The sequence below is a fragment of the Microbacterium cucumeris genome (genome assembly GCF_058349845.2).
Genome location: NZ_JBYRIZ020000005.1, coordinates 57,672 through 288,357, shown reverse-complemented (window position 1 = coordinate 288,357; position 230,686 = coordinate 57,672). Strand labels below are relative to the sequence as shown.

Sequence of the window (230,686 nt, the reverse complement as noted above, 5' to 3'; positions counted from 1 at the left end):
AGACATTTCAGCGCGGCGGCGTCGTTGGGGAAGTGCCCGCGTGCGCGGACGGCGCGTCGGTATCTCGCATTGAGGGACTCGATCGCGTTCGTCGAGCAGATGATGCGGCGGATCTCGACGTCGTAGTCCAGGAACGGGATGAACTCCGGCCACGCGTTCTCCCACAGTTGCCGGATCGCGGGGTACTTCGTGCACCATTTCTCCGCGAACTCCTCGAACCGTGCCTTCGCCGCCGGCTCGGACGGGGCGGTGTAGACGGGGCGAAGGTCGCGGGCGAGCTCGTCCCAGTGCGCGCGGGACGCCGCGTACTTGAATGTGTTACGGATCAGATGGATGATGCAGGTCTGCACCGTCGCGAGCGGCCACGCGGTGGTGATCGATTCGGGCAGGCCTTTGAGACCGTCGCAGACGACGATGCAGACGTCTTCGACGCCGCGGTTCTTGATCTCGGTGAGCACCCCGAGCCAGAACTTCGCACCCTCGCCGCCGTCACCGGCCCAAATCCCGAGGATGTCGCGTTCCCCGGCCGTGGTGACGCCGACAGCGACGTAGAACGGCTTGTTCCGCACCTGCCCGTCCCGCACCTTCACCACGATCGCGTCGATGAACACCACCGGATACACGCGATCGAGTGGCCGGTTGGACCATTCCGTCATCTCCTCGATCACCTTGTCGGTGATCCGCGAGATCATGTCCTTGCCCACGCTCGCGCCGTAGACGTCGGTGAAGTGCGCCGCGACCTCACCCGTGGTGAGCCCGCGCGCGGTCAGTGACAGCACGATCTCGTCGATCCCGTCCAGCCGGCGCTGCCGCTTGCGGACGATCTTCGGTTCGAATGACCCGTCCCGATCCCGGGGCACGTCGATCTGCACGGCACCGACTTCGGTGAGGACCGTCTTCGAGCGTGTCCCGTTGCGGGCATTCTCCCCGGCGCTGGGCTGGTGCTTGTCGTATCCGAGGTGCTCGGTCATCTCCGCCTCCAGGGCGGTCTCCAGCACCGTCTTCGTCAGATTCCCCAGCAACCCTCCCGGGCCGACCAGGCTGACGCCCTGCTCCTTCGCCTGCGCGAGCAACTGCTCCGCGAGCTGCTGCTGATCGATGATCTCTCCCGTCACAGGATCGATCATCTCGATGACATCGGTCATCGCCCTTCCTTTCGGTCAGGCCAGACCAGATCCACCGTTATTCGGACAGTCCCGTCCGAGCCAAGACGCAGTCCATCGCCGACGCTGTAGAGCGGGTTCAGGGTCCCTAGGATGCTCTCGTGGGACGCGCGAACCGCGTGCATCGACCGTGGAATTTCGACAGGGAGGACCCCCCGTGGTTCGATACACCCGGTGAGTGCGAGCAGCAATGCCTCGTCGCTGACCCCGAAGCTGACGGTGAGTCCGGACACCAACTCCGTCAGCGGTGTAAGGATCGCTGGGCGGTCGAGAGCAACGTCTACGTGAAGGCGGGTGCTGTGTGCGATCTGCTGCAGGCGGTAGATGAGACCGGGAGCGAATTCGAGGTCCCCTTGGTGAAAGTAGTCCTCGAGGAAGAGGTCGTTTCGGGGCTGGAACGGTGCACCGACCCGGACGATGGCAAGGTCTGCTTCAGCCGGATCTGACACTGCGTGGGCACGTCCTTCGAGGACGACCGGATCGACACCCTCGACGTAGATTCGTGGCGTGCCACGGAGCGGAAGGAACTGGTCGCGATTCTCGAGGATGACCAACGAGCGCGCTTGAGCTCGCAGCCCCGCCGCAGCGTTCTCCGCTGAGCCGACAACTTCAACCGCTTGGTCGACGTCCACGTAGGGGTTGTCGAATAGGCCGAGCTGAAACTTCACGAGAAGGAGGCGACGAGCCGACTGGTCGAGTCGTCGTTCGTCGACCAGGCCGATGCGGACAAGGTCGAGGAGGATGTCCGTGCACTCTTCCCCACCGAACTGGTCTGCCCCGGCTTCGAGGATCTTCAGCATACGGCCGCGGGCATCCAGGTGCTCTACGCCCCAAGCCCGGGCAGGAAGCACCTGCTCGCCGACGTAGTTGTCATTCACCAGCTCCCAATCGGTGAGGATGACCCCGTCGAATCCGAGCTTCTCCCGCAGGAGACCGGTGAGGATTTGTCGGTTGTAGCCGAAGCCGACTTCCTCGACCTGTTCGCCGTCAATCGTCAATCCGATGGGCATGCCGTAGTAAGGCATGATGCCTGCCGTGCCGGCCTCGATTGCTGCGACGAACGGCTGAAGATGAGTCTGGAACGCCTCGGCGGTGTAGACCTGCTCACGGCCATAGGGAAAGTGCGCGTCCTCTCCGTCTTTCTGGGGCCCACCCCCAGGGAAATGTTTCGTGACGCATGCCACGCTGCCCGGCCCCAAGACATCACCCTGGAACCCGGACAGGTACGCACGCGTGTATCGCGACACCCGCTCCTCATCCGCTCCGAACGTCTGCAGCTGCCGCGCCCAGCGCGGCTCCGTGGCAAGGTCGATCTGGGGGTGCAGCGCCGCGCGAATCCCGACGGCGCGGTACTCGTTCCCTGCACGTCGAGCAAAATCATGGATCGCATCATCGTCGTCCAGGGCAGCAAGCCCCAGCGCGTCCGGCCATTGCGAGAACGGGCCCGCGGAGAACGCCACACCGCTGTTCTCTGTGAACGAGTGCCGAGGGTCGGTTGAGATCGTCACCGGGATACCATGCGGGTTTTGTTCGGCGAGAGCCTGCAGTGCGTTGTTCCAGGACGCGGCCTCTGCCGCGGACTCGAGCTTGTGCACGTTGAAGTGGTTCATGTGCTTCTGCCGAACCACGGTCGACGTGGGCGACTTGCTGATATGACCTGACGTTTCCAGGAGGGTTCCGCCAGGGCCGACTTCGATGACGGTCTGGAAGAGGAGCCCCACCTTCTCCTCCAGCGAGAGACGGGGCAGCAAGTCCGCAACGCGCTCCTCAGGGGACAACCGAGGATCCTCGTACGGGTCCATCACCCCGTTGCCATTAAGGTCCCGGTATGCCACTCCGTCTTCGGTCACGGCCTGAGTCGGTTTCACTGCGGTTCCCTTATCCCTAGTCAGGCGGCACACCCCGTGGTGCGCCGATGTCACAACTGTTCGTCCCTCAGCGGTCCGCAGACGTTGTTGCCAGCTGAGCGTTGAGCTCCGGGGAGCCGGACGACGACAGCACGGGCACCGTGCGCGTCGAGCAGAGCATGGTGAGCCAATGAGCGCTCAGCTTCGGAGTGCGTTCGAGCGTCTCGTAGTCCACGTGGATGATGCCGAAACGTGGGCCGTATCCGGCCGCCCACTCAAAATTGTCGAGCAGAGACCACACCAAGTAACCCACGACATTCGCGCCTCGCGACAGGGCGCGATGCGTGGCGGCAGCATGGTCGGCGAGGTAGCTGGTGCGGTCCAGGTCGAGGACTGTGCGAGTGCCGTCGACAAGGATCACCTCGTCGGGGAAGGCGGTTCCGTTTTCCATCACCATGATTGGTAGGTCGGGGAACTGCTCGGACAGCGCCACCAGGTGCTCTTCCAGTCCCTGTGGTTCGATACCCCAGTCCATTCCGGTTCGTGCGAGATCGCCTCGGCGTACAAACTCGACCTGCTCCGACCCTGGGAATGCCGTGCCGCCAGCAGTCTCGCTCCCGGGCACGAATCCCGGCGCCTGACGGATATGCATGACTTCGTAGTAGTTCACACCGAGGAGGTCCAGTGGCTGGTGCGCGACCTCGAGATCGCCAGCTTCAACGAACGCCCAGTCCGTGAACATGCGCGTGTCCTCGAGAAGGTCGGCGTCATACTCACCGCGGAGCATCGGTCCGGTGAAGACGCGATTCGCGACCGCGTCGAAACGTCGGGCAGCGTCCTCGTCATCCGGCGACTGAGCCTGGACCCGGAAGATGTTCAGTGCGACGGACACCTGAGCACCCGGACGGGTGATGGTTCGCCGCAGGGCTTGCACCGCCAGACCATGGGAGAGGTTGAGATGATGCGCAGCCTTCAGCGCGTCCTCGTGACTGGTGCCTCCTGGCGCGAATGCGCCACTCCCGTAACCAGAGAAAGAGTTGTTCCACGGCTCATTGTGCGTGCTCCAGATCGCAACCCGATCTCCGAACGCCGCGCCGACCACCTCGGCGTACTTCTCGAACGCGTACGCCGTTTCCCGACCACGCCATCCGCCGTACTTGTCCTCCAGCGCCTGCGGAAGGTCCCAGTGGTTCAGCGTGACCACCGGGTCAATGCCGCGGCTGAGGAGGCCGTCGATAAGGGTGGAGTAGAACTCAATACCTGCCGGATTGACGTCCCCCTCCCCCAGCGGCATGACGCGCGACCAGGAGATGGAGAACCGATACGCGTCGAGGCCGAGGGCTTCCATGAGTCCTAGGTCTTCGGGCACGCGATGATAATGGTCGGCTGCCACGTCACCGGTGGCGCCGCCCGCCGTCTTCCCTGGGGTGTGACTGAATGTGTCCCAGATAGATGCCGCACGACCACCCTCTGTGGCGCCGCCTTCGATCTGGTACGCCGCGGTTGCCGCTCCCAGAGTGAAGGTGGGCGGGAACGTGAGGGTCCCGTTTCGGATCAGGTGGTCATGCATGAAGACAGTTCCTGTCGGTTGTGTGGCGAGTCCGAAGACCCCGCTGGTGACGGGTGCTCGGGAGTGGTGCCCGGCCGGGCCGTCGACGGCCCGTCCGGGAGATGGATCAGCCTTTGATCCCGGAGGAGACGTTCGACTGGACGAAGTACCGCTGGGCGAAGAAGAAGATCAGCAGCACGGGGATGATGTACATCACGGCGGCCGCCGCCTGAATCGTCGGAATCACGTTGCCGTTGGGGTCCTGATACCAGGCCGTGATGGCCACAGCGAGCGTCGTTCGGTCCAAGTCGAGCAACAGAGCCGGGGCGATGTAGTCACCCCAGGTCCACGTGAACGACAGCAGGAACGAGGTGATGAGGATAGGCCGTGACAGCGGAAGGAAGATGGTCGCAAAGATCCGGAACCATCCCGCACCGTCGATGATGGCTGCGTCTTCCAGCTCCTTAGGCAGCGAGGAGAAGAACTGACGGAAGAGGAAAACCATGTACGGCGAGGCAGCCAGACCCCACAGGACCCACGGCCAGTAGGTGTTCAGCAGTCCGATACGCGCGAACATCACGTACGTCGGGAGAAGGGTGAGAATCTGCGGAATCATCATCGTCGCGAGAACGACCAGGAACAAGGCCTTCTTACCGGGAGCGCGGAGACGGGCGAACCCGAACCCGACGGCGGCGCTGGACAGAGTGATGAGGACTGAGTAGGTCGTCGCTACGAAGAGCGAGTTCCCCGCGTATCCGATGAAGTTCATATCGGTAAGCGCGGAGACGAAGTTATTCCACTGCGCCTCCTCAGGAAGGATGGAAATGGGCAGCGAGGCCCACTCGGCAGGCGTCTTCAGCGCGGCAAGGACGAGCCAGATGAACGGGCCGACGAAGAAGGCAGTAAGCGCGAGGATGAGGATGTACGTCCATGCCGTCGGTCGCTTCTTGGCGTTCGTGAGAACGTTGCGCCGACGAGGTGCGCGGCGAGCAGCCGGTGCGACCATCGCTCGCGTGGAGGTGTCTTCCAGGGTCATCGCTTTGCTCCTTCGCTTTCGGCTTCAGTGTCGACTTCGTAATAGACCCAGGACCTGCTGGAGCGCAGCAGGACGAGGGTAAGCCCGAGGATGATGATGAAGAAGATCCAAAGCATCGCCGAGCCGTAACCAAACCGGTTGCTGAGGAAGAACTCTTGATAGACCTGCACCATGTAGAGCTTGGTGCTGTCGGGAACGCCGTTTGCGGCGGAAATCCCGGAGGAGTTCGTCAGCAGCAACGGCTGGACAAACACCTGCAGCGCGGTGATGACACCAGTGACAAGCTGGAAGAACAGGATGGGCGAGATCATCGGGATCGTCACGTGACGAAAGACCGTCCACCGCCCAGCGCCATCGACGATGGCTGCTTCCTCGAGCTCAGCGGGAACACCCTGGAGCGCAGCGAGCATGATGATCATGCCGCCTCCCAATCCCCACAGCATGAGGATGATGAGCGAGCAGAACACCATCGGGTCGATGAGCCACGCGATGCGGTCAATCCCAACCGTCCCGAGGATGGCGTTGAGGATACCGGCGTCCTTATTAAGGACGAGCTTCCACATGATGGCCATAGCCACCACCGGCACAACCGAGGGCAGGAAGAAGACGGTGCGCCACAGACCCACCGCTCTCAGCCGACGGTTGATGAGGACGGCCAGACCCAGGGATCCGCCGACGGTGAGCGGCACAACGAGGGCTGCGAAACCCAGCGTCCTCAGAAGTGCCGCCCACACGTCGCTGTCGGAGAACAGCTCGATGTAGTTCGCGATCCCCACCCACTTGAAACGGGGCGAGCTTCCATCGAAGTTGGTCAGGCTCACAACGAACCCGTACACCATGGGCGCCGCAGTCAGCAGCAGAAAACCAATCGCCCACGGTGCGACGAACGCGTAGAACGTCCGTTTCGGGTACCGGGTCCACTTGCGAGCCATCAAATTACTCCTTGATCTGGTCGATGCCCTTGGCGAGCGCGTCGTTCAACTCATCGGTCAGCTGCGAGCCAGCCTCCTCGACACTGAGATCGCCCTTGATGGCAAGCTGCAGGTACTTGTCGATGGTGTCCTGCAGCAGCCCCGCCGAGATGTAGGGCGAGTCGGGCAGCGGCACGGTGTTGTCGAGCTGCGACTGCACGACCGTGTACGCCTGCTGCTGGAACGGCTGTTCCTGCGGCAGCTTGTCCGACAGGGACTTCAGCGACGGGAGGCCCCATCCGCTGGAGGCACGCGCCTCGGCAGGCTCACCCGCCATGAAGTACTCCATGAACTTCCAGGCGGCGTCCTTGTCCTTCGCCTGCTCGGGAATCCACAGTCCCGCGCCGCCGAAGCTCATCGCTGCGGGGGTGTCACCCATGGTGGGTGCAGGCGCGAAGCGCACCGTCTTCAGTGCGTCGTCGCCGGCGAAGTTGCCTCCGAACCAGTAGCCGTCCTGGCTGATTGCCATGCGCTCGGCGGCGAAGGTCGAGTAGTCCGAACCGTCCGGGAGCGGGTTGAGGGACGTCGGGCCGACGCCGGACTGTCCGTAGTCGACGAACCACTGGAGGGCCTTCTGAGCGGCGTCCGAGGTGAAGTCGATCTCGGACAGGTCGTCGTTGAACAGACTCTCACCCTGCTGTTCGACCATCGCAGCGAGAGGACCGTAGAGGCTCCACTGCCACTCCATGCCCAGGCCGTACACGGTGGTCGTGCCGCCCTCGAACTTCGAGAGCTTCTTCGAGATGTCGAGAAGTTCGTCGTACGTGATCGGTTCCGTGTCGCTGAGGTAAGGGACGCCGGCAGCATCGAACAGCGCCGTGTTGTACCAGAGCGCGTTGTCCTGGCTCCAGTCCTTCACGATGCCGTAGATCGGGCCCTCACCACTCTTGGAGCCATCCCAGCGGAATGCGTCGTTCACCGGCTGGAGGTCATCCTCCTTCAGCACCTCACTCTTTTCGAGGTACGGCGTGAGGTCGGTGGCCAGACCACGGGCGTTGAAGTTCGCGCTACCGACCGCGTTTCCGAACGCAATGTCCGGCGTGTTTCCGGACGTGAGCATCGTGTTCAGGCGCGTGAGGTCGTACAGAACGATCTTGATCTTGATGCCCGGGTTGTCCTTCTCGAACGCTGCGATCTGCTCCTCCGACAGATCCTGCGCTCCGACCATGACGTCGAGTGTGGTGTCTCCGGAACTGCTCCCTCCGGCGCCTCCACCGGTGCACCCGGCGAGCAGAGCCGAAGCGGCTACGAAAGAGCCGAGAACGACGACCCCTCGCCGTACGCGGGACGTGCGTGTAGTCATGTCAACCTCCTTGTGAACATGGCAAGCCCGGACGCGGGCCACCCTTGGTGAAGTCACCATACATCGAATTCGGAACAATTGCTACATTTTCGTTTCGACGCGCGAGCCGGGGCGCGCTGGCGTGACGTGAGTGAAGGAAGTCGGTAGGGTCAGGTTCATGACTGGACCGAAATCCGCTGGCACCCGCGGACCGTACGCCAAGTCCGCTCAGCGCTCCAACGACATCCTGGATGCAGCGACGACGGTGTTCGGCACGCACGGTTACCACGGCGGTTCATTGCGAGACATCGCCCGCCAACTGGATGTAGCCCTGACCAGCGTGGTCCATCACTTCGGCACGAAGTACGAGCTTCTTGAGGCGGTCTTGGAGAGGTCCGACGGGACAACTTCAGGCAACGAGGCCTTCGATTTCAACGCCGCGTGCGTCGAGCGCGGCATCGTTCCTGCAACGCTCGAACGAGTGCGTTCCAGCGTCGAACGACCGGAGCTGCTGAGGTTGTTCGCGATCCTGGCGGCCGAATCGTCAGCGCCAACCCACCCCGCGCACGACTGGTTCGTCAACCGCTATGAACGCAAGTCACAGGAACTTGCGGCCGCTTTCGCATACGACCAGAAGCAGGGACGTATCGCCCCCGAGCGCGACGCGAACTTGCTGGGCCGGCTCCTCATCGCAACATGGGACGGCGTGCAGCTCCAGTGGCTCATCGACCCATCCGCGGACATGAGCGCCGCTATGGTCTTGTTCTTCGAGTCGGTCGTCCCCGAGGCGCTGACGGAGATGGACACTTCAGCCCGTTCATGACGACCTCCTCTCTTCGGGACCCTGCCGTCGATGTGTGACCACTGTTCGGTTTTTGCCGGGGGGGGTGACCGCACACCCATCCACGGAACGAAAGAGTCACCGGTGACCGCCGAAGCCCGTCTGAGGATCCCTTCTTCCCTCACCCTGGGGCTGTCGAATCTCGGGCGAAACACGACCGTAGGCTCCGTCGAGGAACGCGGCGCCATCGACTTCGCAGAGCTCGCGCTCGCCTCCGGCCACGCATACGTAGACACGTCGAACAACTACGCCGGCGGCCGGTCTGAGGCAGTCCTCGGTGCTGCAGCAAATCGACTGGGGCCCACCCGCTCTGCAGACATCATCACTAGGGTCGATGTCGATTCCGTCAGGGCGATTCGACCGGGACAGTGTGATGCGCTCATTCGATGAGAGTCGCGCGCGGCTCGGGATCGAAACGGTCCCCTTCTTAACCTCCATGATCCTGACATGCTCACGATGTCAGATGCCCTGGGGCCCGGAGGGGCCGTCGAAAGTCTTGTTGAACTTCGCGACTCCGGCGCAGTGGGCGCCATCGGTGTCGCCGGCGGTCCTATCCCGATGACGAGCGCTTACGTGTCGAGCGGCGTGTTCGATGCGGTGCTCTGTCACAACCGATTCACCCTCGTTGACCAGAGTGCGACGGCACTGTTCGAGGACGCTCGCCGCCGCGGCATGATTGCCTTCAGCGCCGCACCGTTCGGCGCAGGCCTCCTTGCCGCCGGTCCGCGGCAGGGCGCGAGATACGCATACCCACCTGCCTCCGCCGAGCTCCTGACCTTGCCTCGTGCCGTCGAGTTCTGTGCAAGAAGAAAGGCCGCTCGCTTTCCGCAGTCGCCCTCGCCTTCTCGCTCCAGTCGTGCCTCATCGACTCGACCGCCGTCGGCACCTCCTCGCCTCAGTGCCTGAATGAGCTAGAGGAGCTACAGCGTCATGCGGTTCCGTCGAGGCTGTGGGCGAAGATCGAACAGTTAGGGACGGCACCGACGCTCATCATTAACCCGCCAGCTCGCTGACGCCTTGTAGCCCTGCGCTTCCCGAAAGCGTCATCGGCGCGGGGTGCAAAATTGCACGCACCCATCTCCGCAAGGCACATCCCGCACCATCCGCCTCTCTCCGGCATCTCGCTGAGCAGCCCAACCCTTGCACTACATGTGGGCACCACCGTCGATGCGGATCTCAGTGCCGGTGATGAAGGCACCGTCGTCAGAGATGAGCATCGCGATGACGCCTGCGACGTCCTCCGGAGTTCCCTGGCGCCCGTCATTGAGTTGCGCCTGAAGGTTGCCGAACAGGGTCCAGTCCGTGTCCGCCGGGAGGTTCTGCGCGGTGGTGCTCGTGATGCCGCTCTGGATCCCGCCCGGAACGACGTTGATGGCCCGTAGCCCCTGCTTGGCGTACTCGAGCGCGATGGAGTGCGTGAACGATGCAATCGCGCCCTTGGTCGCAGAGTAGGCAGCCATGTACGGGTGTGCGAAGAACGCCGACGTGGAGGCGAAGTTGATGATGACGCCCGGACGATCCGCAAGCAGATGCGGCAGGCTCTCGCGGACCATGAGGAACGTCCCAGTGAGGTTGACCTGAAGCAGGCGATTCCAGCGGGCCAACGTCACCTCGTGAGTGTGGTCGCCGTAGAGGATCCCCGCGGCGTTGACCAGGCCGTCCAGCCCGCCGAGACGTGCGCTCACATCAGCGACAGCCTCCTTCACGGATTCCTCGTCGGAGATGTCTACCTGGCGCGTGATGAGGCGGTCGCGGCTGTCGGCCGGGACGCTGTCCCGCAGCTACTCGAGGTCTTCGCCCCGGAGGTCGAGCGCGGCGACAGCTGCACCTTCGCTCAGCAGGCGCAGAGCCGTGCCCCTGCCGATACCGGACGCCGCGCCGGTGACGATCATCGACGAACCGGATCATCTCGGTCAGGGCCGGTCGAGCTCCTTCGCGAAAAACACGCTCGCGGCCTTGAGGATCTCGTTCGCTTTCCGCAACTCGGCGTTCTCCTTCTCGAGTTGCTTGATCCGCTGAGCGGCGTCGGTCGTGAGCCCGGGCTTGGTGCCGGCGTCGACCTCGTAGCGGCGCTGCCAGAGACGCAGCGTCTCGGGGCTCATCCCGAGCAGCCCGGCGACATGTCGGACCGCGCTCATCATGTTCGGGTGCTCCGGCCGCGCCTCAGCGAGCATCCGCAACGCACGCTCACGCATCTCCGGTGAGTACTTCCTGTTCATCGTGTTCCATCCTTGCTTGAAGATGTCATCTCGCAGGACATCGGTGACGGTTCTGCATCAGGACATCGGTGACGATTCCGGTGTTGTTCGTGGTGACACTTCAGCCGCTCGTATGTAGGTGTGAGCAGAAATGAACCCGTTGACCCTCGTGTCCGCCTGACGATCTCTCAGTGGCCCGACGACGCGCCGCGTGGAGCGGTGACGACGTTCTGCGCCGAGCATGGCATCTCCCGGAAGACGTTCTACCTGTTGCGTGCGCGAGCAGCCGTCGACGGCCCAGCGGCGGTGCTTGAGCCGAAGTCACGTCGCCCGCGCACCTCGCCGACACGACTGAGCGACACCGTCACGGCTCAGGCGTTGCAGGTGCGGGCGTCGTTGGAGCAGTCAGGATTGGATCACGGGCCGATTAGCGTGCACGCGAAGATGACCGCGATGGGCCTGTCTGCACCATCGACGGCATCGCTCGCGCGCGTGTTCCGGGACGCAGGCGTCGCCCGCGCGGACCCGAAGAAGAGACCGCGGGCGTCATATCGCCGATTCGTATATCCCGCACCGAACGCATGTTGGCAGCTCGACGCAACCGAGTACGTCCTCACCGGGGGTCGCAAGTGCGTGATCTCCCAACTCATCGACGACCATTCCCGCCTCGCGGTCGCGTCCCACGTCTCTGCGGGCGAGACCTCCGACGCTGCCGTTCACGTCGTCGCGAAAGGCATCGCCGCGCACGGCGTCCCGCAACGACTCCTCACGGACAACGGTGTCGCGTTGAACCCATCCCGGCGAGGGATCGTCGGGCAACTCGTCGACTACGTCACCCGCCTCGGAGTAAAGCCGATCACCGGCAAGCCATACAAACCAACCACTCAGGGCAAGAACGAGCGCTTTCACCAGACGCTGTTCCGATACCTCGACAAGCAGCCGATCGCTTCCACACTCACTGAACTCCAGGCGCAGGTTGACGCGTTCGACCGGATCTACAACACCGAACGCCCGCACCAGGGACTGCCCGGGCACCTCACACCTCAGCAGGCCTGGGACGCGACACCGGCGGCTGAACCGCCCCGCCCTCTCACACCGGCAGCCCCGACTTCCTCGCCGGTCGCGGCAGTCGGCGCGTTCCTCCCGGACAACACACGACGAGTAACCGTCAGCGGCGGGATCAAGGTCAAGGGCGTGAAGTTCCAGATCGGCAGCCACCTCGCCGGCACCCTCGTCACCATCGTCCGCGACGAGGCCACCATCGGGTTCTACGACATCAGGACCGGAGAACTCCTGATCGAGCACCCCTGGCCCGCACCCGGCACCCGCTACGTCAGCAACGGCCACCCACGAGGCCCCCGAAAGAGACCATGACCTCGACCGTCACCGAAGTCCTGACACGCCGAGCGTTACCGATGTCCTGATCCACTTCTGTTACCGAAGTCCTGAGACATCACAATCCTTGCTTGAAGAACGGAACGAAAGTCAGGCCAATTCAGTAGCCATGCCGCGACTTCCTGTCGTCGAGCTATCAAAGCCCTCGCTGACGCCCTGTATCCTCCCGGCGGCCCGGTTACCGGGGAAGACGGAGTGGTCCGGTCGATGGATGACGACCACTACCGAAACCGTCTCACGGCCTGGATCCTTGAGCGCAGAGGCCGCTCCACTCACGCAGACCTCTTGGCCTCGAACCTCGTATCGCTGGGCACGCGCCTGAAGTCACTCGACGATCTCGCCAGCAAAGGCGTACATGCCGATCTTTCCCGTGCGGAGGTCGAGTCGTGCGTCTCCTGGGTGTATATGCTGGCCGCCGACCTACTTCGAGTGGACGTGCAAACGTCCTCGTAGCGCGACCGGTGACGGTCGACCCCGGACTTTCGGCTGGCAGCCTTGGCGGGAGTCTGCGAGGGGCGCAGACTCCCGCCAAGACCTAGTCTCCGATGAGGTCGCCTACTGCTGAGCCTGCTCTTCGGTGTCCTGCAGCCAGCGGCGGATCCTCGCGATGCTTCGATCTGCACCGACGTTGTCAGGACCGTTGATGTGGCCGTGGACTGTCCCGCGTTCGTTGACCACCTGGACGTCCACCCCCGCGGCTGCGAGCTCGGAGGCGAATGCTTCACCCGAGGCGCGCAATCCGTCGCTGTCACTGTTGAGGACGAACGTCGAGGGAAGTCCCTCGAGATCGTGGCCGCCAGCGAACGCGTAGGGGTTGCGCAGCGCCTCCGCGTCCCCACCGACATAGTGAATGTTGAGACCCGCAACTTCCAGGGGGCCCGACTGAGATGCTTCGGGCAGCTGGGCGACCTTGGCCGCCAGTTCCGGGCGGAAGGGGGGAAGCTCGGCGTGAAGCAGCGGGTACGCGAGCAGAAGGCCCACCGGGGACGGGCCCTTCTCGTCGCGGAGCCGCATGGCAACGCCTGCCGCCAGATTTCCCCCGGCGCTCGCTCCCCCGACTGCCCATTCGCTGGTTGCGCCGGCCAGATCGGTGGCTACGAGCGCCTGGAAGAGAGCAGTCAACTCCTCCGAAGCGACCGGGAAGTGGTGACCGGGACGAGGCGGAACATGTGCCGCGAGCGCTTCGGGTATCGGCGCAAGACGGTAGTCCGCCGCGACCACGACTCGCTCTCCGTTAGCGAGCTGTTGCGCGACCCAGTGGCTTTCGAGCATGTCCAGGCCGCCGAACATGAAGGCGCCGCCATGCAGCCACAGCAGCCCGGAGCGGGGTTCGGTGCCTGCCACCTTGTAGATGCGGATGGGTACCGGACCGTGGGGGCCGTCGAAGATCGCGTCGACGATCTGCAGATCGGTCGAGGGGGAGGTTGCTGTCGATTCAGTCATGCGGTGAGCTCCTAGTTGGGGTGGTGGTCGATGCGGGGATTGGCTAGCTGATGGGTCAGCCTTTCAGCCCGCCCGCGAAGCCTTGGACGATGTACTTCTGCATGAAGAAGTACGCGATGAGGATGGGAAGCACGCTGATGATGATGCCGGCGAAGATCAGGTTCCACTCTGAGCCGTACTGTCCGACGAAACCGTAGATCGCGACGGTCATCGTCTGCTGATCCGTGCCCGAGAGATAGAGCAGTGGAATCAGGAAGTCGTTCCAGGTGCCGACGGCGGTGAGGATCGCGATGGTGCCGGTGATGGGCCGCACCAGTGGGAACATGACCTGCCAGAACGTCTGGAACGCGTGCGCTCCGTCTATGGCTGCGGCTTCCTCGTACTCTGAGGGAAGAGCTCGCATGAACCCCGCGTAGAGGAAGATCGCGAAAGGCATCCCTCCCCCGACGTACACGATGATGACGCCAGGAAGCGTGCCCAGGAGCCCGATGTCACGGATGCTCTGGTACAGGGGCAACAAGGCGAGCTGCACCGGCAGCAGGAGCCCGGCGAGGAAGCCGACGAATGTCCACCTGGACCATCGAGATCCCAGTCTGGACAGCGGATACGCCGCAGCGGATGCCAGGACGATAGTTAGGACCACGACGCTGACGGTGACGATGACGCTGTTGAGGAGTGCTTCGCCGAACCCGCCCTGCTGCCACGCGGCGGTGAAGTTATCGAAGGTCGGCTGGAGGACGGGAGAGAGTGCTGTGCTCTGGTCTCCAGGGGCTTTGAGCGCGAGGTTGACGAGCATGTAGACGGGGAACAGGAAGATGAGTCCGACGAGGATCATGATGACCTCGAGGATCCCCGTTCGCCAGGTGTACCGGTACATGTCAACGCTCCTGACGGGTGAGCAGGCGGTACTGGATGATCGCGGCGACCGCGACGAAGACGCTGAGGACGAGAGCTAGCGCAGCTCCGTATCCGAACCGTCCGAGGTTGAAGGCGTTGGTGTAGATCAGGGTGGAGATCGTGGCGGTCGCTCCGCCGGGCCCTCCGCCGGTCATGGCCAGCACCTGGTCGAACAGTTTGAGGCCGGAGATGAGCGACAGCATGACGTTGATCGTGATCGCCGGGGTGAGAAGCGGGCGCACCACCGACCAGAATCGTCGGATCGGGCCCGCCCCGTCGATGGCGGCGGCTTCGAGGATCTCCTGTGGGATCCCTTGCAGCCCGGCAAGGAAGATGACCATCGAGTAACCGACGAACTGCCAGAAGACCACCAGGATCACCGACCAGAGGGCCGTGTCCGGGTTGCCGAGCCAGTTCTGCTGCAGAGCGCCGAGCCCGACAGCTTCGAGTGCTTGGTTGAGGGCACCGTTGGGTGCGAGCAGGTTCTTCCAAAGGAAGCCGACCGCGATGGAGGTGATGACGACTGGCGCGAAGATGACCACGCGAAGAATGTTGCGTGACTTGATTCGCGAGTTTAGGCCGAGAGCGATGAGCAGCCCAACGACATTCTGGATCACCGTCACCGCCACCGCGATAATCGCGGTGTTGGCGATGGCTGTCGCTCCCGCGGGATCCGCCCAAATACGGGCAAACTGGTCCATCCCGACCCACTGCGGATTCGGTGTGATGCCGTCCCAGTCGGTGAACGCGTAGAGGCTTCCTCGGACGCTCGGGTAGACGACGACGAACAGGTAGAGCGCCGCGGCGGGCAGAACGAACCACCAGACGCTGTGCGCGAAGCCGCGGTAACGTCGCCGGCGACGTGCGGGGGAGGCTGCGTCCACGCTTGCAGCTGTGGCAATTGCCATAAGATTTCGATTCCTCAACTAAGTAGAAAGAGAGTCACCTCGGGGTGCGACAGATCCGTCGCACCCCGAGAGGACTAGATGGTGCGCGTCAGCCGTTGAATGCGGCGTCCATGCGGGCAAGGGCGTCGTCGGCCGAGAGCTGTCCCGTGAGAAAGCCCTGGACCCCATCGCCGTACGCCTGGCCGACGGCAGCGTTCGGCCACGTCGCGTCGAAGAGCGGTGCCGCGCTGTCGCTGTAGGCGAGGTCGGCGATACCGGTCAGCGCTTCAGGTGCGGTATACCCCTCGACAGGCATGCTCGGGTAGATCGATCCGCTCTCGAGGGCGATGTTCAGACCCGCCTCGGACATGTAGAAGTCGACGAACTTCTTGGCGAGTTCCAGATTCTTCGACTTGGCATTGACCGCGTAACCCGCGCCGAATCCGACGGGCAGCTTCGTGTCCTCGGGGTCGTTCGTGGCAGGAAACGGCGCGGTCTCGAAGGTGGCCCCCTCGGGGGCGAGCGTTGCGATGTTGGCGATAGCCGGCGTGACATCGACGATGCCAATCGCCTCGCCCTTCGCAACCTGCCCCTGAGCGATATCGAGGCTGACGCCGGTCGCGTCAGCGGTAAAGCAGTCCGCGTCCACCATCTCGCCGAGCTTGTCGAAGACGAGCGACCAGTCGCTGTCGCTGAAGGTGGCGTCGCCGTCGATCTGCTGCTCGGTGAAATCGGGGTCCTCTCCGTAGACGAGAGTGGATGCCAGCGCCATCGTCAAGCTCGTGTAGTTGCCACCGGCCAGGGCCGCCAGCGCGTACGCGACCTTGCCCTCCGCCTTCGCAGCGCTGCACAGGTCGAGAACCTCGTCGAAGGTCGTCGGCGCGGCCGCGCCGAGAGCTTCGAGAGCCTGCGAGTTGTAGATGGCAGGCACCATGGTCAGCGCGTTGGAGCCGAAGAGAACCTCGTCGTCGGCCCCCAAGGCTGCCCTGGTCGGACCGGTGAAAGAGTCCGCCCAAGACGAGTCCGAGAAGTCGGCGACGTAGTTTCCCTTCGCCAGCGTTTGAACGCCGAGTGCGTTTCCTCGGCCCGAGAAGGCGACAACGATGTCCGAAGCGGTTCCAGACGACAGCTCGGTGCTGATCTGGGTGAGGATGTTCGGCCAGGGCAGCCCGGTGTACTCGATGGTCACACCCGGATTGTCCTTCTCGAACTGCTCGATGAGGGCCGCGGCCATCGGGTCATCTGCCCACGCTGACATGGTGAGGACAGTCTCGCCACCCGCCGAATCGCTCTGCCCTCCGGCAGAGCATCCAGTCAGCGTCAGCGCAGCGGCCGCCACAAGTGCGAAGGATCGGGTCATTGATTCCTGCATGGAACTCTCCGTTGGGTTCATGGGTATGCGTCGATGGAGCCCCCGGCTCGTCGCACGAGGTTTCACTCGCCAGCGTGAGCCGCTGTAGAGGTCTTGATCGACATGGCGACAGTACATCTAGATTGTCCTCAGGACAATTGTTTTCTGATGAATCGTTACAATTTTTGTTCGCGACGCAGCTCCACCGCCGTCGAGAACAGGCACACGAGCGTGCGGGAGTACCCGTTTGCTGCCCTCCCGCAGAGGAATCTGGCAGACGCCGAGGCGTCACGAAGTCGGCGGTGGGCCGCGACCATCGCGCGCACGCAATGTCACATTCGAGCCCGCAGATCTGAGCGTGATGCGCGGCCCGCACGCCGCACGCTCACGCGCCCCGGGCTATGCGGGAACCGGGGCCTCGTCGTCTGCAGCCGCAGAGCTCCGCTGTTCGCGGAAGGCCCCCGCATCGCCGCTCTCGCGGATCACGACGCCGGCCGAACGCTCAATCACGTGGTCGAGTCGCTCATCGATATTCGAGACGAGGCGGATGACCAGTTTCTCAAGGAGCTCGAACTCTTCTGTCGTCCAGTCACTGAAGATGAGTTCGTAGCCCCCGCTGGACACCCCGACGATTCGTCGGGCGACCGCATGCCCTTCCGCTGTGAGACCAATCACGCTGTGCCGACCGTCCTCAGGGTCCGGCATGCGACCGACCAACCCCGCGTTTTCGAGTCGACGAACGATCTTGCTGATGTTCGACCGCCCGGTACCGATGGCATCGGCGAGGTCAGAAGGCCGCGAAGTCGTCCGGTAGATGAGTTGGTTCAGGATGAGGAATGCGGGCATGTCGCCCGGCAACGGGAACTCGCTCTGAGCCATGATGCTCTCTCTGAGGCCCGTCGAGTTCATGGCCGTGATCAGAGCCTGCAGCGCGAAAGAAAAATCTGCGCCCTGACCGTGCAGCACTGGCCCCGCGGGCCTCTCGACCTCGCGAAGATCGACGCTTGTGCTCGGCTTTCGGGGCATCGCCGCCTCCTCCGTTGGTGTGGTCAGCGTAAGGGCGCTAAAACACAGATTCTAGTTGGGGTCGCCACCACAAGACGACGAGCACGCCACGATGGCGCCCAACACGCGCCTCAAGTCGTCCGTGCAGGACGGAGCATGAAGCCCCGCCCTGCACGGCCCTGTAGAGCTGGTGTACGACTCAGACGGTGAGGGCCTCGCGGTCCGCGCCGGTCAGCGCGCCCTCGAGGTCTCTCGCCAGCTCTGCCGAAACTCCCGGCACGTGCTGCAGAACGCCGTTGAGCGACATCGTCGCACCTGGACCGGACGCGTCGAGGGGCAGTCCCGGGAAGTAACGCTGGAGCACCCCGGCAACGGCGAGCCAGACCTGCTCGTTCTTCGCGATCTCGCGGATCGGCGTGTCCATCGTGAGGGCGTCGGTGCGACCGTATCCGCTCGGGGCGGGATAACGCCACGAGTGATCCCCGGAGCCGACCACGTGGCGTTCGTTGTCCGGGTGCAGCGGAAGCACGACTTCAGCCTCCACACCTTCCGGGATCGAGGCGTCGAGAACGACCTCATCGTCTTCGACACGCCACGCAACCTCGAATCTTCCGCGGACCGTGTCGTGAGCGACCTTCACCGCGGTGAGCGATCCACCAGGCTCGGGGGCGATCCGGACACGCTCGTACCCGGGCGCGAGGCGCTGCAGCCCGCCGACAACCCGGTGCAGCCAGTCTGCGACCGCGCCCAATGCGTAGTGATTGAGCGAGGTCATGCCTGTCGCGTTGACCGTACCGTCAGGCAGCACGGAGTCCCACCGCTCCCAGATGGTTGTGGCATCCATCGTCACGGGGTAGAGGAAGGACGGCGACTCCTCCTCCAGCAGCAGCGCGTAGGCAGCGTCTGTGTGCCCTGTGCTGCTCAAGGCGTCAGTGACGAGAGGGGTTCCGGCGAACCCGGTCGAGATCCGGTAGCCGCGCTCCTTCACGATGGTTGCGAGTCGATCTCCGGCCTTCGCGAGCTGCTGATCGTCCAGCAGACCGAAGGTGATCGCGAGCGCATAGGCGGTGGCTGATTCATTGACGAGTCGACCAGACGCGGTGACGAACTCCTGGCGAAACGCGCTTCTGACTCGGTCCGCAGTTCGTTCGAACTCAGCGGCGTCCTCTTCGTGGCCGAGAAGCTTGGCAGTGTCCGCCATCTCTCGGGTGGTCTTGCACATGAAGGCCGTCGCCACGAGGTGCCGGTCGGTCTTTGCCGCTGCGGGGTTGTTCGCCGGAGCGTCGGGGTCGAGCCAGTCTCCGAACTGGAATCCTTCGCTCCAGAGCCCTGCGTCATCGAGAAGCGCCGTGATCTGGCGTGTCAGCGCGGTCATCGAGGGGTAGCTCTCCCTCAGGATGTCGAGGTCGCCGTACTCCTGGTAGAGAGTCCACGGAAGCCCCACTGCGACGTCACTCCACAGGGCAGTCGGCGTCGACGGCTGCGCCAGCGCATCCGGCACAACCCACGGCACGGAACCGACGTCTGCTTGCTCGGCGGCGAGGTCTCGCAGCCACGAGCGAAGAACGCCGCGCACGTCGTAGAGGTAGGCCGCGGTCGGGCCGAAGGCGTTGATGTCACCGGTCCACCCCAGCCGCTCATCGCGTTGCGGGCAGTCAGTGGGAACGCCGACGAAGTTGTCCCGCATCGACCAGACCACGTTGGAGTGCAACTGGTTGAGCAGCGGGTGCGACGTCTCGAACCACCCGGTTCGCTTCATATCGCTGTGCACGACAACGGCTGTGAGTGCCTTATCGATGTCACCGCCCGTCCAGCCGTCCACCTCCGCGTACCGGAAGCCGTGGAAGGTGAAGCGCGGCTCCCAGGTCTCCGACTCGTCTCCGCGGAGAATGTATCGGTCGGTGGCCTGAGCCGTGCGATTCGTCTCCGTCTCGAGCTCGCCGTCCGGAGTGAGGATCTCTGCGTGACGGATTGTGATCTCCTGGCCACTCTCACCGGCAACGGTCAGTCGGACCCAGCCCGAGAGGTTCTGCCCAAAGTCGATGATGGTCTTGCCTGACGGGCTGGCGAGCACGGCGACGGGGGCGATCTCTTCGATGCGGCGGATGGGCGGGCCTACCGGTGACTGGAGTGTGTCCGGGTTCCAGTCGAAGCGGGACGCTGCCGACCATTCGGAGTCGTCAAAGCCAGGGCTCGCCCAGCCCTGCGGTTCCGCTCGCGCGTCATAAGTCTCGCCGTCGTAGATGCTGTTCGCGACGACTGCGCCACTGTCTACACGGAAGTCCTCGTCACTGACGATGATGTCGCGACGGTCACCGTAATCGAGGATGAGCTCGAGGAACAGAGCGGGGCGCTCCGCGTACATTTTCCGCGCCCCCTCCCAACCAAGCCGCCCAATCGCCCACCCGTCGCCAACAATCGCGCCGACGGTGTTCTGCCCCGGCGTCAGAAGCGCGGTGACGTCGTGCGTGGAGACGATCACTCGATGCCGGTACGAGGTCCAGCCCGGAGCGAGCACCTCGTCGCCGACGCGCTCACCGTTGATGTACGGATCCACGATGCCGAGAGCCGTGATTCGAAGGTGTGCGCCGACCAGGGATTCGCCGACGGTGAAGTCTCGCCTGAAGTATGGCGCGTGGCCATCCTCACCATCGTTGTGCACGATGAATGATGCGGACGGCGCGACGCTTTCGTCCTGAGGCGACTCGTCGCGGCTCGATGGGGCGTGCAGGTTCATAGTGATTCCGATTCTCGTGGCCTGTTATCTGAAGTGTGGGGCGGGGGGGGGTCAGACGGATGCGGGGACCTGTTCGAGCTCCGCTTCGGTGTCAAACTCGCTGTGGCGGTCTCGTGTGCGGAAGACGATCCACGCAATTCCGCAACCCAGGGCCGTTGCGCCCGACAGGAACAGGTACAGGACGGTGGGGCTGTACGCCACGATGAGCGGCGTGAACGTTGCGAGCGCCGCCGCGAAAAAGCGGGCAACGGAGATGATCGCACCCTGGGCCGTCGTGCGCAGCAGAGTCGGGAACTGCTCCTGGGTCCAGATCTTCATAATGCCCTCGAACGCGAACGTCCCACCGACTGCACCGATGACTCCGCCGATCAGAGCCGTCGCGATACTGATCCCGAAGATGGCCGGCACAAGCAGTGCGACGACGCTGAGGATGGCGCCGACCGTGAAGTACGTGAACCGCTTGGGGCTATCAGCGACCTTCATGAACCAGAGCGCACAGATGATTCCGAGTGGCATCAACGGCAGCCCAATGAGCGTGGCTGTCTGCAGCTCCACTCCCCCAACGTTCACGAGGAGATAGCTGCCGAACTGGCCGCTCGTGTTCGCTGCCATGTTCGTCAGGGCGTAGAAAGCGACCAGAGCGAGGAAAGGAGTCCGGTAGGGCTTGCGCAGCAGCACGAACACGGACGAGTTGTCGCCGCGAACGGTGGGAACGCCCGCCTTCTTCTCGTCGCGAGCGGCCTTCCACTGCACCGACTCCGGGATGGTGAGGCGGCCGGCCAGAACGAGAACCGACACAACTGCGATGTGGAGGAAGAGGATCTGTCCGCCGAGCCGGCCCAAGCTCGCCACGGCGGCGGCTAGGAATGCGCAGACGATGATTCCGACGCTCCACAGCAGGTGCGAGAAGCCGATTAGTTTGCCGCGGTTCTCATCGCTCGCTGCCTCGGAGATTGTGGAGAGGGAAACGGGAAGATCGGCACCGGCCGCCAGGCCCAGAACGAGCGCCGCAGCGAGGACATACACGAACGTCTCAGCGAAGGCGAGGGTGGTGGCGGAGGCGATGATCATCAGCATCGTGATTGTGAAGATCGGTCGCCGTCCGAAGCGATCACCGAGTCGCCCTCCGACGATGGCGCCCACTGCGATTCCGAAGGTCAGCGCCCCCGATGCGAGCCCGATCTCTCCGGGTGTGAGTCCGATTGCACTCTGATAGATCACCATCGCCGTACCAAAGCTGACAATCGCCGCAGCGTCGATATACGACGCCATTCCCGACACGATGGCGGTCCACCACGGTGTGGCGGTGCGCGGCGCTGATGTGTGCGACATCACTTCTCCTTCGAAGACTGAATGTGGGGCGGTCGTGGCGCATGATGACCGCACCATCGCCGCTCGACCACCGTACCCGTTAATTGTCCTCAGGACAATCCAGATGTGGGCAAGCACTCGTTTGCGCGCCCGTGAACCACAGGCCGCCCTATGAGTGGCAAGACGCCAAGGGCTCTGCAGCGAACAGCTTGCGCCGCCGCACTTCTGCAGGGCACCTGCGCCTGCATATTCCGCACAGCTCCGCTCCCGGCCCACAACAGACTCAGCGAGTTGCCTGGCCGGGGGCGGAGCGTACAGGGGCCCTTACTGCGTGCCCTCCCCAGCACCAGGGGCTGCCTTCACGGCTGCGAGAAGCTGCGCGACAGCTTCGTCGACGGAGAACGAAGCCCCGGTGCTCTGCTGCGCGAAGCCGAGAATCGTCCGCAGTGGCATTGTTCCGAACAGCGGTAGCGACTCATCATTTGTCAGCGCGTCGGCGGATTGACCCATATTGGTCATCGCGCCTTGAAGGACCACCAAACCAACGGGATGCGCTGCCCACTCCTTCAAGGTCGAAGACTCGTCAAGTACAGCCGCTGGCGCCTCGACATCGAGTGTGATGACCTCGCTCAGCGGAAGGTTCTGAGAGTGAGAGCCGACGTGAATGGTGAAAGCTCCGGGCTCGACCGTCCACCCATCAGCACCCCAGTACGCGAAGGAGCGTTCGTCGAGCTCTACGCTGACGACACGCGCTTCCCCGGGCTCGAGCCGAACCTTCTCGAATCCCTTGAGCTCGCGAACCGGGCGAGCGACGGACGCGGTGTTGTCAGTGACGTAGACCTGAACGACGTCGGAGCCGGCGCGGTCTCCGGTGTTGGTGACGGTCACCTGAACGGTAGCCCGAGCGACGGTGGAGTCGGGAACGGTCACGACGAGATTCTCGTGTGAGAATGATGTGTATCCGAGACCGAAGCCGAAGGGGAAGGCGACGGGGCGGTCCGTGGCGTTATACCAGCGGTACCCGACGTGAAAGCCTTCACCGTAGCGGACGGCACCGTTCTCCCCCGGCCAGTTCACGTGCGCTGGCGTGTGGGCAAGGTCGAACGGAATGGTCTCAGCCAGTCGACCGCCAGGCTCTGAAAATCCGAAGATGATGTCCGCTGCGGCACCGCCTGATGCCTGGCCGGCCAACCACATCTCGAGGATTGCGGGTGCGACTCCGGAGACGCCGTCGAGCGTGACGATGCCACCGTTGCTGAGAACGACGACGACGTTGGCGTTGACGCCTGCGATCTTTGACAGCAGGTCACGCTGGGTGTCGGGGATCAGCAGATGGGTGCGGTCGAAGCCTTCGGACTCATCGCGGTCGGGGAGACCGAGGAAAAGGACCACGACTTCGGAGCGCGATGCGAGGTCAACGGCATCGAGGTGCAGCACATCATCACCCTCGCCGTCGAAACTGAATCCAGGCGCGAACTCCACCGTCCTCGCCGTCAGGCGACTGATCTGAGTGAGAGCGTCATCGAGTCGTGTCGGGTTGACGTGCGAACTTCCCGCGCCCTGATATCGCGGGGTGCGTGCGAACTCGCCGATAACCGCGATCTGCCCGCCATCACTCGGCGATAGCGGAAGGAGATCGCCATCGTTCGCGAGGAGCACGGCCCCGTCCGCGGCGATAGTCCGCGCGAGCGCATGGTGTGCGTCGAAGTCGGCGGTGGCGCCCGATTCTTGTGAGTCACGAATGCGTTCGTGCACGTTGAGGATCCGGGAAACCGCCTTGTCGAGCAGGCCTTCATCCAGTGTTCCGGCACGAACCGCTGCGACGATGGCGGCGGGGCTGCGGTCACCGGTGCTTGGCATCTCTAGGTCGAGGCCCGCAGCCACGGCTGCGACGGGGTCGACGACAGCGCCCCAGTCGGAGACGACGTAGCCGTCGAAGCCCCAGTCACCGCGGAGGACGTCTGTGAGCAGCCACTCGTTCTGCGATGCATACGTGCCGTTGACCTTGTTGTACGCGCACATGACCGTCGCCGGGTTCGCCTCACGGACGATCTGTTCGAACGCGGGGAAGTAGATCTCGCGAAGGCTGCGCTCATCGACCTGTGCGTCGATCCGCATCCGGTCTGTCTCCTGGTTGTTTGCAGCGAAGTGCTTCACCGACGATCCCACGCCGCGAGACTGCACACCCTGCACGAACGCGGAGCCGAGCACGCCCGCGTGGAAAGGATCCTCGCTGAGGTACTCGAAGTTTCGTCCACACAGTGGCGAGCGCTTGATGTTCACTCCGGGGCCGAGAAGGATGTCGACGTCCAGCGCGCGGCTCTCCTCTCCGAGCGCGGCGCCCATCTGATGCAGCAGTGCCGGGTTCCAGGTCGAGCCAGTCGAACTCGCCGTCGGGAAGCATGTTGCAGGTTCGCTGTCGTTGATGCCCAGGTGGTCCTCACCTTGCCTCTGCATCCGCACACCGTGCGGACCATCGGTCATCGTGATGGCGGGAATGTCCGCTCGCTGCACCGAACGCGTCGTCCAGAACGCCGCGCCCGAGACCAGGCCAGCCTTCTCTTCGAGGGTTAGCTCCTCAACCCTTGAGTTCATGGGGTTCTCCTTCTACTTACCTGGGGCCACGACTGCCGACTCGGCATCAGCGACGACGTCCTGCTGGGCCTCGACGTCGAATTCGTCGTGTCGGTCGCGAGTGCGGAAGACCAGCCAACCGATACCGCAACCGATGAACAGCACGATGGCCAGGAACAGGTAGAACATGTTCGGACTCCACGCGACCAGCAGGGGGGTGACGGTCGCGAGAGCAGCAGCGAACAGGCGGGCAACCGAGATGATGGCCCCCTGGGCAGTGGAGCGCAGGAGGGTCGGGAACTGCTCCTGCGTCCAGATCTTCATGATCCCTTCGGACGCGAATGCGGTGCCCATGATCCCGATGAGTCCGGCAATGATTGCGGTGATGACGCTGATACCGAAGAAGACGTACACGAGTTGCGCGGCAACCCAGCAGACGGAGCCCACGATGAAGTAGGTCATGCGCTTCGGAGAGTCCGCGATCTTCATGAACCACAACGCGCCCACGATGCCAAGCGGGATGAGCGGCAAACCGATGAGTGTTGCCGTCTGCAGGTCGACGCCTCCGGCGTTGACAAGAAGGTAGTTTCCGAACTGACCGCCTGTGTTCGCCACCATGTTCGTCAGTGCGTAGAACGCCAGCAGGCCGAGGAACGGGGTCCGGTAGGAACCGCGAAGCAGATCGAGAACGGATGCGCGGTCGGCCCGAACGGTGGCAATACCGCGACGACGCTCGTCGCGAGCGCGCACCCAACTGTCCGACTCGGGAATCGTCAGGCGGCAGATGAGGACGATGAGAGCGACGACAGCGATGTGAAGGAACAGGACCTGCGCACCGAAGCGCCCGAGGCTAGCGACGGCCGCGCCGAGGAAGGAGCTGACAATGATTCCGACAGCCCAGAGCAGCTGGGTGAAACCGATGAGGCGGCCGCGGTTGTGGTCGGCTGCGGCCTCGGCGATGGTCGAGATCGACACCGGCAGATCGGCGCCGGTCGCGAAACCGAGGACAATGGCCGCTGCCATGATCACGGGGAATGAGTCTGCGAAGGCGAGGCTCGCGGCCGAGGCGACGATGAGAATCATCGTAATGGTGAAGATAGGCCGGCGTCCGAATCGGTCGCCCAGCCGCCCGCCGACCACGGCGCCGATGGCGATACCGAAGGTGAGACCTCCGGATGCGAGGCCGATCTCCCCTGGAGTGAGACCGATGGTCGTCTGCAGGAGCACCATCGCGGTTCCGAAGCTGACGATGGCTGCAGCGTCGATGTACGACGCCATGCCGGAAACGACCGCAACCCACCAAGGGCGCGTGGGGCGGGCTGTGCGAACTTCAGACACGGGGGCTTCTCCTTTGAAGTGGTGACGGGTAACCACTATGTGTGCGCGTCAGGCTACGGGGGCCGAGGTACTCACGTCACTGTACCGAATGATTGTCGTCAAGACAATCAGGGGTATTGCCAGCACGGTGCACCGTGCATACTGTTCGTCATGGCAAGGAGGCCAAAGGAGAGCATCGATCTCAGAGAGGTCGATGTGAGCGCGGCGCCACTCTTCCACGGCCGAGGTGCGGACTTCTCAGCTGCGCTCCAAGCGCTTCTGACGTCGATGAACTCCACGGCGGTTCGCGAGTCCATCCGCGCGGCCAGTAAGTTTCCACTTCCCGATGACATGCCGGCCTTCTTGCTGCTGAATCAGCTCATCTACCGGACCACAGCGCACCCGACAGACGTTGCCGATGCCATCGGAACGGGCCGGTCGAACGTGAGCAAAATCGTCCGTAGCCTCGTGGTCGCGGGCCTCGTGGGACGCATGCCCGACCCGCAGAATGGTCGCCAGAGCATCATCGGTCCGACCCCAGCAGGACGCGAGGTCGCAGAGCGGATCGTCGCTGTCTCCAGCGACGCCTACGAGCTGATCTTTGGCGACTGGACCGACGACGAACTCGATCAGCTGGAGAGGCTGGTCGTTCGGATGGTGACCAGCCTCGACGCCTGCCTCGACAATCAGATCGAAAGAACGTCTGGGGTGTCCATGTCGCAGCTCGCCTCCCGCCTGGCCGCTGGCGCCGAGGGCCCGACTCCTGCGAAGACGGCAGACTCCTAGCCTTCTCCATCGGCTGGTGCCGACTCGACGTTCACCAGCAAGGCGCGACTCGATTGTCGTGACGACAATCAAGCGGGTACATTGACAAGACCGCCGATGATTCGTCTCATCGGCCGCTCACCCACTGTTCTCACAGTTCGTGAACACGCCAACCCAATGGAGAGTTACATGCGCAAGCCACACTTCAGATCGTTCGCTCTGGCCTCGGCCCTGATCATCGGCCTCGCGGGGTGCTCCGCCGCAGATTCGACGTCCGGCGAGGATGAAACACCAGAACTGGAGGTCACTGACTCGACTTTCGCCGGCCCGCACGGTGATGTTCCCATCCGGATCTACCACGTGGCGGGCACCGAGCCGAAGAACGGAGTGCTGTGGATGCACGGCGGCGCGTTCATGTTTGGTGACCTAGACATGCCGGAAAGTCATTGGGTGGCTCAGCAACTCGCGTCCGCGGACAGGGTCGTGGTCGCGGCAGATTATCAACTCGCGCCCATCCCCGAAGGGCTGAGTCCCGACGTGCCAGCTAGCGACGGTGAGTTCTTCCCCGTTGCGTCGGAGGAGCTTGCAGCTCTCGCCGAATCGCTCATCACTAACGACGAGATCGCCGATGCTGACAGTTGGGTGATTGGTGGGGCTAGCGCGGGTGGAACCTTGGCCGCGAGCGTTGCGTTGCAACTCCGAGACGGCGGGGGCCCGCAGCCCCAGGGCCTCCTCCTTGCCTATCCGATGACGCATGCTCAGTCACCTGAGTTCCGACCTGAACTGGCCGAGAAGGTCGCGGCTCTTCCGGAAGAAGTACCCAACCCCCGTCAGAGCATCAACGATCTCGCGCTCTACTACGTCGGCGGCGACCCCGCCGCGCTGGCGAACCCTTACGCGTTCCCCGGCGGTCACGACATCGAGGGGCTGCCCGCGACTTTCATCGTCAACAGCGATAATGACAAGCTCCGCGCATCTGGCGAAGCGTTCGGTGGCGAATTGGCGGCAGCTGGCGTCGATGTACAGATCGTGCGGGAGCCTGAGTCTCTGCACGGTCATCTCAACGGCCCCGACAATGTGGGAGCCGAGGAGAGCATCGAACGGATCAAGCGCTGGCTCAATTCTGTTGAGGGCGCCAAGCGCAACTAGAAACACATAAGGAGAGGGAGGGACGTGACGAGCACCCCTCCCTCTCCTTTTGCCATGCGTGTTCCATCTACGAGACTTGCACCTCGACACCTGGGGTGGTGAGCGGCTCGAGCGACGGTCGTGGCGCGCGACCTCACCAATACCCCGCCCGCCCGTCTCACCGCGACTCGGCGACGGCCGGGGGCGAGTGCCCGGCGACGGCGAGCGGGAACACGGCCAACGGAGCGAGTGCTATCAGCGAGATCATCGTGACCGTCGCGAACAACACTGCCACTTGGGGAGGTGGCCGAGAGTCTGGCTGCCGACTACGGATTCGCTGTGGAACTCTTCGACAGCGCGTCGCTCACAGCACTGGACTGCGGTGGGCTGCTCGGTGTGAACCGCGGCTCCGCCGAGGAGCCCCTCATGATCAAGCTCACCTACGAGCCGAAGGAAGAGGCGACGGGTCACCTTGGCTTGGTCGGCAAGGGAATCACCTACGATTCGGGTGGGATCAGCTTGAAGCCGTCGGACCCCATGCACCTTCTCATGAAGATGGATATGGGTGGCGCGGCTGCTGTCCTCGGCGCGTTCTCGGCGCTGCACGAGAGCGGGGTGACAGCACAGGTGACCGGATGGCTCATGTGCACGGACAACATGCCGTCGGGATCGGCCCTGAAGCTCGGAGATGTCCTCGTGGCGCGAGGGGGACGACCGTCGAGGTCACGAACACGGACGCGGAAGGCCGACTGGTCATGATGGACGCCTTGGTGCTCGCCACCGAGGACGACGTCGATGCCATCATCGACATCGCAACCCTCACCGGAAGCGCACTGATGGCTCTCGGACCGGCGATGGCCGCCGTCATCGGAAACGATGACGACCTGATCGCCGAGGTCCAGCAGGCGGGAGGTTGAACCGGCGAACCGTTGTGGCAGCTCCCCCTGGAGCGCAAGTACCGGTCCGCTCTGGATTCCGGCGTCGCCGACATCGCCAACCTCGGCGGGAAGTATGCAGGCGCAGTCACTGCGGCTCTGTTCCTGGAACATTTCGTCGGCTCAACGCCGTGGGCGCATCTGGACATCGCCGGCACCATGCAGACGGAGAAGGACGACTCGTGGAGGTCGGCCGGTGCGACAGGTTTCGGTGCTCGAACCCTCCTGTCCACCGCTGCACTTTTCACCGCCTGAATGAGGAGCCCGAACTAGATCAACACGCGGCTCTCATGAGGAGGCGCACACACGACCGCCAGCAACCTCGTCTCACGAGGGTCGTTGGTTGCTGGCGGTCTCAGATGCGCGGTCGAGGCATTCGCTCGGTGCGCTTCTCAAGCCGACGGGGGTCGGCGTCAGGTCAAGAGCGCAGCAAGGCCCGGCCCGTCAGGCGCCAGGAGCCCCTCCGCCCACAGCACGGAGACCGCAGCGTGACGGTCCTCGGATACACCCCCGTCGACGTCCAACTGAACTCCTGTGATGTACGAGGAATCTTCGGAGAGCAAGAACTCGACAGCGTGAGCTACGTCAACGGCTTCGGTGTGCTTTCCTGCCGGTCGCTCAAGTGGAATCGTCGGTATGGGGCCAAGGCTCGACGCGGCGTGCATGAGTCCTGGCTGGACCAGGTTCACTCGCAGACCCTTATCCCCGAGATCAACGGCAAGCGCGCGGGACAGCCCGACGAGGGCGCCCGCAGCGATGCTGATCGGGGTCGCGCCCGCGCTGAGAGAGTCGCTCAGGGGAGGGAGCACGATCACCAGCGCATTCGACTCCGAGATACCCAAAGCGAGTTTTGTCGCGACAGCGGACGCGGCATCCACCACATGCGCGACGTACGCGCCGATGCTCTCGTCCTCGATCCCGTACTCGCCGGGAGCGCCTGCGACAAACACCGCTCCGTGAAGGTGTCCGGAGCTCGCAGTATCGACCGCGCGGGCAGCGGTGGTTCCGAGCTGATCGAGTACTGCGTCGCCGATGACGGATCCGGTCGGCGAATAGACCGCAACAGTTGCCTGTGTTGCACTAGTCATGCGTGCCCTACGACCTTCTTGTACTTGGCGATTTCCGCGGTGTAATCCTGGAACTTCGTTGGGAAGCGGATCGATTTCCCGCCGTCGATGGTGATCTCGGCGCCGGTGATGTTCGATGCCTTCGGCGACGCGAGGAAGGTCGCGAGTGCCGCGACGTCCTCCGGCCGGCCTGCCCGGTCCTCGGCACCCGGCCGGTGAAGCGGGATCAGCCCCATCAGGTGGTCGGGGAGTCCCTGCGTCATGCTGGTCTTCACCAGGCCAGGGAAGATGGTGTTCGCGCGTATGCCGTACTTGCCGAGCTCGATTGCCGCGGACTTGGTGAGCCCGCGGAGACCGAACTTCGCTGCGACGTATGGTGCGAGTCCTGCATCAGCCTCTCTCCCCTGCAGCGACGAGACGTTGATGATCGAGCCTCGTCCGGCTTCGCGCATCGAGGGGACGACTGCGCGCATTCCGAGGAGCGGGCCTTCGAGCATGATCGAGATGCCGCGATCCCAGTCGGACTGGGCGTACGACTCGATGAACCCGACGGCACCCACACCTGCGTTGTTCATGAGCACTGTTACCGGGCCGAAGAGTGCGGCCGCTCCCGCGACGACCTGTTCCCACTGATCCTTGTCGGCGACGTCCAGCGGCAGAAAGCTCGCATTGTCACCGAGATCGTCGGCTAGAGCCTGACCACCATCGACGTTGACGTCGGTGAGGATGACTTTCGCGCCTTCCTCGATGAACCGTCTCGCCGTGGCAGCGCCCATACCTGACGCCGCTCCCGTCACAATCGCTACTTCGTTCTCGAGTGCTCCAGCTGCATGGCTCATGGCACTTCCTTCCTTATCCGTGAGCATGAACGCGAGGTGCCTGGCTGGCTTCTCTTGCCTCGGAAAGAGCTCCAGCGAACAGGCTATGCAGTGCACCCCGGTCGGCGGTCACCGTCACGACGCGACTTCCGGTCGCAGGATAAGCGCCGAACTCCCAACTCAGGCCTGCGGTGACGTACTCGATCCCGGCTGACCGGCAGGCGTCGACAACCCGGTCGTGCTGGACGCGAACATCAGCGTTGGACACATCACCGTGGACGCCCATGGCCATCGCGAGGTCGAACGGCCCATAGACCAGACCGGACAACCCGGGCACCAGCGCGATCTCCTCGACGTTCTCGACGCCTTCGAGGTCTTCGATGAGACCGAAGATCAGCACGCTGCGATCAGCAGACTGGTAGTCGGCAGGCCAGTCGAGGCTGAGGTGCCCGACGGACCGGATGCTGGGGCAGGCACCGCGGATCCCTTTCGGGCTGTAGGTGCACGCCGCAACGATGGCACGCGCGTCCGCAACTGAGCGCACGTGCGGCACCATGATGCCCGCGGCGCCGAGGTCCAGCACGCGCTGAATGAAGGACGCGTTGTGGTCTGGAACTCGGACGATGCTGTCGATACCGACGGCATCAGCTGCACGGATCATGTGCCGAAGATCTGACAGCGAGAACGAGCCATGTTCGGTATCGATCCATGCGTAGTCGTATCCTGTGGCGCCCGCGATCTCGACCAGGTCGGGGCTCGGGAGTTGGAAAGTGATCCCGAAGGCGGTGTCGCCGGCGCTGAGCTTCTCGCGAATTCGACGGGGGTTCATCATGAGGGGGTCCTTCTTTTCGTTTGCGGTGTCACGACTGCTTCGCGGCCTTTTCCTGCCTGGCTCGTACATATGCCTCGCGTACCCCGGTGATCGGTCCGAAGCTGACGATGAGCGCCATAGCTACAGCGACGAGGGCGAGATAGACGAAGACACCGGACACTCCCGCGATGGCCAGGACCCCGGCGAGGATGATGCCGCTGAAGATACCCGCGACGCGTCCCGTGCCGTTCGCGAAACCTGCGCCAGCACCGCGCACAGGAACGGGGAACATCTCGGGGACATAGGAGTACATCGTGGCGGACACTGTCTGCGAGAGCAGCTGTGCCAGCATCCCGGCCGCGAGCAGGACGGGGACAGAATCGACGAACCCAATCGACACGTAGCACGCGGCCATCACCACAACGGACACGGCGATCACGATCTTGCGTTCGACCTTGTCGACGACAAGCATCGCGAGCAGCGCGCCTGCCATCGCGCCGAAGGAGAGGATCATCGAGAATGTGAGGGCGTCCTCCTGCCCGTAGCCTCGCTCGAGCAGGATGATCGGCAGCCACGAACCGAAGCCGTAGTTCAGAAGGATCAAGGCGCAGAACGCGAGGGTAGCGATGATCGTCCGTCGCAGGAGCGAGCCCTTGAACAGATCGAGCATCTTCGCTGTTGCCGGGGAGACCGCCTGCGGCTTCTCGTCGATCCGCTCGGGCAGCGCGCCGTGGCGCTCCACGTACTGACTCTCGTATTTTCTAAGCTGCGCATCTGCCTCCTCGCCGCTACCCTTGGCTGCCAACCAGCGGGGAGACTCGGGGAGGAACTTGATCGCGAGGGCTGCGGGAATGACCCCCAGAGCGCCGACCATGAAGACGACCGGCCAGAGCCCGATAGGCACGAAGATTCGCGCCACGATGGCGATCAGGGGCGCACCGATGAGACTCAAGCCGAGCACGAGGGCCATCACGCGGCCTCGCACGGCCTTCGGGAACGTCTCGGAGACCATCACGAGGATCGCTCCGGTAGCCATCTGAAGGCCGACTCCGGTCAGGAAGCGGATCGCGCCGAGAATCTCGGGTGTTGGTGCGAACGCGCTCGCGAGGGATGCGAGAGAGAAAAACATCACGCCGATGATGACGAGCGGGCGACGTCCGAAGCGATCCGCGAGACGTCCTCCGACAAGTCCACCTAGAAACATCCCGGCGAACGCGGTTGAGGTGAGGAGGCCCAGCTGCTCGACCGTCACTCCCCATTCGGCGACAAGGCCCGGGGCGACGACACCGAACGAGCTGAGGTCGATGATGTCGAACAGGAACAGCGAGACCAAGAGCACAACCAAGGCTTTGTGTCTGGGCGTGAGGAACGCCATCCGATCCAGCCTGTCGGTGATCGCATCGGGGGTGCTGTTCGCGGCAGTTTGAGCTGCAGATGAAACGGTCATGGTGGAGACATCCTTGTCTTCGGTGGCTGCGGGGACTTGATCCCTCGTTGAGACTATGAGTGAATTTGAACTCGGCGATTCGGGTTTTCAGAACTTAAGTTGCGAAGGAGAGGCAGTGCAGATAGCTCATCTGGAGGTGTTCCTTGCGGTAGTCCGCGAAGGGTCGTTCAATGGGGCCGCGAAGCGTCTGTGGATCGCTCCGTCTCGGGTGACGGAGCGCATTCAGCAACTCGAACGCGAGCTACGCGCTCCCCTGTTTGATCGGTCCGGGAGGCATCTGCAGGCCACGCAAGCCGGGCTCGCCCTCATTCCGCGAGCTCAAGCGGTTGTCCGGGAGATTGAGACGATCAAGACGCTCTTCCCTGACGATGACGTACCAAGGATTCGGATCGGAGTGCGCACGCTGCCGCCTGATATCCGCGACCAGATCCAGTCCAAGCTCAGAACCGCGGCCGGGCATGCCCAAGTCACCTTCCTTCCTCTGGATTCGACCACGCAGGTGGACCTCCTTCTGTCCGGTCGCCTGGACGGAGGCTTCGTCTGGGATGTGCCACCAGCCCCACTCAAATGCACGCCGATCCTCTCGGAGGAGTTTGCCGTCGCGGTGCCGGCGACCGCGCGATACTCCGGAATCGAAGCAATCGGCCCAGAGGACCTTGCCGGGCTGAGGCTCGCCAGCATTCTCGACCCGCTGACTGTTCCCGCCGGACTCACGTTCTTCCTAGAGCAGCTCCCGCTGGTGGACATCGTCAACCCGGCCATTCCTCACGCCACCTATCTCCTCGTGTCGGGCGGGCAGCACTGCGCGTTCGTCTCGCGGGACGCGGATGATCACGATTCGCTTTCCCGAGAGCAACGCAAGAACATCCTGATCAAACCTTTGATCCCGCCAGCGCCCGCGATACAGACGTACTTCGCCTGGCACCCGGACCTAGAGGAGTCTCCGACCTTCGCTCCGGTCCTCGATCAGGTGCGTCGTATGTTCCCTACTCAACAAATGAGGTGACGTTCGGTGAATCAGATCGGTCGTTCGCCGAAACGGAACGGATCACGGATGGGCTGGACCGTACGGTCGAAGAACACATGACGACGTCCCGAACGTCGTCAGGGGCCGAGCTGGTTCCTGTTCCGGCTTTCGAGCGGAGCACTAACCCGGCCGGCCTCACGCTGTCGCCCCGCCGTTCACTCAAGGAGGACCCATGAACGAGAGCAGCACGCTTCTTCCGACGACCGCCATCGAGGAGTATTTCCGGACACTCTCCAATTGGGGACGATGGGGCGACGATGATCGCCGAGGGGCGTTGAACCTGATCACTCCCGACGTTCGCGCTGAAGCCGTGAAGTCCGTCCGTGATGGTGCTGCGGTGTCACTCGCCCGCGACATCGATCCGCTGACCCCGGATCCCCTGCACTCGGGGATGGCCGCGGTTCATCGCACCACTGACGTGCGCGAGGTGGAGAAGGCCCTCGGTCACAAGGCGCGATGGGATGCGTACGCGGACCACATCAACATCGCTCCCCACGGCGGCAATGCCCACCTTGATGGACTCGCTCACTACTCCTGGGATGATAAGTACTACAACGGGTTCGATGTGATGAACACGACCGTTGAGGGCGGTGCTGTCGACCTCGCTGTGCACCACGCATCCGAGGGAATCGTCACGCGAGGCGTCCTCCTCGATATCGCGGCGCTCCATGGCGTTTCGGAGATCGAGCGCGGGTACGCCGTCACGATGGCCGATCTTCTCGCGGCTGAGGAGCGGCAACGAGTACGGGTACGCGCCGGTGACGCGCTGTTGATCCACACAGGCAACGCCGCCGCGATTCTCCGCGACGGGCCGCTGTTCCGTACGGAGGACAAGAGCCCTCTCAACGCGTGCCAGAGCGGTCTCGACGCTCCGACGCTTCCGTTCCTTCGTGAACGCGACGTCGCGGTGATGGGTGCGGACGGAACGCATGATGTCCAGCCACCGCAGTACGACGACATCAATTTCGCTCGTCCCATCCACAGCGTGTGCCTCGTCGCCATCGGCATCTGGCTGATGGACAACCTGGACCTCACCGCCTTGGCCCGCGAATGCGAATCCCGCCAGCAGTGGGACTTCCTGTTCACCGCCAATCCGTGGCGGTTCGTCGGCTCAACTTCCAGCCCGCTCAACCCCGTCGCGATCCTTTAGCGGGTTCGAGTCGTCGGGCTGCGGAGGTCCCGCAGCCCGACCACTCAAAGTGAGCTGAGCGACCTCATTCGCTTCGCACTCTCGAGGCCGCTTCAGCAGGGTTGCGCGCCGTCAGAGCGGCGGGAGGTTGTCCAAGTTGTTCTTTGTGGTTGTGTCCGCCGTCGTCTTCAAGAACTTGCGACCGCTCGATGTCTGAGCGACGTAGACGTCCGCGCGCTGGGGGCAGTTCACGAAGAAGGTGTTGGTGCCCGCTTCGATGGAAGCGACTACCCACGGAACAGTCCTCTCCCACTGGCCTTTCACGCCGACATCGGTGATATCCCCATCGGACTTCTTGCGCACGTTCTTGATAATCGAATCTGTCATGCCCATCCCCTTTGCTTCAGTGATGGATACAGTTCAGCGCATCATCGAAACCGCCGGCCGTGATTCGGCGAGTCTGTCTCTAACTCTGTAGCCCATCAGCCGATCCACGGCGGGACGACGAATACCGTCACGCTCTCATGCCCTCGCAGGACCAGGCCTTCGGCCTCGGAACCGGCCGATGGCCTCCCGAAGGAGGCCATCGGCAATGAGCTTCGGCTGCGACAGCTCACCCGGCGCGGCGAGGATGAGGAGGTCAAGCCCGTGCGCCGCTGCGCGCGCTAGGCGCGCTCACGGGACAACGCGACGAGGCCCTCAAGCTGCTCGTACGTGAAGCTACCCCGGCCATCGCCCGCAGCACGAGAGATAGGGATCGAGCTGAGGACTTTCATGACATGAGGGTGTTGCGCGATCATTTCTGCGACGGCGCCATCTGCCACTTGCTGCATCGCCTCCTGCACAATCGGGCCGGCTACGGGATCCGCGAAGAGGTCAGCGAGCGTCGATTCCATCGTCAGAGGCAAGTCGACAACGTCACCGTCCAGCGCGAGCTCCGCGGAGGACCGAATATCACGGCTCGACGCCGCGACGTCGAACACATACGAGCCAGGCTCGACGATCCAGTCATCGACGCGGATGTCCCAATACGCGAGGTCCCTTCGTCGGATCGACTGATTCGCCCTGAGTTTCGTTCCTATCGGGCGGCTTGGGAGACGGGTGTTCCCAAGGGTGTGTCGAGGCCAGCGTAGTAGTCGGCTTCGACCTCGGCGGGGGTGCGCATGCCGAGTTCTCCGTGGAGGCGCTGGTTGTTCCACCACCACACGTACTCGAGTGTCGCGAGTTCGACCTGCTCGACCGTGCGCCATGGGCCGCGGCGACGGATCAACTCGGTCTTGTAGAGCCCGTTGACGGCCTCAGCCATCGCGTTGTCGAAACTGTCGCCGACGGTTCCTGTCGACGGCGTCGCGCCGAGCTCCTCGATCCGGTCCGTGTAGACCACGGCGAGGTAGTTCGAACCGTGGTCCGCGTGATGCACGAGCCCGTGGAGGTTCCCGTCCGCAGCCCACGCCGCCATGTTCAACGCTTGGAGCGGCAGGATGTCGGCTTTGAGTGTCGCGGCGACGTTCCATCCGACGATGCGGCGGGAGAACACGTCGGTGACGAACGCGACGTAAGCGAGCCCGGACCACGTCGCGACATAGGTCACGTCCGCGACCCAGAGCCTGCGGGGCGCGTCCGCGACGAACCGTCGGTGCACGAGAACCCTCGGCTTCTCGTGCAACGGGTCGGACTTCGTGGTGAAGACCTTCTTCGACCGCTTCACCCCGTGAACGCCCGCGATCCGCATCAGCCGGCCGGTCTGATCCCGACCGATCACCCAGCCCTGCCGCCGCAGCAGCGCATGCATCTTCCGGACCCCGTAGACGCCGTAGTTCTCCGCATGCAGCCGGGTGATCTCCGGGATCAACAGCGCGTCCCGCAGCTGCCGCGCTGACGCGGGACGCGCCTTTGCAGCCCGGTATCCGCGGACGGTGAGGAAGCCCACCTCGGCTTGCCGCATCACACGGCAGACGAGCTCGACCCCGAAACGATCACGCATCTTGTCGACGAACGCGATCATCTCGACGAGGGGCGGCCGAGCTCGGTCGCGAAAAACACGCTCGCCGACCGGAGTATCTCGTTCGCCTTCTCCAACTCGGCGATCTGCTTCTTCAACCGCTTAATCTCCGCCTGCGCCTCGCTCGAGGTCCCCGGCTGGCGGCCCTCGTCAACGTCGACGCGCTTCTTCCACAAACGCAGCGTCTCGGGGTTAACGCCGAGCTTTCCGGCGACGTGCTTGATCGCGGCGTGATCGGTCTTGTGATCGGGGCGAGCCTCGCTCAACATCCGCAACGCGCGCTGACGGAAGTCGTCCGGATACGGTCCTGGCATGAATCCATCCTCCAAAAGAAAAGGACGGAACGAAACTCAGGGCGAATCAAAGCAGGGCTTTCCCTCAAGGCAGCCATCCACGTCCTCAAGGTAGGTACGCTCGATAATTTGCGGCGCCCGCAATCACCTCCACCTCCGGCACAACAGACCCCGTCCCGTTCGGCCAGATTCCGAAGACGCTCAACACGATGCTTCGGCCGTCCCATTGGATGGCAGCGATCAGTTCATTCATCCGAGCCCCCACTGTGAGACTTGATCGGGATCGGGAACGATCGCCGAGAGCACTATACCCAGCCAGGAATGCCCATCCAATCGGAGGAGTCTGATCCAGACCTGACCCCCGCTAACACCAGTGGACGTCATACCCATACAGGCTGATTCATGTGACGTCTGTCCGAGACAACTTATCGATCGATAGAAGCCACGAGGCTCTCACGCAAACTCTGAAGCCGCCTCCTGGCCGCCAGAAATTGTTCCTCGAGGAGAGTTGCGTAGCGGATTTTCTCAAGGTCGGCTTCAGCAAGACGCACTTCCTCAGCCACTCTTGACCCATCATTTTCAAAGAGGGGGATCGAGCTTCCCAAAGCTTCCTGCACAGATGCAAGAGAACGTCTTCCTGCCTCAAACTCCGAAACCGCTACGAGAACCCTCCGGGTGACAGAAATATTATAGTCATTCATAGTCATCGCGTTATCACCGTGATCACAATTTCATCCTCTGTAATGACCTCTACACTTCCGCTGACGAACGACATTCTAGGCTCGCCTCTTGGACCCGTCACTGATGTGCCCCGGACGCTGCTCAGCACATCCTCGACGAAATTGGGTGACACGCTCCTGCCCGGCGAAGCTGCCCCCGCCGGGGAACCAAGCCCGCTCGGCTGCATTCTGTCAACTGCATGGTGGGTGTAGAGCCTGTTGCCGATCTGAGCGTACTGATTAGCCCCCTGCGTCACTTTCGGATAGTTCACCCATGAGGTCCAGGCCAGCTGCTCACCACGATTGCTTGCTGACTGCGTGGGCCTGCTGGCGAGGTGCAGTTTACTCGCGACAGTCGACCGGATGCTCGATACTCCGGACTGGAACTTCGTGGCTACGCTCTGGAAGGCGTTCGCCACCTGTTTGGTCGCAGTTGCGGCGGCCGTTGCGATCTTGTTTGAGGTGTTGGTTAGCGTCGTTGTGAGCCAGCTCGCCGCGATTGGGGCGACCTTCACGACCGCGTTCGCGACGACTCCGCCGACGAGACCGAGTGCGGCCCCGACAAGGGAGTCTCTGGCGAAGCTGGTCATGTCAAAAGGCTTGCCGGACTCGGCCTGCCGGATCAGGTTCGAGACCCCGGACCCGGCCGTGCTGCCCGCAACGATACACAGGAGACTCCCGGTCCCTCCCGTAAAGGCCAGACACCCCGCGGTCGTGGCCACACCGACAGCGATGCCGGCGATGTCGGCCTTGTGTTTGTCGACCCAGCCGGTGACGTTCTTCCAGGCGTCACCGAACCAGTTCCGTCCGGTCGGGTCCGCCCAGGTGAGCGGGTTGTTGCCTGCATACACGTACGCGTTGAACTGTGCCGGGTTCCCCGGGGCAAGCTCCGGGTCCACGCTCAAGAACGTCCCCGTGCTCGGGTCGTAGAACCGGGCACCCAGAAGGCTGAGCCCACCCGCATCGGTCGGGGCGCCGAGGAACCCGCGCCCGGCAACCTCGCCGACTTCCCCCGCCCTGGCCGCACCGAACGGGTCCGTACGGATCCGGGACACCTGTGCCGTCCAGTCCGTGTTCTGCACCGTCGCGACCGGCGTACCGTGCGCGTCCGTAACCACACTGGCCACACCCGCGAACCCGGACCCACCCCGGGTCGCGACCGTGACACCCGCGAACGAGTACCAGCGGGTCGCCGACACCCCCTCCTCCGTGGCCCGCACCTCCTGCCCCGACGGCAAGAACACCGTCGCACCGGTCTCGTCGATGCGCACCAGCCGGTTCCCGGACGCGTCGAACACATTCGAGATGTCCTCCCCACCGCCGGTAACGGAGACAAGCTCCCCCTCCGCATCCCACACCTGAGACTGCACCGTGCCATCCATGGTCCGGGACGTCTGGTTACCGGCCGCGTCCCACGTGAACGACGTCGCCACCGACTCACCCGACACAGTCCGCGTCATCGACGTCAGCTGATGCGGACCCGCCGATCCGGCACCATGCTCATACACCGTCGTCGCCGCATCCCCGGCACGCTCCACCATCCGCGTCCGGTTACCCAACACGTCATACTCATACTCGGTCCAATACGGCGTGACACCGCCGACATCCGCGGCCGACACATCCGCCCGATCACAGTCAGACTGCACGTCGGTCCACGCGACCTGCAGCCGGCGGAGCCCGTCATAGCTGAAGCATTGCGCGTCCAGCAGATCCACGCCGGTCGCGGTTTGACCATTGTCGATGACGCTGGTGACGTTTCCGGCTTGGTCGTACCCGTAGGCGACATTGAGTTCCGCGCCATCCACGCGCTCCCGGTCCAAACGAACACCATTGAGTCGTTGCGTGGCGTCGTCCCAGTCGTACGACACCGCCGCGCCGTACGTGTTCCCGAGATCCTGCACGAGCGGTTTCCCGTCAGCAGTCCATCGGGAGTCCGCTACATATGTGCCCCACCCGAACCCGCCGCTCATCCATGACGGCATCGACGCCGCGTCAAACCGGGTCGTGACCGTTTCTTGCCCGAGGACAAGACCACCATCCCCGTCGACGACTTGCGGGAACGTGATCTCTGCAATCTGCCCGTCAGCCGCATACCCGTACTCGGTCGTGAACGACGCCCCCGACAGGCCCTGCAGATCGGAGTCTGTCCCGAGAGAGGTCTCGACCTGCAGGGGGCGGTACGCCGCATCGTATGCCGGGTAAGACGTCGCGTACTCCTGGCCGTCCACAAAACGCGTCGCGGTGCTGAGCTGCCCAAGCGCGGTCGCCCCGCCAGGAAGATCGGAGGTGTCGTATTGTGTTGCCGTCATGCGCGTCGATGCTTCGATTCGGCGTCAGGCGACCAGTTGGCGACTGATGACGAGCCGCTGGATCTGGTTCGTGCCCTCGAAGATCTGCATGACTTTGGCCTCACGCATGAACCGTTCGACGGGGAAGTCCGTCGTGTATCCGGCACCGCCGAGCACTTGAACGGCATCGGTGGTCACGCGCATCGCCGCGTCTGTCGCGACGAGCTTGGCCACCGACGCCTGTCGCGTGAAGTTGAAGCCTTGGTCCTTCCGCCGTGCCGCGTCGAGGTACATCGCTCTGGCCGTCTCGACGGCTGCGACCATGTCGGCGAGCAGGAATCCCACCCCCTGATGCCGGATGATGGGCGCTCCGAAGGCGCTGCGCTCGTTGGCGTACTGTGCCGCAACATCGAGTGCGGCTTGCGCCAGCCCCGTGGCGACCGCCGCAATGCCCAGGCGCCCTGCATCCAGCGCTCCGAGCGCGATACCGAGCCCTTGCCCCTCCGCGCCGAGCAGGGCGTGCTCGGGAAGGACAGCGCCGTCCCAGAACGCAGACGCGGTCGGTACAGCCGACAAGCCCATCTTCCGAACCGGGTCACTGAACTCGAGACCGGGGGTGTCCCGCGGCGCGATGAATGCACTTACCCCTTTTGCCCCCACCGCGGTGCGCGCAAAGAGCACGTAGACGTCAGCCCGGTCCCCATGCGTGATCCATGACTTCTCACCGTCGACCCGATAGCCTCCGTCCACGCGGTCAGCCCGGCACCGCAGCGCCGAGACATCCGAGCCCGCATCAGGTTCGGAGAGGCTGTAGGCGCCGATCATCCGCCCTTCGAGCATCGGCTGGAGCCACTTCTCGCGCTGCTCGGGGGCAGCGAAGCCGGCGATCGCGGCGGCAGCCATGGTGTGCACACTCATCGCCACGCCTACCGCGGCCCAATGACGGGATACCTCCTCCAAGACCTGGAGGTAGACCTCGTAGGGTTGACCGGACCCGCCGTCCGCCTCATCGAAGGGCAGAGACAGCAGCCCCATCTCGCCCAACGAGGCGAAGAGCCCCTCAGGATAGGTACCCGTGCGCTCCGATTCGGCGACGATCGGGTCCATCTCGCGTTTGGCGAATTGGCGGACGAGGTCGAGCGCTTCAGCTGCTTCAGGACTCGGGAGGATTCTCTCGATGTTCACGTGGTTCCTATCGGTTGTGTTCAGCGCCGCTGAAGCGGCTCAGCGGCCGGCCCATTCCGGAGTGCGCTTCTCAGCGAAGGCCCGCGCCCCTTCAGCAGCGTCGCGGGAATCGAAGACCGGCATGACGGTCTCGTCGTGTGCGTCCCAGATGCGCTGATCCCAGGCGCTCCCGTAACGCTGCTCTTCGTGGACGAATCGCTTGGTGGCCTGCACAGCCAGGGGCGCATTCGCGGCGATCCTCTCCCCGAGCGCGCAGGCGACCTCGAGCAGCGATTCCTGCGGGACGACATCGTTGGCCAGCCCGAGCTCGACTGCCCGATGGGCGCTGATGATCTCTCCTGTCAGGAGCAACTCGAGTGCCACTCGGCGGGGCACCAGCCGAGGAAGCCGGAAGACCCCTCCTGCCGCGGCGACCAGTCCTCGCGTCACCTCGGGGAATCCGAAGCGCGCCTCCTCTGACGCGATGACGAGATCGCATGCGAGCGCGAGTTCCGCTCCCCCTCCGACCGCGATTCCGTTCACTGCTGCGATCACGGGCACGTCGACGGGGTGGCGCGCGAACCCGCCGAAACCCCACTCCGGGTGAAGCGGATGCTCCGCCTTCTCCCCTCTCGCGAAGGCTTTCAGATCCATTCCCGCGCTGAACGCACGGCCCGACCCCGTCACCACGATGGCGCGCACCTGCTCGTTCCGCGCCGCCTCTTCCAGCGCTTCTCCGAGCGCGGTTGCGAGTGCGGCGTTGATGGCGTTCAGAGCCTCAGGACGGTTCAGGGTGACGATCGCGAGATGTCCGCGGAAGGCGGTCGTGACGGGAGCGGCGGTGACGTCAGCGGAATGCGCTGCAGGGAGCATGACGGGTTCCTAGATTCTCTCGATGATGGTGGCGTTGGCGAGCCCGCCGCCTTCGCACATTGTCTGCAGGCCGTAGCGTCCGCCCGTGGCTTCCAAGTGATTCACCAGGGTCGTCATCAGACGAGCCCCTGAGGCCCCGAGCGGGTGACCGAGCGCGATTGCGCCGCCGCGCGGATTCAACCTCTCCTCGTCTGCGCGGAGTTCCCGCGCCCATGCCAGGGGGATCGACGCGAACGCCTCGTTGACCTCGTACGCATCGATATCCTCGATCGTGAGACCGCTTCGCTGGAGCACGCGCTTCGTGGCAGGGATGGGAGCGGTCAGCATCATGACGGGATCGTCGCCCAGGACGGAGAAAGACACGAAGCGCGCGCGCGGTCGCAGTCCGAGCTCGTGGGCGCGCACTTCCGACATGATGAGCACGGCCGAGGCGCCGTCCGTGTAGGGAGAGGAGTTGCCCGCGGTGATGTTCCACTCGAGGTGCCCGAATCGTTCGGACATCGCCTCGGAGTGAAACGCAGACGGCAGTCCGCTCAGCCGCTCGATGGTCGTCTGCGGTCTCACGGTCTCGTCGACCGCATGGTGCCACTCGCCCCGATCATCGGAGAGAGGCACAGGCGCGATCTCGTCGTCGAAAAGGCCGGTGGTCGCGGCGCGCGAGGCTCGGTCGTGTGATCGCGCCGCATACTCGTCCAGTTCACGCCGAGACAGACCCCACTTCGCAGCGATCAGCTCGGCAGCGATGCCCTGGTGGACCAAGCCATGCGGGTAGCGCGAGCGGAGCGCGTCTCCCGATGTGTCGCTCTCCCCTGCCCCTGTTCCCATCGGAACTCGGCTCATGGACTCCACACCGCAGGCGACGACGATGTCCTGCACTCCGGCCATGACAGCCTGCGCCGCGAACGAGATCGCCTGCTGGCTCGATCCGCACTGCCGGTCGATGGTGGTCGCAGGCACGCTGTGCGGCCATCCGGCAGCCAGGACCGCCGACCGCGTCAGATTCGTCGACTGCTCCCCGACCTGCTGAACGCATCCGCCGATGACGTCGTCTATGAGCTCCGGATCCACACCGCTGCGGTCGACCAGCGCCCGGAGCACGTGCGCGAGGAGGTCGATCGAGTGCACGCTGGACAGCGCTCCACCGGGCTTTCCCCTGCCGGACGGGGTGCGAACCGCATCGACGATGACCGCGTGAGTCATGCGACGACTTCTGCCACCGAGCGGTGGTCGTGCAGCAGCGATCGCAGTCGGCCGTCGATCACTTCCTCGGCTTCACGGACGATTCGCGCCACGAGCTCCTCACACGTCGGAATGTCGTGGATGAGCCCCTGCGAGGTTCCGACCGTCCAGATCCCCGCATCGATGTCACCCGTCTCGTACACCGTGCGTCCGCGAGCGCCCGCGACCAGATCACGAACATCGCCGAACTCTCCCCCGCGTCCAAGGATGTCGACGACCTGACGGCTCACGGCGTTTGCCGCGACTCGTGCGGTGTTGCGCAGCGGACGGAAGATCAGCTCGGTATCGAGCTCGCTGGCCTCGACGATGCGCTCCTTGACCGTCTGATGGATGGGCGACTCCACCGTCGACATGAACCGCGTACCCATGTTGATGCCGTCGGCTCCGAGGGCGAGAGCGGCGGCGAGTCCGCGCCCATCGGCGAACCCGCCGGACGCGATCATGGGAATGTGGATGCGCCGCGCCGCAGCCGGGATGAGCACCAGACCGGGGATGTCGTCTTCGCCGGGGTGGCCGGCGCATTCGAACCCGTCGATCGAGATCGCATCCACGCCCAGTCTCTGCGCCGTCAGGGCATGTCGGATGCTCGTGCACTTGTGGATCACCTTGATCCCGTGCTCCTTGAGCACGGGAAGGAACACCTCCGGGCTGGAGCCCGCCGTCTCCACCACCGGAGCGCCGGACTGCACGATCGCCTCGACGTATTCCCGGTACGGCGGCGGATTGATCGACGGAAGAATCGTGAGATTGACACCGAACGGTCGATCCGTCAGCGAACGCGCATGCTCGATCTCCGCGCAAAGAGCCTCGGGAGTCGGCTGCGTCAGAGCCGTGATGATGCCGAGACCTCCGGCATTCGAGACCGCTGCGGCCAGCCCGGCGCGGCCGACCCACATCATGCCTCCCTGGACGATGGGCGCCTCGATACCGAAGGCTTCGGTGAATGGTGTCCTGATCATGGTGAGCCCCTAACGCGCTGCCATTCGGATGGCTCCGTCGAGCCGGATGGTTTCCCCGTTGATCATCGGGTTGGCGATGATGTGCTGCACGAGGGCAGCGAACTCCTCCGGCTTGCCGAAACGACTCGGATGAGGAACCTGGGTTGCGAGCGATGCCTGCGCATCGGCGGGGAGCGCAGCCAGCATGGGCGTCTCGAAGATGCCGGGAGCGATCGCGTTGACCCGGATGAGACTGGCGGCGAACTCCCTCGCGACCGGAAGAGTCATGCCCGCCACTGCGGCTTTCGAGGCGGAGTAGGCCGCCTGGCCGATCTGTCCGTCGAACGCGGCCACCGAAGCGGTGTTCACGATCACGCCGCGCTCCTCGCCTCTGGGCGCCACCTCGAGCATCCGCGCGAGCGAGAGGCGCATGACGTTGAACGTTCCCACCAGGTTCACGTCGATGGTGCGTTGGAAGTCCTCGAGCGGGTGGGGTCCTCGTCTGCCGACCACGCGCGCCGAGGTCGCGAGGCCCGCGCAGTTGACCACGATGCGCAGGTCGCCGAACTCGGACGCCCGATCGACTGCCGCCTGCACATCTGCTTCGCTGCGGACATCACTCGCCGCGAAGATGATCCCTCCCGGATCCTCCTGCGCGAGCGCTTCCCCGGCACCCCCGGGCAGATCGACGACCACGACCACGGCTCCCGACCCGCGCAACGCCCGCGCGGTGGCCAGCCCCAACCCTGAGGCGCCCCCGGTGACGAGGGCGACGGCTCCTGCTGCATCCATGAGAGTCCTTTCTCCCTTGCAGTTCGAGGGCTCATTCCCTCGACCGTCCTCGGAGCATACATGGGTGTATGTTGGACTGCAACGCGGGAGTGATGACGCTCCCCGCAGGAAGGTCTGGCCATGACGAAGCCCGGTAGTCCCGAAGTCACTGTGAGCCATGTCGACCGCGTGACGACGATCACGCTGTCCGCTCCGGAGCGCCTCAACGCGGTGAACACCTCCTTGCTCGAAGCGCTGGCAGATGCCGTGGTGAATGCGCCGAGCGATCGGCGGGTCATCGTGCTGCGCGGAGAGGGTCGCGCTTTCTGCGCAGGGGTCGACCTGAGCACCCAACAGCATCTGTCGGATGAGACAGCCGCGACGGAGGCGATCGATGCGCTGATTCGAGCCGTCATCGCGATCGTGGACTCTCCCACGCCCGTGGTCGCCGTCGTTCAGGGGGCGTGCGCCGGCGCGGGGGTGCCTCTCGCGCTTGCGGCGGACCTCGTTCTGGCCGAAGAGGATGCGTTCTTCCAAGTCGCATTCGCTCGAGTCGGACTCATGCCGGACGGCGGCGCGACGGCTCTCCTGACCGCTTCCCTCGGACGGGCGCGGGCAATGCGACTCGCGCTCACCGGAGAGCGCGTCGGCGCCGCAGAGGCCGTCGAGATCGGACTCATCGCCAAGGCCCTGCCTGCCGAGATCCTGGAGGACGAGGTGGTCGCGACGGTAAGAGCTCTGGCCGAGGGGCCCGCTGTCGCTCTGGCGCACACCAAGCGCGCCGTCAACGGGGCGAGCCTGACATCGCTGACCGCTGCGTTCCTCAGGGAGCGCGAGGGGCAGACAGCTCTGCTCACCGCCGGTGATTTCGCCGAGGGCGCCAGGGCGTTCGCCGAGCGTCGCGCACCGGCCTTCCGGGACCGGGAGGAGCAGCCGGCACCGTCGCGTATGTCAGAATACGACCCGTGGCTTCTCGATCCCCGCTGACCCCGAGCGACTACTACGTCGCCGGTCTCGCACTCCTCGAGGAGATCGGCGGCGCGGGAGTATCCGCTGTCTCGGTGTGCGAGCGGCTGGGAGTCTCGCGCGGGAGCTTCTATCACCACTTCTCCTCCTTCGACGACTTCGTCACCCGACTGCTCGATGAATGGGACCGCTCCGTCAGCGTCCGCATCGAAGACCTGCTCGACCGCACCCCCTCCTTCGCCGAGCGGAGTCAGATCCTCATCGACGCGGCCGTCAACGCGTCCTTCAGCCGGATCGACAACGCCCTCCGCGCCTGGGCGGGAGTGAATGCCCTCGTGAAGCGGCGGCTCGCCGAGATCGACTCTCGTCGCGTGGCGGTGCTCGAGAAGTCGATGACCCTTGCCGGCCTGGAGCCAGGACCCGCGCGCGACTTCGCCCACATCACCCATGCGACGTTCGTGGGGCTCGAGGTCAAGGGCCTGCTCGAGAACACCGACCTCGTCCGGCGACTGTACCGGGAGCTGCAGGTCGCCGCCATGTCGCGCGCGGCGTCACCGTCCGCCGAAGCCTGACGCGCGAAGGGGCCCGGCCGCTGCGACGGCCGGGCCCCTTCCCCGTTCTCAGATCCGCGCGAAGTCCGCCGCGTTGCTCTCGTTGTGCCCCTCGTAGTTGACCGTGATCCCTTGCTTGCGCGCTTCCGCGGCTGCCGCCTTCGCCGCCGCCTCGAGGTGGGGGATTCCGTTCGCTGCACGTGCCCGCCGGCGTTCTTCCCGTCCTCGCCGGTTGTCCGCCAAACGCTGCATGCGCACGAGAAGCGATGCCTGCGCACCGGCCAGACGGGAGAACCGGCTGACCTGCCGGTCCGAGAACCCAAGAGACCCGAGCATCCGATTGGACACGGGCGATCCGCACACGCGATGCACGAACCCCACGGTCAGCGGCAGCACGATGTGCTTCTCTTTCCAGGACGGCACCCCTTCACCTCCCGACGTCGAGGAGGTGAGAGAGCGGCTGAACGTCTCCGACAGCTCAGGAGCCCACTGCGGCACATCGGCGCCGAGCGTGGACAGCACGTAGTCGAACATCTCGACGGATTCCTCGGCCGATCGCGGAATGATGGCTTCGTTGATGCCGAAGAGATACGCGTTGTATGCCCAGTAGGCCGTGGCTGCGTCGAGGTCGGCCTGGGAGTGATTGTGCCCAAGCGCATTGTCGATCAGGAGATTGATCGTGCTGTAGGCGGGCACCCCCAACGCCATATCGGAGTTCGAGATCGGGTTCCCGTGGCGCGCGAACGCCTCGTCCCCCCAGCGTTCGCGAAGACGAGCCCGCACGAGACCGTGCATGTACCGAACCCGAACCGTCGTGGCGAACCCTTCCGAATCACGCTTCCACGCCCCGGGTCGAGACATCACGCGGAAGAACTCGATCGTCTCCACGCTGCGTCGGTAGTAGTCCTTGACGAATCGTCCGGATGCCCCGGTGGCCGAGCCGACTGCGGTCCCCTGCGTCGTCATCACGACATTGACGAGCTGGCCACCCATCGAACCGAAAGAAGTGGCGTTCGCCAGGGCGACCCTGCCCCTCTCCCACTGCTCGGGATCGAACCATTCCGGAAGACGGTCCAACTGTGCGAACAGTTCGACCAGCTCCTCGGGCGCGTCCTCGACCGACTCGATACCGTGGGCGATCGCCTGCTCCAGCATGCCGCGCACCCGCCGCGCCCCCACGGGCTTGGCGAGCGCCACGACCTTGTCGATCGCCTCGTCGCCCTCCCAGAAGTGGTCGTCGATGCGTGCGGTCAGAGCGGTGCGAGTCGGGACGGCCGCGACCGGTCCTCGCGCGGCGAGAACACGTCTGCGCAGGTCGTGCCAGTCGGGGCTGCTCACGATTCGCGGCGGCGCCGGACGCAGCGGCATCCCCTCGCGGTGGTAGTAGTCGAACTCATGGGGAGTCGACGCCTCGGCGGTCGACTCGGCGGTTTCTGTCATCGAGATCTCCTTGTTCGGATCAGCGCTCGAGCTGCGCGGCGCTCACATACACGGATTGGTATTCGAGGAACCCCTGAAGGGCTTCCGGGCCGAACTCGCGCCCGATGCCGCTCTCCTTCATGCCTCCGAAGGGGGCGCCGAGGTCGGCGTCGTAGTAGTTGACACCGATGGTGCCGGTGCGGATGCGCGAAGCGACGGCGATGCCTCGCTCCTCATCTGCCGTGTAGACCGAGCCTGCAAGACCGAAGACGCTGTCGTTGGCCAGGCGGACGGCTTCGTCCTCCGAGTCGAAGGGCGTGACGGCGAGGACGGGGCCGAAGATCTCCTCCGTCGCCAATCGGCTTCGATTGTCGACGTCGGCGAACACCGTCGGCTCGACGAAGAACCCCGACGGATCCGTGTGCTTCGGTCGGGAGCCCCCGGCGACGAGCCTCGCGCCCTCCTGCTGGCCCAGATCGATGTACGACATCACCTTGTCCAAGTGCCGCGCGTTGGCCATCGGCCCGCACTGCACGGACGGGTCCAACGGGTCACCGACGCGGAGCTCACGAGCGTAGTCCGCGAGCGCGTCCACCACCTCGTGATACCGGCTGCTGGCGACGAGGATGCGCGACTGAGTCGTGCATGTCTGGCTGTTGTTCTGGAAGGACGCCGTGTCCAGCGATCCCACGAAGTCCTCGATGCGCCCGTCTTCGAGGAAGACCGATGCCGACTTCCCGCCCAGTTCGAGGGTGACGCGGCGCACGAGCCTGCCGCAGGCCTCGCCGATCTTCTTCCCCGCCTGGGTGGAACCCGTGAACGCCACCTTGTCGACACCCGGGTGTTCGACCAGATGTGCGCCCGCAGCGCGATCGGCCAGAACGATGTTGAGCACGCCGTCGGGCAGGCCGGCCTCGATGGCCGCGTCGGCGAACAGGTAGCTGTCCAGCGCGGTGTCGGGCGACGGCTTCAGGATCACGGTGCAGCCGGCTGCGAGCGCCGGGGCGATCTTCGCCATCGCAAGTGCCAGCGGATAGTTCCACGGTGTGATGGCTGCGACCACGCCCACCGGGACCTGCCGAACGAGCGTCGCGCCACGCGCCGAAGGACGCACGGTCTCGTACGCGTACGTGTCCGCGATGGCGGCGTACATGTCGAGGATGGCTGCGGGCGCAGCACCGTTGTAGCCACGCGAGAGAGTGATCGGCATGCCGTTCTCGCGGGACACCAGTTCGGAAGCCTCGTCCGCTCGGCTCTCCAACGCTCGGGCGAATCGGCGCATGGCGTCTGCGCGCTCCGCGGGGGTGAACTGCCCCCAGGGGCCCGAATCCAGGGCAGAACGCGCCGCAGCGACAGCTGCATCCACGTCGCGCGTGTCGCCGAGCGCGGCGACACCGATGCGCTCACCCGTTGCAGCCTCGAGTTGTTCGTGACGGTCCGTGCCCTGAGGTTCCTGCCATCGTCCACCGATGAAGAAGCGAAGTCGATCCGTCTCATTGCGGGAAGCCGCGAGTCGGGTGTCTGCGGTTGTCATTTTCTCCTCCTTGAGAAGCGCTCTGCACGACGGGTGCACGGGCGACCATGCACCCCTGTGTGTATGATGACCTCACCATACACCGATGTATGTTGGGGTCAAAGGAGAAACGTGAACGAAGCCGATCACACACACCCGCTGGACTGGTTGCGCGCTCAGGTCGAGATCGAGTCGGATGCACCTCTCATCCACTACCTCGACGCCTTTCTCACGCGGCGCGAGGTCCTCGAGCACGGGGAGAGCTTCGGATCCGCGCTGATCGAAGCCGGGCTCCTCCCCGGCGAGCGAGTGGCCCTCTTCTTGCAGAACGTGCCGCAGTACGTGATCGCGCTGCTCGGCGTCTGGCACGCCGGAGGCATCGCCGTCAACGTCAATCCGATGTACAAGGCGAGGGAGCTGCACGAACTGCTCGTCGACAGCGGAGCATCGATGATCGTTCACCTGGAGACGCTGACCTCCGTCTTCGAGGCCGCTCGGTCAGGGACCAGCGTGCGCACCGCCATCTCCACGGGCGCGTACGAGTTCGGAGTCCGCAACGCACCCCTTGCGAGCGCGGGAGACGACGCGGCACGTGACGTCTCCGCACCCACCCTCGACATGACGCGACTGATCGCGTCGACGCCGAGACGCGACGCTGTGACGCCCGTGCCGGGTGAACCAGCCGTGCTGACATACACATCGGGGACGACGGGACCGGCCAAGGGCGCGATGATCTCCTTCGCCAACCTCGACTTCGCCGTGAACGTCCTTCGCGAAGTCACGACTCTGACGCAGGACGACGTCATCGCCGGACTCTCACCGCTGTTCCACGTCACGGGTCTCGTCGGACAGATCGGGCTCTCGCTGTACACCGGGGCGCCACTGGTTCTCGCCTACCGATTCGATGCCGAAGCTGCTGTCGATCTCATCGAACGACATCGAGCCACATTCGCCATCGGCTCCATCACGATCTTCCTCGCACTGTCCTCCGCACCCAACGCCACGCAGAGCCGACTTCGGAGCCTGCGCATCGTCTATTCCGGCGGCGCTCCCGTCGCTCGCGCTGTCGCGGCGGAGTTCGAGCGTCTGACGGGAACGTCGATCCACAACATCTACGGGTTGACGGAGACGACGTCGCCGACCGCCTGCGTCCCGCTGGGGGAACGTGCGCCCGAAGATCGTGCGACCGGACTGGTGTCCGTGGGGCGCCCTGTCCGCCAGACGACCGTGCGCGTGCTGGCCGAGGACGGCACGGAAGCCGCACAGGGCGATCTCGGGGAACTGGTCATCCACGGCCCGCAAGTCGTCGCGGGCTATTGGCGGAACGACGAGGCAACCTCGCACGCGATCGTCGACGGTGAACTCCACACTGGCGATATCGGGTACGTGGACGCCGACGGGTGGGTCTTCGTCGTCGATCGCCTCAAGGATCAGATCAATGCCGGCGGTTTCAAGGTCTGGCCGCGCGAAGTGGAGGACGTGCTCTTCGAGCATCCGGCCATCCAGGACGTTGCGGTCGTCGGCGCTCCCGACCCCTATCGCGGAGAGAGCGTCGTCGCATTCGTCGTTCTCCGCGATTCGTTCGCCGGTGACGAGGACGGAATCATCGAGTTCGCGCGCGAGCGACTCGCGGCCTTCAAGTATCCGAGGCAGGTCCGATTCCTGCCGTCCCTCCCTCGCAATGCGGCAGGAAAGGTGCTGCGGCGAGAACTGAAGACCGTGGCAGCAGCCCACATGGAAGGAACACGATGACACTCAGGACACCGGCTCAGTATCGCGACGGACTCCGCGACGATCGGAACGTGATCTATCGCGGGGAGCGTGTCCCCGATGTGACGGAGTTCTCCGAGTTCGACAGTGCGATCGCGCACTCGTCCTGGGCGTTCTCGATCGCGAGCAGCCATCCGGAACTCGCCGTGGCGCATGATGATTCCGGGAACCCGTACACCGCGTTCTACAAGGTGCCCCGAAGCGCTGAAGACCTGCAGCGTCGCGGCGAGCTGATCGAGCAGCTGAGCCGGCTCGGCGCGGGCACCATCGTCCTGAAGGAAGTCGGCTCTGACGCCCTGTTCGGTCTGCTCCGCGCCACCGAGGGCGTTGAACGCGAGCGAGTGCTCGCCTATCACCAGTACTGCTGTGACAACGACGTCGCGTTGGCGGTCGCGCAGACCGACGTCAAGGGCGATCGATCGAAGCCCCCGCACCGGCAGGCCGACCCGGACCTCTACCTCCGCATCGTCGACGAAGACGACGAGTCGATCACAGTGAGAGGCGCCAAGGTCCACACGTCGTTCTCGGCGAACGCGGACGAACTGATCGTGCTCCCGACTCGGGCGATGGGGCCGGATGACGCCGCCTACGCTGTGTCTTTCGCGATACCCATCGACACCCCTGGCCTGAGTCTCTACGTGTCGCCGTATCTGCACGGCGAACGGAACACCTTCGAACACCCGATCTCGTCTCGACACAAGCTGCTCGAGAGCCTGACGGTGTTCGATGACGTGCGGATTCCGCGCGAGCGGGTGTTCCTCGCGGGCGACCACACCAAGGCGGGTCCGCTCGCCCTGGCGTTCGTCGACTACCACCGGTTCACCGCAATCCACTACAAGCTGCCGATCCTCGACATCATCGTCGGTGCTGCTCAGAAGATCGCGAGGGCGAACGGCATCGAGCGATCGAGTCACGTCGCAGCCAAGATGACCGATCTGATCTGCTACGCCGAGGAAGTGCGTGGCTTCGCCGAGCTCTCGTGGCGGCGCGCTCGGCCCGGCGCACACGGTGTGCTGATGCCGGATGCGCTTGCGGTGAACATGGCGAAGCACAGATTCGCGCACGGATTCCACTCCGCCATCGCCACTCTGGTCGACCTCACCGGTGGATTGATCATCACCGGCCCCGGCGGACAGGACTGGGCAGACCCGTCCACACGTGCCGTGCTCGAGAAGTACTTCGCCGCCGCGATCCCCGCCGAGGATCGCCTGCGCCTGATCCACCTCATCGGAGACGTCTCGGCCGGGCTCTTCGGCGGGTACCAGTCGGTCCTCGCCACCCACGCCGAGGGATCTCTGGAAGCCGAGCGGCTCCAGATCCTGCGCGGGTACGATGCGACGCGCGCCACGTCCTATGTGGACTCTCTCCTCTCGGCGGAGGAGGATTCCTTCGTCAGCACGGGCTGAGCCTAGCGCTCGCGAAGTCGGGCCCCGCGTCGCCCACTGACGGGTGCGCGGGCGCATCGATCATGCGGCACGATCCCTTGTGTTGCCGCTGTGTTACCGCACCACCCTCGCCCAGTCATGACGAAGGCCCCGCGTCCCAGCCGTGTTAGGGGAGGCGGGGCCTTCGTGGTGGCGGTGACGGTGGTGTCTGGTTTCAGGACATCGTGAACGGGTGTCTCAGGACATTGAACCGTCCCAGGTTCTCGGCCGCTCCTATGCGGGGAGCGGCTCTGGTTTGAGGGCCGCGTAGTAGGCTGCCTCGAACTCGTCAGGGCTGACCATTCCGAGGCTACCGTGGAGCCTGCGGTGGTTGTACCAGTCGACCCAGCCGGCGGTCGCGAACTCGACGTCGGCGATGGTCTTGTACGGGCCTTCGTGGAAGATCGTCGTGCGTACGCATTCGGCTTTGTAGATCCCGTTGATCGTCTCCATGAGCGCGTTGTCGTATGCGTCGCCGATGGACCCGATCGAGGGGGCGATGCCGTCGAGGGCGAGCTTCTCGGTCCACACCAACGACGTGTACTGGCTGCCCGCATCCGAGTGCGCCCGGAGCCGGTTCGGCCCGACAGGGTGGCCTTGCCTGTCGCGTTCCCACAGCGCGATGCGCAGCGGGATCATCACCAGGTCGACGTGTTTCGTGGTCTGCGCGTGCCAGGCCACGATGCGCTGTGAGTACACATCGAGGATGAACGCGACATACACCCAGCCCGCCCAAGAACGGACATACGTGAAGTCCATCACCCAGGTGTGATCTGGCCGCGGGGCGGTGAAGTCCCGGTTCAAGAGGTCACCGGCACGGTGACCGTCCTTGCCCGGGATCGTCGTCCTGATGCCCTTCGCGCGCGTGATACCCGACAGCCCGAGCGTCCTCATCGCCCGGTCGACAGCGCCACGCGACGCATCCGCGATACGTGTGCGGCGGATCAGCGCGGTCATCTTCTTCCGCCCATACAGCCCCTCGGGAGTCATTCTCCGACACGTCGTCCCGTCGGCGCGCAGCTCGGTGGTCCACGCCGCCGCGCGAACGGCGTCGACGACCATCGCGTCGGAGATCGTCCGCACCGCGATGCGAGGCCTGCGCCAGACCCGGTAGGTGCGCGCAGCAATCTTCACGCCCTGCTCTCGCAAGACGCGGACGATCGACTCGACTGCATGCCCCTCAGCTCTCATCTGATCGATGAAGCCCATCATCAGCGGTTGCGGGGGTCGAGTTCCCCCGCGAAGAAAGTCGTCGCAGCTTTCAGAATCGCGACATCCTCACGCAGCCGACGGTTCTCTGCCTTGAGGCGCTTGATCTCCGCTGCCTCCTCGCTGGTCTGCCCATCTCGGACACCGGCGTCGATATCGGCTTGCACGACCCATCGTCGGAGCGATTCTGCGCCGACCCCTTCCTGACGGGCGACAGCCGCGATCGCCTTCGCGGTTGAGGGATACTCGGCCCGATGCTCGAGCACGAGCCTGACGGCCCGCTCTCGGAGCGCGGGATCAATCTTCTTCGGCATGACGCCATCCTTTCAACTCAAAAGGAAGCGGCATCAAACCTGGGACGGTTCAAGGCGACCATCGATTTCGCCTATTGGGGGAATGATGTCCGGGCCGAGATGTACGAGGAGGTCATCGAGGAATTCGAGGCGCAGAATCCGAACATCACTGTGCGTTCTTCCTTCATGAGCTTCGCTGAGTACTGGGAGAAGCGACAGACGGAGGCGGCTGGAGGTGGGTTGCCAGACGTCATGCAGTTCAGCGACCGGTACATTCGACAATACGCACAGAACGGCCTGCTGCTCGATCTGAGCCCATATGTTGGCGAGGTGATCAACACCGAACAGCTGCCGGCGACACTCCTCGCTTCTGGCGAGCTGGACGAGCAGATTCTTGGCATCCCCGTGTCCATGAACAGCTGGTCACTGTGGACGAATCCAGAGATCTTGGGCGAGCTCGAGATCGAACCTTTCGAGGACGGAGGATCTTGGGATGAGTACAACGGCTGGCTGTCCGAGATCGCTGACGCGGCTGACCGGCAGGGGCTCGACGTGTGGGGATCCAATGACTACACGGCGTGGATGCAAAACTTTGAGATTCAGCAACGCGCACAGGGCAAAGATCTCTTCGATGAGACAGGTAGTCCGAACTTCACCAGGGAGGACCTCGCAGCCTTCTGGGGCGGCGTGGCGGATTTGAGAGGCGACGTGCTCGTCCCTCAACAACGTCTCGAAGAAGTGCTGCCGAAGGGCGGCTTTGATTCCGCGCTTCAGGCGGCCGAGTTAGCATGGGACAACTTGGGCCCCGGGTACATTGCCAATCTGGGAATCGAAGAGATCCGCATGCAGGCTCCACCGGTGACGGTGGAAGGTGCAAAGGACCTCTACCAGGCTCCCGGCATGCTGCTGTCAGCATCGGCAAGCACGGATGCCCCCGCAGCGTCAGCTGCGCTGATCGAGTTTCTGGTGAACGCCCCGATCACGGGTCAGGTGTTCGGCTTGAATCGCGGAGTTCCTGCCTCTGAGAGCGCACTGGAGGGTGCGGATTTCACTGAGATCGAGCAACAGATTATCGACCATCAGGAATCAGTGGCGGATCGCATCGGCGACGCGCCGCCCATCCCGGTTGTCGGGTACGGATCGCTGTTCGAGAAGTTCCGCGCTCTCGGGCAGGAGCTCAACTTTGGGACCGTTACGGTTGACGAGGCCGTCGAGCAGTTCTTCGCGGAAATGGAAGTCATCCTCGGGTAGCGCCAGAAGTGATTCCCGGAGGGCGGCACGCAGGGTTCGGCGGCCGCCCTCCGCTTGTACTCCAGTGGCGCGAGGCGGCACCGATTCGCGCAGTGCCGCACGCTGAGCACCAATCACCCATCCGGGTCGCCATCGCAAGCCGCGCCGCAACTCGCGGGAGTTTAGATCTCCCCGATCTCCTGCCCCAGACGCAGGTAAAGCTCGGTCACGACCTCGTCGTTGACTCGATACACGACCCACTCCCCCCGCTTGCGCTCTGCCTTCGGCGGCGTGGCGATCAGCAGCCCCGCCGCCTCAAGCTCACCGAGGTACGGCACGATCGTCGTCGGAGCGACTTCCAGGGCGTCGGCGATAGCTTTCCGTCCCACATTCGGGGTGCGTCGCACCTGTCGGATGATGCCAGCCTTCACCATGTTTCCCAAGACAGCAAGCGGCCCCTCGGCTCCTTCGCCATCGACGGGACGCGCGTACTTGGGCATGGATCTATTGTCTCGCCCGCGGCATCCACACACCAGAGCAAACTAAACGAATTACCCGTTTACTTTCGAAGTGAACGGGTGTACCGTTCAGGTCATGATCGCGACAAGGCAGTCAGATCAACCGGCATCCACGGGCCCCATGCTCGCGATGCCCCTAGATTTCTGTGAGCGAACGGGAGTATGGTTCAGTCCGTCACTGCGGCGATCGCCGGTCCAGTGTAGCCAGCGCATCGTCGCCGTCCTGGCACATCAGGGGGGCTGACCATCGTGGCCAGAGAACGGAATCGGCGGCGGAGCTTGCTGTGGGCGCTCCTCGGCGGCGCAATCCTTCTCGCGGGTCTCGTCGCACTGTTCGCGATTCCGTTCATGAACTCGCCGGAACAGACCCCCGCCACGACCGCACCCAGCACAAGCAACGGCACCCATGAGCCGTCACCGACCAACCCCCCGGATACCGAGGACACAGTAGACGAATCCGTCGCCGAAGTCGGCTGGACACCGGAGCCCATCACCATAGAGCCCGAGCTCTACATCCGCCGCGCTCTGGAAGCCGCCTCGACGTTCGACACCCAGCTCAGCACCCGCGAGGACTGGCTCACATTCCTCGACACGTGGTTCACCCCGGACATCCGGTACTCCTCCCCCGCTGAGCAGCAAGATGCCATGGCCGCTGCCCAGCTAGAACTACGCCAGAGCGTCGTCCTTCCCGCATCGGACTGGGATGCCCTCGCTCAAGAGGACGGCCGGGTCTCGGCATCCGCGAACGACGAGATCGACTACGTTGACGTCCCCGAGAACCCCACCGGAACGATGCGGATCGGGACGACGGAAGTGACGCTCACCTTCACCAGCATCGACGGCTCGGGCAACGAGGTCACGTATGACGAGACCGTCCGAGTGAGTGTTCAGGTCTTGTGCGGCGAAGGTTCCGTGCCCACGCCAGACAGCGCTCAGCGGGCAGGCGACTGCAAGATCATCCGCTACTTCTCGGAGCCCATGGAGCCCTGACATGGGTGCGCCGCTGGTCGTCGCTTCGTCTCTCGCCCGTTCGAGAAACGCGCGTCGGATCGTGGTCGCCTTCCTCTCCCTCGGTGCGATGTGCATGCTCATCGCACTTTCGCCGCTGGCCGTCGTCGCCCTCGCGGCCACAGGATCGACACCTCCCGCAGAAACACAGCCGGTGGAACCAGGCGCGCCCGTCGCCAACGGGGATTGGGGATACCCGCTGGCTGGCGACTACTACAAGGGCCGCGGGTTTGGGTACAACCCCGTCAGCGGCTGCGGCTACTGCTCAACGAACCACAAGGGTTACGACATGGCCCAGGCATGCGGCAGCACGATCTATGCGGCCGGTCCCGGAACCGTCATCACGGCTGGGTCTCACTACGGGTGGGGCAATACCGTACGCATCGATCACGGCAGCGGCCTCGTCACGCTCTACGGGCACATGCAATGGAACTCGCTTCGCGTCAGCGTGGGCGACGCCGTTGTGGCCGGCACCCCCCTGGGCGCCGAGGGCAACACCGGCCGCTCACACGGCTGCCACCTTCACTACGAACTCCGTCAGGACGGCCGTGCCGTCGATCCCGAACCGTTCATGAACGGCTTGGGCCTTCCCCTGAAGTAGTCCCCACGAAAGCGAGCGCACCATGACCACACCCAGCGATGTCGAGATCCCCGACATCAATCCGGACTTCTCCGCACCGTTCTTCGACGGGTTGCAGGTCGTCGCCTCGTACGTCCTCGCTGGCGCGATGATCGTCGTGTTCATCATGCTCATCATCGCTGGCGCAGCTTTGGGCTTCAGAGGCCTCGCATCTGATCGCGTGCGCACCTGGGCCGGGGAAAACATCCTCTGGATCTTCATCGCCGCAGCCGTGCTGGGCGCGGCCAGCGGGCTCTTCGCTTGGTTCGTGAACTTCGACTTCGGCTTCTGATGTTCAGCTTCCGCTCAAGCATCGCCGGAGTCCTTCTCGGACTCCTGGCAACGCTGTGTGCGGTCGTTCCCGCGACGGCGGCCTCTGTCCGGGCGCCCTACTCGACCGCCGATCACGCGCCAGCGAAACCACTCATGCCCGTCACGGGACAGTCGTGGTCATCACCCGCGTACCCGGTCATCTGCGTGCACAACTCAGGTCAAGTCAGCTGCACACCCGCCGCAAGCAGTGACGTGCGGGAGCAGCAGTGCTTCATCGGCGTGCTCATGGAAGGCCGTGGACAGACCGTGTGCACAACGTACGAGGGCCACGTCTCCGCGTTGAAAGCCGCCGGTGGCAAGAGCTTGGTTGTGAAGTTCGGCTGCAGCGTCGGTGACCTCGTCTGCGTCACCTTCGAGAACGCGGGCCGAGGTATGGCGATGGCAACGACCGCAGCAGTGCTCCTCGTCGTCTCCAACATCAGCTTCGACACATCCACCGTGCTGTGGACGGCGGCCGTCGACGAATGGTCCTTCTGGCAGTGGGCCGTGCTCGCGGTACTGTTCGGCGCCATGGTGTGGGCCATCGCCGCAGCCGTCGTATCCGGCGATCGAGCGGAACTCGTCGGCGCCATCGTCCGGACCTTCATCGCTGTGCCGGCTGTTCCGATCACACTCTGGGCGATCGGACATCTGCTCAACGCTCTCGACGAGCTCACCTGGTATCTCGTCAGTGGCGACGGGCCGATCGCCCTGTTCCAAAACCTGCAGAAGGTCATGTGGGCGGGCGGCCAGGCGAACTACTTCTTCGGCTTCCTCATCCATGGGCTACTCCTCCTGTCGATGTTGCTCCTCCTCGTCGCGTTCGCGTTCCGAAACATCGCACTGGCAGCCCTGATCACCGTCGGGCCGATCGCGTGGATGCTGTTCCCCGTCCGATCGGTCGGCCCGCAGTGGGTCGTGCGCTACGTGTCCGCCCTTGTCTCGCTCCTCTTGGCCGGTCCCCTCACGATCGCCTTCCTGACGCTCATCATCGATGGCCTCGCAGATGTTGAGACGATCTGGGACCCACAGGCATGGCCGTTGCTCTTCGGCCTCGTTCTTGCTGCGTTCGCCCCGTTCGCCGTTTTCAGCCTGTTCAGCTTCATCGGCGGCGCCGCGGTCGATGCCGTCGGCTCTCGTGTCGGCAGCGGCGCTGCCCGTGGCGTGTCCAACACGGCACGCTCGATATCCAGGATGCCGTCTCGGCTCGGTGCGCATCCGGCCGGCGTCCCGAGCTCGGCTCGCGGCACCCGTGCATCGACGACGGGAACTACGCGCGCCGGCGCAGCCCAGCCTGCGGGTGCCACACGGCCCGCTTCCAGCACGGCAAGTGCGTCAGCATCACCAAAGACTGTTCCCGCGACCACACGCGTCGAGAAGCCCGCAGCGTCTACCCCCACACGTCCTGAAAGGACACCCTCATGACCGCGTCCTCGAGCGAAGAGCGGCCGGTACGTCTCCCCGGCCGATCCCGCCAGGGCATCGTACTCGGCATGGACGGCTGGCAACTGGCCCATGTTGCAGTTGCCGCCGTCATCGTCTTGGTGTTCACCAATCGGTTCGGTCCCGTGGGGCTGCTGTACGGGGCACCTCTGTACCTCCTGCTCGGGATCTCTGCGGTCATCACGGTTCATGGTCTCTCCGCGCCGAAGATGATCGGTCTCTGGCTGTCGAAGCAGGTCCGTCATGCGACGGGCGCAACGACGCAGAAGTTCCGACCGGAGCAGACAACAGTTCTCGGAACGCTTAATCTCCCCGGCATCCGAGCGTCGGTGCAACTGTGGGAGGTCGACCAGATCGCGTGCGTGTACGACCCCCGAGGACGCACGGTCTCCGTAACCGCAGAGCTCGAGGTGCAGGGCTTCTTGATGCAAGACGCTGGTGAGCGCAGCGACCTCGCGCAGCAATGGTCACGCGTGCTCGCATCCTTCACGCAGCGACCGGGCATCAAGCGGGTCACTCTGCAGGAGCGCACCTTGCCGACGACGATCCGCAGCGCTCGTGACCGCTACGAAGCCGTCATTCGGGATCGTGAACTCGATCGCCGCTCGCCCATTGCCGCGAACTACGAGCAGGTGATCGACGACTCGGAGCGCTTCGCCGTTGCGCACCGCAATTACCTGACCTTCACGCTCGACCTGGTCGCCCTCGGACCACAGGTCAAAGCACTCGGGGGAGGCAAGGAAGGCACCCAGGCGCTCGCGCTCATTGAAACCCGCACGTTGGCAGACGCGCTGGCCAACGCCAAGATCGCGGTGCGCCAGTGGCTCACGCCCCGCGATGTCGCCGCGCTCACCAGAGTGACCTTCGACCCGGAGTTCGCGTCCAATGTACAGAACCGCAGCGAGGAGCATGCCGGCGTTGATCCAGTCGCGATCGGGCCGATGTACCTCGAGGAGCCAAAAGGGTCCAACCATCTCGTGCGCACAGACTCCGGTGTGCACACCACGATGTGGATCCACGAATGGCCGCGTGCCGATGCTCCGGTCGGGTTCGTCTCCCCGCTCGTCTTCGCACGGCATCCGCACACCGGAGAAGCGGTGACCCACATCCTTTCCCTGGTCTTGACCCCCGTGCCCTTGAAGCAGGCGTTCAAGCGCGTTCGCGACGAGAAGAAGGTCTGGCGCGGGAACGAGAAGCTGCGGGCGAAGCGCGGCACCGATGGCAGCGCCGCGGACGACGCAGACTGGCTCGCCCTCGAAGAGGAGGAACAGGATCTGGTGGCTGGCCACGGCGAGTTCCGCTACGGCGGATACCTCACGGTTTCGGCCCCGGACGAAGAGCGTCTAGACCAGGCCATCGCCGGTATGCGCAACGCGCTGGCTCAGGCAGAGATGGAAGCGCAGATCCTCTACTGCCAACAGGCCGAGGCCCTCCTCGTGAATGCTCTGCCCATCGGCTTGGGGATGAAGTGATGACCCGACACGGCCTCTCGTTCGAACCCGCGGACCTCAACAGGTCCGGCCGACGCTCTCTGCGCCGCGAGTATGAGCGCGCAACCCGCGAGGATCGAACTGGCGGTACATCCCGGCGGGAGAGAGGCCTGCCGGAGGCCGCGGTTCGGGGACCGTTCGGTCCGGGACTCACCCAGAACGGCTATTGGAATCTCGCCTCCCTGAACGTGCCACCGCATCAGGCGACATCCCAACACCTTGCCGGCATCTACCCCTTCGTCGCCGATGCCGGTCTCGGTCACCGCGGACCGATCATCGGCGTGGATCTGAACGCGGACGCGCTGTGGCATTTCTCCCCCTGGGACACCTACGCGGACGACAGCGCGCGAGGGTCGTTCTCCACCAACGTGCTCGTCCTCGGTGCGTACCGCGCGGGCAAGAGCGCCGTTATCAAAACCCTCGTGACCCGTTCTCTCGCATTCGGGCATCAGGCTGTCGTCCCCTCGGATCCCAAAGGCGAGTGGGTAGCGGTCGCCGAGGCGATCCCCGGTGGTAACGTCATCCATCTGAGCGGCGCCCGGGACACACGATTGAACCCGCTCGACCGCGGCCCACGCCGGACAGGCACCACCGACCAGCAGCACGAGCAGATGGTGAAGCAGCGGCGCATTACTGTTCTGACGTCTCTCGTCGAAGCGGCACTCCCCGGCACCAGACTCACTGCTGTCGAACACGCTGCAATCCTCGAAGCGCTCAATCGGTGTATCGACGTCACTGCGGATAGCCCGACTCTCCGTGGAGTGCACGATCAGCTCACCCGCCTGACTGGGGAGGCGCGCGACCGTCACATCGCAGAGGGCGCCGTGCAGCCAAGCTACGTCCTGCGGCGGTTCGTGTCCGGTGATCTGTCGGGGCTCTTCGAGGACGAATCTACGGTCGGCTTCGACGAGTCCGCCCCGATCGTCGTCGTCGACACGTCCGAGCTGTTCGCACGCGGTGACCTCGTCGCCCAGCTTTCCCAGATATGTACGACCGCGTGGAACCAGGCCGTCATCTCGGACCGCAGTGCGCACCGAACCCGGTACGTGATCCGGGAAGAAGGATGGCGCGATATGACATCGCTCTCGTCCTTGCAGATGTATCAGCAGTGGTTGAAGCTGTCCCGCCACTACGGAATCAGCAACATCGTCATCCTTCACAAGATGGGTGACCTGGACGCCGTCGGCGACGCTGATTCGCGGGAACGCAATCTGGCCTACTCCATTGCCGGCGATATCGAGAACAAGTTCATCTTCCGGATCAACCAGCAGGAAACCTCAAGCATCCGGCAACGCCTCGGCATACCGCCCGCCCATGCCGACATGGCGCGCCGACTTCGCAAGGGCGAATTTCTCGCATACGTCGGGCAGTACTCCTACCTCGTGGACGCGTTCTCGACCTCCACCCAGTGGGAGTACGAACTGTTCAAGACCGACGAGGCGATGGATACTCCCAGCCGCTACGAAGCAGAGATCGACCACCTCGATACCCCGGAGTTCGAAACCTTCTGGCCATCCGACGACACCACCGTCGACGGGTGGCTCAGCGCGGACAAGGAGTGGACATGACCGCCGATGCTCATCCCCGTACATACGCCACCGTGACTGGCCCGCACGCCACCTTCGTCACTCTCGACGGCGCCAGCGAAACGATCTCAACCGGTCCGGATGAGGACATCCGGCACGTGGTGATCAAACGCGCAGCGACCGAGGCCAAGCGCGCCGGCGCACCTCTGGAGCTCGTCACATCCGGAGACCGCGGCAATCATCATCTTCTCGTCGGAGTCGACGGTCAGATATCGGCAGTCGAGGTTGCCAGCGAACCATCGGTATCGCAACCGGACAAAGAGGTGCCGCCGACGCGGCGATCCTTTATCGCCCCTGCGGAGTCAGATGCGCCGACGACTGGGCGCCGGGCGATGTGGTCACTACGTACGTGGATGCACGTACGTGAAAACGCGTACGAGCAGCATCAACGCACCTGCGAATCCCTCGTTTCTCAGCACTGGGCCGGACACCGCAACATCGCCGTAGCGAACGGTAAGGGCGGGGTCGGTAAGACGATGAGTTCGGCGATGCTCGCGGCCGTGTTCGGGCGTTTCGGCGGCGGCAATGTGCTGGCATGGGACAACAACGACACCCGCGGCACGCTTGGATGGCGCACAGAGCAGGGCCTGTACGACACAACGGTCCGCGACCTCCTCCCTGCCTCTGCGGAACTGCTCTCCGTCACCGCCGCGATCTCCGACATCGCACGATTCGTGCATCACCAGTCGGCCGATCACTACGACGTGCTGCGGTCCAATCCAGAGCTGCTGGCGACGGATCAACGGATCACGGCAGACGAGTTCGATCGACTCATGAGGGTCGCGGCGCACTACTACCGCCTGATCGTGTTCGACTCGGGGAACGACGAGTCCGCCGAACGGTGGCTACGGATGATCGATGGGGCGCATCAGCTGGTCGTCCCGACTCTGCCGTCGGCGGAGTCAGCTGAATCGGCTGCGCTGCTGCTCGAGGCACTGCGTGAGAGGGACGACCATTGCGCGTCTCTCGCCGCGAATGCTGTCATTGTCGTGACCCAACCTGAACCCGGTGATCGGGGCGCATCCAGCGAGATCGCCGCGGGGTTCGCGGATCAGGTTCGCGCCGTCGAGACGATCCCTTTCGACCGTGCGTTGAAGAGCGGCGCGCTCCGCTTCGATGCTTTGAATCGGCGGACCCGTGACGCCTGGATTCGCGTTTCCGCCGCTGCCGCGATCGGATTGGAGTGAGGCGGTCATGAACAGCTGGCTGGGTCGGACACTCGCGGTGGCCATCGCTGCTGGTTTCGTGCTGACGCTCGCGTTCTCCTTCATTGCGGATGTCGTGACGAAACTCATCTGCGGCGAGCGCCCCGCGGCAGACAGCATCTTCTCCGGCCTGATGTTCGCCCTGACCGGCGACGCCGGCGCATTCGCGTTGGAGGGCCCCTGCGCGTTCCCTGCTTGGCAGGTTCGACTCGCAGACGTCGTCGTCCTGGGCATGGCTGTCGCGCTCGGAATCCTCGCGGTGCTGCTGTACCGCCGCTACCGTGAGTCGGATCGCGCATTCATCTCTGACCTGCGGTCCAGGGTCGGATTCGCCCCGGCATCTGAGGTTCGTCAGCACCTCTCAGCACGCGCCGTCCTGAAGCGAGCAGGCGTCCTGCGCCCTGACCTGGCCCGTCCGGAGCCGACCGACGTGGGGTGGAGGGTCGGCCGCTCGCATGGTCGCGACGTGTTCGTGTCGATCGAGGACTCTGTGGCGCTCGAAGGCCCGCCGCGTTCGGGCAAGGGTTACCGGGTCCTGATCTCGGCGATCCTGGATTGGTCCGGTCCGCTCATCACGACATCGACGACGAATGACAATCTCACGGCGACGATGCGGCTGCGTCAGGAACGCGGTGACACGCATGTCTTTGATCCGCAGGGCCTGTCCGGAGTGCGTCACCCGTTGCGTGTGAGCCCGCTCGCGGGTTGTACTGATCCGCTCGTGGCGATGCAACGCGGCAACGCCATCATCACGGGCACGGCACTCGGCGCGTCGACGACGAATGGCGAGTGGGCACAAGCGTCCGGTGTGGTCCTGGGCAGGCTCCTCCACGCCGCGGCCGTGGGAGATCGGACGATCGAGGACGTGTATGACTGGGGTTCCAGCCCTGCGCTTGCGCGCACCGCGGTTGATGTCCTCAGGTCCGATGGCGCGCCGGGGTGGGGTGACAATCTCGAGGCGACGATCAGCGGCGATGAAAAGTTGGTCTCGAGCATCTGGTTCGGCGTGCAGGGGGCCGTCGCCCCGCTCGCTGTTCCGCAGATCCGGGAGGCTTTGCTGCCTCGCCTTGGTGACCGCGTCTTTGATCCACACGAGTTTCTGGATGCGGCAAACACTTTGTACCTGATCGGATCGGCCTCGGGCGCCGCCGCGATGGGCGGATTCCTCGGCGCGCTGCTCGACGACGTCGTCGAAGTCGCACGTTCGCGGGCGCTCGCCTCCCCGGGCTCCCGGCTCTCGCATCCGCTCGGATTGATTCTCGACGAGATCGCGAACATGTTCCGCTGGGATGCGCTCCCCCGTGTCATGGCGGACGGCGGTGGACGTGGAATCTGCACGTTCGTCGTCCTCCAAGCTCTGTCGCAAGCAGAGACCGCCTGGTCACGTGCAGAGGCCGACACCATCTGGGCCGCGGCGACCGCGAAGCTGCTGTTGGGCGGAGCTTCTCACGTGTCGCACCTGCGCGATGTGGAGGCCCTGCTGGGATCCAGGGAGGCCCGCCGGACCGAGCACTCGTGGGACACGGAGCGTGTCGGGCGGCATACCAACGAGCGGCGCGAGCGCCTTCCGTTGATGTCGGTGGACGAAATCCGCAGGATGCCGCAGACTCTCGGCTTGTTGGCCTACCGAAACCGTCGCGGCGTCCTCCTGGATCTCGCCGGCTGGGATGAGCGCCGAGATGTCAACGCGATCCGGCAGGCCAAACGCAGCGTTGAGGAGGAGCAGCGGAGCGTGTTCGGCTCCCCTCGTCGGGATGACCTCGAGCCGCCTGCAAGCGAGCCATCGGCAGTAGAGGCGGTGAGCGAGGAATGAGCAATCGCCGACGTTCCGGGATGAAGAACCTGTATCGCCAGGGTTTCCTCTGTTCGCCTGCTTGGTTTGCCCGCCGCGAGCGCTGGTTCGCGGCGCGCACGGTGCAGGGCAAGGTGCAGTGCGCAGCCTGCGGCAGAGAGGGGACGAAGCGAACTCTCGAGCTACATCATCTCGACTATCGCGGTGTGAGCATTGTTCGCGGAGAGTGGCAGGCCTGGGAGGACGACACGGACCTCATCGCGCTGCATCCCTATTGCCACGACCTGCTGCACCGGCTTGTGGATCGTGACATGGTGCTGGCTACCCACCGTACGCGGCGTCAAGCGTCGATGCAGGCGCTCAGCTCACTTCAGGCGAAGATGCGGAACGCGAGGGCGCGATCATGACCGATCACGAGGCTGACGTCGACGCGCTGCTTGCCCAACAGCTGAGCGGCTTCTCGCCCGACGACCGCTTCGGCGCGGCAGGGCCGATCGGTGGATTCGTCACCAACTGGCGCGCACTGTCCGCCGGCGAAGCCGGCGAGCGCTGGACCGAACTCCGCGAATGGGTCGAATGGTTCACCATCCGCTACAACGTCGCGATCAGCGTGGTACCGAACTGTTGGTGGCAACACGGTGCGCTCGTGGAGGAACTGTCAGCCCTACAGACGGCACATCGCGCAGCGTTCGATGGCACGGATGCCGGATTCGGCCCGATCGGATGGCACGAACGCCTCGCCATTGCTCTGCCTCGTCTGTCGCGCGCGTACGGCGGGGGATGCAATAGCGGGCACAAGCCGATCCGTCATCGCACGTGGGAGGGGGTGATGAACGAAAACGAATGGAGTACATGGGTCACCGAGGCCCATGCCGAATGAGGACGCACCGCGTCCGCAACAGAAAGAGAGCAGAATCATGACAACGAAGATCCCGGTCACGCTGGAGGGCAACCTCACGGCCGACCCCGAGCACGGAAGTGGCGAGTCCGGCACGGACTACGCTCGTTTCACGCTGGCCGTGAACGACCGACGACTCAACGAGAACACCGGACGCTGGGAGGACGTCGGCACCGTGTTCCACCGGGTCGTCGTGTTCAACCAGCAGGCCAAGCACGTGACCGATTCGCTCCACAAGGGTGACTCTGCGATCGTCGTCGGCGATCTCCAGTTCGGCACCTACGTCGACAAGGAGACGGGCAAGAACCGCGAAGCCCACGACGTGATCGCCGACACCGTCGGCGCCTCGCTGAAGTTCAGCAATGTCTCGGTGCAGCGCGCCCCAAAAGCTAGCGGCCCCGCAGCAGACGCTTCGGGGCCGGTAGCGGAGCCGGCCTCGTACGCCGGCGCCGAGATGTCCCGCTGATCACCAGAATGAGCGGACGGGAGTCATCGTACTCCCGTCCGCTCCCCTGCAATAGCGCCTCCTCAGCTCACGACCGCATTACGCCATCAGCCCGGCCGGCAGCCATCGCGCCTTGTCGGCGTACCCCATGGGCAAGAGCCGACTTTCACTCTCGACTCCGTTTCTGATCCTCGCCAGAACCGGATGGGCAGGCTTCTCGCGAAGCTGATTCCCTGCTTCATACATGTACCCGTAGCCCGCTTCCCCAACGGCGTTGAACCTCGCGGACATGCGTTCGATCACCGACGCCGCATCGGGGATCGAGAAATCGCCGAAGAAGACGTTGGTACTCCAGACCGCGGCTACGCCAGCAATCGAATCGTCGAAGATCGCACGAACGTTTGCCTCGCAAACATGAATCCAGAACGGCCAGTTGATCACTTCGTGACCTGTGCAGTCTTCTACCTCATGCTTGCGCTTGAATGGGTCGGGCAGGCTTCGCCCCGGACGATACGGCACAAAATGATATGGCCCCTCGAACTCGATGTAGATCGGAGCAGCACCAGGCACCGTCACCTTCAGGTCCATGTGCTTCGGCCGCTTGGTCGGAACGAGCGATTGTGACTCCACGATGGCGGATGGAAAGGCGCGAGTGATCACTTGCGCGAGAATAAGCTCGTTCAGGCTTCGCTTCGGCGTGCCCACTGCAATCGCATTAGGAATCGTTCCCTTATTCCAAGCTCGGTGCAAGAGATTCTCGTCGATCACGCGTTCACCCTCAACGGTGCGGAACTTGAGAGCGTCGAGATCGGCATCGTTGACCTCAAGAAGCTTCTTGACATCTTCATACCTCAAGAACGATCCGACCGCCCGATCACTCGCATCCAGTCTGAAAATACCCAGTGGCTTCCCTAGCGTTCCCATGGCCCCGATCATGCCACTACGCAGGGTCACTGCTCGATTGAGGGGCCCGCGGCTCGGTCGCCGCTGACACGGTGCGGCGCCGCCGGATCGCTCAGGTCCCCGTATTTGTTCATCACCCGTTGAACCCGGGTCAACGTCCGCCGCTTTACCGCTTCCAGTTCAGCCCGCATCTCCGGCTCGATCTCTTCCTTGAGGCGTTCCTCGAGTTCAGCGTCTGCGTCGTACGGCGCGAGGCCTCGGACGACGCGCGCCACCGAGTCCAGCCGGATCTCTTCCCGGAGATCCGCCTCACGCCGTGCCCGATGGTGCTCGTATAGGCGCGGTCGACGAGCTCGCACCTCCGCAAGTTCCTGTTCGTGCCGAATCTTCTCGGCGTCAAGGTCACGCTGACGGAGCTTGCGCAGGCGCACGGCGCGTTCCTCGTGCCGGATCTGTACGGCGCGCTCTCGATACTCGCCCGACTCATCCGCCCGTCGCACGTATTCGGCCGCGGGCAGCTTGCCGTTGATGATTCGTCGACGTAGCGACGCCACACGCGAAGGCAGGTCCAGGGCGAAGCCATCAACCACCTCTGCGGCGATGAACGCGCGCTCTTCGTCGGTTCGAAAGCGAGCGAAGTAGTCGGAAGCGGCTTGCTCGTTGCTGCGCCGCTCCTCGGCGTAGAGCTTGTGCAGTCGGCGTGGCGGCAGCCCCTGGCGCTTCAGCCGTGCCCGATGCCGAGCTGCTTCACGTCCGCGGGCTCGCTGCGCTTCGAGATTCTCTGCGTACCAGCGCTTGTAGGCGTCAGGGTCCTGCTCTCGACGCGTCGCGGCCGCCCGCCTCTGCCGATCGCGTACTTGCTCAGCGTGCGTATCTCGGTAGCGCATCGCGTCCGCGCGCATCCTCTCAGGGTGTCGCTCGCGGTATCGGCGCCGATACTCACGAACCTTGTCTGGATGCGCCGCACGGAACTGCCGGCTCCGTTCGCTCGCTTCGTCAGGATGCAGGATCCGCCACTCTCGCGCGTGCTCCCGGGCCTTCTGCATACGCAACTCACGCCCTCGGCGACGTGCACGCGCAAGTCGGTCTCGTTCTCTCGCGGCGTGGGGATCTGCTTCGCGCTGAGCCTTGCGTCGCGCGGCCAGTGCCTCCTTGTGCTCCTCGCGCCATACCTTTTGCGCGGCGCGAATCTGATCCTTATGTTCCTCTCGATAGGCCTTGCGGTAGGCCCGAGTACGCTCAGGATTCGCGTCCCGCCAAGCCTTGTTGCGCGCGCGCCTCCGCTCCAACGCCTCCGCAGTTTCGGCCGCCATGGCAAATCAACTCGCATCCTCCGAGTCGGGAACCAAGCCGTAAACGTGATCGGTCAAGCTCTCGCGGTGTGCTGTCGGATCGACGACAGTCCGCCCGATCAGTTCTCGTAGCTCGGGTGTAACCTCGTCCTGGGGTGTCTCGACCAGACACCAGTCGATGTCATCGTCAAGTTTGTAGCTCGGCGAATCTGCCGGCAGCCCCGGGTAGTACATGAGAGCGATCGTCGCGACCTTCTGCAGGAGCAGATCGGCATCGTCGAGTTTCATCTGATTCCTCGTTCCGGTGGGTTTGGATCCGCAAGAGCGGACCCGGTTTGCCTCACGGCTGACATCGGCGAAGCCTCGAGGACTGCAAGTTCGCGGCGTTCAGCCTCCACGATGCGCGATTGCAGCGCCGCGTAGGTGACAGTAGGGAGATCCGTCGCGTCAGCCTCCACGATCGAAGCCCGAGCATGTTGCCGCGCTTCTTTCGAGGTACGAGCCGCGTCAGCCGCGAGGAGCAAGCTCCGGGCTGCGAGGAGCCAGCCACCTACACGCGCAAGGTCGGATGCTCGTGGCGGGTCGCCGGGGCCAGTGTCGACCTCTGGGTCGCGAGCGGAATGCGCGAGGTCCTGCTGTGCGGCGTGAACAGCATCCTGCTGGTCTGGCTCAGGCAGGCCGCGAAGCATCGTCTGGGTGAGGACGCGGCGTGCTGCCGTGTCGCTGCTTGCGATGACGATCGCTTGGTTGTGGCGTCGGCCTCGGGTAAGACCGACATAAAAGCCGGCGGCGTCGACGTCGGGGCCGACGAGCGATGTGTCTGTGGTTTCGCCCTGGATGCCGTGCACGGTGGTGGCGTAAGCGAGGTGCAGATAGTCCGCCGCATAGTCGCGGGTGATGGTGCGCCGGTCGGTACTGTCGTCCAGCCGAGCAAGCTCGAGTCCGGCCGCGCCGATACCGGTGACGGTCCAGAGCACGCGGTTCTGTACGCCGGTGGCGGTATCGTTGCGGCGCGTCTGAACGACGTCACCTTCGAGGATGCGTTGCTCCCCCGCGCCGACCGCCATCCGGTCCAGGTGCAGCTCGTATCGGGCGATGCGCTCATCCTGAATGGCTTCGTTGATCTGGTCTGCTTGTTCATTCGCTGCAACCACGACGGCGATGGAGCGCGTCTCACCCCGTTGCTGGAAGTACTCCTGCACGAGCGCGCGGCGTGCAGCATCTGCGTCCTCAACGCATCGAATATGCCCACGGTCTTGCAACACCTTCGCGATACCCGCCGCTTCCTCCTCCGACGCCGGCGCGCGAAGGCGGAGCGTCAGCTCTGCGTACTCGGGGTCATCGAATCGATGGACTTCTGCGAGAACGATGGCTCGACCAGCGCGACGCTCTGCGAGTGCCATCGCTCCAGCATGACCGACTGGGGACGCCTGGAGCGGGTCCCCGATCATCGCCAGCCCGGCTCCGGTCTCGCTGACCAGTCGCGTGAGCGCATCGGCAGCTTCAAGGTCGAGCATGCCCGCTTCGTCGACGACCACCCGGTCGCCGGCCCGGAGCGCATACCGCGATGGACCGGAGTACGTGTGTCCGGTGATCGGGTCACACTGGCCTGTACTCAGGCGCCACCAGGTGACGGCGCCGGCATCGTCGGTGCGCCACCGCCACCCATGATCAGCAAGCAAGGCATGCACGCTTGTCCCCGGAGTGCGAACTTCGCGGCTCGCGACTGCGGCGGCCTTCCGGGTCGGCGCCACGATCACCAGCCTTCGGCGCTGCGTCGCGAGTGCTTCGCGCGCGGCGCGAAGCAGCGTTGTCTTCCCCGCGCCTGCTGGGCCCGTCACCGTGACCAATCGACTACCACTGGCCAGCGCGACCGCCGCATCGATCTGCCCCGCATCCAGGTGACCTCGATCCACGATCCCCTCGACGCGGGGATCGATCGGGGCGTCCGCGGCGTCGCCACAGCTGAGCGCCGTGAGGTCGAGTCCAAGCCGGGACTTCGTCGCAGCAAACGCCTTCGTGACGAACGTCTTGACGTGTTGTGGCTTGTGATGGTCGTCCGGGAGGAGATCACGGACGTGACTTAGTGCACGAGCCACGACGTCGTCGATGAGGTTCTGCAGATTGTTCCGCGCTGCGATCGGACCGTTCGCCGCAACCGCACGAGTCGCTCCGGCCCGCAGATCCAGCATGCTGAATCTGCCGTTGCTCGACTTCGACCGTTCATCCGCGTCTACGACCGCCCGACGCGCCAACAAATCCCGATCGAGGCTCTCCAAGACCTGCGGCTCGACAATGAGCGGAGTACGAGAAGCACTCAGTCCAGGATCAAGAGCGTGGAGCTCGTCCATCACGAGCGCGTTCCACGACGGTTCGTCGAGCACGTCTGGTTTCTGCGGGCGGCTGGTCGCCCACGCGTATCGGTCGATCCGATGCAAGGCAGCCGCGCTCGGCACCTGCCCCGGATGCTCCGCCCTCCACTTTGCGAGGAACACCGCCCGGTTCGCTTCGATCTGGTTCGAGCGGCGAGACATCGGACGCACCACGTGCGCCAGCTCGGCCACCTCCCCGTCCGCGTTCAAGGAGTATCCGTGGTTTGCAAGCGCGGCGATCCATTCCGGATCTGTCCGGCAGGCAAGGTCCCCCTCGGCGTTGACGAGGTTCTGCACTCGCATCGCGACTCGCGAGTCGACATTCGACCACCGGCCATCAAGCCCCTGCACCTTCACCGACAGCCACAAATGCCGGTGGACGTGCGGATCCAGGGCACGGGAACGCCGATGCTTCAACTCGACGACTTCGACTCGCGCCAACCGCTCGCGAAAGCGCCCGCCGGCACCGCGCCGCGCGTTCAACTCCGTCCGCCACAGCGTCAGGATGTGGTCGCGGACACGGTCCTGCAATGCTTCGAATTCGGCTGCCAGTTCCGTGTCCAGCATCGCCGCAATACTGAACGACTTCGGTGCGTTCACTGTGCAGTCAAGAATTAAGTCCGCGCTCGGCGACGAGAGAATCCGCCCGCGACGCTCGGCCGACTCCGGGTCCAGGCCGTCCACCCAGTGCGTCAGTTCGGCGGCGTTGAGTTCATCGTGGACTATCGCGTCTGTCATCACGAATCGGGTGACCGCCGCATTCTGAATCTCGCTGTACGAGGCCAGCGCGGCGGCCCCAGTAGAACGCAGAGGCGAGTCGCACGCTCCCCGCAGCGCGTAGTCCAACGCGAGGCGGACCCCCTGGGAGCCGGCGCCGCGTTTCCAACGCTCCAGACCACCGCGCACGCCCACAGGCTACGCCGAATTTGCCTATGACGCTAGACCATTCACAGAAAGTGCCTGCGTGCATTGCCTTTTTTCTTTTCCCTTCGATTCGCTTGGTCGAGGGCCTCGGGGTGTCCGGGTTTCGGGTGTCGGTGCAGCGTGGCTGTCGGTGGGCGTAGGGCGGGCGTTCATCGGGTGTCGGTGCAGCGTGGCTGTCGGTGGGCGTAGGGCGGGCGTTCATCGGGCGTGGGTGCGGGCGGGGTATTCGGGCAGCGGTGTCGTCGTCGGCGCAGCGGGCGTCCCTAGAGAAACTGAAGCGTGCACTCAGGGACCCGCTTGCGAGCGGCGATCGCATGAGCGGATGCGCGGATCTCCGGGCACGCGGAGGAGTGAAGCTCGGGGGTGCCGTCACTGAAGGTGCGCCACGAGCTGTTGCCCCTTGCCCTTGAACTGCTTTCGACTGACCCGCCTCACCGTGTCGCCAGCGAAGCGCTCAAGCAGCGTGAGGTGGGCATCATCGGCTGGGAACGATGGCCGACCCTTGCCACCTGTCGCCACTCGCTCGTACTTCCCGCCCATGGCACGGAAGACCGCCCTCGTCTGTTCACGAGTTGCCCTGTCTTCCTTGGCGAGCAGTGCCACGACCTGGGTCTGGAATGCGCCCGCGTCGAGCAGGGCTTGGATTCGCTTGGCGTGGATTCTCCACCCCTTCTGGATCAGCGCAGCCGCGATATCGCGGGCTTGTGCCCGGCTAGCTGACGGCAGGTAGCTCTCCAACTTGTCGATTACGGCGAGCCGTTGGTCGTGGGAAACCATCGGGCTCCGAACGAGGTCAGGCACCCAACCGACCGGAACGACGGAGGGCGAAGCGAACGTCTTGAATGCTCTCGACGCCTTGATTGTGCGCTCCAGCGTGGTCCAGTCCAGCATGAGGGCGGATGTGAATGTAGTTTCATCGTCCGGCAGCAGACGAACGGCTATGAGCCGGGCCACGAGGTCGCCCGACTCTGGCGCCACGAGATCGGGGGCCAACGTTCCTGGTGCTAGGCTCGCCGCGGTTTTCGCCCGCGCGAGCGTCGATGGAATGCTGTCGGCCGCACCGAGCAGCGCGTAGGCGAGGTCGCGTCGGGCGGCGAGATCGGAATCCGTTTCCGTCGTGATGTGACGGCCCCTCAAGAGGATGGCCAGCGAGTCGTCCACCCCGTGCTGTTCCACGTAGGCAGCGACATTCGCGAATGTAACGGCCACGTGGCCCGTGCCGACAGCCGTCTGCCAGGTCCGCACGGGTAGGTCCTTGATGTGGGCGACGAGGACATCGCCAGGTGCCGATTCGAACACGTGCCGAAGGGCATCAGCGCCCGAGCCTCCAAGATCCGTCACGAGCCTGGCCAGCTGCTTTCCATCGGTGACAGTTGCGAAGTCGGCGGGGTGCTTGTGAACCAGAGACACGTAAGCGTCAGCGTTGGCCAGGACGTGGTCATAGAGAGCGCGGTTCGTTTGTCGAAGCCTGCCTAGTACGACCTGACCGCGAGGAACGAAGAGGCGTAGGTTTCCGGCAGTGACGCTGAACGCTTGCAGCGCGAGGGCTGCATCACGGGCATCCGCACTAAGCGGGTGGAGGTCGGGAATGACGCCGCCAGCACTGCGGAGGAGACCGAAGACAGCCCGCGCATGGTCTGCATCTGGGGGCGCGACTACCGACTCCATGGTGCTGTAGTTGTCCGCGAGCAACGCGGCGAAGGAGGGATCCACGGTGAAGTTGTGACTCTTTACGGCCAGCAACACGCTGTTGACTATGTCGACGCGGTCAGCGGCAGCTATTGCGCTCGACGTGGTTGCGTAGTGGATCACATCGGACCAATGTGATGTGAGCTGCGCAAGGAGCGCTCCCGGGTGCTCGCCTTGCGACATGTAGACGTCCAGGAATTCCTCTCGTGACGCGTCTTCCTTGGCAAGCTGCCGCGCCACCAAATCCGCGGCCCGCGGCCGCTTCACGAGCAAGTAGTCGACGATGCCGACATTCAAGATGCTCGGGTCGCTGAAGAGGTCCGCGTCGTCCCTCCTTTCCGCATCCTGTTCTCTGAGTATCTGGCGCACCTCGCGCGGTCGGAGCTCGAATGTTGCATCGGGGATGCCCGGTCCGATGAAGCGGTAGATGTACTCACGTGCTTGCTTACTCAAATGCTTGCCGTAATAGTGCGACGTATACAGAGCAAAGTGAGACGTGATATAGCCCTGGCGAACGAGGGCACGGGCGAGCTTGGAAGGCAGGATCGCCTGCGCGACTTCGGCGAACGTCACTTCGTCTTGATCTGTGATGCTGCTGAGACGTGCCCGCTCTTCGGGTTGGAGGTCGAGCAGCGCGGGGTCTACCGAGACGTCTTCCCGCGCATGCAGCTCTGCCCAGGTGTGGTGGCGTAGGAATCTCACCCGTTCCGCCAGTCGTCGTTCTGTTGACTCGGCAATGTCCAGGTCTTCTCGCGCCCAATCGGCAGGATCGACGCTCGAGCCCAGAAGCCTGGTAAGACTTTCCGCTGAGAATGTGAACGAGGTCACCGCTCCGGAGTTGCGGGTGAAGGGCAAAGACAACTCGTCGTTCTCGACAATCTCCGTCCATCCCGTCGCCGAGGCGAGGCGATCCTTCACGTGCGCCGGCAGGTCCACGGCGAAGGGAGACGGAATCGCGGCGTCCAAATCGGCAACCAGGTTCAAGAGACTCTCGCGCAGACGCGCGGCTTGAGCGTCCTCGTCCACTGCGCGCCTGCGCCGATCTCTGTGCGAGGTGAGTTGGCGAACCGATTCCGGCGTGCTCGCCGTCACCATGGACCTCCACGCGCGGTACAAGCGATCCAGTGAGCTTTCCCGGTGTCGGATGTTTTCGTAGTCGGCGAGGTGCGTGTTCTTGAAGAGCACCATGGCGAACACCAGGTCGTCCGTAATGTCGGGCAATGCCGACTCAGAGACCACCAGCTGATTCCGGTAGATCTCGAACTCGTTCCGGATGTTATGAATCATGCGCATGTCGGCGACGTGGCGGGCCGCTAGTCGAATGAGAGCGGGGCTGATCTTGAAGTCCTTGCTCTTCATCGAGGCCGACATCACATCCCGTGCATTGTCAGGGCTGACAAACGGGACGACGGGAATGATCACGTCGAAGAACTTGGTCCGGCTTGCGCGCTTCAGCGCCTCCTTGGCGTGGTCAGGAGTAAGCGCATCCATTTCGTCATCGCCTGGGGTTGCGCCGATCCTCTCGAACACGCTGTCGCGTATGGCATAGACGAAAGTGATTCGGCGCCCGATCTGACGAGACCCATTGAGGAGACCGTTCAGCGCGCGAAGCGTGTCAAAGATCTCCGCATCCTCGAAACGATCTATGTCTTCAATGACGACGACGTTGCACTTCGTCGCTTCGAAGAAATACACGATCTCGTCGAGGTACGCGTCGAAGTACGTGTCCGACTGCTTGGTCAATGTGACGGTGGTGATTGCAGCGTTGACCGATGCGCTCATCACCGGCCGGGCACGCAGGACGACGATGGCCCCCCAAGCGGCGGCCACGAGTAAGAGCGTGACGACCCCGTATGCGAGCCAATGTCGCCAGGTCTCTGAAAACCAGGACGTGATGATGGGATGTAGGGGCCCCAGAGCAAAGAGCACGGCCGCGAGGACGAGTCCGATGATGACCGCGGCTCCAAGCTCGCGTCGGCGGTCCGGGACCGTAGCGCGCCGGAAGCGGGACTGCGGCACCGCTGAGACAGTGGTTCGGTAAAGCAGTTGCTTGACAATCTCCTTCTGAATCTGATTTACCCGCGAAGTGGGAGAGTCGCTGGGGTCGTCCGTGTCGGATGACGAGTGATCGCGTGATGCGATTGTGGACAGCGAAAGCCAGACGATGCTGTCCTTATACCGCGCTTGGTTCCGCAGCGCACTGAGGACGCTGCTCTTTCCGGTTCCGTATGCCCCCGTTACCGCGATGTTGCGCGAATCGTCATGAGCGAGCGCTCGCTCGAGCAAGTCCAGGTAGAGCTGGTGCTGAATCGCATCAAACTTGGGTGCCAGGCTAGCCAGGCGGAGAATGGCGCCTGGTCCAGTTGACTGGTCTTTGTCGAGTCCGGCGGTTGAACTCGGAATGAGATTGTCGCTCATGGCAATATCGTATTCACATGCACGCACATGCCACCCGAAGTGGAGGTTGGCAGGGGGACCGCTGCACGCGTAGGTGTCATCCGATCTGGCGTGTGCGAAACGGTCCGCTCAACGGGCAGTGCCCCTTGACGGATCGTTCGCAGGCTACCTCCGCGGGCGGCCGCCGCTTCGTCGCGCGATCAACACACCGAGCGAGAGCACGCTGGCAAGCACCATCGCCCCCAAAGTCTGTAACCTGCGTCCGCCTGAGGAGCCGTCCTCGCCGCGTGGGGCAGGGAGTCGGTGACGCACGGTGCTGTCGGCACGCAGGATTAGATGTGGCTCATCTGATCCGAGTGGTTCGCCAGCACTGACGCAACGCTCATTTGGAATGTCCAGAACGTTCGAGCGCCCACCCGGGTACACGGCACTGCCATACACGATGCCAGTTATGGGGCGACCGCTCGCCGGCTTCAGGATCCGGAGAAAGAACTCCGTCATGATCTGCGTTGGCACGTAATCAATCGCCTCATCGCCAGCGGTCACCGGAGCGCTCAGTGTGTCTACGAACTCATGGAGGAACGCGATTTCTCGGCGATAGCGCCCGAACTCCGGGTGAAACAGAGACGGCACTGCCGGGAGCCTTGTGAAGTCGACCACGCCTACAGCGGATGAAAGGACGAACTCGCCGAGGGTCACAAATCGGTCGCCCTTGACGTTGTGCCGAGCCACCTCTGCGATCGCCGTTGGCTCGTCCATCGCCCCGTAGAACATCGGGATGCCGGCAGGGCTCATTCGATTCGGCTGTTTCGCGAACTCACGAGGTGCGGTTCCGAGCCTCGCCGCAGATGCCGTTGGCATGAGCCTGCGTGTGTTGTGAGGTTGCGCACGCCATAGGATCGAGCCGGCCCCGATCTCACGGATCAGACCCAACTCGTCAAGCAGGTCCCCGACCTCGTGCAGGATCTTTCCGACTGGCACTTCCCCTGCGAATCGTTCCTGTCGCTCGCTTTCTTCGTCCTCAACGATCCAGATAACGTAACGAGTGCGGTACTTGACAGCATCGCTGAACTCAACCCAGGCGTCCCGGAGGACGGCGTCCCTGCGACGCCACACCCAGTCTCGCTCGACCCAGGTTCGCTCTTGCAGAGAGTCCCTAACCTCCTCCGCTAGCGCGTCAGTGGCGAAGAGGTCCCAGAACTCTCCAACGAGGTCCCAGCTGTCGAAAGTGGATGCCTGGTACCCGCCTTCGCGGCCGTCCCACGGCACACCCTCCGAATCCGCGTCGTTGTACTCAAGCCGCACTCCGTCGACGAACGCACCCAACAGCACATCTAGCGAAGCCGCAGGCGAGCTTCCGCAAAAGTCGCATGACACATCGTCGGCGGACTCGGAACCAATCGCATCCGATAAGTGCTGGTCGTTGACGCACGCGCAGCACACGTGCTTTTCGGAGTAGCTCCAGCCCTGCTCTTCCTGCGCCATCATCATTTCTTTCGCCATCCCCATCTGCCCATCTTGGCCGAGCAGGATGAGCATGCCCAACGACTGATCAACCACGCTGCCCGCTAGTGGGTCCAACCGGCGTATACCTTGCGGGTGGACGGGAAGGGATAGTCTTGGCGCGGGCCATCGCACGCGAACTACTCCTTCGTGAGCTTCGGTCGGCCGTTCACACGGCGCTAAGAATCATCTTCTGGCGGATAAATCGATGTCATACTCCGGCGACGCGTCACGTCTTCCAGCCGATTGGCGTACGGCGTTGGACAACCAGGGGTACGACCCTGCTCGCGCGGATGCACTCGCAAATCGGCTCTGCTCCTTGCCCGGTGTGTCAGTCTGGCCGAAGCCGCAACTCGTGTTCCGCGCGTTTCACGAAACAGCCCTACAGGATGTCCGCGCAGTCATCATCGGCCAGGACCCGTATCCGCAGCACGGTCGCGCCACTGGACTCGCGTTCGAACTCAGCGCGGGACCTACCCCCGGTGACTCGCTCGACCGAATCTTCGAGAATCTCGAAGGCGACAGTGAGATCGCGTTCCGTCGACCCGCCAGCGGCGGCGATCTAGGCGCCTGGGCACAGAAGGGAATACTTCTCTTGAATGCCGCGCTCACCGTGCGTGAGTCGACTCCGAAGTCTCATCGGCCCGACTGGCGCCCCTTCACAGCGAGCGTCTTGAAAGTCATCAACTCCGAATGTCGAGGTCTTCCGGTGCTCCTCCTCGGCACCAGCACATCCGACTGGCTCTCGACGCCTATCGACGAACCGCGCCACCGATCGATCCCGACGACGCACCCGATCGCCTGGCACTCGCAGACAGTCCCGCTGTTCCGCGAATCCACACCGTTCTCTGACGCGAATAGATTCTTGGCAGATGTCGGCGCCAGTGCGATCGACTGGAGTCTGTGAGCCCGCTGAGGCCGATTGACGGGGTAGAGGCGCTGCTTTTCCGGCATGGCGAGTTTCGCGTTCGCGATCGCACGCGACCGTCCCGCCTACGTGCACTGCCCGTTTGAGGATCGGCTCCGCACGCTCCACGCCCGTCAACGCGCTGATCTCCACGATCTTCGCGCAGACCACGACGGAGGCCGTGCTCGCCCAATACCAAGCCGTCACCGACAGCCTCCGCTCCTCGTTTCCCGAGATCGCGGCCATGCTCGAGGCGGCCGAACCCGACCTCACCGCGTTCGCCCCACTACCACGGGAACACTGGCAGAAAGTCTGGTCCAACAACCCCATCGAACGCCTCAACCGCGAGATCAAACGCCGCGCCGACGTCGTCCAAATCTTCCCCGACCGCGACTCCGTCACCCGCCTCATCGGCGCCGTCCTGCAAGAGCAGCACGAGGAATGGTCCTACGGCGAACGCCGCTACTTCTCCGACATCTCCATGCGCAAACTCATCCACACCCTGAACGAACACACCGAACCCATCCGCCCCGAGCTCCACCACACCGCCTGACCCCCAACCCATCAGGAACAATCGGAGTGACACCAGACCACGGGACTTGACCGCCACGACTCTGAATCCGTCACAATCGGAGAACACCTCTCCTCTCCGAAGTGCCTGGCACCACAGGCGAGTGTGAGTAGCGAGCGAATGGCAGTTGTCGCTTATCCGCTCCGCATGCCGCAGTGAGCTCGTCGGCGCCTGCATGCCGTGCGTTGATCCAGCATGCACGCGGGCGGGGTTTCGTGAAGCGATGACGCTGGCTGCCTATTGGTCGATCCGAAGGGACGGGAGCCGCACGGACGGTTGCTAACTGCAATGATACGCTCAATCCCGGTGCGCACTCGCCCGTGTTTGCCTCAGTATCACCTCAACCCCGAGTGCTTCAAGAACGCGCATCACGGTGAGAAACGTCGGGTTTGACGCTTGTCCCGATGGGGCGACTCCTCGCTCTAGACATCCGTAAGCGCCGATCGCAACGTCCGCGCGATGCGCAATCTGTTCTTGGGTGAATCCTCGCCGAATCCTCAAATCCCGAATCGCCCTGCCGAAACTTAAGGCAGAAGCACGGTGACGGTCGCGTTCGTCTTTTCCTATCGCATTCACTCCGTTGGCCCTCCCCCGCGTGCCGGATTATTCCACAACGTCCTCCCGTTGACCAGCTATCCCGATGGATAGCACTCACTCGACCGTGGCAGCAGAGTTGATGACGAAGGCGGTCCCGCCTGGTAGGAGATAGGACTGGAGGTCATCATGACACACAAGAACCGCACGGTGTTGGGGATCGGAGCCGCCGCCGCGGCGCTGTTGGTTCTGTGCGCAACCCCCGCAGGCGCCAGCGCCTCAGCAACCGAGGCCACATCAAGAGCCGTTTCCAACGTCCTACAGGAAAATGCGCAACAGTCCGATGCAGGTATCCTCGCCGTGACGCGCGCAGCTGGCAGTCGCTCATGTCGTTCCGGAGAGCAGGTGTACATCCGCATCACATTGTCCAGCTCCGGGCGGGTGGGCGTTGCGGGCAACTTCCGGGCACAAGCTGCACTCGGCATTGATCACTTCTTCAAGCTCGGAGTGCGAAGCGCGGACTGGGAAGCAGGCGCTACGACCGGCATCCAGACGATAAACGACGGTTGCACGTCGATGTAGCCTGAGGGCGTTGAGCCGCCACGTTGAGTGGCGGCTCAACGCCCTCAGGAGCAGGATTCAGTCTTCGAGATCCCGAATCTGTTCCTCTAACGCCGTCAACTCGACACGCATGTTCGCGACCGAATGAGACGAGAACCTCCTAACCGGCATGTCAAGGACGGCTTCGGCCTGGATCTCGGACAGTCCGCAGAAGCCCGCCAAGTCCTGCGCCGTGATGACCTGGTCCGGTGATGATCGAGCACAGAACTTGAGCACCAAGTCGGAATGATCCGCCACGTAGATCAGTGCCCGAATAATCTCCACTCTGCCCTGAAGGTTCTGAAGTTCGCTCATCGAAGTCACCATAGTCGGTTGACATCCAGCACTGCCGGAGCCCGCGATACCGTCACCCTGTGGGGGTCAGCGGAAAGCATCGCTCCCGCACCTTCGACCATCTGAGGGAGCTTGACCCTCTTCCTTCGACCTCTGGAATGAGGTCATCGCCGGCTCGGAGAGGATTGCGTGAGACGGCCTCTGCTAACTCGCCGGCGTTCCGACGTCGAACACGGAATCTGGTCCCACAAGGAAACCCCATCGCTCAGACAGGCCGTGGCTTACGTCGCCGGCCACTCACACCAATCCCCTCGGAGCGACGATTCGATCGGAGGCAGCTCAACTCCCTCGTCACCGATATCATCGTCACCATGCCGGAGCGGGAATCAGAGATAGCCGACTGGGCACCGCCTCCGATTGATGACTGCGAAGAGGATCGGATGTCCGTCGGTCTCGACGACGTCCACGTCCTGTCCGTCAGACGGGTGCTGTGGAACGGCCAGCTGGTGGCGTACGCGATCGTCTTGTCGCGCAGAATCGGCGACCGGTCGCTCGAACTGGTTTGCGTTGATACGTTGAATCATGGATGTGTTCATCGACATGATGGTGATCACAATGCGCCTCACAAGGAGATCAGGGCGATATCCTCCCAGCAGGACGTGCAAGAATCGTTCAACGACGCGTACGACGAGGTCTACAACGAGTATCTACGAGCCATGGGATTGGACGAGTTGCGATGAATCGCCATGAGGCCACACGTCGGGTAATGAGCAGCATCCTGCGCCCCGACAGCAAGGTCCGACTGCGGTACGCCGCGCCAGATGGATCGCGACCGATCGTGGTGTGCACACCCAACGAGTACTTGAGCGAGGTCGCCAAACGGATTGACGCTGTCGGCGGCTCTGCGAACGTCGTGCTCGCAGAAGTCAAGCGGTTCAAGGTCATGGTGATCGAAGCGGTCCCCGAAGACGTCGAGACAGAGTCTGAGAACGTCAACGCGGAAATATCGATGGGCATGTTCTACATCCGAGCGAGCAGTGGCCGCCGCAACGGAACCTTCCACATCGGTGGCGTGAACGCAGAGTCGACGGCTCAAGCCTTCGACTACGCCTGATCGTCGGGCGCGTCGACGCTCACGGTGTTCCCCGCATCTAGCACGGCACGTCTTCCCGCGTGCGGTGAACTCGATTCAGGCGACGAGCACGCATGTACAGGGTGTGCTGCGGCCCGAACCGCACCCACGCGGTCACCTGCGGTCGGTGACTCTCGGGGCGGATCGCGAGGAGGTGCCGGTCGAGCTCGATCTCTTTCACCGTGAGGGACTGTTACGGCCCCTTCGTGCTGATGAACGATTCGATGGTGCGTTCGTCCATCTGCTGGTCGATGCCGTGCGGGTAAGGGTTGTTCGTCGCGTTGCCCGTCAACATAGATGTATACGAGTTCGGCAAAACCCTGGGCCAACGCCTAAGGCGGCGGTCACGAAAAGGCCCCTGCCCGGGGGACGCCAGCGGGCAGGTTGCAAACCCTTCTTGGTAAACTCGCGGGAAGGAGTCAACATGCCCCAGCGCCTTTCGCCTTGGCGAGTGAACGATGCGGTGCTGTACAACGTGTTACGCGACGACGTCCGCGCAGTCGTGGCAGGATTCCTCTTCTCCGAGCAAGGTGAAGGCGCGCGCGTCGCGAATCTGATCGCGCAGGCTCGTTCAGAGCTTCACGACCTGAACGGGTTCGATCGCGACGAGGTCGTCACGAAACTCACGAGCTTCACGCGGCCAAGCCCTCTCGTGACTGAGCCTCCGGTGGCCTCAACAGACCGCGAGGAGCTCGTCCTGCAGTCAGTGTTCCACGGCGCGCAGCCCGGTCCGCACCCCACGTTGGTCCTGCTTGCCGGAGCCCCCGGAGCGGGAACCGGCCGATCGATCGGGCCCGTCCGGCGAATGCATGGCAACAGTCTTGTCCCGATCGAAGCCGAGGACCTTCAAGCGTTTCATCCGCGCTATCTGGAACCGGCATTCCGCGCCTCGCCTGCCGGCCAGCACGAGCTGTCGCGGTCCGCGGCCTCCTGGTTGCAGGCGGTGGTAACTCATGCGCGTGAGCGTCATTTCTCGTTGCTCCTCGAAGGCGCGTTCGGTTCGCCGAGCACTGCGCTGGCTGTGGCCCGCCGGTTCACGGATGCCGACTTTCAGGTGCACGTTGTCATCGCCGCTACACGCAGCGAGGAGAGCCTGTTGTCGGCGACGTCTCGGGGCCTGCGTCAGATGCAGCAGCGCTTACCGTCGCAGTTCGTCCCGCCTCCGGAGCATGCGCGTAGCCTCGCCGATGTTGATGCGCTCGTCGAGGCTTCCGTGGCTGATTCGACCGTCGGCCGCGTATCGGTGATCGGGAGGCGAGGCCAGGTCGTGCTCGATGCTCACCGTGCCGATCCCGCTGCGATGGCCGACGTGTCCGCGGCTTTTCGCGCATTGTGCACTGAGAGGATGTCCGCGCTCGAGGGAGCGCAGTGGCTGAGCGAGTTGCGCCATATGACGGCGTTCGCGCAATCGTTGCGCTCGATTCCTGGCGCCGCGGTGGAGTCTCTCGTCGCGCTTCATGAGATAGCAATCCAGCGCGTGGTGCCCGAGCTCCCGGTGCCGCCGAACTCGGAGGTCGTGCGGATCCAGCAGGAGAGGCTGACCGCGGACCTGGCGGCGCTCCGGCGCGTACACAAGGTCGCCGAGGTGCCCGATACCGCGGCGCCCATCACCACGCCATCGGCGCCCGGGACGTCGATCTCGCGATGACCTGACCGCACTCCTGCTCCGGCCGGATAGCTGCCGAGCCTCAGTGGGCGGCCCGCTGCGCAGTGCCGCGTCGTGGAATACCGGACCGAGCGGAGCGAGGGAGGATATGCCGCGAAAGCGCGGCACGGAGCAGAGCGCCGCCCACTACCCTCTCGCAGACGGCGGAGCTGCCACCATCAGGCCTTCCCGCTATTCCCCGGTCGATCCGCGGTCGTGGCGAGGCCGTCGATGAGGTCCGGGCGGAACCCCGACCAGCGCGTGACGCCATGGTCGACCTCGATGACCGGCGCCTCCCGGTAGCCGAGCTCCTCAGCGAGGAACGCCCGGACCGTCGCGTTGTGCTCGTGGAGGTCAACGAGGTCGTAGCGGATGCCACGCTCATCAAGCCGTTGGCAGGTCAGTCGACACCGCTGACACGACGGCCCCGCCGAGTACACGATCACGTCCATGAACATCCACCCCTGCTGCGCATCCAAACTGACTATTGACACAAGTAGATGCTTAAGACATACACTTAATCAAGAGGTCCTGCGAATCTCCAGTGCGGTAAGACAAACTGAGGGGGTGAAGGTCGACGTGAAGAATCTCGATGGCACACCGATGACGTGGCGCTCCGCCACGCAGCCAGTCGGGTCCGCACTGCGCATAGCCCCAACGTTCATCGCCTCAACGTGTGACGAGGACACGGGAGTCGAGACCACGATCGAGGCGCATTACAGCCTCGATAAGGGCCGCTACATCATCACTGCGATCACCAACCGGGCGTTTCGGGCCGACTTTGATCAGCATGCACTGCGCCGGACAGGTTCCGTGGCGATCCTGCAGCAGGCCGTCCCGGAGTGCATCACGGTCCGCCTCACCGACGAGGACGAGACAGGTCGGACGACTGTCGCGGACCTCACCTCGAATGCAGGACGGCTCATTCCGCCATGGATGGCAGCCGCCGCCGTCAAGCGAGGCGGCAAGGAAGAGCGCATGGAGGTGATCGAGATCATCTACGGCGCTTCCGCGCTCGCCGGTATCCCGCCCGTGCGGGCCGTGCAACTCGAGCTCGACATCCCCCACCGCACCGCATCCGACTGGATCAAGAAGGCACGCTCCGAGGGACGCTTGGAAGGCATGACGTACAACGTCGGCCGCCAAGCAGATGGTAACTAGACACCTCACTCCCCTCCCCGAGCTTCCACAGGCCAGCGATTCCGCGCGCGCCGAGTCAGCACCTCACACCGATCTGGCGCCGCTCTTCTACTCGGAGGAAGAAGCAGCACACCTCCTCGGCATCCACCGGACCACGCTCCGGACTCTCGCGGTCCACGGATGCTCGCCTGTGCCCCCGATTCAGATCACCGAACACAAGCGCATCTACAGGCGCATCGATGTGGAGCGCCTCGCCGGCGTCGCGCCATGAGCATTCAGGTGCGGAAGACCGCAGACGGACGGACCCGGTACCTCGCCCGCGTCAAGGTCGGCGAAGTGCACGTGGCATCGCGGACATTCGGCCGCAAGAGTGACGCCGAACGATGGGAACGCGAACAACGACACCGCTTCGAGACCGGACGCCCCACTGCCCCCAAGCCGAGCTTCACGCTAGCCCAGCTCGTCGAAGCGTTCCAGGAATCACGCAGACACGGCAACCCCAAGACGATCGACACCGACAACAACAACCTCGCAGCACTCCCGCCGTCGCTCCTTCGACGCCCGCTGACCTCCATCCATGCTGAGGACATTCAAGGACATCTCCTTGGTGAGCTACGCAGCGGCAAAGCACCGTCGACCGTCGCACGCGCGCGCACGACACTGAGCGCTCTGTTCACGTACGCCGAAGAGCGCGGAATGCTCGAGCATCCCCACCCCGTGCGCAGCATGAAGAAGCTGCCGCAGCTCTCGAGCGTCGCACTACGTTCGCTGAGCCTGAACGAGATTCCCACAGGGGAACAGATCGATTCCGTACTCAGCGAACTCCGCGAGCGCCGGGCTGACATCGCCGACGTTTTCGAGTTCATGTCCCTCACGGGCATCCGCTGGGGCGAAGTGCGCGCACTCCGCGTGCGCAATCTCAGCGAGCACGGCCTCCCACAGTTGAACGTCGAGCGCTCCCACTCCGATCGCTACGACGAGAAGGTCCCGAAGTCGTGGCGCGGTCTGCGTTCGATTCCGCTCTCACCCCGCGGACTGGAGATCTTCCGCGCCCACGCTGCCGGAAAGCGGCCGGGCGACTACACATTCACGAACACACAGGGCGGTCAACTGACGTCGCTGCTTGTGCGCAAGTTCCCGCTCGGCTTCCGGCGACACGCGCTGCGGCACTACGCCGCCTCGACATGGCTGCGCCTGGGCACGCCTGTTCACGAAGTAGCCGAGTACCTCGGCGATGACCCCCGTACTGTCCTGGCAATCTACGCCCACGTCCTCGGCGAGGGACAACGACGCGATTTCGCACAGCGCCTCGCACAAGCCGAACACAGAGCCCAGGCTCGCAACGCCGCCCCGTCGACGAACGTCACTTGGCTCACCAGCCCTTCGGCCAGCCCGCACGGACACGACGGCGTCAGCCTCTGACGATTCACCGCAACCGAGACCGAGACCGAGACCGAGAGCGGCGCGCGGCAGCATCTCGCCAGACTCGCGCACCCCAAAATCGACACTCGCACAGAGGGTCGACAAGCCCACTTTTCGCGCTCGTCGGAGGATCGTTTTTCAGAATCCCGGCAACACCACGGCAACTTGGGGCCAAAATCGGGCAAAAAAGTGAGATCGTATACGAAACGTTTCGATTAGGAAATGGCTCACGACCAGGGTTTTTGTGGCGGAGACGGAGGGATTTGAACCCTCGGTCCCCGTGAGGGGACTCCACCTTAGCAGGGTGGTGCACTAGGCCTGACTATGCGACGTCTCCAAGCATCCGGCCGAGGCGCGGACGCGTCATGCCATCATAACCGCTCCGGCCAGCCACCACGAACCACCCGGCGACCGTGACTTGGTAAGCGCTTTCCGATATGCTGGCACGGATCGCATCGAAGCATCCCGCACCGCGAAGGAATCCGCATGACCACCGTCCTCCTCGTCGGCGCCCACGGCTACGGCCACGTCCACCTGCGCAACCTCGAGCGCCTCGGCGACCGCGTCGAGTTGATCGGTCTCGTCGACCCCAAGGGCGGACCGGCCGAGGGCTTCGGATCGGATGCCGCGAGCTGGCCGGACCTGGACGCCGCTCTCGCCACCGGCATCCGGCCTGACATCGTCATCGTGGCCACCCCGACCAACACGCACTTCGGCCTCGCGGCGCGCGCGCTCGAGCACGGCAGCGACGTCTACCTCGAGAAGCCACCGGTCGCCACGATGGACCAGTTCGAGGAGTTGCTCGCCCTGCAGAAGCGGACCGGCCGCACGGTGCAGGTCGGGTTCCAGAGCTTCGGCTCGCACGCGCTCGCCGAGATCGCCGAGCTCGGCGGCGCCACATCGGTGGCGACCTGGGCGAACTGGAGCCGCGAGTTCGCCTACTGGACACGCTCGGCCTGGGCGGGCAGGCGCACCCTGAACGGACAGCCCGTCGTGGACGGCGTCCTCACCAACGCCCTCTCGCACGCCGTCGCCACCGCCCTGCACATCGCCGGTGCACGCCGCCGCGAGGACATCGGGCGCGTCGAGCTCGAGCTGTACCGCGCCAACGACATCGAAGCCGACGACACCTCCAGCGTCCGGATCACGCTCTCCGACGGCCGGGTCGTCTCGGCGGCCCTGACCCTGGCAGGGCCGGCCCAGCACCAGCCGCTGATCGAGGTGCGCACGGCGTCCGCGGACGTCCTGTTCTCCTACACCGACGACGTCCTCACCTATCCCGACGGGCGGGTCTCCCGGCCGGGACGCGTCGAGCTGTTCGAGCAGTTCCTCGACCATCTCGATCATGGCGTCCCGCAGCTGTCCGCTCTCGTCGACACGGGCGCCTACATGGAGGTCCTCGAGGCCGTCCGCACCGCCGAGGATCCCGTCCGGATCCCGGATGCCGCCTTCACCGTCCTCTCCGACCGGATCGCCGTCGACGACATCGGGGAATGGGTCGAGCGCACCGCCCGCGCCGGCGCCCTCTTCCGCGAGGTCCGTGCGCCGTTCGCGCCTGAGACGGCCGACGGGGCCACCGAGGACCTCCTGCTCGGCGACCACGTGATCGCGGTGCGAGACGACGGATCGGCCGTGACCCCGACCTCCGGCCCCCGGCCGTTCCTGCACCCTGTCCGCACCCCGGCGGGTGTCGTCGTCACCGATGCGCATCCGGCCGACCACGACTGGCACCTGGGCGTCTCGGTCGCGATCCAGCACGCCGGCGGCGTGAACCTCTGGGGCGGTCCGACCTACACCGCGGACGCCGGATACCGCTGGCTCGACGATCACGGCCGCATCGCGACGACCTCGTTCGAGCGCACGGCCGACGGATTCGCGGCGACCGCGGACTGGCTCGCCCCCGACGGCGCCGTGCTGCTGCAGGAGCGAACGACCTGGCGGTTCGCCGAAGCATCCGATCCGCGGGCGTGGACGTTTCGGACCGAGACGACGCTGCGGGCCATCTCGGACATCGAGCTGGGCAGTCCCGGGTCGCACGGCCGCGCGGGTGGCGGCTACGGCGGCTTCTCGTGGCGGTTCCCCCCGGCATCCGACGTCGACGTGCGCACCGCGGATGCGGCCGGCGAGGACGCCGTGCACGGGACCGAGTCGGACTGGATCGCCTTCAGCGCGCGCTTCCCGGACGGCGAGGCGACTGTCGCGCTGGCCTCCGAGGAGCGCCGGCCGTGGTTCGTGCGCGTGACGGACTACCCCGGGATCGGTTCGGCTCTGGCCTGGGACCGGCCGGTGATCCTGGATGCCGGAGAAGCCGTCACCCTGTCCTTCCGCGGCGTCGTCGCCGACGGCCGGCTGACGGATGCCGAGGTCGCAGCGCTTCTCGATTGAGCTGTCGGCGAGGGAGCGAGGCAGAACACGGGGAGCGTTGTTCCGTCGTCGGCCCGTTTCGACTCGGCCGGCTGCGCCGTCCTCGCTCAACGAGCGGAAGGGGACACGAGGGCTGCGCCGGCCTCGCTCAACGAGCGGAAGGCGGGGGCGGGAGCGGAAGAAAACGGGAAGCGGCGAGCGTTGCTCAGACGTCGGCCCGTTTCGACTCGGGCGGCTGCGCCGTCCTCGCTCAACGAGCGGAAAGGGACACGCGGGCTGCGCCGTCCTCGCTCAACGAGCGGAAAGGGACACGCGGGCTGCGCCGTCCTCGCTCAACGAGCGGAGGGGGGCGGGAGCGGAAGGGGCAGGGACGCGTGCGCCGGCCTCGCTCGAGGAGCGAGGTGAGGAGACTAGACCGCGCCGTACGGGAGCGCTACGGGCCGCTCCAGGCCGTCGTGCGTGATCGTCGGCCAGCGCTCGTCGAGCGTCAGCGCCTCCCAGCCGTCCGGAGTGCGCAGCAGCGTGTCCTCGACCTTCACTCCGGGCGCCGTCGGGTTCCACGCGAACGCCTGCCATTCGGCGAGCGCATCCGTCGTCGCCCTTGTCGCCCGCGGGTCTCGGCCCGCGTAACCCGTCGGACCGCCCTGGTGATGCCGCCGCCATTCCTCCGCGTCGAACCCGTGCGCGCCGTAGGCGGCGATCCCCTCGCCGAACGCCTCGTCAAGGGGACGCCCGGGGACGGACGCATCGAGGAAGGCGCGCTCGACCGCGAGGATGCGCTCGTCCGCGGCATCCGCACCGACCCAGCGGGTGATGTTCGCGATCAGACCATGGCGCCGTCCGCACACGACCACCATGGCGCGCTCGCCCAGCGCCGCCGTCGTCGGGAGCGGATGCCGGAACGGAAGGCGCTCGCGCCCGGCGACGAGGATCACCAGCGGATCGATGCCGCGCGCGACGAGCCCGGCCGCCACCGACGCCGCCACCGCCTGCTCGACGTCCTCGGGATTCACCCGCGAGAGCACCTCCGTCAGCACCTCGGCGGCATCCCGTCCGAGCGCGCGGTAGCGGTCGCGCTCCCCCGGCAGCAGCGATGCACGAGCCGCGCGCAGCTCCGCGGCGACGGAGGCCTCCGGCACCGCGGCACCGGCTGCGAGCGCCGCCTCGGCCGGAGACGTCTGCCACGGCACGCGCACGATCCGCTCCGCGTCAGCGGGCAGGAGTTCCTCGGCGACCAGCCGGTCGGCCTCGTTCTCGGCGATGAACAGCGCGTCCCCGGCATCCTCGACCCGGACGGCGAGCACCGGCGGACCGGCGAGCGAGACATGCGTGCGCACGCCGTCGAGATACCAGGACACCGCCTCGTGGGAAGCGAGCACGAGCGGGGCGCCCGCCGTCACGCGCACCCGCGCCAATCGCTCCTGCTTGACCCTGCGGTCGTGGTCCGATCCCGCCATCGCGATCTCCTGCCGTCGTTCCGGAAACGTTTTCTCACACGATAGTCGCTACGATGGCGTGGGTCGCGCCACGCGCGAGAACGGAGGGTGAGCGATGGTCCGCTCGACACGGACGCGGATCACCGACGTCGCGAAGCTCGCCGGCGTCTCGCTGTCGACGGTGTCCCGCGCCATGAACGACAACCCCACCGTCGATCCGGCGCTCGTCGAGCGCGTGAAGGCCGCGGCCGCCGAGCTCGGCTACACCGCCAACCCGCTCGCGCGCAGTCTCGTCCTCGGCCGCACGCAGACGGTCGCCGTCGTGATCCCCGACCTCGAGAACCCCACCTACCAGGCCATCCTCCGCGGCCTCAGCCGCGCGGCCTCGACCGACGGGTACCACGTTCTCATCGCCGACTCGGTGGAAGACCTCGACAACGAGCGCGCACTCGTCCGCACCACCCGTCTGCGCACGGACGGCATCGTCCTGTGCGCGCCACGCATGCCCGAGGACGAGCTGCAGGAACTGCTGCCCGACCTCTCCCCCGCCGTCGTGATCAACCGCTCACCCCAGCCCGACACCCCGGTCGTCGCGGCCGACTACGGCGCCGGGCTGCGCGAGATCATCGAGCACCTGACCGGGCTCGGTCATCGCCACCTCGCCTATCTCGCCGGCTCCGAGCGCAGCGCCTCCCATCGCGCCCGCCAGGACGCGATCGCACGGGCCGTCGCCGAGATCGCAGATCTGCGCATCGACGAGATCCCGACCGGCGTCGACTTCGACAGCGGCGCCGCAGCCGCCGATCCCGTCCTCGCATCGGGTGCGACGGGCGTCCTCGCCTTCAACGACCTCGTCGCGCTCGGCCTGCTGTCGGCGCTCCGCTCCCGCGGCATCGACGTGCCCGAGCGCCTCTCGATCGCCGGCTTCGACAACATCCCCTTCGCCGCCAACGCGACGCCTCCCCTGACGACGGCAGCCGTTCCGGCATCCGACCTGGGCGCGCAGGCATGGCAGGCGATGCACGCTCTTCTCGAGGGCGGCACACCGATCGCGGCATCCACCGTCGTTCCGGCGCTGGTCGTCCGGGAGACCACCGCCCCTCCCCTCGCCCAGCCGTGAGACTTGGTTTGCAGCGCGAGGCTTGGCTCAGCTGACCAAGCGTCGCTCCGCAAACCAAGTCTCGCGGGCGAGGGCGAGGGCGAGGCGAGGGGCACGGGCGAGGACGAGAGTGCTGTGCTACGGTTGAGAAAACGTTTCCTGACGGGAGAGCGGAACCTCAATGACGCGCTACGCCATCGCCGGTGCCGGCCACCGCGCCCAGATGTACGTCGATGCGATCCTCGGCGAGCACCGCGATCGCGCCGACCTCGTGGCGATCGTCGAGCCGAACCCCGCACGCGCGCAGTACTACCTCGACCGCATCGCCGCCGCGGGCGCCGCGGCCCCGCGGGTGTCCGGCCCCGACGGTCTCGAGGAGGTCATCCGCGAGGAGCGCGTGGAGCGGGTCATCATCTGCGCCCGCGACGACCTGCACGCCGAGCTCATCGTCCGCTCCCTCGAGGCCGGCGCTGACGTCGTCGTCGAGAAGCCGCTGACCGTCGACGCCCCGAGCGCCGCGCGCATCGAGGAGGCCGTCGAACGCACCGGGCGCCAGGTGGTGCTGACCTTCAACTACCGCTACTCCCCGCGCAACAGCGCGTTGCGACAGCTGCTGCAGGACGGCGAGATCGGAGAGATCACGTCGATCGACTTCTCGTGGATGCTGGACACCAAGCACGGCGCGGACTACTTCCGTCGCTGGCACCGCCAGAAGGCGAACTCGGGCGGGCTGCTGGTGCACAAGTCCAGTCACCACTTCGATCTCGTCAACTGGTGGCTGCGCTCCGAGCCGCGGCGCGTGTACGCCTCCGGCGGACTGCGCTTCTACGGCGCCGAGAACGCGGCCTCCCGCGGGCTCACCGACCGCCCCGAGCGCGGCACCCACGACGGCGGCGACCTGTTCGAGCTCGACCTGCGCGACGATCCGCGGCTGAAGGCCCTGTATCTGGATGCCGAGAAGCACGACGGCTACATCCGCGACCGCGACGTGTTCGCGGGCGGCATCACGATCGAGGACAACCTCGCCCTCATCGTCGACTACGCCTCCGGCGCGACGCTGTCCTACTCGCTCAACGCCCATGCACCGTGGGAGGGCTACCGCGTCGCCGTCAACGGCACGCACGGCCGCGCCGAGCTCGAGGTCGTCGAGCGGGGTGCCGTGCTGGCCGGCGAGGGCCTGCATCCGAGCCTCGACCCGAGCCTGTCCGGCTCCGACGCCGCGACCGCCCTGCGTCCCGAGGGCGAGCGCCTGATCGTGCAGAAGCACTGGGAGGCCGCTCGCGAGGTGCCGATCATCCGCGGCGAGGGCGGACACGGCGGCGGCGACGCGCTTCTGCTCTCCGACGTTTTCGAGGGCCCGGGCGACGATCCTCTCGCGCGGCCCGCGGACTGGGGCGACGGGGTCCGTTCGATCGCCGTCGGCATCGCCGGCAACCAGTCGCTCACGACGGGGATGCCCGTCCAGGTCGCGGACCTCGGCATCCGCCTGCTCGAAGGGACGGCACGGGTATGAGCCGCATCGTGATCACCGGCGGCGCGGGACGGCTCGGCCGCAGCCTCGTCACCGGCCTCGCCGGTTTCGGCCACGAGATCCTCTCCCTGGACCGCGCGAACGCCCCCGAGCTCGATCAGGACGGCATCACGCAGATCGCGCTGGACCTGTCCGACGCGGATGCCGCGGCATCCGTCCTCGCGGACGCGCACGCCGACGCCCTCATCCACCTCGCCGCGATCGCCGTGCCGTTCAGCGCCCCCGAGGACGTCATCATGCGCACCAACGCGGGCCTCGCCGTCTCGGTGCTGCAGGGAGCCGTGCAGGCCGGCATCCCGAAGATCGTCGCGGCGTCGAGTCCGACCGTGCTCGGCTACGGCTGCCCCACCGGCTGGAGCGTCGACCGGCTGCCGCTGGACGAGCAGACGCCGACCCGGCCGTGGAACGCCTACGCGCTGTCGAAGCTCCTCATCGAGGACACGCTCGGCATGCTGCGTCGCCAGACCGGCGACACCACCCGGTTCGCAGCCTTCCGCCCGTGCTACGTCATCGCCCCCGAGGAATGGGCGGGCGCACCGACGCAGCAGGGTCACACCGTCCGCGAGCGCCTCGACGACCCGGCGCTGTCCGCGCCGGCACTGTTCAACTACGTCGACGCACGCGATGTCGCGGGTTTCGCCCACACACTGCTGGACGGCCTCGACGACATCCCCAACGGCGAGGTCTTCTTCGTCGGCGCCGCCGACGCGCTCGCCCGCGAACCGCTGGCGGACCTCCTGCCCCGCTTCCATCCCGGCACCGCTCCGGCCGCCGCCGAGCTGACCGGCACGCGCCCGGCGTTCTCGAGCGCGAAGGCCGAGCGCCTGCTCGGCTGGCGTCCGCAGCACGACTGGCGCACCGAGCTCGCGAGTGCGGACGCCCTCCTGACGAAAGGCCTCTCATGAACTTCGACGGCATCCTGTTCTTCCCCGTCACGCCCTTCACCGCGACGGGCACGATCGAGCACGGCCTGCTCGCCGAGCACGTCGCCCGCGGTGTGGACGCCGGGGCGGGGGGCGTCTTCCCGGCATGCGGGACCGGCGAGTTCCATGCGCTCTCGGCGGCCGAGGCCGCCGCGGTCACCCGCACCGCCGTGTCGGCCGTCGCGGGTCGCGTGCCGGTGATCGCGGGCGCCGGCGGGCAGCTCGGCCACGCCGTCGAGGTCGCGAAGGCAGCGGCGGATGCCGGCGCGGACGGTCTGCTCGTGCTGCCGCCGTACCTCGTGGGCGGGACGCAGGCGGGGCTCATCGCCTACGTCCAGGCGATCGCCGCAGCATCCGATCTCCCGGTCATCGTCTATCACCGAGGGGCGGCACAGTACTCGGTCGACACCATGCGCACCCTGGCCGCCAACCCGAAGGTCGTCGGCTTCAAGGACGGCACGGGCGACATCGGCACCACCCAGCTCATCGTCCGTGCCGTGGCCGAGTCCGGGCGCGCGGACTTCGCGTTCTTCAACGGTCTTCTCACGGCCGAGCTGACCCAGGGCGCCTATCGCGGGATCGGCGTTCCGCTGTACTCGTCGGCGGCGTTCGCCATGATCCCCGAGGTGGCGAACGCGTTCTACCGGGCGTACGTCGACGGCGACGAGGCGCGGCGCCTCGAGATACTCGACGGCTTCTACCGTCCGCTGGTCAGCCTGCGCGACGAGACCCCCGGGTTCGGTGTCTCGCTCATCAAGACCGGCCTGCGCCTGGCCGGACTGCCCGTCGGCTCGGTCCGCGCGCCGCTGGTGGATCCGTCGCCGGCGCAGGAGCAGCGCCTGGCCGAGATCCTCGACGCCGGACGCGCCCTGCTGTGACCACGATCGCCCGCTTCTCCACCCGTCCGCAGCGGGTCGCGCTGACGCGCCCCTGGGCGGCCGACGTGACGTCGGTGGGGGTCGTCGCGACGCACGTCGTGCGCTCGGACGGCGTCGAGGGCTGGGGCTTCTCGTGGACGCCGCAGATCGGCGCCTCGGCCGTGCACGCCCTGCTGTCGGACGACATCGCGACAGCAGCGATCGACCGCTCCGCCGAGCCGGGCGAGGCCTGGCAGGGTCTGTGGGAGCATCTGCACGAGGCGGGCGGTGGCGGCCTCACGACGATCGCGCTCGCAGGGCTCGACCTGGCGCTCTGGGATGCCGCGGCGCGTGCGCGCGATCTGCCGGTGTCCGCGCTGATCGGCCGGAAACGGAATCGGGTGCGCGCCTACGGCTCCGGCGTCAACCTGCACTACACGCAGGACGAGTTGCTGGCCCAGGTGCAGCGCTGGATCGACTCCGGCTTCGAGGCCGTCAAGATCAAGGTCGGCAAGCCCGACATCGCCGAGGACGTCGATCGCGTCGAGGCGGTGCGCGAGCTTCTCGGTCCCGACCGGGCCCTGATGATCGATGCGAACCAGCGGTGGGATCTCGCCCGCGCCACGAGCTCGGTCGAGGCCCTCTCGCGGTTCGATCCGGCCTGGATCGAGGAGCCGCTTCGTGCCGACGACCTCGCGGGTCACGCCGAGCTCGCCCGCCGCATCGACGTCCCGATCGCCGTCGGCGAGAACCTGCACACGGCGCACCGGTTCGCCGACTTCCTGCGCGCGGGGGCCGCCCAGATCGTCCAGCCGAACATCGTCCGCGTCGGCGGCATCACGCCGTTCCTGCGCATCGCCGCCCTGGCATCCGAGCACGGTGCGGCGCTGCACCCGCATCTGCTCCCCGAGCTGAGCGGGCAGCTCGGGCTCACGCTCCCCGGGAACGTCGCAGAGCCCTGGGCCGAGGACGTCGAGGATGCCGGCTTCGGTGCCCTCGGCGCGCTGGAAGACCCCTCTCCCGTCGCGATCTCCGACGGGCACCTCACCGAGACCGCCCACATCGGTCTCGGCATCCGCTTCTCCCCCGTCCTCACCGGAAAGGCCTGACATGACCACGACGACCGAACAGCTCGAACAGGTCGCCCCGCTCGCGGCCGAGGCGGCGCCCGTGTGGCGCACGTCCTCCGCGGGCGAGCGGGCCGGATGGCTGCGGGCGATCGCCGATGCCCTCGATGCGAACGTCACCGAACTGGTCGAGATCGCCGACCGCGAGACCCGCCTGGGTTCCGCACGCCTCACCGGAGAGGTGGCTCGCACGACCGGTCAGCTGCGGCTGTTCGCCTCGGTCGTCGAGGAGGGCTCGTTCCGCGAGATCGTCGTCGACGATGCGGATGCCGGGGCCACGCCGCCGCGCCCGGAGCTGCGCCGATGGCTGGTGGGGCTGGGTCCTGTGGCGGTGTTCTCGGCCTCGAACTTCCCGTTCGCGTTCTCGGTCGCCGGCGGGGACACCGCCTCGGCACTGGCCGCGGGGAACCCGGTGATCGTCAAGGCGCACTCGGGGCATCCGGAGCTGTCGCGGCGCACCGCCCAGATCGTGGCCGAGGCGCTGCGCGCGGCCGGCGCTCCGGAGGGCTCGTTCGCCCTCGTCGAGGGCCGCGAGGCGGGGAACGCCCTGGTGCGGCATCCCGTCGTGCAGGCCGCCGGCTTCACCGGCTCGGTGTCTGGTGGGCGCGCGCTGTTCGATCTCGCCACCGGCCGCCCGGACCCCATCCCGTTCTACGGCGAACTGGGCAGCATCAACCCGGTCGTCCTCACGCCCGCCGCGGTCACGGCGCGGGCGCGGGATCTCGCCGCCGGCCTCGTCGGATCGTTCACGCTCGGCGCGGGACAGTTCTGCACGAAGCCGGGCGTCGTCTTCATCCCGTCCGACGCCGGGTTCGAGGATGCCGTGGCGACCGCGGTCGGATCCGTCGCCGGCGGTCCGCTGCTGACGGACCGCATCACGGCGGCCTTCCCCGACGGCATCCGGACCCTGCTGGACGACGCGTCGACGTCGATCATCGCGCACGGAGCCGAGACCCCGGACGGGGCGCGTCCGGTCGTCGTGACGACAGATGCCGCGGCCGTCTCCGCGCGCCCCGAGACGCTGCTGGAAGAGGTGTTCGGGCCGCTGACGCTGCTGGTGCGCTATCGCGACGAGGCCGACCTGCACGCGGCGCTGCGCGTCGTGCCCGGCAGCCTCACCGCGACGCTGCACGCCGAGGACGGAGACGACGTCTCCGAGACGCTGGAGCTGCTGCAGCTGCGAGCCGGGCGCGTGCTGTTCGCCGGATGGCCGACCGGCGTCGCCGTGACGTGGTCGCAGCATCATGGCGGACCGTGGCCGGCGACGACCTCGCTGCACACCTCGGTCGGCGCGACAGCGATCCGCCGCTTCCTGCGTCCGGTCGTCTTCCAGGACGCGCCCGAGCGACTGCTGCCGCCCGAGCTGCGCGACGCCGCGCTGGCGTCCGTGCCGCACCGCCGCAACGGCGCGCTGGTCATCCCGGCCTGACGCTCCCCCGTCCCGCCCAGCTTCTCTCGCTCGTTGAGCGACGAGCGCAGCGAGGAGTCGAAACGCGGCACCCGCCATGCGCCTTCAACCCCGTTTCGACTCGCGGAGACCTGCACTGAGCGAGCGAAGCGAGTCGAAGTGTCGCTCAACGAACGGAGGGAGCTACGGCAGCGCGCGCAGCGCCGCGACCGAGGCCGTGATCTCGGTCTCGAGGTCGTCGCCCCAGTTGCACTCCAGCGAGACAGGACCGTCGAAGCCGGCATCCCTCAGCGTCGCCACGAACTCGCGCCACTGACCGTCACCCGAGCCCAGCCAGAGCCGGCCGGCGTCGGCGATGTGCGCGTGGCCGATCCGGTCGATGTGGGCCGTGACCGTGTCCAGCGGCTCGCCCTCCTGCTCGATGTGGAACAGGTCGGCCACCACCGGGACGCCGTCGATGCCGTGCGCGTCCAGGAAGGCCACGGCCTCGCCGATCGTGTGGATCAGGTTCGTCTCGCCCTGGTGCAGCGGCTCGAGCATGACCCGCAGATCGTGCTGCGCGGCGGCATCCCGGGCGATCACGAGCGATTCGGCGAAGCGCGCCTCGGCGGCGGCGCGGTCGGCACCCTCCGGGATGCGCCGCGCGGCACCCGATCCGAACACGATCTTCGCTCCCGGCTCGGCGACCTGCGCGAGCACGGGGAACACCCCGGCGAAGTACGACCGCACCCGGTCGAGATCGAACTCCGGGTCGGCGACCCGCACGTCCCCCGGAAGCAGGATCGCGAAGGACGGATACCGCTCGCCCGCGAACTCCGGGTTGAGGCTCGGCGTTCCGTCCTCGTCGAAGAGGATGACGTTGCCGACGATGGTCGGTTCGACGTAGTCCGCTCCGGCGCGCTGTGCGACGAGGCCGTTGGCCCGCGGGCCGATCAGTCCGACAGTGGTCACTTGAGACTCCCTGAGACGAGGTCGAGGCGCCAGTAGCGCTGGAGCACCAGCACGAACGCGATGACCGGGATGATGGCGACCGCCGCACCGGCGATCGCGAGGGTGTAGAGGATGGGCTCGCTGCCGCCGCGGTTCAGCATCATGTACATCGACACCGTGATCGGGAACAGATCCGAATCCGTGAGCATGATGTACGGCAGCAGGAAGTTGTTCCACGCGCCGATGAACTGCAGTAGGAAGATGGTCACGAGTCCCGGCAGCAGCATCGGCAGCCCGATCGAGCGGAACGTCCGCCACTCGCTGGATCCGTCGACGCGGGCGGCCTCGAGCAGCTCGACCGGCACCGAGGCGCGGGCGAACACGTACGCCAGGTAGATGCCGAACGGCGTGATCATCGTGGGGATCAGCACCGACCAGTAGGTGTTGGCGAGCCCGATCTGCGCGAACAGCAGATACTGCGGGATCGCGAGCGTGATGGTCGGCAGCAGGACGCCGCCGAGCAGCCCGATCATGATGGCGTGCTTGCCGCGGAACTCGTACATCGCCAGCGCGTAGCCCGCTCCAGCCGAGAACAGGGTCGAGGCCAGCGCGCCGACGATGCTGTAGAAGAAGCTGTTGCCGAGCCACTTCGCGAACCCGCCGTTCTCGTACGTGAACAGCGCCACGATGTTGTCCCACAGCGCCGTGCCGAAGCTGAACGCCGGGGTCGTGAACAGCTCCGCCGACGACTTCGTGGCGGAGAACAGCACCCACACCACGGGGAGCAGGAAGTACACCGCCGACAGCAGCAGCACGGTCGTCGGCAGGATCGCCGCGATCGGCACGCCCCGTCGTCGGGTGCCGGCCGGCCGGTCGTACGCGGGTGGACGGGAGTCGGAGGATGCGGCGCGCTTCTCGCGCGCGGACAGCAGGGTCATCGGTCGCCCTTCCGTGTGGCCAGGCGCCGTCCCGCCAGAACGAGCAGGGACAGCAGGACCGTCCCGAGCGCCAGGAGGATGGATGCCGCGGCGGCGGAGTTGAGATCGTCGTGCGCGAACGCGTCGCGGTACACGCGCATGAGCGGGAAGAACGTCGAGTCGATCGCGTTCGTGAGCGTCGAGAGCATCGCGGGCTCGCTGTAGATCTGCAGCGCGCCGATCACGGAGAAGAGGCCCGTGACGACCGTGGCCGGCACGACGTGGGGCAGCTTGATGTACCAGGCGATGCGCCCCTCGCCGCAGCCGTCGATGCGCGCGGCGTCGATCTGCGAGCGATCGAGCGACTGCAGTGCGGTGTAGATGATCACCGTGTTGAACCCGATGCCGCCCCACAGGACGACGTTGACGATGCCGACGTAGATCCAGTCTCCGCTGAGCAGGTTCGGCAGCTGCACGCCGAACGTGCTCGCCAGCTGGTAGACCGGGCTGATGTCGGGGACGTACAGGAACCCCCACATCAATGCCGCGATCACGCTCGGCACGCCGTACGGCAGGAAGATCGACGTCCGGCTGAACGCCTTGGCCTTGGCGCGCGGCAGGTCCAGCAGCAGCGCCAGCAGGATCGAGGTGCCCATGAGCAGCGGCACCATGATCACGGCGTAGATGCCCAGATGTCCGAGGCTCGTCCAGAACGTCGGGTCCTCGAGCACCGTCGCGTAGTTCGACAGCCCGACGAACGTCTCCTCACGCGGGCCGAAGGCACCGCTCGAGGACGCTCCGCGTCCGCGGACGCTCAGCCAGCCCGAGTAGAAGATCGGGATCACGAACACGACGGCGAACATGATCAGCGCCGGCGCCATGAGGGCGTAGGCGAAGCCGGTGTGCCGGTGAAGATGCGGTCGGCGCGCCTTGCGGGACGGGAGGACGACGGCGCGCGTCGCCTCCCCGCCCGCAGGCTTGCCCTCCTGGAGGAGTGCGGTCATGACGTCAGTCCAGATCGCCCTCGACGGTGGTCTGCACCGTGGGGAGGACATCGGCCCAGGCGCCCGACTCGATCGCGGCACCCAGGGCGTCGTTCAGCGCCGTGAACGCGACCTGCGTGTTGGGTCCCCACTGCACGGACAGCAGGCCCGATGCGGACTCGGCGGCGGTCGGCCAGTACGTGTCGTCCTCGGGGATCAGCTCCGGCGCGGGCCGGTCGATCTCCTGACCGTGCAGGGCGGCGGTGAATTTGTTGATCCCGACGAGCCCCTCAGCGCCCTCGTCCGAGGCGTTCAGCCAGGTGAGGAACTCGACCGACTCCTCGTAGTGCTCGCTGTCCGCGAGGACGATGTTCGCGGATCCGCCCCGGGCGAAGGTCTTCAATTCCCCGGCATCCCACTGCGGGATCTGGGCGGCGGCCCAGAGTCCCACCGTGTCCGGATACTGGTTCAGCAGCGGACCGGGCGCCCAGGCGCCGGCGATCTGCCCGAGGATCTTCCCCGACGCCGTCGCCTCGTTGAACTCCGGGCTGCCGGTCGGGTAGGTGCTGACGAGGTCGTCCTCGACGAGCCCCTGCCAGTACTCCAGCACCTCGGCGCTGGCCTCGTCGTCGATGTCGACCTTCCACTCGCCGTCGGCGAAGTCCCACCACTGCGCGCCGTTCTGCAGGGAGAGCCCCATGAAGAGGTCGGCGTCGAGAGAGCTGAAGTTGGCGAGGTAGTGGTCGCCTGGGAGGGAGCGCACCTGCTCGGCGAGCGCGCGGAAGTCGTCCCAGGTCTGGGCCGGCTCGATGCCGAGCTGGCCGAAGAGGTCGGTGCGGTACATGAACAGGGCGGGCCCGAGGTCCTGCGGGATGCCGAAGATCGTGTCGTCGAACGTGACGGTGTCCAGCGTGGTCTCGGAGTACGCCTCCTCGAGATCACCGCGCACCGACTCGACGTCGGCCACGACGCCCGCCGAGACGTACGTCGGCATCTGGGTGTACTCGGCCTGCGCCATGTCGGGCCCTTCGCCCGCGCGGACAGCGGAGAGCACCTTGACGGGGAAGTCGGCTCCGCCGGCGGGGGCGGAGATCTTCACCTGGATGTCCGGGTTCTGCTCGTTCCATTCCGCAACGCGCTTGTCGACGTTCGAGCCCCAGGCCCAGAACTCGAGCGTGACGGGTCCGCCGTCCCCGCTCGATCCCGAGTCCCCCGAGTCTCCGGATGCGCAGCCCGCGAGCGCGAGTCCTGCGACGGCGATGCCCGCGAGTGCGGTGAGAGTCCTGCGATGTGCCATGTGATCCTCCTTGATACGTGGTGATGCGGGTGTTTCAGAAGAGCTCGGCGAAGCCGAGCCGGGTGAGATTGCGGTGCGAGATCTCGAGCGCCTCCCATACCGTGCGCCCGTAGAGCTCGTCCTGCTCGACGAGCAGGTATTCGGCTCCGGATCGGATGCCGGCGTCGATGATCCCGGGCCAGTCGAGGTTGCCTTCGCCCACTTCGGCGAACTGGACGAGGCCGTTCCACGCCGCGCCCCAGGCCGCGTGATCGCCGCTCTCGAATGCGTCGATCGCCGCGGCGTCCGGCAGCGCGATGCGGTAGTCCTTCAGATGCACCATGCGGACCCGGCCCGCGTACTGCTCGATGACCCTGGCGGGGTCCAGTCCGCCGCGGGCGATCCAGTGCGCGTCGAGCTCGATGCCGACGTGCGGCGAGTTCTCGGCGATGATCTCCAGCAGGTAGCGCCCGTCGACCTTCGCGAACTCGACATGGTGGTTGTGGTAGTACAGCGCGATGCCCTCGTCGCTCAGACGTTCGGCTGCGGCATCCGCCCGCCGGCAGAAGTCGAGCACGGCCTCGGTCGAGCGCAGCGCCGGGATCGGCAGCATCCCGATCCGGACGAGGTCCGCTCCGAGCGCCCGGCAGTCCGCCACGATCTTGTCGAAGTCGTCCTCCAGCGAGTCGTTGATGCCGCCCGCCGTGAGCGCGGCCGACAGGGCGCAGTACTCGACGCCCCGTTCCTCCCGGGCGCGACGCAGCTCTGCGACCGTCTCACCCGTCAGCGGGATCTGCGACAGCTCCGCGACGCGATACCCGATGTCCGTCGCCCGTCGGAACGTCTCGAACGCCCCGAGTTCTGCGACGGCGTTCTTCAGCATCATCGCCTGGATGCCGATCCGTGCCATGCTCGTGTCTTCCTCTCGTCGTGCGGTGCTCACCAGTCGTGGACGGTGCCGTCCGCCAACCGGTTGTACGGCAGGTAGGCCTGCTCGTAGGGGTACTTGCCCGCCTCGTCGACGTCGAGCTCGACGCCGAGGCCGGGGGCGTCGCCGGGGTGCAGCATCCCGTCCTGCCAGGTGAAGGACTGCCGGAACACGGCATCCGTCTTCGCGCCGTGGCGCATGTACTCCTGGATGCCGAAGTTGTGGATGCTCAGTCCGAGGTGCATCGCCGCGGCCATGCCCACCGGCGAGATGTCGGTCGGGCCGTGCATCCCGGATCGGATCTGGTACTGCGCGGCGTACTCGAGCGTCTTGCGCAGCGCGCTGATCCCGCCCATGTGCGTGACCGCGCCGCGCACGTAGTCGATGAGCTGCTCGCGGATGAGGTCCTTGAAGTCCCACACGGTGTTGAAGATCTCGCCGATCGCGAGCGGCGTGGTGGTGTGCTGGCGCACCAGGCGCAGCGCCTCCTGGTTCTCGGCCGGTGTGCAGTCCTCGAGCCAGAACAGGTCGTGCGGCTCGAGGTCCTTGCCGAGTCTCGCGGCCTGGATCGGCGTCATCCGGTGATGCCCGTCGTGCAGGAGCGGGATCTCGGGCCCGAACTCGTTCCGGACCGCCTCGAACACCCCGGGAAGGTGACGCAGGTACGCCCGGGTGTCCCAGTCCTCCTCGACCGGTCGCGCGCCGCGGCGGGCCGGCTCGTGGTCGTAGCGCGCCTCACCGCCGAACGTGTCGGCCGACTGCGACGCGATGCCGTAGATAGCCTTGAGGCCTGGTACGCCGGTCTGGATGCGGATGGCCTTGTACCCCTGCTCCAGATGGGAGCGCACGGAGTCGAACAGCTCGGGGAGCTCCTTGCCGGAGGCGTGCCCGTAGGCGAGCAGGCCGGTACGAGAGGCGCCGCCGAGCAGCTGGTACACGGGCATGCCCGCGGCCTTGCCCTTGATGTCCCAGAGGGCCATGTCGACGGCCGCGATCGCCGCCATCGTCACGGGGCCGCGGCGCCAGTACGCCGAGCGGTACAGGAACTGCCAGGTGTCCTCGATGCGGTGCGCGTCGCGGCCGATCAGAAGAGGGACCACGTGCTCGGTGAGGTACGCGACGACCGCGAGCTCGCGCCCGTTGAGCGTGGCATCCCCGAGACCGGTCAGGCCGTCGTCCGTCGTGAGCTTCAACGTCACGAAGTTCCGGTCGGGGCTCGTGACGATCACCTCGGCCCTGTCGATGATCATGCGTGCACTCCCTTCAGTTCTGCGGTCGCGCCGATCAGCTCGGCGCGCACGACCTCGTCCAGCTCGAAACGGCGCATGACGGCGTCCGTGTCGAGACCCTCCAGTGCCGCCCAGGCGGCGAGCGCGCGGATCTCGCCGCGCCCCGCGTCCAGATGCCGCGCGAGGCGGGCGCGGATGACCGGGATCACGCGCAGGCGCAGCTTGAGCTCGGCATCCGTCGCGATCTGTCGCAGGGCGTGACGGATGCGCGCGTTCTCGAACCTCGCGACGATGGCGGCGCGGTGCTGGGTGAGCGAGGTCTCGTCGAACGGCAGCACCGCCCCGGCGTCCTCCCACAGTTCGTCCACGGCCTCGCGGCAGACCACGTCCGTCATCGCCTCGGCGACCGTGGTGTGGCCGCGCAGCTGCCCGAGCCCGGCCAACAGGGTGTGGCCCGCGTTCAGCAGCCAGAGCTTGCGGCGCTCGTAGGGCGCGATGTCGTCGACGAACTCCGCGCCGGCCAGCTCCCATGCCGGCCTTCCGGCCGGGAAATCGCCGGACAGGACCCAGGACGCCTCGGGTTCGGTGACGATCGCGCAGGGATCGTCACTCACCGTGATCGGCAGCGCATCGGCCACGGCCGGAGTGATCCGGTCGACCACCGAGGACACGAAAGAGACCTCGGCGTCGATCCACGGCACGAGCCCGGCGTCCGCCGCCCCGCGTACGAGCTCGCCGAGCAGGATGCCGTTGCGGTCGATGTTGTCGCAGGCGACGATCGCGATGGGGCCGGCGCCCGCGTCTCGACGCGCGCGCAGACCGTCGACGATCCGGGCGATCGCCGCGCCGTCGGCTCGATAGCCCGCCTCGGTGATCGTGACGGTGAGCACGGCGACCGTCGTCATCGCGGCGCGCCAGGCCTCGGCGTCCGCACCGTCGTGGGCGGCCACGATCGAGGAGATGCGCTCGACCGCGTCCGCCTGCGGGCCTCGCACCACGAGGTCGTACCGGCAGTCCTGAGCGGACAGCGCGAGCGCGGCATCCGGCCGTCGTCCGGTGAAGGCTGCGATCCCCCACTGCTCGCCGCCTGCACGGTTCACGATCTCCGTGTACCAGGCCTGGTGCGCACGATGGAACGCCCCGAGGCCCAGGTGGGCGATCCGGACGGGCGCGCGGTCGGGGACGGTCATACCGCGGGGACCTCGATGCTCGGCACTTCCAGGACGAGGTCGTCGTACTCGCCGGCGATCACGTCATCGATCAGGACCTTCCGGCCGAGGACCGCCGAGACGTACACCGCGCGGACCGCGGCGAGCGCCAGCAGTGCGGCGTCCACCGTCAGCAGCGGCTCGCGGTGCTCGTCGATCGCAGCGAGCAGGTCGTCGTATTGACGGATGTGGCCGTCGACGAACTGGGTGGCGTCGACCTCCGAGGCAGAACCGGCCGCATAGCGATCGGCCTGGTTGCCCGATCCCTGCAGCCCCATGTCGGCGCCGTCGCCCTCCTTGATGTGGATGTACTCCAGGGCGTCGCGGGAGATGACCGCCGAGCCCTCGGACCCCATCACCTGGAGCCGGACTCCGAGTCCGGGATAGGCAGCGGTGGTGGCGTGGAGCACGGCGAGCGCCCCGCTGTCGAAGGTCACGGTCGCGACGGCGGTGTCCTCGACCTCGACGCCCTCGTGGGCGAGCAGCGCGATCTCGGCCGAGACCGAGACGGGGCGCCCGAGGAACCACAGCAGCAGATCCACGGTGTGGACGCCCTGGTTCATGAGCGCGCCTCCGCCGTCCAGCGCCCACGTGCCGCGCCAGTCGCCCGAGTCGTAGTAGGCCTGCGAGCGCCACCACGGCACGGTCGCCACACCCGAGGTGACTCGGCCGAAGCTCCCCGCGGCGATCGCCTCGTGCACGATGCGGCTCGACGGGTCGAAGCGGTGCTGGCTGATGACACTGCATACCTGGCCGCGGGCGGCCGCCGCGTCCGCCGCCGCGGCCAGCCGGCGTGCACGGACGAGGTCGACGTCGAGCGGCTTCTCGATGAGGACGTGCGCCCCGGCCTCGAGCGCGGCGACGGCCTGCTCGACGTGCAGCCCGGAGGGGGTCGCGACGACGACGAGCTGCGGCGCTCCGGCGGCGACGAGGTCCTGGACGGTGGAGAAGACCGCAGGACGGGAGCCGGTGCGCTCCTCGACGACGGCGACGAGGGCGTCGGCGCGATCACGGCTGACGTCGACGAGCGCCGTCAGCGTGAGACGATCGGCGAGCTGCAGGACGGCGTCGACATGCGTGCGTCCGATGACGCCGCAGCCGATGATGGCGGTGGACAGGGTACTCATGCGAGGGTCACTCCAGCGTTGTCGGTGAGGGTGCGGAAGGCCCGGGCCGCGCGGCCGTAGCCGTGCGGACCCGTGAAGCCGCCCAGGGAGGTCTGATCGGTGAGGTGGGGTTCGAGGGAGGCGAAACCCGTGAAGCCGCGATCGCGCAAGCCGGCGACCGTCTCGGCGAGCTCGCCGTCGCCGTCGCCGGCGGGGACCACGTCGCCGGTGTCGAACCGGGCGTCCTTGACCTGCAGGTACTCGACGTAGGGAGCGAGGAGCGCGAAGGCCTCGGTGAACGGCCGCACTCCCACCTGCACGAAGTTCGCGTTGTCCCACGCCAGGCGCAGCGCGGGCGAGTCGACCGTCCGGACGATGTCGAGCACGCGCTCGGGGGTGTCGCCGTAGATGTGCTTCTCGTTCTCGTGCAGCAGAGTCACACCGGCGGCCTGCGCGCGCTGAGCGAACAGGGCGAGGCGTCTCATGACCTCCTCGCGCATCTGCTCGACCGGTTCGCCCTCGGGCTGCCAGAAGGAGAAGATCCGGATGTAGCGAGAGCCGAGCACGTCGGCGGCGCGCAGCGCCCGGTCCAGGCGCGCGAGCTCCTCCTCCACGGGAGCAGTGAGGTCGCTCTTGCCGATCGGCGAAGCGATCGCCGAGACGCCGAGACCGTTCTCCCGGATGATGCCGGCCAGCTCGGCGAGACGCTCGTCGTCGAGATCGACGATGTTGATCCCCCACGCCGAGCGCACCTCGATGTGCTGCGCTCCGAGCGCCAGCAGCACCGCGCACTGGATGCGCGGATCGGGGTCGACTTCGTCTCCGAAGCCTGAGAGATCCCAGGCGGGAGAAGGGGCGTGGGCAGGCGACATCGCATTCCTTTGCTGGCTCGGCTCGTTCCGATGCTGACCACCGTAGCCATACGGCAACTGTTTGACAAGCGTTTGCCACAAGGTTGCCATTCCGTGATGCGAATAGATATGCTCGCCGCATGACCGACACCGACGCAGCTGCCGGACCGGCCGGCACGACCGGCCGCGCCGCCACGATCACGGACGTCGCGCGTCTCGCCGGCGTCGCGGCCTCCACGGTGTCCCGCGCGCTGAGCAACCCCGCCCGCGTGAATGCGGTCACCAGGCAGCGCATCGAGGAGGCGGCCGCTGAGCTCGCCTACGTTCCGAGCTCGCAGGCGCGCTCGCTGGCATCCGGCCGGACCGGCACGGTCGCCCTGCTCGTCCCCGACATCGCGAACCCGTTCTACTTCGACCTGATCCGCGGAGCCCAGCGCCAGTTGCGCGCCGCGGGTTACACGCAGCTGCTCGTCGACACCGAGGAGTCCCGTGAGATCGAGGCCGACACGCTGGAGGTCATGCGCAAGTCCGCCGACGGTGTGATCCTGGCCGCCTCGCGTCTCGACGAGGACCAGCTCGTCGCCGCGGCGGCCCGGCAGCCGCTCGTCACCGTCAACCGCGACCTGCCCGACGTGCCGAGCGTGCTCATCGACACACCCACCGGCGTCCGCCTGGCACTCACGCACCTGCATTCGCTCGGCCACCGGCGGATCGCCTACGTGGCGGGACCGGCGGGCTCGTGGTCGAGCGCACGCCGCTGGGAGGCGCTGCAGGAAGCCGCGGCCGATCTCGACGTCGAGCTCACCTTCCTCGGGCCGTGGGCCCCGAACGCCGCGGCCGGGTCCACGGCGGCGGACAGCGTCGCGTCGCGCGACGTCACGGCCTGCATCGTGTTCAACGACCTGCTGGCGATCGGCATGCTGAAGAGGCTGTCCCAGCGCGGCATCCGCGTCCCCGAGGACCTGTCGATCGTCGGCACCGACGACATCTTCGGGTCGGACTTCTGCCATCCGCCGCTCACGACGGTCTCGGCCCCGATCGAGGAGGCCGGCCGCGTCGCCGTCACCATGCTGCTGAGCCGTCTGTCGCAGAGCGGCACCCCGCGACTGCGCACCCTCCTGCCCACCTACCTGCGCACCCGCGAGAGCAGCGGCCCCGCGCCCGCGACCGAGAAGGACACCCCGTGAGACTCGCCCCCTCCCCCGATCGTCTGCTTCCCGCGGATCCCGCGACGCGAGCCCTCGCCCGCACCCTGTACGAGAGCGTGCGCGAGGCGCCGATCCTGTCGCCGCACGGTCACGTCGAGGCCGCGCTCCTGCGCGACGACCAGGCGTTCACGGACCCGGCCGATCTGCTCATCGTCCCCGATCACTACGTGCTGCGTCTGCTGCACGCCCACGGGCTCGACCTCGACGAACTGGGCCGCGGATCGTCACAGATCGAACCGCGTGAGATCTGGCGCCGTTTCGCGACGCACTGGCACGTGTTCGCCGGAACGCCCGTCCGTGCCTGGTTCGAGGACACCCTGCATTCCGTGATCGGACTCGACGAGCATCCGTCCGCGGCGAACGCCGACGCCCAGTTCGATGCGATCGCCGCCTGGATCGCGGAGGACGGGTCCCGCCCCCGCGCCCTGTTCGACCGATTCGACATCGAAGTGCTGGCCACGACCGACGACCCCGCCGCCCCGCTCGACGCGCACGCGGCGCTGCGGGAGGACACGTCCTTCACCGGGCGCGTCGTGCCGACGTTCCGACCCGACCGCTTCTTCGACCCGTCCGCGGCCGGCTGGCGCGGCGCCCTCGACGAGCTTCATGCCGTCAGCGGCATCGACACCGGGACGGCCGCCGGCCTCATCCGGGCTCTGGAGGATCGGCGGGCGCACTTCCGATCCCTAGGAGCGACGGCGACGGACTCGGGCGTCGTGGATGCCTGGGCCACACGGCTGTCCGCCGGTGAGCTGGAACGCATCCACCGCGCGGGCCTGACCGGCGAGGCGACGGACGCGGACGCAGCCGCCTATCGCCGCCACATGCTCTGGGAGATGGCGCGCATGTCCAGCGAGGACGGCCTGGTGATGCAGCTGCATCCCGGCGTGCTGCGCGGCCACCACCGCCCCACCACCGAGCGCTTCGGTCCGGACACGGGCCACGACCTGCCGCTGTTCTCCCGGTACACCGAGCCGCTGCGCGAGCTGCTCGGGGACTTCGGCACGAACGAGACGTTCCGGCTCGTGCTGTTCACCGTGGACGAGACCTCGTTCACGCGGGAGATCGCGCCGCTCGCCGGCTTCTACCCCTCGGTCTTCGCCGGGGCGCCGTGGTGGTTCCTCGACAGCCCCGACGGCATCCGGCGCTTCCGGGAAGGCGTCACCGACTCCGCAGGGTTCTACAAGACGAGCGGCTTCATCGACGACACCCGTGCCTACCTGTCGATCCCCGCTCGGCACGACGTCTCGCGGCGCGTGGATGCCGGGTGGCTGGCGACTCTCGTCGTCACCGGGCGCCTGGGCGAGGAGGAGGCGCACACGATCGCTCACGACCTCGTCGACACGATTCCGCGGAGCGTGTTCCGCCTCTAGCCTTCCCCGCCCCTTTCCCGGCTCGTTGAGCGAGGACGGCGAAGCCGACCGAGTCGAAACGCAGCAACCGTCGCAGGGCATCAACCCCGTTCGACTCGCGGAGACCTGCACTGAGCGAGCGAAGCGAGTCGAAGTGTCGCTCAACGAACGAGGAGGGCGAAACGCGGATCCGCCTTCCCGCTCGTTGAGCGAGGACGGCGAAGCCGACCGAGTCGAAACGCAGCAACCGTCGCACGGCATCAACCCGTTTCGACTCGCTCCGCTCGCTCAACGAACGAAGGGTGCGACGAGCGAGGACGGCGAAGCCGACCGAGTCGAAACGCGTGCACGATGTGTCTCAGCACAGCGGGCGTGACGGGCGATCTTGTGGAACATGTCCTCCATGAGGAACCGCACGTCGATGCTCTCCACCACCAGGAGCTCGCCGTCCGAGCGACCCTGTTCGTAGTGCCCGTCGGCGGAGAAGCGCACGCGCGGCTGCCGGCGCAGTGCCGCGCACGACGGCTCCAGCATGAGCGCGATCGCCGGAGAGTCCCCGAGCGAGCGCGACTCGATCGCGCGCCGATGGTGCGCGGAGTTGAAGTCGACGACCTGCTGAGCGAGGTAGCGTCCGAGCTCGCCGTGCGGCTCGACCCGTGCCTCGAGTTCGGCGTATCCGACGTTGACCTGCTTGTAGATGTTCGACGGCACCTGCCAGATGCGGATGCCGGAGTCGAGCACGACGTTCGCCGAGGGGATGTCGTTCTTGAGGTTGAACTCCGGCCAGGACCCGTCCGACACGATGTCGCCGTACGGCGGGCCGCCGATCCAGATCACGGTCGTGTCGGTGTCGGCGATGTCGGGCGCGAGCAGCAGAGCGGAAGCCATGTCGGTCAGGGGCCCGAGGAACGCGATGTGCAGCGGCCCGGCGTCGGCCCGCCGTGCCTCCTCGATGATGAGTCGCGCCCCGGGGCTGTCGACGGGCGTGCGCTCATCGGGCAGCGCGTGCGGTGCCCCGTCGGCGGTCGGCACCGCGTGATCGAGGGACAGCAGGCGGAGCAGCAGCTCGAGCTCGTCGCGGGACTCGGCGAGGGACGACGTCGTGCGATGCGTGCCGAAATGCGCCGGGACGATGCCGCGGATGTCGAGTGTGGGAGACAGCAGCGCGTGCACGAGCGCGAACTGGTCGTCCGCCTCGTTCTTCACATCCGAATCGATGATGACGCGGCGCGTCCGGTGATCGTCGTTGATCATCACTCTTCCTCGTCAGCTGGTGGGTTCGGCGAGCAGGCGGCTGGTCGCCGTGGCCATGTGGACGGCCATGGCGGATGCCGCGGCATCCCCGTCGCCGGCCTTCACTCCGGCGAGCACGGCCTCGTGCTCGGCGGTCGCCCGCTCGGCGTGCGTGCGATCGTGCACGGCGCGGTCGGCGTACACCTGCAGGAGCGAGCGGATCACGTGCAGGTGGTCGGTGAGCGTCGCGTTGCCCGCGGCCTCGGCGAGCGCGTGGTGGAAGTCGAGGTCGGCCTTCGCGAACGCCCCGAGATCGTCGATCGTCTCGCGCATGCGGGCGACGTCCTTCTCGAGTCGCTTCAGGATCGCCGCATCCGCGCGCGCGGCCGCGAGCCGGGCGACGAAGATCTCCAGGCCCTCGCGCAGTTCGAGCAGCTGGGCGGTGTTGCGCTCTCCGATCAGCAGCCCCCATCGCAGGGTCTGCGGCAGCAGCTCGCTGGCCGCCCCGCGCAGGTAGGTGCCGGATCCCGGGCGCACGTCGACGATGCCGAGGATCTCGAGCGCGGCCAGCGCCTCGCGAACGGCGGACCGGCCGACGCCGAGGGCCGTGGCGAGCTGGCGCTCCGGCGGAAGCCGCGTGCCCGGTGCGATCGACCCGCCGGTGAACAGATCGAGCAGCCGCCGCGCGACCTCCGACACCGGGGTGCCGGACGGGAGCGCCCCGAGCGCGGCGGCGATGTCGTCGACGGGGTCTCCGGGAAAGGCGGGCATGGCAGTAACCTACCGGGCAGGCGCGCGACTCGGCATCATTTTGGTCAACCGGTTAGCGCGACGAAGGAAGGATCTCCATGACCACCGCGCTCATCCGTGCGGGCATCCTGCCGCCCGATGCGACGCTCGAACGGCTGCACACCGGTTCGATCTGGGCCGAGGGTCCGCTGTGGATCCCCGACCGCGGACGCCTGCGGTTCAGCGACATCCCGAACGACTGCATCCGCGAGTACGACCCCATGAGCGGCGAGACCTCCGTGTATGCACAGGGCGTCGAGTTCACGAACGGGCGCACGCGGGACCGGGACGGCAGCGTGCTGCAGTGCTCGCACGGACGACGCCGCGTCGAGCGCGATCGGGACGGCATCGTCGAGAACGTCGTCGACTCCTACGCAGGTGTCCGACTGAACTCGCCGAACGACATCGTCGTCGCCGGCGACGGGTCGATCTGGTTCACGGATCCGGCGTACGGCATCACGCAGCCCCGCGAAGGGCACCCGGGCGAGAGGGAGTACGGCGACCACTTCGTCTTCCGCCACGACCCCGCGACGGGACGCACGTCGCCCGTCATCACCGACATCGAGCAGCCGAACGGACTCGCCTTCTCCCGCGACGGCTCCTTGCTGTACGTGGCGGACTCGTCGGAGCGGCGGGACATCCGGGTCTACGACGTGCAGGAGGGCGCGCGCTGCAAGAACGGGCGACTGTTCGCCGTCCTGGACGCCGCGGACGGCATCCCCGACGGCATCCGGGTCGACGAGGAGGACCGGATCTGGTCCTCGAGCGGCACGGGTGTGATCGTGTTCGCGCCCGACGGCACGGAGATCGGGAGGATCCCGGTGCCCGAGATCACGGCCAACCTGTGCTTCGGGGGCCCGGACGGCCGCGACCTCTACATCACGGCGACGACGAGCCTGTACCGGATCCGGACGCGCACGCACGGCTGACGCCCGGGCAGCCCTCGGCGACGTGGGCTTGCAATTGGTCAACCGGTTTGCCAAAATGACTCGAGCATCACAGCGCATCACCGTCGATCCCAGGAGTCATCGTGGACAGCACCCAGACCGAGAACCCGGTCGCGAAATCCGCCATCCGAAAAGTGGCCGTACGCCTCGTGCCCTTCGTGGCGTTGATGTTCTTCATCAACTACCTCGATCGCACGGCCATCGGCTTCGCCGCCCCGAACGGCATGAACGAGGATCTGGCGCTGAGCGCCGCTCAGTTCGGCTTCGCGTCTGGCGTGTTCTTCATCGGCTACATCATCCTCGAGGTGCCCTCGAACATCGCCCTGCACAAGTTCGGCGCACGGCGCTGGCTCGCCCGCATCATGGTGAGCTGGGGCATCGTCGCACTCCTGTTCACCTGGGTGCAGAACTTCGAGCAGCTCGTCGTGCTGCGCTTCCTCCTCGGCGTCGCCGAGGCCGGCTTCTTCCCCGGGGCGATCCTCTTCCTCAGCCTCTGGGTGCCCGCGCAGTACCGCGGCCGCATCCTCATGCTCTTCTACCTGGCCCAGCCGCTGACCACCGTCATCGGCGCTCCCCTGGCCGGCGCCCTCATCCAGCAGCACGGCGTCTTCTTCGGCCTCGAGGGATGGCGCTTCATGTTCATGGGCGTCGCGATCCCGGCCATCGTGGTCGGCGTCATCGCGTGGTTCTACCTCAAGGACAAGCCCGCCGACGCGAAGTGGCTCACCACCGAGGAGCAGGTCTGGCTGACCGACGCGCTCGAGTCCGAGCGCAAGACGACCGAGGCGAAGGAGAAGCACGTCTCCGTGCGGTTCGCCTTCGGCAGCGGCCGCGTCTGGATGCTGTCCTTCATCTACTTCGGCTTCATCTACGGCCTGTACGCGCTGGCGTTCTTCCTGCCGACCATCATCGAGGGCTTCCAGGCGCAGTCCGGCGTCACCTACGACGTGTTCCAGAAGGGCCTGATCACCGCGATCCCGTACCTGCCGGCCGCCATCGTCATGTACTTCTGGTCGCGGGATGCCGGAAAGCGCGGACTGAAGACCTGGCACATCGCGGCACCCGCGATCGCCGGCGCGATCTCGATCCCCGTGGCGCTGTTCGCCGGATCCCCGGCCGCCACGATGGCCGTCATCACCGTCACAGCCTGCGCGATCTTCGCCGCGCTGCCGAACTTCTGGACGCTGCCCACCCAGTTCCTGACCGGCGTGGCCGCGGCCGCGGGCGTCGCGCTCATCAACACGATCGGAAACCTCGCCGGCTTCAGCGCGCCCTACATCACCGGCGCCGTGCACGACTGGACCGGCGGCTACGAGGTCCCGATGTTCATCGTCGGCGGCTTCATGCTCATCTCGGCCGTCCTGATGATCGTGCTCGCCCGCCGGGGACGCGATCGCGCGGCATCCGACACGTCCGGCAGCACGGATGCCGAGGCCACGGCTTCGGAGACTCCTCGATGACGCGTCTGTGGAACGACCCGGCGGACTTCGCCGACGAGATGATCGACGGCTTCGTCGCCGCGAACGCCCGCTCCGTGCGGCGCGTTCCCGGCGGCGTGGTCCGCTCGACCGTCGCGCCCGAGGGACAGGTCGCGGTGGTCATCGGCGGCGGTTCCGGCCACTACCCCGCGTTCGGCGGGATGGTCGGGCAGGGACTGGCGCACGGCGCGGCGATGGGGAACCTGTTCGCCTCGCCGTCCACCCAGCAGATCCACGCGGTCGCGAAGGCCGCGGACCGCGGAGCCGGGGTGTTCTTCTCATACGGCAACTACGCCGGAGACGTGCTGAACTTCGACGCCGCGCAGGAGCGTCTGCACGCCGAGGGCATCGAGGCCGCCACGGTCACGGTCACGGATGACATCTCCAGCGCGGCTCCTGCCGAGAAGCACAAGCGCCGCGGCATCGCCGGCGACCTCACGGTCTTCCGCTCGGCCGCCGCGGCCGCGGAGCGCGGCGACGACCTGGCGGGCGTCACGGCGGTCGCGGTCAAGGCCAACGAGCGCACCCGCTCCTTCGGCGTCGCGTTCACGGGATGCACACTCCCCGGCGCCCCCGAGCCGCTGTTCACGGTGCCGGCCGGCCGGATGGCGGTCGGACTCGGCATCCACGGCGAACCCGGCATCGACGAGACCGGCATCCCGACGGCGGACGAGCTCGCCGCCCTGCTGGTCGGCAGGCTCCTGGCCGAGGTGCCGGATGGCGTCGATGTCGCCGGCGCCCGCGTCATCCCGATCCTCAACGGGCTCGGCTCGCTCAAGTACGAGGAGATGTTCGTCGTCTACCGGCGCATCGCCCAGCTGCTCGAAGAGGCCGGCGTCGAGATCGTCGACCCGCACGTCGGCGAGTACTGCACCTCGTTCGACATGGCCGGCACCTCCCTCACGCTGTTCTGGCTGGACGACGAGCTCGCCGAGCTGTGGGAGACACCGGTGGACGCCCCCGCCTACCGGCGCGGGTCCGTCGCGGTGGCCGCTCAGGCGGAGGCCGCCGACATCGACACGACCGAAGACGACCCCATCGTTCCGGGCGACGCCGACTCCCAGGCCGTCGCACAGACCGTCCGCGCGGCGCTTCAGACGATCGCGGACACGGTCGACGCCAACGTCGAGGAGCTCGGCCGCATCGACGCCATCGCCGGCGACGGCGATCACGGCATCGGCATGCAGCGCGGTTCGCACGCTGCTCTGGCGGCCGGCATCCGCGCCGCCGACGCCGGGGCCGGCGCCCGCACGACGCTCGCCCGCGCGGCCGATGCCTGGGCCGACAAGGCCGGCGGGACGTCCGGAGCGCTGTGGGGCGTCATCCTGAACGCGGTCGCTCTCCGCCTCGGCGACGAGGGCCGCCCGGACGCGCAAGCCGTGGCGTCGGGCATCGCGGACGGCGCCCGAGGCGTGCAGGCGTATGGCAAGGCCGAGGTCGGCGACAAGACGCTCGTCGACGCGCTCGTGCCGTTCTCGAGCGAGCTGACCACGGCCGCCGACGGCGGAGCGGGGCTGCCCGACGCGTGGACCGCTGCCGCGGCGGCTGCGACCCGGGCCGCCGACGCGACCGCCGACCTGCTCCCTCGCATGGGCCGCGCCCGGACGCACGGAGAGCACGCGATCGGCACCCCCGACCCGGGCGCGATCTCCCTCGCGCTCATCGCCACCCGCATCGGCGAGCTGCTCGCCTCCGGAAAGGACACCGCATCATGACCGAACCCCTCCGTCTCGTCATCGGCTGCGACGACGCCGGCTTCGACTACAAGGAGATCCTCAAGAAGGACCTCGAGGAGAACCCGGGCGTCGCGTCCGTCGTCGACGTGGGCGTGGACGCCGACGGCCACACCGCCTACCCGCGCATCGCGATCGAGGCCGCCGAGCGCGTCGCCCGCGGAGAGGCCGACCGCGCGCTGCTGATCTGCGGGACCGGTCTCGGTGTCGCGATCGCCGCGAACAAGGTCGCCGGCATCCGCGCCGTCACCGCTCACGACTCGTTCTCCGTCGAGCGCGCCGTGCTGTCCAACAACGCGCAGATCCTGTGCATGGGCCAGCGCGTCGTCGGCATCGAGCTCGCGCGCCGCAACGTCCGGGAGTGGCTGACCTACCGGTTCGACGCGACCAGCGCGTCCGCCGAGAAGGTCGCGGTCATCGACGAGTACGAGACCACCGGAAGCTGCTGATGCCGAAGAGCGTCGTCGGAGTGAGCCTGAAGATGTACTTCGGGCACGAGCGCGCGCGCGACTGGTTCGCCCGGGTCGCCGAACGCGTCCGCACGCACGAGGGCGTCGCCTCCGGTGACGTCGAGTTCTTCGTCACCCCGACCTTCCTGCAGATCGCTCCGGCCGTGGCGGCGTTCGCCGGCACTCCGGTGCGGATCGGCGGTCAGGACGTGGCCGCCGAGGCCTCCGGCGCGTTCACGGGGGAGGTCTCGGCGTCCGAGCTGGCCGAGGTGGGCGCCTCGATCGCCGAGATCGGTCACGCCGAGCGCCGCCGCCTGTACGGCGAGACGGACGAGATCGTCGCCGCCAAGACGCGGCGGGCTCTCGAGGCCGGCCTCACTCCCCTGCTCTGCATCGGCGAGGCCGAGCAGCAGGACCCTCGGGATGCCGCAGCCGTCGCGGTCGAGCAGTTGCGCGCCTCACTCGAGAGCGCACCCGAGGGGCGGGTCATCGTCGCCTACGAACCCGTGTGGGCGATCGGGGCGCCGGAGCCCGCCGGTGAGGCCCACGTCCGCGTCGTCGCGTCCGCGCTGCGCGCGGCCCTGGAGGCGGATGCCGCGCGCAGCGGTTCCTCCGTCATCTACGGTGGTGCGGCGGGCCCGGGTGTCCTGACCGCTCTCGGCGATGCCGTCGACGGTGTGTTCCTCGGGCGCTTCGCGCACGACCCCGAAGCCCTGGTCGCCGTACTGGACGAGGCCGCGCGCCGACAGGAGGCCGTCCGATGATCGGCCTGGGCACCTACGCCTACTTCTGGCAGCACTCCGACCGCGTCGAGGAGCCGCTGAGCCTCGTCGGCGCCCTGGAGGACACCCGCGCCCAGGACGTCAGTCTGTTCCAGATCTGCGACTACGCACCGCTGGACGCCATGACGGACGCCGAGCTGAGCGACGCCGCGCGCGCCGCGCGCGAGCTCGGTATCACGATCGAGCTGGGCACCAAGGGCATCGTCCCCGAGCACCTCTCGCGCTACCTCCGCATGGCGGAGATCTTCGAGGCGCGCCTCATCCGCAGCATGCTCTACGGCCCCGACTCGCGTCCGAGTCTCGCCGAAGCGCAGGTGTGGCTGCGCAGCACCATCCGGGACTTCGAGTCCGCCGGAGTGACCCTCGCGCTGGAGACGTACGAGCAGGTGCCCACCGCGGACCTCCTCGGCGTGATCGACCGCGTCGGCAGCGCGCAGCTGGGGATCTGTCTGGATCCCGCCAACGTCGTCGCCCAGCTGGAGAACCCGAAGGCGTGCGTCGAGCAGACCGCCGCGCTCACGAAGAACGTTCATGTCAAGGACTTCGCCTTCGCACGCCAGCCGGGCTGGGTGGGGTTCACCTACTCCGGCGCGGCGATGGGATCCGGGCTGCACGACTACGCGCATCTGCTCGCGACGGTGCGCCCGCGCGAGCGCGGAATCAACGAGATCGTCGAGCACTGGCTGCCGTGGCAGGACGACGCACAGACCACCATCCGAACCGAGCGGGAATGGACCCGCCTCACCCTGGAACACCTGAGGAGCACATCATGAGCCACAAGATCGCCGTCATCGGAGCGGGCGGGAAGATGGGCATGCGCGTGTCCAACAACCTCGTGAAGACCGACCACACCGTCTGGTACGTGGAGAACTCGCCGGCCGGGCAGCAGCGCACGATCGACGCCGGCCGCGAGCTGACCGAGGCATCCGTCGCGGTCGCCGACGCCGACATCGTCGTGCTCGCGGTTCCCGACCTCGCCCTCGGCCCCGTGACCGCCGACCTGGTGCCGCAGCTCAAGGCGGGCGCCATCGTGCTGACCCTCGACCCCGCAGCGGCCTATGCGGGCCTGCTGACCACGCGCGAGGACGTCATCCAGGCCGTCGCGCACCCGTGCCACCCGTCGATCTTCCTGCAGCGCGAGACGCCCGAGCAGTGGGCGGACACGTTCGGCGGCATCGCCGCTCCGCAGGACGCCATCGCCGCGGTCGAGAGCGATGACCCGCAGAAGAAGGCCATCGTCGAGGAGACCGTCCGTGCCATCTACGCCCCCGTCATCGACGTGCACTGGGTGACGATCAAGCAGCTCGCGCAGCTCGAGCCGACGCTCGTCGAGACCGTCGCGTGCATGATCGGCGACCTTCTCAACGAGGCCCTCCAGGAGACCGTCAACACGATGGGCGTGCCTGAGGCGGCGGCCCGAAGCATCCTGTACGGCCACACGCAGGTGGCGCTCGCCAACGGCCTGCGCGGTGACAACCCGTTCTCCGACGCGTGCCTGATCGCAATGGACTACGGCCGCGAGAGCATCATCAAGGAGGACTGGAAGAAGATCTTCCGCGATGACGAGCTCGACAAGAACCTCGCCCGCATGCTCCACCTCGACCACATCGAGCGCTGACATGGGTCAGCTCGAGGGCAAGACCGCACTCGTCACCGGCGCGGCGCTGGGGATCGGCCTCGCCGTCGCCACGCGCTTCGTCCGTGAGGGCGCGCGCGTGATCCTCGCGGACCGCAACGGCGACGGCGCGGCCGACGCCGCGGCCGCCCTGGGCGCGAATGCGCGCGCCGTGACGATGGACATCTCGGATGAGGATGCCGTCGCCGCCGGGTTCGCCGCGGTGGAGGCCGACGGCTGGGCTCCGGACGTCGTGGTCGCGAACGCGGGCGTGCAGCTGTTCGGGCAGGATGCTCAGGCGGCCGACCTCGACCTCGACGTGTGGCGCAGGACGGTCGACATCAACCTGACCGGCACGTTCCTCACGGTCAAGCACGCCGTGCGCTCGATGCTGCCGCGCGGCGGCGGATCGATCATCCTGACCGGGAGCCCCACGGGCGTGAACGGCGAGGGCAAGGACTTCACGGCCTACAGCACGACAAAGGCGGGCATCCACGGCCTCGGCCGCACGGTGGCCGCCGCCTACGCCGATCGCGGCATCCGGGTGAACACGGTCCAGCCGGCCTACACCGAGACGCCGCTGGTCGCCGCGATCAGCGAGGACCCCGAGTCGCGGGCGGCGATCATCAGCCGCATCCCGATCGGCCGCGCGGGAACGCCGGACGACGTCGCCGGAATCATGGTGTACCTCGCCAGCGACGACGGCGCGTTCGCCACGGGCGCGGTCTTCCAGGTCGACGGGGGCATGACCTCCCTCTGACCGCCGTCCAACCGGTGATCCGCGGCACCTGCACTCCCGTACCATGGCGTGAAAACGCATACCGTGGGAGTGCAGGTGCTGGATCCGAAGGCGACGAAGCGGGCGAATCCGAACATCAACGCGGTCGCCCGCGAGGCGGGGGTCTCGGTCGGAACCGTCTCGAACGCGCTGAACAACCCGGAGCGACTCGCCGCCGACACACTGCAGCGCGTGCAGGACGCCATCGAGCGCCTCGGCTACATCCGCAGTTCGGCGGGGCGCACGCTGATCCGCAACAGCTCCGAGGGACTGGGGCTCATCGCGCCGGACCTCGTGAACATCCTCTTCGTCGAGATCGCGCGCGGCGCCCAGCTCACGGCGTCGGCGCGGGGGCAGTACCTGATGATGGCGAACAGCCTCTTCAACGCGCACGAGCTGGCGGCGGGGACGGCGCAGCACGACCTGCAGGACGAGTTCCTCGAGCACTTCGCCGAGGCGCGCACCGGCGGGGTGCTGGTCGCCTCCATGCGCGACCCGAGTGCCGGGATCGCCCGCATCCGCAACCACGTGCGACCGATCGTCGTGATCAACTACGACGTCCCGGATGCCGACTGGTGCACCGTCCTCATGGACAACGAGCAGGTCGGCACCGCCGCGATCGAGCACATCGCGTCCCTCGGCATCCGGCGGGCGTACTTCCTGTCGATCCCCGACATCGTCCAGCCCGTCGTCGAGCGCCGTCGGGGGCTGCGCGCCGCGGCGGCCGCCCTCAGCGTCTCCGTGACCGAGATCGAGGTGTCCGGGCTGATGGCGTCGGACGGCGCGGCGGCCCTGTCGGCGCTGCTTCCGGAGCTGGGCGGCGAGCGGGTCGCGATCCTGTGCGTGAACGACAAGACCGCCATCGGCGCGCTCCAGGTGCTGCGCGAACACCCGCGGCTCCGGATTCCCGAGGATGTCGCCGTCGTCGGCATGGACGGCGACCACCGCAACGACGGCAACGATTGGATGTCGCTGACCTCGATCGTGCTGCCGGGGTATCAGATGGGGGCCGAAGGCGTCCGTCTGCTCGACGCCGAGGCCCAGCCCGGGCACGCGCACGAACGCGTCGTGCTCCCGATCAGCATTCGCGTCGGAGCCAGCACGGTCCGCCCGTCGTGAACGGACCCGGCGCTTCGAACTCCGGCAGCTCGGATGCCGCGACCTGAACGCGCCGCGTGGTCACGCGGATACCGTCGGGTCGGGCGCCGGACGTGCAGGAGTTCGGAACGCTCCGGCTCAGCGCGCTTCGCGCAGCCCCACGCGCACGAGGTGCTCGTTCACGAAACGGCCGTCGGGGTCGAGGCGCTCGAAGACCGCCCTGGCGTCGGCGAGGCGCGGGACGACCCGCTCGATCTGCGCCCGCTCGAGCAGATGGCGCTTGCCCCAGTGCGGCCGGGCGCCGAACGGCGCGAGCGCCGGCTCGATGACCCGCAGCGCCTCGGTCACCTCATCCGGATGGTTCTCCCACGTGAAGTGGATGATGAACGCGTCGCGCTCGTAGGCGCCGCTGAGCCAGAGGTCGTCCCGCGCCGCGGTGCGAAGCTCGGTCCAGATGAGGTGCTCGGCGAATGGCGCGATGACGTCGCGGACAGCGCGCAGCGCCGCGACCGCGTCGGAGCGGTCGATGAAGTACTCGGACTGGATCTCGTCGCCGCGCGACGGCTCGGCGTCGGCGCGGAAGTGCGGCAGCCGCTCGTACCAGGGACCGGCTTGGCCGATGAGCGTGACATTGTCGCCCAGGCCCAGCGGCTCGAGCGTCGTGGAGAGCCGGCCGCCGAGAAGTTCCGCGGGGACGGATGCCGCGGCATCCGTCGCGCGTCGCTTGACCCAGACCCAGCCGAGGTCCTCGCCCCAGCGGGTGAAGACCGACACGCTGTCGCCGGCGGACGTGACGGCGTCGATGTCGCCGAGGAGCGTGTCCCAGCTGACTCCGGCGTACAGATCCTGGCGGACGAGATAGGTGGGTTGGATGTCGAGGGTGAGCTCGGTCAGGATGCCGAAGGCACCGACGCCGACGGCGACGGCTGCGAAGTCGGGGTCGCCGCGCCGGATCTCGTGGACGTCGCCCGCCGCATCCAGGAAGCGCACGCCCGCGATCGCGCTCGAGAGCACGCCGTTGCCGTCGCCGGAGCCGTGGGTTCCGGTCGAGGTGGCACCGCCCACGCTGATGTGGGGCAGCGAGCCGGTGTTGTGCAGCGCCCAGCCGGCTTCGTGCAGTTGGCGGGCGAGCACTCCGTACCGGGTTCCGGCGGTGATGCGGACGGTGCGGCTCTCGGCGTCGATGACCGCCGGCGCGTCGAAGCCGGACATCTCGATGAGAGTGCCGGAGGTGTCGGGGAGGTCCGTGAACGAGTGGCGAGTGCCGAGGGCGTGGACCGGGCCGGATCCGGCGAGGGCGGCGCGCAGCTCCTCCTCGGTGGAGACGGCGATGCGCCGCGGCGCCCGGTACTCGTACGTGCCTGCCCAGTTGCCCGCCATCACGGTCCTTCCCGATGAATTCGTCCTCGTCGAGACTATCGGCGAATTGGTCAACCGGTTACAGTCGGAGAGTGGTGTCGACGACGAACTCGTGGTGGCGGACGGATGCGATGGTGTGGGGCGCTCACGGCTGGAGCATCGAACTGCGCGGCGACGAGCTCGCCGAGATCCGGTACGACGGCCGGATGCTCCTGCGGGCGGTGCGCGCGGCCGTGCGCGACCGCGGTTGGCTGACCGTGCCCGTACGGGTGCTCTCGACCGACGCGGAGTCGGAGGCGCTGACGCTGCAGCTGCGACATGAGGGGCTCGGCGCACGGATCGACTCGACTCTTCGGGTGCACGCGCTGGCCGGCGAGCTCACGATCTCGTGGGAGGCGCTGAACGCCGAGGTCTTCCACACCTGCCGGACCGGGCTCGTGGTGCTGCACCCCGCGTCGGATGCGGGCAGGCCGGTGGATGTCGGGCATGCGGACGGGTCGGTGGAGCGCTCGGCGTTTCCCCGGAGCATCCGACCGCACCAGCCGATCATGGACATCCGCGCGCTGCGCGTGGACGATCTCTTCGAGGTGGAGTTCGCGGGCGACGTGTTCGAGATGGAGGATCAGCGCAACTGGACGGATGCCTCCTTCAAGACGTACAGCCGGCCGCTGGGCCTGCCCTACCCGTACCTTCTGGATGCCGGCGAGCGCGTCGAGCAGTCCCTCACGCTCCGCCTCCTCGGCTCTGCCGCGGAGGCGGCGGAATCCGACAGTGCCCTTCCCGAGGTGGTCACGCTGTCGGAGGGCGGCGTGTTCCCCGAGGTCGGGGTCGAGGCGTCGACCTCCCCGGACCCCGTGCCGCCCTCCGACGCCGGTGCCTTCCGGGTCGTCGAGCTGAACCTGACCACGCCGAACTGGTCAGCGGCCCTCGATCGCGCGGCCGCCGACCGCGTCCCCCTCGACGTGCGGCTGGTGACGGACGGCGAGGAGCGCACGCTCCTCGATGCGGTGCGCGCTCTCGCAGATGTCGCAGAGCATCCCGGGGTCGCGCGCCTCACGGCCTTCGACGCGGCCGAGCACGTGAGCGACGCGGGGACCGTCGCGGCTCTGCGCGCGGCACTGTCGGCCGCGGGGCTCTCCGTGCCGGTGCTGGCGGGGGCCCGTTCGCACTTCACCGAGCTCAATCGCGAGCAGGCGCGCATCGCGCGGGACGTGGACGGCGTCGTCGTGAACACGACACCGCTGTTCCACACGCTCGACACCGAGCAGCTGATCGAGGCCGTGGCGATGCAGCGGCTGGTCGCGGAGCAGTCGGTCGCGATCGCAGACGGGCTGCCGGTTCACATCGGCCCCGTGTCGTTGCGTCCGCGGTTCAACAACGTGGCGACGACGCCCGAGCCTGCGCCGACGCGGGCGGATCTGTCCGAGGGATACGGGGCCGAGCTCACCGGCGCTTCGGATGCTCGGCAGACCGCCCCCGAGCTCGGTGCGTGGGTGATCGCCAGTGCGGCGGCCCTCGCTGTGCCGGGGGTCGCGTCCGTGTCGTGGTTCGAGACCTGGGGTCTGCGAGGGCTGGAGTCGGCCGCCGGTCGGACGGCCGCAGCGGACGCCGTCGACGCCCTGATCGCCCTGCGTGGCGGGCAACTGCTCTCCGGCGCGAGTCCGGACGGTCTGATCTGGGCGATCGGGTCACGGACGGATACCGGAGACGCGGTTCTGGTCGCCAACCTGGACCGCCGAGACCGACGCATCACGCTCGAGGCGATCGGTGCCGTGCTCGTGAATGCCGGGGAATGGGTGCGCGTCTCGACCGGCGATCGCTCGGCCGCGCACTGACCCACCCTCTGCTCGTTGAGCGAGCGCAGTGATTCGAAACGCGGTCCGCGAGAAGACGCGTTTCGACTCGGTCGGCTGACGCCGGCCTCGCTCAACGAACGGGGAAGGGAAGCCCCGCGGCGCGCGCGCCCCTCCACGCCTTCCGCTCGTTGAGCGAGCGCAGCGAGTCGAAACGAAGCCCGCGACAAGACGCGTTTCGACTCGGTCGGCTGACGCCGGCCTCGCTCAACGAACGGAGAAGGGAAACCCCGCGGCACGCACGCCCCTCCCCCTCCGCTCGTTGAGCGAGCGCAGCGAGTCGAAACGAAGCCCGCGGCAAAACGCGTTTCGACTCGGTCGACTGACGCCGGCCTCGCTCAACGAACGAGAGCGAGAAGCCGCGCGACACCCGCACCCCATCGCTCGTTGAGCGAGCGGAGCGAGTCGAAACGAAGCCCGCAACAAGAGGCGTTTCGACTCGGTCGGCTGACGCCGGCCTCGCTCAACGAACGGGGAAGGGAAGCCCCCGGCGCGCACGCCCCTCCCCCCTCCGTTCGTTGAGCGAGCGCAGCGAGTCGAAACGCCGGCCTCGCTCAACGAACGGGCAACATGAGCGAGCCCCGAGTCGAACGAGAGAGAGCAGGTCAGAACGGCGGCGGAGCCTCGGTGGTGAAACCGGTGGGAGTGGAGACCTGGACAGAACCGTCGGGGCGGGATCGATACCGGAAGCGCGTGCGATGCCGGTGCCTGTGGTCGCGCGGGCACAGGGGCGCGAGGTTCGAGACATCGGTCGCACCACCGGCGGCCCAGGGACGGCGATGATCGATGTCCGCGTCGACGGCGAGGCGCTCGCAGCCGTCCCGGGCGCAGGTGCCGTGCCTCAGGATGAGCCAGTCGCGCTGCGCTCTGGTCGGACGGTAGGTGCGACGGTCCATGTCTAGGACGACACCGGCCACAGGGTCGGTGATGACCCGGCGGAACGCCGGAGCATCGACGAACATCTGCGCGGCGGTGACCGCATCGATCGCGTCGCCGCCGAGCACTCGGGCCTGCTCGGCGGCGAGCGCTTGCACGACGGACGGTTCAAGCGGGAGGCCGGTGCGAACCGCGTCGAGCAGCTGCACGGGAACCGTGACGAACACCTTGGTCTTCACCGCGGTGGCGGTGCCGACCCCACGCAGCCATGCGCTGGACAGGTCCGCTCGGATCTGGTCGCGGGTGCGCCCCTCACGCCGATCCTTGGACAGGTGCTTCGCCGTGCTGGTCGCTCGCCGGAGCGCGGCATGCGCCTCGTGCGTGGGCATGAGGGCGTGATACCAGGACATGCCGTCCTCGACGTCTTCCACGTACGCGCGGCGATCGCGCATCGCCCTGGCGTGCGCGACCGTCGCATCGACCGGGCAGAGCCGGTCGGCGAGCGCCTTCAACCGGCGGTTGAACGCAGCGGGAGAGCACGATTCCGACCACGTCGACGTGGCATCGTCGATCCGCTCGAAGGCATCCCGCTCGGCCTCGCGCTCCGCATCAGTGGCATCGGCGCGCGCCGACACGCGGACGAGCGCGTGGACGGCGCGTCCGACGAGATACAGCGACGCGAATCCGGTCCGCGCCCGGCCCCAAAGCCCCGGAAGGTGCTCCAGCGCCTGCTCGACCACGAACACCTGGCCGCGCACATGATCCTCCGTGCCGTTCATCCGCAGCGCGAGGTCCAGGATCGCGGCCCGTTCCGCCTCATCGATCGCCTCGGACCCCTCCAGCCCCGGCACGTACAGCTCCGGATGCCGACGCGCGCACTGCACGACCCGCAGCATGCGCTCGGCCCGCAATGCGGCCTGACGGTTCGCGTCGACCTGCGAACATTCCGCATCGGCGAGAAGCAGACCGATCTCCTCGTCCGGGCTCAGCGCCGGGACGGGTGCGGGAGCGGTCGGCGTCGACATGCCTCCATTTTAGAACATAACTACGACACGGGCAATACTGATTCTCGGGAACATTCGGACGTAGACCGACCCAATCGGCCCGCTCAGACCTCCGCCCAGACCGCGACGCCGCGCGCCGGGACCTCCGTCGACGCGACCGCCCGGGACGCGTTCAGCACATCCACGACCGTGCGATCCGGCGTGACCTCGACCGCGTCCCCCGACCAGTTGTGCAGCACCCACACGCGACCCCGCGGCCCGTTCAGCGAATGCGCCGTGACACTGCGCGGGCGCGCGATCACAGGAGCACCGGGCACCGCGGCATCCGCCGCAGCATCCGCGACCAGCTCGCGCAGCGTGACCCGGTCGAGGAGCGTCCCGACGACCGTGACCACGCCCTCCCCCACGTCCCGCCGCACCGCGGCCGCCCACCGACCGAAATGCGGGTGGCGGAACCGCAGCAGCACCTCGGCATCCGGATCCGTCGGCTCGAGAGCATCCATCCAGCCTCGCACCTGCCCCGCGATCGCGCCGAGCCGCGAGCCGGACGCCTCGACTTCGACCGGCGCGGTCAGCGCCGCGACCTCCTGGTATCGCACGCCTGCCGCCTCCCCGATGACCGCAGGAGCGGCCCCGGCCCGCATCCGGCCCTGATCGTCGGCGTAGCCGGTGCGCGGACCGACGATGAGCCGCCCTCCCAGCCGGGCGTACTCGACGAGCACCTCCAGAGTCCGATCGGACGCCGCGATCAGGCCCGCGGCGATCAGCACGGGAAAGCGGGACCGCAGCTCAACCGCCGAGGGCAGCTGCCGCTCGTTGACGTACCCCGCCTGCAGTCCCGCATCCACCGCCGCCCGCCCGAAGTCCCCGACGATCCGCGCGTACGCCTTGCGGTCCGGCGCCTCGGTGCCCGGCACAGCGAGCGGCGGCTCGAAGGCCATCATCCACTCGCTGTCGTGCGCGTACACGATCCCGACATCCGCATCGGGCTCGGCATCCGCCAGCCAGTCCGCCGCCGCCTCGAACTGCCGCCCGATGCCCGCGATCTCGGCGTGGATCCGCCCCGGCTCGAGGTCGTGGCCGAGGATGCCTCCCCAGTGCACCTCGTGACCGGAGTGCAGCGTGTGCCAGTGCCAGTACGAGACCAGCCGGGCCCCGCGCGCGACCAGCAGCCAGGCCGCCTGGGCGATCTGCCCGTCGTACGGCGGTCGGGTGAGCCAGGCGTTTCCGATCGACGCCGCGCCGGTCTCGGTGACGAGGAAGCCGCCCTGCGCATCGGGGCGGTCGAACCCGGTCGCCCGCATCCGATCAGCCATGAGGACGAGCTGCGGCACGTCGTCCGCGTACCACTGGCCCCCGCCGCCCTCGACGGAGAGGTCCAGCGCATCCTGCGCGAGGTAGTAGGCATTGCCACTGGCGATGTCCAGGCGCGCGCCGACCGCGACGTCATCCATGGCGGGGCGCTGGTAGGCGATGCAGGTCGTCAGGAACACGTCCTCGTCGACGAGCTCGCGGGCGATTCCCGCCTGCCAGCCGAGGAAGTCCGCCGTGAGCTCGGCCTGGAAGCGGCGCCAGGCCAGGTCATAGGCCGGTGTGGTGTTGCCGCCGGGCGCCCACAGCTCGTCCCAGTCCGCGATGCGATGCGACCAGTACGCGAGTCCCCAGGCGCGGTTCAGCGTCTCGACGTCGCCGTACCGCTCCGCGACCCATTCCCGGAACCGCGCCACGACGTGCTCGTTGTGGATGAGATGGAGACCCGCCTCGTTGTCCAGCTGCACGCCGATCACCGCCGGGTGCCGGCCGTGGCGTCCGAGAACGGCACGGATCACGCGCTCGGCATACCCGCGGAACAGCTCGGAGGTGTAGTCGACCTCCTGCCGGCCGCCCCACGGCACCCGCTCGCCGTCCTTGCGCACGACGGCGAGCTCGGGATGCTTGCGCGCCAGCCACGGCGGCACGGCGTAGGTAGGCGTCCCGAGGATCACATCGATGCCGTGCGCGGCCGCGCCATCGAGGACGGGCGTCATCCACTCCAGGTCGAACTCTCCGTCCCTCGGCTCCCACGTGGACCACACGGATTCCCCGACGCGGATGCAGGTGATCCCGGCATCCGTCATCAGGCGGAGGTCGGTCTCGAGGCGGGACGGGTCAGGCAGGTACTCGTTGTAGTACGCGGTGCCGAGCCGGGGTCCGCGCCGCCAGGCGCTCAGACGATCGACGGTCATGTCAGTCCTCGACCCGTCGGATGCGCAGCGCGATCGCCTCACCCGCCGGGAGCGCGACCGGCGCGGACGCCGCCGCGAAGGCCTCGTTGCGGTGGACCTCGTCCAGCGTGAAGCGCCGGTCGATCGTGGTGATCGTCCGGTTCCAGGTGTCGATCACATCGACCTCGAACACGTCTCCCGCCTCCGGCCGCTCCCCCGGGAAGCCGATCGGGATGCGGAACGTCCAGGTCGCCGGCGCCGAGCGTCCGAGGTACTGCAGGTAGATCCGCCGCGGGATGCCGGCCACGTGATCCGGATCGTCCCACTTGTCGATCGGATCGAGGCCTGCACCGTCGATCTCCTCGAGGATGCGACGCAGGAACGCCAGGCGCGACGGGGACTCCCCGCGCAACGGTCCGCCCTCGACCATGTGCAGACTCCCGGAGACCGTGACGAAGCTCTCGCCGTGGGAGGCGTAGCAGCCGGACACCGTCGTGATCCAGAACTGGTCGACGAGCTCCCGCCCGTCCAGGTGCCCCCAGCGCTCGGGGATGTCGCCTTCGTACTTGATCTCATCGAGCACGACCGGCTTGCCCCACACGTCCCGGTACAGGGTGGCACGCCCGAAGTCCGTCGTGGCCGAGCCGTTCTGGAGCGACGCATGCGTGACCCAGGGCTGATTGTTGTCGTAGAGCTCGATCCAGTTGTGGATCGAGCGCAGGTGGTCGTACGGGTCGATCTCGGCGAGCAGGGCTCCCGTGCGGTCCCACCGCTCCGCGGGGCGCTCGAGCTGGTCGAACTCGTTGCACAGCGACCACCACACGTGCGGCTGCGCCGCCAGGCGTGCGACGAGGTAGCGCAGGTAGACCGCGTCCTCCTGCTCGGTGAACTCGTTCAGGCCGAAATGCCCGCGGTCGTAGGCGTTGTAGATGAGCACGTCGGCCTGGATGCCGCGTTCGCCCAGGACCTCGACAGCCCGGTCGAGATGCTGGAAGAACTCCGGAACAGGACGCGTGACGTCGTAGCGCCCGTCGGTCTTCTCGAACGGCATGAGCGCCGGCTCATGGGAGACGTAGCCGCCTCCCTGCGGGAAGACCATGAAGCGGAACTTGTTGAACCCGGCCTCGGCGATCGCGTCGACCGTCTCGGAGAACAGCGGCTCGTCCTGGTGCAGCCAGTTGTAGGCGGTCGCGCCGACCGGGCGGAACGGCGTGCCGTCCGCATGCGCGAAGTGGAAGCGGTGCGCGACGCGAACCGGTCCTCGTGAGGCTCCCTCGACGACCGTGATCGTCCCCGAATCCGCATCGACCGCCGTCTGCGCATCGACGACTTCCCAACTCCAGCCGCCCACTTCCGGCGGCGCGAACCGTGCCCGGTAGGTCGTGCCCCCGTCCCAGAACGCGGGCACGGTCACCTCCCCGGAGCTGGCGTGCCGGAAGCGGACGCTCAGTGGCGGTCGCTCCGCGAGCGGCAGCGCCTCTCGCCCCTGGAAGACCAGTTCGACGGGCAGGTACAGCTCATGGGACATCGTCGTCATCCTTCGACTCTAGGAGAAATCACGCAACCGGTTGAAACGTTATCAAAGTCGTGCATAATCTTGTCCTATCGCATACATATGCAAAACCCGCGAACCGCGGACCACATCCAGCCCGCTCGAACCGATCAGGTGCTGAGGAACCCCTGGGTGCTCCGGCGGGGCATCAGCCGCGGCTTCAGCACGCGGTGCAGGCGATCCGGTGAACGCCCTCGGATGGTCGCGAACAGCGCATCCACCACGAGCTCGCCCACGTCCCGATGCCGGCGGCTGACGCTGGACAGCGGGATGAGCGAGGCCTCGGCGAACTCGGTGTCGTCGTAGCCGATCAGAGCGAGCTCCTCCGGAACGCGGACGCCGCGCCCCACGAGCTCCTGAAGGATGCCCAGGGCGAGCAGGTCGTTGACGGCGAACACTCCGTCCGGGCGCGACTCCCGGGGCAGTGCGGCGATCAGCGCCCCCACCTCGCGACCGGCGGCGACCGAGCGCTCGGCCACCGGGATCTCGCGGAGCCGGAGACCGCGCTCCCCCGCCGCGCGTTCGGCGCCGGCGAGCCGCGCCGACACCTGGACGATCTCGGACGGCCCGCCGACGAACGCGACGGTGCGGCAGCCGACGTCGGCCAGATGAGCGACGGCCTGCCGACCGCCGTCGACCTCATCCACCGACACCGACGGCTGCTCCTCCGAGACCGCTCGTTGCCCCACGAGCACAGACGGAGTGCCGCGGCGGCGCAGCAGAGCGAGCCGTTCCTCGACCGGATGATGCGATGCGACGAGCAGGCCGCGTACGTGATGCTGCGCGAAGGCGTCGAGATGGGCGTCCTCGGTCCCCTGATCCTCCTGCGCGTCCGCGATGAACACGGACAGACCGAGCTCGGAGGCCCTGGACTGGACGCTCGCCGCGATCTCGCCGAAATGGGGATTGCCGATGTCGGACGCGAGGTAGCCGATGACCGAGCTCACGCCCATCCGCAGCTGGCGCGCGGCATTGCTCGGCACGAAGCCGACCGCTTCGATCGCGTCCGTGACTCGCCGGACCATCGCCGCCGACAGGCGATCAGGATGGTTGAGGAAGTTCGAGACCGTCCCGATGGAGACGCCCGCGTGCGCCGCGACCTCTCTGATCCCCGCCGGTGCCATCAGCGCCAATCATAGGCGGCACGGAATCCGAGCCGATCACGGATGCGGCGCGTGGACATCAGCGATTCGAACTCGCCGAGGTCTTCTGCGACAGGAGTGCCCGGGAACCAGCGCGCCGCGAGTTCGCGCGACGGTGCCGTGCACCCCGATTCGGGAGCGGCGACGTTGTACACCTCGAACCCGGGTCGTGCCGCCGCGAGAGCGAGGGCGATGGCCTGCGCCCCGTCGCGGGCGTCGACCCAGGAGCCGAGGAGATCGCGGCGGTAGCCGGGCTCGCCGGCGCGATCGAACGTCGCGTACTCGTCCTCGGCGACGACGTTCGTGAAGCGCAGGGCGGTGATCGAGGCATCCGGGCACCAGCGGACCAGTTGGGCCGCTATCGCCTCTTCGGCGACCTTGCCGAGCCCATAGGTGTTGTTCGCGCTCGTGTACGTCTCGTCCACGGGCAGCGCGGGCGGAGCCTCGTCGAACGGGAATCCCATGGCCGTGATGCTCGAGGCCAGCACGATCGTGCGGATGCCGGTGCGGTGCGCCGCGTAGAGGGCGTTGAAGGACACCGTCATGTTGTTCTGGAACGTCGCGGCGTCCGGGACCAGACCGTTCACCGGGATCGCCGCCAGGTGCACCAGCGCGTCCAGCCCGTCGTGCCGGGCCGTGACCGATCCGAACGCGTCGAGGGTCTGACCGAAGTCGGTCAGGTCGACGCGCGTGAACCCTGTCCCGGCGGGGCCGGCGAGGTCGAACCCGATCACGTCGTGCCCGTCCGCGCGCAGCCGTTCGACAGCAGCTCGACCGAGCTTGCCGCCGCTGCCCGTGACGCCGATCCTCATGTCGTACCTCCCTGTGCGGCATCCCGCGGAGAACGGAACTTGAAACGTTTCGAAACGAGTGCCACACTCACTGTACACGCCCCCGAAACCGGAAGGACCCGGATGTCCGTCATCGTCGACGCACCCCGTATCGAACACCACCGCGACCCGCTCGGCATCGGTGAGAGCATGCCGCGACTGTCGTGGCGCATCGCCGAGGCGCCCGCCGGCTGGACGCAGAGCGCCTACCGCATCGACGTCAATCGCCATGGCATCCGGACTTCTCACGAAGTGGAGAGCGCCGAGCAGGTGCTCGTGGACTGGCCGGCGGCCCCGCTGGACTCCCGCGACATCGCGACGGTCAGGGTCGCGGTGCGGGGCGCGGACGGCACGTGGTCCGAGGCATCCGCCCCCACGACCCTGGAGACCGGCCTTCTGCACCCCTCGGACTGGACGGCGCGGCCGATCGGTGCGACCCGCAACGAGAACCCGCATTCGGACGAACGACGGCCCTCGCTGGTGCGCACCGGGTTTGTCGTGCGGGACGACCTGATCAGGGCGCGCCTGTACGCGACAGCGCACGGAGTGTACGAAGCGGAGATCAACGGCGTCCGCGTCGGCGACGACGTCCTCTCCCCGGGCTGGACGGTCTACGGCGCGCGCCTGAGGTACTACACGTACGACGTGACCGAGATGCTGGCACCGGGCGAGAACGCGATCGGGGCGTGGCTGGGCGACGGCTGGTATCGCGGACGCTTGGGCTGGCGAGGCGGATTCCGGAACGTGTACGGCACGGACCAGTCGTTCCTCGGACAGCTCGAACTCACCTACGCGGACGGCACGCGCGAGATCGTCGCCACCGACGGCACGTGGCGGTCGGCCGCGAGTCCGATCCTCGCCAGCGGCCTCTACGACGGCGAGGACTACGACGCCCGTGAGGAGCAGGCGGGCTGGTCGTCGCCCGGATTCGACGACTCCGCCTGGGACGGCGTCCAGGAGCGGCACCGCGACCCCGCGACGCTGGTCGCGCCCACCGCACCGCCCGTCCGGGCGACCGAGGAGCTGCGACCGATCGCGGTTATGACCGGGCCCAGCGGCTCGCGCATCCTCGACTTCGGGCAGAATCTCGTGGGGCGCGTGCGCATCCGGGTCTCCGGACCCGCCGGCGCGGCCGTCACCCTGCGCACCGCCGAGGTGATGCAGGACGGCGAGATCTACACCCGGCCGCTGCGCGCGGCGCGCTCGACCGACACCTACATCCTCGCGGGACGCGACGTCGAGGAGTGGGAGCCCCGGTTCACGTTCCACGGGTTCCGCTACGTCGAGGTCTCCGGCTGGCCGGGCGACCTCGATGCGGATGCCGCCGACGGTGCCCTCGTGGCGCGGGTCCACCACACCGACCTCGAGCGCACCGGATGGTTCGAGTCCTCCGACCCCGCGCTGAACCGACTGCACGAGAACGTCGTGTGGGGCATGCGCGGCAACTTCGTCGACATCCCCACCGACTGCCCGCAGCGCGACGAGCGGATCGGCTGGACCGGCGACATCCAGGTTTTCGGACCGACCGCCGCCACCCTCTTCGACGTCTCGGGCATGCTCTCCGGCTGGCTGCGGGACGTCGCGATCGAGCAGCTGCCCGATGGCACAGTGCCCTGGTACGTGCCGGTGATCCCCGCCGTCGACAAGTGGACGCCCATTCGCCCAGGGGCCGCATGGGGCGACGTCGCGACACTGCTGCCGTGGACGCTCTACGAGCGCTTCGGCGACACCGGCGTCCTGCGCGCGCAGTTCGACAGCGCGCGCCGGTGGGTGGATCTGATCGAAAGGCTGGCCGGCCCGTCTCGGCTCTGGGATTCCGGTTTCCAGCTGGGCGACTGGCTCGACCCGGCGGCTCCGCCGGAGGACCCCGCGGATGCCCTCACCGACCGGTATCTGGTGGCCACCGCGTATTTCGCGAAGTCGGCCCGTACGGTGGCGCGCATCGCCGAGGCGCTCGAGCTCGACGCCGAGCGCATGCACTACGACGCGCTCGCCGACGAGGTGGTCACGGCGTTCGCCGCCGCGTACGTCCGCCCCGACGGCACCATGACGAGCGACGCGCAGACGGCGTACGCGCTGGCCCTGCGGTTCGATCTCATCACCGATCCGGCGCTGCGGGATGCCGCGGCGTCTCGCCTCGCCGCCCTCGTGCGCGAGGCGGGCAACCGCATCGCGACGGGATTCGTCGGCACCCCGCTCGTCTCGGACGCCCTGAGCGCCGGAGGACAGCTGGATGCCGCGTACGATCTGCTGCTCGAACGGGAGTGCCCGTCCTGGCTGTACCAGGTCGAGCAGGGCGCGACGACCGTGTGGGAGCGGTGGGACTCGCTGCTCCCCGACGGCACCGTCAATCCCGGGCAGATGACGTCCTTCAACCACTACGCGCTGGGGGCCGTCGCGGACTGGATGCACCGGGTCATCGCCGGCCTCGCCCCAGAGGAGCCCGGCTACCGCCGCATCCGCTTCGCTCCGCGCCCAGGCGGCGGACTCACCTCGGCATCCGCGCGTCAGCTCACCGCTTACGGCGAGGCCGCCATCTCCTGGCGGATCGAGGAGGGCCGGATGCACGTCGAGGTGGACGTGCCGATCGGCTCGGACGCGATCCTGGACCTGCCGGGAGCGACCGAGGAGATGGTCGGAGCCGGTACGCATCGTCGGACGGTCGTCGCGCACTGAGCGAGCGCTGGTGGCGGCGCAAACGCGTCGCCACTGGCGCCGCGCCGTCGGACTGAATATCCTTTCGTTAGCGAATCCTCAATCGAGTCGCTGTGATCGGAGTCCTCGTGTCCCTGCCCCGCTACACCCGCCCCGCCGACGGGCAGGTGCGTCTGCTCACGAAGGTCGCGCGCATGTACCACGAGCGCGGCATCCGGCAGGCCGACATCGCCTCGGCCCTCAATATCTCACAGGCGAAGGTGTCGAGGCTGCTGAAACGGGCCGAATCCGTCGGGATCGTCCGCACGATCGTCACGGTGGCGCCCGGCGTGCATGCCGAGCTGGAGGAGCGCCTGGAGGAGCGCTACGGCCTCTCGGAGGCCGTCGTCGTGGACGTCGCGCCCGACGCCGACGAGCGCGAGCTGCTCGCGGCACTCGGGGCCGGCGCCGCGGCGTACCTCGAGGCGACCCTCGCCGGCACCGACCGCATCGGGGTGTCGTCCTGGAGCCAGACGATCCTCGCGATGGTCGATCGCATGCGCCCCTTCACGGTCCGCGGGGCCACCGAGGTGGTGCAGCTGCTGGGCGGGGTCGGGGCGCCCGAGGCGCAGAGCCACTCGAACCGCATCCTCGGCGAGCTCGCCCGCACGCTCGGCGCGGAGCCGGTGTACGTGCAGGCCCCGGGCGTCGTGGCCAATGCGGAGGTGCGCGACAGCCTGCTTTCCGACCCGTCGATGCAGGAGGTGACGCGGCACTGGAACGAGCTCACGATGGCGATCATGGGCATCGGCAGCATCGAGCCCTCCGACGTGCTGGCCACCAGCGGCAACGCGTTCGCCGCCGAGGAGCGCAAGGGGCTGCTCGAGGAAGGGGCGGTGGGCGACATCTGCCACCGGATCTTCCGCGCCGACGGATCCCGCGTCCTGGGCGCGCTCGACGACCGCATCATCGCGATCACCGTGGACGACCTGCGCCGCATCCCCCGCCGGGTCGGGATCGCGGGCGGCGATCACAAGCTCGAGGCGATCCACGGGGCGCTGGCGGGCGAATGGGTGACGACGCTCGTGACCGACCTGCGCACGGCCGAAGCTCTCGCGGAGCGCTGAGGACCCGCCCGCTATCCCCGCTCGTCGAGCGCCCCCTACCCGCTCATTGAGCGAGCCCCACCCCGCTCATTGAGCGAGCCCTACCCGCTCGTTGTGCGAGTCCTACCCGCTCGTTGTGCGAGTCCTCACCCCGCTCGTTGAGCGAGCCCTCACCCGCTCGTTGAGCGAGCGAAGCGAGTCGAAACGCGCTCACCACCGAAGCACGGTTGCGCACCCGTTTCGACTCGGGCGGCTTCGCCGTCCTCGCTCAACGAGCGAGAAGACGATCGCTGTCGTGTTCAGCGAGCGAGACGACCGCGCAGCACGGGCGACGCGGCGAGGCGTTCGACTCCGAGACGCGGGCTGGTGAGCACGGGAACGCCGACCGTCACGGCCTCCGCCGCCGTCGCCATCGAGGCCTGCGCGAGCACGATCACGTCCGCCTCCGCGGCACCGCGCTCGATGGCCGCCCCCACCAGGCGGTCGTGCGTCTCGCGATCGCCCGAGACGATGGCCTCGAACGCGCCCTCGATCACCTCGCTGGACAGCTCGGGCGAGGAGCCCGCGAGCGCCGCGCGCTCCTCGAGCAGACCCAGAGTCGGACGGCACGTCGTCGGCAGCGTGGCGAGCACCCGGATGCGGGCGCCCTCGGCCACAGCCGCGTCCGCCATCGCCTCGTCGACCCGCAGCACGGGAACTCCGGCCGCGGCAGCCGCGGGGGCGGCGAGCTCGGAGATCGAGGAGCACGTGAACATCACGGCATCCGCCCCTCCTGCCGCCGCCGCACGCACGAGGTCCTCGATGCGATCCGGCACCGAAGCGGCGCGCGACTCATCGCCGAGATCGGCCACGATGCGGTCGTCGAGGTAGTTGACCACCGTCGCACCGGGCAGGAACTCGGCTGCCAGTGCGCCGAACGGGGCGATGTTCACGGCTCCGGTGTGCAGGAATGCGATGCGGGGTGCGGTCATGTCTTCAGTCTCCCAGCCGTCAGCCCTTCAGGGCTCCGCCGGCCATGCCGGCCATGATCTTCTTGTTGAGCGTCAGGAACACGATCAGCAGCACGACGATGTTGATGCTCACCGCCGCGAACAGCGGCCCGTACTGCGTCGAGCCGTACTCGTCGCTGAGACTCAGCAGCCCCACCTGGATCGTGGCGAGTTCGGGGCGGGTGGTGAACGTCAGCGCGATGAGCAGGTCGTTCCAGACGCTGAAGAACTGCACGAGCCCCACGGTGAGGATCGCGTTCTTCATCATCGGGATGCCGATCACGAAGAACGACCGCAGCGGGCCGGAGCCGTCCACGGTGGCCGCCTCGAAGATCTCGCGCGGCACGGAGCGGAAGTACGTGGCCATGAGGAACGTCGTCAGCGGCAGACCCATCACGGTGTAGGTGATGATGAGCGGCAGCAGCGAGTCGGTGATCCCCATCCGGAAGTACACGATGAACAGCGGCACGAGGATCATCTGCCCGGGGACCATGATGCCGGCGAGCACGTAGAGCAGGACCCCGTGACGGCCCTTCCAGATCATCACCTCGAGCGCATAGCCCGCTGCGACGCCGATGAACACGATGAGCAGCACGGACGGGATCGTCACGATGATGCTGTTGAGATAGTTCTGAGCGACGTTGCCGTTCGTGAGCGCCTGGACGTAATTGTCGAACTGCCACGTCTCGGGGAGCGACAGCGCGGGGTTCGAGAGGAATTCCGACTGCGTCTTGAACGACCCGAGGATCATCCACAGCTGCGGGTAGAGCACCACAACCATGAGCAGCGCGACGATGAGCCACACCGGCACCCGCTTGAGCAGGCGAGCCGCGGTACGACGGGTCTGGCTGGGGCGCCTCCGCGTCGGGACGGCGACGGTGGTCACGGGATCCGAATGCGTGATCGTCATGTCAGGCCTCCGCCTTGCGTCGAGAGGATCGGAAGATCGCCAGGGTGAACACCAGGCAGAGGATGGTCAGCACCATCGCGATCGTGGAGCCGTAGCCGTACTCGGCGTACTCGAACGCGGTGCGGTACATGTACAGCGTCAGCGGTGCGGTCGAGGTTCCCGGCCCGCCATTGTTCAGGGCGAGCAGGCTGTCGAACACCTTGAGCGTCGCGTTCAGGCTGAAGATGATCGACGACATCAGGATCGGCAGGGACAGCGGCACGATGATGTGACGCACGAGCTTGAGTCCGTTGGCGCCGTCCAGACGGGCCGATTCGATGACCTCCTCGGGGATGTCGAGAAGTCCGGCGTACAGCAGCACCGCGTAGAAGCCCATCGAGGTCCACAGCGTCATGAGGATCGCGGTGGTCATGGTGCCCGCGGTCGAGGCCAGCACCTCGACGCTCTCGCCGCCGAAGAAGTTGATGATGTCGTTGATGGGCCCCTGGTTCTCGCCCACGGCGACGAAGCTCTTGACGAGCAGGGCGACCGCGACGGTCGGCAGGACGGTCGGGAAGAAGACGATCGTCCGGACGAACGACGATCCCTTGCGCAGCACGAAGACATAGAGCAGGGCGAGGCCGTAGCCCAGCGCCACCTGGCCGACGGTCGCGACGATCGCGAAGAACACGCTCACCCACAGCGACTGCAGAGCGGCGCCGTCGGTGAAGAAGGTCGCGAAGTTCGCCAGTCCCACCCATTCGAAGCCGCGCAGCGTGTTGCCCTCGAAGAAGGACAGGCCGAACGACCACAGCACGGGCACGATCTTGAGCAGGGTGTACAGCAGGAGTGCCGGTGCGAGCAGGATGAAGATCGTCTTGCGATCTCCGAAGATCGAGTTCATCTTCGATGCTGCTTTCTCTGAGGAATGCACCGGCCTCCCGGAGGCGAGAGTTCTCCGGGAGGCCGGTGAGCGGGTCAGCTGTTGGCGTCGAGGCTCGCCTGGAGCTCGGTCATGTAGTCCTCCGCGGTCATCTGACCGGTGGTCAGCAGGGTCGCGTTGGTCGAGGCCAGCGAGTTGCTCTTCGGGTCGAACAGCGCCTCGAACCACAGCACCGTCTCGTCGATGCCGGCGATGCGCTCCTGGATGTCCGCCGTGTTCGGCGAGAGGTCGGTGACCTCGCCGTTGACGGCGAATCCGGAGATGACACCGGCATCCTGCAGCGCCTGCTGGCCGTAGTTCTCGGAGATGCAGCTGATCCAATCCTGGACCTTCGGGCCGAACTGCTTGGCGTTGACGATCATGGGCGCGCCGGCGTTGGCCGGGTACTGCTCGATCGATCCCTCACCGCCCTCGACGGCCGGGAAGGGCATGAAGCCGACGTTCTCCTGGCCGATCTGGTTGCGCTCCGGGTCGTTGATCGCGCTGAGCAGCCACGTGCCGTCGTAGGTCATGGCGGCCTTGCCGGTGAGGAACATGTTCGACGAGGTGTCGCCGTCCCGCGTCGTGAAGCCCTCGCCGAAGTAGCCGGCGTCCGCGTAGTCGGCGAGCGCCTGCGCGCCCGCGACGTACTCGGGGTCGGTCAGCTTGGCGGAGCCGTCCTGGATGGCGGTCATCGCCTCCGGTCCCACGTTGCGGTAGATGTACAGACCCATGATGCGCGTGAGCGGCCAGCCGTTCGCGCCGGCCTCGGTCATCGGCACGACTCCGGCATCCTGCAGGGCCGCCGAGGCGGTGAGCAGGTCGTCCCACGTCTGCGGTTCCTCGATGCCGTTGTCGGCGAAGATCTGCTTGTTGTAGAAGATGCCCTCGATGTTGTACTGGTAGGGCATCGAGACGAAGCCGCCGTAGACCTGCTCGACGGTGGACTCCGCGGCCGGGAGGACGTTGTCCCAGGCTCCGGCGTCTTCGAGCGCAGCCTTGAGGTCGCCGACCAGGCCGGCCTTGCCGAGGTCGCCGTCGGGGCGGATCAGGGCGGTGCCGGCGATCGTGTGGGTCGGCAGGGCGTCCTGACTCGCGAGCAGCGTGATCTTCTGCACGGTGTCGGCCTGCGCGACCTTCTGGTGCTCGAGCGGCAGCGCCTCGTTCTCGGCCGTGCACGCCCCCTCGGCGAGCGCGGTGAGCTGCTCCTCGAGCACGGGGTTCTCGTTCGCCGTCATGACGGTGAACGTCTCGGGGTCCGTGCCGGTTCCCCCCTCGGATCCGGTGCCCCCGGATCCACCCGCGCACGCCGCGAGCGGAACCACCGCTGCGAGTGCGAGACCGAGCGTCGCGATCCGGCGACGGTTGCTGCGTGAGTCCATGAGGCGTCCTCCTTGACGGGCGTGAAAGGTACAACGACGACAGTAGGAAAGAATCCGAAGTGTGTCAACACTCAGGGTTGAAATTCTATTCACTTCGTGATCGAATCGTGTCTACAGTGACGTGAACGCCACCTGGAAAGGGGACCCCATGACCGCGACGACATCGGCGCGACCACACGCCCGCCTGCAGCCGCTGGATGCCGCCGGCGCCCGATGGACGAGCGGTTTCTGGGGAGATGTCCACGACCGGACGCGCGACGTCACCATCCCCCAGATCTGGTCTTCCCTGAGCGATGAGGCGATCAGCCCCGGGCTGGCGAACTTCCGCGTCGCGGCGGGGCTGCAGCCCGGAGAGCATGCCGGCCCGCCCTTCATGGACGGCGACTTCTACAAATGGCTCGAGGCCGCGATCGCGCGCCTGGAGACCGACCCGGATGACGAGCTCGCGGCCCGCATCGAGGAGATCGCGTCGCTGATCGCGTCGGTGCAGCGCGAGGACGGATATCTGCACACGCCCACGATCATCTCGACCCGCAACCACGAGGATGCCATCGCCCTCGCGGACCGGTTCAACTTCGAGACGTACAACCTCGGCCATCTCATCACCGCCGGCGTCCGCCACTACGAGGTGACCGGGTCCACGACGCTGCTGGACGCCGCGCGCAGGGCCGCGTCCTTCCTGGAGGACCTCGCGACGAACAAGCCGCTCGAACTCGCCCGCAGCGCGATCTGCCCGTCTCACTACATGGCCGTCATCGACCTGTACCGCGTCACGGGCGACGCGCGCTATCTGCGGCTGTCCGAGGCGTTCCTCCGGGTGCGCGACGACTTCGAAGGCGGGGACGACAATCAGGACCGCCTGCCCGTGCGCGAGCAGACGGTCGTCGCGGGCCACGCCGTGCGCGCCAACTACCTCTACGCCGGCATCGCGGACCTCGTCGCCGAGACCGGGGATGCCGACCTTCAGGCGGTCCTCGAGCGGCTGTGGCGCGATGTCGTCGACACCAAGCTCTACATCACCGGAGGCGCCGGTGCCCTGTACGACGGCGCGTCCCCGGACGGCTCGCCGTGGCAGAACCAGATCAGCCGCGTGCACCAGGCCTATGGCCGCGCCTACCAGCTGCCGCACACGACGGCCCACAACGAGTCATGCGCCAACATCGGCCTGATCTTCTGGGGCGAGCGGATGCTGTCACTCACGGGCGACGCCCGGTATGCGGACGTCATCGAGCAGGTCGCGTTCAACAGCCTGCTCTCCAGCATCAGCCTCGCAGGGTCCGAGTACTTCTACACCAACCCGCTGCGTCAGGTGCGGGACCTGCCCTTCCCGCTCCGCCGCCCCGGGGACACCGCGCTGCACCCGACGCCCGCGCCGCCCGCGTCCGACGCGCGTCTGCGCGAGTCGTACCTCAGCTGCTTCTGCTGCCCGCCGAACATCGCCCGCACCCTGGCCCGCTTCCATGAGCGCGTGGCGTCGGTCGGCGAGGACGGCGTCCACGTCCACCTGTACGGCGGGAGCACGATCGACGTCGCCACCGCCGAGGGCCGGCTGGCCCTCCGCGAGGACGGGGCGTATCCCTGGGGCGAGACCGTGCGATTCACCGTCACCGGCGCCGAAGGACGCGTTCCGCTTCATCTGCGCATCCCCGGCTGGTCCTCGGATGCCGCAGCGACCGTGAACGGTGAGAGCGTCGCCGTGTCGGAACCGGGCACGTACACGCGGATCGATCGGGCGTGGACCGCAGGGGACGTGGTCGAGCTCACTCTTCCGATGCCCGTCCGCGTGCTGCGCGGGCACCGCCTCGCGGAGGAGACGACGAACCAGGTCGCGGTGCGCCGCGGGCCCGTCGTGTACTGCGTCGAGAGCGCCGACCTCCCGGAGGGCGTCGCTCTCGAGCAGGTCGCGCTGCGCCGTGGGGCGGAGTTCATCCCCGTGGAAGCCGAGATCGCCGGGCATCCCGTCGTCGCCCTCGAGACGGAGATCGCCGTCCTCCCGCCGACGGACGAGAAGGTGCTCTACGACGACCTCGCCGACGTCGAGCCGGCGTCGGCCACCGTGCGGCTCGTGCCGTACTACGCGTGGGGCAACCGCGGCGCCGGTGAGATGTCCGTCTGGCTCCCGCTGGTCTGGTGACGCACATGGAATCACAGCACGTCATCGCGACCTACGTCATCGAGACCTCCCTGCCGCTGCAGCACGCCGCCGAGGTGCTCGCCGGCGAGCAGTCCACCGGAACGTTCGTGCGGGTCGAGCGCGAGTCGGACGATCTGCGCGCGCGGTTCGCCGCCCAGGTCGAGTCGATCCAGGAGGTCCCGCTCACCGGATCATCGCCCCTGCCGGGCTCCGTCGGGGATCCGGCGCTGCGCCGCCGAGCCCTGCTGCGCCTGCGCTTCCCGCTCGACAACTTCGGCCCGTCGCTGCCGAACCTGCTCGCGGCGGTCGCCGGGAACCTCTTCGAGATCAAGGAGCTCGCGGCGATCCGGCTCGTCGACCTGGACCTGCCTCCGGCGTTCGCGCAGCGCTATGCCGGTCCCGGCTTCGGCGTGGAGGGCACGCGGCGGTTGATGGGCCGCGCATCCGGTGCCATGATCGGGACGATCATCAAGCCCAGCATCGGGCTCTCCCCCGACGATCTCGCCGAGGTCGTCGGGCAGCTGGCCGAGGCCGGCATCGACTTCATCAAGGACGACGAGCTGCAGGGCAACGGCCCGTCCGCCCCTCTCGCAGAGCGCGTGCGCGCGGTGATGCCCGTCCTCGAGCGCCACGCCGACCGCACGGGGCGCAAGCCGATGTACGCGTTCAACATCACCGACGACATCGGGCGGCTGGAAGCCAACCACGACCTCGTCGTCGCGGCCGGCGGCACGTGCGTCATGGCGTGCATCAACCTCGTCGGGATCCCCGGGCTCGAGTTCCTGCGACGGCACAGCGAGGTCCCCATCCACGGGCATCGCGCGATGTTCGGCTCGTTCGGCCGCTCGGATCAGGTGGGGATAGGATTCCGGGCGTGGCAGAAGCTGGCCCGCCTCGCCGGGGCCGACCACCTGCACACGAACGGCATCAGCAACAAGTTCTACGAGACGGACGACCAGGTGCTCGACTCCATCGCCGCCGTGCGCGAGCCGCTTCTCGGGCTCACACCCACGGTGCCGGTGCTCTCCTCCGGGCAGTGGGCGGGACTCGCCCACGCCACGTACGACGCGGTCGGGACGACCGATCTGCTGGTGCTCGCGGGAGGCGGCATCCACGGGCATCCGGACGGTGCGGCGGCCGGCGTCGCCAGCATGCGCGAGGCCTGGGCGTCCGCGGCGCGGGGGGAGAGCGCGGACGCAGCGTACGCGGCGTCGGATCCGATCCGCCGCGCGGCCGAGCGTTTCGGGCCCGTCCGTGTCTGACGAGCAGCGCGGGGTCGTCGCGTTCTACGGCGACGACTTCACGGGGAGCGTCGATGCGCTTCTGCAGTTCGCGCGTCGCGGCTGGAGTGGACGGCTGTTCACGACCCTCCCGGATGCCGAGGCGCTTCGCCGTGCGGCCTCCGAGGTCGACGTGGTCGGCGTGGCCGGGATCTCCCGGTCCCTGGATCCCGCCGCGATGGATGCCGAGCTGAGGCCGGTGCTGGAGGCGTTCGCCGACCTGGGCCCGCGCCTGGTGCAGTACAAGGCCTGTTCGACGGCGGACTCCTCCCCGTCGGTGGGAAGTCTGGGGCGCGTGATCGAGATCGGTCGCGAGGTCTTCGGCGATCGGGTCGTGCCGATGCTGTTCGCCCAGCCGGACTTCGGGCGCTATACCCTGTTCGGGCAGCATTTCGCCGCGGAGCGGGGCACCGTGTACCGGCTGGACCGGCAGCCGACCATGTCGCAGCACCCGTCGACGCCCATGACAGAGGCCGAGCTCGCCGTGCACATCGGACGGCAGACGGACGCCCCGATCGGCGCGGTCTCGATGCTCGCGTACGACGACCTGGCGGGACGCCTGCACGAGGCGACGTCGGCCGGCATTGTGCTCGACGCCCTGACCGACGAGCATCTCGAGGCGGTCGGACGGGCGCTGGGTGAACTGCCCTCTCCCGTGTTCGCGATCGGCTCCGGCGGGTTGTCGCACGGCATCGCCGCGGCCACGCCGGGCAGCGCCCCGACGATTCCGGAAGCGACCGCCACGAGGGGTCCGGTTCTCGTCGTGTCCGGCAGCCGTTCGGCCCAGACCCGTCGCCAGGCGGACGCCGCAGCCGCCGCCGGATGGCTGGTCCGCCCCTGGGCGCTCGACGGGTCCTCCTCACCCGATGTGCTCGAGGCACTGCGCGCGGGCCGTGGGGTGGTGCTGACCTCGGACGACGCGGATGCCCCGGGCGACCGTCCGATCCTGGAGGCCATCGCGGACGCCGCGGCATCCCTCGTGCGCGAGGCCGTCGCGGCCGGAGCCACGCGGCGCGTCATCGTGTGCGGCGGCGACACGTCGAGCCGCGTCACGCGTCTGCTCGGCGTCGACGCGCTCTCGATCGCGGCGAACCCGTGGGGCAACGTCGTGATCCTGCGCGCGCACAGCGGCGGCTCCCGGATCGACGGCCTCGAGCTGCTCCTCAAGGGCGGCCAGGTCGGTGCCGACAGTCTCTTCGTCGACGTCGCTGCGCTCGCACCCTGACCCCCATTCGCTCGCTGAGCGAGTTCTCTCCTCCGTTCGTTGAGCGAGCCCTTCCCCGTTCGTTGAGCGAGCGAAGCGAGTCGAAACGCACTCACCACCCACGTACCTCGCCCCGCACCGCGTTTCGACTCGGTCGCCTGCGGCGTCCTCGCTCAACGAACGAGGGGGGACCGCCCCCCTTCCCCTCCCCCGTTCGTTGAGTGACCTCTTCCCCGCTCGTTGAGCGAGCGAAGCGAGTCGAAACGCACCCACCACCCGCGCACCTCCCACCGCACCGCGTTTCGACTCGGTCGCCTGCGGCGTCCTCGCTCAACGAACGACGGGGCGATCGTCCCCCTCCCCGCTCGTTGAGCGAGCGAAGCGAGTCGAAACCGCGCGCCGCTCAGCGGACGGAGAGTCGCACGCTCCACGCGGTCCGCTCGCGCGGGATCCGGTAGCGCTCGGGGAGAGCGGGCCCGACCGAGGCCGATCCGATCCCGTGCTGGGCGTGGTCGATGTTCAACCACACGCGCCCCGAGTCGACGAGCTGGTGCGGCTTGTCCGCCCGCTCCAGCTCGTGCGAGGTCCACCGCCGTGCCGTGAAGTCGAACTCCGGCACGCCGTCGACGCGCAGCGTCTGCGCTCCGTCGACGCCGACCTCGAGCCAGCGCGTCTGCACGTGGTTGCCGTTCTCCTGAGGCACCGGGTACGGCGTCTGCAGGTCGTCGATGGACGCCGTGAAGCGGCCGATGCGGGAACCCTCGAACGAGTCGACGTACGTCTCCCCCGGCCCGCGTCCGAACCACGTCACGTGCCGGGCCTCCCCCGGGAGCCCGAACAGCAGTCCCAGCCGCGGCACCGGGATGTCCCGGTTCATGTACGGCGTGTCGGTCCACGGGCCGACGAAGTCCGCCACGACGTCCAGGCGCACGCCGTCGCCGTCCACCGTCCACGTCATCTCCCACGCCACGCCGTGCGGATGCGTTCGGGGCGCCGTGCGCCCGCGCACCTGCAGCCGACCGTCGCCGGGGGAGACGTCGTCGACGCGATGCAGCAGGCGGTCGATCATCGTCTTGCGCCACACGGCGGCGAGGTTGTTCGTGTCGCCCTGACCGCGATCGTTCTCGGTCGGCGCCCGATGCAGGTCGAGCACGGGGCCGTCGATCTCGAGGTCGCCGAGGCGCAGCATCCGCCCGGTCGTCGTGTCGAAGACAGCCGACCCGACCGCGTGCTCGCCCGACGACGCCGCGGCAGGGTGTCCCGCCGGTCGGCGGACGGCATCCGGACGACGGACCACGCGCTGACCCCACGACACCACGTGCCCGGCCGGTGCCCAGGACGCCTCCTCGGCGAGCGCGGCCTCGACCGTCAGCACGGCATCCCCCGCCGCCGTCGAGCCGAGCGCGGCGGCCGCGGCATCCGGGATCGCCACCCGGACCCGCTCGCCGGGAGTCAGCACAGGCACGTCGAGGACGCCGTCGGCCGTCGTCTCGCCGTCGACCGCGACCGACCACCGGAACGCGAGATCCGCCGTCGAGGTGCTGTGCCGGTCGTTCGCGACCGTAAGGGCCTGCTCGCCGACCCCGATCGGCACCGTCTCGTGCGCCTTCGCCAGTTCGATCAGCCCCGGAGTGGGGGTCCGGTCGCTGAACACGAGTCCGTGCAGGCCGAAACGTCCGCCGCGGGGCTCGTAGTCGATGTCATCGCCGTGCAGGACGTACGGGACGCCCTCCTCGGTCTCCGCCGTGAAACCGTGGTCGATCCATTCCCAGACGAACGCGCCGCACAGCCGGTCGTAGGAGCGGATGATGCGCCAGTAGTCCTGCAGCCCTCCGGGGCCGTTGCCCATGGCGTGCGCGTATTCGACCAGCAGGAACGGCAGTCCGCGGCGGCGCTCGTCGTCCGCATCCGTGATGCCGTCCGGGGCGTCGTCGTCGGCGTCGAACACCATGCCGTGCATGCTGAGGCGCCCGCCGCGCGGCTCCTCTCGCCGCCCGATCTGCTCGAGCAGCTGCAGGGACGGATACATGAGCGAGTAGAAGTCGGAGTCGCGATACCGCGGGTCGCGCTCGTAGAGAACGGGTCGTGACGGATCGCGCCCGTCGAGCCATCGGCGCATCTCGGCGAACCCGTCACCGGTCATGCTCTCGTTCGCGAGGGACCAGACGACCACGCTGGGACGGTTCTTGTCGCGCTCGACTGTGCGCACGAGTCGATCCATGATCGCGTCACGCCATTCCGGAAGCGCGGGCGGATTGTGCTCCCAGCCCTCGTAGATGAACCCATGGGTCTCGAGGTCCACTTCGACCACGACCCACAGCCCGTACTCGTCGCAGAGCCGGATGAACTCCGGATGCGGCGGGTAATGGCTGGTGCGGACGGCGTCGACGTTGGCCCGTTTCATCAACACGATGTCCTGGATCATCGTCTCGCGATCCAAGGTGCGCCCGGCCTCGGGATGATGCTCGTGCCGGTTCACGCCCCGGAAGGTCACGGCCCGCCCGTTCACGGTGAAGACGCCGTCCACGATCTCGACGCGGCGGAAGCCGACGGCCAGGTCGACGGTCTCACCCGCCGAGCGCAGGGTGCCACGGTACAGGCGTGGGCTCTCGGCGCTCCAGGGCTCCACCGCGACGCGGGCCGTGTCCCCCGCCGGCATCCGGATGCCGAGTTCGGGGATCTCCACGATGGCCTCGCTCGAGGCATCCACTCGGAGGATGCCGAGACCCGTGACGTGGTCGTAGTCGGCGTGCACGAAATGGTCGTCGATGGCGTTCTGCGGGCGGGCGATGAGCTCGACATCGCGGAAGATGCCGGGCAGCCACCACATGTCCTGATCCTCGAGATATGTCCCGGCCGACCAGCGGTGCACCCGCACCGCGAGCACGTTGCGGCCCGGCCGGACCGGCGCGTCGAACTCGAACGGCAGTCGGGACCCCGTGGACCAGCCGAGCTCCTCGCCGTTCAGCCAGACCTTCGCGCACGAGTCGACGCCCTGGAAGCGCAGGACGGCTCGACCGAAGTCCGCGGGCACGTCGAAGACGAGCCGGTGATCGCCGGTCGGGTTCTCCGTCGAGACGTGCGGAGGATCGAGCGGGATCGGGTACGCCGTGTTCGTGTAGAGCGGCCCCTCCTCGGTCCCGAGCATCCGCCGCGCGGGTCCACCGGCGAGCGGCGTGAATTCCTCGAGCACCCAGTGCGAAGGGATGCGCAGCTCATCCCACCCCGAATCGTCGAAGTCCTCCCGCATGAAGTCCGCCCCGGTGCCTTCCGCGGTCGGAGCGAGCCGGAACCGCCAGGTGCCGTTCAGGCTCAGGACAGCCGCATCCGTCACGGCATCCGCGCGCGGCGCACGTCGTCCCTCGCCGGGCAGCGTGCTCTCCCAGTAGCGGCCGGTCATGCGCTGGCGCCGTATCGCGAGTCGTCGACCGGGGACGGTGCCGGGCCCAGCGCTGCGAGATCCGCCCACACTCCCTCCGGGATGGCTGCGGCGTCCAGCGCGCGCAGCTGCTCGATCCGTGCGGGCGAAGAGACGCCGACGACCGTGTGATCCACCAGCGGCGAGCGCGTCGAGAACCGCAGTGCGACGGCCGCGGGCGGCACACCGTGGTCCGCGCAGACGCGGAACAGCTCGGCCGTCCACGCCGCCAGGTCGTCGCCGATCGGCCGGTACTCGTATCGCGCGTCCGCACGCGCCCCCTTGACGAGCAGGTCGCCGCCGAACGGGGCCGCGTTGAACACCGTCATTCCGCGATCGTGCGCCGCTTCGTACAGCGAGCGCGCGCTGTCGTCGACCAGCGTGAACCGGTTGTGGCAGAGCACCGCGTCGAACAGGCCGCTGTCCACGTACCGCTGAAGGAGCGGCACGGGGCCTGCGGCGATGCCGATCGCATCGACGAGGCCGTCCTGCTTCAGTTCGACGAGGGCCTCGACCGCGCCACCGGGAGCGAGTGCTTCCTCGACGGTGATGGTGTACGGGTCGTGCAGGTGCAGCAGCGGCAGCCGGTCGACGCCGAGCCGTTCGAGGCTCTCCTCGAACGAACGACGCACCCTGTCGCCGTCGAACACGCCCGTCTCGGGATCGCGGTCGACTTTGGTGAGGATGCGGGATGCCGCGGCATCCCTCTCAGCGGCCTCCATCGTCGCGAGGGCCGTTCCGAGTGCCCGCTCGGAACGCCCGCCGGCGTATCCGTTCGAGGTGTCCACGAGCAGGCCGCTGCGGAGCATGGCGAGCGCGGCAGCCTCGGCGGTATCGGGATCCGCGCCCAGCGACGAGGCGCCGAGGATCAGAGCAGGGCGGTCAACGGCGATCTCAGTCATCGATGCATACCTATTCATATTTGAATGCATCTCCAGCCTACGCGAACGCGCCGTCGATCGGAAGACCGGCACGGCGCTCGGGTAGCCTCGGGACTGTCGCACTCCCGCTGTCACGGATTCGAACCCGAAAGCACCCGATGCCGCACACCGCTGTTCGTCCTCGCCGGCTCCTCGCCGCCGTCACCGCCGGTGCCCTCGCCATCGCCGGGGCCGTCGTCGCCCCGCTCACCGCGCCGGGTCCTGCACAGGCGGCGTACCCCGACTCGTTCAATCCGCTCGCGATGAACGGCGGGTTCACCGTGTACGCCCGCGAGGACATCACACTCGGCAACCAGGAGACCGAGGGCAGCATCGCCGCCGGCGGCACGGCCACCAAGCCCGGCGACGGGCAGTACACGATCATCCACGTGGCCGCGGGGACCGGGGACTACACCCTCCCCTCCGTCGACGGCGACCCGACGCGGCTCCTGGTGGACGCGTTCTCCCCGGCCAGCGGCGGCATCACCGCGATCACCAATGCCGGGACGTCCGATGCGGCCCTGCAGGGCGACCTGAAGATGGTCGAGCGCGACGGCCCGTGGAGAGCATCGGCCCGCGGCGACTGGCTGCGACTCAACCTCGATCCCGGATCCCCCGACCAGACCCCGATCATCGACGCCACCGCGCAGTCCTACCCGGAAGACGCGGACCCGCCGGCATCCGCCAGCGGCGACGGGAGCATCTACACGGCCGACACCTCGGAGACCGCGGTCGCCGACTACGTCGAGGCGAACGCGGAGGCGGGCTACGACGACGCCGCCGCGTGCCTGGCAGGACTGCCCGATTCCGCGCACCCGGTCGCGGTCGCGGAGGACGACGGAGACCGGGTGGTCCTCGCTCCGCTCAGCCCCGACCAGGTGAATGTCGTCGACTACGCCGACATCGCCGGGGCCCGTCTCATCCAGTTCTCGCCGGGGCCGACACCGGGCGCGCAGAACCCGCTCGTCATCCAGGTGCCCGCCGGGACGACCGACGTCGCCGGGGCGCGCATCGACCCGCAGGGCGCGTACTCGCCGTACACGCTGTGGGATCTGTCGCAGGTCACCGGCACCGTCACCGTCGAAGCGGCCGGCGGACGGATCGACGGATCGATCTACGCTCCGAACGCCACTGTCACCGTCGATGCCTCCCCGCTGGACGGCCAGGTCCTGGGCGAGAACGTCATCCTCGCCGGCGGCGAGGTGCACTCGTTCCTCTTCGCCGGGCAGATCGCGTGCAACGCCGAGAACGGCACGTTCCGCATCCGCAAGGATCTGGCGGGCATCGACGCCGACGGCCTGCCGGCGGACACGACCTTCACCGTCAACTTCACCGCCACCGAGCCAGACGGCACGGTCACGACCGGGTCGCTCGAGGTCCCGGCCGACGGCGCCTGGGTCGACGCCGGCGAGTCGTTCCCGGCAGGCACCGTGATCTCCTTCGACGAGATCGATCCCGCGTCCGTGCCCGGCTACGAGTGGGCGGACCCGGTGATCTCCCCCGGTGAGATCACCGTCGGCACCGGGACGGCGGACGTCGTCGTCACGAACACCGCCGCCGCACAGACCGGCACCTTCCGCGTCCACAAGGAGGTCGAGGTCCTCGACCCGGACGGCGGCGCCGTCACCCTGACCGGAACCGTGCCGGTGCGCTGGACCGCATTGTCCGGCGGCGAGCAGATCGGTTCGGGGACGCTCGACGTCCCCCTCGACGGGACACCCGTCGACGTCGGGCAGGACTTCCCGACCGGGACGCGCATCGTGCTCGTCGAGGACCGCCAGGCAGTCCCCGCCCCCGACGGCTATCACTGGGTGAGCGCGTCCTGGGACCCGGGCCGGACGTTCGTGATCGGCGACGACACGTCGGTCGACGTCACCGTCACGAACTCGCTCGCCCCGGACGACGCGGGTCGCACCGTCTCCATCGTCAAGTCCGAGATCGACGCGGACGCCGACTACGAATACACCGTCAGTTACAACACCGACCCCGCCCCCGCGCGCACCGACCGGGTGCTGCCGCTGGGGGACCCGGAGCTGCTCGACGACATCGAGACGGATGCCGAGACGCTGGAGCTCGCCGAGGCGGTGCCGACCCTGGACGGCGCACCGACCGACGCGGCCGACTGGGAGCTGCCGGTCTTCCTCGTGACGATCGACGGGACGACGACCGAGTACCGACCGGCGAACTTCGAGGGCGCCGGCCCGCTGGAGTCGGCGATCGTCTCGATCCCGCTGCCCGACACCGGTGACGTCGTGATCGAGGTCGCCAACGAGCGCAAGGCCGGCACGTTCGAACTGAGCAAGGCCTTCGCCTCCGGCATCCACCTTCCGTCGGGACTCCAGTTCAGCGTGTCCTGGACGGCGACCACGCCCGGCGGCGAAGTCAGCTCCGGTGTCATCCGGCTTCCGGGAGACGGAACACCGGTCGGACCGGTGGATGCCGCGGGGAACCCGGTCGTCTTCCCCTATGGCACGGTCGTCGTCTACGGCGAGCTCAGTGCCCCGCACGTCCCATGGATCGTCTGGGAGGCGCCGATCGGAGCATCCGGCGAACTCGTGATCGGCGAGGACGACGAGGAGACCGTGACCGCGACGATCACGAACGTCCATTCCGTGCGTTCCGGGACGTTCCTCGTGACCAAGGACGTCGTGGGGATCGATCCCGATCAGCTGCTCGTCGATGCGTTCACCGTCGAGTACGAGGCGCGCCTGCCGCTCGGCGACACCATGACCGGGACGTTCGAGCTCCCGGCCGACGGGACGCCCGCGGGCCCCGTGGATGCCGAAGGCGATCCCGTGCTGTTCCCCGTCGGCACGGTCGTGAGGCTGGCCGAAGCCGAGCCCGCCACCTCGGCGCTGCCCGCCGACTACGTCTGGGGGGAGACGACCTGGAGTCCCTCGGACTCGTTCGTCGTACGGGCGGGCACGGCCGAGCTGGAGGTCACGAACACCGCCGTCGAGATGACCCGCTTCTCGGTCGAGAAGCAGGTTGACGGGGATGCCGCGGGCCTCGTCCCCGCCGATCCCGTGTTCCCGGTGCAGTGGGCTGTGGGCCTGGATCCGCAGGATCCGCTGGCCGCCGGCATCGGTGCGCCGGCGATGTCGCCGTACCTCCCGGTGGGCAGCATCGTCGAACTGCGGGAGGGACCGTTGCCGGCGATCGACGGCGTCAACTGGGGTCCGGCGACCTGGAGCGCCGGCGGTGAGCAGCTCGCGACGGGACCGGGCGGCGTGATCGCCCTGCAGCTCGACGGCGGGGACGTCCCGGACCCGATCGCGCTCGTCCTGACCAACATCGCGAACGCCTCGCCGACGGCGGCGTTCACGGTCGCGAAGTCGGTCACCGGTGACGGTTCGGGGGATGTGCCGGACCGCACCGTGTACACGCTGGAGTACTCGGTGGATGCCGGGGAGGTGCAGACGATCTCGCTGCGCGCCGGGGAGACCGTGTCGGTCACGGCTCTGCCGGCCGGTACGATGCTGCGGATCCGCGAGGTCGCACCGCCGTCCGTGGACGGCGTGACCTGGGAGGACGCGACCTGGACCGTCGACGGCGAGCCGCTCGAGACCGATGCCGAGGGCTGGGTGAGCCTCGAGCTGTCGGATGGCGCCGCCGTCGCGTTCGGGCTCGTCAACGAAGCGGATGCCGGGGCGCTCCCGACGACCGGCGGAGAAGGCGTGCCGCCGGTGGTCATGCTGGCCGCGCTCGTGCTCGTCACGGTCGGCATCGTGCTCGCCGCGACCCGCCGCCGAGCGCACTGACCCCTGCCCGCTCCCTTCGTCGCTCGTTGAGCGAGCCGAAGGCGAGTCGAAACGCACCCCACCAGAAACCCCGTTTCGACTCCGGCGGCTGCGCCGCCTCCGCTCAACGAACGAATGAGGATGGTCCCGCCCCCGCTCGTTGAGCGACCCTGCCTTTTTTCGCTCGTTGAGCGAGCCGGCCCCTCCCCCGCTCGTTGAGCGAGCGAAGCGAGTCGAAACGCACCCGGACGGAAACCCCGTTTCGACTCCGGCGGCTGCGCCGCCTCTGCTCAACGAACGGGTGGGTGGTGTCGGCGGCTGGATCTAGCCTCCCGACATGCCGCACACGTACATCCTTCGATGCGCCGACGACACACTGTACGTCGGCAGCACCTGGAATCTCGACCAGCGACTGTGGGAGCACGAGACCGGCCGAGGCAGCTCGTACACGCGTCGTCGTCTTCCGGTGACGCTGATCTGGAGCGCCGACTACGAGCGGATCGCCGATGCCTACGATCTGGAGAAGCGGATCCAGGGATGGAGCCACGCCAAGCGCCTCGCCTTCATCGAAGGCGGGTTCGACGCGATCGCCGGCTGGAGTTCACGAAAGCGCCGAGAGGGACGATCCGTCCCCGCGACCTGAGCGAGCGGGCCCCTCCCCCGCTCGTTGAGCGAGCGAAGCGAGTCGAAACGCACCCCGACGGAAACCCCGTTTCGACACCGGCGGCTGCGCCGCCTCCGCTCAACGAACGAATGGGGATGGTCCCGTTCCCCCGCTCGTTGAGCGAGCGAAGCGAGTCGAAAATGCGGCTGCGCCGCCTCCGCTCAACGAACGGAAAGAGTCAGGGGGAGGTGGAGGCGCGGACGACGAGCTCGGGGCGGAAGCGGACGTTGCGGTCGTAGTCGCCGTCCGGGTCGTCGATCGAGCGCAGCAGCAGGTCCACTGCGGTGTGCCCGATCAACTGGGCGGGCTGGCGGATCGAGGTGAGCGGAACGACCGTCGCCGCCGCGAAGTCGATGTCGTCGTAGCCGATCAGCGCGATGTCCTCCGGCACGCGCATGTCGCTGAACATCGTGAGGGCCTGCAGGATGCCGACGGCCAGCAGATCGTTCGCCGCGAAGATCGCGTCTGGACGATCGGCGGCGCTGCGACGGACGAGGTCCTCCCCCGCGTCCCGTCCGTGCAGCACCGTCAGCGCCGGCATCTCGATCACCTCGAGCTGGGCATCCGGAACCTCCGCGACCGCGCGGCGGGCCCCGGAGAGGCGATGCGCCACCTGGGCGATCGCCGTGGGCCCACCAACGAAGACCAGCCGCCGGCGTCCCGCCTCCAGCAGGTGCCTGGCCGCCAGATAACCTCCCTCGACGTCATCGACCGACACCGAGCTGAACCCGCTCCCCGGGATCTCATGGTCGACGAGAACGACCGGCGTCCCGGCATCCTGCAGACGATGCAGCTTGGCGGCGTCATCGGATGCCGGAGTGATCAGCACCCCGTTGACGCGCTGTTCCCGGAACAGGTCGAGGTAGCCGTCCTCGCGCGACGCGTCCTCGTCGCTGTTGCCGAGGAGGACCGACAGCCGGTCCTCCTCGGCGCGGGCCTCGGCACCGCGCGCCACGTCAGCGAAGAACGGGTTGCCGGCGTCGAGAACGATCAGCCCGATGCTGCGGCTGCGGCCGGCGCGCAGCTGCCGGGCCGCGTCGTTGCGGACGAAGCCCAGCTCCTCGATCGCGGCCTGCACCCGCTCGACCGTCGCCGCGGCGACCTTGTCTGGGCGGTTCAGCACGTTCGACACCGTGCCGACCGACACTCCCGCCGTCGCCGCCACGTCGCGTACGCTCACTGCCACTGTTCGCCTCTTCCTGTCCCGCGCTGTCCGCGAGTGTACGGCATGGCGCCGTCCGGCTAGGCGGCACCCGATCGACGTGCGCTGAGCGCCGCCAGCCGCTCCTCGATCCGGTCGCGCACGTCGGGCCCCGCGAGGTGCACCAGACGCTCACCCAGCAGCAGCCGATCACCCCACTGTGTGGCGTCGCGGAAATCGTCGGCCGCGGACGGCCGCCACGCGTGCAGGACCTCGACGATCGCGTCGTAGGCCTCGCGGTCGTCGATGATCGCCGCCAGGCTCGAGCCGAAGTCCACCCGGGCCGGCGTGCTCGGCGACGCGGGCGCCGCACAGGACCACCGATGCGTCCCGGACCCGACGGTGAGGCGCCGCCCGTCCGGCAGGATCACCTCGGCGTCGGTGTTCGCCGGAACGGTCGCCTGGATGACGACCTCGTCGCCCGCGCGGTCCCACCGCACGCGGGCGCGGCCGTACGGGGTGAGGTGCGCGGCCTCGGCGAAATCGAACCCGTCGAGCGGATGCGGTTCGATCCGCAGCCGGGCGTACCCCGGCTGTGCAGGCGCCAGGCCCGCGAGCGATCGATGCAGCCAGTCGGCGATCGCTCCGAGCGCGTAGTGGTTGAAGGACGTCATCTCTCCCGGGTTGATCGTGCCGTCCGGGAGCATGGAGTCCCAGCGCTCCCAGATCGTCGTCGCACCCATCGTGACCGGATACAGCCACGACGGGTTCTCGGTGGCCGTGAGCAGCCGCGTCGCGACGTCGAGGTGCCCGGTGCGCGTCAGCGCGTCCTGGATGATCGGCGTCCCGACGAAGCCGGTGCCGATGCGGTATCCGCCCAGGCGGGTGAGCTCGGCCAGGCGGTCGCCGAGCGCCTGGCGTCGTTCCGGATCCACGATGTCGAAGACGATCGCGAGCGCGTACGCCGTCTGCGCGTCGGACATCAGGCGACCGGCCGGAGTGACGTATTCGGCGAGGAACGCCTGCCGCACCTCCTCGGCGATGCCCGCGTACGCCGCGGCATCCTCGTCGCGCCCGAGCAGTCCGGCGGCGCGCGCCGTCAGATCCGCCGAACGGAAGACGTAGGCCGTCGCCACGATGTCGGCCGACGTCTTCGCCTCGGCCGGACGCTCCGGTGGAGCATCCGGGTCGAGCCAGTCGCCGAACTGGAACATGCCCTCCCACAGCCGCCGCTCGCCGGCGAGCGCGACGACGGCGTCGGTCCAGCCCGTCATGCTCTCGTACTGGCGCTCGAGCGTGTCGAGATCCGCGAACCGTTCGTGCAGCACCCAGGGGACGACGGTGGCGGCGTCACCCCAGGCGGCGGCCGGCCGCGCCGGGCCGAGGACGTTCGGGACGACGAACGGCACGATCCCGTCCACCTGGTCGATCGCGAGGTCGCGCAGCCAGGAGTCCAGGAAGCCGCGGACGTCGTACAGGAAGCCGGCGGTCGGCGCGAACACCTGGATGTCGCCGGTCCAGCCGAGGCGCTCGTCGCGCTGCGGGCAGTCGGTGGGCACGGAGAGGAAGTTGCCGCGCAGTCCCCACACGACGTTCTCGTGAAGCCGGCGCACCAGTGGGTGGGACGTGTCGAACCATCCCGTGCGCTCCATGTCGCTATGGATCACGACGGCCGTGACGTCCGCCGGATCGAACGTCCCCGGCCAGCCCTCGATCTCGGCGTAGCGGAAGCCGTGGAACGTAAACTCGGGCTCCCAGACCTCCACCCCGTCGCCGGACAGCGTGTAGCGGTCGGTCGCCGCGGCCGCGCGCAGCGGTCTCGTCCCGAGTTCGCCGTGCTCGAGGACCTCGGCGTGACGGAGCGTCACGACGGCGCCCGCGGGACCGGAGACCCGGATGCGCAGCCGTCCCACGAGGTTCTGCCCGAAATCGAGCACCGTCTTCCCGCTCGGCGTGGTGACGACCTCGCTCACCGCCCGCTCCTCGATGCGCCGCACGAACGGCGACACTCGTGCGCCGGGGACGGGGAGATCCTCCACGACGGCGACCGGCGCCCATGCCACCGCATCCCGGCGGGCGTCGTGCTCCTCACCGGCGTACAGCCCGCTCGCGGTGATCGGGCCCGGAGCGCTCTCCCACTCTCCGTCGGTGACGACGGTCTCCGAGCGCCCGTCGGCGTACTCGATCCGCAGCTGCGCGGCGAAACGCGGCTGCTCGGCGTACACCGCCTGCGCGTTGTCGCGGAACCCGTAGCGCTCGGTCGCCCAGGCGCCGGCGATCCGCACACGGAGCTCGTTGGCTCCCGAGCGGACCAGAGCGGTCACATCGGTCGTCTCATGAACGGTGCGCTCCTGATACGGGGTCCACCCGGGCTTGAGCACCTGGTCGTCGACATCCGAACCGTTCACCGCGACCTGGTAGACCCCGACCGCCGTCGCGTAGAGCGTCGCCCTGCGCAGTTCGCCGTCGATCGTGAAGCCGCGGCGCAGCACGGCGGGCTCGGCCGGTCCTTCGGGGGCGGCGACCGCGATGGTGCGCGCGCTCCACTCCCCGTCCGCGAGGAATCCGGCCACGATCCGACGCGGGGCGCTCCACTCGGAGGCCTCGCCGTCGGCGCCCGTCACGCGCACCCGCAGCGAGACCTCCTCCCGCGGCGCGAGTGGACCGAACGGCCAGGGGACGCGGACGGATCCGCGCCCGTCGATCCTGCGGCTCTCGGTGCCGCCCTCGCGGACCAGCTCGACCTCGGCCGCAGCCTGGGTCCAGTCCGGTGTCTGCGATTCGGTGACCCACCCGATCCGGGGGCTCGCGTCGGGGACGACATCGCTGCCGTGCGGCGCGTCGACGGTGACGCGCACGACCGTTGTGCTCATGCTCTTCGCTCTCTCCTCGTCATCGACGGGCGACGGCCGGTGCCGTCACCGTGATCTCGTGTGTTCCGCTGGTCAGGGTTCCGGATGCCGGAGCGCCGTCGACCGTGACGACGGACTCGGACGCGACCGGCAGGTCGAGCTCGGCCGTGACGCCGAAGGGGATCTCGACCGTGGCCCGCAGCTCCTCGCCGTCGAGTCGCCAGTCGATGGCCAGTCGACCGTACGGGGTGTCGACGGATGCCGCGGCGTGATCGAGCTCGGCCGCGGGACGCGGCGCGATGCGTGCGCGACGGTGGCCGGGTTCGATGGGGGCGATCCCCGCCACCGTCCGATAGACCCAGTCGATCATCGCGCCGTACGCGTAGTGATTGAAGGAGAGCATGCTCCCTCCGGAATCACCGGATCCGGCATCCATGTCCCCCGAGTGGATCCGCCCGTCCGGCAGGATCGCATCCCACCGCTCCCACACCGTGGTCGCCCCGCGGTCGACCTGGTAGAGCCAGCTCGGCGCTTCGCGCCGCAGCAGCATGAGGTAGGCCTCATCGAGATGCCCGCTGTTCGACAGCGCGAACAGGACGAGCGGCGTGCCGAGGAACCCGGTCGAGATGCGTCCGTTCTCGGCGCGGACGTTCGCGGCGAGGCCGTCCGCGATCGCGGAGCGCTCCGTCTCGGGGGCGATCGCGAACTCCAGAGCCAAAGCCGCGCCGGTCTGCGTCGTCACGGCGTCGGCACCCCAGCGCTGCCAGGTGAGCTCGGCGACGCGGTCGGCGAGCTCCGCGTATTCATCGGCGCGGGCCGCGTCTCCGACGAGCCGCTCCGCGCGGGCCAGCAGGCGGGCCGAGTGCACGTAGAAAGCGTTCGCGACATAGTCGCTCGAGACCTTCGCCTCCCACGGCCGATCACCGGGCGCATCGGGGTCGAGCCAGTCGCCGTACTGGAACGGCTCCGTCGGCAGCACGACGTCGTCGCCGGCACGCCGGCGCAGGTGCTCGACCCATCGCCGCATGCTTCTCAGCTGCACGCGCAGCACCTCGTCGCTGCCGGATGCCTCGTACACCGCCCAGGGGACGATCGTGGCGGCGTCCGCCCAGCCGGCGCGACCCATGTTGTCCACGGGGCCTTCGCCCATGCGCATGTCCTCGAAGCGGATGATGTCCGGCACCACGGAGGCGACGCCGCCCTCATCGGTCTGGTCGGCCTCGAGGTCGCGCAGCCAGTTGCGCCAGAAGGCCTCGGCGTCCATGAGCGTCGAGGCCGTCGCGGCGAACGCCTGGGCATCGCCGGTCCACCCCAGCCGCTCGTCGCGCTGCGGGCAGTCGGTCGGAACCGAGACGAAGTTGTCGCGCTGCGACCAGAACACGTTGGAGTGGAACCGGTCCAGCGCCGGGGAGGCCGAGTGGAAGCTCGAGCGCGCCTCGAGGTCGCTCGAGATCGCGATCGCCGTGGCCGAGACGACCTCGACCGGGCCGGTGACCTCGGCGTGCTGGAACCCGTGGAACGTGAACTGCGGCTCCAGCACGTGCTCCCCGTCACGGTCCAGCGTGTACACGTCGGTCGCCTTGGCGCTGCGCAGCGCCGCGGTGTGCAGGTCACCGGACGGCTCGAGGATCTCGGCGTGCCGGACGGTCACGACATCTCCGGCGCGCCCGCGCACGACCAGGCGCACCCAGCCGGAGACGTTCTGCCCGCCGTCGAACTGCACGGCCCCGTCCCGATCCGTCCGGGTCATCTCGCGCTCGGCGACGACCCGGACGGGAGGTGCCGAGCGCGGCTCGAACCGCGCTGCAGCCTGCTCGATGACGGATGCCGGAGTCCATGCGGAGTCGTCGAAGGATGCGTCGTGGATGCCGGGGACCGCGAGGCGCAGGTCGGTGACCGTGCCGTCGTAGATGCTCGCCGAGCGCACGGCGCCGAATCCTCCGCGCCAGGTCTCGTCGGTCGCGACCAGCACGCCGTCCTCGGCGTCGATCTGGGCGAGGGCTCCGGATCGCTCGCCGTAGATGGCAGTGCGTTCTGCGAAGCCCATCCGTCCCCGGTACCAGCCGTCGCCGACCGCGAGCACGATCACGTTCTCGCCGGCGCGCAGCAGGCCGGTCACGTCGAGCGTGTCCACGAGCACCCGGGTGCCGTAGGACGTCCAGCCCGGCGTCAGCAGCGCGTCGGTGGCGCGCTCACCGTTGATCCAGGCGTCGACGAGGCCGAGGGCGCTCAGACGCAGTCGAGCGCGTTCGGGGACCGCCGTGACCGTGAAGGTGCGCCGCAGCAGCGCGACCGGACCCTCGATCTCGCTCGGAATGCCGATGACCGCCGCGTCGAGATCGGCGCCGTCCAGCCCCGCCTCGACGACGAGTTGCTCGCTCCACGGTGTCCATCCCGCCTCCGTCGCGACGCGCACGGCGAAGCCGCGCCGCTCACCTGCCTGCAGATCGCCGACGGCGACCGCCACCGAATCCCCGGATTCGACCACGTCGCCGGGGACCGGCTCCGCGTCCGCCGGTCCGGTCGCGAGCTGGTAGGCGATCTGGCGTGCCCCCGCCGTCGTGCTCTCCGATCGCCAACTCAGACGCAGTCCTCGGCCCGGGACGCCGAGGAGCCCCGACCCGTGCTGTGAGCGCACCGACACGACGCGGGTCGTGGCATCCGACCGGGTGAGAGAGGGGATGACCGCCATGGCGCTTGTTCCTTCCGATGCGCGTCCTCGCGCACGTCTCATTTCAGAATCGACCGTTGACTCTCGCCTCGGATCGTCGTACCTTACGGAGAGTTGAATGGTTTCAACTCCATTCGACCATCATGACGGTCCCGACGTCGAGACCGCAACCGAGAGTCAGCTTTTACATGGAGGTAAAGGATGGACAGCACCCGTACCCGAAGGGTTCTCCTCGCCGCAGCCGGCGTCGCCGCCCTCGCGCTCCCGCTCGCCGCCTGCAGCACCGGCGACGGCGGCGGAAGTGGCGACGGCAAGGTCGAGATCTCGTTCCTCACCGGGAACACCGGCACGAACGTCGAGGTCGCCGAAGCGCTCATCGAGGCGTTCGAGGATGAGAACCCGGACATCACCGTCAAGCTCGAGTCCCAGCCGGCCGGCACCGAGGGCGACAACCTGATGAAGACCAAACTGGCGACCGGTGAGATGTCGGACGTCTTCTACTACAACTCGGGCTCTCTGTTCCAGGCGCTCAACCCGGACCAGAACCTCGTGGCTCTGGACGACCAGCCCTGGGTCGACGGACTGATCGACACGATGAAGGACGTCGTGTCCACCGAGAACGGCATCTATGGCGCGCCGTTCGGCGCCACCCAGGCCGGCGCGGTCGTCTACAACAAGAAGGTCTATGCGGATCTCGGCCTGGAGGTCCCGACGAGTTGGGACGAGTTCGCCGCGAACAACGAGGCGATCAAGGCCGCCGGCATCACGCCGGTCATCCAGACCTACGGCGACACCTGGACCAGTCAGCTCTTCATCCTCGGCGACTTCGGCAACGTCCTCGCCCAGGATCCCGACTGGGCCGAGGAGTACACGGCCGGCAGCCGGAAGTACGCCGAGGAGCCCGCGCTGCAGGGCTTCGCGAACCAGCAGGAGGGCTTCGAGGCCGGCTGGTGGAACGACGACTACGCCTCGGCGCTCTACGACGACGGCGCCCGCATGGTCGCCACCGGCGAGGGGGCGCATTACCCGATCCTCACCGGCATCGTCTCGACGTTCCAGCAGAACTTCCCCGAGGAGCTCGACAACATCGGGGTCTTCCCGCTGCCGGCGCAGAACGCGGAGGACACCAAGCTGACCGTCTGGCTGCCGAACGCGGTCTACATCCCGAAGACCACCGAGGGCGCGGAACTGGAGGCCGCGAAGAAGCTCGTCGCGTTCATCAACTCCCCGGGCGGTTGCGAGATCCAGACCACGGTGATGGTGCCCAGCGGCCCGTTCGCGACCAGCGCGTGCGAGCTCCCCGACGACGTGCCCGGTCTCCTGACGGACATGCAGCCGTACTTCGACGAGGGCAACACCAACCCGGCGCTCGAGTTCCTCTCCCCCATCAAGGGCCCGAACCTCGAGAACATCACGGTCGAGGTCGGCAGCGGCATCCGCTCCGCCGAGGACGGTGCGGCCCTCTACGACGAGGACGTGAAGAAGCAGGCCCAGCAGCTCGGCCTCGACGGCTGGTGATCCGCGCCTGACACGATGCGGGCCCGCCGCCGGCGGGCCCGCATCCCCATCGACTCGACGGAGAGAAAATGACCGCACCCGCAGCCACGGCAACCGCTGCCGTCTCGGCGCCCCCCGGCAAGCGCAAGGGCATCAAGAGCTCCTACCCGACGTGGTTCTACATCCCGTCGGCGGTGCTCTACATCGTCCTGTTCGCCGTGCCCACGTTCGCCTCGTTCTACTTCAGCCTCACCCGGTGGTCGCTGTTCGACATCGAGTTCATCGGCTTCGAGAACTACGTCCAGTTCTTCACGGAGCCCATGCTCGTGCAGGGCTTCGTCAACACGTTCATCTACGGCTTCGTGACGAGCGCCCTGAAGGTCGTCTTCGGCCTCGCGCTCGCGCTCCTGCTGACCGGATCCATCCTCGGCCGCGGCTACCTGCGGTCGACGATCTTCTTCCCGGTGCTCGTCTCCACCGTCGGCATCGGAATCACCTTCAAGGTGCTCATGGACCCGTTCGACGGGCTCATCAACCAGACCCTCGCACTCGTCGGCATCCAGGGGCCGGGGTGGCTCACCGACCCGGCATGGGCGCTGATGTCCGTCGCCTTCGTGGATGTCTGGAAGGGCGTCGGCATCGCGACGCTGATCTTCATCGCCGGTCTGGTCGCCATCCCGCAGGAGTACTTCGAGGCCGCCAAGGTGGACGGCGCGAGCGCGTGGCAGCGGTTCAAGAACATCACGCTGCCTCTCGTGCAGCCGGCCACCGCGACCGTGGTCCTGCTGTCGCTCATCGGCGGCCTGCGGTCGTTCGAGCTCATCTGGGCGATGACCAAGGGCGGCCCCGGCTTCACCAGCGACGTGATCGCATCGGTCATCTACAAGCAGTACCAGGCCGGGTTCTACGGCCTGTCGACGGCAGGCAACGTCGTCCTCTTCCTCGTCGTGACGGCGATCATCGTCCCGATCCAGTACATCCTGAACAAGAGGCAGGTGGAGTCATGACCCTCACCCGCACGATCACGACCTCCGGCTCCTCGAAGGCGCGGATCGCCAGGGAGGACCGCCGTCGCATGACGCCGCGCCTGTTCTTCACCCGGTACATCGTCGGGATCATCGCGATCCTCGCCTCGATCGTCGTGTTCATCGTCCCGTTCGCGTTCATCTTCCTCACGGCCGTGAAGAACCCGCAGGAGGCCTCCCTGTTCGAGTTCTCGCTGCCGGCGCAGGGCTGGTACCTGTGGGAGAACATCGTGACGGTCCTCGAGACGCGCGACTGGATGCTGGTGCGCGCGTTCATCAACTCGACGATCCTGACCGTCGCGAGCGTCGCGATCATGGTGGTGTTCGCAGCGATGGTCGGCTACATCCTGCAGCGGCGCAAGTCGAAGTGGAACCACGTCATCAACATCTTCGTGCTGGCGGGGCTCATCGTCCCACCCGCCGTGGTCCCGACGATCTGGGTGCTGCAGGGCATCGGGCTGTTCAAGACCATGCCCGGCATGATCCTGATCGAGGCGACCTTCGGCCTGAGCTTCTGCATCCTGCTCTTCCGCGCATTCGTCGCCACGATCCCGCGCGAGCTGGACGAGGCGGCCGTGATCGACGGTGCGGGACCGCTCCGGCTGTTCTTCCAGGTCGTGATGCCGCTGCTCAAGCCGGTCGCCGTCACGGTGATCGTCGTGCAGTCCGTCGCGGTGTTCAACGACTTCACCGGCCCGCTGTACTTCCTGCCCGGCGATGACAACGCCACCGTGCAGCTGACGCTCTACAACTTCCAGAGCCAGAGCCTCAGCCAGTGGAACCTGCTGTTCATGAACATCCTGCTGATCACGGTTCCGCCGCTGATCATGTACATCTTCTTCAACCGCCAGATCGTCGCCGGCATGACTAGCGGAGCGGTCAAGGGCTAGGAGACGGACGTCAGAAGTACTCGGCCGGGACCGTGCCCCGCAGCCACGCGAGCTCGTTGTCGCGGATGAACACCGACAGCGACTCGTCGCGGGTCTGGTCCCGGCCGAGCCACTCGTCCAGGATCGCGATCAGCGCGTTCGCCGTCCCGGTGCCCGGGTCCGCCACGACGGCGTCCCACGCCGCGACGAACCCGGCAGGACTCGGGACCTCCCGGACGAGGCGGTGGATGTACTTGGGACCGGGCATGAGCCGGTGATCCGCGGCGAGCGCCGCCCGCGCCGCGGCGAGCGTCAGATGGACCGCGGCGTGCTGAAGCAGGAACGGGTCGCCGTGCTCCTCGGCCTGGCGCAGGAAGTACCCGCCGTGCAGATGCGCCTGCGCGACGTGGGAGCGGATCCGTTCCGCCCAGACGTCCTCGCCGAGTCGGCTGATCCGGGACACCAGGGATTCCAGCTCCTCCGCCCGGCTGAACACGACGCGCGCGCCGGCGAACGAGGCCCTGGTCGGATCGTCCGCCCGCTCGACCGCTCGACGCAGGTAGTCGAGGTCCGCGAGCTTCACGTCGATGTACGACCCCGGGTAGTCCCGCCCGCGGCGATCGACCCAGGCCCAGCGATCCTCGGCCGCGGAGCGCGCGAACGCGTCCGCGGTGACCACGAGGTACACGTCGACATCCGAGTCCTCGCGCTCGGTGCCGCGCGCCACCGAGCCGATGACGACGACGCCGACGGTGTCCGGATCGGCGGCGACCTGATCGACGTAGGCGGCGAGCGCCCGTTCCTGATGCTCCATGACGCCGACGGTATCGCCTCGGCGCGCGCCGGCGCATCATCCCGGCGCGCGCCGGAGCATCAGGTCGTACGGCGGCGGCGGATGCCGAGGGCCAGCGCTCCTCCGAGAAGCAGCAGCGCAGCCCCGGCGACGATCCCGACGGTCGGGTCGCTTCCGGTCATCGGCAGGGAGCCGCCGGCTGAAGCCTCGGAGATCCGGAACGACTCGGAGAGCACCGACAGGCCGGAGGCGCCGATCGCCTCGAGCTCGTGGGTTCCCGCCTCCACGTCCTCGGGAATGTCGAGGACGCCGGTCAGCGTTCCGTCGGCCGCCACGGTGAGCACGCCGTCCAGCTCCGTCGGGGTGGAGTGCAGCACGAAGCGCACCTCCTCTCCGGGCTGGAAGCCGGTGAACTCCACCTGCATGCGCCCGCCGGGGACCAGCGCGGATCCCGGTGCCGCCGTGACCGTGCCGTGCGGCTCGATTCCGGATTCGCCGCCGGATCCGCCGTCGCCATCGCCCGGCTCGCCGCCGCCGTCGCCCGGTTCGCCGCCGCCTTCCCCGTCGCCGGGGCCGCCCGGCTCCTCGCTGTCGGCGGGAACCGTGCGGAACGAACGCACCTCGGAGTACTCTGTTCCGCCGTGCGGGCCGGTGGCGACCACGTACCAACCGTGCTCTCCTTCGGCCAGGTCCGACCAGGTCGCCGTCGCCTGGGCACCCGAGGCGACCCCGGCCTGCGCGCCGATCTCGTTCGCCGTCAGGATCTCGGCGCGGAACGAGTCCGCCGCGAGCGTCTTCGACGCCGGCACGATGCCCACGGCCTCGTAGGGGATCTCGAACTCCTGCATGCCCGCGGGATCGTTCAGCGACGGCTCGTCGGAGTCGAAGTCGTCCAGCGACGGCGAATACGTGCGCACGAGGATCCGCCCGCCCTCGTTGTCGAAGTGCGCGAGACGCAGGTAGCCCTGTCCGCCTTCCGGCAGGCCCTGGTAGTCGAACAGCATCGAGTACACCGTGCGGTCCGCGACGCCGTCGCCGTCGTCGTCGATCTCATCCGTCCGCGTGTAGGCGTCGTGGTAGTGGCCGGAGCTCACCGCGAACACATTGGCGTTCGGCGTCACCACCTCGTCGAAGACACGCTGCGGGAACGGGCCGAGACCTCCGGTGGTGAGCATGTACTCGTGCAGGTTGATCCACACCTTGCGCTCCGGGTAGCGCTGGATCACCCCGTTCAGCCAGGCGATGTCCTCGCTGTTGTCGGCCTCGTCGTTCGGCGTGGGCCATCCCATGTAGACCATCAGGAAGTCGATCCCGCCGGCGGACACGAGGTCGTAGTGGCCGCGGTTGTCCTTGTACGACCCGCCGTACCAGGGGTTGGCGGCGTAGCGGGCCTCGCCGAAGTGGCGCGAGTACTCGGTGTAGTCGGCGGCGTGGCCGCCCACGTCGTGGTTGCCCGCCAGAACGCCGTACGGGAGCTGCGCCTCATCGAGCATCGTGTAGGCGGCGTTCGCGTTGTCCCACTGATGCGGGTCGGTGTGGACGTTGACGATGTCGCCGTTGTGGATCATGTACTGCAGGTTGAGATTCTCGCGCTGGTCCAGCAGGAACTCGTGGATCGCGAGCTGATGCGGGTAGTAGTCGTCGGTCTCGTTGTAGTACTGGGTGTCGCTCTCGATCGCGATCGTGAAGTCGTACTCGCCGCGCGGCGTGGCGTCGGGGTGGTACGGCTCGACCGCGCTCGTGCGGGTCGACAGATCGTCGGCCGAGAAGCCGTCGGAATGCTGGACGAGCAGGGTCAGCTGTCCGTCCACGACGTGACCGTCGACGGGCACGAGCGCCCCGAGGGTGAAGTCGGTCTCGGCCTCCCCCGTCGTCAGATGCTCGGCGACCTGCTCCCATGCACCGTCGACCGTGCGCACGTACAGGATCACCTTCGCGCCGGCGTTGGCGCTGCCGCGCCAGTCGACCCGCGCGAGCGCTCCGGTGCCGACGTCCTGCGCCACGGCGATCGTGTACAGCTGATACGGCAGGCCGGTGGTGCTCGTCGTCTCGACGTCCACCCCGTCGGTGCCCAGCAGAGCCGCGAGGTCGTCGGCGCCCAGCACGTCGCCGCCGCTGCGGTCCGCCGTCTGCGAGTCCGAGACCGTTCCCGTGCTCACCGTGAGCTCCTCGTCGCCGGGCGCGTAGCCGTGGCCGGCCCGGAAGCTCACGTCGAGCGCGTCCTCCTCGGCCGAGGTCGGGGTGGCGGTCAGTTGCGCGACGTCGCCCTCGATGATCTCGCCGTCGGTCGGTCCGTCGAGCCGGATCGCCGGGCGTTCGTCGGCGGTCTCGAACGACACCGAGGTCGTGGCGGCGTTGCCCACGGCATCCGTGGCGGTGAACTCCGCGACGTGCGCGCCGGGGGCGAGCGCCAGGGAGGAGGTCTCCAGCGGCACGGCGATCGGGACGCCGTCCAGCGTCGCCGTGATCTCGGCGACGCCTGCTCCGTCGTCGGTCGCGGCGGCATCCACGACCAGGTGACCGCGGTACCTCTCGCCCTCGTTCACGGTGGGCGCGATGGCCGGGGCCGTGTTGTCGACGGCCACCGTCGTGGTGACCTCGTCCGCGCCGGCCCGTGCCGTGATCGCGTGGTCCCCGTCCGCGACGACCGTCGTGTCCCACTGGGTCGCCACCGAGGTGAACGCGTCCTCCGGGATCGTGAACGTCGCCAGGAACGACACCAGCGCCGCGTCGCTGAACGCGATCCGCTCGGACGGATCGGGGCACTCGACGAACGCGGGGGCGGTGACCTGTCCGTCCTGCTCCTTCGTCGTGGCGCAGTGCTCGGGCAGCAGGACGCGCCCGTCCGGCAGAGCGAGGCGCAGGTTCTGCGCCGCGAAGTCGTCGTTGTTCTCGTTGACGTCGGCGTTCGGCCAGGCCTTGGTGCCGGCCGTCACCGACAGGGTCACCTGCTCCCCGGGGGCGACGCGCTCGACCGGGACCGTCGCGTCGACCGTGACGATGCGCTCGTAGAAGCCCTCGTCGAAGATGCGCAGCACCTCGTCGCCGAGCTTGACGCCGTTGCGGAAGAAGGCGTCGGTGTTGGTCGCCTCGAACGCGAACACCGGTCCGGTCTCCAGGGACGGCGTGGCGCCCTCGACCTCGGTGCCGTCGATCTCGAGGCGGACACCGTCTCCGGTGGCCGCGACCCGCACCGACCCGGCGACGAACTGACCCTCCGTGAGGTTGAGCCGCACCGGCGCCGGCTCGCCGTCGACGAGAGCGACGTGCACGGGCCCCAGGCTTGAGCGCTGCATCCCATCGCTCGCGGTGACCGTGTACTCGATCCAGCGCTTGCCGAACAGGTCCGCGGCGGGGACCGAGTAGTCGTACCGGTCGGCGGCTGCGACCGTGAGGTTCCTGGTCTGGACCGCACCGAGGTTGTCGGTGAGCTCGAGGGTGACCGAGCGCACCAGGACGTCGTCCGTGATCGTGAAGCCGAGGTCGAGATCGGCCGTCTCGGGGACGTCCGTGCCGCCCGTCAGGTCGGCGATGATCGGAGCTTCTCCTGCAGCCGGAGCGGCGACGAAGGCGGCCGGCACCTGCCCGGCGCTGACGGATCCCGGAGTCGGGGCGGCGAGCGCGAGCATCGTCTGCGTCGTGCCGTCGGGCGCCTCCGGCGCCCACAGGTGCTCACCGGCCCCGGGGTTCCAGCCGTACTGGATCGCGGTGCTCGCGGTGGTCTGGTCGTCGGCGAAGTAATAGGCCCGGCTGACGTCGTGTCCGGTCGCGGTGGCGATCTGGATGCCGCGCGAGCCGCCGTTCGCCATCCCTCCCGTGAAGAGCTGGACGATGTCCTCGCCGAGCGCGAGGTCGGTGCCGAAGGCCGCGTTGAAATCGTCGACCGTGAGTCCGGCCGCGACGCCGGCCGGGTTCACGATCCACGCCACGAGCGTCCCGCCCGCGGGGATCACGACGTCGGCGGGGCTCGCCGGCCACAGCGTCGCGTTCAGCGTCACGGGGGCGCTCAGCGCGTTGTCGGTGTAGAGGTAGCTGAGCGCGTAGTCGCGGAAGTCGATCGGCGCATCCGAGGCGTTGAAGATCTCGACGAACTCGTAACCGTCGGCGCCGTCGACGTTGGCGGTGTCCGGTGCGAGCTCCGTGATCTGCAGGAGCGGCGCTCTCAGCTCCGGATCGGTCGGACGGTCCGGGTCGGGGCCGGTCGGGTCGGTGGGCGTCTCGCCGCCTTCGGGACGGACCAGCTGGGCGGGATCGACGGTGCCGGGCGTCGGAGCGCCCGTGACCGCGTCCGCGAGCACCGCGCCCGAGGCCGGGACCGTGTACTGCTCGGACAGGCCCTTGTTGCTCGTCCGGTCGAAGTCGACGCCCGAGACGAGGGTGGTGCGGTCCGGTGCGAACAGGCGGAACTCGCGCGCACCGCTGTTGGCGAAGCCGCCCTGCCCCACCGCGTGGAACAGCGGATAGGTCGACGACTCGTCGCCGTAGTGCGCGCGGAAGTCCGCCTCGTCGAGCTGCCACTGCTCGACCGCGGCCTCACCCGACCCCACGGCGTACCGCAGCCAGAGCACGGCCGACCCATGCGCGGGGATCACGGCCTCGCCCGCATCGCCCCCGCCCGGCGCGACGAGCTCGATCCACGACGCCCCGTTGTACTGCAGCGCGTGGTCGGCGACGTCGATCGGGGCGTCGGTGGTGTTCGCGATCTCGAGGAACTCGAAGTAGTCCTGGTCGGAGGGCGTGCCCGCATTGTCGGGCATGATCTCCGTGATCACCAGCTCCGGCAGCTCCTCCGCGGCGAAGGCGGGAGCGGCGACGCCGACACCGGTCGCCCCGACGGCGACGGCGGCGATTCCCGCGAGAAGGGCACGGACACGAGGAAGCGAGCGGAAGGTCACGGGACATCAGAGAATCGCTCTCGGCTGAACCGGACGACGCCGGACGGAGAACGGAGGGTGAATCGCCGGTGTCGCACGGATGACGGCCGCAGGTGTTGCATCGACCGCGCCCGCAATCTATTCTTGAAACGATTCACAACAACCCGAGGAGCCCGTCGACGATGACCGCACCCACTCGCGTGTGCTTCCAGCTCCAGGTGCGCCCCGACCTGCTGGACGAGTACCTGGCGCGCCATTCTCCGGTCTGGCCCGAGATGCTCGCGGAGATCGCCGCCGCCGGCCGGCGCAACTACTCGCTGTACCTCGGCGAGGGCGGCCGGCTCATCGGCTATTACGAGACGGACGACGACGCGGCCGCGCAGGCCTATCTCGCGGCCTCCGAGGTCGCCGGCCGCTGGGAGGCGGAGATGGCCCGATTCTTCGTGGGTCTCGACGGCCGGCCGGATCAGGCGGCGACCCCGCTCACCGAAGTCTTCAACCTGGCGGAGCAGCTCTCCGCCGCAGCATCCGAAACCGCAGAAAGCGAGTGAACATGTCCGTCCTCTCCCCCTCGAACCTCGCCGCACTGGAGCAGCAGGGCATCGAGCTGCCCAGCTGGGCCTTCGGCAACTCCGGCACCCGGTTCAAGGTGTTCGGCACGCCCGGCACGCCGCGCGATCCGTACGAGAAGATCGCGGATGCAGCGCAGGTGAACGCGTACACCGCGCTCGCCCCCTCCGTCGCGCTGCACATCCCGTGGGACCTCGTCGACTCCTTCGACGATCTGCGCAAGCACGCCGAGGATCTCGGGGTCTCGCTCGGCACGATCAACTCGAACACCTTCCAGGACGACGACTACAAGTTCGGCGCCCTCACGCACGAGGACGCCGCGGTCCGCCAGAAGGCGATCGACCACCACTTCGCGTGCATCGACGTCATGAACGCCACCGGATCCCGCGATCTGAAGATCTGGCTCGCCGAGGGCTCGAACTACCCCGGCCAGGCCGACCTGCGCGGGCGCCAGGACCGCCTGCACGACTCCCTCGAGAAGATCTACGCCCGCCTCGGCGACGACCAGCGCCTCGTGCTGGAGTACAAGTTCTTCGAGCCCGCGTTCTACCACACCGACGTTCCGGACTGGGGCACGTCCTACGCGCAGGTCGCGGCTCTCGGCGACAAGGCGATGGTATGTCTGGACACCGGTCACCACGCCCCCGGCACGAACATCGAGTTCATCGTCATGCAGCTCCTGCGCCTGGGCAAGCTCGGCTCGTTCGACTTCAACTCGCGCTTCTACGCGGACGACGACCTGATCGTCGGTGCCGCCGACCCGTTCCAGCTGTTCCGGATCCTCTTCGAGGTGATCCGCGGCGGCGGCCTGAACAACCCCGACGTGGCCTTCATGCTCGACCAGTGCCACAACGTCGAGGACAAGATCCCCGGCCAGATCCGCTCGGTGCTGAACGTCCAGGAGATGACGGCGCGCGCCCTGCTCGTCGACCGCGACGCCCTCACCGCCGCCCAGCGCTCCGGCGACGTGCTGGCCGCGAACGCGATCTTCATGGATGCCTTCTACACCGACGTCCGCCCGGCACTGGCCGAGTGGCGCGAGAGCCGGGGCCTCGCCGCCGACCCCATGGCGGCGTACGCGGCCTCCGGTTACCAGAAGAAGATCGCCGACGAGCGCGTCGGCGGCGTCCAGGCCGGCTGGGGCGCCTGAATCACCAGACCCGTCGGGGGCGCGGGAAGCCGATCCCCGCGCCCCCGGCGCACCACCTCACGAGAGCAGAGACCCGATGACCACGCCCTTTCCCGCCGCGGACGGACTCGTCCGCGTGTATCCGGCGGATGCCCCCGACGGCACCGGCCTCGTGTGGGCGCACGGCGGCGCGTTCGCCTTCGGCGACCTCGACATGCCGGAATCCGACTGGGTCTCCCGGCGGCTCGCCGCCCGCGGCACTACCGTCGTTTCCGTCGACTATCGGCTCGCCCCTGTTCCGGAGGGCTTCCGCGAGGACATGGCCGCCCGGCCCGGCCAGCACTATCCTGCGGGCTCCGACGACATGATCACGGCGTGGCGATGGACGCGCGACCACGCGCAGGAGTTCGGCATCGTGCCGGAGGCCCTCGCCATCGGCGGCACCAGCGCCGGAGGCAACCTCGCGGCCGGAGCCGCCCTGCGCCTCGCAGGTTCCGGCGAGTCCCCGGCGCTCGTCGTCCTCGCCTACCCGACCCTGCTCGCCGTGCAGCCCGCCCCGGATGCCGCGCTGCGCGCCGCGCTCGACGCGAATCCGGACGCCGACCGGTTCGGTCCGGCATCCGTGCTGTCCATGTACGAGAACTACCTCGGCGGACCGGTCGACGGGGCGCCGCTGGCGGCCGTGCCGGGACTGGCCGAAGCCGCCGATCTCACCGATTTCCCTCCCACGCTCATGATCAACGGCGACATCGACGAGCTGCGCGTCTCCGGCGAGCTCTTCGCCCGCACGCTCGCGGCGGCCGGGCGCGACGTCGACGTTGTCACCGAACCCGGCACACAGCACGGGCACCTGAACCGTCCCGACGAGCCCGCCGCCACCCGTTCCCTCGAGCGGATCGCCGCCCGTCTCGCCCAGCTCTCACCCACCCTCTCCGAAGGAATCTCCTGATGACGAACCCCACTGCCGCTGCGCTCATCGAGCGATCGAACCGTCTGGGCGCCGATCCGAAGAACACGAACTACGCCGGCGGCAACACGTCGGCGAAGGGCACCGAGACCGATCCGGTGACCGGGCAGCCGGTCGAGCTGCTGTGGGTCAAGGGCTCGGGCGGTGACCTGGGCACTCTGAAGGAGTCGGGTCTCGCGGTGCTGCGTCTGGACCGCATGCGCGCGCTCGTGGACGTCTACCCCGGCATCGAACGCGAGGACGAGATGGTCGCCGCGTTCGACTACTGTCTGCACGGCAAGGGCGGTGCTGCGCCCTCGATCGACACGGCCATGCACGGTCTCGTGGATGCCGCGCACGTCGACCATCTGCACCCCGACTCGGGAATCGCGATCGCGACCGCCGCGGACGGCGAGCAGCTCACCGCGACCATCTTCGGCGACAAGGTCGTGTGGGTGCCGTGGCGCCGTCCCGGTTTCCAGCTCGGACTCGACATCGCCGAGATCAAGAAGGCCAATCCGCAGGCGATCGGCACGATCCTCGGCGGCCACGGCATCACGGCCTGGGGCGACACTTCGGAGGAGGCCGAGGCCAACTCGCTGTGGATCATCGACACGGCGGCGGCCTACATCGCCGAGCACGGCAAGGCCGAGCCGTTCGGCCCGGTGCGCTCCGGTTTCGAAGCCCTGCCCGCTGGCGAGCGGCGGGAGCGGGCAGCATCCCTTGCCGCCACGATCCGCGGCATCGCCTCGCACGACAAGCCCATGGTCGGCCACTTCACGGATGCCGAGGTCGTGCTCGACTTCCTCGCCTCGTCCGAGGCTCCACGACTCGCAGCGCTCGGCACCAGCTGTCCCGATCACTTCCTGCGCACCAAGGTCAAGCCGTTGATCCTCGACCTTCCCGCCACGGCATCCCTCGAGGAGCAGATCGCCCGGCTGCACGAGCTGCACGAGGAGTACCGCGCGGACTACCAGGCGTACTACGACGCCCACGCGGACGCGGACAGCCCGGCCATCCGCGGCGCCGACCCGCTCATCGTGCTCGTCCCCGGCGTGGGCATGTTCTCCTACGGCGCGAACAAGCAGACCGCTCGGGTCGCCGGCGAGTTCTACGTCAACGCGATCAACGTCATGCGCGGCGCCGAGGCGCTGTCGACCTACTCCCCCATCTCGGACGCCGAGAAGTTCCGGATCGAGTACTGGGCGCTCGAGGAGGCCAAGCTGCAGCGGATGCCGAAGCCGAAGACGCACCAGGGCCGCATCGCGTTCGTGACCGGTGCCGCCAGCGGCATCGGCAAGGCCATCGCCACGCGTCTGGCGGCGGAGGGCGCGTGCGTCGTCGTGGCGGACCTCGATCTCGACAAGGCCCGGGCCTCCGCGGCCGAGCTCGGGAACACGGACGTCGCGATCGGCGTCGCCGCGAACGTGGCCGACGCGGACGCCGTGCAGGCGGCACTGAACGAGGCGGTGCTCGCGTTCGGCGGCGTGGACCTCGTGGTCAACAACGCCGGACTCTCGCTGTCGAAGCCTCTGCTGGAGACCACCGAGAAGGACTGGGACCTGCAGCACGACGTCATGGCCAAGGGCTCGTTCCTCGTCTCGAAGGCCGCAGCGCGGATCCTCATCGAGCAGAAGCTCGGCGGCGACATCATCTACATCTCGTCGAAGAACTCCGTCTTCGCCGGCCCGAACAACATCGCCTACTCGGCGACGAAGGCCGATCAGGCGCACCAGGTGCGGCTGCTGGCCGTCGAGCTCGGCGAGCACGGCATCCGGGTCAACGGCATCAACCCGGACGGCGTGGTGCGCGGTTCCGGCATCTTCGCCTCGGGCTGGGGCGCGAACCGCGCCGCCACCTACGGCGTCGCGGAAGAGGACCTCGGCCAGTTCTACGCGAACCGCACGATCCTCAAGCGCGAGGTCGTCCCCGAGAACGTCGCCGACGCCGTGTTCGTGCTCACCGGCCCCGAACTCAGCCGCACCACCGGCCTGCACATCCCCGTCGACTCCGGCGTCGCCGCCGCATTCCTGCGATGAGCGCGCCCATCTCCCGAGCCCTCTCGTTCGCCGAGCGACGAGCGCAGCTCCCCCTCCCCTCGATCGTTGAGGGACGAGCACAGCTCCCCCTCCCCTCGATCGTCGAGCGACGAGCGCACCCCCTTCCCTCGTTCGTTGAGCGACGAGCGCACCCCCTTCCCTCGTTCGTTGAGCGACGAGCGCAGCGAGGAGTCGAAACGCGGTCTTCGCTGATCAGCAGTCGCCGCGTCCCGCTTCGCTCCGTCAACTCGACGAGCGAGGCCGAAGAGCGGAGAGCAGCGTGACCCGCGCGGTCGCCGCGGTCGACCTCGGCGCCACCTCTGGTCGCGTCGTGATCGGGCGCATCGACGAGGACACCCTCGACCTCGAACTCGTGACGCGTTTCCCGAACGGCCCGATCGAGCGCGAGGACGGCCTGCACTGGGACTTCGACGCCCTCTACACGCACATTCTCGACGGTCTCGCCGAAGCCGTACGTCGCGAGCCGTCGATCGAGAGCATCGGCATCGATTCGTGGGCTGTCGACTACGGCCTGCTGCGCGAGGGAGAGCTGCTCGCCGAGCCGTTCCACTACCGGGATGAGCGCAGCGAGCGCGGCGTCGCCGAGGTCCATGCCATCGCCCCGTTCCCCGAGCTGTACCGCCGCAACGGCCTGCAGTTCCTGCCGTTCAACACGCTCTACCAGTACCAGGTGGACCCGGCGCTCGCGAACGCCGAGTCAGCGCTCCTGGTCCCCGACCTCGTCGCGTACCTGCTCACCGGCGCGCGCGTGGCCGAGCGCACGAACGCCTCGACGACCGGGCTGCTGAGCGTCGAGTCGTCGGAGTGGGACCGGGAACTCGTCGAGCGGCTCGGCATCCCGTCCGGCATCCTGCCTTCGCTCGTCGACCCCGGCACCGTGATCGGCAGGCTACGTCCGGAGATCGTGGAGCGCATCGGCCGGGACCTTCCGGTCATCGCGGTGGGCTCGCACGACACGGCCTCCGCGGTCGTGGCCGTTCCCCTGTCGACACCGGATTCGGCGTACATCTCGTGCGGCACCTGGGGTCTGGTCGGCGTCGAGCTGACCGAGCCGGTGCTGACGGATGCCGCGCGCGAGGCGAACTTCACGCACGAACTGGGCGTGGACGGCCGCTTCCGCTTCTTGCACAACGTGACCGGCCTCTGGCTGCTCAGCGAGACCGTGCGCGCCTGGGAGGCCGAGGACGGCGCGCCCATCGACCTGCCCGAACTGCTGGATGCCGCAGCCGCCGTGACCGGCGACGTCCCGCTGTTCGACGCGAACGACTCCTCGCTGAGCGCCCCCGGTGACATGCCAGCGCGCATCGCCGGCGTGCTGGCCGCGGCGGGATCGCCGGTTCCGGACGGCCGTGCCGCGTTCGCGCGCACGATCGTCGAGTCCATCGCTCAGGCGTTCGCGGATGCCGTGCGCACGGCGGGAGACCTCTCCGGTCGAGCGATCGACGCCATCCATCTCGTCGGCGGCGGATCCCTCAACCGGCTGCTGTGCCAGGCGACCGCCGACCGTTCGGGCATCCCCGTGCTCGCCGGTCCCGTCGAGGCGACGGCGCTCGGCAACGTCCTCGTGCAGGCCCGCGCTCTGGGCGCCGCTCCCGCGACGCTCGAAGAGCTGCGGGCTCTCGTCGCGCGCACGCACTCCCCCGTCCGCTACGACCCCGTGGGCACGGTGTTCCCCGCTCGGTGAACACCCCCTTCCGCTCGTTGAGCAGGTCCCCTCGTTCGTTCGTTGAGCGAGCCCCCTCCTCCGCTCGTTGAGCGAGCGAAGCGAGTCGAAACGCAGCCCACGCCCAGCAGCACCCACCCCGTTTCGACTCGGCCGGCTCCGCCGTCCTCGCTCAACGAACGAGAGAGCGTCGCCGGCCCGATCCGCCCGTTGAGCGAGCCCCCTCCTCCGCTCGTTGAGCGAGCGAAGCGAGTCGAAACGCGGCCCACGCCCAGCAACACCCACCGCGTCTCGACTCGGTCGGCTCCGCCGTCCTCGCTCAACGAACGAGAAGGGTGAGCGAGCGAAGCGAGTCGAGACCGTCACCGCGTCTCGCCGTGGACGGCGCGGCGCCCGGACACTGAGAAGGGTCCGGGCGCCGCGTGTTCGCACAACGGATCAGAAGTCGAAGTCGCCGATGTTGTCCGCGTCGAACACGAACGGGTCACCCAGCAGCACGACGCCGTCCGCGCCGACCTCGTACTCGCCGAGCTCACCCGCCTCGAAGGTGTCACCCTCTTCGCCGGTGATGTCGCCCTGGATGAGCGCGGCGGCCGCGTAGGCGGACAGGTAGCCGAGGTCCTCCGGGTTCCACAGCGCGAACGCGGTGACCGTGCCGTCCTCGACGTACTCGCGCATCTGGTTCGGCGTGCCGAGACCCGTCAGCGCGACCGTTCCCTTGTAGTCCGAGGTCGACAGATAGCGCGCCGCCGCGGCGATGCCGACGGTCGTCGGAGAGATGATGCCCTTCAGGTCCGGGTGCGTCTGCAGCAGCGCCGCGGTCTTGTCGAAGGATGTCTGATCGTCGTCGTCGCCGTACACGGTCTCGACAAGGGTGATGTCGGGGTAATCGCTGGCGAGGTACTCCTCCATCAGCTCGATCCAGGCGTTCTGGTTGGTCGCGTTGGCGGATGCCGACAGGATCGCGATCTCGCCCGCACCGCCGATCTGCTCCGCGATGAGGTCGACCTGGACCTTGGCGATGCCCTCGGCGTCGGCCTGATTGATGAACAGGTCACGGCAGTCCGGATTCGTGTCGGAGTCGAAGGTCACGACCTTCACCCGGGCATCGCGCGCCTCGTTCAGCGCGTCGCAGATCGCCTGCGGGTCGTTCGCCGAGACGACGAGCGCTCCGACGCCCTGCTGCGTGGCCGTGTTGATGTAGCTGACCTGGGCATCGGGGGTCGCCTCGGCGGGTCCGACCTCGGCGAACGTGCCGCCGATCTCGTCGACGGCCGCCTTGCCGCCCGTGCTGGAGGTGTCGAAATACGGGTTGCCGAGGTTCTTGGGCAGGAACGTGATGGTCAGGTTGTCGGATCCGCCGCCGGTTCCGCCGCCCTCGCCGTCCGTTCCGCCCCCGGTGTCGGCGCAGCCGGTCAGCACGAGGGCTGCGGCGACGGCGACGGCCGCGAGGGCCGTGACGCGCTTGCGTGCAAACTTCATTGTTCTTCCTTTCGTGATGTCACCGCTGACGGATGCCGGCGGCGAGAGGCCGCCTCATGGTGCGGGAGAGGCTGCGACGCGGGATGGCCCGACCCTCGCGCGCATGCGCTCGGCCCAGGACAGGATGCTGGCGCCGACGACCGAGAGGATCAGCAGGCCGCCGGTGATGATGTTGATGACGTCGCTCGTGACGCCGGCCAGGCGCAGAGCGCTGGAGAGCACCCCGATCAGCAGCACGGCCGCGACGACGCCGTGCAGGTGCCCGCGCCCTCCGAAGACGGAGACCCCGCCGAGCACGACCGCGGCGATCACCTGCAGCTCGAGACCGGTCGCGTTGTCCCCGCGCGCGCTGCCGAAGCGCAGCGTGTAGAAGATGCCCGCGAACGCGGCGACGAGACCGGCCAGCACGAAGAGGATGAACTTGGTGCGCTCGACGTGGACTCCGGAGAAGCGCGCCGCGTCCTTCGAGAGACCGATCGCGTAGATGCCGCGCCCGAAGGGCGTGAAGTGCAGCAGGACGGCGAAGACCACCACCAGGATCAGGAACGGCACCACGATGTACGGAATGGTGGTGCCGGCGATCTTCGCCTTGGCGAGATCCGTCCACAGCTCCGGGAAGTCGGTCACCGCCGTGGTCCCGAGAAGGCCCACCGCGAGCCCGCGGAACAGCGCCAGGGTGCCGATCGTCACGGCCAGCGACGGCAGCCCGACGACTGTGACGAGGAAGCCGTTGAACGCTCCCCCGATTCCCCCGACCAGCAGAGCGGCGAGCGCCGCGACTTCGAAGGGGGCGCCCGCCTGGGTGAGCACGCCGGTGACGACGCTGGCGAGACCGACCATGGAGCCGACCGACAGGTCGATCTCCCCGGTGACCATCACGAGCGTCATCGGCAGCGCGATGAGCAGGATCGGGGCGACATCCAGCAGCAGGTAGTTGTAGGTGATGGGCTGACCGAAGCCGCGCACGGTGGCCGACGCGACGACGATCACGAGGGCGAGCAGCCCGATGATGGCGAACTCTCTCGAGATGAGGACCCGTCGCCAGAGCGGCCGGTCGAAGTCGCGGATCACGCGGGTCGTCGTGGTGGTGGTCGCGGTCATGATTCGTCCCTCGCCTCGATGAGCCGACGTCTCTGCCTCACGGCGAGAACGCGATCCAGCACGATCGCTCCGATGATGAGCACGCCGACGACAGCGCGCTGCCAGAAGTCCGGGATGCCGAGGATGGGCAGAGCACGGTTGATGGTCATCAGAAGCATCGCGCCGATGGCGGCGCCCCAGACGGACCCGACACCGCCGGTGATGGCGATGCCGCCGATCACGGCGGCCCCGACGGCATCCAGTTCCCACCCGGAACCCGCCTGCGAACTGATCGAACCGTAGCGCGCCGCATAGAACACACCGGCGAGGCCGGCGAGCGCACCGGACAGGATGAACGCGCTGAGCACGCGGCGCGTGACCTTGAGCCCGTAAAGCTCGGCCGCCGCAGGATCGGATCCGATCGCGTAGTACTCGCGTCCTCCGCGGGTGTTGCGCATGTACCAGGCGGCCGCCGCGAGCACGAGGACGGCGACGATCGACAGCACCGGGATGAAGAGGATCTGCTGTGTGCCGAGCGCCAGGAAGTCCTTCGGCATGTCGGACGGGTTCACGCGATCGCTCCCGGTCCACAGGACGTTGATCCCGCGATAGGCGTAGAGCGTTCCGAGGGTGATCACCATCGCCGGCACGCGGGCGAAGGCGACAAGCGCGCCGTTGATCAGGCCGAGCACCGCCCCGAACAGCACGGCGGCGAGCACCACGACCACGATCGGGATGCCGGGGATGTCGATGAAGAGACGGCCGGTGAGGTAGGCGGTCAGTCCCATCACGGAGCCGACCGACAGGTCGACGTTGCGTGTGATGATCACGATCGCCTGGCCCACGGCGACCAGGACGAGGATGGACGGGGTCAGCAGCAGGTCCCGCCACCCGTCGGCGGAGAACAGGAAGTTCGGGTTCTTCACCGTGGCGGCGAGCACGACCAGGACGAGCGCGGCCAGGATGCCGAGCTCGCGAGCGCGTCCGACGCCGCCGAAGCTCTTCCGCACGGCGAACGCGGGGGCAGGGGCTGTGGTGGTCATGAGTGCAGCTCCGATGCGTGGGTCGCGGCGAACATGACGTTCTCGCTGGTGGCGTCCGCCCGGTCGATCTCCGCGGTGATGCGCCCCTCGCGCATGACGAGGACGCGATCGGCCATGCCGAGCACTTCTGGAAGCTCGGAGGAGATCATGAGGATGCCCATGCCCTGCCCTGCCAACTGCGAGAGAAGCCGGTGCACCTCCGACTTCGTCCCGACGTCGATGCCGCGGGTGGGCTCGTCGATGATGAGCACCCTCGGGTCCGTCGCGAGCCACTTGGCGAGGACGACCTTCTGCTGGTTGCCACCGGACAGCGTCGAGGCGACGGTGTCCAGAGCGTGCGTCTTGACCTCGAGGCGCGAGGCCCATTCCAGGGCGGCACGGTTCTCCATGCCGCTGGTGAGCAGGCCCCACCGGGCGATGCGGCGCCGGATGGCGAGGGTGATGTTGCCGCCGACGCCCGACTCGATCACGAGACCCTGCTTGCGCCGGTCCTCGGGGACGAGGGCGAGCCCCGCCCGCATGGCCTCGGTCGGATTCCGACGGGCTACCGGCGCCCCCAGCATCCGGACCGAGCCCTCCCGGTAGGCGTCCACCCCGAAGACGGCTCTGGCGACCTCGCTGCGACCCGCCCCCACAAGCCCGGCGAGCGCGACGATCTCGCCCGAGCGCACGGTGAGAGAGATGTCGTGGAACACGCCGGGACTGGTCAGCCCGGTCACCTCGAGCAGGGGATCGCCGATCGCGGCATCCTGCTTCGGGAACAGCTCGGTGATGTCGCGGCCGACCATCTGGCGCACGAGCTCGTCGACCGTGGTATCCGCGATCGGCGTGGTGGCGATGTAGGCGCCGTCGCGCATGACGGTGACCGTGTCGCACAGGGCGAAGACCTCGTCGAAGCGGTGCGAGATGAACAGGACCGCCCTGCCCTCGTCCCGCAGACTTCGCGCGACGGCGAACAGTCGATCGACCTCCACGCCGCTCAACGCCGCCGTCGGCTCGTCCATCACGAGCACACTGGCGTCGAGCGAGATCGCCTTGGCGATCTCGATGAGCTGCTGGTCGGCGATCGACAGGCCCTCGGTGATGCGATCGGGGTCGATCGCCACACCGAGACGCCGGAAGATCTGCTCGACCTCGGTGCGCATCGCCCTGCGATCGATGCGACCGTACCGGTTCACCGGCTGACGTCCCATGAAGATGTTCTCGGTCACCGACAGGTCGGGGAAGAGCGTCGGCTCCTGGTAGATCACAGCGATTCCGGCGGCCTTCGACTGCGCCGTGCTGGTGAAGTCGACGTCCTCGCCGTGCAGGCGGAAGTCACCGGAATCTCGGCGGTAGAGTCCCGCCATGATCTTGACGAGCGTGGATTTGCCGGCGCCGTTTTCGCCGATGAGCGCGTGGATCGAGTGCGGGCGCAGGATCAGGCTGCCGGAGCGCAGCGCGATCACGGGACCGAACGACTTCACGACGCGATGCAGCTCGAGCGCGGGATCGGATGCGCGCGGCATCGTGCCGGAGGGCGGGACTTCTGCGGCCACTGAGGTGTCCTCTCCTTCGAGGCCGAACGGGTTCGTACCGAATGAACCTTACATGAATCGATTCAGGCAGGTTTCAGGCTAGTGTATGGGAGACCGGTCGCCGATCAACACCCCCTGCGACCGAACTGTGACCCGACCGATGACGAGAGGATCTCCGGTGCCTGTCAGCATCCGCGACGTCGCGCAGCGCGCCGGCGTCTCCGTGGGCACCGTGTCGAACGTGCTGAACCGACCGGACGAGGTCTCGGCGGACTCGGTCGAGCGCGTGAGCCGGGCGATCGAGGAACTCGGGTACGTGCGCAATGACGCGGCGCGCAAGCTGCGCGCCGGCGTCAGCACCACGGTCGGGTTCGTGGTGCTGGACGGGCAGAACCCGTTCTACAGCGATGTGGTCCGCGGAGCCGAGGACGAGGCGTCCAGCCACGGGATCGCGATCCTGTACGGCAACACGGATGAGGATCCGTCCCGCGAGAAGGTCTACCTCGACCTGTTCCGGGAGCAGCAGGTCCGCGGTCTTCTCATCGCACCGTACGGCGATGTCATGACGCAGCTGCGCCGGTTCCGGTCGAGCGGCATCGCGACGGTGCTCGTGGACCGGTTCAGCGCCGACAGCGGCTTCTCCTCGGTCTCGGTCGACAGCGTGGCCGGGGGCCGGCTCGCTGTGGATCATCTCATCGAGTCCGGCCGGCGACGGATCGCGTTCGTCGGCGGCCCGTTCGACATGCGTCAGGTCACCGATCGCCTCGCCGGGGCACGCGCCGCGGCCGAGAACGCCCCCGTCCGCGTCGAGCTCGAAGTCATCGCCACGACGGCGATGACCGTGGCCGAGGGCGCCGCAGCGGGTGCGCGACTGCTCACGAGACCGCGTCGGGACTGGCCCGACGCGCTGTTCGCCGCGAACGACCTCGTCGCTCTCGGCCTGCTTCAGTCCCTCGTCGCCGGAGGCCGGATGCTGGTGCCCGAGGAGATCGCGCTCATCGGCTTCGACGACATCCCCTTCGCGGCCGCGGCCGCCGTTCCGCTGTCCTCCATCCGGCAGCCGAGTCGCATGATCGGCCGTACCGCGTTGCGGATCGTCCTCGAAGAGGCGGCGGATCCGGCCAGCATCCCGCGTCAGACCGTGTTCCCCCCTGAACTCATGGTGCGCCGTTCGACGACCGGGTGAAGCCCGCGGGCCCGGCCGTGACGCGAGCCCGCGCCCGCTCGTTGAGCGCGCCCCTCTCTTCGCTCGTTGAGCGAACCCCTCTTTCGCTCGTTGAGCGAGGAAAGCGAGTCGAAACGCAGCCGACGCCGAGCAGCACCCACCGCGTTTCGACTCGGTCGGCTCCGCCGGCCTCGCTCAACGAACGAGAAGAAGGCGAACGAGAGGAAGGCGAGCGGAGACGAACCGGGCGGGCTCAGCGGCCGTTGCCGTTCGAGCAGGTCTTCTGCTCGACCGTGGTGCCCTTGACCGACTCCGGCAGCGCGACAGCGGACTGGCTCGGAGCCGGCGCGGTCGTCTCGGACCCGGCGGAGGACGCGGGCTCGGGCGCGGTGGTCTCGGGCGCCTCGCCCTCCTCGATGACGACGCCGTCGTAACGGGAGGCCTCGTGCGTGATCTGGAGAGGCTGATTCGCCGCGATGGCGTCGAACAGGGCGGTCGCCGCCGAACGGATCGGAACGACGCGGTCCGCGTCGTTCGGGTCCGTGCTGACCGGGTACTGCAGGAACGCGATGTCCTCGAAGGGCACGTCCTTCACGGCGAGGGCGATCTGAGCGATGAGCATCGGGTTCGTCAGCGACGTGCTGGCCTCGATATTGCTCAGCCCGGTGTTCGCCAGGCGCAGCACCGTGGGGACGTCCCCGAGGGTCTCCTCCGCCCGCAGCTTCCGCACGAGCGCGTTGAGGTACACCTGCTGATTGCCGATGCGGGCGAGGTCGCTCTCGCCGACGAGGCCATGCCGCGTGCGCAGGAACGCCAGCGCCCGCTCCCCGGAGATCGTGTGCGTCCCGGCATCCAGGTCGAGTCCGGTATGCCGGTCGCGGATGCTGCTCGCCAGGCACACCTCGACCCCGCCGATCGCATCCGTGATCTCGATCACGCCGCCGAAGGTGACCGCCGCGGCGAACTGGATGTCCTGGCCGGTGAGCTCCGAGATCGTCTTGGCGACGCAGTTCAGTCCCCCGGCGGAATACGCCGTGTTCAGCTGCCCCTTGTCGGTCCCGTAGTACTCCGTGCCGTCCGGTGCCGTGCACGACGGGATGGGGACCATGAGGTCACGGGGGAAGCTGACGGCCGTGATCCGGCGCGGCTCGTCCGAGACGTGCACGAGCATGTTGACGTCGTTGAGCGTGCCCTCGGAGTCGGCACCCGTGCACCGTTCCCGGAAGAGGTGAGCGTACTCCGGCTCGCACGTGTCGACGCCGGTGAGCAGCAGGTTGAAGCCGCCCTCGAACGCACCGATGTCGGGCGGGACGGACTCGTGGCCCTCCAGCTCGACGGCATCGGCGGTCACGTCACCGATCAGCGTGCTGCCGACGAACGCGACCACCCCGACGCCGCTGACGAGGACGACCGCGAGCACGACCCCGACGATCTTCAGCAGCTGGGAGAGCGCGCCGGGGCTGCGCAGCTGTCCGTGCCGCGCCACGGTGCGCCGCCGGCGGGTCTTCTCACTCACACGGTGTCCTTCGGATCGGGCGGGGAGGATCCCCCGCTCAATCCTTGACGTTACCGTTGGAGCAGGTCTGCTGCGCCGCGGAGTTTCCCTTGATCGAGTCGGGAAGAGCCACGGCCGTCTCGGACGCGTCCGGGGCCGGCGTCGCCGTCTCCGTCGGCTCGACGGGCTCGACCGGCTCCTCGGTCGTGGGCGCCTCCTCGACGACGACCCCCTCGTTCTCGTTGTTCTCGTGCGTGATCTCGAGCGGCTGGTTGGCCTCGATCGCCGCGAAGAGCTCCCCGGCGGCTTCCCAGCTCGGGACGACCTTGTTCGCATCGTCCGGATCGGTGGCGGTCGGGTACTGCACGAAGACGATGTCCGAGGTCGGGACGTCCTTGAGGGCGAGTGCGATCTGGGCGATCGTCATGGGGGTCAGCGTCGAACTCGTCGTGAGGTTGTTCACGGCGGTGTCGGCGAGCTTCAGCATGGTCCCCACGTCGCCGAGCACCTCGGAGCTGAGCATCTTGCGCGCCAGCGACGACATGTACTGCTGCTGGTTGCCGATGCGCCCCAGGTCGCTGCCGTCTCCGACGCCCTTGCGGGTGCGCAGGAACTGCAGCGCCTCGTAGCCCTGGATCGTGTGGTTGCCGGCTTCCATGTCCAGGCCGGTGGCCTTGTCCTTGATGCCGCTCGCGAGGCACACCTCGACCCCGCCGATGGCGTTCGTGATCTCGATCACGCCGCCCCACGTGACGGATGCGGCGTACTGGATGTCCTGACCGGTGAGCTCCGTGACCGTCTGCGCGACGCAGTTGAGCCCGCCGTACTCCCAGGCGCTGTTGAGCGGCTGCTTGCTCATGGCGGAGTGCGTGTTGCCCTCCTCGTCGGTGCAGGAGGGGATCGCGAGCATCGTGTCGCGGGGGATGCTGACGACCGTCACACGGCGCGGCGCATCCGAGACGTGCACCAGAAGGTTCGTGTCGTTGAGCGTGGCGTCGCCGTCGCGATCCTCGCAGCGCTTGCCGAACATGTCGGCGTACTCCGGCTCGCAGGCGTCCACACCGACGAGGAGCATGTTGAATCCGCCCTTGTAGGCACCGATGTCCGGCGGGACGGACTCCTGCCCCTCGAGATCGACCGAGTTCTCCGCCACCGTGTTCAGCAGGGTCGTTCCCACATAGGCGGCGACGCCCACACCGCTGACGAGCACCACCGCGAGGGCGATGCCGATGATCTTCAGCAACTGCGAGACCGGACCCGGCGTGCGCAGCTGACCGTGTCGCGCGACGGTACGACGGAGTGGGGTCTTATCGCTCACTCGGTGCCTTTCGCTCTGCGGAGGGTGTGGGATTCGAACCCACGAGACATCTCTGCCCACTGGTTTTCAAGACCAGCTCCATCGGCCGCTCGGACAACCCTCCTCGCGCAGGAATGCACCTGCCCGATCAGGGGTCGAGTCTAGCCGAGTTCGCGGGAATCCCCGGCCACGCCGACTCTCATTCTCGCGTCATGACCTGGGGAGCTTCTGTGAGCAGAGTGTCCAGCGCGAGGGCGAGACCACCGTCGATGACGTCCTCGGTCACCTCGCCGGCAGCATCCTTCACCTCCGCCGGCGCCTGCCCCATCGCCACGGCCCGTCCGCCGACGCGAAGCGCCCAGCCGAACATGCCGATGTCGTTGCGCCCGTCTCCGGCGACGAGCACCTTGCCGGGCTCCATGCCGAGTTCGGCATGGACGCGCGCGAGCGCGGTGCCCTTGTCGACGCCCTGCGGTGCGATGTCCAGCCAGGCCGTCCACCCGATCGCGTAGGAGACCTCGTTGAGCCCGGCATCCGCGACGAGTCGGTGGAAGTCCTCCTCGTCGTGACCGGGCGCGACGACGACGACGCGCGACACCGGCTGCTCGCCGAGTTCGTCGAACGTCACCTGGCGGCCCCCGTCGAGCGTCCAGTCGTCGAGCTGCGCTGTGTACAGGCGCTGCCCTGAGGCGAGCTCGACCATGTAGCGCGCCTCCGGCAGCCGGTCGCCGAGCAGGCCGAGCACGGTGTGCGGGTCGAAGGTCTCCACATGCCAGCGCATCCAGTCGCCGTCCACGCGCCGCATCGTGACCGCGCCGTTCGAGCAGACCACGAACTCCGGGCTGATCCCGAGCGCATCGAGGTAGCGGTGCGTCGCCATCCAGCTCCGGCCCGTCGCGATCGTCACCATGTGCCCGGCGTCGCGCAGGCGACCGACCGCCTCGGGAACGCCGGGACTCATGGTCTCGTCCTGCAGCAGGATCGTGCCGTCGACGTCGAGGCCGACCAGCCAGGGCGCGTCGGTCGCCGCGGCCGTCACGCCTCCGGCTCCAGCACGGCGAGCCCGCCGAGGTAGGGTCGCAGCACCTCCGGGACGACCACCGAGCCGTCGGCCTGCTGGTGCGTCTCCAGGATCGCGACGATCCAGCGGGTGGTGGCGAGCGTGCCGTTCAGGGTCGCGACGTGCTGCGTCCTGGTCTGGCCGTCCTCGGATTCCGGGCGGAAACGCACGTCGAGGCGGCGCGCCTGGAAGCTCGTGCAGTTCGAGGTCGACGTGAGCTCCCGGAAGGCCCCCTGCGTCGGCACCCATGCCTCGATGTCGTATTTGCGCGCGGCGCTGGAGCCGAGGTCGCCGGCGGCGACGTCGATCACGCGGTACGCGAGTCCCAGCGCGGTGAGCATCTCCTCCTGGAGCGCGACGAGGCGCAGGTGCTCGGCCTCGGCATCCTCCGGCGTCGTGTAGACGAACATCTCGAGCTTGTTGAACTGGTGGACGCGGATGATCCCGCGGGTGTCCTTGCCGTACGAGCCGGCCTCGCGCCGATAGCAGGTCGACCAGCCGGCATAGCGCAGCGCGCCCTTCGACAGGTCGACGATCTCGTCCTTGTGGTAGCCCGCCAGGGCGACCTCGCTGGTTCCGACCAGGTAGAGGTCGTCGTCCTTGTCGAGGTGGTAGACCTCGTCGGCGTGCTCGCCGAGGAACCCGGTGCCCTGCATGATCTCCGGGCGCACGAGCGTGGGGGTGATGAGCGGCACGAAGCCGTTCTGCAGCGCCTTGTCGAGCGCCATGTTCATGAGCGCGATCTCGAGCCGTGCGCCCACGCCGCGCAGGAAGTAGAAGCGCGAGCCGGAGACCTTGACGCCGCGCTCCATGTCGATCGCGCCGAGGATCTCGCCGATCTCGAGGTGATCGCGCGGCTCGAAGTCGAAGGAGGGGGCCTCGCCGACGCGGCGCAGCTCGACGAAGTCCGCCTCGCCGCCCGCGGGAACGCCGTCGATCACGACGTTCTCGATCAGGGCCAGAGCGGATGCCGCGGCATCCGCGGCCTCGGTCGACGCGTGCTGGGCCTGCTTGACCCGCTCGGCGAGTTCCTTGGCCTGCGCGACGAGCGCCGCTTTCTCCTCCTTGGGCGCCTTCGCGACCTGCTTGCCGAACGCGTTCTGCTCGGCGCGCAGCTCCTCGAACGCGGTCAGCGCGGCGCGGCGCGATCGGTCGGCCTCGATCGCCGCATCGACGGTGGACGCGTCGTGCCCGCGCGCGATCTGCGAGCGGCGGACGACGTCGGGATTGTCGCGGAGAAGAGCGAGGTCGATCATCCGTCAAGTCTATGGCGTGCGGCTGGGGCGGCCGCGAGCCGCCGCGTTCGCGGAGAGGCCCTAGAGTAGCGCCATGACGACGCCTCCGCCCGCTCCGCGCCGCGCCGCCCTCGTCTACAACCCGGTGAAGGTCGACGAGCAGCGCCTGACCGCGCTCGTGGCGACGATCTCGGAGGAGGCGGGCTGGGACGCTCCGCTGCTGCTTCCGACCACGATCGAGGATGCCGGGCAGGGCGTGACCCGTCAGGCGCTCGAGGCGGGGGCCGCCGCGGTGCTCGTGGCCGGCGGGGACGGCACGGTGCGCGCCGTGGCCGAAGCGATCGCGAACTCCTCGGTCCCGCTGGCCATCGTCCCCAGCGGCACCGGCAACCTCTTCGCTCGCAACCTCGGACTCCCGCTCACGGACGCCCACGCGATGATCCGCGCGGCGCTCAGCGACCGGACGGTTCCCGTGGACATCGGCTGGGCGACGCTCACGCGTGAGGACGGCACGTCGGAGGAGCACGGCTTCGTCGTGCTCGCCGGCATGGGACTGGATGCCGACATGATCGCCAACACCCGCCCTGACCTGAAGAAGTCGGTCGGCTGGGTCGCGTACGTGGACGGCGCGGCACGGTCGCTGGCATCCGCGAAGCAGTTCCGGATCGTCTACCAGATCGACGACGAGCGGTTGCACTCGCGCAAGGTCTACAGCGCTCTGTTCGCGAACTGCGGCACCCTGCCGGCCGGCATCGCGCTGATTCCCACTGCCTCGGTCGCCGACGGCGAGCTCGACGTCGCGATCATCCAGCCGTCCGGGCCATTCGGATGGCTGGCCGTTTGGCGGCGGATCTGGTGGGACAACTCCGTGCTGCGCCGCTTCCGCGCGGGCCGTCTCGTGCTGCAGATGCGCGGTCAGGACGCCTCGGTGCGGTACCTGCGCGGCATCACGGCCGAGGCCGCCGCGACCGAGCCCACCCCGATCGAACTGGACGGCGACGAGTTCGGCCTCGCGGTGCGGATCCGCTGCCGCGCCGAGCAGGGCGCGCTTCTGCTGGCGATCCCGCCGGGGATCGCGGTGGACGCGCTCTGACGCCCTGTCAGCCCCGGACCGCGACGGTCGCGTCGAGGTTCCCGCCGACGAGCGTCAGCTGGAAGCCGTCGTCCTCGACCTGATCGTCGCCGAACGCGATGATCGTGGCTCGGGGTGCCATGTCCATCGTGCACACCTGGTCCTCGTCCGTCGCGAAGGTGACCGTGCCCGTGACCCCGCTGCCTTCGACGGACTCCACGACCGGCGGGCACGAGGAGGAGCCCCAGGTCAGCAGGACGAGAATCTCATCGTCGAACCAGCCGGCGCTGGGGGCGTACTCGGTCTGCGACCCCGGTACGCCGGTGAGCTCCGCGTCGCCGTCCAGGTCGACGTCGTCGGTGACGTCCCCGTAGGTCACGACCAGCTCGACGTCCTGGGTCGGATCCACCCCATCGGGGAGCGCGCCGACGCTCGCACGCGGCGCGTAGTCCGCCGTGCACGCGGCATCCGGATCCGGGTCGGTCACCGTCACCCGCACGTTCTGTCCCTCGGCGGTGACGTCCTCGACGACCGGGACGCAGGTCGACGATCCCCACGTGACGACCGCGAACATGCGGCCCTCGTCGAGCCAGGCGGCCTCGAAGCCGTCCTCGCCTCCCGGTGCCGGCTCGTTCGTCGTCTGCGGGGCGCTCGTGCTCGTGGGGCCCGTCGATCCGGGACCCGACGCGCACCCGGCGACGACGACGGCGGTGGCGAGCAGGGCTGCGGCGGAGGCGACGGAGCGCAGGATCGAGGTCATGACCTCAGGGTAGCCGCCCTCACTGCAGCGCGGAGGTGAGCCTCGCGAGATTGTCGAGCACGGTGGAGCGCAGCGGCTGCTGCATCCACTCGTCCAGCGTGAGCTCGCGGCTGAGGGAGCGATAGACGTCCTCGACGACGCGCATCTCCTCGACGAACTCCTCTCCGCGCACGAGCAGCGAGATCTCGAGGTTCAGGCCGAAGGAGCGCATGTCCATGTTGCTGGAGCCGATGACGGCGACCTCGTCGTCGATCGTGAGGCTCTTGGTGTGCAGGATGTACGGCTTCCGGTACATCCAGATCCGGACGCCGCCGCGCAGCAGCGCCTCGTAGTAGCTGCGCTGAGCGTGGTAGACCATGGCCTGATCGCCCTCTTCGGACACGAACAGCTCGACCTCGACCCCGCGATCGGATGCCGCCGTGACGGCGAGCAGCAGCGCCTCGTCCGGTACGAAGTACGGGCTCACGATCATGATCTTGCGCTTCGCCGAGTAGAGCAGCCCGAGGAACAGGCGCAGGTTGTTCTCGACCTCGAATCCAGGTCCCGAGGGCACGACCTGGCAGTCCAGGTCCCCCGTGCCCTCGACCGCGTGCGCGATGTCGATGTCCGAGAGCACCTGATCGGTCTCGCTGTACCAGTCGCTGAGGAAGATCGCGTTGACGCTCGCCACGATCGGACCGTCCAGGCGCACCATGAGATCGACCCAGTGCAGGCCCCGCTTGATGTTCTTGGGCAGGTTGTAGGTCGAATCCGTGATGTTCTGCGAGCCCAGGAACGCCACGCGCCCGTCGATGACGAGGAGCTTGCGGTGGTTGCGCAGGTCCGGGCGCTGCATGCGTCCCTTCAACGGCTGCACCGGGAGCATGACGTGCCAGTCGGAGCCCATCCGCTTCAGGCGTTGGACGGTGTGCCGGTAGCGGGGCTTCCAGCGGTTCGCCCAGTGATCGAGCAGCACGCGGACCGAGACGCCGCGCGCCGCCACCTCTTCCAGCGCGCGGAAGAAGTTGTCGGTGGACGCGTCCGACTGGAGGATGTAGAACTCCACGTGCACGTAGGACGTCGCGGTGCGCACGGCATCCGCCATCGCGTCGAGCGATTCCTGGTAGTCCGAGATGAGGTGCGCACCGTTGTCTCCGGACAGCGGCATCGCTCCCAGTCGCTGATTCATGCGCACCAGCGGTCCGAACCAGTCCGGCGCATCCGGTCGGAGCGTGCCGAAGTGCAGGTGGTCACTCGTCTCGGCGATGTAGTCGTTGATCTGCTGCTGCTTGCGGCGCCGGGCGCGCGGCAGCCGCGGGTTGCCGATCAGCAGGAACAGGAACACCCCGAAGAAGGGGATGAAGAAGATGGCCAGCAACCAGGCCATCGCCGCGGTCGGACGGCGATTGCGCGGGACGACGATGATGGCCGTGATGCGGATCGCGATGTCGATGACGGTGAGACCGGCGAGCACCCACCAGGGCCAAGCGATCATGCGTCACCCCCGGTGCTCCCTGGCCGCACGCCTGACGCCGACCATGCTCTCAGCGTAGTGGGTGGGTGGGACGCCGCCGCGTCACTGCTTCGGCGGGAGGCCCCGCGCCGCGCGCTCCTCGGCCTCGATCTGCGCGTGCACCTTGCGCTCGGTGCGGTCGAAGCGCAGGATGCCGCGGAGCACGAAGAAGAACACCACGCAGACGGCGAGCGTCGGCAGGATCGACCAGGATGCCGCGGCCCAGAAGTTCTCCATGAGTCCATCGTACGCCGCGCGCCTGTGGGCTCGCCCGTCGACTCCTCACCCGTTCCCGCACCACTCGCCCTGCACAATCGGAGATCTCGCGGAATCCGTCCACAATCGCCGTCCCGGCGCTCCCGCGGAGGATCCACAGCGGCACACTCGCGGCATGACAACCGTGATGAAAGCCTCCGGCTCCGCCGAGTTCCTCGGCCTCGTCCCCGCCCTCGCCGGCTTCACGCCGAGGCGGAGCATCGTGCTGGTCCCCTTCGAGGGCAAGCGCGCCTATGGCGCACTGCGCATGGACCTCCCCGACGATCCCGTCGAGTTCGCCGAGCCCGCCGTGGCCCTGACCCGCCGGGTCCCGGGAACCGAGGCCGTCGCGATCGTCGTGTACTGCGAAGAGACGGCCCTGGCGACGCGCGACGGCCTCGTGCTTCCGCACGCCGTGCTCGTCGACGAGGTGCTCGCATCCGCCGAGGAGGCGCGTCTCGGGATCGTCGACGCGCTCTGCGTCACACCGGAAGGATGGTCCAGCTATCTGGACGACGATCCGGCGCTCAACCCGCTGGACGCGATCGCGACCAGGCCACTGCCACCGGGGATCGCCCTCGAGGCCGACCAGTCCGCGGGAGCCGACCTCCCGGTCGTCAGCCTGCTCGCCTCCGAACGCGTCGGGCGGGCTCTCATCGATCTGGATCAGGTGCTGTGCCGCATACGCCTCGACCGCCCCGTGCCCGCGGGGCGCGAGAACCCGCAGGCACTCGCGGCGGCCGCTCTGCTTGACGATGTCACCGGGATGTTCGAGGAGGCCCTGGACCTGCCGGAGGACGCGCCGCCGTTCCTGGTCGCCGCACTCCTGTGGCTGCTCGACCAGCCCGTGTACCGGGACGTGGCGCTCGTGCAGTGGGCGACGGACCAGGACGGCGGCGAGCGCGCGCTGGACGCGCAGCTCGAGTACCGCTCGTCGAGGGTGATGCCCGACGGCTCCGCCAGGATGCTCGTCGGCGAGGGTCCGCGGCCCGACGCGGCACGACTGCACGCCGCGCTGCGCGCCGTGCGGAGGCTCGCCGCCCTCGCACCGCGGGCGAAGCGCGTCGGCCCGCTGGCGGTCGCGGCCTGGTTGTCCTGGGCGCTCGGACGCACCTCGCACGCGGAGAAGCACCTCGAGCAGGTGCGCGGGATCGCGCCGGACTACAGCTTCGGACGCCTGCTGGGCGAGCTGCTGCTCGCGCGACCCCTGCCCGAATGGGCGTTCCACCGCCGCGCGGCGGACGCGGCCTGACGCCTCACTTCACCAGCGGGAAGAGGATGGTCTCGCGGATGCCGAGCCCCGTGATCGCCATGAGCAGCCGGTCGATGCCCATGCCCATGCCGCCGGACGGCGGCATGCCGTGCTCGAGCGCGCGCAGGAACTCCTCGTCGACGCGCATGGCCTCGACGTCGCCGCGCGCCGCCAGCTTCGCCTGTTCGACGAAGCGCTCGCGCTGGATGACCGGGTCGACGAGCTCGGAGTACCCCGTGGCGAGCTCGAAGCCCCGGATGTACAGGTCCCACTTCTCCACGACGCCGGCGATCGAGCGGTGCTCGCGCACCAGCGGCGAGGTGTCGAGGGGGAAGTCCATGACGAACGTCGGGCGCACGAGATCGCCCTTCACGAAGTGCTCCCACAGCTCCTCGACGAGCTTGCCGTGCGTCGCCTGCGGCGGCACGTCCACGCCGCTGCGCTCGGCGAAGGCGATGAGGTCCTCGACCGCGTCCTCGGGGGTCACAGTGCGACCGGACGCCGCGGACAGCGACTCGTACATCGAGATGCGGTCCCACTCGCCGCCCAGGTCGTACTCGGTTCCGTCGGCCCACGTGACCGTGGTCGAACCGCTCACCGCGATCGCCGCCTGCTGCACGAGCTCCTGCGTGAGCTCGGCCATCTGGTTGTAGTCTCCGTAGGCCTGGTACGCCTCGAGCATCGCGAACTCGGGGCTGTGCGTCGAGTCGGCGCCCTCGTTGCGGAAGTTGCGGTTGATCTCGAAGACCCGCTCGATGCCGCCGACCACCGCGCGCTTGAGGTACAGCTCCGGGGCGATGCGCAGATACAGGTCGGTGTCGAACGCGTTCGAGTGGGTGATGAAGGGACGGGCCGATGCGCCGCCGTGCTGCACCTGCAGCATGGGCGTCTCGACCTCGAGGTAGTCGTGGCTCGCGAACGTCGCACGCAGGCTGGCGTTCACGGCCGCGCGGGCGCGCACCGTCGTGCGGGCCTGCTCGCGGACGATGAGGTCGAGGAAGCGGCTGCGCACACGACCCTCCTCGCTGAGCTCGGAGTACGCGTTGGGCAGCGGAAGGATCGCCTTGGACGCGATCGCCCACTCATCAGCCATGATCGACAGCTCGCCGCGGCGGCTGGAGATGACCTCGCCGTGGACGAACACGTGGTCCCCCAGGTCCACGTACTCCTTCCAGTCCGCCAGCGACTCCTCGCCGACGTTCGCCAGGGAGATCATGGCCTGGATGCGCGACCCGTCCCCGGCCTGCAGGGTGGCGAAGCAGAGCTTGCCCGTGTTGCGGCTGAACACCACGCGGCCGGCGACGCCCACCTGGACGCCCGTCTCGGCTCCGGCTTCGAGCTCGCCGTACTCGGCACGGAGCGCCGGGATGGAGTGCGTCACCGGAACTCCGACCGGGAACGCGCCGCCTCCGGCATCCGCACGCCGGGCGATCAGCCGCTCGCGCTTGGCGAGTCGGACCGCCTTCTGCTCATGGATGTCCTCGTCGTCGGCGGGGACGGGGGCGGGCGCGTCGGACGCGTTCGTCATGCGGGGCTCCTTGGAAGTCAGCGGCCAGTTTATCGCGGGTGCGCCGGGACTCCGCCGGGCGTCCGTCCGGTCGGACGCGGCCGCGGCGGCATCGGAGCGGGCGGGTAGCGTGGAGATCATGAGCGCACGCCGAGGTCTCCGACTGCTCACCGCCCTCGCCCTCGCAGCCGGCGCCGCGATCCTCCCCGCCACGACGGCCACGGCATCCGCGGTGTCCGCCTCCGGCGACGTCGACGACTTCTCCTACTCGTCCTGGGACTCCGTGCTCGAGGTGGGCAGGGACGACGACGGCCACGCCACCCTGCGCACCACCGAGACGGTGACCGCGGAGTTCCCCGACACCGACCAGAACCGCGGCATCGTCCGCGGGATCGTCCTGGGCTACGAGGGAGCCTCCACGCACACCGAGATCGTGTCGGTGACGGACGGGCAGGGCGCCCCGGTTCCCTACGAGACGGAGGAGGACGACGGCGTCGTCTACATCCTCACCGGCACCGACGCGTTCGTGCACGGGCCGACCACGTACGTCATCACCTACGAGATGCGCGACGTGATCCTCGCCGCGCGCAACGGGTCCGACGAGTTCTACTGGGACCTGCTGCCCCTGGACAGCGCGCAGCCGATCGACGACTTCTCGGCGCGCATCACGTTCGATCCCGAGCTGGGCGACCGGCTGACCGGCTCCTCCGCCTGCTACATCGGACCGCAGGGATCACGCGACACCTGCGAGCTCACGCACGAGGGCGACACGTTCACGGTCGCCGAATCGGATCTCGCCGCGGGCGACGGGGTGACCGTCGCGATCGGGCTGGAACCCGGCACCGTCATCCAGCCCGATCAGCGCCTTCCCGACCCCCTCACGGACGTCGCGCCGATCGTACTGGGCGGCGGGGCGCTGCTGCTCACGGCCGGCGGGTGGGCGGCGACCGCAGCCATGGTGCGCTCGAGGCGGCGCGCAACGGGCATCGTCGTGGCGCAGTACGAGGTGCCGAGCTCGATGCCTCCGCTCCTCGCGAACGCGATCGTGCCGAAGGCCCGCGACGCCATCGCCGCCCAGATCACCCACCTCGCGGTGCGCGGGATGCTCCGTCTCGAGGAGCTGCCCGACCGGGACGACGACGAGCGGCGTCCGCGTCTGCGCCGGCTCGACGCGCCGATCCCGGATCCGCTAGACCACCGCGCTCTGAAAGCGGTGTTCAACAACGACGAGCCGGACATCGTCATGACGCTCCCGAAGGACAGCTCCTCGTTCGGTGAGCGCATGCAGGGCCTCCTCCGGGCCGGCACGAAGGCCGCCGCGAAGCGCGGGCTCGTCACGAAGGAGCGCAGCCGGGCGGCCGTCGCGCTGACCTGGGGCGCCCTCGGCCTGCTCGCCGTGGGCCTGGGACTCGGCATCTGGGGTGTCGTGCAGGCGCGCGAGACCGCCATCCCCGGCATCCTGATCGCGGCTCTTGCGGGCGTCGTCGCGATCATCTCCCTGCTCGTGGGACTCTCCGGACGCACCGTGCTCACGCCGGAGGGTGCCCGGCAACTCGAGCACCTCGAGGGCGTGCGCGAGTTCATCCGCGTCGCCGAGGCCGACCGGCTGCGGATGCTGCAGAGCTACACCGGCGCCGAGCGCCGCCCCGACGGAGCGATCGACGTGATCCATCTGTACGAGCTGCTGCTGCCGTACGCGATCCTGTTCGGGCAGGAGCGGGAATGGGGCGAGGTCCTCGAGACCGCGTACGCCCAGCAGCAGGTCTCGCCGGTCTGGGTGAACGGCGCTGCGGTCGGGCTCGCCGCCCGGATGTCCTCCTTCTCCCAGACGACCTCGAGCGCATCGAGCTACTCGTCTCCGAGCAGCAGCACCTCGTCCGGATTCGGCGGATCGACGGGCGGCGGGTTCTCGGGCGGAGGCGGAGGCGGCGGGTTCTCGGGAGGCCGATGAGCCCGGCGGGACGTCAGGGGGCGAGCGGGTCGGATGCCTCGCGCAGCGCCCGCTCGACGGTGGACTGCACCAGGGCCGACAGGTACCCGCCCGGGTTCTCCACGCCGATCCCGCGCAGCAGCCCGGTGGCCTGGGAGATGATCGACCGGGAGAACTCGGATGCCGTGGCGATCGCCTCGGCGTAGGCCGCTCGATCCTCCTCGGCGACCACGACCGGTTCGCAGCCGAGCTCGACGGCGAGCGCCTGCGCGATCGGCAGCACCGGGGCGGGGGCCGTCACGGCGGCGAACGCGGCCTGGAGCTGGCGCAGGTCGATCGACGTGCCGGTGAACGTGATCGCCGGGTGCACCGCGAGAGGGATCGCCCCGGAGCGCTGCGCCGGCTCCAGCACGCCGATTCCGTAGGACGGATCCGTGTGCAGGACGAGCTGTCCGGGCTGCCAGGCGCCGACACGGGCGAGCCCGTCGACGAGGCCGGCCAGTTCGTCGTGCGGCACCGCGAGGACGACGAGCTCGCTGCGACGCAGCACCTCGGGCGCGTCCAGCACCGGCACGTCGGGCAGCACGGCCGAGGCGCGCTCCGGGTCCGAGGACGCCGTGATGCCGACCAGGGCGTGACCGGCGCCGGCGAGCGCCGCTCCGATCACCGGCCCGACGCGGCCCGCTCCGACGATGCCGACACCGAGACGGCCCTCACGACTCACGCGGTGGCTCCGTCGGCGGTGCCGGCGGCACGGCCGGGGGAACCGGCGGCGCGGCGGGCGGTGCCGAAGGCGGCGCGGCGGGCGGTGCCGAACGCGGCGCCGGTGGCGCTGCCGGAACCGTGGGCGCCGAGGGAGCCGAGACCGGCGGGGCGGGCGGCGGGGGCGGCGCGGCCGGAGGAGCAGCGGGCGGAGCCGCAAGAGTCTGCACGGCGGGGAAGCCGGGTGCGGCCGACGGCGGCGCCGGCATGGCGGGGCCAGCCCAGGGTTCTGCCGAGGCATCCGACTGTTCGGCCCAGCGATGCCCGCGGTCCCGGCCGACGGAGTCCGAGGCGCGCCGGGCCGCATCGTCGAACGCGGCCATGAGCTGCGCGCTGTCGATGCCGACGACCTCGCCGAGCACGGGGCCGGTGACGCTGTGCGCCTTCATCCAGGCCACGCGCTGGAGGCGATCGATAGGCCCCTGAGACACCGACAGGCCCTGCAGGCGCGCCAGCGGGAACACCGCGAGCTTGCGCCACAGCACCCCGCGGCGCAGGATCAGGCCGAAGTCCGTGAGAGCGAATCCGTGCCGCTTCCACGACACCGGTCGTCGCCACCAGGCCCGGGGCTGCATGCGCACGAACGGGTCGTCGGCGGCTTGCGGACCGAGGATGCCGTGCTGCCAGACCAGCGGAGCATCGGCGGCAGGGAGGTCCGGGAGGATCAGGCCGAGCACGCGCTCGACATCCGCGCGCTTTCCGACCGGCAGGACGATGTTGAACTGCTGCGCGCTGCCGGACTGCTGCTGCGACGCGCTCTTGCCGCTCATGCGGTTGATCTTGATGGTCCACCAGCCGAACGGGCGCCACAGCAGCGACTGGGAGACCTCCACGGAGAAGATGCGCCCCGGAGGGATCGTCTCGGTGACGGTCGTGAACAGGCCGAAGGTGATGCGCACTCCGTCCGGGGTCGGCGCGATCGAGTACCGCAGCGACTTGGAGATCTGCGCCCACGTCACCGCCACGGTCGCGATCACGAGCGGGATGCCGATGCCGAGGCTGATCCCGAGGATCGCGAAACCGGCCTCCGGCCCCTCGTCGGCCAGGAGGGCCGGGATCGTGAACGCCATCACGATGAGGAAGATCACGGCGAAGAAGAAGAACCACAGAACGCCGCTGAGCAGTTGAGAACCGACCAGGCGCCCGGTCGGGATCTTCACGACGCTCTCGGGGGCGACATCGGCGAGGTCCACGCCCGTGATCATGCCGTTGATGCCATGGTTGACGGCGCCCGTGACCTGCTGGCGCACGCTCCCCGCGGGCTGCTGCTGTCCGCTGCGTGCGGCCTCGCGCGCAGCACGCGCTCCCGACGCGAGACGCAGGATGTCGGCGCGCACGGCCTCGGCCTTGGGCGTGGAGAGGTACTCCAGCGGGACGTTGGCATCCGTGCCGGCGCCGACGACCTCGAGCTTGGCCATGCCGATGAGGCGGGCCGGGAAGGGACGCGTCAGGTTCACGCCCTGCACGCGGTCAAGCGGAGCCCGGCGGTGCGAGCGGAAGATGATCCCCTTGCGCACCTCGACGTGGTCGTCGGTGATGCGGAACTCCTGGAATCGCCACACGACCCAGAAGGCGGCGCACAGCACGAGGACGATCCCGAGCGCCACGAGCATCGCGACGAGCAGCAGGTTGTTCGCGAGCACCCAATCGACCGGATCGCCGCCGGTGTACTCGTCGACATGGACCTCGTCGGGGGTGAAGAGATTGACGAACCAGTAGATGAAGCGGTCGCGGAAGTTGCTGACGATGATTCCCGCGATCACGATCAGCACGAGGCCGCCCTTGAACAGCGGCGTCAGCGGGTGCAGCCGGTGCCACTCCCCGTCGGCGAGCGAATCGTCGCCGACGGGGGCGGAGGCCGGCAGCGGTTCGGGCAGACCGGACGGACCGGGGAACGGAGCGCTCACAGTCCCGTCCGGCGGGTCTCGGCGACCTCGATCAGCGTGTCGCGCAGCGCCTCGGAGGCAGCCTGCGTGAGACCGGGGATCTGCACGCCCGTGGTGGCGGCGGCGGTGACCATCTTCAGCTGCGAGACGCCGAAGGCGCGATCGAGCGGGCCGTGCGTGATGTCGACGAGCTGCATGCGGCCGTAGGGGACGGCGATCATGCGCTGCCACAGGATGCCCTTGCGGAACACGATGTCGTCGGTGCGCAGCATGTAGCCGATCGCCTTCGCCTGCCGGGGCAGGATGACGAGCGTGATGAGCGTGATGAGGATCACGGCTCCGGCCGGGATCCACACCCACGGCTCTCCGATGATCGCGCTGAGGACGCCGGCGGCGATCGCGATGATCGCGATGAAGATGAGGTTCTGCACCAGCTGCGACACCACGTAGCGGGGCGAGATCTGGTGCCACTGGCCGTCCAGCGCGAGCCGGCCGGCTCCGCGCGGTTCGCGGATGGCGGTGTAGGTTCCGGCGTCGAGAGCGGGGTTCTGCACGGGCCCGGGGGCGGCGGGCGGCGGCGTCTGGACTGCGCCGGCCGCAGACACGGGACCGGCGGCCGCGGGCTCAGCGCCCGGCGTCGGCTCCTGTGGAGGGTTCATCTGGCTGTCGGTCATCAGGATCCTTCGGCAGTGTGCAGAACTGTTCGGCGACGAGCGCGGCCGCCACGAGGAGGACGGCGCTTCCCACGAGGGCGGCCATCGCCACCATCGACCCTACCTGGGGCCCGACCGGACGCGACAGCAGGAAGACCAGGATGCCGGTCCCGAAGCCCGCCAGGAGCGCACCGAGCAGGCTCGAGGCACGCGCGAGAGTCGCCGCGCGCAGGGCGCGGAACGGATCGATCCTCTTCGGCGAGGCCCCTCGTACACTGCGCCGCACCGGCCACGCCAGGCCCAGGCAGGCGGCGGCGAGCAGGAGCAGCAGCACCGGCAGCCACGCGGAAGGCGCGAAAGTGGCACGGCCCGTGACGGTCAGCAGGTGGTCCAGTCCGTATCCGGCCGCCGCGCCGACCAGCGCGAGGACGACGAGGACGAGGGCGGAGGTGCGCTTCATCGGCCGTGCTCGCCGGAACCGTCCGCGTCGCGCCCGCCCGCGGCATCCGACCGCAGCCGGGCGACGAGATCCGCGACCCGCCCTCGGCCGGGCAGCTCGGCATCCGGATCGATCTCCAGCCACGGTTCGAGCACGAACAGGCGCTCGGCCGCCCGGGGATGCGGCAGCAGCAGATGGGCCGCGTCCGACTCGAGGTCGCCGTAGGCGATGAGGTCGAGGTCGAGCGTGCGGTCGCCCCAGCGCTCGCGGCGTTCGCGGCCGTGCTCCTCCTCGATCGCGTGCAGCATGCCCAGCAGCACCTGCGGGGCCAACCGCGTCCGCACGAGCGCGACTGCGTTGACGTACCCGGGCGCGTCAGGATCCGGGCCATCCGGGTGCACGGCGACCGTCTCGTGCAGCGGCGACAGCGCGACCTCGTCCACGAGCGGCAGGCGGGCGATGCGGTCGACAGCGCTCTCCACGGTCGCGCGGCGGTCGCCGAGGTTCGCTCCGAGGGCGACGACGGCGACCGACGCCTCCCGGCCGGGGCGCGGATCGATCGGCGGCAGCGGGGGCATCCGCACCATCAGCCGACCTCCCCTCGGCTGCGATGCAGGGTGACCGACACGTCCGAGAACGTGTGCGGGATCGGAGCGCTCGGCTTGTGCACGGTGACCGAGACGGCGTCCACACGATCGTCGGAGAGGGCGACGACGGCGATGCGGTCGGCGAGCGTCTCGATGAGGTTCACCGGCTCTCCGGTGATCACCGCGACGACCCGGTCGGCCAGTTCCCCGTAGTGCACGGTGTCCGCCACGTCGTCGGAGGCCGCGGCATCCGCGAGGCTCAGCCGCAGGCGCAGGTCGACGGTGAACTCCTGCCCGTCCTCGCGCTCATGGTCGTAGACGCCGTGCCGTCCGAACGCGGTCAGGCCGCTCAGCAGGATCTCGTCGTCGGGGTGCGTCATCGGCCCTCCCAGGCCCGGGCGACGGCGAGCGCGTCGCGAGTGGCGGCGACATCGTGGACGCGGACGGCCCAGGCCCCCGCGCGGGCGGCGAGCGCGCTGGTCACGGCCGTCGCGAGGTCGCGGCGCTCGATCGAGATCTCCTCCTGCGCGTCCGCGGTCGTGCGCAGAGTGTCGGCGAGGAACCGCTTGCGCGAGGTGCCGACGAGCACCCGGTGACCGAGGGCGGTGATCTCGTCGAGGCCGCGCAGGACGTCCCAGTTCGTGTCCCCCGCCTTGGCGAACCCGATGCCGGGATCGAGGATGATGCGCGAGGGGGCGATGCCCGCGGCCGCGGCCCGGCCGACCCCTTCGCGCAGCTCGCCGGCGACCTCGCGCGCCGCGCGGCGGTAGGAGGCGTTCGCGTACATGTCGGCGGACGGTCCGCGCCAGTGACCGAGCGCGTAATCGGCGTCGGTGTCCGCCACGGCCGGGAGCATCTGCTCGTCGGCGAGCCCGCCGGACACGTCGTTGACGATGCGGGCGCCGGCCGTGACGGCCGCAACGGCCGTGGAGGCGTTCAGGGTGTCGACGCTGATGGTCGCGCCCTCGGCCGCGAGGGCCGAGATCACGGGGAGCACACGTTCCTGCTCGACGGCGGGATCGACCCGGTCCGCACCGGGGCGGGTGGATTCGCCGCCCACGTCGAGGATCCCGGCGCCGGCGCGCCACAGGCCGAGCCCGTGCTCGATGGCCTGCGCGGCGTCCAGGAAGCGCCCGCCGTCGCTGAACGAGTCGGGGGTGACATTGACGATGCCCCAGATGACGGTCACGGCTGCTCCGCTCCCCCACCGGTGGGCGAAGCGCCGATGAGCGCGATTATCTCGGCCCGCGCCGCAGGCTCGGCGTAGTCGCCGCGCGCCGCGACGGTCAGCGTCGACGCCTCGGGCTGGCGTCCGCCGCGCATCGTGACGCAGCCGTGCACGGCATCCAGCACGACGAGAACCCCCCGGGTGTCCAGGTGCGCGTCGATCGTGTCGGCGATCTGCTCCCCCAGGCGCTCCTGCACCTGCGGACGGGCGGCGAGGATCTCCACGACCTTGACGAGCGCGCCGAGACCCACGACCTGCTCGCCCGGAAGGTAGGCGAGATGGGCACGCCCGGCGAAGGGAAGCAGATGGTGCTCGCACACCGAGCGGAAGCGGATGTCGCGCAGCACCACCGCACCGCTGGGCAGCGTCTCGGGCGCCGGCCCTCGCGACACGCTGATGGTGTGCGCGAGGGGAGCTGCGGCATCCTCCCCCACGCCCGAGAAGAACTCGCCGTAGAGGTCGGCGACGCGCTGCGGCGTCTGCTTGAGACCCGGGCGTTCCGGGTCTTCACCGATCGCGATCAGCAGCTCCCGGGTGAGAGCGGCGACGCGCTGGATGTCGACGGTCACGATCAGGCGGTGGCGGGACGCGCGTGTCCGGAGGACGGGGCGGAACCGGCCGCGCCCCGGGATGCCGCGGCATCCGCCGGTGCCGCCTCGGAGGCCGCGGCATCCGCGGGCACGACCCGCTTGGGCACGTCGATCGGAGGCCGGTCGGACACCGGGCGGTCCTCGCTGGACAGCCACAGCGGGCGCTCGGGGAGCTTGCGGACGTCCTGGAAGATCTCGGCGATCTGGTTGTGGTCGAGGGTCTCCTCCTCGAGCAGCGCCAGCGCGAGCCGGTCGAGCACGTCGCGGTTGTCGCTGATGACCTGGTAGGCCTCGTTGTGCGCCTGCTCGATCAGCGCGCGCACCTCGACGTCGACCCGTTCCGCGACGGTCTCGGAGTAGTCGCGCCCGCGGCCCATGTCTCGGCCGGCGAACGGCTCCCCGCCTTCGGAGCCGAGCTTGACCGGGCCGAGCTCGGTGGTCATGCCGTACTCGATGACCATCTTGCGGGCGATGCTGGTGGCCTTCTCGATGTCGTTGGAGGCCCCGGTCGTGGGGTCGTGGAACACGATCTCCTCGGCCACGCGGCCGCCCATCGCGTAGGTGAGCTGGTCCTGCAGCTCGTTGCGGGTGACGGAGTACTTGTCGTCCAGGGGGAGCACCATCGTGTAGCCCAGCGCCTTGCCGCGCGGCAGGATCGTGATCTTCGTGACCGGGTCGGTGTAGTTCATGGCGGCGGCCGCCAGCGCGTGCCCGCCCTCGTGGTAGGCGGTGATCAGACGCTCGCGGTCCTTCATGACACGCGTGCGGCGCTGCGGGCCGGCGATGACGCGGTCGATCGCCTCGTCCAGTGCGCGGTTGTCGATGAGCTGCGCGTTGGATCGCGCCGTCAGCAGGGCCGCCTCGTTGAGGACGTTCGCGAGGTCCGCTCCGGTGAAGCCCGGCGTCTTGCGGGCGACGACCTCGAGGTCGACGGACTTCGAGAGCGGCTTGCCCTTGGCGTGCACGTCGAGGATTTGCTGACGTCCCTTGAGGTCTGGCGCGTCCACGCCGATCTGCCGGTCGAACCGGCCGGGGCGCAGCAGAGCGGGGTCGAGGATGTCGGGGCGGTTCGTCGCCGCGATCACGATGACGTTCGCGTTCGGGTCGAAGCCGTCCATCTCGACGAGCATCTGGTTGAGCGTCTGCTCGCGCTCGTCGTTGCCGCCGCCCATGCCGGCGCCGCGGTGACGGCCGACGGCGTCGATCTCGTCGATGAAGATGATCGCGGGCGCGTTCTCCTTGGCCTGCGTGAACAGGTCGCGCACGCGCGACGCTCCCACACCGACGAACATCTCGACGAAGTCGGAGCCCGAGATCGAGTAGAACGGGGCGCCCGCCTCGCCGGCGACGGCGCGGGCGAGCAGGGTCTTCCCGGTTCCGGGAGGGCCGTACAGCAGCACGCCCTTCGGGATGCGGGCGCCGATGGCCTGGAACTTGGCGGGGTCCTGCAGGAACTCCTTGATCTCCTGCAGCTCCTCGATGGCCTCGTCAGCGCCCGCCACATCGGCGAAGGTGACCGTGGGGGTCTCCTTGTTGACCAGCTTGGCCTTGGACTTGCCGAACTGCATGACCTTGCCGCCGCCGCCCTGCATGGACGACAGCAGCCACCAGAACAGCAGACCCAGCAGCACCAGCGGGATGAGAAGCGACAGGAAGCTGTCGAACCAGGTCGCGCGCGGGACGACGTCGGTGAAGCCGTCCTTCGGATCGGCGGCGTCGATCGCCTCCACGATCTGATCGGCGCGGGCGTCGACGTAGTAGAACTGCACCTGCTCGGCACCCTCGAAGGGCTTGGAGAGGGTCATGTCGACGCGCTGGTCGCCGTCCGTGTTGGTCACCTCTGTGACCGTGTCCCCCGCGAGGAGCTCGAGCCCCTGCTGCACGGTGATCTGCTTCGGCGCGCCGAGGTTCGAGATCAGCAGGAATCCGCCGAACAGGAGCACGCCGATCAGCGCCACGTAGATCAGGGGATTCCGGGTGATCTTCTTCACATCCATGATTCGATCAGCGTACCGCCCGCCCGCTTGGCGCCTGCTGTGATTCGCCCACGGCGGAAAGGCATCCCGTGAGCGTCACAGCACGTGCTGGAGCTTGTCGGGATTGGACACCTGACGGATGCCCACGATGCGCCGGTCCGCACCGAACTCGAGGACCACGACGTCCGTCCGTCCGGAATGCGTGAGGGCGAAGGCGGGGTCGCCGTTCGCGTCGAGGGGCGCGACCGAGAACGGGTGCGCGGGGTCGGCCGCCACCGCCTTCTCGAGGACCCCGAGGAAGAACCGTCGCACCTTGGCGGAGCCGAAGATCGGATTCAGCGCCGCGCGTACTCGGCCGCCGCCGTCGCTCCACAGGATGGCGTCGTCCGCGAGCATGTCGAGCAGCACGTCGATCTCACCGTCCTCGAGCGCCGCGATCAGCACGCTGACGGCCGCCGGATCGGCAGTCGACGGCGGCCGATCCCCCGGCGGGGCGAGGCGCAGCCGTCGTTCCGCCCGCGAGATGAGCTGCCGCACCGCGGCGGGCGACTTCTCCAGGATGCCCCCGATCTCCACCGCCGACATCCCGTAGGCGCGATGCAGCACGACCGCCGCTCTCGCGTCCGGAGCCAGCTGCTCGGCCAGATGCAGCAGCCCCAGCGAGAGCATCTCGCGGTCGGCCACGGCATCCTCGGGGAGCCGGGAGAGCGCGACCGGCTCCGGCAGCCAGTGTCCGACATACTCCTCGCGTACGGCGGCGACCGCGCGAACCCGGTCGATCGCGCGGCGGACGCACACGGTCGTCAGCCACGCCGGCCAGGAACGCACCCGGCCGTCGCCGGCGCGCTCCTCGCGCAGCGCCTCGATCGCCACCTCGGAGACGACGTCCTCGGCGTGACCGAGGTCTCCCAGCATCCGGTACGCGATGCCGACCAGCCGCCCGCGTTCGGTCGACCACGCTCGGGCCGCGGGCGTGGAGGGCGTCATGCCCCCACGCTAGCGGCGGGTGCGTTCGAGCTCACGCAATCGGATGCCGGTCGTCGATCGGAGGCTCCATCCCGGTCGCGATCGCGATGCGGTTCCACACGTTGATCGTGCTGATGGCGAGCACGATCGCTCCGAGCTCCCCCTCGTCGAAGTGGGCCGCCGCGGCGTCCCAGATCTCGTCCGTGACGGTGTCCGGCCCGAGCTTGGTGACCGCGTCGGTCAGGGCGAGAGCCGCGAGCTCGCGTTCCTCGAAGAATCCCTTCGCGTGCTGCCAGGCGCCGACCGCATGCAGGGTCCGCTGCGGGATGCCGCGCTTCGCGCCCTCCGTCGCGTGCATGTCGACGCAGAAGCCGCATCCGTTCAGGAGCGAGGCGCGGAGTTTGATCAGCTCGTACAGACGTGTGTCGACGTTCTTGCGTGCATAGGCCTCGAGGCCGATCACGGCCGCGTATCCGAGCTTGTTGGTCCGGCCCATGTCGATCCTGGTCATCGTCGTTCCCTCCGGGGCCGCGTCGACGCGACGGATCTCGTCGCGTCCTGTCAGCCCTCTGAAGGGGTGTCGAATGCCGAGGCCGAAGTGTGACAGGCGTCAGGAGTAGACGTGCGGAGCGAGCACCGCCACGTCCCGGAGGTTGCGGTAGCGCTCGTCGAAGTCGAGCCCGTAGCCGACGACGAAGTCGGTGGGGATGTCGAACCCGACGTACTTGCAGTCGATCTCGACCTTCGCGGCATCCGGCTTGCGCAGCAGAGCCAGCACCTCGACCGACTCGGGGCCGCGCGAGGCGAAGTTCTCCAGCAGCCAGCTGAGGGTCAGACCGGAATCGATGATGTCCTCGACGATGAGCACGTGCTTGCCGTTCAGGTCGGTGTCGAGGTCCTTGCGGATCTGGACGACACCGCTGGACTTCGTGCTCGATCCGTAGCTGGACACGGCCATCCAGTCCATCGGCGCGTGGAACGGCAGGGCTCGGGCGAAGTCGGCCATGACCATGACGGCGCCCTTGAGCACGCCCACCAGCAGCAGGTCCTTGCCCGCGTAGTCCGCCGCGACCCGCTCGGCCAGCTCCGCCAGCTTGGCCTGGATCTCCTCCTCGGTGACGAGGATCTGTGCAAGGTCGTCCTGGATCTCAGCGGCGCGCATGCATCGATTTTAGGTGACGGATGCCGCGGCATCCGCACTATTGTGAGCCGTGACCAGGGCGAACGCCCCGAACCGGAAGGACTGACATGGCTCTCGACGACATCCTCCAGCAGGTCCCGATCGACGACATCGCCGCCAAACTCGGGGTCTCGCCCGACGTCGCGAAGCAGGCGGTGGAGCAGGGCGGTGCGGTGCTGCTCGGCGGTCTCGCGAAGAACGCGCAGAGCGAGGAGGGCTCGGCGGCGATCCAGAAGGCGCTGCAGAAGCACGAGGGCGCAGTCCCCACGAAGGTGGACGACATCGATCAGGCCGACGGCGGCAAGATCGTCAAGCACGTGCTCGGCGACAGCGAGCAGGAGGTCACGGCCAAGCTCACCGAGTCGAAGCAGACGGCGGGGATCGACTTCGGCAAGCTCCTGCCGATCCTCGCCCCGATCGTGATGAACCTCATCGCGAACGCCAACAAGGGCAAGTCCGAGAAGTCCGCCACGACGGGCGAGGAGTCCGGTGGCGGCATCGGCGACCTCATCGGCGGTCTCGTCGGCGGAGGGTCGTCCTCCGGTGGAGGCGGCGGACTCGGCGACCTGCTGGGCGGTGTCCTCGGCGGCGGCTCGCAGGCCGGCTCCGGCGGCGGCCTCGACCTCGGCGGTCTGATCGGCGGACTCTTCGGCGGCAAGAAGTAGCGGGAGCTCAGCGAGCTTCCCTCCCCCGCTCGTTGAGCGAGCTTCCCTCCCGCGCTCGTTGAGCGAGCGAAGCGAGTCGAAACGGACCAGCCCCGGGTCTCGACTCAGCGAGCGACGAACTCGATGCGACCTCCCCGGCGCGCTGCGGTGCAGCCGGGGAGGTCGATCGGTCCCTGTCCTGTCCAGTCCGTCACGAGCCGCGCCACTTCGACAGTCTGCGTGCGGGTGAGGCCGACCCCGAACTCGCTGTCGACGACGAGGCGGATGATGCGGTTGCGCAGCGCCGCGGGGTTCGCCGCGAGGGCCGCCGCGCTGACGGAGATGCCGGCCTCGGCGTGCTCGACGATGTCCTCGATCGTCTCGTGGATCATCTCGTCGAAGGCCTCGGCGTCCTCGCGCAGCTGCTCGGCCGTGCGCGCCAGGGCCTGCGCGATGCCGGGCCCGAGCTCGGCTTCGAGCACCGGAAGCACGCGTTCCCGCACCCGCACCCGTGCGAACCGGTCATCGGTGTTGTGCGGGTCGTCCCAGACCTCGAGATCGGATGCCGCGCAGAACGCCCTGGTGGTCTCGCGCCGCACGCCCAGCAGGGGACGCATCCAGCGCAGGCCGTCCTCGTCCTCGCGCACGGGGGCCATGCCCTGCAGGCTCGTCGCTCCGGATCCGCGGGCAAGCCCGAGCAGTACGGTCTCGGCCTGATCGTCGAGCGTGTGTCCGAGGAGCACCGCGTCCGCCTTCTCCGCACGGGCGATGCCGCGCAGCGCCGCGTACCGGGCATCCCGTGCGGCCGCCTCGAGTCCGTCACCACGGTCGCGCACGTCGACCTTCGTCTGCAGCGCATCATGCACGCGGATGCCTTCCGCCGCGACCGCGGCCGTGGCGGCGATCATGTCGGAGCCGTCCTGCAACTGGTGGTCGACCGTCAGGCTGAGCACCCTCATGTCGCGCGAACGCGCCTCGAACACGGTCGCCGCGGTGAGCGCGAGCGAGTCGGCCCCTCCGGAGAGTGCCACCATCACGGTCGCGCCGTCGGGCAGGTCGGCGAGGGCGGTTCGGACGGCGAGACGGATCTCGGCGATGGCAGGGTTCAGGGAGGGCACGTCACCACGGTACGGCAGGCGGCCCGGGTAGGCTTGTCCCGGCATCCAACCGTCTTTTCCAAGGAGCACACGCATGGGCGCACACGACGCCGTCATCGAGATCCCGCGCGGCAGCCGCGTGAAGTACGAGGTCGACCACGAGACCGGACGAGTGCACCTCGACCGTGTGCTCTACACGACGTTCGGCTACCCCGCCGACTACGGGTACTTCGACAACACGCTCGGCGAGGACGGCGACCCGCTGGACGTCCTGGTCCTGCTGGATCACCCCATCTACCCGGGCGTCGTGGTGAACGTCCGTCCCGTCGCCGTGCTGAAGATGAGCGACGAGGCCGGAGGCGACGACAAGCTCGTCGCCGTGCTGTCGAAGGATCCGCGCTGGGCGCACATCCAGGACATCGGCGACCTGGCCGAGTACACGAAGAAGGAGATCGAGCACTTCTTCGAGCACTACAAGGACCTCGAGCCGAACAAGTGGGTCAAGGTCGACGCCTGGGGGGATGCCGCGGAGGCGCAGCGCATCCTCGACGAGGCGATCGTCCGCTTCGGCGAGCAGGGTCACTGACCCGGTTTCGCCCCGGACGTACGACGCCCCCGGTTCCGCGCTGCGGCCGGGGGCGTCGTACGTGTGACGGGATGCTCAGACGCTGACGCCCTTGCTCGCCATGAAGTTGATCGGGTTGATCGTGCCTCCGCGGTACACCTCGAAATGAAGGTGGCAGCCGAGGGAGTTGCCGGTGTTGCCCGCGTACGCGATGACCTGGCCGGCGGAGACGCGCTGTCCGGATCGCACCGCGAAGCCGCCCGAGCGGATGTGCGCGTAGCCGGTGGCGATACCCCCGGAGTGCTGGATGCGGATGTAGTTCCCGTAGCCGCCGTTCGGGCCGGCGTAGTCGACGACGCCGCTGCTCGCCGCGTAGATCGGCGCGCCGCAGCCGTTGGCCAGGTCGACGCCGCGGTGGAAGCTCGACGAGCAGTTGCCGTAGTTGTCGCACTTCGAGGGACGCCGTCCGTATCCGGACGAGCGGTACCCGCCGTGCGGCCGCACCCAGCCGCTGGAACTCGGTTGGCCGCCGCCACCGCCGCCTCCGCCCCCACCGCCACCGGCGGCGGCCTTCGCGGCCTCTTCGGCTTCGCGCTTCCGGCGCGCCTCTTCAGCCTTGCGACGCTCCTCCACGCCCTTCTGGTACGCGGCGACCGTCGTGGCGGTCGTGTCCTTGAGGGCGGCGAGCTGCGCTTCGAGGGTGTCGAGATTCGCGGTCTGCTCGTCGAGGGCGGCCTGTGCGGCATCCGCGGCGGCCTGCGCCTCGATCATCTTCTCCTCGGCGATCTTCTGCAGGCGGTCGCGCTCTTCGCGGGCGACGACGGCCTGATCGCTGAGCTGCTGGGCGGCGTTGCGCGCCGCGACCGCGTCGTCGTACACCGTCTGGTTGTACTCGAGCAGCTTGTCCATCGTGCCGAGCTTGGCGAGAAGCTGGTCGGCGTCGGCGGCGGAGCCGGAGAAGAAGAGCTGGAGGGCGGTGTCGTCACCGCCGTTGCGGTAGAGCTGCGCGGCCACCTGACCGGCCTTGGTGGCGGCTTCGTCGGCCGCCGCGGCCTGCTCGTCAGCCTGCGCCTGGAGCTCGTCAGCCTCGGTGGCGGCGTCGAAGAACGCCTGCTGCGCCTCGTAGAACTCGTTGGAGGCGAGTTCGGCGGCGGCCTTGGTGTCGGCGACCTTCTGCGTCAGGGAGGCGATGAGCCCCTCGATGCGCTTGACCTCGGCGGCCTTGGCCGCCTCGTTCTTCTTGGCCTTCTGCACGTCGTCCCAGCTGGGGTACGTGGCGGCGTAGGCGCTGGTCACGCCGTTGGTGATGCCGAAGGCGCTGAGCGCGACGACGCTGAGCGCGCCGATGCCGATCGCGCTGCGGCGGGTCACCGAGCCGCGATTCCAGAGGGAACGCCTCTCGGCCGGGCTGGGCGCGCAGCCGCATTCCTCGGATGCTGCGAGGGCAGCGTCCTCCGTGAGCTTCTCGTTCACACGGCCCCTTCCGCCGGTTTCACAGATGCCACACTAACAACAAGATTCACATCTGCAACAGTGCTCGCACCGCTTCGATCGCCTCACGGGTGCGCGTCGAACAGCACGACCCACGGCATCCATCGTCCTCCCGACACGCCCGATCGGAAAGAGGACGCGCCCTCGATTCGCGTTTTCGTCAGAGCATCCTTTATGCTTGAGCGTCGGCAAGGAAGTCCCCCGGGACAGACTTCGGCCCCATCGTTTAGCGGCCTAGGACGCCGCCCTTTCACGGCGGTAGCACGGGTTCGAATCCCGTTGGGGTCACTCCAACCGATACAATTGAAAAGTTCTGGCCCTGTAGCGCAGTTGGTTAGCGTGCCGCCCTGTCACGGCGGAGGTCGCGGGTTCAAGTCCCGTCAGGGTCGCTCTGAGCGACAGGCCCTTTTCTCGAAGAGGGCCTGTCGTCTAAGACGCGGCAGATGTGCCGTGAGGCTCTGTAGCTCAGTTGGTAGAGCGCACGACTGAAAATCGTGAGGTCACGGGATCGACGCCCGTCGGAGCCACTGGGACCCTCGTGCGGCTTCTACGCACGGGGGTTTCTTCGTTTCTGCGCGCCGGCGCCGGTCTCGCGGCGCCAGCGCGAGCTTCCGGTCGCAGTTTCTGTCGTCATCAGGTTGTGAGCCCTCTTCCGGTCGCGATCGATGCCGGTTCAGCGCGCCGAGAACGGCATGAATTGCGATGGGAACGCTGGCGGCAGGCCCAGAACAGCATGAACTGCGACCCGAATGAGGCCAGCCGCGAGCCATCCCGGGTGCTGCGGACCCTACCGCTGTGGCGGCAGGTGCATGTTCGGGGTGTTGCTATACACCTGCCCGCGCTCATCGCCGACCGTCGTGATCGTAGCCGGGTCGAGGTTGATCGTGTCCCCGACGTAGAGGGTGATCCACGACGCCGGTGGCGGATCGGGGTCGTTGTAAAACGTGCTGTAGAACGTGTTCCGTCGCACCGCGTTGAGTAGAGCGATTTCGTCTTGGCCTGAGCAGAACCGCTCAGCGACCGAGAAGGGAGTGTCGCCGCTGGCAACGATGTACGCGACAACAGTCCCTTCGTCGTTGAGGATCGCCTCTCCCTGCGCGAATTCGCGCGGACCACCGTCGGTGAGTTCCGGCACGATGAATTCGCTGACCCGTCGCGGACTGTCTCCGAGTTCGTCAGCGTCCGTGACCCCAGCGAAACGAAACACCGTGCACGTACCGTCGTCGGCCCTCGACTCGAAGTACCAGTCGTCGTCCTGCGCTGTCGCGGAGCCTGCCGTCGCGCCATCCCACGGCGTCGCCGTCGCCCGCGGCTTCGGCGTCGCACCGGAGCCCTCAGGCACCGCAGCCCAGGTGCACCCAGCGAGCCCGAGCATCGCGATCGCAATGCCCGTGGCCGCGGTGAGGACGATACGAGGACGACCGGACATGACGCGATGTTAGCGGACTGCGCCCGCTGCGGCCGTGGCCTCGTCGCGCGCGCAAGATCTACGCCGAACCGCCCGAGGGCATAAAGATCATGACCCGGCGACCGTCACATGGAGCTGCACCTCCGCACGTCCTGGTTCGCGGTCCACGACAGAATCAGCACCGTGACGTTGCCCCGCGCCAGATTTCGCCGGTGCAGCACGATCGCTCCCCTGAGGTGATCGCTCTGGTGGCCTCGCCTCGCGACGAGGCCACCACAGAGTCAGGCAGACAGTGTCTCTGCGACCCGTGCGGAACGCGCGGTGCGGAACAGCACGGACACGAGCAACGCACCGAGGAGCGCGATCGCGCCGGCTGCGACGAATGCTGCCGAGTATCCGTCCGTGAGCGCCTGCGGGTCGCCGACCTGACTCGCCCCGAAACCCGCGGCGATGGCCGAGACCACCGCGAGACCGATGGCCGAGCCCACCTGATAGCTCGTGTTGACGATGCCCGATGCCAGGCCGCCGTCCTCTGGCGGTGCCGCCGAGATCGCCACCTGCAGCGACGGGATGAACGCCAGCGCTTGACCGAACGCGACCACGAGGGAAGGCCCGAATGCGTCGACCCAGTAGTTGCCGTCCGGACGGATGAACGCCATCCATGTGAGACCACCTGCGAGGATGAGCAACCCGAGAACGATGGGCACCTTCGGACCGAACGCAGCGATCACACGCGGAGCCAGGACGATCATCCCGATCATGATGAGCGCGGTCATGGGCAGAAGTGCCGCCCCCGCGGGGAAGGCGCTGAAGCCCAGGACCTGCTGCAGGTAGAGGTTGAGGAAGAACCACATCGGGATCCAGGCGGCACCCAGCAGCACCTGCGCCAGGTTGGCTGCCCCGAGGTTGGGCGAGCGGAAGAGCGAGAGCCGGACGAGCGGCTCCCGCTTCACGCGCTGGATCAGGAGGAAGACGATCAGCAGCGCGATACCCGCACCGATCGCGATCCACGTCTCTGCGGACGCCCATCCCACGACCTCGGCCCGCACGATGCCGTAGACCAGCACGGCGAGTCCGAGGGTGACGATGGCCGCGCCGAGTACGTCGACGGATCCACGAGCTCCGAGCCGTCCGCCGGGGAGGGCCGACCACATGACCACCAGGACGAGGATCGCGATCGGCACGTTGATGAAGAACACCCACGGCCAGGACGCGAACTCGGTGATGACGCCACCAAGGAAGACGCCGGCGGTGCCACCGGCAGGAGCTGCTGCACCGTAGAAGGCCATCGCCTTCGTGAGCTCTCGCGGGTTCCGGCCGAACAGCATCATCAGCAGCGACAAGGCGGCCGGAGCGATGAGCGCGGAGCCCGCACCCTGCAGAACGCGCCCGGTGAGTTCGGTCGCGACGTCACCGGCGAGCCCGGCGACGAGAGAACCGCCGGCGAGGACGACCCAGCCGGTGGCGAACATCCGTCGGGGGCCGAACAGGTCGGCGAGGCGTCCGCCCAGCAACAGCAAGCCGCCCAGAGCGATGACGTAGGCGTTGAAGACCCAGGAGAGGGTGCTCGGGGTGAATCCGAGGTCCTCCTGCATCTTCGGCAGCGCTACTCCGATGATCGAGGCGTCCATGATGACCATGAACTGCGCCAAGGCGATGAGGGTGAGTCCCCACCATCGTGCAGGGCTTTTCGTTGGCGATGACACGTCGTGCTCCGTTCAGCTCGAGGAAGGATCGGTCCAGTCGGACCTCACTACGTTAATACCCTAGGGGGGTATAGTATTCCCGTGCAAGGACTGCTGTCGCGAACGGCGCTCCCGGTAGCGTGAGGAGCATGACCTCAGCGACCCGTCGCATCGAGCTGCGCCTGCGCAAGCCCTGGCTCGCGCTCTACGCCGGCATCCGCCCGACGCTCGTGATCGAGGGCCGAGGTCAGCCGACCCAGTGGGGACTCGGGACGTGGCAGGTGTCGTCAGAGCATCCGGTGGTCCTGGGCGTCTTCCTGTTCAACCGGATGTGGCGCTTCGGCCAGGCCGAGATCACACTCCAGCCCGGCGACGAGGGGATGCTCGACTACCGCGCGCCGGCCCTGCCGCTCCTCCCCGGGCGGCTTCGCCTTGAGAGGACGACACGGGGCTGAACCCGGCGGGCGCCGCCGAAGCCGTCAAGCGCCGGCCACCGCACCCGCCCGAGCGGCTGACTCGTCGAGGTCCCTCAGCCTCGACTCGGCCCCGTCGAGCGCTCGTGCAGCGTTCGACGGCCGGAGCAGCTGCAAGGGCGAGTGATAGACGCTCTGCGCGACAGCCGCGTCGACTTCCAATACGGTGCTGATGCCCGTGATGGCCGCCTCGTCCGAGTCCGCGACCCGGACGGCGTCGACCACGCGATCCAAAGAGGCTCCGGCGGCCACTCTCGCTTCGGCATTGCGGATCTCGTCAAGGACCATGCGCCGATGATCTTCAGGTCTCTGCCTCGACCTGTGGTGCCGTCGGCGGTGAGAGTCGATCACGTCCGCGGACAGATCGACCAGGAGGGGCTCTGTGCCGCGCAGGTTCAGGCTGACCAGCACGGCGTGCAGATCGTAGCGTCCAGGCTCGAGCTGATCCCAGATGCCGGGATTGATCTCGACATTCACGCGAGCGTATTCCCCGGGCTCGAGAGGCACGGCCCGCTCCCTATGCATGCTCATCCAGCCGAACGAGAAGTCCGTTCGCCCCACTTCGGTGAGCACGCCGACGACATGGAAGGTGTCTCCATGGGAGGACCAGCGGTCATCACCCCGGTTCACGACGTCGATCACGAAGCCGTCTTCGCCAGACTCGTCGCGCATGAACGCCGGCCAGCGCAGCTCCAGACCGCGGCGGCGCACCGCCTTGCTGGGGCGGAGGGCCATCACCTCCGGATGCACCCGCACCACGGCATTCCGATCAGACATCGGGACCCAGGAAACGCGCCAGGACGTTCGTTCGACGTCGACTGGTGCGCCGATGACGAGTTGACCGCCCGCGTGACGCCTGAGGATCCGCCAGCCGTCGATCGGGCCATCCTGCACGGACGCCCAGTCGACGTCGAATCCTGCGTTCGCGGCGAGCTCGGCGATCGGCACGCCGGTCTCGGCGAGCGCCGCGCGATCCACGGACGCGCCGCTCAGCTCCGGGTCGCCATCCGAATTCGTCATGACTCGATGCTCACACGGCACCGCCGCTTGTGCCAGGCATGGCGCGTGTGGTCCGCTGTCGGCATGAACTTCTTCCCTCCGGACCCCGAGATGCCTGAGCCCGACGACGAGGGGGAAACCAACATGCCGCGCTGGTGGGGCGCTCCCGAGGACGAGCTTCCCGCCCTGGCGCCGATCTCGGAGCTGCTGGCCTCCACGGAGCACGTGGCGATCGCCCTGATCGGCGTCGCGGTGTATCGCGAGGGCGTCGAGTTCCGGCTGGAGCGGCGGCTACGTCGACGCGGTCTCTCCAGCCGTGAATGGCAGGAGCTCTGCGGGACCTTCATGGAGCATCACCCCTGGGGCGGACCGACCGACACCGACAGCCGACTGAAGGTCGGACTGGTGCTCGGGGACGGCGAGAAGGTGCTCGAGAACCTCCCGCACTTCGGCGGCGACGACCCGACCGCCGAGCCGCAGGGCCATGTGCTGACCCGGCGCGGCGGTGGCGGGGGCGGGGGCTCCGGGTTCTATGCGGGCAGCGACAGCCTGTGGCTCTGGCCGTCACCGCCTGCGGGCCCCATCGAGTTCGTCCTGCAGTGGACGGCGCTCGGAATCCCCGAGCAGCGCACCATCCTCGACGGCGCCGAGCTGGCCTCGGCCGCAGAGCGGTCGCAGCCCTTCTGGCCGTAAGTCACCGCACGACGACCTGACGCCGGTGGAGCGAAAGGTCACCACAGGACATCGAGGGATCAGGTCCTGGGAGATCCGCGCGCTCGCACGTAACGGTGTGAAACGTTTTTATCACGGTGGCCGTTTCGGCTTGACGTGCGCCGTGCGCCGGCGTTAGCGTTCACGGAGCCGCTTTCGGAAAACGCATTCCGAAGCAGTCACCCCTGCCCTGCAACGTTGGAGAGCACATGTCGACGAACGCCGCCTCACCGGGCTGGGCGCTGCGCGCACACGCCGCCTTCGAATGGCTGTGGTGGATCGCGACGATCAACCTGCTCTGGCTCACCTTCACGCTGGCGGGGGGCATCGTTCTCGGAGTCTCCCCCGCCTCCACCGCCGCCGCCGAGCTGACCCGCCGCCGCCTGCGCGGCGACGGGTTCCCGACGCTGCGCACCTACGCCGATGCGTGGCGCCGCGAATTCTGGCGCGCCAACGGCGCCCTGGGCATCGGGTTCCTCACCACCGTCCTGCTCGCCGTGAGTGTCACCGGACAACTGTCGGCCGACGCCCTGGGCACCCCGCTCGGCATCGCCAGCAGCGTCGCCCTGGTGCTGTCCTTCGCCGTGACCGCCGTGGCCGTGCCGCTGTTCGCGCATTACGACCTGCCGTGGCGCGCCTACCTCCCGACCGCCGCCCGCTGGGCCATGCGGAGCCTTCCCCACATCCTCCTGCTGCTGCTCGCCGCCGTCGTCGTCGTGACGGCGTGCCTCATCCTCCCCGGCGTCATCCCGTTCCTCCCGGTCGGTGCCTGGCTCACGCTCAGCACCGCGCTGTGCATCGGCTTCTTCACCGCCAACGACCGGCGCCTCGCCGAACGGCAGTCCGCCACCGCTTTCTGATCCCACCCCACAGAACGAAGGAGTTCCTCATGAAGAACCGCACTCTCGCGTCCGGCATCGGCGTGGCCGCCGTCGCCGCGCTCGCCCTGTCCGGATGCTCGGCCGATTCCGGCGGCGGCGAGGCCGCGGAACTGGACAGCCTGACCATCATGGCGCCGTATCTCTCCACCAACGCGCCTGAGGACGGCAATCAGTTCGAGACCGCCATCGAGGACGAGATCGGCATCGACCTCGACATCACCTGGGTGCCGAACTCGTCCTACGGCGACAAGGTCAACATCACCCTCGCCGGCGACGACCTGCCGCAGGTCATGGTCATCCAGGGCAAGGACCCCGGGTTCGTCCGCAACGCCGAGGCCGGGGCGTTCTGGGATCTCACCGACTACCTCGACGACTACGAGAACCTGAAGACCACATTCCCGCAGGTGCAGCACTCCTCCAGCATCAACGGAAAGGTCTACGGCGTCTTCCGCTCGCGCGACGTGATGCGCGAGGCCGTCATCATCCGCAAGGACTGGCTGGCGAACCTCGGCCTCGAGATGCCCACGAGCACCGATGAGCTGTACGAGGTCGCGAAGGCCTTCACCGAGAACGACCCCGACGGCAACGGCGCAGACGACACTTACGGCCTCATCATCCCGAAGTGGCCGGGCACGATCGGCACGAACAGCCCGTGGGACGCCATCGAGACCTGGTACGGCGCGGGCAACCGTTGGACCGAGCGCGACGGAGAGCTGGTCCCGAACTTCACCACCGACGAATGGCTCGAGGCCGTCCAGTTCGAGCGCACCCTCGTCGAAGAGGGCGTCGTCAACGCCGACTACGCGACCTTCGACTCCGCCAAGTGGAACGAGCCGTTCCTCACCGGCAAGGGCGGCATCATCATCGACGTGCACTCCCGCGCCGGCCAGCTCATGAGCCTGCTCAAGGAGCAGGACCCCGACGGGTTCCAGAACTACGTCGACGTCACCGGCAACCTCACCGGCCCCGACGGCGAACTGCACGCCCTCCCGACCGCGGGATACAGCGGCTTCCTCGCCATCCCGAAGGCCCAGGTGCGGACAGAGGAGCAGCTGCGCGGCGTGCTCGAGGTTCTGAACGACCTGAACTCGGAGGAGGTCGGCCCGCTGCTGAACAACGGCATCGAGGGCGTCACCTACGAGCTCGACGGCGACCTGGCGGTCGGCATCGACAGCGCCTCCCAGGTCGACAAGGACACCTCCGCCGCCTACGCCCAGCTCGGCACGAACGTGACCGGATTCCAGGGCTACCTGCCCAAGCAAGCGTCCGAGTACGAGCAGCAGATGTACGACAAGCGCAAGGAGATCGAGGCATCCGACCTCGAGTCCGCCGTCTACGACCCCTCGGCCGCCTACGTCTCGAAGACCTACGTGTCCAAGGGCGCCCAGCTCGACACGATCGTCGCGGATGCGCGCATCCAGTACATCGCCGGGCAGATCGACCTCGACGGGCTGCAGGACGCCATCGACCTGTGGCGCTCGAGCGGCGGCGACGACGTGATCGCCGAGATCAACGAACTGGCCGACGCCGACTCCTGATCCGGACCGCCGGGGCGGCACCGCGCCGCCCCGGCCTCCCGAGAGGCCTCCCCATGACCATGCTCGACAACGCCGTGACGGCGACCGAGACGCTGACCGTCGAGAAGCCGTCCAGGCGACGCCGCGGCGTCCGCGTGCACTTCACGCAGTTCAAGTGGCTCTACCTGCTGCTCGTCCCCGGCATCCTCTACTTCGTCCTGTTCCGCTACTGGCCGATGTACGGCGCGATCATCGCCTTCAAGGACTACGTGCCCTTCCTCGGCATCACCGACAGCCCCTGGGTGGGCTTCGCGCACTTCGAGGACTTCTTCTCCAGTCCCGACTTCCCCCGGCTGCTCGCCAACACGCTGATCCTGGCCCTGTTGAGCCTCGTGATCGCCTTCCCGCTGACGATCATCGTGGCGCTGCTGCTCAACGAGATGCGCCTGATGATCCTCAAGCGCACCGTGCAGACGCTCATCTACATCCCGCATTTCCTGTCCTGGACGGTCGTCGCCTCGCTGACCTACCTGCTGTTCGCGCTCGACGTCGGCCCGCTGTTCCAGCTCATCAACGGCCTGCTCGGCACGGACGTCAACTTCCTCGCCGACCCGGCCTGGTTCCGGCCGATCATCGTCCTGCAGGACATCTGGAAGAACACCGGCTGGGGGACCATCATCTTCCTCGCCGCTCTCGCCGGCGTCGACCAGGCACAGTACGAGGCCGCCATCATCGACGGGGCGGGTCGCTTCCAGCGCGTCTGGCACATCACGCTGCCGTCGATCATGCCGACCGTCGTCGTCATGCTCGTGCTGCAGATGGGCCAGGTGCTCAACACCGGCTTCGAGCAGATCTACCTCATGACCAACTCGCTCAACCGCTCGGTCGCCGACGTCTTCGACACCTACGTGTACTTCATGGGCATCACGCAGGGCTCCTACAGCTACAGCACCGCGGTCGGACTGTTCAAGGCGGTCGTGGGCGTCATCCTCATCTTCGGCGCCAACTGGATCGCCAAGCGCTTCAACCAGGCAGGGATCTTCTGATGGCTCGCGAGAAGTACCGGTTCAACACCCCCACGGGGCGCGTGTTCGACGTGTTCAACGTCGCACTCATGGTCGCGGTCGCGGTCATCGCCCTCGTCCCGTTCGTCTTCGTGCTCGCCGGGTCGTTCGCGACCGAGGCCGAACTCGCGACGCGCTCGTTCTTCCTCTGGCCGGAGACGTTCTCGCTCGAGGCGTACGAGGCGATCTTCACCAGTCCTGCCTTCGTCCGCGCGTTGCTGACGACGATCGCGGTGACCGCGGTCGGCACAGTCGTGCAGCTCGCCCTGACTGCATCCATGGCCTACCCGCTCAGCAAGGCGAACCTGCCCGGCGGCCGGATCATCCTGTCTCTGATCGTCTTCACGATGGTCTTCGGCGGCGGCATGATCCCCACGTTCCTCGTGGTCAAGGACCTCGGCCTGCTGAACAACTACTGGGCCCTGATCCTGCCCATGGCGATCAACCCGTTCAGCCTCATCATCATCAAGAACTTCTTCCAGCAGCTGCCCGCAGAGCTCGAGGAGTCCGCGAAGATCGACGGCGCGAACGAGATGCAGACGCTGTGGAGCATCATCCTGCCGCTGTCCAAGCCCGTCCTGGCGACGTTCGCGCTGTTCTACGCGGTCGGGATCTGGAACGACTTCATGTCGCCGTTGCTGTACCTCAACGACAACTCGATGTGGACGCTGCAGATGTTCCTGCGCCAGGTGACGGTGGCGACCGACCTGTCCGTGGTCGAGCAGGACCCGACCCAGTTGCCTCCGGCGCAGGGCATCAAGTTCGCGGTCATCATCGTCGCGACGCTGCCGATCATCCTCTTCTATCCGTTCCTGCAGAAGCACTTCGCCAAGGGCATGCTGATCGGCTCGGTGAAGGGGTGAGCCTGCTGTACCGCAATCCGCTGACCTCGGCATCCGATCTGGACGGCTGGGTCGCCGAAGGACCTGTCTCCGCCCAGGCAACGGGCGACGGCCTGCAGTTGAGCAGCTCCGGCGGCTTCGACGACCACTGGACGCTATGGTGTGCCGAAGTGTTCGGCGACCGCATCCGGATCGCCTGGGAGTTCTCGCCGCGCCGGGAGCCGGGACTGGCGATGCTGTTCTTCGGCGCCGCCGCGGACGCCGAGCAGAACCCGGATGCCGACGGCATCCTCGACGAACGGCTGGCGCCGCGCACCGGGGCGTACCCGCAGTACCACTCCGGGGACATCCGCACCCTGCACGTGTCGTACTTCCGCCGACGATGGGAGGACGAGCGCGCGTTCCACACCTGCAACCTGCGCAAATCTCCCGGCTTTCATCTCGTCGCGCAAGGCGCCGACCCGCTCCCGCCCGTCGTGGACGCCCGCGACGCGTTCTACCGCATCGAGGTCGTCAAGGACGGGCCGCACGTCGCGTTCTCGATCGACGGCCTGGCGCTGTTCGCCTGGACGGACGACGAGTCCACCGGGCCGCGCATCCGCTCCGGGCGCATCGGCTTCCGCCAGATGTCCCCGCTCGTCGCCCGCTACCGCAACCTGGAGGTTCACTCGCTGTGACCGGATCGACCGTGACCGTCCCGCTCCGTTGGCTCGACGACGCCCCGCCCGCCCGGCTCCGATCCGGAGCCACGTGGGGAGTCCCGCTGCCACGCGGAACCGTCGACGACCCCGCCCGCCTGCGGTTGCGCGAGGTCGATGCGGGCGTCGTCCCCGCCCAGTTCTGGCCGCTCGCCACCTGGCCGGACGGGTCCGTGAAGTGGGCGGGATGCGCCGTCGGCGCTCTCGAACGACCCGGCGCCTTCGAGGTCGTCACGGCCGAGGACGCCGGGCCCGCCGTCGACGCAGCCGTGCGCGTGCGGCGCGAGGATGACGAGTTCGTCGTCTCCGGTGACCTGATCGAGATCGCGTTCCCGGCATCGCCGGCGGACGTGCTCGCGCGGCGGATCTCGCGCGGCGGACAGCCCGTCGCGGAGGACCTGCGGCTGGTGAGCTTGCTGCAGGACGAGGTCCCCGAGGATGGCGGCGGCGCCCCGCGCCGCCGCCGTTTCCGCTCGCGAGTGCAGACGGTCGATGTCGAGCAAGACGGTCCGATCCGCGCCGTCGTTCGCGTGCAGGGCGTGCACCGCGATGAGAACGGCGACCGCGAGTGGCTGCCGTTCACGGTGCGATTCGTGATCGTCGCGGGCTCGGCCGAGGTTCGCCTGGTGCACACGGTCATCTGGGACGGCGACGCCCAGCACGACTTCCTCGCCGGTCTCGGCATCCGTGCGGATGTCCCGCTGCGGGCAGCGCCGCACGACCGCCACATCCGCTTCGCCGGCGCAGACGGCGGCTTCTTCACCGAGGCGGTGCGGGGCCTCACGGGCCTGCGCCGCGATCCGGGCGCGGAGGTCCGCGCGGCGCAGATCCGCGGAGCGCGGACGCCCGATCCTGCGACCTGGAACCCTCAGGTCTCCGAGCGCCTGTCGCTCATCCCCGCGTGGAACGACGTCACGCTCACGCAGCTGAGCGCCGACGGTTTCAGCATCCGCAAGCGCACGGCGGCCGGACACGCCTGGATCGACGCCGGAGCGGGAACGCGCGCGGAGGGCTACGCCGCGATCAGCGATCCGGACGGGGGCCTCGGCATCGGCATCCGCTCGTTCTGGCAGTCCCACCCTGGCCAGCTCGACCTGCGCGGCGCGGCGGGCGACCGCGCCGAACTGACAGCCTGGCTGTACGCCCCCCAAGCGCAGCCCATGGACGTGCGGTTCTATCACGACGGCCTCGGGCAGAACGACTTCACCAGTCAGCTGGAAGGCCTCGAGATCACCTACGAGGACTACGAACCCGGGTTCGGCGATGCGCACGGCGTGGCCCGGACCCACGAGCTGACGCTGTTCGCCTACGACGCGACGCCGCCCGTCGACGAGGTCGCCGCGTCCGTCGAGGCGATGCAGCGCCCGGCGCTGCTGCAGCCGACGCCCGAGCACCTGCACGCCGTTGGAGTCTTCGGCGACTGGGCTCCGGTCGACCGCTCGACGCCGGTGCGCGCCGAGATCGAGGACAGCATCGACTTCCTGCTGGACTATTACCTCGGTCAGATCGATCAGCGCCGCTGGTACGGATTCTGGAACTACGGCGACGTCATGCACGCCTACGACCTCGACCGGCACGTATGGCGCTACGACGTCGGCGGCTACGCGTGGGACAACAGCGAGCTGTCCCCCGACCTCTGGCTCTGGTACTCCTACCTGCGCACGGGACGCGCTGACGTGTTCCGCCTGGCCGAGGCGATGACGCGCCACACCGGCGAGGTCGACGTCTATCACCTGGGCCGCTGGCAGGGGCTCGGGTCGCGCCACAACGTCCAGCACTGGGGCTGCAGCGCGAAGCAGCTGCGCATCTCGAGCCCGATCTACCGACGGATCTTCCACTACCTCACCGCCGATGAACGGGTGGGAGATCTGCTCACCGAGCTGCGCGACAGCGACGAGCGGTTCGTGGACACCGACCCGACGCGCAAGGTTCGTCCGGATGCTGCGACCTACCGGCCCGACCGGGCCGCGCTGGCCGTCGGACTCGGCACCGACTGGGGCGCCCTCGCGGCGACCTGGCTCGCCGACTGGGAGCGCACCGGCAACGAGCGCTCCCGCGATCGACTGCTCGGGACGATGGCGGACATCGGCGCTCTCCCCCGGGGATTCCTGACCGGTGAGGCGCTGTACGACATCGAGGCCGGCCGGTTCGACACCACTCGCGACCGGATCTCCGTATCGCACCTGAGTGCGGTGTTCGGGCTCGTCGAGGTGGCGAGCGAGCTCATCGACCTCGTCGACGTCTCCGGATTCCGGGATGCCTGGCTGCAGTACTGCCGCCTCTATCTGGCTTCACCGGCGGAGCAGGAGGCCGCGGTCGGACAGCGTCTCGGCGGCATCCACCTCGAGCAGGCGCACAGCAGGCTGACCGCCTATGCGGCGGCGCAGACCGGCGACGCCGCGCTGGCGGATGCCGCATGGGCGGCGTTCGAGGGCATCGGCGAATGGCTCGTGCACCGGCGCGACTTCGTCCTGCGCCGCGTGGAAGGGCCCGCCGTGCTCAATCCGGTGGACGAGGCACCGAGCGTCGGCACGAACGACGTCGCGCAGTACGGGCTGGCCGCGATCCAGAATCTCGCCCTGATCGGGGATCGACTGCCCGAGACGTTCACGGATCCCCGCTGAGCCGACGCTCCGTTCAGCGCGACCAGATCGGCGGCTTCGGCATCCGCCCTGCCCGGCGCTCCAGCTCCGCGGCGAGCGCGATGACGGTCCACTCGCCGCCGGGCCGGCCGATCAGCTGGACGCACACGGGGTGACCGGAGGCGTCGGTCGTCACCGGAACGACGACGGCGGGGAGTCCTGCGACGTTGACGAAGCTCGAGTACGGGGCGTAGCGCACCTGCTGCGCGAAGTTCTCCTGCGCGTCCTCGGCGTCGAACCAGCCCACCGGACGCGCGGGCAGTGCGAGCGCGGGAGTGAGCACGGCGTCGAACGGCGCGAAGGCGGTGATCGTCTCTCGCTCGAACACCGTCGCGGCGGCGAGCGCGTCGAGCACTTCCTGCCCGGACAGCCGGCGCCCCTCGCGCGCCAGCCACGCCGTGATCGGCTCCACGCGTTCGAGATCGGCATCCGTCAACACCATGCGGGCGGCGCTTGTGCGCCACAGCGTCGTGAACATCGACGCGTACCCCTGCGGCCGCCACGCGAACGCATCCACGTCGTGGCCCTCCGCGAACAGGCCGGTGGCCACCTCGACCGCGCGCGCGGCTTCGGCATCCAGGCGGATGTCCTCGTCCTCGTCCCACGGCGACACCGTCGTGACGCCGATCCGTGTGCGCTGGGCCAGATGCTCCGTGGCATCCCGGAACGGTCCGGTGCCCGGCGCCGCCGTGGCGTACGCGTAGGGACGGCCGGCCACCTGCACGTCCAGCAGCAGCGCGGCGTCGGCCACCGAGCGGGCGATCGGACCCGCCACCGCCAGACCGCCGGGGACGTCGAGCCCTGATGCGAACGGCACGCGTCCACGGGACGGCTTGATCCCGACCACGCCGACCGTCGCGGCCGGGATCCGGATCGACCCGCCGGCGTCCGACCCGGGAGCCAGCGGCAGAAGCCCGGCGGCGACCGCGGCCGCCGCTCCCCCGCTCGATCCCCCGGCGCCGTTGTCCGGGCTCCACGGATCGCGGGTCGGCGGCCCGATCCGGGTCTCGGTGTACCCCGTCATCCCGAACTCCGGAGTGCTCGTCTTGCCGAGGCTGATGCCGCCCGCCTCGTCGAGCACGGCGGCCTGATCGGCGGTCTCCTCCGCGACGAAGTCCGCATGCAGCCGTGAGCCGAACCGCGTCGCGACACCGGCGCGAGCGACCAGGTCCTTGTCGGCAAACGGCAGCCCCCACAGCGCGCCGTCCGGCTCCTGGTCCGTCATCGACCGGGCACGGGCGAGCGCGGCATCCGCAGTGACCTCCATGAAGGCGCCCACGTCGCCGTCCAGCCGCGCGATGCGATCGAGGTAGTGCGCGGAGAGCTCGGCCGGGGAGACCTCCCGCGCCCGCAGCGCCGCCAGCTGTTCGATCGCGGTGAGATCATGCAGTTCGGGCATGGGACGAGCCTACGTAACCGGTCGGGCGTCCCGGGCATCCCCCGATCGGTGGACCCCGAAATCCGCCGCTCCACGGCTTCCGCGGCCTCCGCTCTGCGGTCACGCTGGAACCATGAACGACACTGTGATCCAGGTGCGCGAACTGCGCAAGAGCTACGGCACGATGACCGCCGTCGACGGCATCTCGTTCGACATCCGGCGCGGCGAGACCTTCGCCCTTCTCGGCCCGAACGGCGCCGGAAAGTCCACGACCATCGAGATCCTCGAGGGCTACCGGAACCGGACCTCGGGGGACGTGCGGGTGCTCGGCGTGGATCCGCAGCGCGCCGGGCTGGACTGGAAGGCGCGCCTGGGCATCGTGCTGCAGACGAGCGGGGAAGCCGGGACCGTCACAGTGAGCGAGCTGCTCACCGAGTTCGCCGGCTACTACCCGCATCCTCGCCCGGTCGACGAGGTCATCGCCGCTGTCGGCCTCGAGGCGAAGCAGAAGGTGCGCGTCAGCAGACTGTCGGGCGGCCAGAAGCGCCGTCTCGACGTGGCACTCGGCATCGTCGGCCGACCGGAGCTGCTCTTCCTCGACGAGCCGACCACGGGCTTCGACCCCGAGGCGCGGCGGCAGTTCTGGGAGCTCATCCGCTCGCTCAAGGCGGAGGGCACGAGCATCCTGCTCACCACCCACTACCTCGACGAGGCGGCGCAGCTCGGCGACCGCGCGGCCGTCATCACGGGCGGCCGCATCGCCGCACTGGGCGCCATCGACGAGATCGGCGGTTCCGAAGCGCGGATCCCGGTCGTGCGCTGGACCGACACCACCGGCCTCGCACACGCGCGGCGCACCTCCGAGCCCGGCGCGCTGGTCGCCGCGCTGTTCCGCGACGGGGGCGAACCCTCCGGACTGGAGGTCGTCCGCCCCACGCTCGAGGACATCTACCTCGGCCTGATCCGTGACACCGAGGAACACGACTCCTCAGAAGAGGCGTCCGCCGCCGGCTCTTCCCCCGCGGATCCGCACGTGCACCCGTCGCTCACCGCCGTCTCTGAGGAGGTCTGAACATGACCGCCATCGCCCCCGCGCCGACCGCGTTCGGCCCGACCCGCACCGTCCGGCTGGGACTGCGCCGCATCGGCTTCGAGCTGCGGCAGTACTTCCGGGCGGGTGACCAGGTGTTCTTCACCTTCCTGTTCCCGTCCCTGATGTACGTCGTCTTCGCCACGATCTTCACCGGCGACGTCGGTCAGGGTCCGGATGCCGTGAGCATGGCGACCTATTACCTGCCCGGGCTCATCGCCGGCGGCATCCTCCTCTCCGGCGTCCAGGGCCCCGCGCTGGAGATCGCGACCGAGAAGACCGACGGGACCCTCAAGCGCCTGGGCGGCACGCCGATCTCTCCCGTGACCTACTTCATCGGCAAGGCCGGCGAGGTGTTCGTCACGTGCGTCCTGCAGACCGCTCTGCTGATCGCGGTCGCATCGCTCGTGTACGGCGCACAGCTCCCCACGGATGCCGAGGCCTGGCTCCGCTTCGCCTGGATCTACGTGCTGGGCCTGATCACCTGCACCCTGCTCGGCATCGCGTTGTCCTCCGTGCCGCGATCCGGCAAGACCGCCGGCGCGGTGGTCATCCCTGTCGTGCTGCTGGTCCAGTTCATCTCCGGTGTCTACATCGCCTTCTCGATGCTGCCGGAGTGGCTGCAGAACGCCGCCGGCGTCCTGCCGGTGAAGTGGATCGCACAGGGCATGCGCTCGGTGTTCCTCCCCGACTCGTTCCAGGCCGCCGAGGTGAACGGATCGTGGGAGCTCGGTCTGATCGCCCTCATGCTCGCCGTGTGGCTGGTCGCGGGGTTCGTGCTCAGCCGGATCACGTTCCGCTGGATCCGGCGTGACGGGTGACCCGCGCACGCACCCCGGCGCCGAAGGTGCCAGAGTGGTTCCGATGGATCGGATGCGCAGGGAGCAGCTGGGCTGGGACATCGCCGCCGTCGTGCTGCTGGTGGTGATGGCGGGCATCGCGCTCACGCAGGAGCAGCGGGTCCCCGGCGTGCAGTGGGCGGTGTTCGCGATCGCCGTCGCGATCTTCCTCGTGTACCTGTTCGGTGCGCGGCGCTTCGTGAGCGTCCACGACAGCCCGGAGCCCTCGATCGCGGCGTCGGCCGTCATCCAGTGCGCTCTGATCGGGCTGCTCGCGATCGGCGTGATGCTGCAGCCCAACGTGCTGGTGCTGCAGACCATCGTGCTCCCGCTGATCTGGATGACCTCGCGTTCCCCGCGGCAGGCCGTGGCGGTCACGCTCGTCAACGCCGTCGTCCTCACACTCGCGTACTGGGTGTGGGGCGGCTTCGCACCGGAGGGGCTGCTCGCCGGTGCGCTCACGAGCGGCCTCTCGGCCGCCTTCGCCATCGCGCTCGGACTGTGGATCACCCGGATCGCCGAGTGGGGCGCGGAGCGCCAGCGGCTGCTGGCGGAGCTCACGGCGGCACAGGCCAGCCTCGAGGCCGCCAGCCGCGAAGCCGGAGCGACGGCCGAGCGCGCCCGCCTCGCCCGCGACGTGCACGACACGATCGCGCAGAGTCTCACGAGCATCGTCATGCTCGCCGAGCGCGCGCGCCGCGACGCCTCCCCCGACACCATCGCGCTGATCGAGGATGCCGCGCGCGACGCCCTGCGCGAGGCCCGCGCCCTCGTCGTCGTCGCCTCGTCGGCCACCGACCCGTCGGGCTCGCTGGCCCAGGCGCTGCACCGGCTCGGCGAGCGCTTCGAGCGCGAGACGGGAACCGTCGTCCGCGTGGATGCGTCGGAGTGCACGGTGCCCCGCGACATCCAGGTCGTGCTGCTGCGCTGCGCTCAGGAGGGCCTGGCGAACGTCCGCAAGCACGCCGCGGCGGCCTCGGCATCCCTCGTCCTCGAGATCGGAGCCGATGCCGTGCTCACCGTCCGCGACGACGGACGCGGTCTCGGCGAGGTCCGCATCGAGGACGGCCGCGGCTTCGGGCTGGTGGGCATGCGCGAGCGCGTCGCGCTGGTGGGCGGTGTCCTGGACGTGTCGGATGCCGAGCCGTCCGGCGCCGTCCTCACCGTCCACATCCCGCTCGACTCCTCCTCCGCCGCCGAGGAGGGCGCCGCATGATCCGCGTCCTCGTCGCCGACGACCACCCGATCGTCCGCTCCGGCATCGTGGGGCTGCTCGCCCTGGATGACGGGCTCGACGTGGTGGGGCAGGCGTCCGACGGCGCCGAAGCGGTCGAGCTCGCCACGACCCTGCGCCCGGATGTCGTGCTCATGGACTTGCGGATGCCGGGACTCACGGGCGCCGAGGCCACCGCGCGGATCGCGGAGGCCGCTCCCGAGGTGCGCGTGCTGGTGCTGACCACCTACGAGTCGGACGACGACATCCTCGGGGCCATCGAGGCGGGAGCGAGCGGCTACCTGCTCAAGGCCGCCCCTCAGGAGGAGATCGTCGCCGGCATCCGCGCGGTCGCCGAGGGGCACACGGTCCTCGCGCCGTCGATCGCGGCGACGCTCGTCTCACGCATGCGCCAGGATGCTGCGGTGAAGCCTCAGCTCAGCCCTCGCGAGATACAGGTGCTGCGGCTCGTGGCCGCCGGCCGCAGCAACCCGGAGATCGCGCGCGAGCTGTTCATCGGAGAGGCGACCGTGAAGACGCACCTGCTGCACGTGTTCGAGAAGCTCGGGGTCTCGGACCGCACGCGGGCCGTGACGCTCGCGCTGGAGCTCGGGATCCTGTAGGCGGTCGGTGCGGCGTCTACGCGCGGCGCAGCTGCGCGGCCGCCGGGCAGTCGAAGGGATCGCGCGCCGCCAGGCCCACGCGGTTGAGGTACTCGATGACGATCGCGTAGGACCGGCCGATGCTCGTCTCCGTGTACGGCACGCCGTTCGCCGCACAGTAGTCCCGCACGATGCCGCGTGCCTTCGACAGGTGCAGCCGGGACATGTTCGGGAACAGGTGGTGCTCGACCTGGTGGTTCAGACCGCCCATGAGCCACGTCGCCCACCAGCCGCCGGTGATGTTGCGCGAGGTGCGGACCTGCTTGGAGAAGAAGTCCAGCCGCGCATCCGGCGCGATGATGGGCATGCCCTTGTGGTTCGGCGCGAACGACGCCCCCATGTACACGCCGAAGACAGCGAGCTGGACCCCGAGGAACGCGAAGGCCATGCCCAGCGGCAGCATCAGGAACACCGGCACGATCACCAGCGCCAGCCGCGCGGTGATGATCGACAGCTCGGTCCAGCGCCCCTTGACCGGCTTCCGCGAGAGCAGGTGCCGGTAGCCGAGGTAGTGCAGGTTGATGCCTTCGAGCGTCAGCAGCGGGAAGAACAGCCAGCCCTGCTTGCGCGTGATGAGCCGGACGAGACCCCGGGATGCCGCGGCGTCCGTCTCGAGGAACGAGATCGTGTCGACGTCGATGTCGGGGTCCTTGCCGACCTGGTTGGGGTTGCCGTGGTGGCGGGTGTGCTTGGAATCCCACCACGAGTAGCTCATCCCGACGATGCCGCCCAGCACGCGCGCGAGCCGGAAGTTCGCGGGGCCTGAACTGAGGATCTGCCGGTGGGCGGCCTCGTGCGCGAGGAAGGCAACCTGCGTGAACAGGATGCCGAGAGCCGCCGCGATGAGCAGCTGGAACCAGCTGTCTCCGAGCAGGAGGAAGCCCGCGACGCAGCCGGCGAACGCCAGCAGTAGCGTGGCGCCGACCAGCGAGTAGAAGATCGGTGTGCGCTGGAGCAGCCCCGTCTCGCGTACGACCTGCTGCACGTCGCGATAGGCGCGCGCCATGGGCGGGAACTCCGCAGTGCCGGAATAGGTCTGCCGCACGGGGCCGAGTGTGGAGACGGAGGTGGTCGAGTCGACCTGAGGGAGGGAGATGGTGCTCTCCTGCCGATCGGGAGCCCTTGAGCTGCGGAAGCCAAGGGCGGATGCCGATCGCTTCCCCCAGGCTAACCCGGGCGGTATACGGCGGCAGGCATACGTCCGGTCAGGCGCGGGCGCGACGGAGCCGGCGACGCAGGGTCAGCCGGAGGGGATGCTTCGTGGAACGACCGGCGCCCTCGAGGGCGCGACGCGCGTCGGCAAGGGTCGGGAAGGACCCGACCTCGGTGCCGTGGTTGTCGCGCACCAGGTGGGCGCGGCCGTCGAACTCGACGAAGCCGGCGAACTCGCCGCCGCGCGTCGCGACGTGCACGTCGTCGTCGGCCTGCTTCCAGTTCAGGGGCTCGTGGATGATGCTCATGTGTTACTGCTCTTGCTCTGTGGCGGGCGCGCGCGTGCGCACCTCGCATTTCGGTGCGATCGGAGCGGATGCCGCGCGCGTCGGTGTGCGCGGTCCTTGACGGCCCTGATCGGTGGCGACGTGACGGCCGGTCTGCGGCGGAATCACTCACGTTGCGACTTCAGTCTACCAGGTGGCCGCGGACACGGTCCGGTTCAGTTCGCCGGCGGCTCGCCCGGGCCGCCTTCGCCGCCTCCGGGAGCGCCTCCGCCAGGGCCGCCCTCGCCACCGCCGCCCGCGGAGGGTGCAGCACCGGCAGACGGGGCCGTCGCGGTGTCCACGCGCACTCGGAGCGTCGCGGTGTACCCGCTGGACGCGTCACCCGTGACGGTGGCCAGCTGCAGCGCGGCCGAGTCGTCGCCGAACACGTTGTCACTCGCGAGGGTGACGTCCGCGAGGTTGCCGGACGAGCCGTCGTAGCGGGAGTCCGCGTAGACCGCCGTGCAGGCGTCCTCGGGCAGGGCGATCTGGGAGGTCGCGATCGCGTTGGCCGAGTCGGTGATGGAATCCGCGTCGGGATAGACCTCGAAGTGGATGTGCGGCCAACGGCCCGAGTAGCAGCCGGGGAAGATCGAGGTGAAAGACACCTTCCCGTCAGCATCCGCGACCTGGACGCCACGCAGGTAGGTCACGTCCTCGAGCCCCTCGGAGTACATCGAGTACTCCCCCTGCGCCGTGCAGTGCCACGCGTACACCGCCACGCCGGCGAAGGGCGCGTCGTCGTTCTGCATGTCGAGCACCTCGAGCTCGAAGGTCAGCGGGACGCCGTCGGCGGTGGCCGAGCCGTCGATCGAGGAGCGGATGTCCTGCCGGATGATGCCGGACTCCTCGAGCACGTCGGGGCCGTTGGACCCGTCGCCGGGGTACGGACCCGCCGTCTCGTCCGGGATCTCTCCGTCGGAGGTGGTCGTCTCGTCGACTCCTCCGGAGCCGCCCGTGCTGGACGAACCGTCCGAGGTGCCGCTCGTCGCCGGGGCGCACGCCGCCAGGACGACCGCCCCGACACCGAGACCGGCCAGGCCGAGGACACTGCGCCGGCTGATCAGGGTGCGGATGTCGAACGGGGCTCCCTGATCTACGATCTCCTCATCAGGGTGGTCGAGGAGGCGGCCCTGGTACGTCGGGCCGTCCGGGGTGTCGACGGGTTCGGGGATGCGGCTCATGAACTGCTCCTTTCGCTGAACCGTTGTGGGAACAGGTTCGCGAAGGAGTCGATCAGGAGCCTTTGGTCGGCCTATGCGCCGGTTATGTGTCCGTGTCCGTGTCCGTGACCGGCGGGCGGATCACCAGGACGGCGACGATCACGGCGAGGATCACGGCGGTCAGGGTGACGGGGATCGGCAGCACCGGATCCAGCAGCACGAGCGCCGCACCGACCGGCACGACGGTGTTGACGACCCGGTCCGCGTTCTCGCGGATCGCGATCCACCAGACTCCGAGCAGGAACACCGCGATCGGCACCGTGACGGTGAACGAGGCGGCGATGCCGGGCAGTTCGCTGTGATGGGTCAGCACGTCGATCTCGACTTCGATCCCGGCCGAGAACGCCGCGGCGGCCGCGAACACGAAGTAGTGCGTGTAGCCGTAGCGCAGAGACCGACCGAGCGACGTGATGGCCCGGTGGTGCGGCGGCCAGAAGTAGATCCACCACAGCGCGGCCGTGGCGATGAGCGTGAGCGCCGCGATCGCGATGAGCGGGCCGAGAGACTCGACCTCCTGCAGCGCCTCCACGATCGCGTTGGCGGAGGCGAGCAGGCTCTCGCCCAGCACGATCAGCGTGAACAGGCCGTAGCGCTCGGTGATGTGATGCGGGTGCCACGGCGTCTGGACGCGGTGCTCGGCGAACACCGGGACCATCACCTCGACGAGCGCGAACAGAACGAAGGCGGGGATCTGGAACGACGCGGGGATGAAGAGGAGCGCCACCCACAGCAGCTGCACGACCCCGATTCCGAGGGCGTATCGCCGGGTCGCGCGCTGCAGCGGTCCGGTGGATGCGCGCAGCCACTGCGCGATCATCGCCACCCGCATCACGATGTATCCGAGGACGGGGAACGTGAAGTCGCCGTGCTCGAAGGCCGCGGGAATCCCGGCGGCGAGGATCAACACACCGCCCATCTGCACGAACGTCAGGACGCGGTACAGCCAGTCGTCGGTGTCGAACGACGTCGCGAACCAGGTGAAGTTCATCCACGCCCACCAGATCGCGAAGAAGATCATGGCGTACGAGACGAGCCCGTGGACGAACTCGCCGGCGCTGAGCGCGTGATGCAGTTGCGCCGACGCGATGCTGACGGCGACCACGAAGACGAGGTCGAAGAAGAGCTCGAGCGTGCTCGCCGTGCGATGCGGCTGGTGCGGATCCCGGGGCAGCATGCGCGTGAGCCGGAGTCGGGATGCGGGGTTCGGAGCGGACACGGGATCAGCGTAGGACACGCTCGCTCGCCCGTCGCGGAACCCGTTTCGTCCATTCGGATGAAATATCTTCCGCTGACGGCGACCATCCGCTAGAGTGAGCGCAGTTCGCAGTGCCTGCTGCGTATGGATGCCGCCTGGGAACGGCATCCGGAACTTCGAGACGTGGGGTCTCGGAGTGCAGCAGGATCCCGAGGGGTCGGGAAGCGGACGAACCCGCGAGCACACGCTGGCGGACTGGGGAAACACTGGGGAAATCATGGCGCACTGGGGAATTCTGCGTTCATTCCGTGCTCGGGGAGTCCGGGCATGACGTCCGTCGAGGACGCGGTCGGGCTCACGCGCACGACGCAGGCCTTCGTGCCCGTCGCCGCGCCGCGTGCCGTCAAGACCGCATCGCACACGGTCGTCACGCCGCGGGTGTCGCCGACGCTCGAACGCCGCCAGCTGTGGGAGCGGCGGTATCGAATGCGGCTGCGCCTGACGGATGCCGCGGTCATCGTCACCGCGACATCGCTGACCGCCGCTGAGCAGCTGCTGGTGCTCGGTCTCCCGGTCGACGTCGTCGCCCGCGACGGCGTGCTGCTGATCGCCGTGTGGTTCCTGATGCTGAGCGCGCTGAGCACGCGCGCCGCGGGTGTGTTCGGCTCCGGGGCAGCCGAGTACCGTCGCGTCGCGCATGCCAGCGGGCTGGCGTTCGGGCTGCTCGCGATCATCGGCGTGCTGCTGGAGTGGGCGGGCCTGCGTCCGCTCCTGCTCATCGCGCTGCCGCTGGGGATGCTGGGGCTCATCCTCGCGCGGTGGTTCTGGCGCAAGTGGCTGCTGCGCCGCAGGCACGACGGGCAGTACGCGTCTCGCACGCTCGTGGCGGGCGACGCCGATGACGTCGAGTACGTCATCGAC

General features: G+C 67.8%; 189 protein-coding genes, 5 tRNA genes and 4 pseudogenes (2 of these 198 only partly in view). 89 read left to right on the top strand and 109 right to left on the bottom strand.

Annotation, left to right across the window (positions count from 1 at the left end):
- From AC3RXZ_RS14925 to AC3RXZ_RS14900, 6 genes are all read right to left on the bottom strand, one after another.
- Positions 1-1,127, bottom strand: the 5' portion of a protein-coding gene (locus AC3RXZ_RS14925; RefSeq protein WP_491494576.1) for an IS256 family transposase. It extends 115 nt beyond the left edge of the window; the window shows 1,127 of its 1,242 coding nt (coding positions 1-1,127); its start codon is at positions 1,125-1,127; its stop codon lies off the left edge, out of view.
- A gap of 14 nt (positions 1,128-1,141) precedes the next feature.
- Complete coding sequence (locus AC3RXZ_RS14920) at positions 1,142-3,031, bottom strand: glycoside hydrolase family 3 protein (protein WP_491494543.1); 1,890 nt, start codon at positions 3,029-3,031, stop codon at positions 1,142-1,144.
- Positions 3,032-3,098: 67 nt separating this feature from the next.
- Positions 3,099-4,580, bottom strand: coding sequence for a GH1 family beta-glucosidase (locus tag AC3RXZ_RS14915; RefSeq protein WP_491494542.1), 1,482 nt, complete (start codon positions 4,578-4,580; stop codon positions 3,099-3,101).
- A 106-nt stretch (positions 4,581-4,686) separates the two neighbouring features.
- Positions 4,687-5,595 (bottom strand): carbohydrate ABC transporter permease, encoded by a 909-nt coding sequence (locus tag AC3RXZ_RS14910; protein WP_491494541.1) that lies wholly within the window; start codon positions 5,593-5,595, stop codon positions 4,687-4,689.
- Positions 5,592-6,527, bottom strand: a complete 936-nt coding sequence (locus AC3RXZ_RS14905; RefSeq protein ID WP_491494540.1) for a carbohydrate ABC transporter permease — start codon at positions 6,525-6,527, stop codon at positions 5,592-5,594. The genes AC3RXZ_RS14910 and AC3RXZ_RS14905 overlap by 4 nt, the downstream gene beginning before the upstream one ends.
- A 4-nt stretch (positions 6,528-6,531) precedes the next feature.
- Positions 6,532-7,869, bottom strand: coding sequence for an ABC transporter substrate-binding protein (locus AC3RXZ_RS14900; protein WP_491494539.1), 1,338 nt, complete (start codon positions 7,867-7,869; stop codon positions 6,532-6,534).
- Between the two features lie 157 nt (positions 7,870-8,026).
- Here AC3RXZ_RS14900 and AC3RXZ_RS14895 point away from each other — a divergent pair, with 157 nt between their 5' ends.
- The 3 genes from AC3RXZ_RS14895 (at position 8,027) to AC3RXZ_RS14885 (ending at position 9,595) form a co-directional block, all read left to right on the top strand.
- A complete protein-coding gene (locus AC3RXZ_RS14895; RefSeq protein ID WP_491494538.1) occupies positions 8,027-8,671 on the top strand; it encodes a TetR/AcrR family transcriptional regulator in 645 nt (214 codons plus the stop codon).
- Between the two features lie 102 nt (positions 8,672-8,773).
- A complete protein-coding gene (locus AC3RXZ_RS14890) occupies positions 8,774-9,079 on the top strand; it encodes an aldo/keto reductase (protein WP_491494537.1) in 306 nt (101 codons plus the stop codon).
- Between the two features lie 57 nt (positions 9,080-9,136).
- On the top strand, positions 9,137-9,595 hold the full coding sequence (locus AC3RXZ_RS14885) for an aldo-keto reductase family protein (protein ID WP_491494536.1): 459 nt from the start codon (positions 9,137-9,139) through the stop codon (positions 9,593-9,595).
- 239 nt (positions 9,596-9,834) lie between these two features.
- Here AC3RXZ_RS14885 and AC3RXZ_RS14880 read toward each other — a convergent pair.
- Positions 9,835-10,581: pseudogene (locus AC3RXZ_RS14880) on the bottom strand (SDR family NAD(P)-dependent oxidoreductase).
- Positions 10,582-10,605: 24 nt separating this feature from the next.
- A pseudogene (locus tag AC3RXZ_RS14875) lies at positions 10,606-10,908 on the bottom strand (transposase); the annotation flags it as partial.
- 120 nt (positions 10,909-11,028) lie between these two features.
- On the opposite strand from AC3RXZ_RS14875, the gene AC3RXZ_RS14870 reads away from it, so the two are divergent.
- Positions 11,029-12,261 (top strand): integrase core domain-containing protein, encoded by a 1,233-nt coding sequence (locus tag AC3RXZ_RS14870; RefSeq protein WP_491494535.1) that lies wholly within the window; start codon positions 11,029-11,031, stop codon positions 12,259-12,261.
- A 576-nt stretch (positions 12,262-12,837) separates the two neighbouring features.
- Here the strand turns inward: AC3RXZ_RS14870 and AC3RXZ_RS14865 are convergent.
- From AC3RXZ_RS14865 to AC3RXZ_RS14825, 9 genes are all read right to left on the bottom strand, one after another.
- Positions 12,838-13,725: an alpha/beta hydrolase gene (locus AC3RXZ_RS14865; protein ID WP_491494534.1), complete on the bottom strand. Its 888-nt coding sequence runs from the start codon at positions 13,723-13,725 to the stop codon at positions 12,838-12,840.
- Positions 13,726-13,780: 55 nt separating this feature from the next.
- Positions 13,781-14,602: a carbohydrate ABC transporter permease gene (locus tag AC3RXZ_RS14860; RefSeq protein ID WP_491494533.1), complete on the bottom strand. Its 822-nt coding sequence runs from the start codon at positions 14,600-14,602 to the stop codon at positions 13,781-13,783.
- Between the two features lies 1 nt (position 14,603).
- Positions 14,604-15,530 carry a carbohydrate ABC transporter permease gene (locus AC3RXZ_RS14855; RefSeq protein ID WP_498265595.1) on the bottom strand — a complete coding sequence of 309 codons (927 nt, stop codon included), beginning with the start codon at positions 15,528-15,530 and terminating at the stop codon, positions 14,604-14,606.
- A gap of 88 nt (positions 15,531-15,618) precedes the next feature.
- Positions 15,619-16,743 carry an ABC transporter substrate-binding protein gene (locus AC3RXZ_RS14850; RefSeq protein WP_498265594.1) on the bottom strand — a complete coding sequence of 375 codons (1,125 nt, stop codon included), beginning with the start codon at positions 16,741-16,743 and terminating at the stop codon, positions 15,619-15,621.
- A 516-nt stretch (positions 16,744-17,259) separates the two neighbouring features.
- A complete protein-coding gene (locus tag AC3RXZ_RS14845) occupies positions 17,260-17,886 on the bottom strand; it encodes a MarR family winged helix-turn-helix transcriptional regulator (RefSeq protein WP_491494530.1) in 627 nt (208 codons plus the stop codon).
- 178 nt (positions 17,887-18,064) lie between these two features.
- Positions 18,065-20,602 carry an alpha-L-rhamnosidase gene (locus tag AC3RXZ_RS14840; protein ID WP_491494529.1) on the bottom strand — a complete coding sequence of 846 codons (2,538 nt, stop codon included), beginning with the start codon at positions 20,600-20,602 and terminating at the stop codon, positions 18,065-18,067.
- A gap of 51 nt (positions 20,603-20,653) precedes the next feature.
- Positions 20,654-21,934, bottom strand: a complete 1,281-nt coding sequence (locus tag AC3RXZ_RS14835) for an MFS transporter (RefSeq protein WP_491494528.1) — start codon at positions 21,932-21,934, stop codon at positions 20,654-20,656.
- A gap of 303 nt (positions 21,935-22,237) precedes the next feature.
- Positions 22,238-24,508, bottom strand: coding sequence for a glycoside hydrolase family 3 C-terminal domain-containing protein (locus AC3RXZ_RS14830; RefSeq protein WP_491494527.1), 2,271 nt, complete (start codon positions 24,506-24,508; stop codon positions 22,238-22,240).
- A 12-nt stretch (positions 24,509-24,520) separates the two neighbouring features.
- Positions 24,521-25,861 carry an MFS transporter gene (locus AC3RXZ_RS14825; protein ID WP_498265593.1) on the bottom strand — a complete coding sequence of 447 codons (1,341 nt, stop codon included), beginning with the start codon at positions 25,859-25,861 and terminating at the stop codon, positions 24,521-24,523.
- Between the two features lie 114 nt (positions 25,862-25,975).
- Between AC3RXZ_RS14825 and AC3RXZ_RS14820 the strand changes: the two genes are divergently transcribed.
- From AC3RXZ_RS14820 to AC3RXZ_RS14810, 3 genes and pseudogenes are all read left to right on the top strand, one after another.
- The gene (locus tag AC3RXZ_RS14820; protein WP_491494525.1) at positions 25,976-26,590 is read left to right on the top strand and encodes a MarR family winged helix-turn-helix transcriptional regulator; all 615 of its coding nucleotides are present in this window, start codon (positions 25,976-25,978) and stop codon (positions 26,588-26,590) included.
- Positions 26,591-26,686: 96 nt separating this feature from the next.
- Positions 26,687-27,718, top strand: a complete 1,032-nt coding sequence (locus AC3RXZ_RS14815; RefSeq protein WP_491494524.1) for an alpha/beta hydrolase — start codon at positions 26,687-26,689, stop codon at positions 27,716-27,718.
- A 282-nt stretch (positions 27,719-28,000) separates the two neighbouring features.
- Positions 28,001-28,887, top strand: a pseudogene (locus tag AC3RXZ_RS14810) (leucyl aminopeptidase family protein).
- Positions 28,888-29,045: 158 nt separating this feature from the next.
- Here AC3RXZ_RS14810 and AC3RXZ_RS14805 read toward each other — a convergent pair.
- From AC3RXZ_RS14805 to AC3RXZ_RS14790, 4 genes are read right to left on the bottom strand one after another with little or no spacing between them, the layout of a single operon-like run.
- Positions 29,046-29,720, bottom strand: coding sequence for an SDR family oxidoreductase (locus AC3RXZ_RS14805; protein WP_491494523.1), 675 nt, complete (start codon positions 29,718-29,720; stop codon positions 29,046-29,048).
- Positions 29,717-30,538, bottom strand: coding sequence for an SDR family NAD(P)-dependent oxidoreductase (locus AC3RXZ_RS14800; protein WP_491494522.1), 822 nt, complete (start codon positions 30,536-30,538; stop codon positions 29,717-29,719). Before AC3RXZ_RS14800 ends, AC3RXZ_RS14805 begins: the two co-directional genes overlap by 4 nt.
- Positions 30,539-30,551: 13 nt before the next feature.
- Positions 30,552-31,349 carry an HpcH/HpaI aldolase family protein gene (locus tag AC3RXZ_RS14795; RefSeq protein WP_491494521.1) on the bottom strand — a complete coding sequence of 266 codons (798 nt, stop codon included), beginning with the start codon at positions 31,347-31,349 and terminating at the stop codon, positions 30,552-30,554.
- A gap of 28 nt (positions 31,350-31,377) precedes the next feature.
- Positions 31,378-32,775, bottom strand: coding sequence for an MFS transporter (locus AC3RXZ_RS14790; protein ID WP_491494520.1), 1,398 nt, complete (start codon positions 32,773-32,775; stop codon positions 31,378-31,380).
- A gap of 115 nt (positions 32,776-32,890) precedes the next feature.
- Between AC3RXZ_RS14790 and AC3RXZ_RS14785 the strand changes: the two genes are divergently transcribed.
- Positions 32,891-33,781 (top strand): LysR family transcriptional regulator, encoded by an 891-nt coding sequence (locus AC3RXZ_RS14785; RefSeq protein ID WP_491494519.1) that lies wholly within the window; start codon positions 32,891-32,893, stop codon positions 33,779-33,781.
- Between the two features lie 193 nt (positions 33,782-33,974).
- Positions 33,975-34,952: a cyclase family protein gene (locus AC3RXZ_RS14780; RefSeq protein ID WP_491494518.1), complete on the top strand. Its 978-nt coding sequence runs from the start codon at positions 33,975-33,977 to the stop codon at positions 34,950-34,952.
- Between the two features lie 111 nt (positions 34,953-35,063).
- Here the strand turns inward: AC3RXZ_RS14780 and AC3RXZ_RS14775 are convergent, their stop codons facing one another.
- From AC3RXZ_RS14775 to AC3RXZ_RS14730, 10 genes are all read right to left on the bottom strand, one after another.
- Positions 35,064-35,318 carry a DUF3892 domain-containing protein gene (locus tag AC3RXZ_RS14775; RefSeq protein WP_491494517.1) on the bottom strand — a complete coding sequence of 85 codons (255 nt, stop codon included), beginning with the start codon at positions 35,316-35,318 and terminating at the stop codon, positions 35,064-35,066.
- Positions 35,319-35,596: 278 nt separating this feature from the next.
- Positions 35,597-35,983 (bottom strand): fibronectin type III-like domain-contianing protein, encoded by a 387-nt coding sequence (locus AC3RXZ_RS14770; protein WP_491494575.1) that lies wholly within the window; start codon positions 35,981-35,983, stop codon positions 35,597-35,599.
- A 26-nt stretch (positions 35,984-36,009) separates the two neighbouring features.
- Entirely contained in the window at positions 36,010-36,936 is a 927-nt protein-coding gene (locus AC3RXZ_RS14765) for an IS3 family transposase (protein ID WP_491494516.1), read from the bottom strand.
- Entirely contained in the window at positions 36,933-37,247 is a 315-nt protein-coding gene (locus tag AC3RXZ_RS14760; protein ID WP_491494515.1) for a transposase, read from the bottom strand. The genes AC3RXZ_RS14765 and AC3RXZ_RS14760 overlap by 4 nt, the downstream gene beginning before the upstream one ends.
- Positions 37,248-37,929: 682 nt before the next feature.
- Positions 37,930-40,254 (bottom strand): RHS repeat-associated core domain-containing protein, encoded by a 2,325-nt coding sequence (locus AC3RXZ_RS14755; protein ID WP_491494514.1) that lies wholly within the window; start codon positions 40,252-40,254, stop codon positions 37,930-37,932.
- Between the two features lie 24 nt (positions 40,255-40,278).
- Positions 40,279-41,418, bottom strand: a complete 1,140-nt coding sequence (locus tag AC3RXZ_RS14750) for an acyl-CoA dehydrogenase family protein (RefSeq protein ID WP_491494513.1) — start codon at positions 41,416-41,418, stop codon at positions 40,279-40,281.
- Positions 41,419-41,457: 39 nt separating this feature from the next.
- Positions 41,458-42,270 (bottom strand): crotonase/enoyl-CoA hydratase family protein, encoded by an 813-nt coding sequence (locus tag AC3RXZ_RS14745; protein WP_491494512.1) that lies wholly within the window; start codon positions 42,268-42,270, stop codon positions 41,458-41,460.
- 9 nt (positions 42,271-42,279) lie between these two features.
- Positions 42,280-43,470, bottom strand: coding sequence for a thiolase family protein (locus tag AC3RXZ_RS14740; RefSeq protein ID WP_491494511.1), 1,191 nt, complete (start codon positions 43,468-43,470; stop codon positions 42,280-42,282).
- The gene (locus tag AC3RXZ_RS14735; protein WP_491494510.1) at positions 43,467-44,468 is read right to left on the bottom strand and encodes an NAD(P)H-dependent flavin oxidoreductase; all 1,002 of its coding nucleotides are present in this window, start codon (positions 44,466-44,468) and stop codon (positions 43,467-43,469) included. Before AC3RXZ_RS14735 ends, AC3RXZ_RS14740 begins: the two co-directional genes overlap by 4 nt.
- Before the next feature lie 9 nt (positions 44,469-44,477).
- Positions 44,478-45,239 carry an SDR family NAD(P)-dependent oxidoreductase gene (locus AC3RXZ_RS14730; RefSeq protein WP_491494509.1) on the bottom strand — a complete coding sequence of 254 codons (762 nt, stop codon included), beginning with the start codon at positions 45,237-45,239 and terminating at the stop codon, positions 44,478-44,480.
- A gap of 120 nt (positions 45,240-45,359) precedes the next feature.
- Here AC3RXZ_RS14730 and AC3RXZ_RS14725 point away from each other — a divergent pair, with 120 nt between their 5' ends.
- Both AC3RXZ_RS14725 and AC3RXZ_RS14720 read left to right on the top strand, forming a co-directional pair.
- Positions 45,360-46,205, top strand: a complete 846-nt coding sequence (locus AC3RXZ_RS14725) for an enoyl-CoA hydratase-related protein (RefSeq protein WP_491494508.1) — start codon at positions 45,360-45,362, stop codon at positions 46,203-46,205.
- Positions 46,184-46,756 (top strand): TetR/AcrR family transcriptional regulator, encoded by a 573-nt coding sequence (locus AC3RXZ_RS14720; RefSeq protein WP_491494507.1) that lies wholly within the window; start codon positions 46,184-46,186, stop codon positions 46,754-46,756. Before AC3RXZ_RS14725 ends, AC3RXZ_RS14720 begins: the two co-directional genes overlap by 22 nt.
- A gap of 48 nt (positions 46,757-46,804) precedes the next feature.
- Here AC3RXZ_RS14720 and AC3RXZ_RS14715 read toward each other — a convergent pair whose 3' ends face one another.
- Both AC3RXZ_RS14715 and AC3RXZ_RS14710 read right to left on the bottom strand, forming a co-directional pair.
- Positions 46,805-48,175, bottom strand: a complete 1,371-nt coding sequence (locus AC3RXZ_RS14715) for an oxygenase MpaB family protein (RefSeq protein WP_491494506.1) — start codon at positions 48,173-48,175, stop codon at positions 46,805-46,807.
- 19 nt (positions 48,176-48,194) lie between these two features.
- A complete protein-coding gene (locus AC3RXZ_RS14710) occupies positions 48,195-49,688 on the bottom strand; it encodes an aldehyde dehydrogenase (RefSeq protein ID WP_491494505.1) in 1,494 nt (497 codons plus the stop codon).
- Between the two features lie 111 nt (positions 49,689-49,799).
- Here AC3RXZ_RS14710 and AC3RXZ_RS14705 point away from each other — a divergent pair, with 111 nt between their 5' ends.
- Positions 49,800-51,419: an AMP-binding protein gene (locus tag AC3RXZ_RS14705; RefSeq protein ID WP_491494504.1), complete on the top strand. Its 1,620-nt coding sequence runs from the start codon at positions 49,800-49,802 to the stop codon at positions 51,417-51,419.
- On the top strand, positions 51,416-52,843 hold the full coding sequence (locus AC3RXZ_RS14700; RefSeq protein ID WP_491494503.1) for a 4-hydroxyphenylacetate 3-hydroxylase N-terminal domain-containing protein: 1,428 nt from the start codon (positions 51,416-51,418) through the stop codon (positions 52,841-52,843). The genes AC3RXZ_RS14705 and AC3RXZ_RS14700 overlap by 4 nt, the downstream gene beginning before the upstream one ends.
- Before the next feature lie 252 nt (positions 52,844-53,095).
- Here the strand turns inward: AC3RXZ_RS14700 and AC3RXZ_RS14695 are convergent.
- Positions 53,096-54,384 (bottom strand): IS3 family transposase gene (locus AC3RXZ_RS14695; RefSeq protein WP_491494502.1). Its coding sequence is split into 2 segments (ribosomal slippage): positions 53,096-54,111 and positions 54,111-54,384, totalling 1,290 coding nucleotides; the frame shifts between segments, so codons are not numbered across the junction.
- Here AC3RXZ_RS14695 and AC3RXZ_RS14690 point away from each other — a divergent pair.
- A complete protein-coding gene (locus AC3RXZ_RS14690) occupies positions 54,325-55,614 on the top strand; it encodes an ABC transporter substrate-binding protein (RefSeq protein WP_491494501.1) in 1,290 nt (429 codons plus the stop codon). The genes AC3RXZ_RS14695 and AC3RXZ_RS14690 overlap by 60 nt on opposite strands.
- Positions 55,615-55,775: 161 nt before the next feature.
- Here the strand turns inward: AC3RXZ_RS14690 and AC3RXZ_RS14685 are convergent, their stop codons facing one another.
- On the bottom strand, positions 55,776-56,093 hold the full coding sequence (locus AC3RXZ_RS14685; protein ID WP_491494500.1) for an ArsR/SmtB family transcription factor: 318 nt from the start codon (positions 56,091-56,093) through the stop codon (positions 55,776-55,778).
- Positions 56,094-56,459: 366 nt separating this feature from the next.
- On the opposite strand from AC3RXZ_RS14685, the gene AC3RXZ_RS14680 reads away from it, so the two are divergent.
- The 11 genes from AC3RXZ_RS14680 to AC3RXZ_RS14630 all read left to right on the top strand — a co-directional run bounded on the left by AC3RXZ_RS14680 (position 56,460) and on the right by AC3RXZ_RS14630 (position 66,930).
- Positions 56,460-57,101, top strand: coding sequence for a hypothetical protein (locus AC3RXZ_RS14680; protein ID WP_491494499.1), 642 nt, complete (start codon positions 56,460-56,462; stop codon positions 57,099-57,101).
- 1 nt (position 57,102) lies between these two features.
- Positions 57,103-57,720, top strand: a complete 618-nt coding sequence (locus tag AC3RXZ_RS14675) for a M23 family metallopeptidase (RefSeq protein ID WP_491494498.1) — start codon at positions 57,103-57,105, stop codon at positions 57,718-57,720.
- A 22-nt stretch (positions 57,721-57,742) separates the two neighbouring features.
- Positions 57,743-58,030, top strand: a complete 288-nt coding sequence (locus AC3RXZ_RS14670; protein ID WP_491494497.1) for a hypothetical protein — start codon at positions 57,743-57,745, stop codon at positions 58,028-58,030.
- 233 nt (positions 58,031-58,263) lie between these two features.
- Positions 58,264-59,475 (top strand): LTA synthase family protein, encoded by a 1,212-nt coding sequence (locus AC3RXZ_RS14665; RefSeq protein WP_491494496.1) that lies wholly within the window; start codon positions 58,264-58,266, stop codon positions 59,473-59,475.
- The gene (locus AC3RXZ_RS14660) at positions 59,472-60,965 is read left to right on the top strand and encodes an SCO6880 family protein (RefSeq protein WP_491494495.1); all 1,494 of its coding nucleotides are present in this window, start codon (positions 59,472-59,474) and stop codon (positions 60,963-60,965) included. The genes AC3RXZ_RS14665 and AC3RXZ_RS14660 overlap by 4 nt, the downstream gene beginning before the upstream one ends.
- The gene (locus tag AC3RXZ_RS14655) at positions 60,965-62,551 is read left to right on the top strand and encodes a putative type IV secretion/conjugal transfer ATPase (protein ID WP_491494494.1); all 1,587 of its coding nucleotides are present in this window, start codon (positions 60,965-60,967) and stop codon (positions 62,549-62,551) included. Before AC3RXZ_RS14660 ends, AC3RXZ_RS14655 begins: the two co-directional genes overlap by 1 nt.
- Positions 62,548-63,756: a MinD/ParA family ATP-binding protein gene (locus AC3RXZ_RS14650; protein WP_491494493.1), complete on the top strand. Its 1,209-nt coding sequence runs from the start codon at positions 62,548-62,550 to the stop codon at positions 63,754-63,756. Before AC3RXZ_RS14655 ends, AC3RXZ_RS14650 begins: the two co-directional genes overlap by 4 nt.
- Before the next feature lie 7 nt (positions 63,757-63,763).
- Positions 63,764-65,587, top strand: a complete 1,824-nt coding sequence (locus AC3RXZ_RS14645) for a type IV secretory system conjugative DNA transfer family protein (protein WP_491494492.1) — start codon at positions 63,764-63,766, stop codon at positions 65,585-65,587.
- Between the two features lie 20 nt (positions 65,588-65,607).
- Positions 65,608-65,973, top strand: coding sequence for a hypothetical protein (locus tag AC3RXZ_RS14640; RefSeq protein WP_491494491.1), 366 nt, complete (start codon positions 65,608-65,610; stop codon positions 65,971-65,973).
- The gene (locus tag AC3RXZ_RS14635) at positions 65,970-66,446 is read left to right on the top strand and encodes a hypothetical protein (protein WP_491494490.1); all 477 of its coding nucleotides are present in this window, start codon (positions 65,970-65,972) and stop codon (positions 66,444-66,446) included. Before AC3RXZ_RS14640 ends, AC3RXZ_RS14635 begins: the two co-directional genes overlap by 4 nt.
- A gap of 37 nt (positions 66,447-66,483) precedes the next feature.
- The gene (locus AC3RXZ_RS14630) at positions 66,484-66,930 is read left to right on the top strand and encodes a single-stranded DNA-binding protein (protein WP_491494489.1); all 447 of its coding nucleotides are present in this window, start codon (positions 66,484-66,486) and stop codon (positions 66,928-66,930) included.
- Between the two features lie 78 nt (positions 66,931-67,008).
- Here AC3RXZ_RS14630 and AC3RXZ_RS14625 read toward each other — a convergent pair whose 3' ends face one another.
- From AC3RXZ_RS14625 to AC3RXZ_RS14600, 6 genes are all read right to left on the bottom strand, one after another.
- Positions 67,009-67,845, bottom strand: a complete 837-nt coding sequence (locus AC3RXZ_RS14625; RefSeq protein WP_491494488.1) for a hypothetical protein — start codon at positions 67,843-67,845, stop codon at positions 67,009-67,011.
- A gap of 14 nt (positions 67,846-67,859) precedes the next feature.
- On the bottom strand, positions 67,860-69,125 hold the full coding sequence (locus AC3RXZ_RS14620; RefSeq protein WP_491494487.1) for a coiled-coil domain-containing protein: 1,266 nt from the start codon (positions 69,123-69,125) through the stop codon (positions 67,860-67,862).
- Between the two features lie 6 nt (positions 69,126-69,131).
- Positions 69,132-69,392: a hypothetical protein gene (locus tag AC3RXZ_RS14615; RefSeq protein WP_491494486.1), complete on the bottom strand. Its 261-nt coding sequence runs from the start codon at positions 69,390-69,392 to the stop codon at positions 69,132-69,134.
- On the bottom strand, positions 69,389-72,382 hold the full coding sequence (locus AC3RXZ_RS14610; protein ID WP_491494485.1) for an AAA family ATPase: 2,994 nt from the start codon (positions 72,380-72,382) through the stop codon (positions 69,389-69,391). The genes AC3RXZ_RS14615 and AC3RXZ_RS14610 overlap by 4 nt, the downstream gene beginning before the upstream one ends.
- Before the next feature lie 387 nt (positions 72,383-72,769).
- Complete coding sequence (locus tag AC3RXZ_RS14605; protein WP_491494484.1) at positions 72,770-76,507, bottom strand: YobI family P-loop NTPase; 3,738 nt, start codon at positions 76,505-76,507, stop codon at positions 72,770-72,772.
- A gap of 144 nt (positions 76,508-76,651) precedes the next feature.
- Positions 76,652-78,025: a HEPN-associated N-terminal domain-containing protein gene (locus tag AC3RXZ_RS14600; protein WP_491494483.1), complete on the bottom strand. Its 1,374-nt coding sequence runs from the start codon at positions 78,023-78,025 to the stop codon at positions 76,652-76,654.
- A gap of 319 nt (positions 78,026-78,344) precedes the next feature.
- On the opposite strand from AC3RXZ_RS14600, the gene AC3RXZ_RS14595 reads away from it, so the two are divergent.
- Together AC3RXZ_RS14595 and AC3RXZ_RS14590 are read left to right on the top strand one after the other, a co-directional pair.
- On the top strand, positions 78,345-78,896 hold the full coding sequence (locus tag AC3RXZ_RS14595; protein WP_491494482.1) for a uracil-DNA glycosylase: 552 nt from the start codon (positions 78,345-78,347) through the stop codon (positions 78,894-78,896).
- Between the two features lie 106 nt (positions 78,897-79,002).
- Positions 79,003-79,449 (top strand): annotated as a pseudogene (locus AC3RXZ_RS14590) (transposase); the annotation flags it as partial.
- A 315-nt stretch (positions 79,450-79,764) separates the two neighbouring features.
- Here AC3RXZ_RS14590 and AC3RXZ_RS14585 read toward each other — a convergent pair.
- A complete protein-coding gene (locus AC3RXZ_RS14585; RefSeq protein WP_491494481.1) occupies positions 79,765-80,043 on the bottom strand; it encodes a helix-turn-helix domain-containing protein in 279 nt (92 codons plus the stop codon).
- Positions 80,044-80,190: 147 nt separating this feature from the next.
- Here AC3RXZ_RS14585 and AC3RXZ_RS14580 point away from each other — a divergent pair, with 147 nt between their 5' ends.
- Complete coding sequence (locus tag AC3RXZ_RS14580; protein WP_491494480.1) at positions 80,191-80,583, top strand: hypothetical protein; 393 nt, start codon at positions 80,191-80,193, stop codon at positions 80,581-80,583.
- A 57-nt stretch (positions 80,584-80,640) separates the two neighbouring features.
- Here the strand turns inward: AC3RXZ_RS14580 and AC3RXZ_RS14575 are convergent, their stop codons facing one another.
- Positions 80,641-80,916: a hypothetical protein gene (locus tag AC3RXZ_RS14575; protein ID WP_491494479.1), complete on the bottom strand. Its 276-nt coding sequence runs from the start codon at positions 80,914-80,916 to the stop codon at positions 80,641-80,643.
- A 350-nt stretch (positions 80,917-81,266) separates the two neighbouring features.
- Here AC3RXZ_RS14575 and AC3RXZ_RS14570 point away from each other — a divergent pair, with 350 nt between their 5' ends.
- The 3 genes from AC3RXZ_RS14570 (at position 81,267) to AC3RXZ_RS14560 (ending at position 83,675) form a co-directional block, all read left to right on the top strand.
- Positions 81,267-81,635: a hypothetical protein gene (locus AC3RXZ_RS14570; RefSeq protein WP_491494478.1), complete on the top strand. Its 369-nt coding sequence runs from the start codon at positions 81,267-81,269 to the stop codon at positions 81,633-81,635.
- A gap of 26 nt (positions 81,636-81,661) precedes the next feature.
- Entirely contained in the window at positions 81,662-82,009 is a 348-nt protein-coding gene (locus AC3RXZ_RS14565; RefSeq protein ID WP_491494477.1) for a hypothetical protein, read from the top strand.
- 442 nt (positions 82,010-82,451) lie between these two features.
- Positions 82,452-83,675 (top strand): zeta toxin family protein, encoded by a 1,224-nt coding sequence (locus tag AC3RXZ_RS14560; protein WP_491494476.1) that lies wholly within the window; start codon positions 82,452-82,454, stop codon positions 83,673-83,675.
- Between the two features lie 176 nt (positions 83,676-83,851).
- Here the strand turns inward: AC3RXZ_RS14560 and AC3RXZ_RS14555 are convergent, their stop codons facing one another.
- Positions 83,852-84,130, bottom strand: coding sequence for a glutaredoxin family protein (locus AC3RXZ_RS14555; protein WP_491494475.1), 279 nt, complete (start codon positions 84,128-84,130; stop codon positions 83,852-83,854).
- Between the two features lie 109 nt (positions 84,131-84,239).
- Between AC3RXZ_RS14555 and AC3RXZ_RS14550 the strand changes: the two genes are divergently transcribed.
- Positions 84,240-84,833, top strand: coding sequence for a hypothetical protein (locus AC3RXZ_RS14550; RefSeq protein WP_491494474.1), 594 nt, complete (start codon positions 84,240-84,242; stop codon positions 84,831-84,833).
- A 246-nt stretch (positions 84,834-85,079) separates the two neighbouring features.
- Positions 85,080-86,234: a tyrosine-type recombinase/integrase gene (locus AC3RXZ_RS14545; protein ID WP_491494473.1), complete on the top strand. Its 1,155-nt coding sequence runs from the start codon at positions 85,080-85,082 to the stop codon at positions 86,232-86,234.
- 245 nt (positions 86,235-86,479) lie between these two features.
- Here the strand turns inward: AC3RXZ_RS14545 and AC3RXZ_RS14540 are convergent.
- Positions 86,480-86,571, bottom strand: a tRNA-Ser gene (locus tag AC3RXZ_RS14540).
- A gap of 149 nt (positions 86,572-86,720) precedes the next feature.
- Between AC3RXZ_RS14540 and AC3RXZ_RS14535 the strand changes: the two genes are divergently transcribed.
- Positions 86,721-88,619, top strand: coding sequence for a DUF6807 family protein (locus tag AC3RXZ_RS14535; RefSeq protein ID WP_491494472.1), 1,899 nt, complete (start codon positions 86,721-86,723; stop codon positions 88,617-88,619).
- A gap of 389 nt (positions 88,620-89,008) precedes the next feature.
- Here AC3RXZ_RS14535 and AC3RXZ_RS14530 read toward each other — a convergent pair whose 3' ends face one another.
- Complete coding sequence (locus tag AC3RXZ_RS14530) at positions 89,009-90,055, bottom strand: M24 family metallopeptidase (protein ID WP_491494471.1); 1,047 nt, start codon at positions 90,053-90,055, stop codon at positions 89,009-89,011.
- A 94-nt stretch (positions 90,056-90,149) separates the two neighbouring features.
- Between AC3RXZ_RS14530 and AC3RXZ_RS14525 the strand changes: the two genes are divergently transcribed.
- From AC3RXZ_RS14525 to AC3RXZ_RS14500, 6 genes are all read left to right on the top strand, one after another.
- Complete coding sequence (locus AC3RXZ_RS14525) at positions 90,150-91,154, top strand: LacI family DNA-binding transcriptional regulator (protein WP_491494470.1); 1,005 nt, start codon at positions 90,150-90,152, stop codon at positions 91,152-91,154.
- Positions 91,155-91,314: 160 nt separating this feature from the next.
- Positions 91,315-92,646, top strand: a complete 1,332-nt coding sequence (locus AC3RXZ_RS14520; RefSeq protein ID WP_491494469.1) for a Gfo/Idh/MocA family protein — start codon at positions 91,315-91,317, stop codon at positions 92,644-92,646.
- The gene (locus AC3RXZ_RS14515) at positions 92,643-93,569 is read left to right on the top strand and encodes an NAD-dependent epimerase/dehydratase family protein (protein ID WP_491494468.1); all 927 of its coding nucleotides are present in this window, start codon (positions 92,643-92,645) and stop codon (positions 93,567-93,569) included. Before AC3RXZ_RS14520 ends, AC3RXZ_RS14515 begins: the two co-directional genes overlap by 4 nt.
- A complete protein-coding gene (locus tag AC3RXZ_RS14510) occupies positions 93,566-94,465 on the top strand; it encodes a 5-dehydro-4-deoxyglucarate dehydratase (RefSeq protein ID WP_491494467.1) in 900 nt (299 codons plus the stop codon). Before AC3RXZ_RS14515 ends, AC3RXZ_RS14510 begins: the two co-directional genes overlap by 4 nt.
- Positions 94,462-95,553: a mandelate racemase/muconate lactonizing enzyme family protein gene (locus tag AC3RXZ_RS14505; RefSeq protein ID WP_491494466.1), complete on the top strand. Its 1,092-nt coding sequence runs from the start codon at positions 94,462-94,464 to the stop codon at positions 95,551-95,553. Before AC3RXZ_RS14510 ends, AC3RXZ_RS14505 begins: the two co-directional genes overlap by 4 nt.
- A 1-nt stretch (position 95,554) precedes the next feature.
- Positions 95,555-97,000 carry an aldehyde dehydrogenase (NADP(+)) gene (locus AC3RXZ_RS14500; protein WP_491494465.1) on the top strand — a complete coding sequence of 482 codons (1,446 nt, stop codon included), beginning with the start codon at positions 95,555-95,557 and terminating at the stop codon, positions 96,998-97,000.
- Positions 97,001-97,162: 162 nt separating this feature from the next.
- On the opposite strand, the gene AC3RXZ_RS14495 is transcribed toward AC3RXZ_RS14500, so the two are convergent.
- Genes AC3RXZ_RS14495 through AC3RXZ_RS14455 form a run of 9 tightly spaced genes read right to left on the bottom strand, consistent with a single transcriptional unit; the run spans position 97,163 to position 106,428 of the window.
- Positions 97,163-97,930 carry a sugar phosphate isomerase/epimerase family protein gene (locus tag AC3RXZ_RS14495; protein WP_243232856.1) on the bottom strand — a complete coding sequence of 256 codons (768 nt, stop codon included), beginning with the start codon at positions 97,928-97,930 and terminating at the stop codon, positions 97,163-97,165.
- Positions 97,927-98,847 (bottom strand): carbohydrate ABC transporter permease, encoded by a 921-nt coding sequence (locus tag AC3RXZ_RS14490; RefSeq protein ID WP_243232857.1) that lies wholly within the window; start codon positions 98,845-98,847, stop codon positions 97,927-97,929. The genes AC3RXZ_RS14495 and AC3RXZ_RS14490 overlap by 4 nt, the downstream gene beginning before the upstream one ends.
- On the bottom strand, positions 98,844-99,830 hold the full coding sequence (locus tag AC3RXZ_RS14485; protein ID WP_491494464.1) for a carbohydrate ABC transporter permease: 987 nt from the start codon (positions 99,828-99,830) through the stop codon (positions 98,844-98,846). The genes AC3RXZ_RS14490 and AC3RXZ_RS14485 overlap by 4 nt, the downstream gene beginning before the upstream one ends.
- Before the next feature lie 4 nt (positions 99,831-99,834).
- Positions 99,835-101,106: an ABC transporter substrate-binding protein gene (locus tag AC3RXZ_RS14480; protein ID WP_243232862.1), complete on the bottom strand. Its 1,272-nt coding sequence runs from the start codon at positions 101,104-101,106 to the stop codon at positions 99,835-99,837.
- 34 nt (positions 101,107-101,140) lie between these two features.
- Positions 101,141-101,995 (bottom strand): sugar phosphate isomerase/epimerase family protein, encoded by an 855-nt coding sequence (locus AC3RXZ_RS14475; RefSeq protein ID WP_243232870.1) that lies wholly within the window; start codon positions 101,993-101,995, stop codon positions 101,141-101,143.
- Between the two features lie 29 nt (positions 101,996-102,024).
- On the bottom strand, positions 102,025-103,263 hold the full coding sequence (manD, locus tag AC3RXZ_RS14470; RefSeq protein ID WP_491494463.1) for a D-mannonate dehydratase ManD: 1,239 nt from the start codon (positions 103,261-103,263) through the stop codon (positions 102,025-102,027).
- Positions 103,260-104,432 (bottom strand): mannitol dehydrogenase family protein, encoded by a 1,173-nt coding sequence (locus AC3RXZ_RS14465; RefSeq protein ID WP_243232872.1) that lies wholly within the window; start codon positions 104,430-104,432, stop codon positions 103,260-103,262. The genes manD and AC3RXZ_RS14465 overlap by 4 nt, the downstream gene beginning before the upstream one ends.
- Positions 104,429-105,577, bottom strand: a complete 1,149-nt coding sequence (locus AC3RXZ_RS14460) for a Gfo/Idh/MocA family protein (RefSeq protein WP_491494462.1) — start codon at positions 105,575-105,577, stop codon at positions 104,429-104,431. Before AC3RXZ_RS14460 ends, AC3RXZ_RS14465 begins: the two co-directional genes overlap by 4 nt.
- Complete coding sequence (locus AC3RXZ_RS14455) at positions 105,574-106,428, bottom strand: sugar phosphate isomerase/epimerase family protein (RefSeq protein ID WP_491494461.1); 855 nt, start codon at positions 106,426-106,428, stop codon at positions 105,574-105,576. Before AC3RXZ_RS14455 ends, AC3RXZ_RS14460 begins: the two co-directional genes overlap by 4 nt.
- Before the next feature lie 119 nt (positions 106,429-106,547).
- Between AC3RXZ_RS14455 and AC3RXZ_RS14450 the strand changes: the two genes are divergently transcribed.
- Together AC3RXZ_RS14450 and uxaC are read left to right on the top strand one after the other, a co-directional pair.
- A complete protein-coding gene (locus AC3RXZ_RS14450; protein ID WP_243232875.1) occupies positions 106,548-107,594 on the top strand; it encodes a LacI family DNA-binding transcriptional regulator in 1,047 nt (348 codons plus the stop codon).
- Positions 107,591-108,988, top strand: a complete 1,398-nt coding sequence (gene uxaC / locus AC3RXZ_RS14445; protein WP_243232883.1) for a glucuronate isomerase — start codon at positions 107,591-107,593, stop codon at positions 108,986-108,988. Before AC3RXZ_RS14450 ends, uxaC begins: the two co-directional genes overlap by 4 nt.
- 267 nt (positions 108,989-109,255) lie before the next feature.
- Here the strand turns inward: uxaC and AC3RXZ_RS14440 are convergent, their stop codons facing one another.
- Positions 109,256-110,221 (bottom strand): nucleoside hydrolase, encoded by a 966-nt coding sequence (locus AC3RXZ_RS14440; protein WP_491494460.1) that lies wholly within the window; start codon positions 110,219-110,221, stop codon positions 109,256-109,258.
- A 12-nt stretch (positions 110,222-110,233) separates the two neighbouring features.
- Positions 110,234-110,971: a FadR/GntR family transcriptional regulator gene (locus tag AC3RXZ_RS14435; RefSeq protein ID WP_491494459.1), complete on the bottom strand. Its 738-nt coding sequence runs from the start codon at positions 110,969-110,971 to the stop codon at positions 110,234-110,236.
- 77 nt (positions 110,972-111,048) lie between these two features.
- Between AC3RXZ_RS14435 and AC3RXZ_RS14430 the strand changes: the two genes are divergently transcribed.
- From AC3RXZ_RS14430 to AC3RXZ_RS14390, 9 genes are all read left to right on the top strand, one after another.
- Entirely contained in the window at positions 111,049-111,918 is an 870-nt protein-coding gene (locus AC3RXZ_RS14430) for an SMP-30/gluconolactonase/LRE family protein (protein WP_491494458.1), read from the top strand.
- 185 nt (positions 111,919-112,103) lie between these two features.
- Entirely contained in the window at positions 112,104-113,396 is a 1,293-nt protein-coding gene (locus tag AC3RXZ_RS14425) for an MFS transporter (protein WP_249224444.1), read from the top strand.
- A complete protein-coding gene (locus tag AC3RXZ_RS14420) occupies positions 113,393-115,129 on the top strand; it encodes a dihydroxyacetone kinase family protein (protein ID WP_491494457.1) in 1,737 nt (578 codons plus the stop codon). Before AC3RXZ_RS14425 ends, AC3RXZ_RS14420 begins: the two co-directional genes overlap by 4 nt.
- Entirely contained in the window at positions 115,126-115,596 is a 471-nt protein-coding gene (locus AC3RXZ_RS14415) for a ribose-5-phosphate isomerase (RefSeq protein ID WP_491494456.1), read from the top strand. The genes AC3RXZ_RS14420 and AC3RXZ_RS14415 overlap by 4 nt, the downstream gene beginning before the upstream one ends.
- Positions 115,596-116,360: a triose-phosphate isomerase family protein gene (locus AC3RXZ_RS14410; RefSeq protein WP_491494455.1), complete on the top strand. Its 765-nt coding sequence runs from the start codon at positions 115,596-115,598 to the stop codon at positions 116,358-116,360. The genes AC3RXZ_RS14415 and AC3RXZ_RS14410 overlap by 1 nt, the downstream gene beginning before the upstream one ends.
- Complete coding sequence (locus tag AC3RXZ_RS14405; RefSeq protein WP_491494454.1) at positions 116,357-117,151, top strand: sugar phosphate isomerase/epimerase family protein; 795 nt, start codon at positions 116,357-116,359, stop codon at positions 117,149-117,151. The genes AC3RXZ_RS14410 and AC3RXZ_RS14405 overlap by 4 nt, the downstream gene beginning before the upstream one ends.
- Positions 117,148-117,996 (top strand): phosphogluconate dehydrogenase C-terminal domain-containing protein, encoded by an 849-nt coding sequence (locus AC3RXZ_RS14400; protein WP_491494453.1) that lies wholly within the window; start codon positions 117,148-117,150, stop codon positions 117,994-117,996. Before AC3RXZ_RS14405 ends, AC3RXZ_RS14400 begins: the two co-directional genes overlap by 4 nt.
- Position 117,997: 1 nt before the next feature.
- Positions 117,998-118,753, top strand: a complete 756-nt coding sequence (locus tag AC3RXZ_RS14395) for an SDR family NAD(P)-dependent oxidoreductase (RefSeq protein WP_491494452.1) — start codon at positions 117,998-118,000, stop codon at positions 118,751-118,753.
- A gap of 48 nt (positions 118,754-118,801) precedes the next feature.
- Positions 118,802-119,890: a LacI family DNA-binding transcriptional regulator gene (locus AC3RXZ_RS14390; protein ID WP_491494451.1), complete on the top strand. Its 1,089-nt coding sequence runs from the start codon at positions 118,802-118,804 to the stop codon at positions 119,888-119,890.
- Between the two features lie 117 nt (positions 119,891-120,007).
- Here AC3RXZ_RS14390 and AC3RXZ_RS14385 read toward each other — a convergent pair whose 3' ends face one another.
- A complete protein-coding gene (locus AC3RXZ_RS14385; RefSeq protein ID WP_491494450.1) occupies positions 120,008-121,249 on the bottom strand; it encodes a D-arabinono-1,4-lactone oxidase in 1,242 nt (413 codons plus the stop codon).
- A 71-nt stretch (positions 121,250-121,320) separates the two neighbouring features.
- On the opposite strand from AC3RXZ_RS14385, the gene AC3RXZ_RS14380 reads away from it, so the two are divergent.
- Positions 121,321-123,063: a D-apionate lactonase family protein gene (locus AC3RXZ_RS14380; protein ID WP_491494449.1), complete on the top strand. Its 1,743-nt coding sequence runs from the start codon at positions 121,321-121,323 to the stop codon at positions 123,061-123,063.
- Between the two features lie 623 nt (positions 123,064-123,686).
- Here AC3RXZ_RS14380 and AC3RXZ_RS14375 read toward each other — a convergent pair.
- The 5 genes from AC3RXZ_RS14375 to AC3RXZ_RS14355 form a co-directional block, all read right to left on the bottom strand.
- Positions 123,687-124,982 (bottom strand): HNH endonuclease signature motif containing protein, encoded by a 1,296-nt coding sequence (locus AC3RXZ_RS14375; protein ID WP_491494448.1) that lies wholly within the window; start codon positions 124,980-124,982, stop codon positions 123,687-123,689.
- An 83-nt stretch (positions 124,983-125,065) separates the two neighbouring features.
- Positions 125,066-127,186, bottom strand: a complete 2,121-nt coding sequence (locus AC3RXZ_RS14370; RefSeq protein WP_491494447.1) for a beta-galactosidase — start codon at positions 127,184-127,186, stop codon at positions 125,066-125,068.
- A gap of 1 nt (position 127,187) precedes the next feature.
- Positions 127,188-128,702 carry an apiosidase-like domain-containing protein gene (locus tag AC3RXZ_RS14365; RefSeq protein ID WP_491494446.1) on the bottom strand — a complete coding sequence of 505 codons (1,515 nt, stop codon included), beginning with the start codon at positions 128,700-128,702 and terminating at the stop codon, positions 127,188-127,190.
- A gap of 125 nt (positions 128,703-128,827) precedes the next feature.
- Complete coding sequence (locus tag AC3RXZ_RS14360) at positions 128,828-129,841, bottom strand: LacI family DNA-binding transcriptional regulator (protein WP_243231709.1); 1,014 nt, start codon at positions 129,839-129,841, stop codon at positions 128,828-128,830.
- Positions 129,841-130,671, bottom strand: a complete 831-nt coding sequence (locus AC3RXZ_RS14355) for an NAD-dependent epimerase/dehydratase family protein (protein WP_243231711.1) — start codon at positions 130,669-130,671, stop codon at positions 129,841-129,843. Before AC3RXZ_RS14355 ends, AC3RXZ_RS14360 begins: the two co-directional genes overlap by 1 nt.
- Before the next feature lie 102 nt (positions 130,672-130,773).
- Here AC3RXZ_RS14355 and AC3RXZ_RS14350 point away from each other — a divergent pair, with 102 nt between their 5' ends.
- Both AC3RXZ_RS14350 and AC3RXZ_RS14345 read left to right on the top strand, forming a co-directional pair.
- Entirely contained in the window at positions 130,774-133,365 is a 2,592-nt protein-coding gene (locus tag AC3RXZ_RS14350; RefSeq protein WP_491494445.1) for a family 78 glycoside hydrolase catalytic domain, read from the top strand.
- A gap of 107 nt (positions 133,366-133,472) precedes the next feature.
- Complete coding sequence (locus tag AC3RXZ_RS14345; RefSeq protein WP_243231715.1) at positions 133,473-134,450, top strand: sugar-binding transcriptional regulator; 978 nt, start codon at positions 133,473-133,475, stop codon at positions 134,448-134,450.
- Between the two features lie 278 nt (positions 134,451-134,728).
- On the opposite strand, the gene AC3RXZ_RS14340 is transcribed toward AC3RXZ_RS14345, so the two are convergent.
- The 4 genes from AC3RXZ_RS14340 to AC3RXZ_RS14325 all read right to left on the bottom strand — a co-directional run bounded on the left by AC3RXZ_RS14340 (position 134,729) and on the right by AC3RXZ_RS14325 (position 138,611).
- Positions 134,729-135,400 (bottom strand): aspartate/glutamate racemase family protein, encoded by a 672-nt coding sequence (locus AC3RXZ_RS14340; RefSeq protein ID WP_491494444.1) that lies wholly within the window; start codon positions 135,398-135,400, stop codon positions 134,729-134,731.
- A 19-nt stretch (positions 135,401-135,419) separates the two neighbouring features.
- Complete coding sequence (locus AC3RXZ_RS14335; protein ID WP_243231718.1) at positions 135,420-136,328, bottom strand: carbohydrate ABC transporter permease; 909 nt, start codon at positions 136,326-136,328, stop codon at positions 135,420-135,422.
- A gap of 1 nt (position 136,329) precedes the next feature.
- Positions 136,330-137,211, bottom strand: a complete 882-nt coding sequence (locus AC3RXZ_RS14330; protein ID WP_243231720.1) for a carbohydrate ABC transporter permease — start codon at positions 137,209-137,211, stop codon at positions 136,330-136,332.
- Between the two features lie 74 nt (positions 137,212-137,285).
- Positions 137,286-138,611 carry an ABC transporter substrate-binding protein gene (locus AC3RXZ_RS14325; RefSeq protein ID WP_243231722.1) on the bottom strand — a complete coding sequence of 442 codons (1,326 nt, stop codon included), beginning with the start codon at positions 138,609-138,611 and terminating at the stop codon, positions 137,286-137,288.
- Between the two features lie 148 nt (positions 138,612-138,759).
- Between AC3RXZ_RS14325 and AC3RXZ_RS14320 the strand changes: the two genes are divergently transcribed.
- From AC3RXZ_RS14320 to AC3RXZ_RS14310, 3 genes are read left to right on the top strand one after another with little or no spacing between them, the layout of a single operon-like run.
- A complete protein-coding gene (locus tag AC3RXZ_RS14320) occupies positions 138,760-140,745 on the top strand; it encodes a glycoside hydrolase family 127 protein (RefSeq protein WP_491494443.1) in 1,986 nt (661 codons plus the stop codon).
- A 5-nt stretch (positions 140,746-140,750) separates the two neighbouring features.
- Entirely contained in the window at positions 140,751-142,007 is a 1,257-nt protein-coding gene (locus AC3RXZ_RS14315) for a RuBisCO large subunit C-terminal-like domain-containing protein (RefSeq protein WP_491494442.1), read from the top strand.
- A complete protein-coding gene (locus AC3RXZ_RS14310; RefSeq protein ID WP_491494441.1) occupies positions 142,000-143,250 on the top strand; it encodes a four-carbon acid sugar kinase family protein in 1,251 nt (416 codons plus the stop codon). Before AC3RXZ_RS14315 ends, AC3RXZ_RS14310 begins: the two co-directional genes overlap by 8 nt.
- Before the next feature lie 382 nt (positions 143,251-143,632).
- Here AC3RXZ_RS14310 and AC3RXZ_RS14305 read toward each other — a convergent pair whose 3' ends face one another.
- Both AC3RXZ_RS14305 and AC3RXZ_RS14300 read right to left on the bottom strand, forming a co-directional pair.
- Positions 143,633-146,629: a glycoside hydrolase family 2 TIM barrel-domain containing protein gene (locus AC3RXZ_RS14305; RefSeq protein WP_491494440.1), complete on the bottom strand. Its 2,997-nt coding sequence runs from the start codon at positions 146,627-146,629 to the stop codon at positions 143,633-143,635.
- Positions 146,626-147,549 carry an aldo/keto reductase gene (locus AC3RXZ_RS14300; RefSeq protein ID WP_243231732.1) on the bottom strand — a complete coding sequence of 308 codons (924 nt, stop codon included), beginning with the start codon at positions 147,547-147,549 and terminating at the stop codon, positions 146,626-146,628. Before AC3RXZ_RS14300 ends, AC3RXZ_RS14305 begins: the two co-directional genes overlap by 4 nt.
- Positions 147,550-147,686: 137 nt before the next feature.
- On the opposite strand from AC3RXZ_RS14300, the gene AC3RXZ_RS14295 reads away from it, so the two are divergent.
- A complete protein-coding gene (locus tag AC3RXZ_RS14295) occupies positions 147,687-151,328 on the top strand; it encodes a DUF5979 domain-containing protein (RefSeq protein ID WP_491494439.1) in 3,642 nt (1,213 codons plus the stop codon).
- Positions 151,329-151,644: 316 nt separating this feature from the next.
- On the top strand, positions 151,645-151,950 hold the full coding sequence (locus AC3RXZ_RS14290) for a GIY-YIG nuclease family protein (protein WP_243231736.1): 306 nt from the start codon (positions 151,645-151,647) through the stop codon (positions 151,948-151,950).
- A gap of 199 nt (positions 151,951-152,149) precedes the next feature.
- On the opposite strand, the gene AC3RXZ_RS14285 is transcribed toward AC3RXZ_RS14290, so the two are convergent.
- The 3 genes from AC3RXZ_RS14285 to AC3RXZ_RS14275 are packed head-to-tail and all read right to left on the bottom strand — an operon-like array spanning position 152,150 to position 158,656.
- Positions 152,150-153,157 (bottom strand): LacI family DNA-binding transcriptional regulator, encoded by a 1,008-nt coding sequence (locus AC3RXZ_RS14285; protein ID WP_491494438.1) that lies wholly within the window; start codon positions 153,155-153,157, stop codon positions 152,150-152,152.
- A 56-nt stretch (positions 153,158-153,213) separates the two neighbouring features.
- On the bottom strand, positions 153,214-155,985 hold the full coding sequence (locus tag AC3RXZ_RS14280; RefSeq protein WP_491494437.1) for an alpha-L-rhamnosidase: 2,772 nt from the start codon (positions 155,983-155,985) through the stop codon (positions 153,214-153,216).
- 19 nt (positions 155,986-156,004) lie between these two features.
- A complete protein-coding gene (locus AC3RXZ_RS14275) occupies positions 156,005-158,656 on the bottom strand; it encodes a family 78 glycoside hydrolase catalytic domain (RefSeq protein ID WP_491494436.1) in 2,652 nt (883 codons plus the stop codon).
- 180 nt (positions 158,657-158,836) lie between these two features.
- Between AC3RXZ_RS14275 and AC3RXZ_RS14270 the strand changes: the two genes are divergently transcribed.
- The 3 genes from AC3RXZ_RS14270 (at position 158,837) to AC3RXZ_RS14260 (ending at position 162,047) form a co-directional block, all read left to right on the top strand.
- A complete protein-coding gene (locus tag AC3RXZ_RS14270) occupies positions 158,837-160,153 on the top strand; it encodes an ABC transporter substrate-binding protein (protein ID WP_491494435.1) in 1,317 nt (438 codons plus the stop codon).
- Positions 160,154-160,221: 68 nt separating this feature from the next.
- A complete protein-coding gene (locus AC3RXZ_RS14265; RefSeq protein WP_243231754.1) occupies positions 160,222-161,139 on the top strand; it encodes a carbohydrate ABC transporter permease in 918 nt (305 codons plus the stop codon).
- The gene (locus AC3RXZ_RS14260; RefSeq protein ID WP_374208995.1) at positions 161,136-162,047 is read left to right on the top strand and encodes a carbohydrate ABC transporter permease; all 912 of its coding nucleotides are present in this window, start codon (positions 161,136-161,138) and stop codon (positions 162,045-162,047) included. Before AC3RXZ_RS14265 ends, AC3RXZ_RS14260 begins: the two co-directional genes overlap by 4 nt.
- A 10-nt stretch (positions 162,048-162,057) precedes the next feature.
- On the opposite strand, the gene AC3RXZ_RS14255 is transcribed toward AC3RXZ_RS14260, so the two are convergent.
- On the bottom strand, positions 162,058-162,840 hold the full coding sequence (locus AC3RXZ_RS14255) for a nucleotidyltransferase domain-containing protein (RefSeq protein WP_491494434.1): 783 nt from the start codon (positions 162,838-162,840) through the stop codon (positions 162,058-162,060).
- 59 nt (positions 162,841-162,899) lie between these two features.
- Entirely contained in the window at positions 162,900-167,714 is a 4,815-nt protein-coding gene (locus AC3RXZ_RS14250; RefSeq protein WP_491494433.1) for a lamin tail domain-containing metallophosphoesterase family protein, read from the bottom strand.
- A 161-nt stretch (positions 167,715-167,875) separates the two neighbouring features.
- Here AC3RXZ_RS14250 and AC3RXZ_RS14245 point away from each other — a divergent pair, with 161 nt between their 5' ends.
- The 5 genes from AC3RXZ_RS14245 (at position 167,876) to AC3RXZ_RS14225 (ending at position 174,082) form a co-directional block, all read left to right on the top strand.
- Positions 167,876-168,244, top strand: a complete 369-nt coding sequence (locus AC3RXZ_RS14245) for an L-rhamnose mutarotase (RefSeq protein WP_491494432.1) — start codon at positions 167,876-167,878, stop codon at positions 168,242-168,244.
- A 2-nt stretch (positions 168,245-168,246) separates the two neighbouring features.
- A complete protein-coding gene (rhaI, locus tag AC3RXZ_RS14240) occupies positions 168,247-169,413 on the top strand; it encodes an L-rhamnose isomerase (RefSeq protein WP_491494431.1) in 1,167 nt (388 codons plus the stop codon).
- Between the two features lie 76 nt (positions 169,414-169,489).
- Entirely contained in the window at positions 169,490-170,341 is an 852-nt protein-coding gene (locus tag AC3RXZ_RS14235; protein ID WP_243231765.1) for an alpha/beta hydrolase, read from the top strand.
- Entirely contained in the window at positions 170,341-172,377 is a 2,037-nt protein-coding gene (locus AC3RXZ_RS14230) for a bifunctional aldolase/short-chain dehydrogenase (protein WP_491494430.1), read from the top strand. Before AC3RXZ_RS14235 ends, AC3RXZ_RS14230 begins: the two co-directional genes overlap by 1 nt.
- A 280-nt stretch (positions 172,378-172,657) precedes the next feature.
- Positions 172,658-174,082 (top strand): rhamnulokinase, encoded by a 1,425-nt coding sequence (locus AC3RXZ_RS14225; RefSeq protein WP_491494429.1) that lies wholly within the window; start codon positions 172,658-172,660, stop codon positions 174,080-174,082.
- Between the two features lie 417 nt (positions 174,083-174,499).
- Here the strand turns inward: AC3RXZ_RS14225 and rhaS are convergent, their stop codons facing one another.
- From rhaS to AC3RXZ_RS14205, 4 genes are read right to left on the bottom strand one after another with little or no spacing between them, the layout of a single operon-like run.
- Complete coding sequence (gene rhaS, locus AC3RXZ_RS14220) at positions 174,500-175,543, bottom strand: rhamnose ABC transporter substrate-binding protein (protein WP_491494428.1); 1,044 nt, start codon at positions 175,541-175,543, stop codon at positions 174,500-174,502.
- Between the two features lie 54 nt (positions 175,544-175,597).
- Positions 175,598-176,644: an ABC transporter permease gene (locus AC3RXZ_RS14215; protein ID WP_243231775.1), complete on the bottom strand. Its 1,047-nt coding sequence runs from the start codon at positions 176,642-176,644 to the stop codon at positions 175,598-175,600.
- Positions 176,641-177,666 carry an ABC transporter permease gene (locus tag AC3RXZ_RS14210; RefSeq protein WP_243231776.1) on the bottom strand — a complete coding sequence of 342 codons (1,026 nt, stop codon included), beginning with the start codon at positions 177,664-177,666 and terminating at the stop codon, positions 176,641-176,643. Before AC3RXZ_RS14210 ends, AC3RXZ_RS14215 begins: the two co-directional genes overlap by 4 nt.
- On the bottom strand, positions 177,663-179,174 hold the full coding sequence (locus AC3RXZ_RS14205) for a sugar ABC transporter ATP-binding protein (RefSeq protein ID WP_491494574.1): 1,512 nt from the start codon (positions 179,172-179,174) through the stop codon (positions 177,663-177,665). The genes AC3RXZ_RS14210 and AC3RXZ_RS14205 overlap by 4 nt, the downstream gene beginning before the upstream one ends.
- A gap of 187 nt (positions 179,175-179,361) precedes the next feature.
- On the opposite strand from AC3RXZ_RS14205, the gene AC3RXZ_RS14200 reads away from it, so the two are divergent.
- Positions 179,362-180,369 (top strand): LacI family DNA-binding transcriptional regulator, encoded by a 1,008-nt coding sequence (locus AC3RXZ_RS14200; protein WP_243231777.1) that lies wholly within the window; start codon positions 179,362-179,364, stop codon positions 180,367-180,369.
- 232 nt (positions 180,370-180,601) lie between these two features.
- On the opposite strand, the gene AC3RXZ_RS14195 is transcribed toward AC3RXZ_RS14200, so the two are convergent.
- The 5 genes from AC3RXZ_RS14195 to serS all read right to left on the bottom strand — a co-directional run bounded on the left by AC3RXZ_RS14195 (position 180,602) and on the right by serS (position 185,456).
- Positions 180,602-181,864, bottom strand: a complete 1,263-nt coding sequence (locus tag AC3RXZ_RS14195) for an LCP family protein (RefSeq protein WP_491494427.1) — start codon at positions 181,862-181,864, stop codon at positions 180,602-180,604.
- A gap of 37 nt (positions 181,865-181,901) precedes the next feature.
- Positions 181,902-183,161: an LCP family protein gene (locus AC3RXZ_RS14190; protein ID WP_491494426.1), complete on the bottom strand. Its 1,260-nt coding sequence runs from the start codon at positions 183,159-183,161 to the stop codon at positions 181,902-181,904.
- An 18-nt stretch (positions 183,162-183,179) separates the two neighbouring features.
- Positions 183,180-183,264: transfer RNA gene (locus AC3RXZ_RS14185), tRNA-Ser, on the bottom strand.
- A gap of 75 nt (positions 183,265-183,339) precedes the next feature.
- A complete protein-coding gene (locus tag AC3RXZ_RS14180) occupies positions 183,340-184,179 on the bottom strand; it encodes an HAD family hydrolase (protein ID WP_491494425.1) in 840 nt (279 codons plus the stop codon).
- Positions 184,176-185,456: a serine--tRNA ligase gene (gene serS / locus AC3RXZ_RS14175; RefSeq protein WP_491494424.1), complete on the bottom strand. Its 1,281-nt coding sequence runs from the start codon at positions 185,454-185,456 to the stop codon at positions 184,176-184,178. Before serS ends, AC3RXZ_RS14180 begins: the two co-directional genes overlap by 4 nt.
- A 73-nt stretch (positions 185,457-185,529) precedes the next feature.
- On the opposite strand from serS, the gene AC3RXZ_RS14170 reads away from it, so the two are divergent.
- Positions 185,530-186,528, top strand: a complete 999-nt coding sequence (locus tag AC3RXZ_RS14170) for a diacylglycerol/lipid kinase family protein (protein ID WP_491494423.1) — start codon at positions 185,530-185,532, stop codon at positions 186,526-186,528.
- A gap of 7 nt (positions 186,529-186,535) precedes the next feature.
- Here the strand turns inward: AC3RXZ_RS14170 and AC3RXZ_RS14165 are convergent, their stop codons facing one another.
- From AC3RXZ_RS14165 to AC3RXZ_RS14155, 3 genes are all read right to left on the bottom strand, one after another.
- On the bottom strand, positions 186,536-187,267 hold the full coding sequence (locus tag AC3RXZ_RS14165; protein WP_491494422.1) for a hypothetical protein: 732 nt from the start codon (positions 187,265-187,267) through the stop codon (positions 186,536-186,538).
- A gap of 19 nt (positions 187,268-187,286) precedes the next feature.
- Positions 187,287-188,741 carry a cardiolipin synthase gene (gene cls, locus AC3RXZ_RS14160; protein WP_491494421.1) on the bottom strand — a complete coding sequence of 485 codons (1,455 nt, stop codon included), beginning with the start codon at positions 188,739-188,741 and terminating at the stop codon, positions 187,287-187,289.
- A gap of 81 nt (positions 188,742-188,822) precedes the next feature.
- The gene (locus AC3RXZ_RS14155; protein ID WP_243231791.1) at positions 188,823-188,996 is read right to left on the bottom strand and encodes a hypothetical protein; all 174 of its coding nucleotides are present in this window, start codon (positions 188,994-188,996) and stop codon (positions 188,823-188,825) included.
- A gap of 154 nt (positions 188,997-189,150) precedes the next feature.
- Here AC3RXZ_RS14155 and AC3RXZ_RS14150 point away from each other — a divergent pair, with 154 nt between their 5' ends.
- Positions 189,151-190,266 (top strand): DUF4192 family protein, encoded by a 1,116-nt coding sequence (locus AC3RXZ_RS14150; protein WP_491494420.1) that lies wholly within the window; start codon positions 189,151-189,153, stop codon positions 190,264-190,266.
- 4 nt (positions 190,267-190,270) lie between these two features.
- Here AC3RXZ_RS14150 and lysS read toward each other — a convergent pair whose 3' ends face one another.
- Complete coding sequence (gene lysS / locus AC3RXZ_RS14145) at positions 190,271-191,794, bottom strand: lysine--tRNA ligase (protein ID WP_491494419.1); 1,524 nt, start codon at positions 191,792-191,794, stop codon at positions 190,271-190,273.
- A gap of 118 nt (positions 191,795-191,912) precedes the next feature.
- Here lysS and AC3RXZ_RS14140 point away from each other — a divergent pair, with 118 nt between their 5' ends.
- A complete protein-coding gene (locus tag AC3RXZ_RS14140; protein WP_491494418.1) occupies positions 191,913-193,724 on the top strand; it encodes a DUF2207 domain-containing protein in 1,812 nt (603 codons plus the stop codon).
- A 13-nt stretch (positions 193,725-193,737) separates the two neighbouring features.
- Here AC3RXZ_RS14140 and AC3RXZ_RS14135 read toward each other — a convergent pair whose 3' ends face one another.
- The 12 genes from AC3RXZ_RS14135 to hpt form a co-directional block, all read right to left on the bottom strand.
- Complete coding sequence (locus tag AC3RXZ_RS14135; protein ID WP_491494417.1) at positions 193,738-194,427, bottom strand: DUF2520 domain-containing protein; 690 nt, start codon at positions 194,425-194,427, stop codon at positions 193,738-193,740.
- Positions 194,417-196,372 carry a PH domain-containing protein gene (locus AC3RXZ_RS14130; RefSeq protein WP_491494416.1) on the bottom strand — a complete coding sequence of 652 codons (1,956 nt, stop codon included), beginning with the start codon at positions 196,370-196,372 and terminating at the stop codon, positions 194,417-194,419. The genes AC3RXZ_RS14135 and AC3RXZ_RS14130 overlap by 11 nt, the downstream gene beginning before the upstream one ends.
- Entirely contained in the window at positions 196,369-197,025 is a 657-nt protein-coding gene (locus AC3RXZ_RS14125) for a PH domain-containing protein (protein ID WP_491494415.1), read from the bottom strand. Before AC3RXZ_RS14125 ends, AC3RXZ_RS14130 begins: the two co-directional genes overlap by 4 nt.
- Positions 196,976-197,464, bottom strand: coding sequence for a DUF3180 family protein (locus AC3RXZ_RS14120; protein WP_491494414.1), 489 nt, complete (start codon positions 197,462-197,464; stop codon positions 196,976-196,978). Before AC3RXZ_RS14120 ends, AC3RXZ_RS14125 begins: the two co-directional genes overlap by 50 nt.
- Positions 197,461-198,030 (bottom strand): 2-amino-4-hydroxy-6-hydroxymethyldihydropteridine diphosphokinase, encoded by a 570-nt coding sequence (folK, locus tag AC3RXZ_RS14115; RefSeq protein WP_491494413.1) that lies wholly within the window; start codon positions 198,028-198,030, stop codon positions 197,461-197,463. Before folK ends, AC3RXZ_RS14120 begins: the two co-directional genes overlap by 4 nt.
- Entirely contained in the window at positions 198,030-198,410 is a 381-nt protein-coding gene (gene folB, locus AC3RXZ_RS14110) for a dihydroneopterin aldolase (RefSeq protein WP_243231808.1), read from the bottom strand. The genes folK and folB overlap by 1 nt, the downstream gene beginning before the upstream one ends.
- On the bottom strand, positions 198,407-199,219 hold the full coding sequence (gene folP / locus AC3RXZ_RS14105) for a dihydropteroate synthase (RefSeq protein WP_491494412.1): 813 nt from the start codon (positions 199,217-199,219) through the stop codon (positions 198,407-198,409). Before folP ends, folB begins: the two co-directional genes overlap by 4 nt.
- Positions 199,216-199,827, bottom strand: a complete 612-nt coding sequence (gene folE / locus AC3RXZ_RS14100; protein WP_491494411.1) for a GTP cyclohydrolase I — start codon at positions 199,825-199,827, stop codon at positions 199,216-199,218. Before folE ends, folP begins: the two co-directional genes overlap by 4 nt.
- 2 nt (positions 199,828-199,829) lie before the next feature.
- A complete protein-coding gene (gene ftsH, locus AC3RXZ_RS14095; protein WP_491494410.1) occupies positions 199,830-201,845 on the bottom strand; it encodes an ATP-dependent zinc metalloprotease FtsH in 2,016 nt (671 codons plus the stop codon).
- Between the two features lie 75 nt (positions 201,846-201,920).
- Complete coding sequence (locus AC3RXZ_RS14090) at positions 201,921-202,811, bottom strand: sigma-70 family RNA polymerase sigma factor (protein ID WP_491494409.1); 891 nt, start codon at positions 202,809-202,811, stop codon at positions 201,921-201,923.
- A gap of 31 nt (positions 202,812-202,842) precedes the next feature.
- Entirely contained in the window at positions 202,843-203,301 is a 459-nt protein-coding gene (locus AC3RXZ_RS14085; RefSeq protein WP_243231818.1) for a carboxymuconolactone decarboxylase family protein, read from the bottom strand.
- 99 nt (positions 203,302-203,400) lie between these two features.
- Entirely contained in the window at positions 203,401-203,952 is a 552-nt protein-coding gene (gene hpt / locus AC3RXZ_RS14080) for a hypoxanthine phosphoribosyltransferase (RefSeq protein WP_243231819.1), read from the bottom strand.
- A gap of 86 nt (positions 203,953-204,038) precedes the next feature.
- On the opposite strand from hpt, the gene AC3RXZ_RS14075 reads away from it, so the two are divergent.
- Entirely contained in the window at positions 204,039-204,635 is a 597-nt protein-coding gene (locus tag AC3RXZ_RS14075; RefSeq protein ID WP_491494408.1) for a DUF937 domain-containing protein, read from the top strand.
- Positions 204,636-204,739: 104 nt separating this feature from the next.
- Here AC3RXZ_RS14075 and tilS read toward each other — a convergent pair whose 3' ends face one another.
- On the bottom strand, positions 204,740-205,777 hold the full coding sequence (gene tilS / locus AC3RXZ_RS14070) for a tRNA lysidine(34) synthetase TilS (RefSeq protein WP_491494407.1): 1,038 nt from the start codon (positions 205,775-205,777) through the stop codon (positions 204,740-204,742).
- Between the two features lie 28 nt (positions 205,778-205,805).
- Here tilS and ppa point away from each other — a divergent pair, with 28 nt between their 5' ends.
- Complete coding sequence (gene ppa, locus AC3RXZ_RS14065) at positions 205,806-206,297, top strand: inorganic diphosphatase (protein ID WP_243231827.1); 492 nt, start codon at positions 205,806-205,808, stop codon at positions 206,295-206,297.
- Positions 206,298-206,372: 75 nt separating this feature from the next.
- Here ppa and AC3RXZ_RS14060 read toward each other — a convergent pair whose 3' ends face one another.
- On the bottom strand, positions 206,373-207,749 hold the full coding sequence (locus AC3RXZ_RS14060; protein WP_491494406.1) for a M23 family metallopeptidase: 1,377 nt from the start codon (positions 207,747-207,749) through the stop codon (positions 206,373-206,375).
- Positions 207,750-207,982: 233 nt separating this feature from the next.
- Here AC3RXZ_RS14060 and AC3RXZ_RS14055 point away from each other — a divergent pair.
- The 3 genes from AC3RXZ_RS14055 to AC3RXZ_RS14045 all read left to right on the top strand — a co-directional run bounded on the left by AC3RXZ_RS14055 (position 207,983) and on the right by AC3RXZ_RS14045 (position 208,294).
- Positions 207,983-208,055 (top strand) — tRNA-Glu (locus tag AC3RXZ_RS14055).
- A 27-nt stretch (positions 208,056-208,082) separates the two neighbouring features.
- Positions 208,083-208,156 (top strand) — tRNA-Asp (locus AC3RXZ_RS14050).
- Positions 208,157-208,221: 65 nt separating this feature from the next.
- Positions 208,222-208,294 (top strand) — tRNA-Phe (locus AC3RXZ_RS14045).
- 260 nt (positions 208,295-208,554) lie between these two features.
- Here the strand turns inward: AC3RXZ_RS14045 and AC3RXZ_RS14040 are convergent.
- A complete protein-coding gene (locus AC3RXZ_RS14040; protein ID WP_491494405.1) occupies positions 208,555-209,196 on the bottom strand; it encodes a hypothetical protein in 642 nt (213 codons plus the stop codon).
- Between the two features lie 260 nt (positions 209,197-209,456).
- Entirely contained in the window at positions 209,457-210,881 is a 1,425-nt protein-coding gene (locus tag AC3RXZ_RS14035) for an MFS transporter (protein ID WP_498265592.1), read from the bottom strand.
- Between the two features lie 128 nt (positions 210,882-211,009).
- Between AC3RXZ_RS14035 and AC3RXZ_RS14030 the strand changes: the two genes are divergently transcribed.
- Positions 211,010-211,315: a hypothetical protein gene (locus AC3RXZ_RS14030; RefSeq protein WP_491494404.1), complete on the top strand. Its 306-nt coding sequence runs from the start codon at positions 211,010-211,012 to the stop codon at positions 211,313-211,315.
- 24 nt (positions 211,316-211,339) lie between these two features.
- Here the strand turns inward: AC3RXZ_RS14030 and AC3RXZ_RS14025 are convergent, their stop codons facing one another.
- Positions 211,340-212,311, bottom strand: coding sequence for a hypothetical protein (locus AC3RXZ_RS14025; protein ID WP_491494403.1), 972 nt, complete (start codon positions 212,309-212,311; stop codon positions 211,340-211,342).
- Between the two features lie 105 nt (positions 212,312-212,416).
- Here AC3RXZ_RS14025 and AC3RXZ_RS14020 point away from each other — a divergent pair, with 105 nt between their 5' ends.
- The 7 genes from AC3RXZ_RS14020 (at position 212,417) to AC3RXZ_RS13990 (ending at position 220,669) form a co-directional block, all read left to right on the top strand.
- A complete protein-coding gene (locus tag AC3RXZ_RS14020; RefSeq protein ID WP_491494402.1) occupies positions 212,417-213,025 on the top strand; it encodes a hypothetical protein in 609 nt (202 codons plus the stop codon).
- Between the two features lie 227 nt (positions 213,026-213,252).
- Positions 213,253-213,903: a YesL family protein gene (locus AC3RXZ_RS14015; protein WP_491494401.1), complete on the top strand. Its 651-nt coding sequence runs from the start codon at positions 213,253-213,255 to the stop codon at positions 213,901-213,903.
- A 29-nt stretch (positions 213,904-213,932) separates the two neighbouring features.
- Positions 213,933-215,462 carry an extracellular solute-binding protein gene (locus AC3RXZ_RS14010; RefSeq protein ID WP_243231836.1) on the top strand — a complete coding sequence of 510 codons (1,530 nt, stop codon included), beginning with the start codon at positions 213,933-213,935 and terminating at the stop codon, positions 215,460-215,462.
- Positions 215,463-215,515: 53 nt separating this feature from the next.
- The gene (locus AC3RXZ_RS14005; RefSeq protein WP_243231837.1) at positions 215,516-216,487 is read left to right on the top strand and encodes an ABC transporter permease; all 972 of its coding nucleotides are present in this window, start codon (positions 215,516-215,518) and stop codon (positions 216,485-216,487) included.
- A complete protein-coding gene (locus AC3RXZ_RS14000; RefSeq protein ID WP_491494400.1) occupies positions 216,487-217,368 on the top strand; it encodes a carbohydrate ABC transporter permease in 882 nt (293 codons plus the stop codon). The genes AC3RXZ_RS14005 and AC3RXZ_RS14000 overlap by 1 nt, the downstream gene beginning before the upstream one ends.
- The gene (locus tag AC3RXZ_RS13995) at positions 217,365-218,024 is read left to right on the top strand and encodes a DUF1961 family protein (protein WP_491494399.1); all 660 of its coding nucleotides are present in this window, start codon (positions 217,365-217,367) and stop codon (positions 218,022-218,024) included. The genes AC3RXZ_RS14000 and AC3RXZ_RS13995 overlap by 4 nt, the downstream gene beginning before the upstream one ends.
- Positions 218,021-220,669, top strand: a complete 2,649-nt coding sequence (locus tag AC3RXZ_RS13990) for an exo-rhamnogalacturonan lyase family protein (RefSeq protein WP_491494398.1) — start codon at positions 218,021-218,023, stop codon at positions 220,667-220,669. Before AC3RXZ_RS13995 ends, AC3RXZ_RS13990 begins: the two co-directional genes overlap by 4 nt.
- Before the next feature lie 13 nt (positions 220,670-220,682).
- Here the strand turns inward: AC3RXZ_RS13990 and AC3RXZ_RS13985 are convergent, their stop codons facing one another.
- Positions 220,683-222,086 (bottom strand): amidase, encoded by a 1,404-nt coding sequence (locus AC3RXZ_RS13985; protein ID WP_491494397.1) that lies wholly within the window; start codon positions 222,084-222,086, stop codon positions 220,683-220,685.
- Positions 222,087-222,198: 112 nt separating this feature from the next.
- On the opposite strand from AC3RXZ_RS13985, the gene AC3RXZ_RS13980 reads away from it, so the two are divergent.
- From AC3RXZ_RS13980 to AC3RXZ_RS13965, 4 genes are read left to right on the top strand one after another with little or no spacing between them, the layout of a single operon-like run.
- Positions 222,199-223,137 carry an ABC transporter ATP-binding protein gene (locus AC3RXZ_RS13980; RefSeq protein ID WP_491494396.1) on the top strand — a complete coding sequence of 313 codons (939 nt, stop codon included), beginning with the start codon at positions 222,199-222,201 and terminating at the stop codon, positions 223,135-223,137.
- Positions 223,138-223,139: 2 nt separating this feature from the next.
- On the top strand, positions 223,140-223,976 hold the full coding sequence (locus tag AC3RXZ_RS13975) for an ABC transporter permease (protein ID WP_491494395.1): 837 nt from the start codon (positions 223,140-223,142) through the stop codon (positions 223,974-223,976).
- 43 nt (positions 223,977-224,019) lie between these two features.
- Positions 224,020-225,210 carry a sensor histidine kinase gene (locus AC3RXZ_RS13970; protein ID WP_491494394.1) on the top strand — a complete coding sequence of 397 codons (1,191 nt, stop codon included), beginning with the start codon at positions 224,020-224,022 and terminating at the stop codon, positions 225,208-225,210.
- Positions 225,207-225,830, top strand: coding sequence for a response regulator (locus tag AC3RXZ_RS13965; protein WP_491494393.1), 624 nt, complete (start codon positions 225,207-225,209; stop codon positions 225,828-225,830). The genes AC3RXZ_RS13970 and AC3RXZ_RS13965 overlap by 4 nt, the downstream gene beginning before the upstream one ends.
- A 16-nt stretch (positions 225,831-225,846) precedes the next feature.
- Here AC3RXZ_RS13965 and AC3RXZ_RS13960 read toward each other — a convergent pair whose 3' ends face one another.
- The 4 genes from AC3RXZ_RS13960 to AC3RXZ_RS13945 all read right to left on the bottom strand — a co-directional run bounded on the left by AC3RXZ_RS13960 (position 225,847) and on the right by AC3RXZ_RS13945 (position 229,744).
- A complete protein-coding gene (locus AC3RXZ_RS13960) occupies positions 225,847-226,965 on the bottom strand; it encodes a fatty acid desaturase family protein (protein ID WP_491494573.1) in 1,119 nt (372 codons plus the stop codon).
- Between the two features lie 109 nt (positions 226,966-227,074).
- On the bottom strand, positions 227,075-227,329 hold the full coding sequence (locus tag AC3RXZ_RS13955; RefSeq protein WP_243231847.1) for a hypothetical protein: 255 nt from the start codon (positions 227,327-227,329) through the stop codon (positions 227,075-227,077).
- A gap of 194 nt (positions 227,330-227,523) precedes the next feature.
- Complete coding sequence (locus AC3RXZ_RS13950; protein WP_491494392.1) at positions 227,524-228,531, bottom strand: intradiol ring-cleavage dioxygenase; 1,008 nt, start codon at positions 228,529-228,531, stop codon at positions 227,524-227,526.
- 82 nt (positions 228,532-228,613) lie between these two features.
- Positions 228,614-229,744 (bottom strand): low temperature requirement protein A, encoded by a 1,131-nt coding sequence (locus AC3RXZ_RS13945; protein WP_491494572.1) that lies wholly within the window; start codon positions 229,742-229,744, stop codon positions 228,614-228,616.
- A 348-nt stretch (positions 229,745-230,092) separates the two neighbouring features.
- Between AC3RXZ_RS13945 and AC3RXZ_RS13940 the strand changes: the two genes are divergently transcribed.
- Positions 230,093-230,686, top strand: partial view of a sugar transferase gene (locus AC3RXZ_RS13940; RefSeq protein WP_491494391.1) — the beginning only. The gene runs 942 nt beyond the window's last position; the window shows 594 of its 1,536 coding nt (coding positions 1-594); it begins with the start codon at positions 230,093-230,095; its stop codon lies off the right edge, out of view.

Coding starts and splice junctions, on each gene's coding strand:
- AC3RXZ_RS14600 (WP_491494483.1), bottom strand. CDS start 78,025: ATGCTCATCCTGCTCGGCCAAGATGGGCAGATGGGGATGGCGAAAGAA.
- AC3RXZ_RS13970 (WP_491494394.1), top strand. CDS start 224,020: ATGGATCGGATGCGCAGGGAGCAGCTGGGCTGGGACATCGCCGCCGTC.
- AC3RXZ_RS14425 (WP_249224444.1), top strand. CDS start 112,104: ATGTTCTTCATCAACTACCTCGATCGCACGGCCATCGGCTTCGCCGCC.
- AC3RXZ_RS14690 (WP_491494501.1), top strand. CDS start 54,325: ATGCTCGAGCACGAGCCTGACGGCCCGCTCTCGGAGCGCGGGATCAAT.
- manD (WP_491494463.1), bottom strand. CDS start 103,263: ATGATCATCGACAGGGCCGAGGTGATCGTCACGAGCCCCGACCGGAAC.
- AC3RXZ_RS14385 (WP_491494450.1), bottom strand. CDS start 121,249: ATGGCGGGCAACTGGGCAGGCACGTACGAGTACCGGGCGCCGCGGCGC.
- AC3RXZ_RS14350 (WP_491494445.1), top strand. CDS start 130,774: ATGTCCGTCATCGTCGACGCACCCCGTATCGAACACCACCGCGACCCG.
- AC3RXZ_RS14865 (WP_491494534.1), bottom strand. CDS start 13,725: ATGACTGAATCGACAGCAACCTCCCCCTCGACCGATCTGCAGATCGTC.
- AC3RXZ_RS14155 (WP_243231791.1), bottom strand. CDS start 188,996: ATGGAGAACTTCTGGGCCGCGGCATCCTGGTCGATCCTGCCGACGCTC.
- AC3RXZ_RS14000 (WP_491494400.1), top strand. CDS start 216,487: ATGGCTCGCGAGAAGTACCGGTTCAACACCCCCACGGGGCGCGTGTTC.
- AC3RXZ_RS14015 (WP_491494401.1), top strand. CDS start 213,253: ATGTCGACGAACGCCGCCTCACCGGGCTGGGCGCTGCGCGCACACGCC.
- AC3RXZ_RS14290 (WP_243231736.1), top strand. CDS start 151,645: ATGCCGCACACGTACATCCTTCGATGCGCCGACGACACACTGTACGTC.
- AC3RXZ_RS14450 (WP_243232875.1), top strand. CDS start 106,548: ATGACCGACACCGACGCAGCTGCCGGACCGGCCGGCACGACCGGCCGC.
- AC3RXZ_RS14305 (WP_491494440.1), bottom strand. CDS start 146,629: ATGACCGGCCGCTACTGGGAGAGCACGCTGCCCGGCGAGGGACGACGT.
- AC3RXZ_RS14525 (WP_491494470.1), top strand. CDS start 90,150: ATGGTCCGCTCGACACGGACGCGGATCACCGACGTCGCGAAGCTCGCC.
- AC3RXZ_RS14830 (WP_491494527.1), bottom strand. CDS start 24,508: ATGAACTCAAGGGTTGAGGAGCTAACCCTCGAAGAGAAGGCTGGCCTG.
- AC3RXZ_RS13985 (WP_491494397.1), bottom strand. CDS start 222,086: ATGCCCGAACTGCATGATCTCACCGCGATCGAACAGCTGGCGGCGCTG.
- AC3RXZ_RS14630 (WP_491494489.1), top strand. CDS start 66,484: ATGACAACGAAGATCCCGGTCACGCTGGAGGGCAACCTCACGGCCGAC.
- AC3RXZ_RS14400 (WP_491494453.1), top strand. CDS start 117,148: ATGAGCCACAAGATCGCCGTCATCGGAGCGGGCGGGAAGATGGGCATG.
- AC3RXZ_RS14570 (WP_491494478.1), top strand. CDS start 81,267: ATGCCGGAGCGGGAATCAGAGATAGCCGACTGGGCACCGCCTCCGATT.
- AC3RXZ_RS14765 (WP_491494516.1), bottom strand. CDS start 36,936: ATGATCGCGTTCGTCGACAAGATGCGTGATCGTTTCGGGGTCGAGCTC.
- AC3RXZ_RS14740 (WP_491494511.1), bottom strand. CDS start 43,470: ATGACTCACGCGGTCATCGTCGATGCGGTTCGCACCCCGTCCGGCAGG.
- AC3RXZ_RS14020 (WP_491494402.1), top strand. CDS start 212,417: ATGAACTTCTTCCCTCCGGACCCCGAGATGCCTGAGCCCGACGACGAG.
- AC3RXZ_RS14620 (WP_491494487.1), bottom strand. CDS start 69,125: ATGGCGGCCGAAACTGCGGAGGCGTTGGAGCGGAGGCGCGCGCGCAAC.
- AC3RXZ_RS14375 (WP_491494448.1), bottom strand. CDS start 124,982: ATGTCGACGCCGACCGCTCCCGCACCCGTCCCGGCGCTGAGCCCGGAC.
- AC3RXZ_RS14625 (WP_491494488.1), bottom strand. CDS start 67,845: ATGATCGGGGCCATGGGAACGCTAGGGAAGCCACTGGGTATTTTCAGA.
- AC3RXZ_RS14410 (WP_491494455.1), top strand. CDS start 115,596: ATGCCGAAGAGCGTCGTCGGAGTGAGCCTGAAGATGTACTTCGGGCAC.
- AC3RXZ_RS14355 (WP_243231711.1), bottom strand. CDS start 130,671: ATGAGGATCGGCGTCACGGGCAGCGGCGGCAAGCTCGGTCGAGCTGCT.
- AC3RXZ_RS14710 (WP_491494505.1), bottom strand. CDS start 49,688: ATGACAACCGCAGACACCCGACTCGCGGCTTCCCGCAATGAGACGGAT.
- rhaS (WP_491494428.1), bottom strand. CDS start 175,543: ATGAAGTTTGCACGCAAGCGCGTCACGGCCCTCGCGGCCGTCGCCGTC.
- AC3RXZ_RS14340 (WP_491494444.1), bottom strand. CDS start 135,400: ATGACCGCACCCCGCATCGCATTCCTGCACACCGGAGCCGTGAACATC.
- AC3RXZ_RS14075 (WP_491494408.1), top strand. CDS start 204,039: ATGGCTCTCGACGACATCCTCCAGCAGGTCCCGATCGACGACATCGCC.
- AC3RXZ_RS14415 (WP_491494456.1), top strand. CDS start 115,126: ATGACCGAACCCCTCCGTCTCGTCATCGGCTGCGACGACGCCGGCTTC.
- AC3RXZ_RS14370 (WP_491494447.1), bottom strand. CDS start 127,186: ATGACCGTCGATCGTCTGAGCGCCTGGCGGCGCGGACCCCGGCTCGGC.
- AC3RXZ_RS14685 (WP_491494500.1), bottom strand. CDS start 56,093: ATGCCCAAGTACGCGCGTCCCGTCGATGGCGAAGGAGCCGAGGGGCCG.
- AC3RXZ_RS14645 (WP_491494492.1), top strand. CDS start 63,764: ATGAACAGCTGGCTGGGTCGGACACTCGCGGTGGCCATCGCTGCTGGT.
- AC3RXZ_RS14655 (WP_491494494.1), top strand. CDS start 60,965: ATGACCCGACACGGCCTCTCGTTCGAACCCGCGGACCTCAACAGGTCC.
- AC3RXZ_RS14745 (WP_491494512.1), bottom strand. CDS start 42,270: ATGCTCCCTGCAGCGCATTCCGCTGACGTCACCGCCGCTCCCGTCACG.
- AC3RXZ_RS14780 (WP_491494518.1), top strand. CDS start 33,975: ATGAACGAGAGCAGCACGCTTCTTCCGACGACCGCCATCGAGGAGTAT.
- AC3RXZ_RS14430 (WP_491494458.1), top strand. CDS start 111,049: ATGACCACCGCGCTCATCCGTGCGGGCATCCTGCCGCCCGATGCGACG.
- AC3RXZ_RS14855 (WP_498265595.1), bottom strand. CDS start 15,530: ATGGCAATTGCCACAGCTGCAAGCGTGGACGCAGCCTCCCCCGCACGT.
- rhaI (WP_491494431.1), top strand. CDS start 168,247: ATGTCCGTCCTCTCCCCCTCGAACCTCGCCGCACTGGAGCAGCAGGGC.
- AC3RXZ_RS14520 (WP_491494469.1), top strand. CDS start 91,315: ATGACGCGCTACGCCATCGCCGGTGCCGGCCACCGCGCCCAGATGTAC.
- AC3RXZ_RS14465 (WP_243232872.1), bottom strand. CDS start 104,432: ATGACCGTCCCCGACCGCGCGCCCGTCCGGATCGCCCACCTGGGCCTC.
- AC3RXZ_RS14910 (WP_491494541.1), bottom strand. CDS start 5,595: ATGACCCTGGAAGACACCTCCACGCGAGCGATGGTCGCACCGGCTGCT.
- folK (WP_491494413.1), bottom strand. CDS start 198,030: ATGGTGCGGATGCCCCCGCTGCCGCCGATCGATCCGCGCCCCGGCCGG.
- AC3RXZ_RS14560 (WP_491494476.1), top strand. CDS start 82,452: ATGCCCCAGCGCCTTTCGCCTTGGCGAGTGAACGATGCGGTGCTGTAC.
- AC3RXZ_RS14245 (WP_491494432.1), top strand. CDS start 167,876: ATGACCGCACCCACTCGCGTGTGCTTCCAGCTCCAGGTGCGCCCCGAC.
- AC3RXZ_RS14040 (WP_491494405.1), bottom strand. CDS start 209,196: ATGTCCGGTCGTCCTCGTATCGTCCTCACCGCGGCCACGGGCATTGCG.
- AC3RXZ_RS14485 (WP_491494464.1), bottom strand. CDS start 99,830: ATGACCGCACTCCTCCAGGAGGGCAAGCCTGCGGGCGGGGAGGCGACG.
- AC3RXZ_RS14210 (WP_243231776.1), bottom strand. CDS start 177,666: ATGACCACCACAGCCCCTGCCCCCGCGTTCGCCGTGCGGAAGAGCTTC.
- AC3RXZ_RS14615 (WP_491494486.1), bottom strand. CDS start 69,392: ATGAAACTCGACGATGCCGATCTGCTCCTGCAGAAGGTCGCGACGATC.
- AC3RXZ_RS14730 (WP_491494509.1), bottom strand. CDS start 45,239: ATGGATGCAGCAGGAGCCGTCGCCCTCGTCACCGGGGGCGCCTCAGGG.
- AC3RXZ_RS14755 (WP_491494514.1), bottom strand. CDS start 40,254: ATGACGGCAACACAATACGACACCTCCGATCTTCCTGGCGGGGCGACC.
- ftsH (WP_491494410.1), bottom strand. CDS start 201,845: ATGGATGTGAAGAAGATCACCCGGAATCCCCTGATCTACGTGGCGCTG.
- AC3RXZ_RS14565 (WP_491494477.1), top strand. CDS start 81,662: ATGAGCAGCATCCTGCGCCCCGACAGCAAGGTCCGACTGCGGTACGCC.
- AC3RXZ_RS14735 (WP_491494510.1), bottom strand. CDS start 44,468: ATGATCAGGACACCATTCACCGAAGCCTTCGGTATCGAGGCGCCCATC.
- AC3RXZ_RS14455 (WP_491494461.1), bottom strand. CDS start 106,428: ATGTCGCCTGCCCACGCCCCTTCTCCCGCCTGGGATCTCTCAGGCTTC.
- AC3RXZ_RS14515 (WP_491494468.1), top strand. CDS start 92,643: ATGAGCCGCATCGTGATCACCGGCGGCGCGGGACGGCTCGGCCGCAGC.
- AC3RXZ_RS14315 (WP_491494442.1), top strand. CDS start 140,751: ATGGAATCACAGCACGTCATCGCGACCTACGTCATCGAGACCTCCCTG.
- folB (WP_243231808.1), bottom strand. CDS start 198,410: ATGACGCACCCCGACGACGAGATCCTGCTGAGCGGCCTGACCGCGTTC.
- AC3RXZ_RS14760 (WP_491494515.1), bottom strand. CDS start 37,247: ATGCCAGGACCGTATCCGGACGACTTCCGTCAGCGCGCGTTGCGGATG.
- AC3RXZ_RS14535 (WP_491494472.1), top strand. CDS start 86,721: ATGACCACCGTCCTCCTCGTCGGCGCCCACGGCTACGGCCACGTCCAC.
- AC3RXZ_RS14885 (WP_491494536.1), top strand. CDS start 9,137: ATGCTCACGATGTCAGATGCCCTGGGGCCCGGAGGGGCCGTCGAAAGT.
- AC3RXZ_RS14820 (WP_491494525.1), top strand. CDS start 25,976: ATGGCAAGGAGGCCAAAGGAGAGCATCGATCTCAGAGAGGTCGATGTG.
- AC3RXZ_RS14490 (WP_243232857.1), bottom strand. CDS start 98,847: ATGACCCTGCTGTCCGCGCGCGAGAAGCGCGCCGCATCCTCCGACTCC.
- AC3RXZ_RS14795 (WP_491494521.1), bottom strand. CDS start 31,349: ATGATGAACCCCCGTCGAATTCGCGAGAAGCTCAGCGCCGGCGACACC.
- AC3RXZ_RS14580 (WP_491494480.1), top strand. CDS start 80,191: ATGACACACAAGAACCGCACGGTGTTGGGGATCGGAGCCGCCGCCGCG.
- AC3RXZ_RS14545 (WP_491494473.1), top strand. CDS start 85,080: ATGAGCATTCAGGTGCGGAAGACCGCAGACGGACGGACCCGGTACCTC.
- AC3RXZ_RS14895 (WP_491494538.1), top strand. CDS start 8,027: ATGACTGGACCGAAATCCGCTGGCACCCGCGGACCGTACGCCAAGTCC.
- AC3RXZ_RS14915 (WP_491494542.1), bottom strand. CDS start 4,580: ATGCATGACCACCTGATCCGAAACGGGACCCTCACGTTCCCGCCCACC.
- AC3RXZ_RS14150 (WP_491494420.1), top strand. CDS start 189,151: ATGACAACCGTGATGAAAGCCTCCGGCTCCGCCGAGTTCCTCGGCCTC.
- AC3RXZ_RS14265 (WP_243231754.1), top strand. CDS start 160,222: ATGACCGCACCCGCAGCCACGGCAACCGCTGCCGTCTCGGCGCCCCCC.
- AC3RXZ_RS14605 (WP_491494484.1), bottom strand. CDS start 76,507: ATGAGCGACAATCTCATTCCGAGTTCAACCGCCGGACTCGACAAAGAC.
- AC3RXZ_RS14725 (WP_491494508.1), top strand. CDS start 45,360: ATGACGAAGCCCGGTAGTCCCGAAGTCACTGTGAGCCATGTCGACCGC.
- AC3RXZ_RS14440 (WP_491494460.1), bottom strand. CDS start 110,221: ATGATCAACGACGATCACCGGACGCGCCGCGTCATCATCGATTCGGAT.
- AC3RXZ_RS14835 (WP_491494528.1), bottom strand. CDS start 21,934: ATGTCGCACACATCAGCGCCGCGCACCGCCACACCGTGGTGGACCGCC.
- AC3RXZ_RS14260 (WP_374208995.1), top strand. CDS start 161,136: ATGACCCTCACCCGCACGATCACGACCTCCGGCTCCTCGAAGGCGCGG.
- AC3RXZ_RS14295 (WP_491494439.1), top strand. CDS start 147,687: ATGCCGCACACCGCTGTTCGTCCTCGCCGGCTCCTCGCCGCCGTCACC.
- AC3RXZ_RS14775 (WP_491494517.1), bottom strand. CDS start 35,318: ATGACAGATTCGATTATCAAGAACGTGCGCAAGAAGTCCGATGGGGAT.
- AC3RXZ_RS14700 (WP_491494503.1), top strand. CDS start 51,416: ATGACACTCAGGACACCGGCTCAGTATCGCGACGGACTCCGCGACGAT.
- AC3RXZ_RS14320 (WP_491494443.1), top strand. CDS start 138,760: ATGACCGCGACGACATCGGCGCGACCACACGCCCGCCTGCAGCCGCTG.
- AC3RXZ_RS14800 (WP_491494522.1), bottom strand. CDS start 30,538: ATGAGCCATGCAGCTGGAGCACTCGAGAACGAAGTAGCGATTGTGACG.
- AC3RXZ_RS13945 (WP_491494572.1), bottom strand. CDS start 229,744: ATGCTGCCCCGGGATCCGCACCAGCCGCATCGCACGGCGAGCACGCTC.
- serS (WP_491494424.1), bottom strand. CDS start 185,456: ATGATCGACCTCGCTCTTCTCCGCGACAATCCCGACGTCGTCCGCCGC.
- tilS (WP_491494407.1), bottom strand. CDS start 205,777: ATGCCGGGACAAGCCTACCCGGGCCGCCTGCCGTACCGTGGTGACGTG.
- AC3RXZ_RS14510 (WP_491494467.1), top strand. CDS start 93,566: ATGAACTTCGACGGCATCCTGTTCTTCCCCGTCACGCCCTTCACCGCG.
- AC3RXZ_RS14330 (WP_243231720.1), bottom strand. CDS start 137,211: ATGAACTCGATCTTCGGAGATCGCAAGACGATCTTCATCCTGCTCGCA.
- AC3RXZ_RS14790 (WP_491494520.1), bottom strand. CDS start 32,775: ATGACCGTTTCATCTGCAGCTCAAACTGCCGCGAACAGCACCCCCGAT.
- AC3RXZ_RS14170 (WP_491494423.1), top strand. CDS start 185,530: ATGACGACGCCTCCGCCCGCTCCGCGCCGCGCCGCCCTCGTCTACAAC.
- AC3RXZ_RS14270 (WP_491494435.1), top strand. CDS start 158,837: ATGGACAGCACCCGTACCCGAAGGGTTCTCCTCGCCGCAGCCGGCGTC.
- AC3RXZ_RS14165 (WP_491494422.1), bottom strand. CDS start 187,267: ATGACCTCGATCCTGCGCTCCGTCGCCTCCGCCGCAGCCCTGCTCGCC.
- AC3RXZ_RS14805 (WP_491494523.1), bottom strand. CDS start 29,720: ATGACTAGTGCAACACAGGCAACTGTTGCGGTCTATTCGCCGACCGGA.
- AC3RXZ_RS14280 (WP_491494437.1), bottom strand. CDS start 155,985: ATGAGCACAACGGTCGTGCGCGTCACCGTCGACGCGCCGCACGGCAGC.
- AC3RXZ_RS14395 (WP_491494452.1), top strand. CDS start 117,998: ATGGGTCAGCTCGAGGGCAAGACCGCACTCGTCACCGGCGCGGCGCTG.
- AC3RXZ_RS14640 (WP_491494491.1), top strand. CDS start 65,608: ATGAAGAACCTGTATCGCCAGGGTTTCCTCTGTTCGCCTGCTTGGTTT.
- AC3RXZ_RS13965 (WP_491494393.1), top strand. CDS start 225,207: ATGATCCGCGTCCTCGTCGCCGACGACCACCCGATCGTCCGCTCCGGC.
- AC3RXZ_RS14840 (WP_491494529.1), bottom strand. CDS start 20,602: ATGAACCTGCACGCCCCATCGAGCCGCGACGAGTCGCCTCAGGACGAA.
- AC3RXZ_RS14650 (WP_491494493.1), top strand. CDS start 62,548: ATGACCGCCGATGCTCATCCCCGTACATACGCCACCGTGACTGGCCCG.
- AC3RXZ_RS14670 (WP_491494497.1), top strand. CDS start 57,743: ATGACCACACCCAGCGATGTCGAGATCCCCGACATCAATCCGGACTTC.
- ppa (WP_243231827.1), top strand. CDS start 205,806: ATGGGCGCACACGACGCCGTCATCGAGATCCCGCGCGGCAGCCGCGTG.
- AC3RXZ_RS14680 (WP_491494499.1), top strand. CDS start 56,460: ATGAACTCGCCGGAACAGACCCCCGCCACGACCGCACCCAGCACAAGC.
- AC3RXZ_RS14850 (WP_498265594.1), bottom strand. CDS start 16,743: ATGGCCGCGGCCCTCATCGAGCAGTTCGAGAAGGACAATCCGGGTGTG.
- AC3RXZ_RS14815 (WP_491494524.1), top strand. CDS start 26,687: ATGATTCGTCTCATCGGCCGCTCACCCACTGTTCTCACAGTTCGTGAA.
- AC3RXZ_RS14860 (WP_491494533.1), bottom strand. CDS start 14,602: ATGTACCGGTACACCTGGCGAACGGGGATCCTCGAGGTCATCATGATC.
- AC3RXZ_RS14845 (WP_491494530.1), bottom strand. CDS start 17,886: ATGCCCCGAAAGCCGAGCACAAGCGTCGATCTTCGCGAGGTCGAGAGG.
- lysS (WP_491494419.1), bottom strand. CDS start 191,794: ATGACGAACGCGTCCGACGCGCCCGCCCCCGTCCCCGCCGACGACGAG.
- AC3RXZ_RS14120 (WP_491494414.1), bottom strand. CDS start 197,464: ATGAAGCGCACCTCCGCCCTCGTCCTCGTCGTCCTCGCGCTGGTCGGC.
- AC3RXZ_RS14140 (WP_491494418.1), top strand. CDS start 191,913: ATGAGCGCACGCCGAGGTCTCCGACTGCTCACCGCCCTCGCCCTCGCA.
- AC3RXZ_RS14480 (WP_243232862.1), bottom strand. CDS start 101,106: ATGGCACATCGCAGGACTCTCACCGCACTCGCGGGCATCGCCGTCGCA.
- AC3RXZ_RS14555 (WP_491494475.1), bottom strand. CDS start 84,130: ATGTTCATGGACGTGATCGTGTACTCGGCGGGGCCGTCGTGTCAGCGG.
- AC3RXZ_RS14205 (WP_491494574.1), bottom strand. CDS start 179,174: ATGCCGCGCGCATCCGATCCCGCGCTCGAGCTGCATCGCGTCGTGAAG.
- AC3RXZ_RS13950 (WP_491494392.1), bottom strand. CDS start 228,531: ATGAGCCGCATCCCCGAACCCGTCGACACCCCGGACGGCCCGACGTAC.
- AC3RXZ_RS14365 (WP_491494446.1), bottom strand. CDS start 128,702: ATGACGACGATGTCCCATGAGCTGTACCTGCCCGTCGAACTGGTCTTC.
- AC3RXZ_RS14255 (WP_491494434.1), bottom strand. CDS start 162,840: ATGGAGCATCAGGAACGGGCGCTCGCCGCCTACGTCGATCAGGTCGCC.
- AC3RXZ_RS14275 (WP_491494436.1), bottom strand. CDS start 158,656: ATGGCGGTCATCCCCTCTCTCACCCGGTCGGATGCCACGACCCGCGTC.
- AC3RXZ_RS14660 (WP_491494495.1), top strand. CDS start 59,472: ATGACCGCGTCCTCGAGCGAAGAGCGGCCGGTACGTCTCCCCGGCCGA.
- AC3RXZ_RS14675 (WP_491494498.1), top strand. CDS start 57,103: ATGGGTGCGCCGCTGGTCGTCGCTTCGTCTCTCGCCCGTTCGAGAAAC.
- AC3RXZ_RS14030 (WP_491494404.1), top strand. CDS start 211,010: ATGACCTCAGCGACCCGTCGCATCGAGCTGCGCCTGCGCAAGCCCTGG.
- AC3RXZ_RS14635 (WP_491494490.1), top strand. CDS start 65,970: ATGACCGATCACGAGGCTGACGTCGACGCGCTGCTTGCCCAACAGCTG.
- hpt (WP_243231819.1), bottom strand. CDS start 203,952: ATGCGCGCCGCTGAGATCCAGGACGACCTTGCACAGATCCTCGTCACC.
- AC3RXZ_RS14360 (WP_243231709.1), bottom strand. CDS start 129,841: ATGGCACCGGCGGGGATCAGAGAGGTCGCGGCGCACGCGGGCGTCTCC.
- AC3RXZ_RS14215 (WP_243231775.1), bottom strand. CDS start 176,644: ATGACCGCGACCACCACCACGACGACCCGCGTGATCCGCGACTTCGAC.
- AC3RXZ_RS14090 (WP_491494409.1), bottom strand. CDS start 202,811: ATGACGCCCTCCACGCCCGCGGCCCGAGCGTGGTCGACCGAACGCGGG.
- AC3RXZ_RS14335 (WP_243231718.1), bottom strand. CDS start 136,328: ATGACGATCACGCATTCGGATCCCGTGACCACCGTCGCCGTCCCGACG.
- AC3RXZ_RS14475 (WP_243232870.1), bottom strand. CDS start 101,995: ATGGCACGGATCGGCATCCAGGCGATGATGCTGAAGAACGCCGTCGCA.
- AC3RXZ_RS14530 (WP_491494471.1), bottom strand. CDS start 90,055: ATGGCGGGATCGGACCACGACCGCAGGGTCAAGCAGGAGCGATTGGCG.
- AC3RXZ_RS14325 (WP_243231722.1), bottom strand. CDS start 138,611: ATGGACTCACGCAGCAACCGTCGCCGGATCGCGACGCTCGGTCTCGCA.
- AC3RXZ_RS14905 (WP_491494540.1), bottom strand. CDS start 6,527: ATGGCTCGCAAGTGGACCCGGTACCCGAAACGGACGTTCTACGCGTTC.
- AC3RXZ_RS13980 (WP_491494396.1), top strand. CDS start 222,199: ATGAACGACACTGTGATCCAGGTGCGCGAACTGCGCAAGAGCTACGGC.
- AC3RXZ_RS14230 (WP_491494430.1), top strand. CDS start 170,341: ATGACGAACCCCACTGCCGCTGCGCTCATCGAGCGATCGAACCGTCTG.
- AC3RXZ_RS14005 (WP_243231837.1), top strand. CDS start 215,516: ATGACCATGCTCGACAACGCCGTGACGGCGACCGAGACGCTGACCGTC.
- AC3RXZ_RS14420 (WP_491494457.1), top strand. CDS start 113,393: ATGACGCGTCTGTGGAACGACCCGGCGGACTTCGCCGACGAGATGATC.
- AC3RXZ_RS14085 (WP_243231818.1), bottom strand. CDS start 203,301: ATGACCAGGATCGACATGGGCCGGACCAACAAGCTCGGATACGCGGCC.
- AC3RXZ_RS14435 (WP_491494459.1), bottom strand. CDS start 110,971: ATGCCCGCCTTTCCCGGAGACCCCGTCGACGACATCGCCGCCGCGCTC.
- AC3RXZ_RS14010 (WP_243231836.1), top strand. CDS start 213,933: ATGAAGAACCGCACTCTCGCGTCCGGCATCGGCGTGGCCGCCGTCGCC.
- AC3RXZ_RS14575 (WP_491494479.1), bottom strand. CDS start 80,916: ATGAGCGAACTTCAGAACCTTCAGGGCAGAGTGGAGATTATTCGGGCA.
- AC3RXZ_RS14300 (WP_243231732.1), bottom strand. CDS start 147,549: ATGACTGAGATCGCCGTTGACCGCCCTGCTCTGATCCTCGGCGCCTCG.
- AC3RXZ_RS13975 (WP_491494395.1), top strand. CDS start 223,140: ATGACCGCCATCGCCCCCGCGCCGACCGCGTTCGGCCCGACCCGCACC.
- AC3RXZ_RS14405 (WP_491494454.1), top strand. CDS start 116,357: ATGATCGGCCTGGGCACCTACGCCTACTTCTGGCAGCACTCCGACCGC.
- AC3RXZ_RS14715 (WP_491494506.1), bottom strand. CDS start 48,175: ATGACAGAAACCGCCGAGTCGACCGCCGAGGCGTCGACTCCCCATGAG.
- AC3RXZ_RS14125 (WP_491494415.1), bottom strand. CDS start 197,025: ATGACCGACAGCCAGATGAACCCTCCACAGGAGCCGACGCCGGGCGCT.
- cls (WP_491494421.1), bottom strand. CDS start 188,741: ATGATCGCTTGGCCCTGGTGGGTGCTCGCCGGTCTCACCGTCATCGAC.
- AC3RXZ_RS14500 (WP_491494465.1), top strand. CDS start 95,555: ATGACCACGACGACCGAACAGCTCGAACAGGTCGCCCCGCTCGCGGCC.
- AC3RXZ_RS14460 (WP_491494462.1), bottom strand. CDS start 105,577: ATGAGTACCCTGTCCACCGCCATCATCGGCTGCGGCGTCATCGGACGC.
- AC3RXZ_RS14235 (WP_243231765.1), top strand. CDS start 169,490: ATGACCACGCCCTTTCCCGCCGCGGACGGACTCGTCCGCGTGTATCCG.
- AC3RXZ_RS14900 (WP_491494539.1), bottom strand. CDS start 7,869: ATGACTACACGCACGTCCCGCGTACGGCGAGGGGTCGTCGTTCTCGGC.
- AC3RXZ_RS13955 (WP_243231847.1), bottom strand. CDS start 227,329: ATGAGCATCATCCACGAGCCCCTGAACTGGAAGCAGGCCGACGACGAC.